The organism is Salininema proteolyticum, from assembly GCF_042685645.1.
Lineage (GTDB): Bacteria > Actinomycetota > Actinomycetes > Mycobacteriales > Micromonosporaceae > Salininema > Salininema proteolyticum.
In genome coordinates this window covers 2,887,547-3,118,232 of the sequence record NZ_JBHUNX010000001.1, presented here as the reverse complement: position 1 = coordinate 3,118,232, position 230,686 = coordinate 2,887,547, and the positions used below count along the sequence as shown (strand labels likewise).

Sequence of the window (230,686 nt, the reverse complement as noted above, 5' to 3'; positions counted from 1 at the left end):
TCGACTCCCACGTGCCCGACGTCGTGGCCCGGCGGCTCCACGCGAAGTTCGCCCCCGAACAGGGCTGAACCTCGTCCGCCGCCATGCCGAATGTGGCGATTATCAGTCAGAATCGATAAAGTGGGACAGAATATCCCCATGACAGAATCCGATGGGAGCACGCCGGTGGGTCCGCTTGACCGGATAGAAGAGTTGATCGCCTATGTGGAGGCCGCGAAGGCCGTACCCATGTCGCGCGCGTGCCGTGTCGACAGAGGCGAGTTGATAGCCATGCTCGAGGAGCTCCAGGCGGAGCTTCCCGCGGACATCCGCCGCTCCGAGGTCATGCTCGCCGAACGCGACAAGATCATCAGCGCCGGCGAGAAGGAGGCCGAGCGGATCATCGCCGAGGGAGAGGGCGAGCACGCCCGCCTCGTCTCGCAGCACGAGATCACCGTCTCCGCCGAGCACGAGGCCTCCCGGATCATCGGCGAGGCCCGCGAAGAGGCGCAGCGCCTGCGCGACGAGGTCGACGAGTACGTCGACACCACCCTGGCGAACTTCGAGCAGTTCCTGCAGCGCGCGGTCTCGGGCGTCGAGCGCGGGCGGGACAAGATGCACGCCCTGCGCGAGATCGGCACCTTCAACCCGCCCGAGCAGGAAGAATCCGAGGAGAAACCCCTTCCGCAGTTCTGAGCGGCTGACGGGTCACATCGAACCCTCACTCTTTGGAGGGCCCGGACCCGGTGCGCTATCATTGCACGTCGGCTCAACAACACCTGCAAAGGACGGCGCTCACAAGATGGCCTCACTCGCAATCGATCCCGCTCGAGGGCTCGTCGTGGACACCGCTCCCCTGGAGCGGGCCGCCGGCGTGTCCGAGCCTCTGGTCGGCGAGGTTCCCATCGCGGAGGACATGGGCCTCGACATGATCAAGGTCCCCGCCCGCTCGGCGTTGTCGCTCGACCTTCTCCTCACGGCCGTCTCCGAGGGAGTCCTGGTCACAGGCGAAGTGACGGCGGACGTCACCGGGGAGTGTGCGAGATGTCTCGCTCCCATAGAGGACGCCCTCACCGTCGATCTGCAGGAGTTGTACGCTTATGAGGGTTCCACGACAGACCAGACCACCGGCACGGACGAGATCGCCCGGCTCGACGGTGACCTCCTGGACCTGGAACCCGCCGTCCGCGACGCGCTAGTCCTGGCCATGTCGGCCTCCCCGGTCTGCCGGGAGGACTGCCCGGGCCTTTGCGCCGACTGCGGACGTCCGTGGGACGAGTTGCCCGACGACCACCGGCACGACAAGATCGACCCCCGGTGGGCGGAACTGGAAAAGCTCCGCGGACAAGGCGAGGACGCCTGAAGCTTCCCCGCCGAACCGAGACCAATGACCCATCACTTATCAAACGGAGATTATCGTGGCTGTTCCCAAGCGTCGTATGTCGCGCTCGAATACCCGGCACCGTCGTTCCCAGTGGAAAGCTGCGGCGGTCCGTCTCGTTGACTGCCCCCAGTGCCATGAGCAGAAGCGCCCGCACCACGTGTGCGAGAACTGCGGCACCTACAAGGGCCGGGAAGTCCTGGCCTGATCGCCGGACTCTGAAGTCTTGAAGCCTCCGCCCCAGCAAGGCGGAGGCTTATTCATGTGCGGGGCGGGCGCCCGCGGCCAAACGCCCGAGGCTAGGGACAAGTACAGAACTCCCGGGGGTGAGACCATGGCAGCACGCTCGATCGACGAGGCCGTGCGGTATTTCGAGGCGGTATTCGGGGTCAAGGACCTCGATCCGGACCTCCTGGGGCTGGCGCTCACCCACCGTTCCTACGCCTACGAGCACGGCGGCATCCCCACCAACGAGAGGCTGGAGTTCCTCGGGGACACCGTCCTGTCGGTCTCCATCTCGACGCTGCTGTACCGCAACTACCCGCACCTGCCGGAGGGGCAGCTGGCCCCCATGCGCGCCTCGGTGGTCAGCATGAAGGCGCTCGCCGACGTGGCGCTGCGCCTCGGGGGAGACGGCATCGGCCCGTTCCTCCTGCTGGGCAAGGGCGAGGAGAACGACGGCGGTCGCGAGAAGGCCTCGATTCTGGCCGACGCCACCGAGGCCCTGCTCGGGGCCGTCTACCTCCAGTACGGGCACACCGTCGCCGAGCGCGTGGTCCGCCAGTTCTTCGGTCCGCTCATCCGCGACGCGGCGGGACAGGGCGCGGCCCTGGACTGGAAGACCTCGCTGCAGGAGCTGACGGCCGACCACGGCATGGGAGTGCCGCGCTACTGGGTTACCGAGACCGGTCCCGACCACGCCAAGGAGTTCACCGCGTGGGCCGAGGTGGCCGGCGAGGAGTTCGCCGAGGGCACGGGTTCGTCGAAGAAGGACGCCGAGCATCGGGCGGCCGAGAAGGCCTGGCGCGCACTGGCCGGGCGTCTCGGAGTCGAAGACTCGTAAAGGACCCTCGCACCGCTGGGAGGACAGAGCTCCGGTGCCGATGACGGTCGTCCTCTCCCCTTTTGGACGCTCGTGTCGCCGGGCTTCGGCTTGAGCCGTCATTCTCGCTGCAGGGCGCAGGGCGCAGGGCGCAGGGCGCAGGGCGCAGGGCGCAGGGCGCAGGGCGCAGGGCGCAGGGCGCAGGGCGCAGGGCGCGGCGTTCGGATTCGTCAAATTTCCCTGCATTGTGAAATTACCGCTCCCGTTCAGCGGCGGGCCCCATCTTTCATGAGCTGTCACAGTGGCCGTGAGGCGCTGAGAGGTCTTTTCGGCCGAGCAGGGCCGGAGGGAAGTCTCTTCGGTCGGCAGAGGGCCGACTGCGGTTCTCGGGGCCGCACAGCGTGCCGGCCGGGTGCCGCGTTCCCGTCACGGAGGACGCGGGCTCCGAGGGGCGTATGCGAAGTGCCCTCGATTCTTTCATTCGATCAGCGGACCGATCCGGGTCCGCGCCGCGTTCACGGGGCCTCAACACGCCATACGGACCGATCCCCGGACCGATCCGGGTCTGCGCCGTGATTCCCGTGTCGGCAGTGGTCTCGGGGGCGAGGGTACGACCGTCTGAGGTGTTCGCCGCGTTGTCTTCGGGCATGGGGGTGTTCGGCGGCGGCCGTGAGCCGAGTGCCCCTGGGTGAGATCCTCCTGGCGGAGTCGCGTCGGTTCCGTGGTCTTCCAGCATTGTCCAGCGGCCGTTGTCCGGGACGAACCCCTCCGCGGGGACTCGCAACGGCCGTCCACTCTGGATGTCAATCTCTAGGGACGGCTCAACTCCACTGCGGGCGCGTCACCTGCGTCTGGTCGAGCCCGTAGTTCAGCGCGAACGCGACCGCTCCCAGGCGGGAGGACACTCCGAGCTTGCCCAGGACGTTCTGGATATGGGAGCGCACGGTCGAGACCGAGACGCCCATGTCGCTGGCCATGTGCTGCGTGGCCTCCCCGTTGACGATCCGGCTCAGCACGTCCCCCTCGCGCGGGGTGAGGTGGTCGGCCAGGGTCCTGGCGGCGGTGGGGCCGAGGAGCGTCGTCGGTCCCAGGGCGGCGTGCAGCAGCACCGGGTCGTAGTAGTGGCGTCGGCCCCGCATGGAGCCCAAGGCGGCCTCGGTGATCTCCGAGGCCCGGTTCAAAGTGGAGATGATGCCTCGGGCGCGGACGGCGAGCGCGTCCTTGAGCGCGGTGCCGTCCTCCCGGTCCGTGATGAGGAAGACCGGGCGCGGTGCGGACTGGAGGGCCTTGGGGCGGGCGATGGCCTCGAGGGCGACGACGCTTCCGTCGACGTCGGTGGAGCACAGGATGTCACGGGGCGAATTGGCGATGATGACGGTGTGGTGGCGCTGCTTCAGCTGGGGGATGATGCTCGCACTGAACATGTGGCTGGGGTCGTACAGCATGATTCGCACGGGTGGTACCTCGTCCTTCCGGTGATTGCTGGAACGCTCGGCAAAGTTCCGCGAGCGATGAGGACGGAGCCCAGGCGGCCCGTGCTCGTCGGGTGGCAGTCCGCTCGCGGTGTCTTGCTCGGTGCGGTTTCTTTGCGGTTACAGCACTTGCGTTTGCAGCCCGCTATCTCAGAATGACCGGTGGTGAGCATCGAGTCTAGGGTTGAGTCAGATGGACGACAGACGCCTGTTTTCCCCGGCCGCACCCTTGATGCGGCGGTTCACTTCAGGTATATTATGTTGCCCCGCAGGGGGAAACAGGGTGACGTATCGGTTACCAGCCGAAGTTCTGCACCCAGTAGGGGATCCCGTCACCGGTCAGGTAGTACCCGGTGCCGATGAAGTTCCAGTCGCACTTGAGGATGTTCGCCCGGTGGCCGGGGGAGTCCATCCACGCCTCCATGACCTCTTCGGGGGAGCGCTGTCCCTTGGCGATGTTCTCGCCGACCCCGGCGTGGAAGCCGGCCTCGGCGGCCCGGTCGCCGACGCTGCGCCCGTCGAGCGAGTCGTGGTCGAAGTAGTCGTTGACGCCCATGTCCTCCGCGTGCCCTTCGGCGGCCGCGGTCAGTTCGGGCGAGACCTCCAGCGGGCCGCAGCCGTTCTCGGCGCGCCTGTCGTTGACGAGCTCGATGACGGCCTCGGAGTTCGTGGGCTCGGGCGCCTCGGACTCCTCGGGGGGAGGTCCGGTGTCCTCGGGGGAGTCGTCGGGCTCCGGGTCCTCGGTGGCGGGGTCTTCGACCGCCTCGGTCTCCGCGGCGTCGGGTTCGGGGGAGCCGGTGGGGCCGGGGTCCGGTTCGGCGGAGGACTCGATCGAGGGGGAGGGGGCGTTCTCCGCCTGCGGAGAGTCGTGATTCTCGCCTCCGTCGGCGCCGGTGGCGAGGGTGATTCCCACGACCGCGGCGATGGAGACGGCGAGTGCGGCGCTGAGGCCGAAGCCGTAGCGCATGGGTTCGGGGGAGCGGTGGCGTCCGGGGAGGATCTGGTGCGTCATTCGGAACTCCTCGTCAGCGAGGCGCGCGGGGAGGGGCGCCTGGGTCCGGGACGGGGTGTGGGGCCGACTCTATCAGGTCGTGAATATAACGAATCATGCGCTTAATTGGTAACGATGAGTATTGGGGTGATATCCGCCGCAGAATAGTGTGATGTGCCGAAAAATCCGGTACCCCGAGGTGGATTAACACCCGCAAATGTGTAAAGCTTGACGAGGACGGCCTTTCAGGCGGATCATAAGTGGTAACGGTAGGTATTCGAAAGACGACCGTGCCCGAATCGAAGCGACCGGCTTCTGTGAATTCCATCGACAATCAAAGATGCGGCGCCATTGGTGCGCGATCCAGCGTTTCCGGGTGTCGTCATCGCAAGGAGAGATTATGGCGAAAGCCCTGTACGGTCACCTCACCAAGGCGCCGAACAAGCGTCTTGCCGACGAGGTGGTTCAACTACGTGCGCGAGTCCGCAGTCTGGAGAGCGAGCTGGCCGAACTCCGGGCCAGAGAGAGCGTCTCCGCCGACGAGGAGGAACTGGCACGCATCCCAGAGCCTGCCCTTCCTTAGTATCGGCAGCCACCGCCCCGGACAGTGAAGGGCGGACCGCCCGGCGACGAGCCGCGGGCGAACAAGTGCACATGAGAAAACAGCGCGCCGGAAGTCACCACCGGCGCGTTTGTCATGCCGGGACCACCGTCCCCGGTGCGGAGGCGGCCGCCGGGCCCCACGGCGGCGAGCGTCGGCAGGAGCCCGCCGCGTTGGCGGGAAGCGGCCGGTCGACGGCGGAAACGGGCGACCGCGGCCACGGGGTCCCCAGGGCGCGAACAGTTCTTCCCGGGCCGGCGCGTCCGTTCCCCAGAACTGTTCCACTCGTGGGAGAAGTGTTCACCTCGCGAGTGAACATCCATTTTGCACAATTCTTCCGAGGGCCTTCCCCGGTTCCCTTTCCCGTGACCCTAGAGTGTTAGATGAGGGACCAATCGGCCTCGATGCCGACCGGTCGCCGCGCTCGTCCGCTAGAATCAGACAGTTCCGCCCTCCGGACCCAGCGGGCCGGGACCCGCCGAACGGACCTCGACCGGGTAGAGCACCGTCTCCACCGGGCCGAGCGGACGCGGGGAACCCGAACGCGCCGGAGCGGAACGCCGACCTCGCCGTCTCGCGTCCCACACGGAGTAAGACCCAGTGCATCTCAAGAGCCTCACGCTCAAGGGCTTCAAGTCCTTCGCCTCCTCGACCACGCTCCGGTTCGAACCCGGCATCACCTGCGTCGTGGGGCCCAACGGCTCGGGAAAGTCCAACGTCGTCGACGCCATCGCCTGGGTGCTGGGCGAACAGGGCGCCAAGAGCCTGCGCGGCGGCAAGATGGAGGACGTCATCTTCGCCGGCACCTCCGGCCGCGCCCCCCTGGGCCGCGCCGAGGTCACCCTCACCATCGACAACTCCGACGGCGCCATCCCCGTCGACTACAGCGAAGTCGCCATCACCCGCCGCATGTTCCGCTCCGGCGAGGGCGAGTACGAGATCAACGGCGACCGCTGCCGTCTCCTCGACGTCCAAGACCTCCTCTCCGACGCCGGCATCGGTCGCGAGATGCACGTCCTGGTCGGCCAGGGCAAACTCGACTCCTACCTGCACGCCCGCCCCGAGGACCGGCGCGCCTTCATCGAAGAGGCCGCCGGAGTCCTCAAGCACCGCAAGCGCAAGGAGAAGGCCCTGCGAAAACTGCAGGGCATGCAGGGCAACCTCGACCGCCTCACCGACCTCACCGAGGAGCTGCGCCGCCAGCTCAAACCCCTGGGCCGCCAGGCCAGGCTCGCCCGCCGCGCCCAGACCATCCAGGCCGACCTGCGGGACGCCAGGCTCCGCCTCCTGGCCGACGACCTCACCCGGTTGCGGGACGCGGTCCACGAGGACGAGGCGAACGAAGAGGCCGCCTCCGAGCGCCGCGAGCTCCTGGAAGGCGAGACCGAGAAGCTCAACCGGGAGATCACCGAGGCCGACGCCGCCCACAAGAACGACCGGCCGAGACTCGAACGCCTCCAGGAGACCTGGTACAACCTCCAGTCGGTCGCCGAACGCCTGCGCGGCACCCGCCAACTGGCCACCGAGCGGGCCCGCTTCCTCACCTCCGACTCCGCCGCCCAGCGGTCGGGCCCCGACCCCGAGGAGATCGAGGCCGAGGCCGAGTCGGTCACCGAGACCGAGATCGAACTGCGCGAGACCATCGCCGAGGACACCGAGCGGTTCCACGAGGCCACCGCGGTGAGGCAAGAGGTCGAAGAGCGGCTCACCGAGGCCGAACAGGCCATCGTCACCGCCACCCAGGCCGCCGCCGAGCACCGCGAGGCGCTGGCCACCCTGCGCGGCCAGGTCGACTCGAGCCGCTCCAAGGCCACCGCCGCCGCCGAAGAGCACGAGCGCGCGACACTGGCGCTCAACGAAGCGAGGGAGCGGGCCGAAGCGGCGGCCGAGGAGGCCGCCGAGGCCGCCGACGCCGAACTCGGCGCGGAGGCCGAAGGCGACCTCGCCTCCGAACAGCGCCTGCAGGAGCTGGCCGACGAGCTCGAAGTGCTCACCGAGCAGAAGAACGAGCTGACCGACCGGCTCCACCGCCACCGGAAGGACGCCTCCTCCAACGAGGCGAGGGCCGAGGCCCTGGCCGTGGGGCTCAAGAGGAAGGACGGCAACAGCCGCGTCCTGGCCGACCTGGGCGACCGGGACGACGTCCTCGGATCCCTCGCCGTGCACACCACGGTCCGGCCCGGATACGAACCGGTCCTGGCCGCCGCCCTCGGCCAGTACGCCAACGCGATCGCCGTGAAGGACGACTCCGCCGCCGCCCAGGCCATCGGGCACCTCCACGACGTCGACGGCGGTCGGGCGCACCTGGTCCTCACCGAAGGCTCGCCGCGCGACGCCGTCGAGATCCCCTCCCGGCTTACCCCCGTCGCCTCACTGGCGAGCACCTCGGACGCGCTCTCCGAGACCCTGCGCCGAGTCCTCGCCGGCCACGTCGTCGCCGACGACATGGACCACGCCCGCGCCATCGTCGCCGAAGACCCGGCGCTCACGGCGGTCACCAAGGACGGCGACATCCTCTCCGCCTCGCACGCCACCGGCGGCTCCGACCGCGTCGAGAGCCTCATCGAGATCCAGGCCGAGGTCGACCGCGCCCGCACCGCCCAGGAGACCGCCGAGACCGCCCTCGAGGAAGTCGAGGGACGACTCGAGACCCTGGCCTCGCGCATGGACGCCGTCAGCACTGAACTGCACGGCCTGCAGGCGGACCTGAAACAGCGCGAAGAGACCGTCCGCAAGGCCCAGACCGAGGCCGCCCGGCACCGCGCCCAGACCGAGGCCGCCGCCAAGGCCGCCGCCGCCGAGGTCGGCCGCCTGCAGCAGACCGCCTCCAAGGCCTCCGAGGCACGCGACGAGCACCTCGCCCGTCTGGAGACCCTCCAGGAGGAACTCGAGACCGCCGAGGAGACCGAGGAACCGGAGGTCCCCGACTCCGCACAGCGCGACGGACTCTCCCGCGAAGTCGAAGCGGCCCGGCAGAATGAGATGGAGATCCGCCTCGCCGTCCGCACCGCCGAAGAACGCGCCACCGCGCTCGCCGGCCGCGCCGACACCCTGCGCCGACAGGCCGCCGCCGAACGCGAGGAACGCGAGCGGACCGCCGCCCGAGCCGCCCGCCGCCGCCACGCCGCCTCCGTCGCCACCGCCGTCGCCGGAGCCACCGACACCGCCCTGGAACACCTCGAACGCTCCCTCGTCACCGCCGCGACAGAGCGCGACGAACTGGCGAAGGTCCAGACCGCCCGCGAGGCCGAGCTGACCGAACTGCGCCAGAAGACCACCACCCTCCAGGCCGAGCTGGAGCGCCTCACCGAGGCCACCCACCGCGAACAGCTCGCCCGGGCACAGCAGAAGGCCCGCATCGAGACCCTGGAGACCAAGGCCACCGAGGAGTTCGGCGTCGACATCGAGACCCTGCTCGGCGACTACGGGCCGGACAACGACCTCCCGCCGACCGCCGACGAGGTCGCCAAGGCCGAGGAGAAGGAGAGGCCCGAGCCGGAGCCGATCCCCTTCGACCGCGCGGTCGTGGAGAAGCGCGCCGCCAGGGGCGAACGGGAGCTCAAGTCCCTGGGCAAGGTAAACCCCCTGGCCCTGGAGGAGTTCGCCGCCCTGGAGGAGCGCTACAAGTTCCTCCACGAACAGCTCGACGACGTCAAGAAGACCCGCTCCGACCTCCTCGGCGTGGTCGACGAGGTCGACAAGCGCATCGAAGAGGTCTTCATCCAGGCCTTCGAGGACACCGCCCGCGAGTTCCAGACGGTCTTCCAGACCGTCTTCCCCGGCGGCGAGGGCCGCATCTTCCTGACCGACCCCGAGAACCTCCTCGCCACGGGCGTCGAGGTCGAGGCGCGGCCCCCCGGCAAGAAGGTCAAGCGCCTCAGCCTGCTCTCCGGCGGCGAGCGGTCGCTGACGGCGGTGGCGCTCCTGTGCGCCATCTTCCGCGCCCGCCCCAGCCCCTTCTACCTCATGGACGAGGTCGAGGCGGCGCTCGACGACGTCAACCTGGGGCGCCTCCTCGAACTGTTCAAACAGCTGGAGGAGAACTCGCAGCTGCTCATCATCACCCACCAGAAGCGCACCATGGAGATCGCCCACGCCCTCTACGGCGTGACGATGAGAAGCGGTGTCACCCAGGTCATCAGCCAGAAGTTCACCGGGGAGGAATAGCCCGGCGCGGCAGACGCCGCATCAGGCCCCGGTGAACGCCGCCCAGCGGTCCACCAGGTCGGCGGCCGAACCCGAGTCGACCGCGCCGGCGGCCCTCTGCAGGCCCACCGAGACCGCCTCGTGGCGAACGGAGTCGTCCGAGAGGTCGGCGCCCGAGTCGTGGGACGCGGCGGCGGCGATCGCGACGGCCGCGTTGAGCAGGACGGCGTCCCGCACCGGGCCGCGCTCGCCGGAGAAGAGGGACCGGGCCACCCGGGCGTTGAACTCGGCGTCGCCCCCGCGCAGCGCCCCGGGGGCGGAGCGGTCGATCCCGAACTCGCGGGAGTCGATGACGGCCGTGACGACCTCGCCCTGGGCGGTGGTCAGCCAGATGTCGGTCGGCGCTCCGGTGGAGACCTCGTCGAGCCCGTCCTGTCCGCGCGCCACGACCGCGGTGGCCTTGCGCTCGGCGAAGACCCCGGCCATCAGCGGCGCCTTGGACTCGTCCGCGCAGCCGATGAGCCCGGCCGGCGGGCGCGCCGGGTTCGTCAACGGCCCCAGCAGGTTGAAGACGGTGGGGATCTTGATCGCGGCCCGCGCCGGCCCGGCGTGGCGCATGCCCGGGTGGAACGACCGGGCGAAGCAGAAGGCGATGTCGAGCTCCTCGGCGGCGGCCCGCACGGAGCGGGCGTCGCCCTCCAGCTCGATGCCGAGCGCCTCCAGCAGGTCGGCCGACCCGCACTTGGAGGACGCGGCCCGGTTGCCGTGCTTGACGACCGGCACGCCGGCGGCGGCGGTCACGAGGGCGGCCATGGTGGAGATGTTCACCGAGTGCGAGCCGTCCCCGCCGGTGCCCACGATGTCGACGAAGGTGCGCAGGTCGAGGTCCAGCGGGGTGGACTCCAGGTACATGCGGTCGGCTATGGAGCGCAGCTCCGTGAGCGTCTCGCCCTTGGCGCGCAGCAGGACGGCGAAGGCCGAGAGCTGGGCCTCGGTGGCCTGTCCGGTGATGATCTCGCGCATCGCCCAGTCGGCCGCGGTCGACTCTAGGTCCTCTCCCGCGGCGAGGTGGGAGAGGACTTCCTGCCAGGTGCTACCGGTCATGGTGGTCCTCCTTGCGATGAAAAGCGTCCACCGCCTATCTTACGGTGGCGACCTCATCGCAAGGAGTGACGACGCGGCGTGCTCACGGACTGGGAGATGTGATAACGATTCGGTAACATCTTAGGAGAGCAGAAGGTCGGTGATCCTCCGGGCGGTCCCGATGGGGTCGAGCGGGTGGGTCAGCACCGCGTCGGCGCCGGACCAGGCTCCCAGCCACTGGTCGGCGTCGCGGGCCACGACCACCGCGCTCTTGGGCGGCCGCTCGGTCTCGTCGCGCATCTGCCGCACCGCGCCCAGGCCCCCCATGGGCTGGGCCTCGCCGTCGAAGATCACCAGGTCGATGGAGTATTTGTCCAGGGCGGCAACGATATCGTCGTAGTCGGTGGCGCTGTAGTACTCGAGGGACACGTCCTCGGCGGGGTGCGTTCCGATGGCCGAGCGGATCTGCTCGATGACGGAATCCCGGTGGCTGTAGACCAGGACGGAGAATTCTTTCACTGAGGTACTCACAGACTGCATATTAATCCTGCCACATTCGGAGGAGGCTCCGGGCGTCGCGTTACGGTTCGTCGATGTGTCCGGAGCGGTGCCGAAGCCGTGGTCACGCCCGTGACCTGCACAAGATAGACGGGTGTGACTCCTACGATCGGGTAGCGACACGCGCAAAAATCCGACCCCTGCACAAATGACCGGGGGCGGACCGTAATAATGAGTACCGTGACTTCCGCTGAAGCAACAATCGACCCCGGCCGCATACATTCGCTGACAAGGCCCAACGTCGTCAGCGTCGGCACCATCGTCTGGCTTAGCTCTGAACTGATGTTCTTCGCCGGGCTCTTCGCCATGTTCTTCTCGATCCGCGCCGCGGCTCCAGAACTGTGGGAGACCGGATCGGAGCACCTGGACGTGGCGTACGCGCTGCCGTTCACCGTCATCCTGGTGCTGTCCTCGGTGACGTGCCAGATGGGCGTGTTCGCGGCCGAGAGGGGAGACGTCTACAAGCTCCGCCTCTGGTACACCATCACGTTCGTCATGGGCCTCGTCTTCGTTCTGGGGCAGGCCAACGAATACCGCAACCTCATCAACGAGGGCTTCACGATCTCCGCCGACGGCTACTGGTCGATGTTCTATCTGACCACCGGCTTCCACGGCCTGCACGTCATCGGCGGCCTCGTCGCCTTCGTGTACTTCCTCATCCGCACGATCATGGGCCGCTTCACTCCCGCCCAGGCGACGGCGTCCATCGTGGTCTCGTACTACTGGCACTTCGTCGACTTCGTGTGGATCGCCCTGTTCTTCATGATCTACTTCCTCGAGATGATCTAAAGTCTCCAGGCTTCGGGCACGGGCGCGTCCAACGGGCGCGAGACCGGTCCCGAGCGCTCCGGCGCTCTCCCGTCAGCAGCGGCCGCGGCGGAGGTCCCCCGCACCTCGAAGCGGCGCAGACAACTGAATCCAGCCGTCACGGCTCCGCCGTGATGCACAATGGCAAGACGCATGGTCCACGCCGCCCGGTGCCCGCAGCGGTGTCACAGAGACGATCGTGGACAATGTTTCCGGACGGCTGCCGGTACCCGGCGGCAGCGCCGACGAGAATCCCGCTCGTCGGACTGACAGATAAAGGTGAGGCAATCACGTGGCTGCAACAGCGAAGCGGCGGCCTGGCTGGAGAAGGCGCGCAGGTGCCATCTCCCGCTTTGTCGGCGCGTTGGTCATAGTGGGCGCAATCTACTCGGTGGGCGCGCCGAGTCTTTATGCCCAGGAAAGCACAGACGAATCGAGCGCGTCCGAAGAGGCGCTGCCCGCCGACGTCGAGACCGGCAAGGAGCTGTACGACTCCAGCTGCATCTCCTGCCACGGCGCCAACGCCGAAGGCATCGAGGGCCGCGGCCCGAGCCTCATCGGCATCGGAGAGGGCTCGGTCGAGTTCCAGGTGAACACCGGCCGCATGCCCATGGCGAACCAGAGCGCCCAGGCGCCCGCCAAGGACCCGATGTTCAACGAGGAGGAGGCCGCGCAGATCGCCGCCTACATCGACTACATCGGCGGCGGATCCAAGACGGCCGAAGACCTCGACTCCATGGTCGAGAACGCCGACATCGCGGCCGGCAACGAGCTGTACCGCGTCAACTGCTCCTCCTGCCACGGCTACGCCGGAGGCGGCGGCGCGCTCTCGTCGGGCGCCCACGCCCCGGACCTGAGCACCGTCTCGGGCGAGGAGATCTACCAGGCGATGCTGACCGGCCCGCAGAACATGCCCGTCTTCGCCGACAACGAGCTGACCCCGGAGCAGAAGGCCGAGATCATCGCCTACGTCCAGTACATCGTGCAGGACGACAAGGACCCGGGCGGCGCCTTCAACCTGGGCCGATTCGGCCCCTCCACCGAGGGACTGGCCGTCTTCCTCGTCGGCATCACCTCGCTCATGATCGCTACGCTGTGGATTGCAGGTAAATCGTGACCGCCCAAGAGCCCAAGAACGACGGGGTCGACCTGAACGACCCGAAACTCAGCCGGTTCGACGTCTTCCGCGAGGGTCTCCGCCGCGACGGCATCGAGATCCTGCACTACGAGCCGCGCTACTCCAAGCCGGGGACGAAGGACGAGAAGCGCATGGAGCGCATCGTCGGCTTCCTGTTCCTCCTGGCCGGACTGTTCTCGCTGGCCTTCCTCGCCGCCTACATCTGGTGGCCGTGGGAGTACGGCGACGGCGCCGGCGGCTGGGGCGACCCGTCCCGCTCCTACACCACCGTCATCGGCGTCTGCTTCGGACTGGCCCTGCTGTTCTTCGCGCTGGCCGTCCTGACGTGGGCCAAGAAGCTGCTCCCGGTCGAGGAGCTGGTGCAGGAGCGCCACGACGGCCCCTCCGACCCGGAGGACCGCAAGATCGCCGAGGCCACCGTCGACACCATCGTCGACGACATCGGCGTCAAGCGCCGCCCCTTCCTCAAGAAGGCCGCCCTGGTGGGCGCCGCCCCGCTGGGCGTCGCCGCGATCGCGCCGCTCGGCGGCCTGATCAAGGACCCGGGCGACATGCTGACCGTGACCGGCTGGAACCCCGAAGAGGCCTCCAAGCCCGAGCACGTCGAGGACGCCGGAAACTTCGAGGGCCGCAAGTACGTGCGCCTCATGATGCGCGACGGCAAGCTCGTGCGCCCCGACATGGTGTCCACCGGCGGACAGATCACCGTCTACCCCGGTTACGAGCACGGAGCCTCCAACAAGGAGGCCCTCGCCCCGACTCTGCTCATCCACCTCCGCGAGGAGGACGCCGAGCAGCTGCGCGAGAACCTCTACCCGATGTACGAGCAGGTGAAGGTCGAGACCGGCAACGGAGAGAAGGAGATGCCGGCGATGTTCGGCAACTTCGTCGCCTACTCCAAGATCTGCACGCACGTGGGCTGCCCCGCCAGCCTCTACGAGCAGCAGTCGCAGCGCCTGCTGTGCCCGTGCCACCAGTCGCAGTTCGACGTGGTCGACAACGCCGCCCCGGTGTTCGGCCCGGCGACGCGCCACCTGCCCATGCTCCCGATCGCGGTCGACGAAGAGGGCTACCTCATCGCCACCAGTGACTTCCTGGTCCCGCCCGGACCGGCGTTCTGGAACCGCCCGTCCCTGCCCGAAGGGTGGGAGGAGTAAACCGTGAAGACGAAGAAGCCCGAGCGCGAGGCGCTCTCGGTGAAGGCCGGAGGGGAGCTGGACGACCGGTTCCAGCTCGCCAAGCCGACCCGTCACATCCTCAACAAGGTCTTCCCCGACCACTGGTCGTTCCTGCTCGGCGAGATCGCCCTGTTCTCGTTCATCATGCTGCTGCTGTCGGGAACGTTCCTCGCCCTGTTCTTCGAGCCGAGCATGGCGCACGTCGTCTACGACGGCTCCTACGTCCCGCTGCAGGGCATCGAGATGTCCCAGGCGTACAAGACGGCACTGGACCTCTCCTTCGACGTGCGCGGCGGACTGTTCGTCCGCCAGATGCACCACTGGGCCGCGCTGCTGTTCATGGCGTCGATCCTGGTGCACATGCTGCGCATCTTCTTCACCGGCGCGTTCCGCAAGCCGCGTGAGACGAACTGGATGATCGGCATCCTGCTGTTCTGGCTGGGCTTCACCGAGGGCTTCGCCGGCTACTCGCTGCCGGACGACGGCCTGTCGGGCACCGGTCTGCGCATCGCCGAGGGCATGATGGAGTCCATCCCGTTCCTCGGCCCGTGGGTCTCCGCCGCCCTGTTCGACGGCGCCTTCCCCGGTGAGATGATCATCACGCGCTTCTACATCGTGCACGTGTTCATCCTGCCGCTGATCATGCTGGGCCTCATCGTCCTCCACGTGGGCCTCGTCTTCGCGCAGAAGCACACCCAGTGGCCGGGACCGGGCAAGACCGAGCACAACGTGGTCGGCTTCCGCATGTTCCCCAACTACGTGATGAAGCAGGTCGGCTTCTCGGTCATGGTCTTCGGCGTCATCGCGCTGATGGCCGGGCTCTTCCAGATCAACCCGATCTGGCTGTTCGGACCGTACGAGGCCTCCGTGGTCTCCTCCGGTTCGCAGCCCGACTTCTACGTCATGTTCATGGACGGCATCATCCGCATCTTCCCGGCCTGGGAACTGCGGTTCAGCATCGGCGAGTTCTACTTCGTGCTGCCGGCGGTCTTCTGGCCGTTCCTGGTGGGCATGGGCATCTTCGTGATGCTGCCCCTGCTGTACCCGATGATCGAGCGCCGCATGAACAAGGACCGCGGCCACCACAACCTGCTGCAGCGTCCGCGCGACATGCCCGTCCGCACCGGCCTGGGCGTCATGGTCTCCAGCTTCTGGGTGATCGGCACGCTCAACGGCGGCAACGACGTCTTCGCCGAGAAGTTCGACATCTCGCTGAACGCCATGACCTGGTTCGGCCGCATCGGCCTGGTCCTGATCCCGGTGATCCTCTACTACCTCACCTACCGGATCTGCCTGGGTCTGCAGCAGCACGACCGCGAGGTCCTGTCGCACGGCGTCGAGACCGGCATCATGATGCGCGACCCCGACGGCCGCTTCTACGAGGTGCACCAGCCGCTGGCCGAGCCGGACGAGCACGGCCACACCGAGCTGGAGTACAACGGCTGGACCGTTCCGAAGAAGATGAACCGCCTGGGCGCCCTCAAGCCGGCGCGCAAGGGCTTCTTCCGCCCGATCGAGGACGAGCCGTCCGAGGACGGCAAGGGACGCGGGGAGGTCGCCGGCGACGATCAGGAAGAGATCGAGTCCGGCTCCGAGCCCAAGAAGTAACCGCTCAACGAGAGAGGCCCGCGGGGAGACCCGCGGGCCTCTTCGCGTTGTGGCCTACGATGGCGGACATGAGCCTTCCCTCGGAATCGGCGCGGTCCGCCGCCGGGCGTGCGACGGTCGGATTCCTGCTCCTGTGCGGGTTCTACGTCGTGGCCCTGGCCGTGGCGGGGGTCGTCGGCCTCCTCGCCTACCTCGTCTTTCAGAACTCGTCGAGTCTGGGGACCACTAAGGCCGTGTACGCCGCCGCGGCTCTCGTCGCGGTCATCGCCGGTGCCCTCTGGCGGTCGCTGCGCGTGCCGCCCTTCGCGCCGAAGGGCGTCGCCGTCACCCGCGAGGAGGCTCCCGAACTGTGGGCGGAAGTCGAGGAGCTCGCTCGGGAAGCCGACACCCGGCCGCCCGACGAGATCCGGCTCGACGCCGACTTCAACGCCGGGGTCGTCGAGGAGGCCAAGGCCCTCGGGCTCCTCGGGGGCAGGCGCCACCTGTCCATCGGGCTTCCGCTGGCCCTGTGCCTCAACGCTTCCCAGCTGCGTGCGGTGCTGGCCCACGAACTGGGCCACTTCTCCGCCTCGCACACCCGCCTGGGCGTGGTCAACATGCGGGGCGGCTACGCCGTCGGACTCCTGCTCCGGGCGCTCCGTTCCCGCCCGTACAACCCAGCGACGTGGGTGTTCAAGGGCTACGCGCTGTTCTATTCGGCCGTGTCCAACGCGATCCGCCGTTCCCAGGAGCTGGAGGCCGACCGGATCGCCGCCGTCGCCGCGGGGTCGAGCGCCATGCGGAGCGCGTTGCGCGACATGGAGGCGTACTCCGCCGGGTGGCAGGTGTTCCTGTCCGACTACCTCCACTGGTCCATGGCCGCCGGCGTCCGTCCGAAGGAGCCCTTGAGCGGATTCCCCCTCCTGGTCGAAGCGCGTTCCACGGCCATCGACGCCTTCTACGAGTCGCGGATGCGGGAGCAGCGGACCGGGTGCCACGATTCGCATCCGGCGACGCTGACCCGTATCGCGGTCCTGGCGGGGCTGCCCGATGGGGAACGGGCCGTGGACGAGAGGCCCGCTACCGCTCTCATCGACGATTTCCCCGTTCGGAGGGCCGAAGTCGAGCGGGACTGGCTGGGGGACGAGTCTTCCGCCCTGGACTGGGAGACGGCCGGGGCGGAGGCGATGGACCGCCGGACCGCCGAGGCCGCCGACCGCGCCTACCGGGCGCTGGCGCGAGCCGGCGGCAAGGAGGGCGCGACCTTCGACGACTTCCTGACCGCTCTGGAGGAAGCCTCCTCCAGAGGGCCCCTGGCGGTCGAGGAGTACCTGGACCATCTCCGCACGCACCATTTCCCGGACGAGGGGGCGGCGGCCCTCATCGCCAGGACCGCCCGCGAATCCGGCGCCATGCGGTACCGGCTGCGGTGGGACGCCGGTATCGACGCGGTGGGGGCGGACGGAGAGCCGTTCCCGGTCGAGGAGCTGGCCGCCGTGGCCCTCGACGCGGGCCGTGGAGAGGCCGCTTCGCTACGGCCGTACCTGGAGGCTCTGGGAGTCGACGTCGCCAAGGGCGTTCCGTCCGAGGGCGATACGACCGCCGAGGCCACCAAGGAGCGAGCGGAGCTGGTGGCCGGGCTGCACCGGGCCAAGCTCGGCCGCAAGGACGTGCACCTCTTCGTCGCCACCACGGGACTGCTGTTCCTGCCCTTCGCACGTGGGCTCGGGCGCGGCGACGAGGAACTGCGGATCCTGGTGGACAGGGCCGGATCCTTGCGGGCGCTGGCGGAAAGGGACGGCGCCGTTTGGCTGCCCTACGAGGAGATCGTCTCCGCCGATATGAAACTCCGGTTGCACCTCCACGTCACCTTCACGACCTACGACGGTCGGTCCTTCACGGTGCGGGAGAAGGAATCGGGGAACGACAGGATAGGGGATCCGGTAGAGGTCCTCGGGCAGCTCGCCGTCCGCCACGCCTGAGGGCGGGGCGGACCGGTGCCGGGCGGTCGATGAGTTCTCTCGCACCCAGCTCGCAATGCCTGGCGGCGATCGCCTCTCTCCCGGTCTGCCGCTCGTTCAGATCGCCGGGCGGTGGCCTCGCGGTCAGGCGAGGTAGATCTTGTCGTCGGCCACCTCGATCTCCACGACTCCCAGGCCGGCGTCGGCCGGTCCCTTCTGCAGCTCGCCTTCGATGGTGAACTCGCTGAAGTGGTTGGGGCAGACTATCGTCCCCTGGTCGTCCGGCGCCTGCACCACCGTGCCCTCGTGCGGGCAGTGCGCGTTGAACGCGGCGAAGTCCCCCTCTTCGGGTTGCACGATCACGAAGTCCTCCACGACGACGCCGCCCCCGACGGGAACGTCGGAGGTAGCCGCGAGGGCCTCCGGCTCTTCGGAAGCGGACTCCGACTGTTGGTCCGTGCTCTCCGACTCGTCGGCGCCGGCGCTCTCCTCGGCGGACGGATCGGTGTTCGGGGCCTCCTTGGTTCCGCAGGCGCCGAGTGCCGCGAGGGCTCCCGCACCGGCCAGTCCGCAGACGGCGGCACGCCGAGAAGCGAGCGTGCGCAAGGCGATCAGGCGTGCATCGGTGTTCGTCTCTCCATCCATTTCAACACTGTATCCGCTGTCGGGCGGCATCAGCATCGTCCCTCCCCGCCAAGCCGTTTCATCGTCGGGAGGAACTTGCGCCGTGTCAGAGAGAGGGCCTAACGGGCCGGGTTCCCGCGAAGAGGGTTATCCGCTTCGAATCCCGGCGACGACGTACGACCGGTCTATGCGGCGGGGAAGACCTCTCCGTCCGCCACGGACACCTCGACGGCCTTCAGACCGCTGTCCGCCGGCCCGGAGACGACCGAGCCTTCAATGTCGAACTTGGAGTAGTGCCGGGGGCAGACCATCAACCCCTCGGAATCCGGGGCCTGGACGATGCCGTTCTCGTGGGTGCACCGCGCGTCGAAGGCGGCGAACTCGCCCTCGACCGGCTGCACGACGACCACCTCGTCGTCGACCACCAGGCCGCCTCCGACGGGAACGTCGGACACGGCGGCGAGGGGCCGCTCGGGATCGAGGTCCAGGGCGGCCCGTCCGCAGCCGCTACAGGCCGACAGGGCGCCCAGAGCTCCCGCGCCGGCCAACCCGCAGAGCATCGCGCGCCGCGAGGTGACGGTATCCAGGGCCAGCCTCCTGGCCGCCGAGTCGTTCTCTTCGCGCATGATGTCACTCTAACGCCGCCGACGGCCCGATCCGGCGGCCGTGTGCGTGCGGTAACTGTGCCGGACGCTACAGACCGCGTCCGGCCGGGCTGCGGACGGGTCAACGGCTTCCGGCCGAGGACCTCCGCTCGCGCCACTCGTCGGCCAGGATCGCGTAGATCGCCTCGTCGGCACGGCCGCCTCCGCGCGGAGTCAGTTGGCGCAGCAGCCCCTCGCGCCGCATCTCGAGCCGTTCGGCGACGGCGACGCTGGGACCGTTCTCCGGGATCGTGCGCCATTCGGCCCGGACCAGCCCGCGGACCTCGAAGGCCCATTCCAGCAGCTTCTCCACCGCCATGGTGACCAGGCCCTGTCCCTCGGCGTCGGGCTGCAGCCACACTCCGACCTCGCAGACGCCGTCGGCGGCGTCGAAGGAGACGAACATGGTGCCGCCCACGAGGACCCCGTCCAGCCAGATCCCGTAGATCCGCTGCCTGTCCTTGGCCGCACCGTCCGCATAGCGCTGCAGCACGGCGCGCGCCTCGTCGAGTGTGGAGGCGGGGAAAGTGGCACCGACCCACGGGGAGATGTGGTCGCGGGAGCGGTCCATGTTCTCCAGGAATTCCTCGGCGCGCCAGGGTTCCAGCGGGCGGAGGACGGCGTTGTCCTTCAACGGTAGTTCGAACATGCGTCCATTTTAAGCGTCCGGGAGGAAGGCCGATCAACGCCTCGGGAGCAGGAGGGTCGCCCCGGCCATGAGGGTCGCCGCGACGGCGAGCGTCGGCCTGTTGCCCACGGCGGTGGCCAGAACGCCGCCCGCCACGATGAAGAGCGGCTGCAGGGCGGTGGTGGCGAACGACCACAGCGAACCCACCCGCGTCATGAGGTCGTCGGGGGTGACCGACTGGCGGTAGGTCGACATGGTCGCGTTGGCCAGCGCCGCGAATACCAGCTGCCCGCCGAACCCGACGCACACGATGACCACGCCCGCGTAGCCCGGCACGGCCAGCGGGATCAGAAAGTACCAGGGGCAGCGGAGGCCCGCCAGAAGCTCCTCGCGGTAGCCGCCCCTGTCCGGCTTCGGAGGCTCCGGCTCGGGCTGTCGCAGGAGCGGCAGGGAGAGGGCGGCGGCGAGGAACGACACCGCGTGGACGAGATACCCGGTCAGAGCCCCGAGCGCGGAGACGAGGAGTCCGCCCAGGGAAGGCCCCACGGAGATGCTCAGCCACGTGGTGGACTGCAGCTTGCCGTGCGCGTCGGCCAGGCGGTCGGGGCCGACCAGGGCCTTGACGTGCGCCTGCGAGGCCGACATGAACGCGATCTGGCAGGCGCCGTTGACGAAGGACACGGCGTACAGCACGCCCAGGGTCAGCAGATCCAGGTAGCCGAGCACGGCCACGGAGGCCAGGGCGGAGAAGCGGACCAGGTCGGCGGCGATCATCACCGGACGCTTGCGGCGGTGCTCGGCGTAGAGGCCGACGGGGAAGGACAGCAGCAGGACCGTGAGGGTGGAGACGGCCGACAGCAGAGATACCTGCAGCGGCGAGGCGTGCAGGACGGTCACCGCGAGAACGGGAAGCGCCACCGATCCGACGGCGGTGCCGAGCTGGTTCACCGCGCGCCCCGTCCACAGGATCGAGAAGTCGCGGTGCCCGCGCAGGGGGAGATGGGTCTCGAGGGACATCCCCAGAGTCTAAGCGCTCGGACCTGTCGCGGTACAGCCCCGGCCCGGTGAGGGTCCGAAGGGCGCGTTCCGATTCGGTCCGAGCGCCGCCCGGTCCGCGGTCAGCGCGGTGGCGCCGCTCAGACAGTCCGGTCGACGTTGGCGATGAGTCGGTCGGCCACCTCGTCGGCCGCGATCTCCTTGCGCGACAGGGCCACGTACAACGAGTTCAGATCCGGCTGGTCGAAGCTCGGGACGATCGACAGCAGGGGCTTCTCCGTGGCCAGGCCCCGGTTCTTTCCGCGCAAAGAAAAGAGCAGGAGCTCCTTGCCATTGGCGATCTCCTGCTCGATGTGCTGCCGGGGAATCTCGGCCGAGCCCTCCAGCACGTGCTCGCGCTGCTGGAACCACGACCGGATGTAGACCCGGGCTTCCGCCGTGCGGGCGGCCTCGAGCCAGTTCTCGGACGGTCCGTACGGGTCGTTCTCCGCGGTGAAGACCAGGTCCACGGTGTCCCCCTCGCGCAGCGACTGCGTCAGCGGCGCGATGCGTTTGTTGATGTAGGCGGCGATCAGGCGGTGCCCGTCGCCGCCGTGCAGGGAATAGGCGAGGTCGATGGCGTTGGCGCCTTTGAGGATCGGCACCGACCCCTGCTTCGGCACGAGGACGTTGATGTCCTGGTCGGCCAGGTCGCAGCGCAGTGAGTCGAGGAAGACGTGCGAGTCGCTGACCTCGGACTGCCAGTCGATGAGCCGGCTCAGCCACGGCAGCTGCCCCGACTGGTCCGACCGGGCCCCCAGCTCGGCCACGATGCCCAGCTCGGCGACCTCGTGCATTCTGCGAGTCCGGATCAGGAACTCGGTGGCGGCCCCCTCCGGCCCGTTCACGGCCGTGTGCAGCGACTGGTAGAGGTTGAACTTCTTGGCGGCGATGAGGTCGCGGAACTTGCCGAGGTTCGGCTGCCACTGCGAGTGGATCGCCCCGAGGGCGGCGTAGCACTCGGTCTCGTCGCCCTCGACGACCACCACGATGCGCGGCGGGTCGGCCGGCCCGGTGCCGGGGTTCTTCTGCATCTCGCGGTGCACCGAGTAGGGGTGCCGCGGGCGGTCGTAGAGCCGCGCCTGCACCTTGAAGCGTTTGAGGGCCCGTTTGACCTGCGGCAGGAGCGCCTGAACCTGGCGGCGGCGGTCGGTGTCGTCGGCCAGGGCCTTCTCGATCCGCTCGAAGCGCTCCGGTTCGAGGGTGCGCAGGACGAGGTCCTCCAGCTCCCTCTTGACGACGTAGAGGCCGAGGCGGTCGGCCAGGGGGATGAGCACGTCCTTGGTGGCGTTGGCGATCCGGATCTGCGAGGGGCGCTTCTTGAACTGCACGGTCCGCATGTTGTGCAGGCGGTCGGCGACCTTGATGATGAGGACGCGGATGTCCTGCGAGGCGAAGAGGATGAGCTTGCGGAACGTCTCGGCCTCGGCCGAGTCGCCGAGGTGCAGCTTGTCGAGCTTGGTGACGCCGTCGACGAGCTTGGCGATGTCGTCGCCGAAGTCCGTGGTCAGCGCCTCGAGCGAGTAGCTCGTGTCCTCGACGGTGTCGTGGAGGAGGCCGGCGGCGATGGTCGGGGTGTCGACGCCGAGGGACGCGAGGATGGTGGAGACTTCGATGGGGTGTGTGATGTAGGGCTCGCCGGAGCGGCGGTTCTGCCCGCGGTGCATCTGCTCGGCGATCCGGTAGGCGCGCTGGACCTGGACCAGGTCCGCCTTGGGGTGCTTGGAGCGGTGCAGGGCCAGCAGCCGGGACATCCGCCCGGCCAAGTCCCAGGGATCGTCGTTCTTGCCGCGCGAACGCCATGAGCGGAACATGATCGCCTCCCCTGTGTCCGGGTTCCTCCGCCGGCCGGTGCCGGGTCCTTCGAGTATATTTTCCCTCAGCGGCATCGCGATCCGCGACACTCACAAGTGTCGAATTCCTTTCCCTAGTGAGAGAGGGTGGACGGCCGAAAGGGCGAAGAAACCGCGCGAATATCGTTGCCGCATTGTTATGCGATGGCCATCCCGGGGAGACGTTGCCTCCGCCACAGACGTCCAGCGTACCTCCGTCAGCCGCTCCCGGCCCTGCATGAATGTCTCCCGTCGGCGCCGCGCGGAGCGTTGGCGGCGACCCGGTGTTCTACGCAAGAAGCGGAATCGTGTCCCCGTGCGTCAGATCCGTTCTTTCGCGTGGTCGAGGCGTCCTGGCGGACGTCCGACCGCGCGAAAGGGCGGAGACGGCGTGCCGGGGCGCGATTCCGCGGTCACCACCGATAGGAGGCAATCGTCTACGCCGAGAAGGTGTCGACCGGGCCGGGCAGGTCGCTGCTCCACGCGCCGTCGACGGCGACGACGCGAGTCGTGGGCTCCTCCAGCCAGCGCAGCAGGATCTCCGCCTCGCCCGCGTGAGAGGCGTCCCGCACGTCCCCGCAGGCCTCGACGGCGTCGGCTCCGGCCACGCAGTCGTCGATCTCCGGCATGGGATCGAATCCGGGCGAGGTCGACACCGCTCCGGCCAGGAGACCGGACTTGATCACCGCCACCTCCCAGCCGCCGCGCTCGCCGGGCGAGGCGGCCACGACCGTCCCGGCGCGGACGAACTCGCGGACGCGTTTGGCCTGGGCGAAGAGCCGCTCGAACGCGACCAGCTGCTCCCGCACCTCGGCTGCCGACTCGAACCGCTCCTGCGCCGCCAACTGCTCCATGCGGGCCATCAGCGCCCGGCCGACCGACGCCCCGTCGGACCCCATGGCGCGGGCGGTGTCGGCCACGACCGCGGCGTGGTCCTCGACGGTCGCGGTCCCGTCGCACGGCCGGGGGCACTTGCCGATCTCCCCGAGGAAACAGGGGTTGACCGGCTTGGACGCCGACAGGCGCTGGCGGCACTGGCGAATGGGCAGGGCCTCGTGCAGGGCCTCGACCGCCTGCTGCGCCTGCGTCCCAGTGGTCGGGCCCAGGCGGGGCTCGCCCACGGCGGGAGGCTTGCGCGAGACCATGAGCCGCGGGAAGGCCTCCTTGGTCAGGCGCACCCACGCACGGTGCTCGGGGTACTTGGACGCGCGGTTGTAGGGCGGCTTCCCCCGCGAGATCATCTGGAACTCGACGACGGCCGCCTCGAGGCGGTGCGCGCAGACGACGGGGTCGACCGACTCGGCCATGGCGATCATGTCGCGCAGCCGGCGCCGCTGCTCCCCGGCGGTGAAGTACGTGCGGACCCGCTTGGCGACGTTCTTGGACACGCCGATGTAGAGCGCCCGGCCCTCGCCGTCGCGGAAGACGTAGACGCCCGGACGGTGCGGCAGGTCGTCGGCCAGGTGCCGCTTGCGCCGCTGCAGCTTCGAGGGGATCGCCCGGCAGAACTCGATGAGGTCCAGGTCGGTGTGCACGCCGTGCCCCGAGGCCCGCTCGATGAGCCCGTGCAGGACGGTCACCGTGGCCCGGGCGTCGTCGAGCGCCCGGTGGTTCGGCGTGGTCGGGGAGCCGAAGAGCCGCGCCAGCGAACCGAGCCGGCGGTTCGGGGTCTCGTACTTGTCGGTCAGCTTGCGCGCCAAGAGGACCGTGTCCACCACCGGCGGACGCGGCCAGGGCACCTCCACCTTGTCGCACGCGTGGCGGAGGAAACCGACGTCGAAGGCCGCGTTGTGCGCCACCAGGGTCGCCCCGCCGAGGAACTCGAGGAACGAAGGCAGCACCTCCTCGAGCGACGGCGCGCCGGCCACCATCTCGTCGGAGATGCCGGTGAGGCGGACCACCCGGGGGTCGATGGGCTCCCCGGGGTCGACCAGGGACTGGAACTCGCCGACGATCTCCCCGCCCCGCACCTTGACCGCGCCGATTTCGGTGATCCCGGCGGCGTCGGCGGCCAGGCCCGTGGTCTCCAGGTCCACCACGCAGAACGTGACCAGCTGGAGCGGGACCCCCATCTCTTCGAGGGCCGGCTGTCGGTAGGGCGCGGAGAGGGCCATCAGGAGTCGCCCTCCCGAGGCCCTGTCGCGGACTCGTCGCTTGTCGTCACGCGCCCAACATACGCCGGGGCCCCGACAGGACACCCTCGGCGACCCTCGCGGCCTCGCACAAGTCTCACTCGCGGGAGGAGTCCGGGCACACCCCGACCCGGCCCGATAACGCCGGAACGCCCCGGCCTCACCGCTGCGGCGAAGCCCCGGCGAGAACCCTCCCCGACGGCTCGGACGGAGTCCCGGACCGCGTGGGGGAGAAGGTGGTAGCGGCGAACACCGCCGCCCACAGGCGCCGCAGCGGCGTCGCCGACTCCCGAAGAGCGCCTATCGCGGTGAGCGCCGCCCCGCCCAGGGCCGGATCGGCCGGAACCGTGTCGGGAGCGTACTTGTCCCGCTCGACGGCGTCCCGCAACAGTTCCAGCGCGGGAACGGCCCCGGGATGCTCCTCGCCCCAGGACGCCAGCAGAGTCCGCGGAGTCGCCCCCGGCGGACACGACAGGCCGAGGTCCCGGGCCGAGTCCATCAACTCCGCCCAGACGTTCGCCGGCGTCGGATCGCCGCGCAGGCGCCGGTGCCGCCGACGCGGCCGCACCGCGGCCAACGCCGCCAAGAGAACCGTGAGAGCCGCCGCCGCGGCGATCGCGCCCCAGGGCAGCCGGTCGGACCGGCCGTCCACCAGGGCCACCGTCTCCTCGGCGTCGTCGGTCGCCCCTTCCGGCTCGTCGCCCTCGTCGCGCGGAGCGTCGGCGTCGTCGGTCGGGACGTCCGAACCGGAGTCCGGGATGTCATCGGACGCCGCCTCCGTCATCGGCCCCCGCTCCCACTCGAAGGACTGCGAACCGCGCACCCCGCTGCTGGGAGTGGGGTCGAACGGCAGCCACCCGTAGCCGGGGAAGAAGACCTCTACCCAGGCGTGGTAGTCCTGGCTGGTCACCAGCCACCGGTCCCCGTCCCGCTGCCCGGGCGTCAGGCCGATGACGACGCGCGAGGGTATCTCCGCCGAGCGGAGCATCCAGCCCATCGCGCTCGCGTACTGCTGGCAGAAGCCCTCCTTGTCCTCCAGGAAGGCGAGCACGGCCTCGCGGTCGCCGGCCGGCCCGGTCTCCAGCTCGTAGCTGAAGCCGTTCGAGGGTCGGAAGTGGTCGAGGATCGCGCGGATCTTCCCGTAGTAGGTTTCCTCGTCCTCGACGACGCCGGCGGTGATCTCGTCGAGCTCGGGGAGGTCCGGAGTGCGCAGGTAGCGTTCCCAGGCGTCGAGGTCGCTCGTGTCCGGTCCGCCGCTGTCGTTGAGCTGGCGCGCGCTGGGGGTCGCCCTGCCGTACTCGAAGGAGTAGTCCGACACCGAGGAGAGGTCGCCTCCGCTGCTCACGGCGGTGGAGGACCAGGCGGAGTCGCGCCAGTCGGAGGGGAGGTCGAGCCCCCGGTATTTCAAGGGGAGCGGGACCGCGTCGTCGTACATGCCGAGGTTCTCGATCCGCGCCGAGTAGACTTCGTCGACCTCGGAGTCCGCGAACTCCACGCTGGAGGCGGGCCGGTCGTAGGAGACGTCGCCCGCGGCGAAGCCGTCGGCCGTGAGCCGGTCGGCGACGTGCATCCGAAGGTAGGGGGGATCCTCGTCCTCGGTCTCGAAGGAGAGCAGGTCGACCGGGTCCTTCTCGCGCAGGGAGCCGGACAGGGCCGACCAGTCGCTGACCGCGCCGTGGGCGCCGCCGCCCGGGGAGAGGAACCGGTCCATGTCGTTCAGCAGTCCGTGAGTGGGAATCCCCACTGCGGTCACGAAGACCAGGGCGGTGAGGACGATGGGGACGGCGATGAGGCGGGCGAGGTTCCCCATCGGGGTGGAGCCGGGCTCCAGAACGGGCCTTCCCCGTCCCCGGAAGCGCGGCCCGAACCCGTCGACGTTCCCGAGGTTGTCCGCCGCCAGCACCCACAGGAAGCCCACGGCGGGGACGATGAACCACAGCCAGAACACGCCGCCCTCGGTGACCGAGGCGACGACCGTGTACCAGGGGAAGAGGGTCGCCGCGGTCAGCACCGGAATGCGGGCGACCCCGACCAGCAGCTCGTGCAGGCCCATGAGCGCCATCATGGCCACGATCGTCAGGGTCATGACGGGACCGGAGAACGGGGCCGGCGTGGTGGTGTAGAGGATGGCCTCCCACGCCGCCCCCAACTCGCCGGCGAGGTAGGTGAACGTGGAGGGCAGCGGGACGACCAGGAGGCTGTGCCCGGCCGCGGTGAGGAGCGTCGTCGCCCCGACCATGCCGCCGAGGATGGAGGAGACCCGCGCCCACTCCGGCCAGTCGCGCGCCCGGCCGAGGGCGCCCGCGCCGTGGACGAACAGGCCGCCTATGACGGCGGGGAAGATCCAGGCGAACCCGCTGAAGAGGGCGAAGAGCGGGGTGAGGCCGAGCCAGAAGGACCCGGCCGAGACGAGAGTCGTGTGGCGGTTCATGAGAGTCCCCTTCGACGGCGGGCGGCGCGGACTGGTCGAACGAGCGGGCGGCGCGGCGGCCGCAGGGAGAAGACGTGCGGGGCGACGGAGCGGAGAGGGGCGGAGCAGCGGGAGGCGGGGGCGGACCTCATGCCGAACCCTCCCGCGGCGCGCTGGAATAGGATCCGCCGCGAGCGCGGGCCCGAACCCACAGTTCCGGCAGCGAACTGGCGGCGTTGACCGGGAAGACCTCCCAGCCCGCCCGGGCCAGGCGCTTCCAGCCCCCGTCCCCGCCTTCGGCGCAGAACGCGATGCGGCGGCCGCGGTGGCCGGCGGCGGACAGCAGCACCTCCGCCTCGGCTTCGCCGAGCTGCCCGGCGAAGGCGATGAAGGCCGGGGTGCGCCGGAGCCCTCCGGGGGAGGTGAACAGCCCCTTCCACGTCTCCACGGCGTCGTCGCCCTCCTGCTCGACGAGGGCGAGGTGGCGCAGGATGACGGGGACGGTACTCGACTCCAGGACCGAGGAGCCGGTGACGACGCGCGGTCCGAGCCCCTTCTCGCTCAGGCGGGCCGCGACCGAGGCGCAGGCGCTCACCATCCACTCGAAGACCGAGTCGGCCCCCGAACCGGGGAAGGCGCCCTCGCGGGTGTCCAGCCACAGGGTCGCGGTGTGCTCCCAGGTCTGCTCCTCCCGCCGCACCATCAGCTCGCCGTGCCGGGCGCTGGACTTCCAGTGCACCCGGCGCAGCTCGTCGCCCTCGCGGTACTCGCGGACGGCCACGTCGTCGTCGCCGGAGAAGGCGATGCGCGAACCGGACTCGCCGGCCTGGTAGCCCGAGCCGCCCATGACGTCGGAGCCGTCCAGGCGCCAGACTTGGGGCGTGACGACGAGGTCGTCGAGCACGGGCACGACCTTCGCGGCGCGCACCGTCCCGAAGGGGTCGCCGGTGCGCAGGTGCAGCGGCCCGATCTGGAACAGGCCGCGCGCGGCGGGGGCGATGGAGTAGCTGACCACGGCCGTCTCGCGGCCCGGCAGGCGTTCCAGGATCAGCCTGGGGGACAGGCCGAGCCGGTGCGGCAGCCGGTCCTCGAACAGGATCGTGGTGGAGTCCAGCCCCTGCCGGTTGGCGACCTCGACGTTGACCGACGCCGTCTCCCCGACCGTCGTCTGCGAGGGGTGGATGGTCCGGTGGAAGTCGAGGCGGGGGCGGCGCACCGCGAGGACCGCCAGCGACGCGATCGGAACCAGCGCGAAGAGGGCGCCGATGGCCGCCATGTCCTTCTCCCCGATGAGGTAGCCGAAGAAGAGGAACAGGGCGCCCAGGAAGATGAGGCCCCAGCCGCGGCGAGTCACCCGCATGGCCGGCCCCCTCTCAGTTCGCGGCCCGGGCGGCGCCGACGGGCACCTGCTGGAGCAGTTCGGAGACTATGGCCGACGGTTCCCGGGAGGCCACGGCGGCCTCGGCGGTGAGCACCAGGCGGTGGGCGAGGACGGGGCCCGCCAGCCGCTGGATGTCGTCGGGAAGGACGAAGTGGCGGCCCTCCAGCGCGGCCCACGCCCGGGCGCAGCGCAGCAGCTGCAGGCTGGCGCGCGGGCTCGCGCCGAGGCGCACGTGGGGGTGCTGCCGGGAGGCGGCGACGAGGGAGACGGTGTAGTGCTTCAGGTCCTCGCTGACGTGGACGCTCCGGGCCTCGAGGATCATCCGGGCGACGGTCGGCGCGTCGCAGACGGGGGCGAGCTCTTCGAGCGGGTTGTGCGCCCCGTGCTGGTTCAGGATCCGCAGTTCCGTGGCGCGGTCGGGGTAGCCGATCGTCGCGCGCGCCGTGAACCGGTCGCGCTGTGCCTCCGGAAGGGGGTAGGTGCCCTCCATGTCGATGGGGTTCTGCGTCGCGATGACCATGAACGGCGAGGCCAGGCCGTAGGTCGACCCGTCGACGGTCACCTGGCGCTCCTCCATGCACTCCAGGAGCGCCGCCTGGGTCTTGGGGCTGGCCCGGTTGATCTCGTCGCCGATCACCAGGTGCGAGAAGACGGCGCCGGGTTTGAAGGTGAACTCGTGCTTGTCCTGGTCCCAGACGCTGACGCCCGTGACGTCGCCGGGCAGCAGGTCCGGGGTGAACTGGATCCGGTTGACGCCGCAGTCGACCGATCGCGCCAGGGCCTTGGCCAGCTGTGTCTTCCCGACGCCGGGGACGTCCTCCAGGAGGAGGTGCCCCTCGGCGAGGAGGACGGCCAGGGCCAGCCGCACGACGTCCGGCTTGCCGCTGATGACGTGCTCCATGTTGGCGGCGATCTTGCCCGCGGTGGCCTGGAAGGCGGCGAAGTCGGCGGGCGCGGCGGTGGATTGCAAGACGGAGCCTCCCGGGGGTGTGTGGATTCTTGTGACCCAAACTACCACATCCCAGCTCAGGGCCCTCGGCGCCGAATACCGGGTAGCGTCGTGGGGCACAACGGAACGGGCCTCCGGCGGCCGCGGGCGCGCCGCGACGCGGTCCCACGCGGCAGGAACCTTCGTGGACAGCCCGGGGGCGGTCGGCTAGACTGAGACCATGCGCGTATGGAGATCTGAGCTTCTCCTTATCTAGCCGTGTTTCCGCGACAAGGAGACACGGCTGCCCCGGTGTGCGGGGCTTTTTTTGTGCCTTCGGCAAGCGACGCCGACCATGTGACTGGAATGAAGAACGGAATCGGAACCATGAGCGAACCGAAACACCGCTACGACGCCGATCTGGCCAACCGGATCGAACCGCACTGGCAGGACTTCTGGGAGAGCGAGGGGGTGTTCGACACCCCCAACCCCGCCGGTGCGCTCGCCGACGACTCCCACCCGCGGGCGAACGCGGAGAAGAAGTTCGTCATGGACATGTTCCCGTTCCCCTCGGGCGCGGGGCTGCACGTGGGCCACCCCGTGGGCTATATCGCCACGGACGTCTACTCCCGCTATCTGCGCATGGCGGGCTACAACGTGCTGCACCCCATGGGCTTCGACTCCTTCGGCCTGCCCACCGAGCAGTACGCCATCGCCACCGGCCGCCAGCCCGCGGACATCACCGCCGAGAACATCGGCCAGTACCGCGCGCAGATGAAGCGGCTGGGCATGGGCTACGACAACCGCCGCGAGTTCGCGACCTCGGACCCGGCCTTCTACAAGTGGACCCAGTGGGTGTTCCTGCAGATCTTCAACTCCTACTACGACGAGGCGGCCGACAGGGCCCGCCCGATCGCGGAGCTGGTGGAGGAGTTCGAGTCCGGACGGCGCCCGACGCCGGACGGGCGCGCGTGGAGCGAGCTGGAGCCGGTCGAGCGCCGCCGCGTGGTCGACGGGCACCGCCTGGCCTACGTCACAGAGGCGCCGGTCAACTGGTGCCCCGGACTGGGCACCGTGCTGTCCAATGAGGAGGTGACGGCGGAGGGGCGCTCCGAGCGCGGCAACTTCCCCGTCTACACGCGCAAGCTGAAGCAGTGGATGATGCGCATCACCGCCTACGCCGACCGGCTGCAGGGCGACCTGGACTCGCTGGACTGGCCCGAGTCGATCAAGATCATGCAGCGCAACTGGATCGGCAAGTCGCGCGGCGCCTATGTGGACTTCGCCTCCTACGCCGGCGACATCCGAGTGTTCACCACCCGCCCGGACACCCTGTGGGGCGCCACCTACATGGTCCTGGCCCCCGAGCACGACCTGGTCGACCGCCTGGCCGCCGAGTCCTGGCCCGCCGGGATCCCGGAGCAGTGGACCGGCGGCTACGACTCGCCGGCCGCGGCCGTTGCCGCCTACCGGGCCGAGGCCGCCGCCAAGACCGATGTGGAGCGCCAGGCCGACGCCAAGGAGAAGACCGGCGTCTTCATCGGCGCCTACGCCACCAACCCGGTCAACGGCGAGCAGGCCCCGATCTTCATCGCCGACTATGTCCTGGCCGGCTACGGCACCGGCGCGATCATGGCCGTGCCGGCGCACGACGACCGCGACTTCGCGTTCGCGCGCGCCTTCGACATCCCGATCCGCCAGGTCGTCTCGGACGGCGGGGAGTGGGACGGCGAGTCCGCCTACACCGACAACGTGGAAGGCGTGCTGGTCAACTCCGACATCCTGGACGGGCTGAGGGTCCCGGACGCGAAGAGGCGCGTCATCGCGCACCTGGAGGAGACCGGCCGCGGCGAGGGCACCACGACCTACCGCCTGCGCGACTGGCTGTTCAGCCGCCAGCGCTACTGGGGCGAGCCCTTCCCGATCGTCTACGACGAGACCGGCCTGCCCGTGGCGCTGTCGGAGGAGCACCTGCCGGTGACCCTGCCGGAGATGGACGACTTCTCGCCGGTCACCTTCGCGGCCGACGACGCCGACTCCGCTCCCGAGCCGCCGCTGGGGCGCGCCAAGGAATGGGTGAACGTCGAGCTGGACCTGGGCGACGGGCCGAAGACCTACACGCGCGAGCTGAACACCATGCCCAACTGGGCCGGCTCGTCGTGGTACGAGCTGCGCTACACCGACCCGGTGAACCCGGACTCGATGGCCGACCGGGCCAACGAGTCCTACTGGATGGCTCCGCGCACCGAGGGCGCCCCGGGCGGCGTGGACCTGTACGTCGGAGGCGCCGAGCACGCCGTGCTGCACCTGCTGTACGCGCGCTTCTGGCACAAGGTCCTGTTCGACCTGGGCCACGTGTCCAGCCGGGAGCCGTTCGCCAAGCTGTTCAACCAGGGGTACATCCAGGGCGCCGCCTACACCGATCAGCGCGGGGCCTATGTGGAGGCCTCCGAGGTCGAAGAGCGCGACGGGAAGTTCTTCCACGGCGGCGAGGAGGTCGCTCAGGAGTTCGGCAAGATCGGCAAGTCCCTGAAGAACGTCATCACCCCCGACGGCGTCTGCCGCGAGTACGGCGCCGACACGTTCCGCGTCTTCGAGATGTCCATGGGCCCCCTGGAGGACTCCAAACCCTGGGAGACCCGCGCGATCGTGGGGGCGCAGCGCTTCCTGCAGCGCCTGTGGCGCAATGTCGTCGACGAGGAGACCGGGGAGGTCACCGTCACCGGCGACGCGCCCTCGGAGGAGACCCTGAAGGCCATGCACGCGGCGGTGAAGGGTGTCCGGGAGGACTTCGAGAGCCTGCGGATGAACACCGCGGTGTCCAAGCTGATCACCTTCAACAACCACCTGGTGGGCCTGGAGTCCGTTCCGCGCGAGGCCGTCGAGGCGCTGGTGAAGCTGACCGCGCCGCTGGCCCCGCACCTGGGCGAGGAGTTGTGGCGCCGCCTGGGCCACGGCGAGTCCGTGGCCTACGCGGAATTCCCGGTGGCCGACGAGTCCTATCTGGTCGAGGACAGCGTGACCTATCCCGTCCAGGTGAACGGCAAGGTGCGCGGCCGCATAGAGGTCGCCGCCGACGCCGGGAAGGACGCGGTCGAAGCCGCGGCGCTGGCCGACGAGAAGGTGTCGGGCTTCCTGGCGGGCAAGGACGTCAAGAAGGTCATCGTGGTGTCCGGCAAGATGGTCTCCGTGGTGGCGAAGTAGCCTCACGGCGTTCCGCCGGGGCCGGCGGCTCCGGTCGCCGGCCCCGGCGGAACGCCCCCGCAGGGCCCGGGTTCTCGGGAGAGCCGCGCCCGTGCGGCGGGACTGGGGTCGGAAGGCCCCGCGGGCCCGAGTTCTCGGGAAAGCCGCGCCCGTCCGGCAGGCCAGGAGTCCGAACGCCCCCGCGTATCCCGATTTCTCGCCCCGCGTCACCTAGCGGCGTTGCGGCGGGCCGCAATTCCCCGCTTCGGGCCCCCGGGACGGGTCCGTGTGCCACCATGAGCGCATGTCGCGACGAGAGAGCCTCCTGCGGCGGGCCGCTGCGGCGCCCGCGCAACTGCTGAGGTTCCGCCCCTCCCAACGATCCGAGATTAATTCATCTTCAGGGGACTCCGAGCCTGCGGAGTCGGAGCGCCCCGAGATTCCCTCCGAAGTGGACTCTGCCGAGCCGCCGGCCGTCGACGCGCCCGCCGCGGCAAGGCCGACCGCTGCCTTCTCCGCCGCGCTGCGGAGGACCCGTGCGGCCCTTCCCTCCCGCCGCACCATGGGCTGGAGCGCGGCCGGGGCGGCCGCCCTGGCGGGAGGCACCGCGGCGGCACTGCTCTTCCTGCCCGCCTTCACCGTCGACGAGATCGAGGTCCGCGGAGGCGAAGGGGAGGACGTCGAGCGGATCGTCTCCCGGTACGAGGGCCGGAACCTCTTCCGCCTCAACGCGGGCGAACTGGCCGCAGAACTGGCCGCTCTGCCCCGCGTCGAGTCGGCGCGAGTGACCCGCGCGTTCCCCGACTCGGTAGCGATAAAAGTCGCAGAACGCGAACCCTTCCTCGCGGTGCGGGGCGAAGACGGTTTTATCATGGTGGATGACCATGGAGTCGCCTTCGCCTCTGACACCGCGGACTCCGCGGCGCCCTGGTCCGTCGCCATCGAATCGGTGGCCGACGCGGAAGCGGCGGCCGGCCCCCTGCTGGGAATTTTGCGAGAACTCCCACCGGGTATAGCCGACGAGGTAGAGACTGTTCAGGTGACGGCCTACGGGGCCGCCACTTTCACGTTGACGGGCGAGCGCACTATACGCTGGGGGGATGACAGCGAGAATGAGATCAAGTCTCGTGTCTCTCTGGCGTTGTTGGAAGAAGGGCATCGGAAGGTCGATGTCAGCGCTCCGCGGGCGCCGACGGTGAGTCGGCGCTGAAGAGCGTAACCTATGAGATTCTAGAACTGTTTCGTCCAGCGAGAGGGAAGGGCACAACGCGATGACACCACCGCACAACTACCTCGCAGTCATCAAAGTCGTCGGCATTGGAGGTGGCGGCGTCAACGCGGTCAACCGCATGATCGAAGCTGGGCTCAAAGGCGTCGAGTTCATCGCCATCAACACCGATGCGCAAGCACTGCTGATGAGCGACGCCGACGTCAAGCTCGACGTGGGCCGTGAACTGACGCGCGGCCTGGGGGCCGGAGCCAACCCCGACGTGGGGGCCAAGGCCTGCGAGGACCACCGCGACGAGATCGAGGAGGTCCTCAAGGGAGCCGACATGGTGTTCGTCACCTGCGGCGAGGGAGGCGGGACCGGGACCGGCGGAGCGCCGGTCATCGCGAACATCTCCAAGAAGCTGGGTGCCCTGACCATCGGCGTCGTCACGCGGCCGTTCGCCTTCGAGGGCAAGCGGCGCCAGACCCAGGCGGTCGACGGAATAGAGGATCTGCGCTCCGAGTGCGACACCCTCATCGTGATCCCCAACGACCGCCTGCTCCACCTGGGAGACCGCGGTCTGTCCATGATGGATGCGTTCCGTCTGGCCGACCAGGTTCTCCTGTCCGGTGTTCAGGGAATCACCGATCTGATCACCACACCGGGGCTGATCAACCTCGACTTCGCCGACGTCAAGAGCGTCATGAGCGGGGCGGGATCCGCCTTGATGGGCATAGGATCGGCGAGAGGGGAGAACCGCGCCGTCGAAGCGGCGAGGGCGGCCATAGAGTCGCCCCTGCTGGAGCAGAGCATGGAGGGCGCGCGCGGAGTGCTGCTGTCCATCGCGGGCGGTTCGGACCTCGGCCTGTTCGAGATCAACGACGCCGCCGAGCTCGTCTCCGACTGCGCGCACACCGACGCGAACATCATCTTCGGGGCGACGATCGACGACGCCTTGGGCGAGGAGACCCGCGTGACGGTCATAGCCGCCGGCTTCGACCGCAACGACGACGAGTTCGACCTCTCCAAGGAGGCCCTGCGGATAGAGAGGCCCGAGCCGAAGGTGGTCGAGGGGACCAAGGTCCCCGAGCCGCAGGGTGGCGAAGCCGACGAGCGCCAGGAACCGATCCCCGCTCCCTCTTCGGACACCCGTAAGGTTCTCTTCGATGACATCGACGTACCGGGCTTCCTCAAGGACGGATCCTGACCGCGAGCGCGAACTGGCCGCAGGGCTGGAACGCGCCCGCGGGCAGATAGCGGAGGCATGCGCGGCCGCCGGGCGCAGTCCTGCCGATGTGCGGCTCATCGCCGTGGGCAAGACCTTTCCGGCCGCCGACGCCGCCTCCGTGGTGCGGGCGGGCCAGACCGACCTGGGCGAGAACAAGGCCCAGGAATTGGCCCCCAAGGCCGAGGCGCTGCGCGAGCAGGGTCTCGAGCCGACGTGGCACTTCATAGGCCAGCTGCAGCGCAACAAGGTCCGCCAGGTGCTCGCGAGCGCCTCGTGGATCCACTCGGTGGACCGGACCTCGCTCGTGGACGCGATCGCGAGGGCCGCCGAGAGGCCGGTGAACGTCTGCCTCCAAGTGGACCTCGGCGCCGATCCGGGGCGGGGAGGCGTCTCCCCCGACGACCTCCTTCCCTTGGCCGAGCACGCCGCCGCTCAGGAGAACCTGCGCGTGCGGGGAGTGATGACGGTGGCGCCCCTGGACTGGGATGCCGACCGGGCATTCACCCTCCTGGCGGAACTGTCCGGGAAACTGCGGTCCGTCGTTCCCGGGGCGACCGAGATCTCGGCGGGAATGAGCCAGGACCTCTCCAGCGCCGTAGCCCACGGGGCGACGATGGTCCGCCTGGGCCGCACGGTTTTCGGAGCGCGCTGAAGAGCGCGTTCCCGGCTCGCGCGCCCGCGCGGTGGCGGCGGGTCGAACGCGAGGGTCGCCTCCGTCCGGGCCGGTTCGGACGACCCGCGCTGGGCGGCAAGGCCTTTGCCGGGGCAAATGAGAGTAAGTATCGTCTAATCGTGTACGGCGACCGTGGATTCGGCACTGGCCGCCGTGTTGAATAATCAACACAAAAGCGTCTTTTCTGAGCGTGCTCGCGTTAGGATAGGGGCGCGCACCGAACTTCGGGCCACCTCGCAGCACACCCCGGGGCCAACGGGGAGCGACGGTCGTCCGCGCCAGGCTAGGGTGGATCAAGCGGGAGGAGCTGAGCTATGGGCGCAATGCGGAAGGCCGGCGTTTGGCTGGGACTCATAGAGGAAGAGCAACAGCAGCAGGCGCGCCACCGCGACGTCCGCGCGACGGCCGAGGACGACGAGTTCGGCGCGGAGGAGACCCCCCTCGCCCGCCGCGCTCGCCGTATCGAGCGCACCGAGAGGGCCGAGCGGCTCGAGCGCGCCGCCGAGCGTGCCGAGGCCCGGCCCGCCGTGCGGCAGTTCAACCGGACGGCCGGCGTAACGCCGCTGCGCGAAGAGCCCGAACCGCGCCCGGTCCCGCGCGCCGAGAGCTTCGAGTCCGAGCCGGCCCCCGCCCCGGCGGAGAAGAAGCAGAGCTACCGGATCACCACCCTCCATCCGGCCACCTACAACGAAGCTCGCACCATCGGCGAGCGCTACCGCGACGGCAGCCCCGTCATCATGAACCTGTCCGAGCTCGACGAGGCCGACGCGAAGCGCTTGGTCGACTTCGCGGCCGGTCTGGTCTTCGGCACCCGCGGCTCGTTCGAAAGGGTGACGAACCGCGTTTTCCTGCTCTCACCTCCGCATGTCCAGGTGACCGCGGAGGACAAGGCGAAGATAGCCGAGGGCGGCTTCCACACCCAGTCTTGAGGGACGGATAATAGGCATCGTGAATCTCGTCTGGCAGCTGATCTACCTGGCCCTGTTCCTCTTCTTCCTGTCGCTCATGACCCGGATCGTCGCCTCGGTCGTCGTGCAGTTCTCGCGGCGCTGGGCCCCCGGGCCCAGGACGGCGACGCTCTTCGAGGTCGTCTACACGGTGACCGATCCGCCGCTGAAGGGGTTGAGAAAAGTGATCCCGCCCCTCAGAATAGGCAACGTGTCACTCGATCTGGCGTTCCTGATCGTCCTGTTCGTGACCATCATCCTCATGAACTGGATCGTGGGGCCGCTGGTCGCCCGCACCTACGTCGGCTGACGGGCGCGTGCCGAAGGGCGGATCGGGCCGTGCCGGCCCGGGCTCCGCGCGGTACGTTCGGTGTGTCCGCGGCCGCGCCCTTCCGGAGGACCGGACGGTCCGAGGAGGGGGACGGGCCGTGGGGGTCGGCCGGTTCCGGAGCGACGCCCCGACGGGTGTTCTCCGGTGCGCCACAGATCAATTGACACTTTTGAACCGACTGGCACGGCATCGCTATGGTATCGAATGAGCGTACTTGACGCAGCGTCGAGTACGGTGACAAGAGGTGACCGGTCACCGACCGACCACCATACCCGGAAAGTGCGAGCCTCCTCGATCGGGCGATTCAGCGACCCGGTGTGATGACACTGGCACTCACGGGAATCGATGGGGGGCGGCGGAGTTACTATATGCGAAGCTTTGACGGGTTCGTTTCACGGACAGTGTGGTGCACGCGAAGTTCGCTTTACCACACCGAGTTTACGAAGTAAACTCCAATTGCCGTCCGGTTTCGCGACCGGACGGAGACCGGAAACCGCTGAGAAGGAGTTTCGATGCCGCTGACCCCAGCCGACGTTCACAACGTCGCGTTTAAGAAACCCATGCTCGGAAAACGAGGCTACGACGAGGACGAGGTCGATGGGTTCCTCGACGAGGTCGAGCGCGAATTGGTTCGGCTGAACGAGGAGAACGCCGATCTCCGCGCCCAGACCGAGAGCCTCCGCGCCGGCGCTCCTCCCGGAGCAGCCGACAACGCCGAGCTCGCCGCCGCGCTGGAGCGCGTGCAGCGCGAGAAGAGCCTCCTGGAGAACGACGTAGCCGAGCTCGAGGGGCAGATCACCGACCTGCACCAGCAGATGCAGGCCATGCACCAGCAACAGCAGCAGGCGCCCGCGCAGGGCGCGCCGGCCCAGAACGCCCCCCAGAACCAGGGCGGCGAGCAGGAGGCCCTGCACCTGCTGATGATGGCGCAGCGTACCGCCGACGAGCACGTGGAGGAGGCCGAGCGCAAGGTCGAGAGCCTGCTCGGCGACGCGCGCTCGGAGGCCGAGGAGATGGTGGCCCAGGCCAAGGACAAGGCCGCCCGCCTCGAGGCCGAGGCCCAGGAGCGCCACGAGGAGGTCATGTCGACCCTCGAGACCAAGCGCGCCAGCCTGATGAAGCACCTCGAAGAGCTCAAGACCTTCGAGCGCGACTACCGCACCCGGCTCAAGATGTACCTCGAGAGCCAGCTGCGCGACCTCAACGGCCAGGGCGAGACGGAGAAGGACGCCATCGAGGCGCCCGCCGAGAAGAAGGAGACCACTCGCAGCCGCAAGGCCAACTACTCCTCGTCCCTCCCTCTGTAACCGGACCCCGTCCGGGATCGGGCCCGCCTCCTCCCGGACGGGAGCGAGCGGGCCGAAGGACCCTGTCCCCGCGAAGGGGACCGAAAGAGGCCGCCCCGGCGGGCGGGCCTCGGCCGGCGGCGCACCGCGCCCCGGCAGCACATGAATCGATACCAGTGGTTTCCGGTGGAACGGCGCGGAGTCCTCGCGGGCTCCGCGCCGTTCCCATGCCCGCGACCACGCAGAGTGACCGCCACCCCGCGCTATTGTGTGCCCCTGGCGCCCAGCGGCACTCGCCCCGCCCGGCTTTCCACGAAATTTCCCTTTTCCGCCTCCCAGGCCATAACCCGAACCGGGATCGCCTCGTTAACCGATACAAGGCATTACTTTTCACCCCTCCTCGGAGGAATGCCCCACTCGGCCGCGCCACCCCGCGGACCGACCCGGAATCCATTGCTTGGGAAGGCATAACGATGATCATTGGCAGTCTGAGTGTTCTGGTCTCCTCCGCGATCCTCCTGGTGACCGGCGTCGTAGTGGGCAATGACCACCTCCTCACCGCCTCCATCGCCGCCTCCGTCGTCTCGGCCCTCTTCCTCTACGTCGGCGCCGCCTCGGTCAACCGCGAGGAGACCTACCGCCGCCGCACCTTCTCCTCCGACATGGACTCGACCGCCGAGCTGGCCCGGATCATCCCCGAGACGCCCACCAAGGAGGTCCCCGTCGTCCGGGGCGAGAAGTTCGCCTCCACCGACTACGTCATCGACCGCGGCGAGGAACTGCCCCCGCGCGACCCGAAGGCCGACCCCCTCGAGGGCGAACCGGGCGAGCAGAAGCTCAGCTCCGTCGAGCGGGCCCAGATCATGCGCCTCAACGCCGAGGTCATGGTGATCGACGGACGGCCCCGCTTCCACCACTCCGGCTGCGTGCACCTCGTGGGCCGCGAGTCCGAGCCGCTGGCGGTCGCCGAGGCGGTCACCCTCGGTTTCGGCCCCTGCGTGCTGTGCGAGCCGGCGACGCGGCTCCTCGGCGGGGTCCTCACCGCCCGTTGACGTCGGTCGGCCGCTGCCCGGAGGCGCGCGTTCCCCGGCACAGTAGGCGTTTTCCGGCCTTGACGTCCTGTTCGGGTGCTATAGTGCTGCTCGACGCGTTATTGTCCGGTACCCGGCAGTTCTCCGATTATATTGACCGCCTGGCACGCATTGCGTATCCTGTTTGCTTAATCGTATTTATGCGTGTCACCGCGCCCACCCGCGGTGCGAAGGAGGCTGGGTGAGCATTCGACACTGCCGTGACGGCACGGCGGAACGCGTCTCTGTGCATAATGTAGTCACGCACGCCGACGCGAGGTCAGAGGATGACGGACGGTAAAAAGCCGGCTGGGAAGGCCGGCGAGCGGGCCGCGAAGGAGCGCCCCTCGGAGAAGGCGGCCGACGACGAGGTCGCGGCCGAGCCGCCCGCTGCCGTGAAGAAGTCCCCGGCGAAGAAGACCGTCAAGAAGGCCGCCGCCAAGAAGACCGCCGCGAAGAAGGCGGCGAAGAGCACGGCGTCCAAGAAGACCGCCGCCAAGAAGGCGGCGAAGAAGGCCGCGTCCGAGAAACCGGCCGCGAAGAAGACGGCCGAGAAGGCCGCGAAGTCCCCCGCGAAGAAGGCCGCCAAGAAGGCGGCCGCCCCCGCGAAGAAAGCCGCCGAGGCGGCGAAGAAGAGCACCTCGGCCTCCGCGGCCGAGAAAGGGGCGGCCCCCGCCGCCCCGGCGAAGAAGGAACCCTCCCCGACACCCACCCCGGAGAAGAAGACAGTGGCGACCACTGACCATGAGAACACCAGAACCGAGGCCGAGACCAACGAGCTCCGCGAGGCCCTATTGGACCGGCTCACCGAGCTGGAGGACGAGCGCAACAGCCACCTGGAGAGCATGACGGCCGCCCAGCGCGAGCGCCTGTCCGACTCGGCCGGCGACGACCAGGCCGACACCGGCTCCAAGACCGTCGAGCACGAGCAGGAGCTGGGCGTCGTCCGCTCCATCACCGAACGCGTCCAACAGGTCGAGCGCGCCCTCGACCGCCTCGAAGAAGGCGACTACGGCATCTGTGAGAGATGCGGCAAAGCCATTCCGGCGGCTAGACTGGCGGTGTTTCCGTCCGCTACGCTCTGCGTCAGCTGCAAATCGCTGCTGGAGCGACGCTAGTACCGCCGAGAGGACCGACGCTGAACACCGCATCCGAGCCGGACCGCCGCCCGCAGTCCGGTGACTCAGAACCCGTCCCGGCCGAGAACGCCGACGCGAAGCCGGAGGGCGATCCGACCGGCGCGGCGGAGCCCTCCCACAAGGGCCCGTCCGACACCGAGCGGACGGGGGAGAAGACCCCCGCCGACGACCCCGCCCTGGCACGGCCCCGCCGCGGAGGCCGCCTGTACTGGCTCTTCCTGGCCATCGGCGTCCTCGCCATCGTGGCGGACATGATCACAAAGTGGCTGGCCACCGAGTTCCTGCAGGGGAACCAGCCGGTCGAGCTGCTCGGCGGCGCCGTCTACCTCACCTACACGACCAACCCGGGCGCGGCCTTCAACCTCGGCAGCGACTACACGTGGATCCTGGCCCTGTTCGCCCTGTGCGTGGTGGTGTTCCTCACCGCCCTGGGCCGCAAGATCCGGTCCGTTCCGTGGGCCGTGGCCATGGGCCTGCTCCTGGGCGGCGCGGCCGGCAACTTCTTCGACCGCGTCTTCCGCGAACCGGCCTTCCTGCACGGGGAAGTGGTCGATTTCATCAGCCTCTTCGACCCCTATGGCCGGGTGTGGCCGATATTCAACCTGGCAGACAGCGCGCTCGTGGTGGGCGTTACGTTGATAGTGCTACTAGAATTCACTGGTAGGCCGTTTTCACCGGAGCACGAGAAGAAGGAGCCCTCGGACGACGAGTAGGCTGTCCTCCGCCGGTGGTGCGGACCGTCCGATCGCCGAGTACCGCCTAGGAGGCCCGATAGTGTCACGCCAGTCGCGTTCGCTGCCCGTACCAGAGGGATTCGAAGGTCAGCGGATCGACCAGGTCGTGAGTCGTATGCTCGGGCTGTCGCGCACGGCGGTGGCGGACCTGATCGCCGACGGGGACGTGAGCCTCGACGGCAGCGCCGTCTCCACCAAGTCCGCCCGCGTCATGTCGGGCGCCTGGCTCGACGTGCTCCTTCCGCCCCCGCCCGAAGACCTGACCCGCGCCAAGCCCGAGCCCGTCGAGGGGCTCGACGTGATCCACTCCGACGACGACATCGTCGTGGTGGACAAGCCGGTCGGCGTCGCGGCGCACCCGTCCGTCGGATGGGAGGGCCCGACCGTCACCGGCGGTCTCAAGGCCGCAGGCCACCGGCTCAGCGTCTACGGGCCCGACGAGCGCGAAGGCATCGTCCACCGCCTCGACGTGGGCACCTCGGGCGTCATGGTCGTGGCCAAGAGCGAGCGCGCCTACTCGGCGCTGAAGAGGGCCTTCAAGTACCGCGAGGTCTCCAAACGCTACCGGGCCGTCGCGCAGGGGCACCTGGACCCGCTGTCGGGGACGGTCGACGCCCCGATCGGACGCCACCCCCGCCACGACTGGCGTTTCGCCGTCATGCAGGACGGGAAGCGCTCCGTCACCCACTACGACACCGTGGAGGTCTTCCCGGGGGCCACGCTGCTGGACGTGGGCCTGGAGACGGGCCGCACCCACCAGATCCGAGTCCACTTCTCCGGGCTGGGGCACCCGCTGCTGGGCGACCCGCTCTACGGCTCGGACCCGGTCATGGCCGAGAAGTACGGGCTGATCCGCCAGTGGCTGCACGCCTACCAGCTGAGCTTCCTCCACCCGGGGAGGAACAAGGAAGTCACGTTCACCAGCGAGTACCCCGACGATCTGGGGCGCGCGTTGAAGATGCTGCGCGGGGACTGACTCCCGCCGAAGTCGAGACAGAACGTCTCGTCTCGTTGAGGGTACGATGTGGCCATGGGACAAGACAAGCGTTCAGGCGCAGGGCCGCGGTCGCGTGACCGTATTCTCGACGCGGCCTATCGGCAGACGCTCGAGAAGGGCCTCGACAAGCTGACCATGGAGGGCATCGCCGCCGAAGTAGGGGTGGGGAAGCAGACGCTCTACCGGTGGTGGCCGTCGAAGGGCATGATCGCGCTGGACGCGTTGGTGGAGAGGCTCTCCTCTTCGCAGACCTTCCCCTACTCCGGGGACGTGGCCGCGGACGTCACGCGTCAGATGTCGGCCGTGGTCTCCCAGCTGGACTCGCCGGTGGGGACCGCGCTGCGCCGCATCCTCGCCGCCGCCCAGGAGGATCCCGCGCTGGCCGACCGGTTCCGCAGGGAGCTCATCGGGCCCCGCGTCGATTCGCTGCGCGGCCGCATCGTCCGCGCCGTCGACGAGGGGCAGATCGACGCCGCCTACTCGCCGGACTTCGTCATCCGCCAACTTTACGGACCGCTGTACTATCAGCTGCTGGTCCGCCAGGAGCCCTTCGCCCCCGACGACGCGGAGCGGATCGTCTCCAGCGTGCTCCGCTCCTTCCGCCCGTGAACGTCATCGCCTTCGCCGTGCAGGAGTTCCGGTCCGGAGGGGTGTCCGAGGTCGTCCCGCTGATCGACGGGACCCCACTGACCGAGCTGGTCGACGCCTACGAAATGTCCCGATCGATGAGGTCGGCCGGAAACGTCTACGGCGGTCTGATCCCCGCCTATTTCCGTTACGGCCCCATGGACGAGCACTTCCTCGGAGAAGGTTTCCGCTCCTCGGCGGGGACCTATCTGCTCGGGTGCGAATGCGGGGAGGTCGGCTGCCGGCCCCTGCTCGGCCGGATCTCGCTGAAGTCTGCGGAAGTCTTCTGGACTGACTTCGTGCAGCCGCACCGGCCTGAGAGGGATTACAGCGGATTCGGGCCCTTCGCCTTCAGCAGGCGCCAGTACCGTTCCGCGCTGGACTCACTGGTCAACGACCTGATTTCAGAGTGATAGCCCGTCCGTCGATTTCCAGGAGCCCGGATCCGACTCGGCGGGAGAATTCGTCATGGGACTCGTCGCCGAGCTTGGAGACCGAGAACCGGACCGTCGCGGTAAACCTTGACGTGTACCAGGGGGCGACGAAGGCCCTCGGGCCGCGGCAGGGGAGGAGCGGCCCGAGGTGCATCCGGTGAAGGGTCCTTCTCGTCAGTCCGACGCGATGTCGATCAGCACGCCGGTCGAGGTCCACAGCGCCATGCTGTTGCCCGAGTTGTTGATCATGGCCGTGTCGCGCCCGTTGTAGTAGGCCTGGCGGGTGTTCTTGCCCTCGCCCGAGTAGACCTTCAGCTCTTGTCCCGGTCGCAGTACGTATCCCTTGCCGACGTTCAGCACGTGGTGCGGGGAGCTGCGGACGAGGTAGCCGCTGACGTTCACCGGTCGGTCGCCGGTGTTGGTCAGCACCACGTGCTCGCCGTCGGCGGCCAGGTCGCCCTCGCCCTCGATGGCGGTGACCTCCACGCCCGGGTTGGCGGGGAAGGGGTCCCGTCCGTCGATCGCGTCTTGGGCGACGTCGACGAAGTCGGTGGTGATGTACTCGATGCCGCGGTCGGCGATCTCCGCGACGGCCTCGGGGTCGTTGGCGGTCCAGACGTTGACCTCGAAGTCCAGCGCGCGCAGGCGGTCCAGGGTGGCGTCGTCGAGGTACCGGTAGTTGGTGCCGAAGGCGTCGGTCCACTCGCGGACCTCGGCCAGCTCCTCGTCGGAGGGGACCCGGGTCTTGAGCCACATGGCCGGCACGTCCGGCTGCAGGTCGACCTGGCGGCGCAGGGACTCCTTGTCGAAGGAGATGAAGGTCAGCAGCTCGTCCTCGCGCAGCTGCTTCCACCGCGCGTCGGCCTCGATGGCGTCGCTGACGGCCCGCTCGAGCCCGGGGCTGTAGGCCGGGGACTTGAGCTCGATGACGACGGTGACGTCCTGGCCGGACACGTAGTCGGGGATGTCCTCGAAGGCCATGATCCTCTGTCCGGCGTACCGGTCCGAGAAGTAGGCTCCGGCGTCGAGCTTCTGGAGCTCGTCCCACGTGAAGCTCGTGGCGAGGTCGTCGGCGCGGTCGGGGAAGACCTCCTCGACGTCGGTGGTGCGCTTGAGGGTGGTGTCGTGCATGAGGAACGGCACGCCGTCGGCGGACAGCTGGACGTCGACCTCGAGCGAGTCGGGGTCGTGCGGGAGCAGGTTGAGGAACGCGGCCTCGGTCATCTCCGGGGCGTGGCCGCTGCCGACGCGGTGGCCGATGAGAGTGGGGTCCCCGTCGTCTTCTGCGGGTGCGGCCGCGGCGGGGGCGGCGGTCGTGAGAGCGGTCGTGATGGCCGCAGTGAGCGCCGCGGCGCCCAGGGCGAGCTTCCGGGCCTTGGCGAATGGGTTCAGCAAGGGAGGACTCCTCGTCTCTTGGTGACTGTCAGTTGCGATCGTGTGCTCGGAGGGAGACGATCCGGTAAAGATACTGGGGCCGTGAGGGAAAAGGAAGACTAATTCCCCCGTCCGGGCGTTTTCCGGTCTCGGACGGGCGCCGATCGTCCAGGGGGCAGCGAAAAGGGCCCGCCTCGGAAGGCGGGCCCGGTGAAGAGTCGCGACGGTCAGTCGTCTTCGGACGGTCGCAGGAGCGGGGGCGGGACGCTCCGTTCGGCGAGGTCCTTCTGCCACACGCCGACGTCGTGCCACTGCCCGTTCTTGAAGCCGATCTTCTCCAGCACGCCGGTCAACGCGAAGCCCAGGGACCGGTGGAGCCCCTCGCTGGCGTCGTTGGGGCGGGTGATCTTGGCGATCACGGTGACGAAGCCCTGCGCGGCCAGCCGGTCGAACAGCTCGGAGTAGAGGGCCCGTCCGATGCCCGCGCCCCGTGCCGCCTCGTCGAGGTAGACGGTCGACTCGACCGACCAGGCGTAGGCCTCCCGCTCGTTCCAGAGGGCCGCGTAGGCGAAGCCCAGCACCCGGCCGTCCCGCTCGGCGACGAGCCACGGGAAGTCCTCGCCCTGCTTCTCCAGGTTCGCGCGCCACTCTTCCGGCTCGAACAACCTCAGCCGCAGGTTGGCAGCGGTGTTGAGCACGTAGTGGTTGCTGATGCGGGTGATGGCGTCGATGTCGGCCTCGACGGCGGTGCGGAGGCGGACGTCCTCGGGCAGGCTCATGCGCGAATCCTAACGGAGGAGTGTTTCGGTCTTGTTACGGTCCGCAAACCGTCTGTTTTCCGTGGTGAGTTCCGTGTTATCCCCGGTCGGGCCGGTACTGCATCCAGGTGCTCGGGTCGTCGGCGGCGTCGGTGAACCCGAACTTCCCGTACAGCTTCTGGGCGTCCTGCGTGGCCAGGAGGACCCGCTTGAGCCCCCACGGCTCGACGTCGGCGACGATGCGCCCCACCAGTTTCTTGCCGAGGCCGCGTCCGCGGTACTCGCGGTCGACGTACACGTCGGCCAGCCAGGCGAAGGCGACCTTGTCGGTGACGAGGCGGCCGAAGGCGACTTGGCGCCCTTTCGGGGTGTAGACGCCGTAGCATTCCGAGTTCGCGAGGGACTCGGCGACTCTTTCGCGCGAGCGCCCGGTCGCCCAGTAGGTGTCGGTGGACAGCGCGTGGTGCACCCAGTCGAGGTCGATGAGGGTCCGATCGGAGGAGGCGGTGAATTCAGAGGTCATGGCGACCGATTCTAAGGCCCGCCCGCACGGCGCCGGCCTGCCCTGCCGCTGGGATGCGAATATCTCACGCATTGACTCCGGGCTGAGCTACCGGTAGGTCTTATTCGCTGTGGGACAAGCAAATTCAGTGAACTTTTATTTTTAAAGGTATTGAACTATTAAGTTACTGAACTATATGATGAGGACAGTGCGGCCAACGGCCGCACCGGCTTACGCCTCAACACTCACAGAAAGCAGGACCCCATGAAACTGCGTTCTTTCGCGGCCACCGCCGCCGCTGTCGCCGCCGTCGGAGCCTTCTCCGCCGCGGCCCCCGCCTCCGCCGCCACTGCCTCCGGACCCTACTGTTCGGCCGGCGAAGGCCTGTCCTACGACTACTCCGCCGCCGGGGCCACTCTCTCGTTCGACGTCACCTGCGACGGCGCCCCGCTGGGCAGCAGGGGAGTCAGCGGTTACATCGACCTGGCGGTCGTGGACAACCAGACCGGTGAGCTCCACACCTTCGAAGCGTCCGACAACGCCACCGTCGACAACGGCACGACCTGGAGCGCCTCTCTGGAGGTCGTCACCGGGCTGCAGGACGCGACCCTCTGCAGCGCCCACTACCGCGTGGCCGAGTCCAACGGCAACAACGCCCCCTACGTCCTCGCCAGGGACGTCATCGTAACGGGCGACTGCTGACCGCACTCCCATACCGAGGGGCCGGCGGAGCCGGCCCCTCGGCGCGCGCCGGTCCCCGAGGCCAGGGACGCACGGTGGCATGAATTCGGGAAGTGGGGCTCACCCCCAGGCCAATAAGGTTGTGTCCGAACACCGAAGAGAACGAAGGACACAGCATGAGCGACTATGGACAGTTCGACGACGAGGTCGACCTGAGCGAGAACATCGAGGACGCCGACCAGGTGGTCGAGGCCGACTCCGCCGTCTACGCCGACACCAACGGCGACGGCGACTTCGACACGGCCGGCTACGACACCGACGGCGACGGCGTCCTGGACCACTTCGAGGCGGACACCAACGGCGACGGTCAGTTCGACCGCATGCAGGCCGACACCACCGGCGACGGCGTCCTGGACGTGTCTGCCCGCGACACCTCCGGCGACGGGAAGATCGACTACGTCCGCGTCGACAACGACGGCGACGGCTACATGGAGACCCTCCTGGCCGACACCACGGGAGACGGCGACTTCGACACCGAGCTGGTCAACTCCGACTCTAAGGACGGCTTCGACCAGGTCACCATCGACGGCGAGACCATCGACGTCGAGGAAGAGGAGTTCGTCGTCGAGAAGGACACCACCGGCGACGGTCGGAACGACACCTTCGGCTACGACACCGACGGAGACGGACAGGCCGAGTACTTCCGCGTCGACACCGACGGGGACGGCGATGTGGACGACATCGTGGTCGACCGCGATGGCGACGCGAAGGACCCCGAGGCGACCATCAAACACGACACCGACTCCCGCTACATGGACGAGGTCGACCTCGACCACGGCGACGACGCCCCCGAGGGCCTGGTCAACCCGCTGCAGGGTCCGCAGGCGCGACTCTGATCGCGGGCGATGCTCCGTGCGGGCGCCCCATCCCCACGCAGGGCCCGAAGGCGCACCGCCGACCTCCCGGCGGACAGGCGCCTCGCCCTTCTCCAATTTTCTACGGCCGGCCTTCCCGGCGGGAACGGCCACGGCCATTCCGCCGCCGTCCGGCGCCGCCTCCGCACCGGTGGAGACCGCTCCGGGCGGCGGCCGTGTCGGGGCCGCCGTTCGAGGGACTCCTCCACCAGGCATGCCCCGCTGCTCTCAATCGCGGTGACCTCACGCACTCATCGGCGTTATCGCTGGACGATACCCTACCTATAAGGTGTAGGTTAAAACCTATGGCATTTAGGTAAGGAGTCGACATGGCCAGAGCAGGGCTCACCCCCGACCGCGTCACCGCGGCGGGCCTCGAACTCGCCGACGACCTCGGCTTCGACAACGTGACGCTGTCCGTCCTGGCCCGGCACTTCGGAGTCAAGACCGCGAGCCTCTACTCCCACATAAGCGACGCCGAGGACCTGAAGACCCGGATCGTCCTCCGCGCTCTCGACGAGCTCGCCGACCTGGCCTCCCAGGCGATCGCCGGGCGGTCGGGCAAAGAGGCGCTCGCCGCCCTCGGCGGCGTCTACCGCGACTACGCGCGCGACCACCCGGGCCGTTATGCCGCCACCCACCACCGGCTCGACTCCGAGGCCGCGTTCGCCAGTGCGGGGCCGAGGCACACCCGCATGGTCCGCGCGATCCTGCGCGGCTACGACATCGAGGGGACCGAAGCGACCCACGCGGTGCGGCTCCTGGGGAGCGTCTTCGACGGCTACGCCTCCCTGGAACTCGGCGGCGCCTTCGACCACAGCGAACCCGGCAGCGAAGAGAGCTGGGAGAGGGCCATGGACGCGCTCGACTCCCTGCTCCGCAACTGGCCGGCGCCCTGACGCGCCACTGAATAGCCGACAGCGCCCGATCCCCGCCACAGGAGTGACCGCAAATGAACGCCGAGAACCGGTACGACACCGCGCACGCCATCGCCAACCTGCTGCACGGCGCCGTCGAGGTCGAGAAGACCCCGACCGGCGTCCGCACGCACCGCCTCCCCGCCCGGGCCCGCGCCCAGGCCGCCGACCCGCAGCTGGACTTCGCCGAGTCCCAGCCCTCCGGAGTGAGGCTCGTCTTCCGCACCGACGCCACCTTCGTCGAGCTACGCGCCTCGGCGCACCGCTTCGGATTCAAAGGACTGCCGCCCCGCCCCGACGGCGTGTTCGACCTCGTCATCGACGGCCGGCTCGCCGCCCAGCACAGCCTCGACACCGCCACGGCCTCGACCATCGACCCGGCCACCGGCGGAACCGACACCGAGCCGGGCGGAGTCGGAACCCTCCGCTTCGACCGGCTGCCGGCCGGAGACAAGCACGTGGAGATCTGGCTGCCGCACAACGAGACCGTGGAACTCGCCTCCCTCAGCGCCGATGCGCCGCTGCACCCGGTCCGGTCGAGCCGACCGGTGTGGGTCCACCACGGAAGCTCGATCAGCCAAGGCTCCAACGCCGAACACCCGACCGGCACGTGGCCCGCGATCGCGGCCTCCCTCGGGGGTGTGGAACTGGTCAACCTCGGGTTCGGCGGCAGCGCCCTGCTCGACCCGTTCACCGCCCGCGCCATCAGGGACACCCCGGCCGATCTCATCAGCCTGAAGCTCGGCATCAACGTCGTCAACGCCGACCTGATGCGCCGACGCGCCTTCGTGCCGGCCGTACACGGTTTTCTCGACACGATCCGCGACGGACACCCCGACACGCCGCTGCTCGTGGTCTCGCCCCTGTGCTGCCCGATCCATGAGGACACCCCCGGGCCGGGCGATTTCGACCGCGACGCGCTCGCCGAGGGAGAACTGCGGTTCCGCGCGACCGGCGACCCTGCAGAGAGCGGCTCGGGCAAGCTCACGCTCGCCGTGATCCGAGAGGAACTCTCCCGCGTCGTCGACCAGCGAGCCGATCCCAACCTGCACTATCTCGACGGGCTGCAGTTGTACGGCGAGGCCGACGCCGTGGAGTCGCCGATGCCCGACCGGCTCCACCCCGACGCCGAGACCCACCGCCTCATCGGCCGCCGATTCGCCGAACTGGCCTTCGCTCGCGACGGCGCCGGATTCGCACCCGGGCTCAGGAAGGAGCCGTCCGCGTAGAACGTCCGGGGCAGGAGTAAACCCCGGCCCCCTCGGACTGCCGACGTAGAGCCTGCCTAGAATTTCGATATGTAGAAGGCTTCTGGGAAAGGCGGATGCGTTGTCGGAGAGAGAGTGGCTGCCTCCGGAACAGTGGTTCGCAGGTCTCGCGAAGAACATCGCCTCGGCGGGGGCGTTGTTCACCGACTCGTCCGACCGCGTCCTCATCGTGAAACCGAACTACCGCGACCACTGGCTCATGGTGGGCGGCCTGGTCGAAGAGGACGAGACTCCGGAGCTGGCGTGCAGACGCGAAGTCCGTGAAGAGATCGGCGTCGATCGGAGCCCCGGCCGCCCGCTGCTGGTGGACTGGACGTCGGCTTCGGTGGCGCGTCCTCTGCCCCTGATCGAGTTCATCTTCGACGGCGGTGTCCTGGAACCCGGTCAGGTCCGGTTGGACGACGAAGAGCTAGACGAATACCGGTTCCTTCCGCAAGACCGGGCCATGGATCTGCTGTCGGGTAACGGACGCAGGAGGTTGACCGCCGCGCTGGAAGCCCGGCGGACCGGCGTCACGCTCTATCGATCCGATGGCGGTTGACGCGCTCTGCCTGCGATCGATCCCGAAGCCCGATCGATGGGAGAGTTTCAGTCGCTCCACTTAGTCCGATTTCATGGAACCGGACCTCCTTGACGAGTTTTCCGCCCATGCGGAGTGATCAGACGATCCGCCTGCGCAGATCGGCCGTTCGCACGGCCAGCCAATGGGACAGGACGAACATGCCGAATCCGTAGAAGGCGGTCGCCGAGGTGGAGGAGCCCCAGGCCTCACCTTCTCGGATGAACGGCGGCATGGCGCGGCTCAGGCAGAGGGCATAGAGCGCCGTGAGGCTTAGAGCCAGCAGCAGGTTCACGACCTTCCAGCGGGCCGTCGGAGACGCCTTGCGACGTCTTGAGGCCTTGCCTTGGCGGAAGGTGTCATCGAAGAGTTCTCGCACCTCCTGTCGAGAGCGGCTGAAAGCCGCGGTGGCCAGCAGGACGATGCCGTAGGACCCCAGGCCCACAATCCAATGCAGAGGCCGTTCCACCACGGCCTCGGCCTCTCCGGGACTCTTGGCGATAACGTACCCGGATGCGATGTCGTCTCGGTCGAAGACCGCCCATACCAGTCCTTCGAAGTCCGTCCGCGACCTCGGGTCGATCTCCAGGGACACCGATGACGCGATCCAATACGGTCCGTCCGGAGTGGGGACCGTGCCCTCGAAGTCGAAGTTGTAGCGTGGTCCCCCTTTCGAGGACCTCTCTGCGACCGGACCGATCGAGCTGATGGAGACGGGCTCGACCGCCGGGTTCCCCTCCGCGATGGCGCGCCATTCGGGGTCGTCTCCGAACGTGCCGGCGATGAGGGCGAAGAAGGCGCAGTTGGAGAGGGCGATCAGAATCCGGGCGGTTCTCCCGATGGCCTGTGCCCTCTGCGCCGCCAGTTTCTTCGACTGGGACGACCTCCGTCCTCGGAGGTCCAGTTCGCGAGCGCTGAGGAGGGCGAACACGGCGCCGAGGGCGATGAGGAGGACAGCCGAGATCTCGGAGAAGCGGCCCTTGGCGGTAAAGTAGGCCGCCAACTGCATGGCCGGGACGGCGGCGAAGCTCAGGGCGGCGAGAACGGCGAAAGTCCGGGCACGGGTTTCGAAGAGGGAGGGGAATCGGGGCATGGGGCGGGGGCTCTATCAGGGTCGGTGCGGGATTCCCATTCTAGAGCGGGAGGAGCTCTGGGCGGCACTCGGCCCGAGCCGGTTCAGAGCACCCCATCGGCGGACGACTATCCGTTAACGCACGCGGAACGCGTCGACCACGTCGTCCGGACCCCACGCCAGTGTCAAGGACTCGCGCGCCTCGTCGCTGAATCCGGTAAGCGATACTCCGACCAGGTCGGACCCCTCCGCGCCGGGAACAACAGCGGTCGCCCGGCGCAGCTCGCCGACTTCCTTAGCCTGCATGGGGCGCGCCAGCCATTTGACGGTGCCGGCGAAGGAGACATCTCCGGCGATCGGTGCGTCATCGGCTCCGATCAGGTCCACCTCGGGGTCGAACCTCCGATTCCACCATCCCCCGACGGCCCGCACACCGTCCCAAGGAAGGCGGCCTTGATCGGCTGCCAGGGTCAAGGCCTCGCGGATCACAGGCTCGATCGCCCGGCCCCGCCAAGAAGGCCACCTCCGTTGGGTCAACTCCATTGCCGCATTCGTCAATCCCCGTTCGGCCAACCTGTATGACTCGCGCAAGACGGCGAAGTACAGACGCAGGTTGGGGTCGGCGATCGAGTACAGACGGGGTTGTCCCTTCTTCGTCGAGAGCGGCGATTCCGCGGCTACGACCCTCTTCTGCTCGCTCAGCGTTCTGAGGATGGGGGTGAGGACTCCGGAATCGAGCGGCTTGTCGAGGTTTCCGGCCGCGGAGGAGATCTTCGCCTGCGTCCGATTGCCCGTGCCGATCGCCTCGAGGACACGACGGGTGTTGCCCGGGCCGGGGAACTCGGCCAGGACCGCCTGCATGGGAATGGTGAAGAGTTCGGTGCCCACCTCTTCGCAGGCCTCCTGCAAGTATCGGTCGGGCCGCATCCCCCGTTGCCAAGAGGTGAGAATGCCGGGCATGCCCCCGCTGATGAGGTAGGCGTCCAGGGCATCGGCTCCGCCCAAGGCCAGGTGGTCCGCGCAATCGGCGGGATTGAGCGCTCTGAGCTGCATCGACACTGCTCGACCGTAGAAGGGGCGGTCGTAGGAGGTCAGGCGCTCCATCATGTGCAGGTCGCTCCCCAGAAGCAGGAGGAGGATCGGTTTGCGGCTCCACTGGCGGTCCCACACGGTCTGGAGAACACCTTCGAAGGATACGTCCGCTTCCGCTGCCCAGGGGACTTCGTCGAGGACGACGATGGACGGGGAGTCGGGAAGTGACAGCGACAGCAGCGAGAACGCGTCGCTCCAGCTTCCGGCCCTGACCTCGGGGAGGGGGCCGGCCTCGGCGGCCAGAGGGGAACGGCGAAGCTCGGCGGTGAAGTTCTCGACCTCTTGGGGGACCGGCATCCCTTTGGAGAACGAGAAGTAGAAGTACGGGACCTCCGAACGATTGCACAGCTCCTGCACGAGTCGGGACTTGCCGACTTGGCGTCGGCCCCTCATCGCCAAGGCCCGACCTTCGCCCCTTCGGCGGACGAGGTCGAGCCGACGCCGAAGGTATTCCAGCTCTCGGGACCTTCCGATGAAGTCACGGGACATGGCGACCTCCTGAATCTGGCCAAGGTTTATGTAGAAAAATTATACCTATAAAAGTTCTAGGTAAATCTCGTCTAGGTAAACTCGTTCGAGCACGGTGAGCACGGGTCGCTGGAGCCGAGCGGTCAGGCCCGGATCTTTCCAACGGCTTCATTCGTATCGTGGGGTACGACCACGATCTGGACTTCGTCCTCGTAGACCACTCGTCCCGGGTCAGCGGAGCGAATTGTTCGGCACTCGACACCGTGAGCGGCCAGGATCTCCAGGTAGCCGACCACGCGCTCAATGAGGTGTGTGGCCGAAGGCTTGAACCAGGCGGCGGCCCCGGGATTCACGCGGCGATCGTAAACAGCGGGGTCCACGTCCGATGGATCGGCGTACGCCCTGTCGTACCAGCTGTTGGTGAGGCGTCGAAACGATTCCTGCTCGTCGGTCAGTCTGCCCTGCCGAGCGAGAGTATTGACCAGTCCGAACACTCCCGTGAAGTGCCCGTTTCGGTTCCGGTGCGCCGACTGGAAACGCACGTACTGGATCGGTTCGGAGGCGCTGCCGTGGTCTGTGCCCATGCGGGGATCATCTCACCATTGGCGGAGGACCTACACGTGCCCTATGGAGAGAGCCCTATTGCCCGGCAACGGTCTTGGACGAGACGGCGGCGCGAAGCCGGGAGTGGGCGGAGCGCTTGACCAGAGGACGGCGGGGCCGGGTGGGCATGCCAACGGTCATTCCTCGCCGTCGCAGGCGTCCTGGGCAGCCCGAAGATCCCGCCAGCTCTTGACGGTGCGCGGCTTCGACTGGTGGGCGATGCAGGCGTCGCAGTATCGGTTCTGGTTGTCGGTCGGAGTCTGGCACGTCCAACAGCGGTAACGGCGCTGGGGCAGCGATCCGGTCTTCACCGGCGCCCGCCAGGACAAGAGGTTGTGCAAGCGGTGCTTGAGCACTCCGAACGGCGAGCCGATGTCGTCGGTTCGCGGACCGACCGCGTTGCAGAGCGACTCGCCATCCCAGCCGCCGGCGACGAGGCGGGCGACGTGGTCGCGGATGTACTTGAGCCCGCCGTTGTAGATGCGCCAGTGGTTCCCGACGGTGAGCAGGGCTCCCTCGACTTCGGCGGAGTCCGGCTCGGGTTCGGTGTTCGCCACCTCTTCGGAAGTCGCCGTATCGGCAATGGGCGCGGGAGTGGCGGATTCAGGCTTCGGTTCGCCGCGCGCGGGGTCGTATTCCGGTGCCGGAGCGTCGATCGAAACGGTGAAACTGCTGGGGCCTCCGGGAGTGCGGTGCCTCCGAACGAGATCCCGGTCTTCGAGGCCGCGAAGGGCCCGCTGGACGGTGCGCCGCGAAAGCCCGGATAGCTCGGCGAGATTGTTGACGAACAGCCGGGCCGAGCGCCCGTTCCCGTCGGCGAAAGTGGCGAGGATCAGGAGGACGATCTTCTCGCGGGACTTGAGGACGCGGTCGCGGCAGGCAGCGATGAGCTGGGTGTTCATGGTAGTCTGGAGCCTCCTCAGGGTCGCGCCTCGGCGCGATCGTGATTGTGAGGGCGTCCAGATCAGTTTGGCGACAGGCCTGGGCGCCCGTTTTCTGTGTGCCACGGACTCGAAGGTGGTGATGTAACTGTTTTCGAGGTGCTGTGTAGCTGATGGAGGTTGGCCCTCCGAGATCGCCTTTCGGGAGGGGGCCTCAAACCGGCGTATGCTGCATGACCGGTAACGGGACTGTGGTGAGCGATACGTTTAGAAGGCAGCGTTGAGCTGTCAGGTGGGGACTGCGGAGACGTTGCGTGAAATCCAGTGTCAGAGACTCTGGCTGGGGCCCTGTTTGAAGCGTCGAACTGATGTCAAAACCGGCCTGTCGAAAAGAGGCTGGGAGGAGTCTGGCAGAAACCCGTTTACTGGCCAGGCGGCATCCGGCGTAAAGGGGGCGTGAACGCAGTCTGCTGCGGCTGCATGGAACGTGGGAAGATCCTCGCTCGATGCGAAGGGAGTGTTCCGAGCCTTAGCCGGCGAGGAATCGAGTACCGATGCGGGCAGGGGATTGCGGACGGTCTCGTAGTAGTGGCGAACCTCTTGCTGGCGCGGTGGGAGTGGAGCGAAGGGGACCGGCAATACAGATTCAGATTACTGGGTCAACCAGCGATGGGAGGAACCCCGTGAGTGAATCACGGTCAGCGACCGGGAAGCCTTTTGACGTGTCCCGGGAGGAGGTATGGGCCGCCTGGTTGGCGGTGGCCCGTAACGGCGGAGCCGCCGGAGCCGACGGCGTGGGGATCGACGATTTCGGTCGTGATGCGAAGACACTGCAGGGAGGCCTGTACAAGATCTGGAATCGCATGGCGTCGGGATCGTATTTCCCTAAGCCGGTTCGGTCGGTGTCCATACCGAAGCCCGCAGGCAGTGGTCGGCGGGTTCTCGGCATACCTGTTGTGGCCGACAGGATCGCTCAGACGGTGGTGGCGAAGCGTGTTGAGGAGGTGGTGGAACCTCTGTTTCACTCCGACTCCTACGGGTTTCGACCGGGCCGTTCAGCGAAGGAGGCCGTGAAGGTTTGCCGGGATCGGTGCTGGTCACGGTCTTGGGTGGTCGATGTTGATATCGCCTCGTTCTTCGACGAGGTGGACTGGAACCTGCTGGTGAAGGCGGTGGAGGCCCTTGGGCTTCCGTCTTGGGTGGTGCTTTATGTGCGCCGCTGGCTGGCCTGCGAGGTCATCGATGCCGACGGGGATGTTGCACCGCGTGAACGGGGGCTGGCGCAAGGGGGACCGGTCTCGCCGGTGTTGGCGAACCTGTTCCTGCACTGGGCGCTGGATTCCTGGCTGGAACGTGCCCATCCGATGGTCATGTTCGAGCGTTACGCCGATGACGTGGTGATTCACTGCGTTTCGCAGCGTCAGGCGGAGAAAGTCCTGGCTTCGCTGGAGGTGAGGATGACCGAGGTGGGTTTGCGGCTCCATCCGGAGAAGACTCGTATCGTCTACTGCGGAAATGACCGCGACGTTCGATGGAGTGGCCCGCGGTCGTTTACTTTCCTGGGGTTCGATTTCCGGTGCAGGCCGGGAGGATGGCGCCGGGACGGGGAGCGGATGACGACGTTTTCGCCTGCTGTCAGTAGAGCGGCGCGTAAACGGATGTCGCAGGTGATGCGGTCTTGGCGGATCGGCAGGCGAACCGATCGGGGGTTCGATGAGATCGCCCGGTTGGTCAACCCGATCGTTCGGGGCTGGATGAACTATTACGGGTCATTCGGTCGCTCCGAGCTCTATCCGCTTCTGGGACAGTTGAACGCGATGCTGGCGAAGTGGGTGAGGAAAAAGTATCGACGGTTTCGGAGCTGGAAGCGGTTTATCCGCCGCTGGTGTCAAGTCGTCGAGGAGTACCCCGCCTATTTCGAGCATTGGCGTTGGGTGACGAGAATGGCACGCTGACCGGTGTTGCAGGAGCCGGATGACGCGAGAGTGTCACGTCCGGATCTGTGGGAGCGCGGCGGGGAGGTTCCGCCGCGCCACCCGACTGCGCTGTTCTGGGTTCAACGAACGGGGTGCCGTTCGGGTTACGGGCTGGGCCGAATATTTTTGTTCGTCTCGCCGATCCACCGGTACCGGTTATAACCAGTTATTGCCCGTATACCGGTACTGGGCCGCGCCAGGTCGACGCGGCCAAAGTATCCGCAGGTCATGGGCGGTGAATAAGGGGATGGCGCGCAGACGTGTGCCAAGTTGCCGCAGCTGCCGCCAGGCACACATGGCGCGACCCTGGAACGGCGGTGCGGTGCTGGACCCCGGCACACGTCAGTGAAGACCGCCGTCCGGCTCGGTCAGGCGCCATTCGTGGAACTCGACGGTCAGGCCCGACCGGGTGGGCGAGCAGCAGTACGGACCCGCCTGAAGCGGGAGGTCCACGTCCATGGGCACCACACGCACCAGGCGTGGAGCGTCGTCGTCGACGCGAGCCCGGATGATGAGCGAATCCCGGACACGGCTCACGCGCAGGGTCACCTCGCGGTCCAGCCACTCGGGCACCGGCGCGACGGACCAGTCCGACCGGCCGTCGGTGACGACCGCGCCCAGTTGCGGAGCCCCGTCGGAGAACTCGACGCCGGTCTTGACCCAGTGCCGGTCCGAGGCTCGCACCAGGATTCCGGCCTGGTCGAACTGCGCCTCGAATCGGGCGGTGAACGACACTTCTACGGCTTCGTCTCTCGCCCAGTCGGTGAGGAGGGCGTGTTCGTCGTCGTGGACGAAACCGTAATAGGTCTCCCGCCACGCGTCGCTGCCTTCGCGCGCCGTCACGAGGAGGCGGCCGCCCTCCTCTTGGGATTCCATCGGGGGAGTGGTCCACTTGCCATGGGTCCAAGGGACTCTGTGTGTCGACATGCGGTCGATTCTAGTGGGGCGGTGCGGGATTGTGTCGAGCCGTTTTAGAAAGGGGACCGCCGGTGAACGACGGAGAACCGCTGCTGCCGGGCCGGAGGCTGCGGGCCCGCGTCGGTCACGCCAGGGTCTTCCACGGCAGCGAGGGCGACTTCGTGCTCAAACACGTCGCAGTGGAGGCAAGCGCCCCTGCCACGGCCGACCGCTACGAGGGTCTGCGGCGAGAGGCCAGAGTCCTCGACGCCTTGAACGCGGGCGAGGACGGTGCGCCATCCCGGCTCATCTGGTCGACCTTCGACGGACGCACCGGCGCGACCCTGCAGCCGTGGACGGGAGAGCGGCTGCGGATGGAGAACCCGCGCCAGGCGCTGAAGATGGCGCAGGCCGTGGACGACTTGCACCGCGCCGGCTATCTGCACGGCGATCTCCAGCCGGCCCATTTCACGGCGGACGGGGAAGGCGACGTGCACCTGATCGACTTCGACGTGGCGGTACCGGTAGAGGGCGGATCGGACTATGGCGGCGGCATGCTCCACTTCATGGCGCCGGAAGTGGCCGAGGGAATGGCGCGCCGCTCGCGCACGATCGCGCTCACCAAAAGGGCCGAGGTCTGCTCGTTCGGAGCGGTGCTGTATTACCTGATAACCGGGCGCAACCTGACGCCCTACCCCGATGGCGCGGGTTTGTGGGCGTATCAGGGTTCGGCCAGCCGGACAGCGGCGCTCGACTTACGGTTCGCCGATGAACCGACCGCTCCTCACCAGGGCGTGTACGGGAATCCGGTGCAACGCGAAAGCCTGCACAGGGCCCCAACTGAATTCGGAACCAGGTCATTGCGGAATCCCGCACGCGCTCTGATTCCCGGATGGGAGGGAGTCGAGGGAGCCCGCGCCGTTATCGACGCTCAACCGATTCGGCAACGGTACGGGGCTCCGTGACCGTTGACATGTCCACGACATGATCGGTGAAACACCTGGAACTACCTCCATCTACAGTAGAATCAATGTGGACAAACTCGCGGAGTCGATCGGGGAGAACATGCGACGAGAGTTCATGGCCACGGCCGCTGCGGTCCTCATGCTGAACGGAGCGGCGCCCGAAGCGTCGGCTCAAACGTCGGGGTCGCTTCTCCTCAGTGAGACATTCGCCGAAGAGACCGTGACTGACTCGGGCTTCCAGCCCCTCGGCGCCGCATGTCTCACCGGAGCAGCGGCCGGCAACGGCTCGGTCGTGGGCGACTGCGCCGCGTACCAGAACGGCCCGGTTCCCATTGTGGGAGAGACTCCCGGGTACCTCCAGCTCACCGATTCACGCGGCGCCCGCACTGGTGGAATCGTCTATAACAATCCGCTCCCCGGCAATGGCGGTCTGCAGGTCACCTTCGAGCAGTACCAGTACGGCGGAACAGGCGCCGACGGGATTTCGTTCTTCCTCGTCGACGGGTCGGCTGACCTGGAGAGCACTGGCGCCTACGGCGGCAGCCTCGGCTATGCCCAGCGCGGTGGTGACTCGGGCGTGCGGGCCGGATACCTCGGTGTCGGTCTGGACGCCTACGGCAACTACGCCGTCGACTTCGAAGGACGCGGCACCGGTTGCCCCGAGGACCAACGGGCGCCGGACGAGTACCAGGTCTACGACCGTCCCCCGAACAACGTGACTCTGCGCGGGCCGGGCAACGGCACTGACAGGTACTGCTACCTGGCCGGTACCGGCACCACAGAGGCTACAGGCACCGACCCGGACGGCAATACGCTCTACGGAAGCAGTCTCCCCGGTGACCTCCACGTTGACACGACGGACCCCGAGAGCGCCAAGAGGACTGTGCGGCTGACGGTCTCCGAGGACGAATTCCCTACCGTGACCGTTGAGGCCGACTTCAATGACGGCAACGGTTTCCAGCAGGTCCTCCAGACGACCATGACCAGCCCCGTCCCGCCGACCTACAAGTTCGGCTTCGCTGCCTCGACCGGGTCGGACGACGACGTGCACCTGATCAGGAACGTCGAGGTGCGTTCTCTGGTTGCGCTCGCGGAACTGAACCTGGTCAAGCAGGTGTACCGTCCCGACGGGTCCGCCCCGCCGGAACGCTACAACGTGGGCGACAACGTTGTCTACCAGTATGTCGTCACCAACACTGGAACCTCGCCGCTCACCGATGTGGAAGTGGACGACTCCGTCTTCGGTCCGGTGACCTGCCCCAGCACCGAGCTGGCCCCGGCCGGGGACGAGGACTCCACCATGACGTGCACCGTCGACTACGCCATCCGGGACTCCGACATCCGCGACGGGAAGATCGTAAACACTGCCGTCGCGGAGGGAGAGCACGGTGGAGGCGACCGCATCGAATCGCCGGAAGCAGAGGTGAGCATCGACGTTGACTCGCCAAGCCTGTCCATGTCGAAGACCGTGTCGCAACCGGCGGCCGATCCCGGCGACAGTCTGACCTACGAGATCACCGCGACCAACACAGGCGTGGGGGAACTGTCCAATGCGACCTTCACGGACGACCTGTCGAAGGTGCTGGCGGGAGCCGAGTACAACGGCGACGCCCAGGCCTCCACGGGGAACGTCGCCGTCTCCGGCGAGACTCTCACGTGGACGGGCTCGCTCCCCGAAGGCGAGAGCACGATGGTCACCTATTCCGTGGTCGTCGCAGACGGCTTCGCGGGGACCTTGAACAACCGGATCTCCTCAGAAGCTCCAGGATCGAATTGTCCGACCGACGAGCCGACCGCCGATGGCTGTACGGCCGAGACCGTGGTCGAGGACCAGCCTGGCCCAGGTCCGGATCCTGACCCGAGCCCGGATCCTGGCCCCGAGCCGGAACCGGATCCGGATCCAACGGACAGAAGCGATGACTCACCGGATGACAAGGAGACTCTCGCAGTGACGGGAGCACCGTCTGCATCGGTCCTGCTCGGCGGCATGGCCCTGATTATCGCGGGGGTGTTGCTGTTGTGGGCTGTGCGCCGGAACCTTCCGTCCGACTGAGTCTTCGGCGACGCTGCCGCCGCGAGTGTCCATCGCACCGATCAACCTGGTTGAGGCAGCCTGCGTTCAGAGCCGAGCCGACACTGTTGCAACCAAGATTGGCAATGGGGGGCGCCACAATGGCGAGCTGGACCTGGGGAAGCGGCCCGACCGTGGCCGAGATTAGTCGGGAGGGACACAGTCAGGTCGCGGAACAGCCGCAGGGCCTGTATTCGCCGAACGGCGATCGTCCAGAGCCGACCCGTTCTTGCCCTTGAGATCTCGTATCAGGTCGCCGATTCCCATCGGGACTGCCGCCGGGTTCTCTGAATGTCCCCTGGGGCAACAGAGAAGGGGCCCGCCGGTAGAACGGCGGACCCCGAACGATCTGTCAGCGCGTGTCTAGTGCAGGGCGCCGACCTTGGCGCGCAGCACCTCGATGTACTGGCGGTCGATCAGACGGGCGGCCACTTCCTCCATGACCGGAGCGGTGAACACGTCGTCCCCCGGCTCCCCGGCGATTTCCTCGATCAGGTCCACCGCCAGCTGCCCTGACGGCGAGGGCGTCAGCGGACGGCGCAGCTGCAGCCCCTTGGCGGCGCTGAGGAACTCCACGGCCAGGAGGTTCGTCAGGTTCTCCACGACCGTCCGCAGCTTGTACCCGGCCGACCAGCCCATGGACACGTGGTCCTCCTGCATGCCGGAGGTCGGGATGGTGTCCACCGACGCCGGGTTCGACAGGCGCCGGTTCTCCGCGACGATCCCCGCGGCGGTGTACTGGGCGATCATCAGACCCGAGTTCACGCCCGGCTCGGGGGTCAGGAACGCCGGCAGGTCCCGGTTGCGGGTGGCGTCCAGCAGCCGGTCCACGCGGCGCTCCGAGATGGAGCCGACGTCGGTGGCGGCGATGGCCAGGAAGTCCAGGGCGTAGGCCAGCGGCGCGCCGTGGAAGTTGCCCGTCGACTCGACGCGGCCGTCCTTGAGCACGACCGGGTTGTCGACGATGGACCGCAGCTCGGCCTCGGCGACCTGGCGCGCGTAGGCGATGACGTCGCGCCCGGCGCCGGCCACCTGGGGAGCGCAGCGCATCGAGTAGGCGTCCTGCACGGCGTGCTCGAAGTCGTCCCGGTGCGAGGCCATGATGTCGGAGTGCTTCAGCAGCTTGAACAGGTTCGCGGCGCTCTGCGACTGGCCCGGCTGCGGGCGGATCTCGTGCAGGTCCGGAGCGAACGGCCGGTCGGTGCCGAGCATGGCCTCGATCGACAGCGCGGCGGTCACGTCGGCGAGCGTGAAGAGGTGCTCCAGATCGTCGATCGCGAGGTACAGCATGGCCAGCATGCCGTCGGTGCCGTTGATGAGGGCGATGCCCTCCTTGGCGGACAGGTCGACCGGGGTGATCCCCGCGTCGGCCAGAACCGGCCCGGCGTCGACGCGCTCGCCGGCCCTGTTCACCCAGCCCTCGCCCATGAGCACCATGGCGCAGTGGGCGAGCGGGGCCAGGTCGCCCGAGGCGCCGAGTGAGCCGTGCCGGGGCACCCACGGCGTGATGCCCTTGTTGAGCAGCTCGACCAGGGTCTCGGCGATGACGGGGCGGACGCCGGAGTAGCCCTTGGTCAGCGACCGGACGCGCAGCAGCATCATGGCGCGCACGACCTCCTCGGGCATCGCCTCGCCGACGCCGGCGGCGTGCGAGCGCACCAGGGACTTCTGCATGCGGGCCCGGTCGGACTCGCCGATGAAGGTGTTCGCCAGGGCTCCGAACCCGGTGGAGACGCCGTAGACGGGCTTGCCCTGGGCCTCGATGTCGTCGATGATCCCGCGCGAGGCGTTCATGGCCTCGACGCTCGACGGGGTGAGCGAGACCGGGGCCCCTTCGCGGGCGACGGCGATGATCTCGGAGGCGCTCGGGCCCTCAGGTGTGATGGCGATGGTCATGTCAGGCCTCCTTGTGGACGATCCGCCCGTTCTTGACGACGGCGGATATCAGCGGCACGCCTGGCCGGTAGGCCAGGTGGATGTGGCTGGGCGCCTTGAGGACGGTCAGGTCGGCGCGCGCTCCCGGCGCGATCCGGCCGATGTCGTCCCGGCGGAGCGCCCGTGCTCCGCCGAGGGTGGCGGCGGAGACGGCTTCGGCGGGTGTCATCCGCATCTCGCGGACGGCCAGCGCGATACAGAAAGGCATGTTCGAGGTGAACGAGGACCCCGGGTTGCAGTCGGTCGCGAGCGCGACGGAGACTCCGGCGTCGAGCAGTGCCCGGGCGTCGGGGTACGGGTTGCGCGTGGAGAACTCGGCGCCGGGCAGCAGGGTCGCGACGGTGTTGGAGTTGGCGAGTGCGTCGATGTCGGCGGCGTCGAGGTGGGTGCAGTGGTCGGCGCTGGCGGCGTCGAGCTCCACGGCGATCTGCACGCCGGGCCCGTGGGAGAGCTGGTTGGCGTGGACGCGGGGGAGCAGCCCGGCGTCGATGCCGGCCCGCAGGACGCGGCGGGTCTGGTCGCCGTCGAAGGCGCCCTTCTCGCAGAACGCGTCGACCCACTTGGCCTGGGGCGCGCACACGCTCATCATGGACGTGGCGACCTCGTCGGCGTACTCGCCGGCCTCGCGCCCGGAGGGCACGGTGTGGGCCCCGAGGAAGGTGACCTCCTCGGTGTGGCGGGCGGCGATGGCCAGCTGTTTGAGCTCGGCCTCGGTGTTGAGCCCGTAGCCGGACTTGATCTCGACGGTGGTGGTGCCCGTGCGGGACATCTCGTCGAGGAGGCGCTTGACGTTGGCCTCCAGCTCCTCTTCGGTGGCCTCGTTGACGTCGGCGACGGTGGTGCGGATGCCGCCGCCGGTGTAGGGCTCTCCGGCCATGCGAGCGGCGAACTCGGCGGCGCGGTCGCGGCGGAAGACGACGTGCGAGTGCGAGTCGACGAAGCCGGGGATCACGGCCTTGCCGCCGAGGTCGTAGCGGAGGTCGGCGTCGGGCGCCTCGGCGGAGGGGCCCACCCACGCGACGCGGTCGCCCTCGGTGAGGACGGCGGCGTCGGTGATGACGCCGGACTCCTCGTCGGCGGTGAACAGCTCCCCGATGTTGTCGAATAGGTTGCTCATGCGGTTCTCTCCGGGTCGGTGTGTCAGTCCTGGTTCCACAGTCCTGCGATGGCCTGCGCGAGTTCGCTGGCGGTGTCTATGCTCGCATGCTGGCGGTGGCTGGCGATCTGTTTCCCGTCGGCGACCACGCTCGTGATGTCGGAGGCACCGGCGATGAGGGGGACGGCCGAGACCGCCGACCCGGCGGTCCGGGCGGAGTCGAGGGAGAGGGTGACGAGGTCGGCGCGGGCTCCGGGGGCGAGGACGCCGGCGTCGTCCCAGCCGAGGGAGCGGTGGCCGTTGACGGTGGCGGCGGCGACGAGGTCGCGGGGTTTGAAGTGGCCCCGCCGGTTGGTCGCCAGCCGCTGGTGGCCCTCCAGGGCCTGGGTCTCGGCGAGCATGTCGATGAAGGTGTTGGAGTCGGTGCCGAGGTTCAGCGGCGAGCCGGCTCCGGCGAGGGCGCGCGCGGGCCCGATGCCGTCGGCCAGCTCGATCTCGGTGGTGGGGCAGAAGCACGCCGAGGTCCCGGCCTCGCCGAGGGTGGTGATGTCGAAGTTCGTGAGGTGGGTGGCGTGGACGACGGTCGTCTCGGGCCGCAGGAGGTTGTTGCGCCGCAGCAGCTCCGTGGGGGTGACGCCGTAGGCCGACATGCACTCGGTGTTCTCGGCGGTCTGCTCGGAGAGGTGGATGTGGAGGGTCCGGCCCTCGGTGTGCTCGGCGAGGCGCTTGAACAGGTTGGCGGGGACGGCGCGCGCCGAGTGGGCCGCGTAGCCGAGCTTCGCGCCCTCGACGAGGCGGTGCTGTTCGAGGCGCGCCGCCCACTTGTCGAACGTGCCGTCGCTGAAGCGCTGCTGTTCGGGAGCCAGCTCCTTGCCGAAGCCGCCCTGCAGGTAGAGGGCGTCGAGCAGGGTGATGCGGATGCCCGCGTCGCGCGCGGCGGCGATGAGGGCCGCGCCCATGGCGTTGGGGTCGCGGTAGCGCCCTCCCGACGGCGGGTGGTGCAGATAGTGGAACTCGCCGACGCAGGTGATCCCCGCCTGGGCCATCTCGGCGTAGACGGCGCGCGCCAGCCGGTAGTAGCCGTCGGGGTCCAGACGGGAGGCGAGGGTGTACATCTTCTCGCGCCAGGTCCAGAACGTGCCGCCGTTCTCCCAGGTCCTACCGCGCAGGGCCCGGTGGAACGCGTGCGAGTGGACATTGGCGAAACCGGGCAGCGTCAGGCCGCCGAGCCGCTTGAAGCGGCCCGAGGGCTCGGGCGCGCCGGGCGCGACGGACTGGATCCGCCCGCCCTTGGTCTCTATGAGGACGTCGGCTTCGGGGCCCGATTCCAGCCAGGCCCACTGAGCGAAGTATTTCACCTACTGAGTTCCTTAAGGACATTCGCCAGGGCGCGCACGCCGGAGGCGCAGTCGTCGTCGGAGGCACCCTCCGCCGGGGCGTGCGATACCCCGGTAGGGTTTCGTACGAACAGCATAGCCGTTGGGAGTGACGAGGAGAGCACGCCGGCGTCGTGGCCCGCCCCGGTCGGCAGGACGGGCACGCCGCCGAGGAGGGCGGCGACCCTGTCGCGCAGGGCCTCGTCGAAGTCCACCACGGCCGACAGGGACTCGCTGCGGATCGCGGCCCCGGTGCCGTCCTTGAGGCGGCGCTGCTCGACCTGCTCGGTCAGCCGCCCCAGGACCTTGTCGAGCACGTCCTGCGAGGGCGCCCGCACGTCCAGCCAGCCGGTGACCCGGTCGGCGATGGCGTTGGTGGCGTTGGGGTTGGCCTCCACACGCCCGACAGTGGCCAGCGCGCCCTCGAGGGAGGCGGCCTTGCGGGCCGCCAGGACCGTGAAGGCGAAGGTCAGCATCGGGTCCCGGCGGTCGGCCAGGCGCGTCGTCCCGGCGTGGTTGCCCTCGCCGGTGAAGTCCATCCGCCAGCGCCCGTGCGGCCAGATCGCGCTCGCGACGCCCACCGGGTGGGGGGTGTCGACCAGGTACTTCCCCTGCTCGACGTGCAGCTCGACGAAGCAGGAGAACCGCTTCAGAAGCTCGGGGTCGGCCCCCATGCCTCCGGGGTCGAAACCCGCGTCGGCGAAGGCCTCGGCGTAGGAGACGCCGTCGCGGTCGGTGAGGGACCGCGCCTTCTCGGGCGTGATCGCGCCGGTCGCCAGACGGGAGCCGAGGCACGGCACGCCGAAGCGCCCGCCCTCCTCCTCGACGAAGTTGGCGACCACGACCGGCCGCGCGGGCTCGAAGCCCTCGGCGCGCAGCTCGTCGACGGCGAGGAAACCCGAGACGATGCCCAGCGGCCCGTCATAGGCCCCGCCGCCGGGGACGGAGTCGAAGTGGCTCCCGGTCAGCACCGCCGGGCCTTCGGCCGGGGAGCCGAGCCAGGCGTACTGGTTGCCGTTGCGGTCGCACTCGACGGACATGCCCCGCTTCTCGGCCTGGGCGGCGAACCACTCGCGCAGGGCGCGGTCCTCGCCGGTCCAGGAGAAGCGGTGGTAGCCGCCGTCGGAGCCGCGTCCGACCGGGTCGATCTGGTCCCAGAGGTCGCGGAAGTCCCCCACCGACGCCACGGTCTACTCCTCGCCTTCTCGGGCCGGAACCCGCACGCCGAGCCGGTCGGCGACCTCGTCGGCCTCGTCGTAGCCGGCGTCCACGTGGCGGATGACGCCCATCATCGGGTCGTTGGTCAGGACGCGCTCGACCTTCTCGCGCGCCAGGGCGGTCCCGTCGGCGACGGTCACCTGCCCGGCGTGGAGGCTGCGGCCGATGCCGACCCCGCCGCCGTGGTGGATCGACACCCAGCTGGCCCCCGAGGACGTGTTCACGAGGGCGTTGAGCAGCGGCCAGTCGGCGATGGCGTCCGAACCGTCCTTCATCGCCTCGGTCTCGCGGTAGGGGCTGGCGACCGAGCCGCAGTCGAGGTGGTCGCGGCCGATGGCCACGGGGGCCTCCAGCTCGCCGGAGGCGACCATGTCGTTGAACTTCACGCCGGCCTTGTCGCGCTCGCCCAGGCCCAGCCAGCAGATTCGGGAGGGCAGGCCCTGGAAGGCGACCTTCTCGCCGGCCAGGCGGATCCAGCGCTGCAGCGGGTCGTTGTCGGGGAAGAGCTCCGCGACGGCCTTGTCGGTCTTGTGGATGTCGGCCGGGTTGCCCGAGAGCGCGGCCCAGCGGAAGGGGCCCTTGCCCTCGCAGAAGAGCGGGCGGATGTAGGCGGGCACGAAGCCCGGGTAGGCGAAGGCGCGCTCGTAGCCGCCCAGTTCGGCCTCGTTGCGCAGCGAGTTGCCGTAGTCGAAGACCTCGGCGCCGTTGTCGAGGAAGCCGACCATGGCCTCCACGTGCTTGGCCATGGCGGCGCGGGCGGACTTGGTGAAGTCCTCCGGATCGCGGCGGGCGGCCTCCAGGGCGTCCTCGGCGGCGATGCCCTCGGGGACGTAGGAGAGCGGGTCGTGGGCGCTGGTCTGGTCGGTGACGATGTCGACCTCCAGGCCGCGCTGGAGAAGCTCGGGGAGGACGGTGGCGGCGTTGCCGGCGAGGCCGACTGAGAGGGCCCGGCCCTTCTTCTTAGCCACGGTGACGCGCGCGATCGCGGAGTCGACGTCGGGGGCGACCTCGTCGAGGTAGCTCTGCTCGACGCGGCGGTGCAGGCGCGAGGCGTCGACGTCGACGATGAGGCAGGCGCCCTCGTTCATGGTGACGGCCAGGGGCTGGGCCCCGCCCATGCCGCCGCAGCCGGCGGTGAGGGTCAGCGTGCCCTTGAGGGAGCCGCCGAACTTCTTGGCGGCCACCGCCGCGAAGGTCTCGTAGGTGCCCTGGAGGATGCCCTGGGTTCCGATGTAGATCCATGATCCGGCGGTCATCTGCCCGTACATGGTGAGGCCCTCTCGCTCCAGGCGCCGGAACTCGGGCCAGGTGGAGGCCTCGCCGACGAGGTTGGAGTTGGCGATCAGGACGCGCGGGGCCCATTCGTGGGTCCGCATGACGCCGACGGGGCGTCCGGACTGGACGAGCATCGTCTCGTCGTCCTTGAGCGTCTGGAGAGTCCGCAGGAGGGCGCGGAGGTCCTTGTGGGTCCGGGCCGCCTTGCCGGTGCCTCCGTAGACGACCAGGTCCTCGGGCCGCTCGGCCACCTCGGGATCGAGATTGTTCTGCAGCATGCGGAAGGGGGCCTCGGTCTGCCAGGAGAGGCAGGACAGGTCGATTCCGCGGGGAGAACGCGCCATTGGGTCTCCGTCCTTTCGGTGCTCGGGCGGTGGCCCGGCATGCTCGCCGCGGGGCGGGGTGCCGTCTCCGCGGCGACGCGGCGCCGTTGGGGGCCACGACTCGGATAGGTGGTCTCAACTGTGAGGCATGCCCGTGACCTACGCCCACGACTGGTGGATTCTTTGACATTATTCTCACAGACGCCGCGGAGCTCTACAAGGGGCAGGGTCCGGGTCGGAGGGTCGCCCCTGGACGATTGTGCAGAGCGACTCACCTTCACCCGGCGATTCCTTGCCGTGGCCTATTCGTGACTGTGTTGTAATGGGGTGGCCGTCGCCCTGCGAGCGCCCCGCCCCCGCGTCGACCGCCCTGCCGGCGGCGCCGCCGCCCAGGCCCTCCGGGCCTGTACGTGCGCGGCCGGTTGTGGGATCGTATAGCCAGAAGTGCGTACGGAGAGACGTAATACAATCTTTCCAGGAAGGAGGGCTTGGCTCGTGGCTACGCCGGAAGGGTGGAAGGAACCGAGGCGGACGTCGACGTCCCGGTGGAGGAGTTTCCTCTCTCGCGGCCGAAACAAGTCCCAGGAGCCCGGCCCCGCCGAGGAACCCCGGGAGCCGTCGCGGCCCAGGACTGCCTCGCCTCCGCCTCCGCAGCAGCGCCGCGGCCTGCCGCCGCAGCGGCAGCAACCCCCCGCCCAGTCGCAGCCCAACGTCTACGGCTCTCCCGCCCGGTCCGCGGCTCCGCAAGCGCCTCAAGCGGCCCCGGCCGCACAGCGCGCCGTCGCCCCGACTCCGACCCTCACCCCGCCGCGCGACCCGCGCGGCGGAGGCCAGGCCGACCCGGCCGTCCTCAACGCGCTGCGCCGCCCCATGGGCCGCTCGCGCGTCATCGCCTTCATCAACCCCAAGGGCGGCGTCCACAAGACCACCGCCACGGTGCTCACCGCGGCGGCCCTGGGCAGCGCCCGCTCCGCCGGGGGCGCCCAGCAGAGCGGCGTGATCGCCTGGGACGACAACGAACTGCGCGGGACCCTGGGACTGCGGGCGGGGTCGGCCCGGCACGGCCGCACCATCCGCCACCTGGTCGAGCACCTCGACCGCGTCGAGGCCGCGGGGGTCCAGCTGCCCGAGCACCTCGACGAGTTCCTGCGCCACTCGGCGGACGGCTCCTTCGACGTCCTCGCCGGCGACGAGGACCCCAAGCTGCAGCTGAAACTCGATCCGACCACGGTCCTGCGGATGCTCGACATCCTCACGCGCACACACGAACTAGTGTGCATCGACACGGGGAACAACGTGGAGAGCCACAACTGGCGCACCGTCGTCTCCTCGGCCGACCGGCTCGTGGTCACCACCGTTCCCCGCGAGGACGCGGCCTTCAGCGCCGACTGGATGCTGGACCTCCTGGAGGAGAACGGGTACGGCCACCTCGTCAAGGACGCGGTCACGCTCCTGTCGCTGCCGACCCCGAACCCGGGGCCGCTCCTGCAGGACCTGAGCGCGCACTTCTCCTCCCGCACCAAGGACGTCGCCGTGGTGCCCTACGACCCGGCGCTGGAGCCGGGGGCCAAGATCGAGTTCTCCGCCCTGCGCGACCAGACCCGCAACGCCTGGTACGAGGCCGCCGCCAAGATCATCGACGGCTACTAGGCGACCATCCGGCCCCGCGCCCAGTGCCGGAGCACCGGCCATGCGCGACTTGGCCGTCGGCCGCCGCCGGGCCTGTGGCACTATTTGAACCGTGACTGAATCCCCGATCCAGGCCTCGCAGAACCCGGCCGAGCAGTCGGAGGGCACCGAGGAGGCCGCCGCCGAACCGCGGTCCGAGTCCCGGAGGCGCCCCCGCCGCGGCGCGACCTTCGGCGTCGCCCTCCTGACCGCCCTGGCGCTCACCGCGCTGGGCTACCCGCTGGCCTGGTGGTGGCAGGCGGTCACCCCCCGGGTCGAGATCGTCTCGCGCGGGGAGGGCGGCTGGGCCACCGCCGAGCGCTACCCCGACCAGTTCGTCGCGGCCGACCTGACCTTCGCTCTCACCGGGGCCGTGGCGGGGCTTCTCGCCGCGGTGATCGTCTGGCACCGGCTGCGCCGCTACCGGGGAGTACTGATGCTCTTCGGCCTCGCGGCGGGGTGCCTGGGCAACCAGATCGTGTCCTGGCACTGGGGTGTGACGCAATTCAACAGCTTCTGGGAGGCCGTCCGGGCCGCCCCCGCCGGGTGGCATCTGTGGCGCCCGCCGACGGTCAAACTGGCCGAGATCGACGGGCCCGGCGCCTGGGACGCGCTCTCCTCCGGGCGGTACACGGAGGTGTTCTCGCACCTAGAGCTGGGTGTCGTCGCGGTGATGGCCTTCGTGGCCGTCTTCGTCTACACGGGCATGTCCGGCTGGTCGCGATACGCCGGGCTGCGCCCCGCCGACTGAGCCGTCCGGCGGCCCGCCGCGAGCGGTCCGACCATACCGGACAAGTGGGGCATACCGCCTTCCACATGCCGGTTCAATGCGTGCGTCCGCGCTCGTCGGCGGTTACGCTTGAGGCGTGTTGAGACGCATAGACCTAGCAAACCGTGTATCAACCCACTCGACCCGTCAGCTCGCCGAGCTGATGCCGCGCGCCGAGGTCGACGTGACCTCCGCGCTGCAGGCCGTCCATCCGATCCTCGAGGACATCCGGACCCGGGGCACGGAGGCGGTCGTCGACGTCGTCGAGAAGTTCGATCGCGTCCGCTTGCAGGCCCTGCGCGTCGAGGGCGCGGAGATCAAGAAGGCCGTCCAGAACCTGGACCCCGCCGTGAGGGAGGCCTACCAGACCTCCATCAACCGCGTCCGCGCCTTCCACGAGGCCCAGGTCGTCCACAACAAGCACGTCGAGGTCGCCCCGGGCGCCAACGTGCACGAGCGCTACGTCCCCGTCCGCCGGGTCGGCGTCTACGCGCCCGGCGGGCTCGCCCCGCTGGCCTCCTCGGTCATCATGAACGCCGTCCCCGCCCAGCTGGCGGGCGTCGACTCCATCGCGCTGGCCAGCCCCGCGCAGGAGAGCAACGGGGGACTCCCCGACTCGGGGATCCTCGCCGTCGCGGGCATGCTCGGACTCGACGAGGTCTACGCCGTGGGCGGCCCGGCCGCCGTCGGCATGTTCGCCTACGGCACCGACGAGTGCGAGCCGGTGGACGTCGTCTCCGGACCGGGCAACGTCTACGTGGCCGCCGCCAAACGCGCCGTGCGCGGGCTGGTCTCCACCGACGCCGAGGCCGGACCCACCGAGATCGCCATCGTCGCCGACCGCACCGCCGACCCGGCGCACGTGGCCGTCGACCTCATGAGCCAGGCCGAGCACGACCCCTCGGCCGCCGCCGTCCTCATCACCGACTCGCCGTCCCTGGCCAAGGCCGTGGACATCGAGCTGGAGGAGCGCGTCCCCGACGCCCGGCACAACGAGCGCATCCACACCGCCCTGACCAGCCCGCAGTCGGCCGCGGTGCTGGTCGCCGACATGGACGAGGCCGTCGCCGTCGCCAACGCCTACGCGGCCGAGCACCTGGAGATCCAGGCGGTCGACTCGCACGAGCTGGCCGACGACATCACCAACGCCGGCGCCATCTTCATCGGCCCCTACTCGCCGGTCAGCCTGGGCGACTACTGCGCCGGATCCAACCACGTCCTGCCCACCGGCGGCTGCGCCCGCCACACGGGCGGGCTGTCGGTGTACACCTTCCTGCGCACGCAGCACGTCGTCGACTACTCCTCCGAGGCCCTGCGCGAGGTCATGACCGAGGTCGTGACTTTCGCCGAGTCCGAGGACCTGCCCGCCCACGGGCAGGCCGTCGCGGCGCGCTTCCAGAAGTAGTGCCGCCCGAAGCGGTGCCGGCAGGAACGGCGCCGCCGCCGCCGGCGGCGGCAGAAGAGAACGACGGAGAAAAGCGCCCGTGAACCACGAGATCGAGGCGCTGCTGCGCGAAGACCTGCGGGGGAAGTCGCCTTACGGCGCCCCGCAGATCGACGTGCCGGTGGCGCTCAACACCAACGAGAACGCCTACGCGCTCTCCGAGGCCGTCCGCGACAGGATCGCCGCCTACATCGGCGCCGAGCTGGAGCACCTCAACCGCTACCCCGACCGCGACGCCACGGCGCTGCGCGAGGACCTGGCCGCCTACCTCGGCCACGGCCTGGAGGCCGACAACGTATGGGCGGCCAACGGCTCCAACGAGATCCTGCAGCAGCTCCTGCAGGCCTTCGGCGGACCCGGCCGCACCGCGCTGGGCTTCATGCCCTCCTACTCCATGCATCCGCTGCTGGCCCGCGGCACCGGAACCGCCTTCACCGACGCCGGCCGCCACGGCGACTACACGCTCGACGCGGAGTACGTCGCGGCGCGCGTCAAGGAGCACGACCCCGACGTCGTCTTCCTCGTCTCGCCCAACAACCCGACCGGCACCGCGCTGGACCCGGAGACCGTGCGCGCCGCCTACGAGGCCGCACGAGGGGTGGTCGTCGTCGACGAGGCCTACGCCGAGTTCGCCCGCGACCCCGAGTCCACCGCGCTCAACCTCCTCGCCGGCCGGCCCCGCATGGTCGTCACCCGCACCATGTCGAAGGCCTTCGCCTTCGCGGGCGCGCGCGTGGGCTACCTCGCGGCCGACCCGTCGGTCGTGGAGGCGCTGCTGCTGGTCCGCCTGCCCTACCACCTCTCGGCCATCACGCAGGCCGCCGCCCGCGGCGCCCTGGCCAGCGCCGGAGAGCTGCAGGCCGAGGTCGACCAGCTCCGCGCCCAGCGCGACCGCATCGTGGAGACCGTCCGCCACTGGGGCCTGCCCGTGGCCGACTCGGACGCCAACTTCGTCCTCATGGGCGGACTGGCCGACCCGCACGCCGTCTGGAGCGAACTGCTCGACCGCGGCGTCCTCGTCCGCGACATCGGACTGGCCGGACGCCTGCGGATCACCGCCGGAACACCGGACGAGACCACCGCCTTCCTGGAGGCCCTCCGCGACACCCTCCGGAAGAGGCCCGACCTCTTCGCCAACGACTGAAAGGCCCGACATGAGCCGCACCGCGCACATCAGCCGCCACACCGGCGAGACCAAGGTCGACGTCCGCCTCGACCTCGACCCCGCCGTGCCCGAGGTGGAGGTCTCCACCGGCGTCGGCTTCTACGACCACATGCTGCACCAGCTGGGCAAGCACGGGCAGTTCGGGCTCACGGTCAAGACCGAGGGCGACCTGCACATCGACGCCCACCACACCATCGAGGACACCGCCATCGCCCTCGGCCAGGCCTTCGCCCAGGCCCTGGGCGACAAGCGCGGGGTGGTCCGCTTCGCCGACGCCGTGGTCCCGCTCGACGAGGCGCTCTCCCGCGCCGTCGTCGACATCTCGGGCCGCCCCTACTGCGTCCACGAGGAGCCGCTCGACCTGGCCGACACCATCGGCGGCGACTACCCGACCACCATGACCCGCCACCTGCTGGAGTCCTTCGCGCACAACGCGAGGATCTGCCTCCACGTGAGCGTCCTGCGCGCCTCCAACCCGGGTCAGCGGCCCGACGCGCACCACGTCGTCGAGAGCCAGTTCAAGGCGCTCGCCCGCGCGCTGCGCGCCGCCACCCGCGTCGAGGGCGACCAGATCCCCTCGACCAAGGGGGTGCTCTAGGTGAGCGAGTCGATCGTCCCGATCCTCACCATGGCCCTCGCCGGCATCATGCTCGGAGGCGCCATCAGCCTGAAGAACAACGAGAAGAAGCCGGCCGCGGCCGTCGTCGCCGTGGTGGCGCTGGCGGTCCTCGGCTACGGCCTCTACCTGCTCTACGGAAGGTAAACCGCCGTGACAGCCGACTCCACCGCCGGTCCCGACGTCGTCCTGTTCGACTACGGCTCGGGCAACCTCCGCTCCGCCCACCGCGCCCTGGAGCGCGCCGGGGCGAAGGTGACCCTGACCGACGACCTCGACCGCGCCGAGGGCTGCGAGGGCCTCGTCCTCCCCGGCGTGGGGGCCTTCGCCGCCTGCATGAAGGGCATCGCCGAGTCGGGGGTGGACCGCGTCGTCCGAGAACGGTTCGGCGCCGACCGCCCGGTCTTCGGCATCTGCGTGGGCCACCAGGTCATGTTCTCCTCCGGCACCGAGCACGGGGTGACGGTGCCGGGCATCGGGATCCTGCCGGGTTCGGTCGACGCTCTACGCGCTCCCCGCCTGCCGCACATGGGGTGGAACACCGTCGAACCCGGAGGGCTGGACCTCTTCGACGGGCTGGGGACAGGCGAGCGGTACTATTTCGTTCACACCTACGGCGCCAAGGGGACTCTCCCCGACGGTGCCCGCGCCGCCATCGCGCGCCACGGGGAGGACTTCATCGCCGCGGTCGAGTACGGCTCGCTGTCGTCGACGCAGTTCCACCCCGAGAAGTCCGGCGACGCCGGAGCCCGCCTCCTAGCCAACTGGATCGAGAGACTATGAGCGAACTTCAACTCCTTCCCGCCGTCGACGTCGTCGGCGGCCAGGCCGTCCAGCTGGTGCAGGGCGTCGCCGGCACCGGCAAGAAGTACGGCGATCCGCTGCTCGCCGCGACGGCGTGGCAGGAGCAGGGCGCCGAGTGGCTGCACCTGGTCGACCTGGACGCCGCCTTCGGGCGCGGCTCCAACGCCTCGGTGCTGATGGACGTGACCGCGCAGATCGACCTGAAGGTCGAGCTCTCCGGCGGCATCCGCGACGACGAGAGCCTGGAGCGCGCCCTGGAGTCGGGCGCCGACCGCGTCAACATCGGCACCGCCGCCCTGGAGGACCCCGAGTGGTGCGACCGCGTCTGCGCCGAGTACGGCGACCAGGTCGCCATCGGGCTCGACGTCCGCGGCACCCGCCTGGCCGCGCGCGGTTGGACGCGCGAGGGCGGCGAGCTCGACGAGGTGCTGGAGCGCCTCGAGGCCGCCGGCTGCGCCCGCTACGTCGTCACCGACGTGGCCTCCGACGGCATGCTGTCGGGGCCCAATGTGGATCTGCTGCGGCACGTCTGCTCCAAGACCGAGAAACCCGTCATCGCCTCCGGGGGAGTGTCCTCGCTGGACGATGTGCGGACGCTCGCCGGCCTGACGGGGATCGGCGTCGAGGGCGCCATCGTCGGGACCGCCCTGTACGAGGGGAAGTTCTCCGTCACCGAGGCGCTCCGGGCCATCGCGGAGTCCTAGAACGACCTGTCCGCCCGCGGCGCCGTGCCCACGGTGCCGCGGGCGGTACTGCGTCCGCGTCCGCGGTGCCGCCGGCGGAACCGCGTCCGTGCCCATGTCGCCGCGGGTGGAGCCGCGTCCCCGTCCGTGGCGTCATAGGACGGGCGGCGCTCTGAACGGAGAACGGCCCGCATCTCAGGCCGCGCGTTCCCCGCGGCGCTTCGGACTGGCCGCCGTCCACGACAGCAGCTCTCGGGATCGTCGTAAAAGGCCTCGCGGAGGCCCCGGCGCCCGGATATCCTCGGGCCATGGACCTATCCTTCAACCACACGATCGTCTGGGCCGCCGACCGCGACGCCACCGCCGAGTGGTGGTCGGACGTCTTCGGCGTCGCGACGAAGCCCTTCGGCCCCTTCCTCCAGATCCCCTGCTCCAACGGCGTCGACCTCGACATCTGCGGCATCGGGAGCAACCCGGACCGGGGACGGCCCGCCCCGCAGCACTACGCCTTCCTCGTGTCCGAAGGGGACTTCGACGCCGTCTTCACGCGGGTGAAGGACCGCGGCATCCCCTACTGGGCCCACCCAGACGGATCCGGGAAGGGCGAGTACAACACCAACGACGGCGGACGGGGCGTCTACTTCGCCGACCCCAACGGCCACGACCTGGAGATCATCACCGTCCCCTACGGAGGATGACCCTCCCGACCCCGGTTTTTGCGGGCGCATGGACGAAGACCGTGCGCCCCAAGCGAGTCGGTGTTAATTTTCCGCCATGGAACTCAAGCTGAACCACACCATAGTCTGGACCGACGACCGCGACGCCACCGCCGCGTGGTGGCGCGAGGTCTTCGGAGTGGATTCGATCGAGGTCGGACCCTTTCTGCAGATCAAGTGCGCCAACGAAATCGACATCGACATAGCCTCCATGGAGCACAACCCCGACCAGGACCGTCCGGCTCCGCAGCACTACGCCTTCCACGTCTCGGAAGAGGACTTCGACGACGTCTTCGCTCGGCTGAAGGAGAAGGGCGTGCCGTACCGGGCCGGCCCCGACCGGTCGGGAGAGGGCGAGACGTACTCCATGAACGGGGGCCGCGGCGTCTACTTCGACGATCCCAACGGCCACCACCTGGAGATCCTCACCGTCCCCTGAGGCCTCCGGACGGAGTGGACGCTCCGCGCAACTTATGGGGCCCCGCCTCGTTAGACCCGGTGATCCCCAATCGCCGGCCTAACGAGGTAACCATGGGTGCACCTAGGAAACGAAATCGCAAGAGCGCCAAGAAGCCCGTCCGCCGCAAGCCCTCTCCGGGCGAGGGCCCGCACAACTTCCTCCCCGCCCCGAAGGACCGCTATCTCCTCGACCCGTTCCACGACTCGGTCTACGGTCCACAGGGGCCCGTCACCGACTGGATGGCCGACGCCGCCGACGAACTGCTCGCCGACTACTCCGTCGCGGGGGAGGAGTCGCTGTCCGCGGCCGAGGAGACGACGGGACGCTGGATCGCCGAGCGGCTGGCGGAGAACCTGGGCGACGACGTCGACGCCTCGACCGTCCACCTCTTCCACGAACTGCTGGTGGACGCCGTCGTCCCCGAGGTCGGACGCTTCGCTGCCGCCCCGGGCCGCTCGCGCGTCCTCTACTGCACCGCCGCCGTCCTGCGCGGATTCGTCCCCAAGTTCTGCGTCCCCGACCTCGACAGAGCGCTGCGCGAGGCCCTGCCTCTGATGCCGGACTACGACAGGAAGTTCCTGCCCCACTGGGTCGACGAGAGCTGGGAACACGACGGCGGCCCGGTCTACGCCATGGTCAGCGAGTACGGCGACGAGTTCGCCCTCGCGGCCCGCTTCGTCAACCCCGCACGCGGCGAGGAGCACGCCTATCTAGTCCACATAGACCACTCGAACTACGGGCACGTCACCCACGCCCGGGAGTACGACTTCCTGGAGGACGCCTTCGAGGCCGCCCGCGCCCGAGCGGTCTTCGAGGCCCCGCGCCAGGTCGAGTCCAGCGAGCAGCTGCACTTCCTCGACCAGGTGAACGACCCCTTCGACTGGGCGGACCCGCACGGTCTGGCCGAGCTGTACGAGGACCACTTCCGTTCCCAGGCGCGGGTTCACCTCGTGCTGGAGTCCCTGCGGGCCAGGGGGATCACCGTCCCCGACTCCCGCCGCGCCGAGGCCGCTAGGCCCGACGTCGAGGAACTCCTCGCCCGGTTCGCGGAGGAGTTCGAGGCCCCCGCCGGCCTCGCGGAGCCCGACTCGCTGCCCTATCTGATCGCCGAACGGTGGATCACCGGCCCGCCCGGCACCGAACTGTCGATCTCGCCCAAGCGCTGCCAGATGGCCGCCGCGTGCCTGTGCGAGTTCGACGCCTCCCACGCGCCGGCGGCCCTGCGGGTCCTGCCGCAGTGGATCCGCTTCTGCGCCGCCGAGACCGGGGCGGCCCGGGAGCTCCTCGACGCGACCCTGGCCTTCCTTCCCGACTCGACCGAGGAGGTGCGCCGCCGGGACCGAGAGGCTTACGGACACAAGTCCTTAGCCTTACGGGGCACGGGTCACCGCTTCGGGAGCGTCACCAACACCCTTACCCGCTCGTTAATCCAGCGAACCGACACTTGGGGGAAGGGTGCCATCATGACCATCTTGAAGCGCGTCGAGGAAACGGGGCCGTGGGCCGACCTGTACGGGTACGCGAAGGCCGTCGGAGTCGGGCCGCTGGTGCTGACCAGCGCCTGCGCCGCCGACGTCGTCACCGATCCGACCATCCTGGAGGATCCCCCGGCCCAGGCGCGGGAGGCGTTCCGCCTCGCCCTGGACGCCGTCGTCGACGCCGGAGCCGGCATCGCCGACGTGGTGCGCAGCCGCATCTACCTCATCGACCCCTCGCACGCCGATCCCGTCGGGCGGGTCCACGGCGAGATGTTCGGCGTGGTCAAGCCCGTCGCCACGGTCGTCAGCGTCGCGCAGCTGATGATGCCCGGACAGCTCGTGGCCGTCGAGCTGGAGGCCTTCCGCGCCTGGCGGGAGAAATAGGTCCCGCTCGGTTGCGGACTCGGCCGAGGGACCCGCGTCATCTGGTCCGGAATCGGCCGGGGCCGCGCCCGACGTCTCCGGTCGCACGGCTTCGACCGGTTCCGGAATCCGGCTGCCGAACCTTGCCCGGATGCTGAGACCAGCCTGGAGGTCGATCCCGGCCCGGCCGCGGGCCCTGTCCGACGGCCGCCGCCCGGACTGCCTCGCGGCGATTCGTCGAGGCTCTACCCGCCCAACACTATGTGGGCCTCAGCCTCCCACCCCAGGGGATGCGCATACCCGTCCTCGATCCACTCCTCCACGTCGAGGCGCAGGTAGTCGTACCATTTGAGGTTGTTCCCCTTACGCACGGACATGGACTTCACAGTCAAGATCTGACCCGGCCCCATGGCGGACCGGTACTCGGTCCGCCATCCCCGACTGGTCTGCTTGCTGACTATCCGGATCGGGTCATCGCTGCCGACCACCAGGCTCTCCACCGTCAGGCTGAGCGGCGTGCGATCCGCCAACTCCACCTTGAGCAGGTCCAGGCCGTCCTCGCGCCTAATGTGGATGACCTTGTAGGCGCGCACCGAACCAATGGGGATTTCCAGCCATCCCCCGCCCGGAGCCTCTTTCGAATAGTGGAACCCGCCCATGGCTCCAGACTACGGCCGCGTTGCGCACCTTGGCTACCATGATGGGAGCCCGCGTACCACTTCCCCGGAGGCCACTGTGTTCGGTCTGCTCAAACCCTGTTCCGCCATGCTCGGCCCCGAGCGCTTCTCGCGCTGGATGGGCCACTACTGCGGCCAGTGCCTGGCGATCTCGGACCACGCCGGCCAGTGGCCGCGGCTGGTGACCAACTGCGACGCCGTCGCGCTCTCCGTCCTGGTCGAGGCCCAGACGCCGACCACCGAGCGTGAGGCCGGACGCTGTGCCCTGCGCGGCATGCGGAAACAGGCGATACCCGAAGGGCCGGGTGTCGACCTAGCCGCCTTCGCCTCCGTCGCACTCGCCTCCGCCAAAATCGACGACCACCGCGCCGACGGTGACGGCTTCGCCGGATCCCGCTGGGGCCGAGGCCTGTCGACGCGCGCCTCCCGCTCGCTCCGCGACCACGCCCACCGCCTGGGCGAGAGAGTCTCCATCGACGCCGACGACCTGTTCACCCTGCTCAACGACCACGACGCCGCCGAACGCGACAGCCGCGACCTCCTCGAGGCCGTAACCCCGTCGGCCCGCGCCACGGCCTACCTCTTCTCGCGGACGGCAGGCTGGTCCGAGGAGGCCGTCGACCGCTCCGCGCTCGCCGAGGCCGGCTTCCAGTTCGGGATGGCCGCCCACGTGCTGGACGCGGTGGAGGACTTCGCCGAGGACGCCGAGAAGGGCCGCTGGAACCCGCTGGCCGCCCACGACCTGACCCCGTCCGAGGGCTTCGCCGCCGCGGGCGGATTCCTGGACCGGCTCCGCGACTCGCTCGCCGACCTGCACTGGCGTGAGGGCTCGCTCGTCCACATGATGTTCGCGCACCTGGCGCCCCACGCCATGGCCCGGATCGACCCCGAACGCCCGAAGGAGCACCGGACCCGCTACGGGACCCCGAAGGGCTTCTTCGAGGGGCTCTGCGCCGCGTCCTTCGTCTGCTGCACCTGTCAGTGGTGCTGGGCCTCCGAGTTCCAGGGGCCCTGGTCCGGGCAGCCGCGAGAGGGCTGCTGCCACCAGTGCGACTGCTCCGGCTGCGGGGACTGCTGCAACTGCTGCAGCTGCTGCGGCGAGGACGGCTGCTGCGGCGACTGCGGTTGCGACTGCAGTTGCTGACCGAGCCGCCCGCCGCACACCGGCGCCGAACGGGGTCCGCCGATACCCGGCCCATAATGGAGCGTCGCCCTCCGGTCCGAAACGGGGCCGAGCCGCCCGTGCCCCCTGAACACACTTTCCCGCCAGCCCGCGAACATCCCGGAGGCCACATTGTTCGGTCTGCTCAAACCCTGTTCCGTCCAGCTCGGTCCGGAGCGGTTCTCACGCTGGATGGGACACTACTGCGGCCAGTGCTTGGCCATCTCCGACTCGGCCGGCCAGTGGCCGCGGCTGGTGACGAACTGCGACACGATCGCACTCTCCGTCCTGGTCGAGGCGCGGACGCCGACCACTGAGCGCGAGGCCGGGCGATGCGCCCTGCGCGGGATGCGGAAACAGTCCATACCTGAAGGCCCTGGTGTCGACCTCGCCGCCTTCGCCTCCCTCGCGCTGGCCTCCGCCAAGATCCGGGACCACGTCGAGGACGGCGACGGACTGTCCCGGACGGGGCTCGGACGCGGCCTCTCCTCCCGAGCCGCCCGTTCCCTCGCCGACCGGGCGCGGCGCCTCGGGGAGCGCGTCGAACTCGAGGTGGAGCCGCTGTTCGCCCAGCTGCGCGACCACGGCGAGGCCGAACGGTCGGCCGCCGACCTCATGGAGGCCGTGGCCCCCAGCGCCCGCGCCACCTCGCTGCTCTTCGCCCACACCTCCCACTGGGCGGACGGAGCCGACCGCAATGCCCTGGCCGAGGCGGGCCACCGCTTCGGCGCGGCCGCGCACCTGCTGGACGCGGTGGAGGACTTCGCCGACGATCGCGCCGGCGGACGGTGGAATCCCCTGGAGGCCCACGGCCTCACCCCCGCGGAGGGATTCCAGGCCGCCTCGCGGGAGATGGCAAAGGTCAGAGAGGGCTTGGAATCGCTCGCATGGCGAGACGGCACCCTGGTCCACGCACTGTTCGCCCACCTGGCCCCGCACGCCCTGGCCGGAGCCGATCCCGACGCGGCCGACTGCGAACCCGTCCGCGAACGCCGCGGGTTCGTCGAGGGACTCTGCCCCGCGGCCGGGATGTGCTGCACGGGAGAGTGGTGCTGGGCCGAGGAGTACGAGGGGCCCTGGTCTCGCAAGAAACGCCAAGGCTGCTGCAAAGGCGAATGCGGGTGCGAGGGGCAACAATGCTGCTGCGAGACCGCCTGCCGGGGCTGCTGCCGAGGCTGCGGGCGGTGCTGCGAAACCTGCTGCGAGGGCTGCGACTGCGGTCCCTAGGCCTGCCCCGGCTCCGGCCCCGCGTCCTCCGACAGTTGAGACCTGTCCAGCCCGTAGACCAGCGGGTACACGACCGCGGCCAGCAGTCCGCCCAGCAGCGGCGCCACGATGAACACCCACAGCTGCCCCATGGCCTCGCCGCCCGCGAACAGCGCCGGCCCGATCGAGCGCGCCGGGTTGACGGACGTGCCGGTCAGCGGGATGCCGAGGATGTGGACGACCGTCAGAGTGAGCCCGATGGCCACTCCCGACACGGGCGTGGACCCCAGTTTGCCCGTCACGGCGAGGACCACGAACACCAGCACGAACGTCAGGGCGATCTCGACGATCAGCGCGCCGGTCAGATTGACGGTCACACCGTAGGAGTTGGCCCCCATGCCCGTGGACTGGTCCATGACGCCGCCGGCGGAGACCGTCAACTTGATCAGAGCCGCCGCGGCGATGCCGCCGAGGATCTGAGCGCCCCAGTATCCGGCCGCTTCCCTGATCGACAGGCGGCCGGTGACCCACATGCCCATGGTGACCGCGGGGTTGATGTGGCAGCCGGAGACGGGCCCGACCGCGTAGACCATGGCCAGAAGCGCCAGTCCGAACGCCAGGGCCACCCCGACCACACCGCTGAGCTGGATCCCGAACACGACCGCCCCGACGCCGGCGAACACCAGGACAAAGGTGCCGACGAACTCGGCCGTTAGCTTCTTGGCTTCCATGGGGCACACCCTTTCGTCGTCCATTCAGGTCGACGATGTCACAGAACCCGGGCCCCGGTGGTCCGAAAGACCGGATCCGCTCCGTCCGAGGGCTCTATCGTTGACCTCCCGGGGACGCCTCGCGCCGCCCCGAATGTGACAGTTCGCACCCGTCTGCGGTCCAGGGTCCGGATGGTGAGCCGCGGCTCGAACCTGAACGATCGTTAAAGTACGATGGGGGAAGAGGAGGATTCAAAGACGATGAACTCTGACGAGATCGCCGCCGGACGCAAACGGTGGCAGGAACGCTACGACGCCGCCCCCAAAAGGGACGCCGACTTCACCACCCTGTCCGGCATGGAGCTCGACCCGCTCTACTCGCCGCCCGAAGGCCAGGACGACCCCCGGTTCGAAGGGATAGGCTGGCCCGGCGAGTTCCCCTACACCCGAGGGCTCTATCCCACCGGCTACCGCGGTCGCCAGTGGACCATCCGCCAGTTCTCCGGATTCGGCAACGCCGAACAGACCAACGAGCGCTACAAGATGCTCCTCGCCGCCGGCGGCGGCGGGCTCTCGGTCGCCTTCGACATGCCCACCCTGATGGGACGCGACTCCGACGAAGACGCCTCCCGGGGCGAGGTCGGCCACTGCGGAGTCGCCATCGACTCCGTCGCCGACATGGAAGTCCTCTTCAAGGACATCACGCTCCAGGACATCACGACGTCCATGACCATCTCCGGTCCGGCCGTCCCCGCCTTCTGCTTCTACCTCGCCGCCGCCGAGAGGCAGGGCGCCGACCTCTCCAAGCTCGACGGCACGCTCCAGACCGACATCCACAAGGAGTACATCGCCCAGAAGGAGTGGCTCTTCCCGCCCAAGCCGCACCTGCGGCTCATCGGCGACCTCATGGAGTACACCAGCGCGAACATCCCGCGCTACAAGCCGCTGTCGGTCTCCGGGTACCACATCCGCGAGGCCGGGGCGACCGCCGCCGAAGAGCTGGCCTTCACCCTCGCCGACGGCTTCTCCTACGTCGAACTGGGACTCTCCCGCGACCTCGACGTCAACGTCTTCGCCCCGGGCCTGTCGTTCTTCTTCGACTCGCACATCGACTTCTTCGAGGAGATCGCCAAGTTCCGCGCCGCCCGCCGCATCTGGGCCCGCTGGCTGCGCGACACCTACGGAGCGACCAGCGAACGCGCCCAGTGGCTGCGGTTCCACACCCAGACCGCCGGCGTCTCGCTGACGGCCCAACAGCCGTACAACAACGTCGTCCGCACCGCCACCGAGGCGCTCGCCGCGATCCTCGGCGGAACGAACTCTCTGCACACGAACGCGCTCGACGAGACCCTCGCGCTGCCGACCGACGAGTCGGCCGAGATCGCGCTGCGCACCCAGTCGGTCATCCGCGAGGAGACCGGCGTGACCAACGTGGCCGACCCGCTGGGCGGCTCGTGGTACATCGAGGCGCTGACCGACAAGATCGAGGCCGCGGCCGACGAGATCTTCCGCCAGATCCTCGCCCTCGGCGGGGAGTCGGGCGACGGGTCGGCCGCCGAGATCGCCAAGGACGGCATGGGCCGCCACGAGATCGGCCCGGTCACCTCCGGCATCCTCCGCGGCATCGAGGAGGGCTGGTTCACCAACCGGATCGCCGAGTCGTCCTTCCGCTACCAGCAGGACCTCGAGGCCAAGAGGAAGAACATCGTCGGCGTCACCACCGGCACCGAGTCCGTCTCCAAGGAACTGGACATCCTGCGCATCTCCCACGAGGTCGAGCGCGAGCAGAACCGCCTGCTCGGGCAGCGGCGCGCGGAGCGCGACAACGCCGCCGTCGAGGCCGCCCTGGAGAACATCCGCACCGCCGCGCGCGGCAGCGCCAACATGATCGAGCCGATCCTGGAGGCCGCCCGCGTCGAGACCTCCCTGGGCGAGATCTGCGGCGCCCTCAAGGAGGAGTGGGGCACCTACCGGGAGCCCGCGGGCTACTAGACACCGATCGGAGGAGGGGCGGCCTCGGCCGCCCCTCCTCCGTTTCTGAGGCATTGGTCACGACCGGGGACGACTTCGCGCCCCCGGAGATTAGAATGGAATCGCACGAGGGGGAGTAGTTCCCCAATCGCAGGGTCGACACACTGGCTTCGAGCCCGGTCCTGCGGCCCCGAGAGGGGTGAACGAGACTCTCGGCCTAGTACGCACGCCCAGCGTCAGGCCGAGTTCGTTCTCATCCTGGCGCCCCCACCAGGAAGGTTCCCATGACCACAGGCATTCTGACGGCGGTCGCCGCCTCATTTCCCCTGGTCTTCATCGGCGAGTTCGGCGATAAGAGCCAGCTGATGGCGATGAGCTTCGCCACCCGCTACCGCAAGTCCACCGTCGTGGCCGGCATCCTCATCGCCACGTCGATCCTCTTCGGCCTCTCCGTGGCCGTCGGCGCTTCGCTCGGCAGCTTCCTCCCCACCGACTGGATCGCGCTCGTCGCGGGCCTGGTCTTCGTCGCCTTCGGCCTGTGGACGCTGCGCCCCGAAGGGGAAGAGGAGGAGGACGCTAAGGTCAAGTACGGCACCTCCGGCCTGCTCACCGTCGTCGGCGCGATCGTCCTCGCCGAAATGGGCGACAAGACCATGCTCGCCGCCATCACCCTGTCGGCCAAGGAGAACCCCATCGGCGTCTGGGTCGGGGCGGTCGTCGGCATGAGCCTCGCCGACATCCTCGCCGTCTTCGCCGGGGCCTGGATCGCCAAGCGCGTCTCGGAGAAGGCGATCCGTTACGGATCGGCCGCGCTGTTCATCGTCATCGGCGTCATCATGGCGATCCAGGGAGTGCGGGAGCTGACCGGCTAAGCTCGTTACCGTGACTTCCCAACCAGACGAAGACCTCGTGGTCATCTACACCGACGGCGCCTGCTCGGGCAATCCCGGCCCCGGCGGGTGGGGCGCCTTCCTGTCCTATAAGGGCGTCGAGAAGGACCTCTACGGCGCCGAGGAGGAGACCACCAATAACCGGATGGAGCTGACGGCCGCCATCGAGGCGCTCGAGGCCCTCACCCGTCCGATGACCGTCCACCTCTACACCGACTCCTCCTATGTGCGCGGCGGGATCACGTCGTGGATCGCCGGATGGAAGCGCAACGGGTGGAAGACGTCCAAGAAGACGCCGGTGAAGAACGAGGACCTCTGGCGCCGCCTCGACGAGGCCGCCGCGAAACACGACATCGAATGGCACTGGGTCAAGGGGCACGCCGGCGACCCCGGCAACGAGCGGGCCGACTCGCTCGCCGTCAAGGGGCGCGACGAGGCCGCCGGCCGATGACCGGGAGAGGCCCGTCCGCGCGGCTTGACGCGACCATCGTGTCGCCGGGACGACCGGCGATCGCGTCCGGCCCGTCCGCGCGGCTTAACGCCCTCCACAACAGGCTCGCCACGCTGGCGCGGCCGTGAGAAGAATGAAAGAATGGAACCATGAGTGACCAGGTACCTTCACGCTTTGCCAGCGGCGCTGTGGACCTCAGCGCCCTCGGTCCCGCCCAGCAGCAGGGCGGCGCGCCCGAGGGGATGCCCGCCGCGCCGGCCGGCGCCCCGTCCGCCGGGGCGGTTTCCGTAGACGTTACTGACGCGACCGTCCAGAGCGAGGTCATGGAGCGTTCGACCGACTCTCTGGTCGTCCTCGTCTTCTGGGCCGACCAGATGCCCGAGTCGGTGGCCACGCGCGACCAGCTGGAGCAGATGGCGCGAGCCGCCGGAGGAGCCTGGACCCTGGCCAAGGCCGACGTCCAGGACAACCAGCAGCTCGCCGCCGCGCTGCAGCTGCAGGGCCTCCCCGCGCTCGTCGCCTTCGCGGGCGGGCGCCCCGTCGACCTCGTCCAGGGCCCGCAGACCCCGCAGGGGCTGCAGGACTGGATCAACAAGGTCGCCCAGGCCGCCGGCGTCGGAGCGGCCTCCCAGGTCGACCCGGAGCTGGGCGCCGCCGACGACCTGCTCATGAACGGCGAGCTGGACGCCGCCGAGCGGGCCTACCAGACCTACCTGAACAACCACCCCGGCTCGAACGACGCCGAGGTCGGGCTCGCCCAGGTCAAGCTCATGCGGAGGGCGGGCATCCTGCCGGCCGACACCGTGGAGAAGGCCGACGCCGACCCCAAGGACGTCGACAAGGCCCTCGACGCGGCGGACCTGGAGATGCTGTCCGGGAAGCCGGAGGCGTCCTTCGACCGTCTGCTGGGCACCGTCGCCAGGACCTTCGGCGAGGATCGCGAGCGTGTCCGCGTGCGCCTGGTGGAGCTGTTCTCCATCGCCGGCTCGGACGACCCGGCCGTGAACGCGGCCCGGAAGAAGCTCTCGGCCCTGCTGTTCTGATAGCGGACGGTTAGGACTCGAGCGGAGGCGACGCGCGTCGCCTCCGCTTTTTCGTGCGCGCCGTCAGCCTTCGGCGTCGACCAGCTCGATGGTGGAGCCGTCGGGGAACTCGACCAGGTGGTACTGGCCGGCCGACTGAAGGCCGGCGTAGCGGTAGCGGTCGGCGTCGAACTCGGCGGCGGTCGAGAGCGCCACGTCCTCCGGAGCGGGGAGGTCGGCGTTGTCGGGCAGGCCGCTTCGTCTCCTGCTCTTGACCTGTCCGTCGGGGACGAGGTAGGCGAGGCGCCGGTCGGTGAGCACCCAGAGGCCGCTCAGCCGCAGGTAGTTGATGACGGCCTCGGCGGCCTCCGCGTCGTCGTGACCGGTGATAACCACGTCGGGTTTGATGAAGATCCGCATGGCGTTGCCGGTGGACTTGGCGAAGAAGGCCTCCTCCACCACGATGCGGACGAAACGGCGGACATTCGCGGAAGTCTCGCGGACGTGGTCGGAGAAGTCCGTGCGCGGCTTGGAGATCCCGTGCAGGCGCGGAAGCCGCCATGAGGGCGCGGCGACGATGATCCGTTCGCCGGGCAACAGCCATTGCCGTTCGACGAGCTCGCGGCCGTGGGTGCGGAGGTCCAGTTCGTGCACGTGCGTTCGCTCTCTGGGGTAGGGGAGTCGCTCCCCGATTCTATGGGGAGCGGATCAGTCGCCCCTGCCCGGCCGCCAGCGCCGCGCCTCGCGGATGGCGACGCTCGACGACCACCACCACATGGCGAGGGATGAGACGAGCAGCGCGGAGAGCGTCGGGACGAGGACCTCGGCGCGGAAGAGCGTTCCGCCCGAAGCCAGCATGACGCTGCCGGCCGTTCCTCCTATGCCGATGCCAACCACGGCACCTAGGAAGAGGGGCACGAGGACCGTGATGGACGAGGTGGCGCGGAAGGTCGCTATACCGCCGGTCAGCACGCCGATCGGCGCTAGCGCGCGAGCCTGGCGAAGGAACTCGCCCGCCGAGGCGAAGGCCGAAGCCATGGTGAGAAGAACAAGGGCGACAATTCCGAAGAGGACCAGCCAAAGACTTTGCTGGCCCAACGGCGTCGTCTGGGGATCGGACGCTCCCGCGGGGAAACCGACGTCCACCCCGGTGGGAAATCCGGTGCCCTGAGCCTTGAACGCTGCCAGGGGGAGGTCGTCCCCGTCAGTGGAGACCGCGAGGATCGCGAAGCCTCCATCCAGTTCGCCCTTGTCGTCGACGTAGGCCTCCGCCGGATCGCCGACCTTCAGCGTCAGCGAGTCATCGCCGAAGCCGTGGTAGTTCGAGTCGACCCACCATCGGACTCGATCGTCGTCCACGGGGAGCACGTCCCCCGACGAATCACCGGTGACGGCCTCCGCCTTACCGGTGACGGCAGAGCAGTCGGTCCCGACGGCTTCCCACGTTTCGCAGGTACCGGTCAGGAAGACATCGGACCGTGCGTCCATCCCCATGGCGGTTGTGGCACCGAAAAAGGCGGCACCGGAGGGGAGCGCGTCGAGATAGTCGTTGATGTCCTCCGCTGAGGCCGTGGTGTCGAAGCGCAACATCGCCGCTTCGCGCCCCACATGCTCCGACTCGATCCGGTCGAGGTTGTTCCCGTCGGAGAAATTATCCTGATAGGCCAGTGCGAAGAACATGACGAAGAAAGCCCCCGCTATGCCGGCGATCTGCCGGGAGGCCGATTTGGGATAGGCGGACAGCCGCGTCCCGCCGACTATCGCTGAAGGGGAGTCGCTCTGCTTTCGCGCGAACATTCGACGTCCGATCCACGCTGACAGCGAGCTCATGGCGGGAGCGATGGTAAGGAGCACCCCGGCTTGCGCGATATAGGTGGTCAGGATCGCCCATGTCTCCCTGAACTGGAAGTTCCACGGAATGACGATGACGGTGACGGCGAAAACGGGGAAGGCCCAGGAGGCCGCGTGGAAGAGGAATCCCCGTTTCACGGCGCTGCTTGAAGGATCACGGCCGCTCGAACGCCGATTCAACAGGAATAGAGACAAGGACATCAGCAGAAGGAGCGAACCTGCCAGTGCAGCGGCGAGCAGCGGCAAAGCCGCGCGTATATCCGCCCCGGTGAGGATGAAGCCGGTGATCGGCAGCGGAACTTCTCCAATGGCCGCGACGGCCAGCACGCCGGCGGCCGCCAGAGTGCCCAGGACGGTCGGTCTCCACGACTCGCCCAAGGCGATGAGCAAGCGGTGGGAGGCTGTTCCTCCCAGAGTTTCCACCAATGCTTCGCGTCGGTCCCTCGCGTGGGCCGCCACGCGGGAGGCGCATCCCCGGTATGTGATGCGCAAGAGGGAGAAGGACCTCGACACCGCCTCGAAGGGGCCTCGGGTGAGCCAAAGAGGCCAAGCCGCCGAGACCACGGAGTAAGGTGATGGATAGGCACCCTGTACTGAACGACCCTTGCCGAGAAAGAGTAGGCCAGTGGACCGACCCAGACGCATAGCCGTGCTCGACGCCCCCTCGAACCTCGGCCTGCGGCCCCCCACCGCCCACACCGTCCCCGGCTGCGCCAAGGCCCCCGGGGCGTTGAGGGACCGGCAACTGGTGAAGCGGCTCAACGCCGTCGACGCCGGCTGCCTCACCCCGCCCCGCTACGACCCCTCCCACTGGCGCCCCGGCGACGGCGTCGACCAGGCCGCCGAGATCGCCCAGTACACCCGCTCCCTCGCCGACCGCGTCGAGCGCATCTGGCGCGTCCGCGACTTCCCCATGGTCCTCGGCGGCGACTGCTCCGTCCTCCTCGGACCCCTTCTGGCGCAGAAGCGGCGCGCGTCCAAGGACGACTCCCGCCGCGGACTGATCTTCGTGGACGGCAACTCGGACTTCCGCCACCCCGGAAACTCGGAGTTCGTGGGCGCCGCCGCGGCGGAGGAACTCGCGCTCGCAACGGGCCGCGGCCAGCCCGACCTCACGGACATCAACGGAATGCGCCCCTACGTCGAGAACGACGCGGTGACGCTGCTCGGCATCCGCCCGGACGACCCCTACCGGATCGAACTGGAGGCCAGCGGGATCCCCTCCCGCACGGCCCCGCAGGTGCGGGCGGACGGCACGCGGCGCTCGGCCGACTGGGCGCGCAACGCCATCGGGAACGTCACCAGCTACTGGCTGCACGTGGACGTCGACGTGCTGGACCCCAGCGTCATGCCGGCGGTAGACGGCCCCATGAACGGCGGTCTCACGCTGGGGGAGTTGGGGCACCTCATCTCGGCCCTCATTGCCGACGCGCGGTGCGTCGGCATGGACCTGACGGTCTTCGACCCCGACTACGATCCGGAGGGCAAGTACGCCAAGGACATCGTGGACACCCTGGTGGCGGCCTTCGATCAGTAGTGCTTCCACTCCGTGCGGGAGTACTCCACGATGACGGGGTTCATCAGCGTGTTGGGCGGCAGCTCCTGCCGCTGACGGTCGACGGGGAAGGTCTGCGCGGCCCTCAGGGACTCCTCGCTCAGCGACCGCATGGAGTCCTCGACCGAGTCCTCCAGTGAGAGATCCGGCTTCCCGCCCGGCGCGACCGCGTGGTAGCCCCAGTCTCCGAAGGTGGGCACGCTGACCCAGTACGAGGCGGGGGCGAAGCCGGCCTCTTCGAGGGTGGAGGCGACGGTCCAGTACGACTTGGGGGCGAAGTACGGCGAGGAGGACTGGACGACCATGCGCCCGTCGGGGGAGAGGGCCTGGCCGGCCATGCCGTAGAACTCCACCGAGTAGAGCTTGGCCAGTTCGGTGGAGTCGGGGTCGGGCATGTCCACGATGATGGCGTCCCAGACGTCGGTCTGGTCCCGCAGCCAGGTGAAGGCGTCGCCGTTGACGACGTTCACGCGCGGGTCGTTGAGGGCGTCCTCGTTGAGGTCGACCAGGCGAGGATAGGTCTTCCCGAGTTCGGTGACGGCGGGGTCGAGGTCGACGAGGGTCACCTTCTCTACGTCGGGGTACTCGAGGATCTCGCGCACGGCCAGCCCGTCGCCGCCGCCGAGGACGAGGACGTTGGAGCGAGGCCCGTCCATGACGGGGTGGACGAGCGCCTCGTGGTAGCGGTACTCGTCCACGGAGGAGAACTGGAGGTCGCCGTTGAGGAACATGCGGAAGTCCCGCTCCCCGAAGGGAGAGGCCTCTTCAGTGAGGATGATGTCCTGGTACTGGCTGGTCTCGGAGTAGACGATCGGGGCGGCGAAGAAGGCCTGCCGGGCCGATGCCTCGATCTGGGCGGTGAAGGCGAAGACCACCGACAGGGACAGGGCGATGAGGACGCTGAAGGAGTAGAGGACGCGCTTGGCGACCTTGCCCAGCTCGGAGCGGAAGACGACCACGACGAGGATCAGCCCGGCCACGGCGTTCACGGCCCCGACGATGACCGCCCCGCGGATCTGCCCGAAGAAGGGCAGCAGGAGGAAGGGGAAGGCCAGGCCGCCGATGAGCCCGCCGAGGTAGTCGGCCGCGTTGAGGTCGGCCACGGCCGAACCGGCGGCCTGCTTGCGGATGCGCTGCAGCAGCTCCATGAGAAGGGGGATCTCGGCTCCCACGAGGAAGCCGATGAAGAAGGCGATGGCCACCAGGGGGAAGGTGTAGAGGTGCAGCCATGCGAAGGAGGCGTAGAGCGCCACGACGCTGAGCCCGCCGACGAGGGCGAGCGCGAGCTCGACCATGGCGAAGGACAGCGCGGGCCACTTCTGGAGCGGTTTGGCGGCGAGCGCTCCGACGCCCATGGCGAAGACCATGACGCTGAGGACGATGGAGGCCTGCGCGGCGGTGTTGCCGATGAGGTAGGCGCCCAGGGAGATGAGGGCCAGTTCGTAGACGAGGCCGCAGGCGGCGACCACGAAGGTGACTCCGAGCAGGAGGATACGGGTCCGGCGGGTGCTGGTGAGCATGGCGACCAAATCTATCAGGGGGTCCGCGCGGACGGGGCCGGCGCGGAGCGTTGGTGAGATGGAGAACGGGCCCGCGGAGGGCAGTTCCGCGGGCCCGTTGTGGCGTCTTAGGAGAGGGCCATGGCGATGACGGCGCCCAGCGCGATGTGGACGGCGGCGTTGACCCATACGGCCGGGTGCATCTCCTCGGAGGTGACCAGCACGCCGAGCTTCCCGGGCGTGAGCAGGTCCAGAACGAGGAAGGACAGGGCCATGACGACCAGTCCGACGAGGCCGAAGACGGCGGTGGAGACCAGTCCCTGCACGAGGTCGCCCTCGGAGGCCCAGATGGCCCCGACGGCGATGATGCCGACACCGAACATGTTGGAGGCGAGCAGCAGAGCGGCGTTGCGGTTGCGGTGCGTCCAGATCAGTTCGCCGAGTTTACCCGGCGTGAGCAGGTCGACGATCCAGAATCCGACGACCATGAGGAAGAGGCCGGCGAGGCTGTAGGCGGCCGCGCCGAGGACCTGGGAACCGAATTGGGCGTACATTCATTGCCTTTCGTGGGTATATCGGGCTGTGGGGCTATTTGCCGAAGCCGGATCCGCCGCCCCGGTACCGGCTACCGCCGGGAGGGGAGGAGGACCAGCCGAAGAATCCGAAGTACGAGCCGTAGTAGGTGGAGCCCTTGCGGTAGGGGAAGACCAGGATCTTGGATCCCGAACCCTCGGACTCGACCGAGACGATGTGGCGGTCGTACTGCAGGAAGTATATGCCGTCCCGCTTCTTCTCGCTGCGCTCGTCGGTGTTGTCGTCGATGTCGTCGGCGACGGTCTTGGGCGACCGCGAGCTCGTGTACACGCGGGCGTCGCCGTTGGAGGAGTCCTTGGAGGCGTCGCGCGTGTAGTTCGCGCTGATGTAGTCGGTGGGGTCGTCGTCCTTGTTGTTGCAGGCCACGAAGACCACCGAAATGCACAGGGCCGCGATGACGGCGATGACGATCCAAGTAACGGCCGAAGGACTTTTCGGGCGGTCCTCCAGGTCCCTGTCGTCGGTCATGGCTCGGCCTTTCTCTTAGTTTTCGTCCGGGAGCGGGTTCACCGTACCCTGACCACGCTACTGGTGGTGGTCACGACCTCGCCGTGCTGCGGATAGGTGTGGACGGTGCTCCAGTAGAGGGAGTCCTCGCCCACGACCTCGAGGCTGGTGACGGCGTCGGGGTCCTCGCCGAAGACGCCGACGAGCGTGCGGCTCTGGTCGGCGCGCTTGCGCAGCGCCGAGACCCGGTCCCGCAGTTGGGGAAGGGTCAGGCGCTCTACGGCGCACCGGTAGGAGTGCCGCCAGCGCCCGGCGCTCTGCGAGAAACGGCCGGGCAGGTCGGGCTCGCAGTCGTCGCGGTAGGCGAGGGTCTCGGCCAGGACGCCGTCGGGCGTGGTGATGACGGCCTGGTGGCTGGCGCCCAGGAGGCGCAGCGACATCGCCAGCTCGCCCCGGGCCACTTCCATGGCGTCGAGGACGGGCAGGGCCGGCGCGTCGGGTCTGAAGGTGAGGTGCTTCGCCGAGACGTCGGCGTAGGGCACCTCGAGTTCGGTGATCACGTGTCGGGGCTCTGGTGGTAGATGGTGATCTGGTTGCGGTCGAGGGTGAGTCCGAGTCCCGCCTCCCAGGAGGCGTCCTCGCCGTAGGCCTCGAAGCTGAGGACCTTGTTGTCCGGGCCCTCGTAGTCGTGGTAGCGGAGGGTGCCGTCGGAGGCGAGCCCGGTGGTGGCCTCGGAGGTGTAGCGGGCGCGGCCGGACTCGTCGAGGTGGAAGACCTCGCCGTCGTGCTCCACGGTCTTGGCGCCGGGGTTCATGTCGCCCACCGGGATCGCGTCCCAGAGGACGACCTCCACGTCGGGGTCGGCTTCGACCGAGAGCCAGCGCTTGACTCCGGTGCCGGTGTCGAGGAAGTGCTCGGCCCAGGTGTAGTCGCCCTCTTTGAGACGCAGAGTGCCGCGCACGGCGAGGGTCTTTCCGTAGAGCTCCACCATGTCGCCGGCGGCGATCTTCATGGGGTTGCCGCGGAGGATGTCGGAGTCGCCGTCGGCGAACGGGTCCTGCGGCCCGTCGAAGCGGGCCGATTCGGCCTTCTTCTTGTCCTGCACGGATTTCCACACCCAGTAGGCCACTCCGGCGGCCACGGCGATGAGGAGGATGATCAGAAAAACGTCCATCACGGCCCCTTCGGGAAGGCGGGTCGAGGGCAAATTCCCCCTCACTGTACGGCAGGTCCGCCACACTCCGGCCCGGCGGTCCTGCGGAAACCGCGCGCCCCACAGCGGCGGGGCCCTGTTCGGCCGGTTTCGGTCCGCCCCTCGGAAGAGTGAGGCGCGCGGCGAATCGCGATGCCGCGTTCCGGCGCTCGAATGTGCGCGCCCATGCTCGAAACTGATCGGCCCGGCGCGGGCGGGTGAACCCGCGAACGCACCCGAGCCGGGGTCGCGGAGTATTGTGCCTGATGTCTCCTCCTGTAATCGAGGCCAATCGCACCGGCCCTGGACGCGCGGTCGGCAAGCGGGTCTTAACCTGGAGGAGAGCCACAACGACGTGGTCGGCAGAAATCGATTTGGAGATGTGCAGTGCTGTCGTTTATCGGTGACGAAGAATTCCCAGAGACACTCCCCGACCGGGACGAACTCCTCAGTGAAGCGACGTCCGGTGCGACGGGGGACCAAGCCGAACTCATACGCCTCTATTGGGGGCTGGTCGCCGACGACGACCTGGTGGGCCGCTCGGCCGACCAGATCCGCCAGATCACCCTCCACCACAGCGAACTCGCCAAGCAGCGCGCCGAGGGCGAATGCCTCATCGACTTCGACTGCTCCCGCGGGGAGGGCTCCAGCGACGCGGAGTCCGCCACCCGCATCGACATCGTGTGCGCCGACTCCCCCTTCCTCGTGGACTCCCTCATGGGCCTGTTCGGGCGCAACGGCCTCGACATCCACGTCTTCGTGCACCCCATCGTCACCGTGCGGCGCGACGGTGCCGGCAACCTCGTCGAGGTCCCCGCCTCGAGTGAGGGATCCCAAGCGGAGTCCTGGATGCACATCGAGCTCCAGCGCGTCACGGACCCGGCCCTGCAGGCCCGCCTGGAGGAGGACATCCGGGCCGTCCTGGCCGACGTCCAGGTGACCGTCCGCGACTGGAGGCCCATGCGCGACAAGGCCCTCTCCATCGCCGCCGACCTGGAGAAGGACGGCGACGGGATGGCAGTCCCGGAGAAGGACGTCTCCGACACCATCGACCTGCTGCGCTGGCTCGCCGACGACCGCTTCACCTTCCTCGGGTTCCGCCAGTACAAGCTGGAGGGCGAGGGCGAGGACCAAGTTCTGGCCCCAGTCGCCGGGACCGGACTGGGGCTCCTGTCCAAGCGGGAGGGAACCCCCAAGCCGCTGGCCGACTTCACCCCCGGCGCGCGCGAGCAGATCAGCGCCAAGCGCCTGCTGGTGATCACCAAGTCCAACGCCCGCTCCACAGTTCACCGCAATTCCTATATGGACTACATTGGCGTCAAGACCTTCGGCGCCGACGGCAACCCCGACGGCGAGCTGCGCTTCCTGGGCCTGTTCACCTCGGCTGCCTACCTCTCCAGCGTCACCGAGCTCCCCGTGGTCCGCCGCAAAGTCGAGGATGTGCTGTCCCGCTCCGGCGTCACGCTCTCCTCGCACTCGGGCAAGGACCTCGTCACCGCGCTGGAGACCTACCCGCGCGACGAGCTCTTCCAGGCCCGCACCGACGACCTTTTCAACACCGCCATGGGCGTGCTCCGCCTGGCCGGCCGCCGGCGCCTGCGCCTGTTCATGCGCCGCGACGCCTACGACCGCTTCGTCTCCTGCCTCGTCTACCTCCCCAAGGACCGCTTCAACACGGCCACGAGGATGAAGATCGGCCGGATCCTCTCCGACCGCCTCGGCGGCGTGGGGGCCGACTTCGACGTCCGCCTCGGCGACGCGGCCCTGGCGCGGCTGCACTTCATCATCCGCATCGACCCCGCGCGCGTCCCCGACACCATCGACGTCGACGCCGTGCAGGCCGAACTGGCCGACGCGACCCGCTCCTGGGACGCCGACCTTGCCTTCCAGCTCGACCACGCGATCGGCGAGGGTCAGGCCCGCCACCTGTTCCACACCTACTCGGAGGGCTTCCCCGCCGGCTACAAGGCCGACCACTCGGTCCTGGACGCGGTCAAGGACATCGCCACCCTCGAGATGCTGCACGAGCGCGGCGACCTCGAGCTGCAGATGTACCGGGCCCGCGGCAACGACGACGACGTCCACTTCAAGGTCTACTCGGCGGAGCAGTCCATCTCCATTTCGAAGGCGCTGCCGGTCATGCGGTGCCTGGGCGTGGACGTGGAGGCCGAGCACCCCTACGAGATCGACCGGGCCGGGCAGGCGCTGTGGCTGCACGACTTCTCGATCCGCCTTCCCGAGGGCATGAAGGACTATGTCCCCGAGGCGCGCAGCCGCTTCGAGAACGCCTTCCGCGCCGCGTGGACCGGTGAGACCGAGTCCGACCGCCTCGACGAGCTGGTCCTCGTCGCCGGGCTGACGTGGCGCCAGGTCGTCATCCTGCGCGCGCTGTCGAAGTACCTGCGCCAGGCCGGTTTCGTCTACACCGCGGAGTTCATCGCCGACACCCTGAAGGCCTACCCGGACCTCACCGCCGGACTCGTCAAGCTCTTCGAGGCCCGCTTCCAGCCGGGCGTGGGCGACGACAGGGCCAACGCGGTCCTGCGCATCGAGGAGAAGCTCGCCGAGGGCCTGGAGGCCGTGCCGAGCCTGGACGCCGACCGCATTCTGCGGGCGTTCCAGACGCTCATCACGCACATGCTGCGCACCACCTACTACCAGCGCGGAGAGGGCGGGCGGCCGAAGGAGAACATCGCGTTCAAGTTCGACGCGCGCTCCATCGACTTCCTGCCCAAGCCCCGGCCGGTGTTCGAGGTCTTCGTCTACTCGCCGCACTTCGAGGGCGTCCACATGCGCTACGGCGGCGTGGCGCGAGGCGGCCTGCGCTGGTCGGACCGCCGCGAGGACTTCCGCACCGAGATCCTCGGCCTGGTCAAGGCGCAGGAGGTCAAGAACACCGTCATCACGCCGGTGGGTGCCAAGGGCGGCTTCGTCCTCAAGCGCACCTCCTTCCCCGACCGCGCGGCTTTCCAGGAGGAGGGCGTCGCACGCTACCGCCAGTTCATCTCCTCGCTGCTGGACATCACCGACAACCGCGACGTCGACGGCAACGTGATCCCGGCGCGCGAGGTCGTGCGGCACGACGGCGACGACCCGTACCTCGTGGTGGCGGCCGACAAGGGGACGGCGACGTTCTCCGACATCGCCAACGCCATCTCGGCCGAGTACGGCTTCTGGCTGGGCGACGCCTTCGCCTCGGGCGGATCGGTCGGCTACGACCACAAGAAGATGGGCATCACCGCCCGCGGCGCCTGGGAGTCGGTCAAGAGGCACTTCCGAGGCGTCAGCCGAGGAAGTCTGAAGCAGAGCCGAGGCATGGAAAGCGCCGAAGGCGCTTCCCATCCCGGCCGCCAGGCCGGGATGGGCATCGACACGCAGTCCACGGACTTCACGGTGGTCGGCATCGGCGACATGGGCGGCGACGTCTTCGGCAACGGCATGCTGCTGTCCGAGCACATCCGCCTGGTCGCGGCGTTCAACCACATGCACATCTTCATCGACCCGAACCCGGAGGCGGCCTCCTCCTTCGCCGAGCGCAATCGCCTGTTCGAGATGCCGCGCTCCACGTGGGCCGATTACGACCGGTCGCTCATCTCCGAGGGCGGCGGCGTGTGGGAGCGCTCGGCCAAGTCGATCCCGGTCAGCCCGCAGGTGCGCGAGGCGCTGGGCCTGCCGGAGGACGTCACCGAGATGTCCCCGCCGGAACTGATCAAGGCGATCCTGACCGCCCCGGTCGACCTGCTGTGGAACGGCGGCATCGGCACCTACGTGAAGGGCTGGTCGGAGACGCACGCCGACGCGGGGGACAAGGCCAACGACCCCGTCCGCGTCAATGGTGAGGACCTGCGCTGCACGGTCGTCGGCGAGGGCGGCAACCTGGGCCTCACCCAGCTGGGCCGCATCGAGTTCGCCGCGAAGGGCGGGCGCGTCAACACCGACTTCATCGACAACTCGGCGGGCGTGGACACCTCGGACCACGAGGTCAACATCAAGATCCTGCTGCGCACCGCCATGATGCAGGGCCGGATCGAGCCGGAGGAGCGCGACACGCTCTTCATGGACATGTCCGACACGGTCGCCGACATGGTCCTGGTGGACAACTACCTCCAGAACCTGGCCCTGGCCTCGGCCTCCGTCCAGGGGCCGCGCCTCCTGCCGGTCCACTCGCGACTGATGAAGTACCTGGAGCGCGAGGCCGGGCTGGACCGCGAGATCGAGGGTCTTCCCGACGACAAGCAGATCAAGGCCCGCCTGGCGTCCGGACGCGGGCTGACCGAGCCGGAGTTCTCCGTCCTGCTGTCCTACGTCAAGATCCACGCCAAGCGCGTCGTCGGCGCCTCCGCGCTGCCCGACGAGGCCTGGACCGAGCAGGTCCTGCACGACTACTTCCCGGCGCCGCTGCAGGAGTCGTACCGCGACCTGATGGAGTCCCACCCGCTGCGCCGCGAGATCGTCACGACCGCCGTGGTCAACGAGTGCGTCAACCGCTGCGGCACGACCTTCCTCTACCGGATCTCCGACGAGACCGGGGCGAGCATCGTCGACGTGGTCCGCGCCTACCTCGTCATCCGCGACGCGTTCAACCTGCCGCGCCTGTGGCGGCGCATCGAGGAGCTCGACAACGAGGTCCCGCAGGAGGCGCAGGTGTCCTCGCTGCTGGTCCTGCGCCGCTCGCTGGACCGGGGTGTCCGCTGGCTCGTCCAGCACCGCCGTTCGCCGCTGAGCGTCGAGACCGAGCGCGAGCGCCTCGTCCCGGCCGTCCGCGCGCTGCTGCCGAATCTGGGCCGGTACCTGGTCGGTTCGGAGGCCGAGGGCTTCGAGGAGTTCAAGGCCCAGCTGACGGCCAAGGGCATCGACGAGGACCTGGCCGCCGAGGTCTCCTCGCCGGTCTACGGTTTCGGGCTGGTCGACGTCGCCGACGTCTCGCGAGCGCTGGAGGTGGACCCGGCCCGCACGGCCAAGGTCTACTACCACATCGCCGCGGCCATCGGCGCCGACGCGATCCTCAACCAGATCTCGGCCCTGCCTCGCAAGAACCGCTGGCAGTCTCTGGCCCGCGGGGCGCTGCGCTACGACCTGTACGGGGCCCTCTCGGCCCTGACGGCCACCATCGAGTCCAACTTGAACGGACGCGACGCGGAAGGGGCAGTGGCCGAGTGGGCCGAGGGTCTGGGCACCACGATGGACCGGATCCGGCAGGGCGCGGCGGAGGCCGAGCACTCCGACGAGAAGCTCGCGGTGCTCTCGGTGGTGCTGCGGCAGATCCGCTCGCTGATCGAGACGGGCGCCTGAGGAGGCGCCGCCGCGGCTCCGGCCGGGGTCGCGGGCGCGGCCGACCGGCCGGACCGGTTCCCGCAGCAGGCCAAGGCAAGGCCGTCACCCGCCGCCCGGACCCGGTCCGGTGAGTGGGAGAGAACGGGGAATAATGCATGAGGGAGCGCGCTCTTGCGCGCTCCCTCTGATTTTCGCTCAGAACGACGCACGGGGCGGGTCCCATTCGTCAGGCGCGTCGAGCTGGGTTAACATCGGACAGTGACGAGGCTTGATCTCGTTTCGAATAATTGCAGGCAAATGAGAATCTAATTGAAATTCACGAATTCCTGGCCGTGCCCCCTTGGATTCAGGACCGTGCCACATAGGAGCTAGCCAATGGCGGAGAAACGCACCCCGGGCGTGCCGAAACTTCTGCGCGTCCTCAATGACCAGGCCGCGATGAAATTGCTCATGGAAAAAGGGCCGCAGACCAGGGCCCAGCTCGCCGAGCACACCAATATGTCCAAGGTGACCGCCTCTCAGATAGTCGAGAGGCTGCAGCGGCGCGGTCTTGTCGAGGTGATCGGAACCCGCTCCGGCGGCCGCGGGCCTAACGCGGCGCTCTACGCCCCCGTCTCCAGCTACACCTACGTCGTCGGAGTCGAGGTGGGCCGCGACCACGTGCAGGGCGCCTGCGCCGACTTCACCGGCCGGATCGTCGGACGCGCGGAGGCCTTCGCCGAAGGGGACTCCGACCCGGTCGAGACGGTCCGCAGCGTCGTCACCGAGGCGGTCCGTGACGCCGGCCTCGACATGGGCAAGATCAGCCGCATCCTCCTGGGCACCCCCGGCGTCATCGACCCCGCCAGCGGCGACGTCGGATTCTCCTGGGACCTGCCCGCCTGGCACCGCGGCCTCCTCCCCGCCCTCAACAAGGAGTTCAAGGCCGACGTCGTCATCGAGAACGACGTCAACCTCGCCACGATCGCCGAGCAGCGCTTCGGGGTCGCCGCCGGCAGCGAGGACTTCCTCTACACCTGGTACGGCGAGGGAATCGGCCTCGGCGTCATCCTGGGCGGACAGCTCTACCGCGGCCGCACCGGCGCCGCCGGCGAGATGGGCTTCCTCCCCGTGCCCGGCGGCGAGGTCCCCGACAACAACGGCGTGTCCGCCCGCCGTTCCAAAGGTTCCTACCAGCGCGTCATCGGAGGCGAGGTCCTCGAGGGCCTCGCCGGCGAGTACGGCGTCGAGGGGGGCGACCCCGCCGAGATCTTCGCCGCGGCCGAGGCCGCCGGGGAGGCCGGAGGCCGGTTCCTCGACGAGGTCGCCCGCCGTATCGCCTACGGTGTCGCCGCCGCCTGCGTCATGCTCGACCCCGAGGTCGTGGTCCTCGGCGGCCCCCTGGGCTACGCCGGGGGAGACGGGCTGGCCGAGCGCGTGGCCGCCCAGACGGCGCGCATCGCCCCGGTGAACCCGGACGTGGTGGCCGGATCCGTCAACGAGGAGACCGTCCTGCGCGGCGCGATCCGCTCCGCGCTGGACACCGTGGGGGACCAGCTCTTCGAGAGCTGAACCGCAACCCCCATCCCACGAGACGGGAAGCGGTGGAATAACGAACCCGTTGGGGGCCTTGGAATCCGTGCACACCCTACATCGATTCCAAGGAGAGCATCCATGGCCGACGCCAACCGCAAGTTCGTGTTCCTGCTGGGCAGCGGACGCCGCGGCGGCAACACCGAGATCCTCGCCGAGGAGGCCGCCGCCCAACTGCCCTCGGACGTCGAACAGGAGTGGATCCGCCTGCTGGACCACAACCTCCCGCCGTTCGAGGACAAGAGCGAGGGCGAACCCCCGGCGCTCCCCGAGGGAACGGAGCGGAAGCTCCTCGACGCGACCCTCTCCGCCACCGACCTCGTCGTCGCCTCCCCGCTGTACTGGTACGGGGTCACCTCGCACACCCAGGCGTACCTGGAGTACTGGGACAAGTGGTTCCTCGTGCCCGGGCTCGAGTTCACCGAGCGGATCAAGGGCCGCAACCTGTGGGGCGTCACCGCCATGGGGGTCAAAGACCACACGCACGCCGAACCCCTGCGGGAGAAACTGCGCCTCACTGCGGACTTCACCGAGATGAACTGGAAGGGCCTCCTGCTGGGAACGGCCGGAGCCTCCGGGAAGATCCGCGAGCGCGTCGAGCCCATGGCCCGCGCCAAGGAGTTCTTCGCCGAGACCTCCTGACGCAGAGAGGCGGGCGGCGAACCCACTCAGGGTTCGCCGCCCGCCTCTCAGGCAAAGGCCCTGCGGCCGTTAAGCGATGTCGCGCCTGCGGAAGCTCCACGAGGACAGGACGACCAGCACGAGGGCGACGATCAGCATGCCGATGCCGATCATGTCCCAGGTCAGCAGGTACTTCTCCGGTTCCGTGCCGTTCATTGACTCGATGGTGCCGTTGGCGGGCCACAGCTCCGTCTCCCCATAGGACCAGGCGTCGAGCCAGTAGCTCGGCGACAGCAGGTCGGGGTACGTGGGATTGGTGATGGCAGTGATGATCGGCCCGGCGATATTGCTGAGCACCAGGCCTCCGATGACGACCCCGCCGGTGAGCGCCGTGTGCTTGCCGAGGAAGGTGAACGTGGCCCCCACGAGGGCGGCGAAGACGCCGAGCACGGCCGTCCGCACCAGGGTCCCGTTCATGTCGCTCCACCATGCGGAGTCCATCTCGCCCATGGTGCCTCGGAGCTCGGCGACCAGGTAGAAGATCCCGAACACCGCGGCCGTGTAGGCCGCCATGTAGACCGCGCTGAGGCCCACGGCCGCGGCGCACTTGGCCGCGTAAACCTTCCAGCGGTTCGGGTGCCACAGCAGCAGGTTCGACATGCCGCCCGACGACCACTCGGCACCGATGGCGCTGGCGGCGAGGACCATCGCGGCCAGCGCGCCCACGAGGGAGATGTTCGCGATCAGCAAGCGCCCCTCCTCGGACAGGTCGAAGGTGTAGACGTACAGGAAGTCCTCGGGCCCGTTGGCCCAGGAGAGCTCCATTTCGCACTCCGACTCGGTCATATCGGAGGCGTGCTCCTCCGGGTAGCCCCAGTCGATGAAGAAGGCCTCCGGGTCCTCCTTGCACTTCTCTACGTCGTCCTGCAGCCGCTGCCACTCCTGCTCGGCCTGGGCCCTCTCGGCGTCGGTCGCCTCGGTGCGGCTCTCCATGCTCAGCATGACGGCGACGACCAGCGGCACGGCGAACGCGCCTATGGCGAGGATCCAGGTAAGGCGGCGTCGGAGCACTCGGGAAATCTCGGCGCGGAAGAGTCTCACTGCGCCACCTCCTCTGGGGCGGTTCGGGCGGCGGGGGCGGTGGTCTCCCCGACTTGGAGGACGTCGTCGGAGCCGGTTCCCGTCAGTTCCAGGAACACCGCCTCCAGGTTCTTCGACTCGGCCGACAGGTGGGTCAGGTAGATCTTCTGGGCGGCAAGGGCACGGGTCACCTCCGCGGGGTCGTCGACGCCCGCGACGATGAGGCTCCCGTCGCCGTTGGACGACACCGACGCCGGCGGCAGGCTCTCGATGGCCTCGGCGGCCCGGGAACGATCCTCGTCGGAGACCCTCACGCGCAGGCTAGACCCGGAGTGGCTGGCGATGATCTCGTCGACGGGGCCGGCCACGATCCGCTTGCCGGCGCTCACGATCGTCATGGTGTCGGCCAATTGCTGCACCTCGCTGAGGAGGTGCGAGGAGACCACGACGGTGATGCCCTCGTCGTGGGCCAGGGTTTGGAGCAGTTCGCGCATCTCGTGGATTCCCGCGGGGTCCAGGCCGTTGGCCGGCTCGTCCAGCACGAGCAGCTCCGGCTTCTTCAACAGGGCCTGGGCCACGGCGAGGCGCTGCCTCATGCCCAGCGAATAGCCCTTGACCGACCGGTCGGCCACGGTGGAGAGGCCGACGCGCTCGAGGGCCTCGTCGACGCGCCCGCGGGGGAGGCCGACGCTCTTGGCCAGGAGGCGGAGGGTCGTCCGCCCCGTGTGGTTCTTGAAGAACTGGGGGGATTCGACGACGGCGCCGACCCGGCCGATGACCGAGGGGAGCCGCTGGGGGACCTTCTGCCCGAACAGGGACATGGAACCGCCGTCGACGGAGATGAGTCCGAGGAGGGCCCGAAGGGTGGTGGTCTTGCCGCAGCCGTTGGGGCCGAGGAAACCGTGCACCTCGCCCTGGCGGACCTCGAGATCGAGTCCGTCCAGCGCGTGGTGGGTTCCCTTCCGCAGGCTGCGATAGGTCTTGCGAAGACCGGCTATCTCAACTACAGCAGTCATCTAGTGTCCTAACGAATGGTATTTCCGCCAGGATACCGAGTATCTCTCGGCCGTTCCGAAGTGGGTCCTCCCCCTACTCCCAAGGTGCCGTGGGGAAACGCCCCCGCTGCGCTACCGGCCACCAGGAAGCGGCCGACCGAACCACCCGACAGGGTGGCAAGCCATACCCGGGAGGCTTCGCCGCCGGGCGGAGGCGCGAGCGTGGTTAGATGGTCAACGTGGGACAAGCCGAACGCATCATCGACATCAGTGACGCCGTCATTCGCCGCGGCGGCAAGAACCTCATCAACCGCGTCGACTGGCGAGTCGACTCCGACCAGCGCTGGGTCGTCCTCGGGCCCAACGGCGCGGGCAAGACCACCCTGCTCAACCTGGCCGCCGCCCGGTCGCACCCGACCTCGGGCACCGTCGAGATCCTCGACGAGACGGTCGGCAAGGTCGACCTCTTCGAACTGCGCCCCCGAATCGGACTGTCCACCGCCGAGGTCGCCGCCGCGCTCCCGAGCGACGAGACCGCCCTCGACGTGGTCCGCACCGCCGCCTGGTCGGTCGTGGGCCGCTGGCGCGAGGACTACGACGAGTACGACACCGAGCGCGCCATGTCGCTGCTCAACTGGCTCGGTGTCGGGTCGCTCGCCGACCGCACCTTCGGGACCCTCTCCGAGGGCGAGCGCAAGCGCGTGCTCATCTCCCGCGCGCTCATGAACGACCCCGAGGTCCTCCTGCTCGACGAGCCGGCCGCCGGGCTCGACCTCGGCGCCCGCGAGGGACTTGTGGCGACTCTCTCATCTTTGGCCGCCGACCCGGCCAGCCCCGCCACGGTGCTGGTCACGCACCATGTCGAGGAGATCCCCCCGAGTTTCACCCACGCGTTGATACTTTCGGGCGGTGACATTGTGGCCTCGGGGCCCATTGCGGAGACCCTCACGGCCGAGGCACTCTCGAAGGCGTTCGGCATGCCCCTGATCCTGGAGAACCGCGGCGGACGCTACACCGCGCGAGCCGCCTGACCGGGACGACGGCGACAGCCTCGGGCACAGCCTTCGACGGGTCTTCCCCGACCCGTGCCGCCTGACCGAGAGGAGTGGTGCGTGCGGCCGATGAAGTGGACCAAGGGCCTCCTGCGCTCGCGGCGTTTCCACACGCTGAGCATGGGCGCGGCCGCCCTGGTGCTGCTCAGCTCGCTGACGCGCGCGCCCGTTCCGGCCGAGGTCCCCGACCTCTCCGACGTCGATCCGTCGGTCGCCGCCGTTGAGACGGCGATCCTGGTCGAAGAGGCCGGACTGGCCGGCGACGACCCGGAGGAGGCGGTCGCCGAGCTGGAGGCCGACCCGTCGGCCGCCGTGGAGCGGATGGACTCCGTGCCCGGCCAGGACGCCGGGAGCCTGGAATCGGCCCTGCGGGGGCTGCGGGACAACCCCCGGGCCATGGACCCCGTGGACATGCAGGAGTTCTTCGCCTCCCTGGGGGAGGAGACCGACGACTGGCTCGCCGTGCTCTACCCCGACACGATGATGCGCCTCGACGGCGTCCCCTTCTCGTCCAAACGGCTCTCCTCGCGGATCATGACCGTCGCGGCCGAAGAGGTCTCGAAGGAGCCGACCTATCCCCAGCGCCCTTGGACCGGCGGCGAGCGCCCGCCGCGCGGCGACCTCGGCGCGGTGCGCGAGTCCGGCCGCGACTTCCTCTACGTAGACCCCTACCTCAACGACGGCCACGGCTCGTGGGTCGAGGTCGTCGGCGACATGGAGAGCGCCGAGAAGGTCTCGATCCTCGTCCCCGGCTCGGCCGCCACGATCGACAACCACAACTTCGACCTCTACCAGTGGCGGGCCCAGAGCCTGGTGGACGCCTCCGACGGGGACCTTGCGGTCATCGTCTGGGCGGGCGCGCCCTGGCCCTCGGGCTGGGTGGAGTCCTCGTGGGCCAACTGGGCGGAGATCGCCGGAGAGCGGCTGGCGAGGTTCAGCGAGGACGTCGCGGCGCAGTACCCCGACAAGTACATGACGGTCGTTGGCCACTCTTACGGAGGCGCCGTCGTCGGGGAGGCCGAGCGCCACCAGATGGCCGGCGAGCGCGTGCTGCAGGTGGCCTCGGCCGGCATGGGCCACGAAGTGGCCGGCCCCGGCGACTATTCAGACCCCTGCCGTGAGCGCTACTCGATGACGGCCGAGGGCGACCCCATCTCGTACATCCAGGGGCTGCCGTACATGCCGCTGCTGGGCCACGGCGAGGACCCCGACGAGTTCCCCGGGGTGACGGTGCTCGACCCCGGCTACCTCAGCGCCGATCCGGGAGCGGTCGACGACTCGGGCAACTCGCTGGCCGCGCAGGGAATCCTGGGCAAGAAGATCGAGGGCGTCCACTCGCACTCGGAGGTCTTCTACCCCGGGTCGGACTCGTGGAAGAACATCTACGCCGTCATGACCGGGGGCGAGCCCGAGGCGGCGGACGACCAGCCTGAGGCCTATCCGGCCTGTTCCCCCGCGCGGGAGTGACACGGCCCCTCTACCGCGGGGAGGTCGCCTGACATGGCAGCCTGTTCCGCCGCGGGTGACGGCCTCCCGCAGGATCTCGAAAGGCGTTCGGCTGGACTGTCCCCCCGCGCGGGGAGACAGTCGGAAGGCGCCCGGACCGCTCGGGGCCTCGACGGGCGCCGTCCCGGGGACCGCGGCGGTTCAGCCGCGCTCCTCTTCCTCCAGGTCTTCCTCCAGGATCAGATCCAGGTGCTTCTCCACGACCGGGAGCACCTCTGCGACGGTGACCTCGCGGCCCAGCTCCTTGCTGAGGCTCGTGACCGAGGCGTCGGTGATGGCGCACGGGGCGATCCGGTCGAAGTGGCCGAGGTCGGAATCGCAGTTGAGGGCGAAGCCGTGCATGGTCGTCGCCCAGCGCACGCGCACGCCGATCGCGCAGATCTTGCGGTCGGGGCCCTTGTCGTCGGCCGGGATCCACACCCCGGTCCGGTCCTTCATCCGCCCGCGGGCGGTCGTCACCCCGAACTCGTGGCAGACGGCGGAGACCATGTCCTCGACGCGTCGCACGTAGCCGACCACGTCGACGCCCCGGCGCATCTTGACGATGGGGTAGCCGACGATCTGGCCCGGACCGTGCCAGGTGATCTGGCCGCCCCGGTCGACGGTCACCACGGGGGTCCCGTCCTGCGGGAGCGCCCAGGCCTCGGTGCGCTTCCCCGCCGTGTAGACGCTCGGATGCTGGAGGAGGACGACGGTGTCGTCTATCTCGTCGTCGATCCGACGCTGCTGCAGTTCTTTCTGCAGGTCCCAGGCCTCCTGGTAGTCCATGAGACCGCGGTGCACAACCTGAATCCTTGACACGCGGCAAGTCTAGCTCGCCGACGGAACCCGCACGGTAGTGAGCCGATCCCGTACCGTGGCATTCCATAACGTTTTGGGAACACCTGCGCAACATACCCTTCCAGATCTGTTCGACGGTTGCGCCGACCACGTAAAGTCAGTACATCCCCCGTGGCGCCCCCGTGCGCCCAGCCTGACAATGACGTTGAAAACGAATCCGAAACGGAGACGGGAATGCTGCGTAAAGCAGGAAAGATCACTGCCTCTCTTGCCCTGACGGCACTGGTGGCCGGCACGGCCGCCTGCGGCGGCGGCAATGACGGCGACCGACTGGAGATGGGCTCCGGCTCGACCGGCGGCGACTACTTCAGCTTCGGCGCGGCCACCGCCGAAATGTGGTCCAAGAACACCGACACCCGCGTCACCTCCAAGGAGACCGGCGCCTCGGTGGACAACCTGACCCAGATCAGCGAGGGCGACCTCGACCTCGGCATGTCGATCAACGGAACGGCCACCCAGGCCGCCGCCCAGGAGGGCGACTTCGCGAACGTCGAGCCGAACTTCCAGTTCGTCGGCAACTTCTACCCAGAGGTCCTGCACGTGGTCGCCGGCGCCGACGCGGGCATCGAGACCATCGACGACCTCGAAGGCAAGCGCGTCGCCATCGGTCCCGACGGTTCCGGTACCCAGGCTCTGGCCAAGAAGATCCTCGACTCCGCCGGAATCGAGCCCGCCCAGACCTTCGCCGACAAGTTCGGCGCCGCGGGCGACAAGATCGCCGACGGCCAGGTCGACGCCGCCTTCGGCGTCCTCTCCGTGCCCTCCTCGGCCATCTCCAAGGTCACCAACTCCACGGACCTCACCTTCGTCGAGTTCGGAGACGAGCTCATCCAGCAGCTGCTGGACGAGGACTCCACCCTGGACCAGATGACCATCGAGGCCGGCACCTACGAGGGCGTCGACGAGGACGCGGTCACCGTCACCAACTTCGCCTCCCTCTACGCCAGCCCGGAGGTGAGCGAGGACGTCGTCTACGACCTGGTCAAGGCCCTCTACGAGGACACCGCTGACATCGACGCCGCCCTGAGCGAGCAGGTCGACGTCGAGAACGCGATCAAGGGTCTCAAAGGCGTCGAGATCCACCCCGGCGCCAAGAAGTACTTCGAGGAGCAGGGGATCCTCTAGGCTCCCCAGCAGCGCAGTGCGATGACCAGGCGGGTGTCCGCCTGGTCATCGCCTTTGACTGCTCCCCGAGTCCGTCCCTACCCGGAAGGCGAGACCCATGGCGAACAACACCGCCCCCGTCCGAAAGGACGACGGCGACCCAGAGGTCGCCTACGACCGCGAGCAGGCCGCTGAGGACATACACGCCCTCGCCGATGCCGAGCCGCTGGCCGAACCCGTCGGCAATATCCGCCACGACAACGAGATAAGCCCCTGGTGGAAGTGGACGATCTGGACGATCGCCCTGGCCATGGCCCTCTTCCAGTTCTGGACCGGCTGGAAGGGCATCCTTCCCACCAACCAGATGGGCCCGATCCACCTCGGATTCGGACTGGCCCTCATCTTCCTGGTCTACAAGCCCAAGTACGGGCGCGAGTGGGGCAGGGAACCCAAGTTCCAAGACGGCCTCCTCAACCGCGTCCGCGGCTACCTCTTCGGCACCGAGGCCGGACGCGGCCTCGTGTGGACCGCCCTCCTCCTCGGGGCGCTGGCCTACGTGGCAGTCACGTTCGAGACCCCGCCGATGCTCATCCTCCCGGCGGTTCTCCTCCTGATAGTCATCCAGTCGGTCCGCTACCTCAAAATCACCATCGGCGGCATCCCCCCGGCCGACGTCCTCCTCGCCGCGCTCGGCGCCTGGGCCGCCATCTGGTCCCTCCTCAACCCCGAACAGGCCGACTGGAAGATCCCCGGCGGCATCACCGCCACCGCCGCCGCCGCGGCGACCGTGGGACTCCTCCTCGTGTGCGTGGCCGCGGTCCGTGCCGTGGGCATGGCCCTCGGCGTCGTCGTCTCCATCCTGTTCGCCTTCGCGTTCTTCGGACCCAACATGCCCGACGTGCTCTGGCACGGAGGCATGGACCCGACCGACATCCTCACCGGGCAGTTCCTGACCACCGGCGGCGGTGTCTTCGGAACGCCGCTGCAGGTCTCCTACGACACGATCTTCCTGTTCATGATCTTCGCGGCCCTGCTCCAGTCAACGGGCATGGAGAAGTTCTTCACCAACCTCGCGCTCGCCATGGCGGGCAAGCGGGTCGGTGGAACGGCGAAGGTCGGCGTCATCACCTCGGTGTTCTCCGGCATGATCACCGGCTCCTCAGTTGCCAACACTGTCTCCAACGGCGCCTTCACCATTCCGATGATGAAACGCAGCGGATACCGTAAGGAGTTCGCCGGCGCGGTCGAAGCGGCCTCCTCGACGGGAGGGCAGATCACGCCGCCGATCATGGGCGCCGGAGCGTTCCTCATGCTCGCGCTCATCGGACGAGGGGTGGGCTACGACCAGATCATCGCCGCGGCCATCGTCCCGGCGATCCTGTTCTTCGTCGCGCAGTACATCATCATCCACTTCATATCGAAGCGCGAAGGCATCATGGGCCTCCCCAAGGAGGAGCTTCCCAAGGGGCTCAAGCTGCTGATGACCCAGGGCTACCTGCTGCTGCCGCTGATCATCATCGTCATCATCATCTCCAGTGGCATGACGGCCATGGCCGCCGCGTTCCGGGCGATCCTGTGGACGATCGGCATCAACCTCGCCGTTCAGCTGGCCTACTTCGTCTGGGGCATGATCAAGACGCGCACGCTCGTCGGCGACGCGGAGGGTCCGGCCTGGAAGCTCCGCCTTCGCGGCGGCGCACGCCAGTGGCAGAAGCTGGAGTACCGGCTCACGGTGCCGACCCTGTTGAACACCTTCGTCAACGCGACCAAGATGGCGCTGCCCATCATCGCCGCGACGGCGGCCGCGGGCATCATCTCGGGCATCCTGAACTACACCGGCGTCTCGATCGTCATCGGCAGCCGCCTGGTCGACCTGGGCGACGCCATGGCCGGGGGCATACCGCTGGAGAACGCCCAGCTGTACCTGGTCCTGTTCTTCACCATGATCGCCTGCCTGATCCTCGGCATCGGCCTGCCGACCACGGCGAACTTCGTCGTCATGTTCACCGTGGCCGTCCCGACCATCGTCGATCTCATCACGCCGGAATACTCGGTCATGGGCATTCCCGAGGTGCAGATCTGGATCGCGGCATCGCTGTTCGCGTACTACTTCGGCGTCCTGGCGGATATCACGCCACCGGTGTGCCTGGCGGCGTTCGCCGCGGCCGGCATCTCCGGTGGTTCCGCCATGAAGACGGGCGTGGAGTCGGTGCGAATCGCGATATCCGGGTTCATCGTGCCCTTCGCGTTCGTGCTCAACCCGGCGATGCTCGGCATGGGCGGGGACTGGGGCGCCATCGCGTTCTCGATCCTGACGTCGATCATCGGCGTCGCTTCCATCGGCGCGGCCCTCGCGGGCTTCCTGGACATCCGCCTGCTGTGGTACGAGCGCACGGCTTTCATTGCGGCCGGTCTCCTGCTGCTGTCGGAGAACCTGGCGATTAACGGCGTGGCCCTCGCGGTCGCCGCCGCCGCGTTCGCCTCGCACCATGTCCGCAAGAAGGCCAGCGGCCACGGCGACTCGTCGCGGCCGACGGCCACCATGGCGGAGGTCTGATCCGCTTACCGTCTGCGCGGACCCTCGCCGCAGCGAGACCGCTAGGACTAGATCCTGGGAACGCCCCCGGCCGAATGGCCGGGGGCGTTTTCGCGTGTGGTTGCGGGTTCCTCCGCGACACGCCCGCCGTTGCGACGCTTGCGGACCGCCTCTTGCTATCGTTAATTGAAATAGAAATCGTTTTCATCAATACCCTGGAGGAACCGTGAAGCTCGCTTTCGTGGGCAAAGGAGGCTCGGGCAAGACCACCCTCGCCTCGCTCTTCGCCCGCCACGCCGTCGCCGAGGGACACCGCGTCATGGCCATGGACGCCGACATCAACCAGCACCTGGGAGCCGCGCTCGGGCTCGACCCCGCCGACGCGGCCTCCCATCCGGTACTGGCCGACCACCTGCACGACCTCAAGACGCACCTGCGCGGCACGAACCCCCTCATCCCCGAGAACGGGGCCATGCTCAAGACCACCCCGCCGGGGCCGGGGTCACGACTGCTCACCGTGGACGACGACAACCCGGTCTTCTCCCGGGCCTTCAGCGACGTCGGCGGAGTCCGCTTCGCCGCCACTGGCGGATTCGACACCGACGACCTGGGCGTTTCCTGCTACCACTCGAAGGTCGGGGCCGTCGAGCTGATCCTCAACCACATGATCGACGCTCCGGAGGACTTCGTCGTCGTGGACATGGTGGCCGGCGCCGAGGCCTTCGCCTCGGGCATGTTCACCCGCTTCGACCGCACCTACCTGGTCTGCGAGCCGACGCTGCGCAGCGTCGGAGTCTTCGAGCAGTACCGGTCCTACGCCGCCGACTACGACGTGAGGATCGCCGTGGTGGGCAACAAGGTCGAGGACGAGGCCGACGCGGACTTCCTGCGCGAGCACGTGGGGGAGAACCTGGTCGCGGTGATGGGCCGCTCCGGGTACGTGAAGGCCGCCGAGCGGGGGCGCGTCGGGCCGATCGCGGATCTGGAGCCGGACAACCTGGCGGCGGTGGAGCGGGTGCGGGGCCTCGCGCTGGAGACGCCGAAGGACTGGACCAAGTTCACCGCGCAGGCCCACGAGTTCCACGCCCGGGCCGCCAAGTCGTGGGGCGACGAGAAGACGGGCTTCGACCTGTCGACGCAGATCGTGACCGACTACGTGCTGGGGCCGCACCTGCTGGACTGAACGCCCGTCGTTCGCGGGGCGAGGATCAACATGATCTGCGGCGGCCTCGCCGGCCTTCATAGCGCCCGTCGTTCGCGGGGCGAAGGCCGCTTGGGCAGCGAGAGATCGAACGGGGCGCCGTCAGGGTCGGACGGCGCCCCGCACACCTTGGGAGGATCGATCGGGCCGGAGGGTTTCTCCACCCGTTCGAAGACAGAATCGGCTGCTGTGGCGGCCAAGTCGACGGCACCGCCTCGTCCAGCCCAGTCGGGCGGCAGCGTCTTGGCGGTCAATTCTCTTGTGGCACAAGAAAATCGACCGCTGTGCGTGTGCCTCCGATGCTACGCGGAGCCGCGCCGGAGGGCAACGTTCTCCGACCGAGATCACGTCCGGCGGCCTCAAGCGTCCAGAAGGGCGCGGTCCCGTTTGGAAGAAGAGGACGTTTTCTCGTACAGGCATAGACGTTTTGCATGCGTGGACGAAATTGGGTCGCCTAAGTGACAGCGCGGGGACCCTCCGCTCCCGACAATGGGTTACCACGGCTCTGTGAGAGGAGAATCGTATGTCTCTGGACGTACCAGAACGACTGCTGGCCAAGGCCGAACACGGCGACGTGGACGAGGCCGAGTTCATCGACTGCGTGAGGACTTCCCTGCCTTACGCGTGGGACGTCATCGCCAACGTGGTCGACGACCTCAAGAACGGCATCGCCGCATCCACCGGCTCGACCCAGTTCGCCGACAACACGACCCCGCCCCCGGACGAGACGTCCCGCGGCCAGCTGCTGAGAGTCCTCGCCTCGGACGCCATGAGAGGCGCCCTCGAGCGCCACTTCGGAGTGAGGCTCGCCTTCCAGAACTGCCACCGCGTGGCGGCCTTCCCGCCCTCGGAGGCCGACTCCGACACCTACCGCAAGTTCACCTCCCCGCGCGGGCAGCTGCTCAACCAGTCGCCGGAACTGCGGGACTGCTGAGCGAGAGTCCGGACTCCGGAGCCGCCGAGGGAGCGGCCCGGATCCGGACGGGCGCCGGCGAACGAGCGGACCCGGTCTCTCCGGGACCGCCCGGAGAACGACACGGCGAACAGTACGACGAACGACACAGCGAACGCCGCAGTGAAACGCCCGGAGCCCGTCCCCGTCCGGCGGGCGGGCCACCGGACGGGGACGGCCGCGGTCAGACCTCATCGCTGCGACGGGCCGGCACTGCGCGTAGTGCCGGCCCACATTCCCGCAGCGCCGGACATCGAATCGGCTTCCTGCCACTGTTACGGAGGCGTCCACGGGCTTTCCACGGGCGAGCCGCGGGCCTTCCACGGGAGAGCCGACGGCGAGCTATGGGCCTTCCGCGGGCTTCCCACGGGAGAGCCGACGGCGAGCCACGGGTCTCCTCTGGAAGAAACAGCTTTCGCACCCTGGTGAACCGGACATTTTCCCTTCTCCGGCGTCCCTTGTATCCTGGAGGCATGTCTGTAGCGGTGCGTGTGATCCCCTGCCTCGACGTGGACCAAGGCCGCGTCGTCAAAGGCGTCAACTTCTCCGGCCTCGTCGACGCCGGCGACCCCGTCGAGCTGGCGCGCGCCTACGACCACGCCGGCGCCGACGAACTGACCTTCCTCGACGTCACCGCCTCGTCGGCCGGCCGGGAGACCACCTTCGACGTGGTCCGCCGCTGTGCCGAACAGGTCTTCATTCCGCTCACCGTCGGGGGCGGAGTCCGCACCGTCGACGACGTCGACAGGCTCCTGCGCGCCGGGGCCGACAAGGTCGGCGTGAACACGGCCGCCATCGCGCGCCCCGAGGTCATAGCCGAAATCGCCGACCGCTTCGGCAACCAGGTGCTCGTCCTGAGCGCCGACGTCGCCGACCGGGCCGAGACGCCCTCCGGCTGGGAGGTCACCACCCACGGCGGGCGCCGCCGCACGGGCATCGACGCGATCGAGTGGATCGAACGCGCCGCCGACCTGGGCGCCGGCGAGATCCTGCTCAACTCGATCGCCGGCGACGGCACCAAGGCCGGCTTCGACCTTCCCCTGATCCGCTCGGCGCGCGAAGCGGTGTCCGTCCCGGTCATCGCCTCCGGCGGCGCGGGGAAGGCCGCCGACTTCCCTCCGGCCGTCGACGCCGGGGCCGACGCCCTGCTCGCGGCCAGCATCTTCCACTTCGGCGAAGTCTCCATCGGCGAGGTGAAGAGCGAACTCTCGGCCGCCGGACACCCGGTCCGGACCGCCGTGGACGGTTAGGGGCGTAGAGGGAACGACTTGACCGGTTCGGCCCGGAGGTTCCGTCTGTCGGGCGGCGATCGTCGCCCGGATTGGCCAGGTAGTGCTCGGAAGCGTCCTCAACCCCCGAGCTGGACTCCCTTCGGCGTCCGAGCGGCGGATCGTCCTCGCCTTTCCGAACCACTCCGAGGGGTCGTCCCCGCCCGCTTGACCCACTCTGAAGGACCGTCCCCGCCTCCTTTAACCACTCTGAAGGACCGACCCCGCTCCTTTGAACCCCTCCGAAGGGGCGTCTCCACCTCTCCGAGCCACTCCGAAGGGGCGCCTCCTCCCCGAACCATTCACTCCGCGGGATCCTCCCCGGCAGCGGTCCCGGCGTTCTGAACAGTGGACCCACCGGTCCCGCAGGGTGAAACCCGGAGCGAAGGGCCCGCCTTTCGCCCACGTCACAGTGCCGAACAGGAATGTCGCCGCTCACCCCTATGTTGAGAGAGAGCAGGCCGCCACTGCCGTGCCCTCGCAATCCGTTTGCCTACGGCTCCGCGCTTCGGGCATCATTGCAAGGTCGACCACTTGCCTGCCGACAAGTCAGGAGGGTTCGGACCGAACCCGCACGGAGTGGCCCGACGTCCTTGACGCACAAACCCCGGGAGGCGCCACCATGAGCCGCAGCGTGAGACGCGACGACCCAGAACCCGACGCCGAGGCGGTGAAAGAGAGGACCGAGACCGCAGAGACCGGCGACGGCGCGGACACGCCCGCCACCACGGAAGACCGAACCGACAAGCGCCTGCTCCGACGCGGGCTGAAGAACATCCGCGACGCCGTCCGCCTGGAACCCAAGCTGTTCACCGTCGCCGTCACCGGCGCCATCGTCAACTCGGCCACCCAGATCGGCGCCTCGTTCGCCGTCGGCTACATCGTCACCGGCGTGGTCGTGCCCAGCTACCGCCAACAGGAGTTCCTCACCGGAACGGTCGTCCTCGGCATCCTCGCCCTCTTCGCCCTGTCGCTGATCCGCTTCACCTCGATGGCCACCCGGCGCATCTTCGCCGGCGCCATGATGTTCCAGGTCCAGGCCCACTACCGCCGCGCGGTCACCCGCCGCTACCTGTCCCTGCCGATCTCCTGGCACCAGAAACGCCAGACCGGCACGCTCCTGTCCAACGCGAACGCCGACGTCGAGGCCGCCACCCGGCCGCTGGCCCCGCTGCCGTTCGCCTTCGGCACCGCCTTCATGATCATCGCCTCCGTGGCCGTGCTCTTCTCGCTCGACTGGGCGCTCGCACTCGTCGCGCTGCTCCTGGTCCCCGCCCTGTTCACGCTCAACGGCGTGTACGCGACCCGCATGTCCCCGCGCGCCAAGCGCGCCCAGGAACTGCGCGCCGAAGTCTCCGCCGTGGCGCACGAGTCCTTCGACGGCGCCCTGGTCGTCAAGGCCATGGGACGCGAAGAGCAGGAGACGCGCCGCTTCCGCGACTCCGCCCAGCGCCTCCGCGACGCCCTCATCCGAGTCGGCCGCATCCGAGCCGCCTTCGAGCCGGTCATCACGGCACTGCCCGAGATCGCCTCCGTCGCGGTCCTCCTCGTCGGCCTCTACCGCTACCAGAGCGGCAACCTCACCCTCGAACAGCTCGTCACCGCGACGTTCCTGTTCACCGTCATCGCCTTCCCGATCCGCGCCATCGGCTGGGTCCTCGGCGAAATCCCCACCTCCGTGGTCGGCCGCGACCGCGTCGACCGCGTGATCTCGGCGAAGGGCGACATGACTTACGGCGAAAAGCACCTCGACGCCGAACACGCCGCCGAGCTCCGCTTCGACCACGTCGCCTACACCTACCCGGACGGGACGAGCGCTCTCGACGACGTCAGCTTCACCATCGAACACGGTGAGACCGTCGCCCTGGTCGGAGCGACCGGCTCGGGCAAGTCCACCATCGCCCACCTGGCCACCCGCCTGGTCGACCCGACTCGAGGACGCGTGGAGCTGGACGGGCACGACACGCTCGGCCTCTCGCACGCCAGCCTCGCGGAGTCGGCCTCGCTGGTCACCCAGATACCGTTCGTCTTCGACGACACCGTCCGCCACAACATCACCCTCGAACGCGAGGGCGTCACCGACCGGGACGTCGACGAGGCGCTCGCGGCGGCCCAGGCCGACGGCTTCATCGCCGACCTCGCGGAGGGCGTCGACACCGAGCTGGGGGAGCGGGGCACCAGCCTCTCCGGCGGCCAGCGCCAGCGCCTCACCATCGCCCGGGCCCTCGCGGGCCGTCCCCGCCTGATGATCCTCGACGACGCCACCAGCGCCGTCGACCCGAAGGTCGAGGCGGCCATCCTGACCGGCCTGAAGGACTCCGGACAGGCCACCTCGGTGCTCGTCGTGGCCTACCGCCGCGCGAGCATCTCGCTGGCGGACAAGGTCGTCTTCCTCAAGGACGGCCGCGTCGCCGACATCGGAACGCACACCGACCTGCTGGAGCGCAACGGCGCCTACGCCGACCTCGTGACGGCCTACGAACAGGCCGAGGCGGAGAGGGAGTTCGAAGAGGAGGAGACCAAGGCATGAACGACACCGACCACGAGAGCAGGCTCAGCCCTCTCGAGACCCTCAAACGCGGCCTGTCCTTCTCCCCGGAGCTCAAGACCGGCCTGGCCTTCACCATCGTGCTGGCCCTCATCGCCACCGTCGGGCGCATCGTCGTCCCGGTGTCGGTGCAGAACGTCCTGGACAACGGCATCCTCGGCGAGGACGGCCCGAACTCGGGCTACGTGCTGACGGTGGCCGTGATCGCCCTGGGCGTCATCGTCCTCACCGCCGGCGTGAGCTACTGGATGAACCGGCGCCTCTTCGTCACCTCGGAGACGGCCCTGGCGGGCCTGCGCGAGCGCGCCTTCCGCCACATCCACGACCTGTCCATGCTGCACCAGCAGTCGGAACGGCGCGGTTCCCTGACCGCGCGCGTCACCACCGACATCGACCAGCTCAGCCAGTTCCTCCAGTTCGGCGGCATACAGCTGGTCGTCGCGGCCGGCCAGGTGCTGGCCGCCTCGGTCATCATGTTCTGGTACTCGCCGCTGCTGGCGCTCGTGGTGTGGGTCAGCGTCTTCCCGGCGCTTTACCTCGTCAAATGGCTGCAGCCCCGCCTGGCCAACGCTTACACCCGCGTGCGCCTCTCGGTGGGCGTCATGCTGACGCGCGTGTCGGAGTCCGTCGTGGGGGCCGACACCATCCGCGCCTACGGGGTCGGCCACCGCACCTCCAAGCGGCTCGACGACGCCATCGAGGACCACCGCTCGGCGCAGCTGCGGGCCATGTACCGCTCGGCCGGGTCCTTCGGCGCCGGAGAGTTCGCCAACTTCATCGTCCTGGCCGCCGTGGTCGCCTTCGGCGCCTGGCAGGTGTCCGGCGGCGACCTCACCGTCGGGCGCCTCACCGCGTTCCTCTTCCTCGTGACCCTGTTCGTGCAGCCGATCGTCACCGGCACCGAGATCCTCAACGAGGCGCAGAACGCCGTGTCCGGCTGGCGCCGCGTCATCGACGTGCTCGACACCGAGCCGGACGTCGCCGACCCCGGCGCCGACGGCGTCGACTTGTCCGCCGGACAGCTGGGCGCCACCTTCGACGACGTCCGCTTCTCCTACAACGACGGCGAGGAGATCCTGCACGGCATCACCGTGGACATCGCGGCCGGGCGCAAGTACGCCGTGGTCGGGGAGACCGGTTCGGGCAAGACGACCTTCGCCAAGCTGCTGACCCGCCTCATGGACCCCGGTTCCGGAACGGTGTCCCTGGCGGGCGCCGACATCCGCACGATCCGGTTCGAGTCCCTGCGGCGTCGCGTGGTCATGGTCCCCCAGGAGGGGTTCCTCTTCGACGGGACCCTCGCCGAGAACATCCGCTTCTCGCGCCCCGAGGCCGACGAGGCCGAGATCTACGCGGCCTTCTCCTCGGTGGGCCTGGACGGATGGGTCGACGGCCTGCCCGCCGGGCTGCACACCGAACTCGGCGAGGGCGGGGAGAGCCTGAGCGTCGGCGAGCGCCAGCTGGTCGCCCTCGTGCGGGCCTACGTCGCCGACCCCGACCTGCTGGTCCTCGACGAGGCCACCAGCGCCGTCGACCCGGCCACCGAGCTGAGGCTCGCCCAGGCCCTCGACGCCGTGACGCGGGGGCGGACGACCGTCATCATCGCCCACCGCCTCTCCACGGCCGAGACGAGCGACGAGGTCCTCGTCTTCGACCACGGCGACCTGGTGCAGAAGGGCCACCACGCCGACCTGGTGGAAGAACCGGGGTCGGTCTACGCCAACCTGCACGCCAGCTGGGTGGAGCAGACGAGGGCCCTGTGAGCGTCTCGTAGCGGGTCCGCCGACCGCTGGTGAATAGGGAAGGGCCGCCGAGCGCTCAGCGCTCGGCGGCCCTTCCCGCACCGTTGGAGGACAAGCTGTTGGAGGACAAGACGCCCGCCTCCGGCTTTCAAAGGTCTACTCGACGGGCCGCCGCGCCCAGAACGACGCGGCCAGAGCCCCCGACACGTTGTGCCAGATGGAGAACACGGCCGCCGGAAGCGCCGCGGCGGGGGAGAAGTGGGCGTTGGCCAGAGCGGCGGCCAGCCCGGAGTTCTGCATCCCGACCTCGACGGCGATCGCCCGGCGCCCCGCCTCGTCCACCCCGGTCAGACGGGCCGCGCCGTAGCCGAGCAGCAAACCCAGGCCATTGTGGAGAATGACCGCCGCGAACAGCAGGAGGCCGCTGGAGAGCACGGTGTCGGCGCTCGCTCCTACGACGGCGGCGACCACCACCATGATCCCCGCGACCGACACCAGCGGCAGGACTGGAAGCAGCAGCGTGACAAGGCCCGACGCGAACCGGCGCACCAGGATGCCCAACACCACCGGGACCAGGACGACCTGTGCGATGGAGACCATGAGCCCTCCGGCGTCCACCGGCAGCTCGGAACCGGCCAGCCAGAGCACCAGGAAAGGGGTCGCCAACGGCGCCACGAGAGTGGAAATAGAGGTCATGGCCACCGACAGGGCCACGTTCCCGCGCGACAGGTAGACGACCACATTGGAGGCCGTGCCGCCCGGAGAGGCGCCCACGAGCACCATTCCGACCAAGAGCGCGCCGGTGAAGCCCATGACCTGACCGATGCCCCAGCCCAGCAGCGGCATGACCAGGAACTGGGCCGCCACGCCCGCGGCGACCGCCGCGGGGTGCCGCGCCACGACGGCGAAGTCCTTCGCCCGCAGGGTGAGGCCCATACCGAACATGATGACCCCGAGGACCGGGGTGATGGCGGGGGCCAGCGACGCGCTCGCGGCCGGGGCGAGAAGGCCGACGGCCGCGGCGGCGAGGACGAGCAGGGCGAACCAGCGGCCGGCGAAGGCGGCGACGCGACGCACGAAGAGCATTCGCAAATCCTAGGAGACGCCGCGCGGACCCGGCCCGGAGGCCGGGACCCTCTCACATGGTGGCCGGGGACCCGCTCCCGCGGTCCTCCACGGGAAGTCCCCGGGCCGCTCGCGCCGAGTTCGCGGCCCTCAGCCGAAGTTCATCTTCCCCGCCAGGTGCGGCAGGCGCTTCTTGATCATATAGACCGTCCACAACCCCAACAGGATCGTGACGGGCCAACCGCCCACGAGCGTCACCAGGCCCAGCGCGGTCGTGGCGTCGATCTGGTAGAGCCACAGGCGCAGCACGTTCTTCAGCAGGAACACCACGCCCCAGACGACCGTCACGAAGCCCATCAGCTTCAGCAGCGGCTTGTCCTCACGCCACTCCTTCTTCCCTCCGCGTGCCAGGATCGCGTACATCCAGCCGACGATAGGGTGTTTCACCAAGGTCGATCCGATCAACAGGAAACCGTATATCAGGCCCTGCACCACGCCCCAGATGTAGAAGTTCCGGGCCTCGCCGCTCTTCCACGCCAGGACAGCGCCGATGGCGACGCCGAACAGGCCGTTGAGCGCGTACCGCGGCGACTCGCGCCGGGCGAAGCGGACGCCAGCGATGACCAGGGCCGAGGCCACCGCGGCGACGATCGCCACGTGCAGGCCCTCGAACCCGCCGACCGTCTCCGGCAGCAAGGGGTTGAGGACGATGAAGACGGTGATCGGGATGGCGGCCTCGACGAACCCCCTCACTCCGCCCAGCTGCTGTGCGAGCAGCTCGGTGAACGGGGGCTCCTCCTCGGACGACTGCCTCGGCTCAGGTCGGGTGGCGGTCACAAGTCCTCATCTCCGGGTCCTAGCGGACCAGTTGGTATTCGGGGTTGTAGAAGGTGCGCAGCCCATCCTCGCCCTCGGCGACCCTTCCGGTCACCCTCAATCGCGACCCGGTCTCCAGGCCGGCGATGCGGCCGCGCCCCATCCAGACGATGGCGGCCGTCCCTGAACCGTCGGAGATCTCGGCCCTCACGCCGAGACCCGCACCGCCGGTTTCGAAGACGATCAACGTCAGTCTACCGAGGATCGAGGAGTACGAGCGGACCCGCAGGTCCGCGATCGGCGTGCGCCTAGTCCTCCCGTGCGACTCGGCGTCGCGGCTCAGGTCGGCGGCCACCAGCTCCGAGGCGGGCGCCCCGAGACGGTGCAACCCCCTCTTCAGGCGCGCGGCCAGGCCCGCGGGCTCGTCGTTCCGCTCCACTGCCCCCTCCGGCATTGCGATCTCAGCCGCGGGGCTTCGGGGAGGGCTTGCGGCGGACCTTCGGCGTCTGCGTGTCGCCGCCGGCGACGACGGCCCGGTCGGGTTCCCCGCCCTTGGCCTTGCGCTCGGCGATCTGCTGGGCGGCCGCCTCGGCCATCTTGGCCGGGAGCTTCAGCGGCACCGGCTCCTTGACGGGCATGGCCAGGTTCCCGCGGTCGACGACGATGCGCCCGAAGGCCTCCGACAGCTCGGGGGCCTTCGACGGGTCGGCGGCGACCTCGCCCTGGAACGTTCCCGTCAGCAGCCAGCGCGGGCCGTCGACCCCGACGAACCGCACGACCGACGTACCCTGCTTGGCCGGAACCCGGGCGATCAGCTCGCGGCCCCACTCGCCGTCGGCGGTGTCGAACTTGCCGCCCTTGGCGCCGATCTCCCGGCGGATGTCCTCCTGGACCTCGCCCCAGATGCCCTCGGTGCGCGGAGCAGCCCGCAGCATCACCTGCACGGCCGATTTGCCCACCGACAGCACGACCTGGCCCACGTTGCCCTGCGCGTCGGTCTGGGCCTGGAATCCCACGCCCTTGGGGACGGGCAGGCGGATGGCGCCCAAGTCGATCTTGCGGCCCTCGTCCTCCTCGGGAGCGTCGGCGACGTCATAGGGGCCGGTCGTGACCTCCTGCTCGACTACCTCGTCGGTCTCGGCGAGCGAGTCGAGCACCGCACCGTCGTCCTTGTGCTTCTTCTTCGAAGACCGTCGGCGTCCGAACACCAGTTCTCTCCTCTTAATCGTTCATCCGGGGTTTTCCGGGGGCGGCCAGTACGCGGTGCCCCCCTGAGGACCCGTGCCCGCCCTCTCCGCGCGCCGACTCCTCCAGGGAGTCCACCGCGGTGAAGCGGGCCCGCACCACCGGCTGGATCACCAGCTGCGCGATCCGGTTCCCTCTTTCCATTGCGACCGTTTCGCTTCGGTCGAGGTTGATCAGGTTGACCCGTATCTCTCCACGGTATCCCGAGTCGATGGTCCCCGGCGAATTGACGCCCGTGACGCCCAGGCGGTGCGCGAGGCCGGAACGCGGCGTGATGAAGCCGACGTAGCCCTCGGGGATCTCGACCGCGACGCCGGTCGGCACGAGGCGGCGCTCGCCGGGCTCCAGGGCGAAGTCCTCACGGGAGCGGAGGTCGGCGCCGGCGTCGCCGGGATGCGCGTACGACGGCTGTGGCAGGTCCGGGTCGAGCATCACGATCCGCACGGGTAGGTCGGTCACTGTGGGTTCTCCTGGATAGTCGCGACGGGCCTCCCCGATCTTAGTGGAAGGGCATCCCACCATCGGCAATCCCTGGGCATGCCCGGGCCGGTCGCTGGGGTATGGTCGGAACGTGGCCGACAATAGCGCAAGCTTCCGCGAGACTCTGATGCCGCCCTGGTGGGGCTGGATCGCCGGGGCCCTCCTCGGCCTCGGCGCGGGTCTCATCTTCTACATGGGCGGCAATGTCTGGTACCGCCTCCTCCCGCTCGCAGTCTTCCCCGTGGTCGTCCTCATCGGCATGTGGTGGCTGGGCCGCCTCGCGGTCTCCGTCTCCGACGAGGCTTCCGGAGAGGGAGCGGAGGACTGGGACGGCGCCTGGTTCCACGTCGACGACGCCAAGCTCCCCGCCTGGGCGATCGGAGAGGTGGAGGTCCTGCGCGGGCACGCCCTATCCGACATGCTGAGCGTGGGCGCGCACCCGCTGGGCTTCGTGGTCCAGCGTCCCTGGTGCCGCGCGGCCGTCCTGGTGCGGCTCGCCGACGAGGACGACCCGACCCCGTACTGGATAGTGTCGTCCCGGCGTCCCGAAGAGCTCGCCGAGGCCCTCGCGGCGGTGCGCGACGCGGCCGGTCCGCGTCCCGAACCGGGCCGGAGCGCCCGGACGGGCCGGGAGCCCCGCTTGGAGAAGGCCTGACCTTCGAGGAAGCCGTCCTCGCATCGCCGGCCGCGAGGCCGGTGTGGAAGGGGGAGCCTGACCCCCGAGGGATCCGGCCCCGGCTCCGCGCCCTCATCGCGGGCGCACTCGGGTAAGGCCCGCCCCCATCGAAGACTATGACGAAGGCCCGGACGATCCGTGATCGTTCGGGCCTCAGGCGTCTGGGGAAGCGGTCCGCCGACTAGGCGCAGTCGGAGCAGATGGGCTGCCCGTTCTTGTCGCCCGCGTACTGACTCCGGTGCTGGACCAGGAAGCAGCTGCTGCAGCGGAACTCGTCGTCCTGCATCGGGACCACCTTGACGGAGAGCTCCTCGTCTCCGAGGTCGGCGCCGGGCAGTTCGAAGTTCTCGGCGACCTCGGTCTCGTCGACGTCGACCTTGCCGCTCTGGTCCCGGTTCCCCTTGGCGATGGCCTCGATGGCCTCACCGCCCTGGGGTTCTTCTTTCTCGCGCCGAGGGGCGTCGTAATCGGTTGCCATGGTCGAAGCTCCTAGTGGTTTCCTTAATCGAGCACAATCGTGACCGGAGCGTTACGTAAACGCTTCGGGACAGTTGGCGTACTGTACCGTACGCCGACCCCTTCTTTACAACAGGGGTGGCCTGAATAGTTCCAATTGTGAGCAACAACACAACAAGTGGCGAATCCGAGTGAACTCGAGCGTCTCCGCAATCGGCGGAGGGAATGCAGGATACTCTAATGGCGAGTCCTATTCTGGGGAGGTTTCATGCGGTTCGCGCGGGTCAGGGCGTTCGTGGTCGTCTGTGTTCTCGTTCTCGTGGCGGGCGTGGCGACTTGGATCGCCATCTCCAAGGACACGCAGGGGGACGGCGCGTCGGGCGCATGCGGGGGCGACCTCATCCCCATCGAGACCGACCCCGAGAAGATCCCCCCGCTCGAGGACATCGAGATCGTCGTGCTGAACGGCACCGACCGCGACGGGCTCGCAGAGACCGCGCGCAACCAGCTCGAGGAGCGCGGCTTCACCGTCGTGGAGAGCGACGACACCGAAGCCCGGGTCGACAAGAGCGCCGAGGTCACCTACGGTCCCGACCAGTACCTCGCGGGACTGCACGTCAAGTCGTACTTCTACCGCGGCGCCGAGAACTTCCAAGCCGACTGGGACAAGCCCGTGACCGTGACCGTCGGAGAGGGCTTCGACCAGGTGCTGCGCACCGACGAAGCCCTGCGGACCTGGAGCCACGCCTCCAGCATCGACCCGCCCAAGGGCACCTGCTCGGTCGACTAGCGGACCGCGGGCCGGCCCGCGGTCCGAACGAGTTCCCGATCGGCGGGTCCGTGCGAGGGTCGGTCGGCGAGTCCAGAGGCGGCGGTACGTTCGGCCGGCCGCCGACGGGTCGACCGGGCGGCCCGGAAACTCCCCTGTACTTGCGGTGCCACATGGGCCTGGCCACCAGGCCGACCGGGCGGCCCGGAAACTCCCTCTCATCACGAGTCGTTGTCGGCCCCGCACGACAGCCGACCAGGCGGCCCCGGAAATTCCGCCACCGTCTTCCCCGTCCCGGTCCCGCCTCCGATCGGCACGGCCGGGCCCGTGCGGAGCGACACGCCGATCAAAACACATCCGGCGCGGACGCGCAGGCAGGCAATCTCGCTGATTCGGCGCTACAATTCTTGGGTCCCCGCCTGAGCGCGGGGGCGCGACGGCCCCTCCTCCCGCCCGGGACGACGGGGCGCGGGCGGACTCCGCGGCCACTGCGGTCCACCGGACCAGACCTTGATCGGCTTGCCCGATCGTGTTATGGCAATCCGGCGAATTCTGCCCGTACAGTTGAATATCCGGAGCCGCGCCCGCTCGACCGGGCCGACGGCCCGACAGCCACCCGTGTGGCCCAGGACCGCCAAGTGCTCGTGGCGGCGGCCGGGGCCACGCCGCCACCGCTTGATCCAAGAGGAGCTCGGCCCCGGCCGCGCCCACCACATGCCTCGGAAGGTTGCTCGTGACAGACGCACGTCCCAACGGCACTGACGTACAGTCGTTGACCGAATCGCTACTCGCTCTCGCCCGTGAAAGCGAAGGCCAACTCACCTCCGCCACTGTCGCTCAGGTTCTGGAGTCTGGACAGGCCACACCGGCCCAGGGCAAGCAGATCCTTCGATCCCTGGCCGAGAACAACGTGACCGTCGTGGTGGACGGCTCGCTGACCGGCAAGAAGCGCGTGCCCGCCGCCCGGACCGCCTCCACTGCCCGCTCCACTTCCGCCAAGGCCCCGGCGAAGAAGACCGCGAAGAAGGCCGCGGCGAAGAAGACCACCAAGAAGTCGGCCGCCGCGACCGCTGCGGCGAGCGCCGTCGACGAGGTCGCCGCCGAGACCGGAGACGAGCCGGCCGCCAAGCGCGCCAAGAAGACCGCGAAGAAGGCCGCCGCCAAGAAGACGGCGAAGAAGGCCACCGCGAAGAAGGCCGCCAAGAAGACCGCCGCCAAGAAGGCGGCGGAGCCGGCGGGGGACGGCGACGAGGTCGAGTTCACGGTCATCGAACTGCCGCCCGAAGAGGCCCCCAAGCCGAAGAAGCGCGCCGCGAAGAAGACGGCCAAGAAGGCCGCCGCGAAGAAGGGCAAGAAGGGCGAGGGCGACGAGCCCGACGAGTCCGACTTCGAGTGGGACGAAGAGGACTCCGAGGCCCTCAAGCAGGCCCGCAAGGACGCCGAGATGACCGCCTCGGCCGACTCGGTCCGCGCCTACCTCAAACAGATCGGCAAGGTCCCCCTCCTCAACGCCGCGCAGGAGGTCGAGCTCGCCAAACGCATCGAGGCCGGCCTGTACGCCGCCGAGCGCATGCGGCAGATGCGCGAGGCCGGCGAGGAGATCCCCACGCGCATGCGCCGCGACCTGGACTGGATCACCCGCGACGGCGACCGCGCCAAGGACCACCTCCTGGAGGCCAACCTCCGACTGGTCGTCTCTCTGGCCAAGCGCTACACCGGCCGCGGCATGGCGTTCCTGGACCTGATCCAGGAGGGGAACCTCGGGCTGATCCGCGCGGTGGAGAAGTTCGACTACACCAAGGGCTACAAGTTCTCCACCTACGCCACCTGGTGGATCCGCCAGGCCATCACGCGCGCCATGGCCGACCAGGCCCGCACCATCCGCATTCCCGTGCACATGGTCGAGGTCATCAACAAGCTCGGCCGCATCCAGCGCGAGATGCTCCAGGACCTGGGCCGCGAGCCCACGCCCGAGGAACTGGCCAAGGAAATGGACATCACGCCGGACAAGGTGCTGGAGATCCAGCAGTACGCGCGCGAGCCCATCAGCCTCGACCAGACCATCGGCGACGAGGGCGACAGCCAGCTCGGCGACTTCATCGAGGACTCGGAGGCCATCGTGGCCGTCGACGCCGTGTCGTTCAGCCTGCTCCAGGGGCAGCTGCAGCAGGTGCTGCAGACGCTCTCGGAGCGCGAGGCCGGCGTGGTGAGGCTGCGCTTCGGCCTGACCGACGGGCAGCCGCGCACCCTCGACGAGATCGGCCAGGTCTATGGGGTGACGCGCGAGCGCATCCGCCAGATCGAGTCGAAGACCATGTCCAAGCTGCGCCATCCGTCGCGCTCGCAGGTGCTGCGCGACTACCTGGACTAGGTTCACCCGATCCGGCTACGCGATTTCCGCCGACAGCGATAAACGGTGTTCCGGCCTTGCTGTTCGAGCAATAGTCGGATAACGTTTGTACGACTCGGGTACCGCACTCGGCACGAGGCTCCGACCCAGTGAGCACAGTCTCACTCGGGTATGGAACAGTAGAGTGTCCACAGGTGTTGTACCGAGCGACCCGGTGGTTCTGGAATGGGATCTCCGGGTGTGGAAAGAGAACCGGTCACAGCGGAGGAGTACTTATGACATCCACCCTGACGCCCCCGAAGACTTCGGATCGTCCTGTCGCGGGAGAGCGCTGCGATCGGTGTGGCGCTGCGGCCAAGCTTCGTGTTCTGCTCGCCGAGGGCGGTGACCTCGTCTTCTGTGGTCACCACGCGAACGCCTACGCCGACAAGCTCGTACCGATTGTCGTCGATTTCTCTGTCGAGCCCGAGTTCGAGTGGCGCGGCAAGGACCTCATGGCGAGCGAGAACTAGGGCGCAGCAGCGTCACCGCGGAGTCGATCCTCCGCGAAAGCACAAAAAGGACAACGACCAAGACTTCAAGGGCCGGGAATCCCGTGGGATTCCCGGCCCTGTTCTATTGCCTTGTTCCGTGGCTTTGCCCCGTTGCCTGGTTCAGCTCTGTTCTGTTCTGGCCCGGTGGTTTCGTTCCCTCGTCCGTTCCGCCTTGGTTTCCGTGGTTCCTGCCGGGCGGCATACTCCGCTGTGTGGCTGTGTGGCTGTGTGGCTGTGTGGCTGTGTGGCTGTGTGGCTGTGTGGCTGTGTGGCTGTGTGGCTGTGTGGCTGTGTGGCTGTGTGGCTGTGTGGCCGCGCAGCCCGGTCTGTGCGGCGGCGCCGAATCCGCTCCGCCGCTCTCCCGGCGCCGCGCGCCCGGCTCACCAGGAGCGCAGGGTGGCGATGCGCTGCTCCAGCTGTTCGATGGTGGCTTGGGCGCTCGGCGGGCCGCCGCAGGACTTGCGGAGCATGGAGTGGATCTTGCCGTGCGGCTCCCCGGTCGCGACGGCTCGCGCCCCGACCAGCTGGTTGAGCTGTTTGCGCAGTTTGAGGCGTTTTTGGGCGTTCGTCATGGGAGGCTCCGCGGCGGGCTCGGCCTTCTCCTTGGCCGGCGCCTCGGCGGCCTTCGGGCGGTCGGCCTGCTTGCTGATCTGCTCGCGCTGGCGTTTGCGCAGTAGCAGCTCGACCTGGTCGCTGGTGAGGAGGCCGGGGATGCCCAGGTACTCCTGCTCCTCGGCGGTGCCCGGCTGCGCCGGGATGCCGAAGGAGCTGCCCTCGAAGATGACCTGGTCCAACTCGGCGTTGGTCTCCAGCGTCTCGCGCGTCCCCATGGGCTCGCCGGGCTCGTTGAGCTCCCGCTGAGCCTCGGCGAGGAGATCCTCGGGGTCCTCGTCCTCGGCCTTCCTCTGCTCGATGACGTGGTCGCGGTCGGCCTCCAGATTCTCGGCCAGCCGCAGCAGCGGCACGACCGAGGGCAGGAACACCGACGCCGTCTCACCCGGGCGCCTGGACCGCACGAAGCGGCCGATGGCCTGCGCGAAGTACAGGGGAGTGTGGGCGTTGGTCGCGTAGACCCCGACGGCCAGGCGGGGGATGTCGACGCCCTCGGAGACCATGCGGACGGCGACCAGCCACTCCTGGTCGGAGTCGGAGAACTTGGCGATGCGGTCGGAGGCGTCGCCGTCGTCGGAGAGGACGACCTCGGCGGTCTTGCCGGTGACCTTCTTGAGGATTCCCGCGTAGGCGCGGGCGGTGGTCTGGTCGGAGGCGATGATGAGCCCGCCCGCGTCGGGCATGCCGGCGGCGCGCAGAGACTCGAGGCGCTTATTGGCCGCGCGCAGGACCTGGGGGATCCAGTCGCCCTGCGGGTCGAGCGCAGTCCGCCACGCCTGCGCGGTCAGGTCCTTGGTCAGCGGCTGCCCCAGGCGCACGGAGAGCTCGTCTCCGGCCCGGGAACGCCATTTCGCCTGCCCGGAGTAGGCCAGGAAGATCACGGGCCGCACGACGCCGTCGGTGAGCGCGTCGCGGTAGCCGTAGAGCGCGTCGGCCTGGCTCCGCTTGGCCCCGTCGGGTCCTTCGTCGTAGCGCACGAACGGGATCGGGTTGTCGTCGGAGCGGAACGGCGTACCGGTCAGAGCCAGGCGCCGGTCGGCCTCGTCGAAGGCCTTGAACACCCCGTCGCCCCAGGAGCGGGAGTCGCCGGCGTGGTGGATCTCGTCGAGGATCACGAACGTCCGGCGCGCCAGGGTGCGGCGGCGGTGGACGGCGGGGTCCGCGCCGACCTGGGCATAGGTGAGCACCACGCCGTGGTAGTCGGAGGCGGAGTGGATGTCGGCGTTGCGGAAGCCGGGGTCGAGGTGGATGCCGAACCGCGAGGCGGCGACGGCCCACTGGGTCTTCAGATGCTCGGTGGGGGCCAAGACCGTGACGGTGTCGACGGTGCCCTCGGCGAGGAGGTCGTAGGCGATACGGAGGGCGAAGGTCGTCTTGCCCGCGCCGGGCGTCGCCACGGCCATGAAGTCCCGCTTTGCTCCGGAGTGGTACGACAGCATGGCCTCTCTCTGCCAGACCCGAAGGGACGGAAGGGCATCGGGCTTCACGGCAGGGATCATCGGCGCTCCTCTCGGACCGGATTCAGGACGGGGACAGAATGTTGATTCTAACCCGGGAGTCCGGGGCGGGATCACTTCTCCAGCAGGATGGTGTGCGGTCCCGCATTGACGCTCTCCACGTTCATGAAGGCGCCGAACTTCCCCGTCTCCACCTGGGCGCCGAATCCGCGCAGGTACTCCACGACCTTGTCCACCAGCGGTTCGGCGACGTCGCCGGGAGCCGCGTCGTTCCACGTGGGGCGCCTTCCCTTGCGGCAGTCGGCGTACAGGGTGAACTGGCTGACGCACAGCACGGGGGCTCCCAGGTCGGAGGCGGATTTCTCGTCCTCCAGCACGCGCAGGCTCCAGATCTTGCGGGCGATCCACTCGGCCTCCTTCTCGGTGTCAGTATGAGTGACGCCGACCAGGACGAGAAGGCCGTCGGTAATCGATCCCACGATCGTGTCGTCCACGGTCACCGAGGCGCGTGAGACGGTCTGTACTACGGCTTTCACAAGCGCTCCCCTCGCGGGTCGTTCTCCGGCGGCGGGTTCCGCCGCCATCGATGGTAGGGACCCGCTCCTCCTGTCCGTCGAGCGGTCCGGCCCTCCTGTGGCCGACCAGATCCGATCCGCCCGGCCCCTATCGCGACGGCCGGGGCGGGCCTATGCTGAGGGTATGAAGGACAAGGCCCAGGTCATCACCGAAGCCCGCATGAGCCTGGAGGAGGAGCGCCACGTCCGAGTCCGCCGCTACCTCGTCATGATGGGCCTGCGGGTCGTCGTCCTGGTCCTCTGCGCGGTCCTGGCCGTGCTCCAGGTCCCCCTGCTGTGGCTGTGGCTCCTCCTGGGCGTGGCGATCGTCTCGGCCATGCCCTGGATGACGGTCCTGCTGGCCAACGACCGCCTGGTGACCCGCAAGATGCGCAAGGCGGAGAAGGCGGCCCGCCGGCGCCGTCTGGAATCGGACGGCGGGGGAGGTCGGCGCTCCATCGGTTCGGATTGAGCGGTTCGAACGGCTAGACTTGGTTTCTCGATTCGAATCCGACCGCCGGCCACTGTGAACGGCTGTCGCACTAGAGGACCTGAAAGAGGGTGAACAGCCGTGAGCGACCTGCCGTCCACCGGTGGCTCCACGACGCTGGACGAACAGACCGAGAGCAAGTCGGAATACCGCTATGACGAGGGTGATGAGGAGCGCTTCTCGCACTATGTGCCGCGGGAGAAGCTCATGCAGGCCATGCTCGACGGTATTCCGGTCAAGGCGCTCTGCGGGAAGATGTGGGTCCCCACCCGTGATCCCGAGCGCTTCCCGATCTGTCCGACCTGCAAGGAAATCTTCGAGCAGATGAAGAAGTGACGACCGGGGCCTCCGGCCCCGCTCGCCGCTCCGCGAGCGTCCCACGGCGCGGTCCGGGTAGTGAGCCGGATCCACCGAACCGCGGTGAATGGACTCCTAAGGGCTTCACGCTGGCATAATGCTAGAGGTGGAGCCCTTCAGCGTTGTCCTGGTCGCCGATCTCGCCGGCGTGGTCGTCTTCGCCGCCTCCGGAGCCTCGGCCGCGGTCGCGCGCCGCTTCGACATGTTCGGCGTCGCCGTCATCGGCGTGGTCACCGCCCTGGGCGGGGGAGCGACCCGCGACGTCCTGATCGGCGCCGTTCCCCCGCTGCTGCTCTCCGACTGGCGCTACCCCCTCGCCGCGGTCCTCGCGGCGGTGTTCGTCTTCTACTTCCACCCCGCCTTCTCCCGCCTCTTCAGGGCCGTCCTCGTCCTCGACGCGGCCGGACTGGCCCTCTTCACCGCCCTGGGCACCCAGAAGGGCCTCGCGTACGGCCTCAGCCCCTGGGCCGCCTGCGTGGTGGGCGTCCTCTCCGGCGTCGGCGGCGGGATGATCCGCGACCTCCTCACCCAGGAGATCCCCGTGATCCTGCGGGAGGACTTCTACGCCGTCGCCGCCCTGGCCGGCGCCGTCCTCGCCGTCGTCGCCACCCCGCTGGACTCCTCCCACGGCCAGTGGGTCAGCGCCCTCGGCGGCGGCTGCGTCGTCTTCGCCGTCCGGCTGCTCGCCATCAAGTTCCGTTGGTCCGCCCCGAAACCCCGGATCTGAGCTCCCCGGCCGGCGGCCCGAACCGGCCAATCTCCGGTCCACCCCGAAACCCCGGATCTGAGGCACGCGAAAGGCGCCTTCCGCCGTCCCGTAAGCGACACTATTACTATCCGGTAGACGACTCTCGGAACCCTGTCGCGGACTTGTCTCCCGAGTTTGTGCCACCTTTGCCCGCAAGGGGTTTCACCTCGGCTTTTCCCAAGGCAAGCTGAAGGCCAGACAAGAAATTCTCCCCGGTGCCCGGTTGGAGTCGTCCAGGAAGGTGAATCCCGATGGCACAGACCAACACAGTCCCGCACCCCGCTCCCCGACTGCGCTCCGCGAACTCGCGCAAGAGCGCCCAGGGTTCTCATAGCGCCCCCCGACCCGCGAACACCGAACCGTCCACCGACCCCGTCCGCCACTACCTCAACGGCATCGGCCGCCACCGCCTCCTGACGGCCGAAGAAGAGGTCACCTGCGCCAAGACCATCGAGGTCGGGCTCATCGCCGAACACCGCGTGAGCATCGCCACCGACCCGGACCTGCGCTCCGACCTCGCCGCCCTGGCCGAGGAGGGGCGCCGCGCCAAGCGCCGGATGCTCGAGTCGAACCTCCGCCTCGTCGTCTCCATCGCCAAGCGCTACTCCCACCACTCGCTGAGCATGCTCGACCTGATCCAGGAGGGGAACCTCGGGCTGATCCGCGCGGTGGAGAAGTTCGACTACACCAAGGGCTACAAGTTCTCCACCTACGCCACCTGGTGGATCCGCCAGGCGATCAACCGCGCCCTGACCGAGCAGGCCCGCACCATCCGCGTCCCGGCGCACGCCATGGACCAGATCAAGCGGATGAACAAGGTCCGCTCGGAGCTGCTCTCCAAGCTCGGCCGCGAGCCGCGCGCCGGAGAGATCGCCGAGGACATGGGCGTCCCGACCGTCAAGGTCCTGGAGCTGCTCACCTACGAGCGCGAACCGGTCAGCCTCGACCAGACCGTCGGTGAGGAGGACAACACGGTGCTCGGCGACATGGTCGCCGGAATGGCCGTCGAGACCACCTCGGAGGGCACCGTGGCCCACCGCATGATGAGCCGGCACATCAACGCCGTGCTCCGCACGCTTCCGCAGCGCGAGGGCGCCGTCCTGCGCCTCCGCTTCGGCATCGACGACGGCCGCCAGCGGACCCTGGAGGAGGTCTCCACCGACTTCGGGCTCTCCCGCGAACGCGTCCGCCAGATCGAGAAGAACGCCCTCCACCTGCTGCGCCAGCCCGGTTACGCGACGCAGCTCTCCGAGTACGTCGCCTGAAAGCGCCCCCGGAGCGCCCCGAGCCCCGCGGTCCCCGTGACCCCGTGGGGCTCATGGCGTGTCCATGAACACTGTCACAGTGCGGAACGCCTGCGAGGCGCCCCGGCACCGTCGGCGGGGCGGGCTAACATTGGTCCATACGGTTTTGCGAACCCTAGCCCGCCGGCCGACGAGTCCGAAGGAACGACTAATGGCTACCGACCTGGTTGACACCACGGAAATGTACCTGCGCACCATCCTCGAACTGGAAGAGGAAGGCGTTCCCGCTCTTCGCGCCCGCATCGCCGAGAGGCTCGACCAGAGCGGACCGACGGTCTCCCAGACCGTCGCCCGCATGGAACGCCACGGCCTGCTCCACGTCAAGAGCGACCGCCAGCTCGTGCTCACCGAGGAGGGCCGCCGCCAGGCCGTCTCCGTGATGCGCAAGCACCGGCTCGCCGAGAGGCTCCTCGTCGACATCATCGGACTGCCCTACGAGCAGGCTCATGAAGAGGCCTGCAAGTGGGAGCACGTCATGAGCGACGACGTGGAGCGCCGCGTCTACGAACTGCTGCAGAAACCCGACCACTCGCCCTACGGCAACGCCATCCCGGGGCTGCGCGACCTCGACCAGAGCGCGTCCGACGCCATCGGAGAGGGCGTCGCGCTGGTCACTGTCGCCGAAGGGCAGAAGGTCCGCATCGCCCGCCTGGTGGAGTCGGTGCAGACCCAGCCGCACCTGTTGAACGCCCTGCACGGCGCCGGGCTCGACCCGGAGGCCGAGGCGGAGGTGCAGCTGCGCGGCGAGGACTTCGTCCTGGCCGGGCCGACCGGCGAGGTCGTGATCTCCAAGCCCGACGCCGAACGCCTCTTCGTCACCATGGCCGCCTGACGCTCCACACCGTTCGCGGTGCGGAGACCCCGGCCTTTCCGCCTGCCCTCCGACCTAGGCGGACGGACTCACTTCGACTCGGCGTGCGCCGCGTCGATCCCCTTGGCCAGGTCCACGAAGGCGTCCACCAGGTCTTCCACCTGTCCCTCGTCCACGCCGTCGGCCTCGGTGTAGCGCAGCTCGAACCAGGAGTCCTCGTTGATCCAGTTGAGCAGCAGCGCCGGGCCCGCGCCCGTGTCCTCGGTCAGAACGGCCGAGTACCCGGCCACGCCCAGACCCTCGACGAGCGCCTTGTCGCCGACGACCTTGTCGACATAGGTCTCGTCGTCCAGCTCCTTCTTGCCGTTGGCCAGCGTGAGGTCGGGGAAGGACCCCTCGGCGGTCTTGAGCACGCACGAGGAGCTGTCGTACTCCTCGTCGAACTCTTCGTCCCCCTCCTTGGGGAAACCGTCGGCGTACTTGAAGTCGTGGCCGGTGGCGTCGATCAGGGCGTCGGAGTCGATCAGGGGGCACAGCCCCTCGGCGGCCTCCAGGTCCAGCTCGACCGGGGCCCGCTCCTCCTCGGGCTCGACCTCGGTGAGGTCGCCCGGCAGGGGCTCCTCGTCGTCCTTCTCCTGGGGCGCGGAGCAGGCTCCCACGAGGGCCACGGCGGCGATCGCGGCGAGCCCGCGGACGCCCTTGGCGCGCATGGTGTTCAGCACGGTGTCACTTCCCTTCGCCCACGGCGCGCTCGCCGCCGCGGGAGATCCAGTCGCTCCATGAGCCCACGTAGACCGGCGGGACCGGCAGCCCCGCCACGGCCTGCCTCCAGGCGGCCAGGGAGGCGGTGACGCCCGAGCCGCAGTAGAAGGCGGCGTCCTCGGCGGACTCTATGTCCTCGGTCCGGGTCACGGGGATGTTCGCGGCGCCGGGAATGTGCCCGGCGACCGGGTCGATCGGCTCGTTCTCTCCCCGGTAGCGTTCGGGGGCGCGAACGTCGATCAGCTCGTGCTCCTCCAGCCAGGCGGGAATGTCCTCGTAGGATAGTGTCGGCAGGGATCCGGGGCGCACCATGGCGGTGCCCGGTTCGGGCGTCACCGGCCCGGACTCGACCGGCATTCCGGCCACCCTCCACGCCTCGAAACCGCCCTCCAGGACCGTCGCGCCGGCGATGCCGGCCCAGCGCAGCGTCCACCATGCCCGAGCGGCGGGCATTCCCGCGTCGTCGTCGTAGACCACGACCGTCGAGTCGTCGCTGATCCCGGCCCCGCGCAGCACTTCCCGCAGCCTCTCGGGGTCGGGCAGCGGATGGCGGCCCCCCGTCTCGGCCACCGGGCCGCAGAGGTCGGCGTCGAGGTCGAGGAAGACCGCGCCGGGAAGGTGCGAAGAGAGGTAGTCGCCCCTGCGCTCCGGGCCCGTCAGGCTCCACCGCACGTCGAGGACGACAGGACTGTTCAACTGGGAGAACTCGGCGATGCCGATCCTGGGATCCATGCCCTCACTTTACCGCCGCGCGGATCCTACTCGGCGGATGGGAGGCCCGGCAAGTGCTCGTTGGCGGCCAGGGCCTCTCCGGCGAGGTCGGGCATGACGACGACCTCGACGCCGGCGGCGCGCAGCTGCTCGTCCCCGCTGGTGCGCTGCACGAAGGTCTCGGGCTCGGCGGCGGCGTAAACGACCTTGGCTACGCGCGCCTCGATGAGCAGTCGCGCGCAGGGCCGCGGGCGGGAAGAACGGAGTCCGCACGGCTCCATGGAGGAGTAGACCGCCGCGCCCCGGGCCAGCTCGCCGGCCTGGCGCAGGGCGACCTCCTCGGCGTGGTCGGCCGGGTCCTCCGCACGGGACCAGCCCTCGCCGACCGCCTCACCGTCCAGGACGATGACGGCCCCCACGCTGAAGGCGGACGGGGAGGCGGGCGCCCTCCGGGCCAGCTCCACTGCTCTGTTCAGCCATTCGCGGTCGTTCACGGGCCCTCGCTCTCTGCCGCCGCCCTCGCGACGGCTCCGGTGCGTGCGGCTCAGGAATCCGAGGCTCAGTCGTCAGCGGCTCAGTTGTCCGTCGACAGGAAGTCCCCGATGGGGTTGTCGCGCCGCCAGGACGACACTCCCTCCTCCAGGCTACCGCCGCCCCGCAGCGCGCGGCGTTCGAGATCGAGGAGGCTTTCCTCGTTCATGCTGAAACTCCGCAGGGTCGAGGCCAGCCGCATCCGGTCGGACTCGAGGCCCTGTCGGGTGAAGACGTGGATCGTCTCGATGGTGTCGAAGATGTTGTGGGGATCGGTGAGGCTGCGCAGCCCGAACTCCTCGTAGGCCCAGTGCGGCGTCCAGAGCGTCACGGCGACCGGCTCGCGCCTCTCCACGGCCCTCTCCAGGGACGTGAGCATCGCGTCGGTCGACGAGGGCTCGATGGGGATCTCGAGGTTGTAGTACGGCCAGACGTCCTCTTCGGCGGCGAGCATGACCCCGGCGCTGGCCTCCACCCCCAGAACGCGCCCGCCGACCAGGTCGGCGTACTCGTCGAGCTCGTCGAGGGCGGTGAGGTCCTCGACGTAGTCGGGGACCGCGATGGCCAGGGCGGCGTCGTCGTACCAGAAGGAGATGTTGTCGATCTTCTCGCCGTAGCGGCGCATGTAGGGATCGTGGGTGCGGGGGAGCCAGCCGTCGAGGAAGACGTCGACCTCTCCCTCGGCCAGGGACCGGTAGAGCTCGTCGGCGTCGTCGAAGTCGCGCACCTCGACCGTCCACCCGGACTCGGTGAGGACCTGGCGCCACAGTTCGGTGATGACGAGGCACTCGGCCCAGGGCATGCCGGCCAGGGACACCTTGCCCTCGCCGGTGGGCACGGGGACGACCTCGGAGCCGTCGCCGTCGGCGTCCTTTCCGCAGGACCCCGCGCTCGCCAGGAGCCCGGCCCCGGCCAGGGTCATCAGGGTTCGTCGCCGCATCGTCCTTCGTTCCGATCGAGTGCAATTACGTAAAGTAATTGTATGGCTACCCAATAGTGCCACGCGGAAGGGCCCGTGCCGACCGTGCGGGAGAGCACTGCCCGACACGGGCCCTAATGGCGGTTCGAGACCTGCGGTCTACTCGAAGAACTCGCTGAACTTGTTCTCCTCGAGCCAGGCGTTGACGCCGGCCTCCGGGTCGTCCTTGAACTCGTCGCTCTTGAGCGCGTTGACCTCGAGGTCCGAGAGCTTCTCGTCGGACATCTTGAAGGTGCTCAGGGCGTCGACCAGGTCCGGGAAGTCCGCGCTGAAGCCTTCGCGGCCGACCACGTGGATCTCCTCGGCGCCGCCGAGGGCGCCCTCGGGGTCCTTCAGGTCCTTCAGGTCGTAGGTGCCGTAGGCCCAGTGGGGCTTCCACAGCGTCACCAGGACCGGCTTCTCCTCGTTGATGGAGGAGTCCAGCGTGGCGAGCATGGTGTTGGTCGACGAGGTGACGTGGTCGTAGGCGTCGAGGCCGTAGCCGGGGATGACGTGTTCGTTCACTGCTTCGGCGAGGCCGGAGGAGGACTCGATGCCGACGATCTTGGACTCGAACAGGTCGGCGTTGTCCTTGAGGTCCTCCAGGCTGTCGACGCCGTCGACGTAGGTCGGGACGGCCATGGTGAGCTTGGCCGAGTCGTACCAGACGCCGATGTCCTCGAGGACGTCCTTGTGCTTGGCCCACTCGGTCTCGTGGGTCGTGGGCAGCCAGGTGTCGAGGAAGAGGTCGTAGGATCCGTCGGCCAGGGCCTGGAACAGGACGCCGACCTTGGAGGTCTGGTGGAGTTCGACCTCGTAGCCGGCGGCCTCGAGGGCGCCCTTCCACATGTAGCTCGTGACGATGTTCTCGTCCCACGGGATGTAGCCGATGTTCAGCTTGCCCTCGCCCTTGGGGAGGTTGAAGCCGAGTTCGGAGGCGGAGCTCGATCCCCCGGAGCCGGGCTCCTTCTCGACGGAGCAGCCGGCCAGGCCGGCCCCTGCGATTCCTGCGGAGGCGATGGCGGAGTTGCGGAGAAGTTTGCGGCGGTTCATTGTCATTGTTCCTCTCTCATGCGGGTGTTCGATCGGGTTCAGGAGGGCCGGTCTAGCCGTTGGCGATGCGGGCCGCGCGGGCGACCGGCGTGCGGTCGGAGATTCCCTGGGTCACTCGGTCCAGGAAGATGGCGAGGAAGGCCACGCCGAGTCCGGCGTTGAAGCCCGCGGCCAGGTCCAGGTTTCCGAGCGCCTTGTCGATCTCCTGGCCGAGCCCGCCTCCGCCGACCAGGCCGGCGATGACGACCATGGACAGCGACAGCATGATGACCTGGTTGAGGCCGGCCATGATCGTCGGGAGCGCGAGCGGGATCTTGATGCGGGTGAGAATGGTCAGCGGCGACGCGCCGAAGGCCTGTCCGGCCTCGACGGTCTCCTTGTCGACCTGGCGCAGGCCCAGTTCCGTGAAGCGGACTCCGGGCGGCATGCAGAAGATGATCGTGGCGATGATGCCGGGCACCGGTCCGACCTCGAAGAGCATCACCACGGGGATGAGGTAGACGAACGCCGGCAGGGTCTGCATGAAGTCCAGGACCGGCCGGGCCATCTTGCTCAGGGTCGGGGACTCGGAGGTCCAGATGCCCAGCGGTATCGCGATGAGGGTGGCGATGATTGTGGAGACGATGACCATGGCGAGGGTGTCCATGGCGGAGGCCCAGAACGGCGTCCAGGCGATCAGGAACGCGCCGGCGCCCATGGCGAGGCCGAGCTTCCACGACCGGGCGAGCCAGGCGATCAGGGCGAAGATGATCACCATGACGCCGCTGGGAAGCCAGAGCAGGGCGTCGGCCAGGCCCTCGTAGGTGGTCTCGAAGCCCGTCTGGAGCGTCCCGAAGAGTCCCTGCCAATTGTCGCGCAGCCAGTAGACCAGGTCGGCCATCCAGCTGCCGAAGGGCATCGTCGGCAAGTGCTGCCAGATGTAGGTCCACAGCCAGTCGTGGAGGTACTGGATGAAGTCGCTCATGCCTCGGGGCTCCTCTCTTCGCCGGCGTCATCGGTCGTCAGCGACTCGAGGATGCGCTGCTGGGTGATCATCCCGATGGCGTCGTCGTCCTTGCCGACGACCACCAGCGGGTCGTCGGAGGAGGCGGCCGGCTCGAAAAGCTCGGTGACCGGGGTGTCCGCTCCGACGGTGGCGAACTCGCCGGTGTCGGCCAGCTTGGCGGGTTCCATGATGGACTCGGCGGTGAGCACGCGGGACCGGTCGACGTCGGCGATGAACTCGGAGACGTACTCGTCGGCGGGCCGCAGGAGGATGTCCTCGGCGGTGCCGATCTGGATCACGCGGCCGTCGCGCATGATGGCGATGCGGTCGCCGATCTTCATGGCCTCGTTGAGGTCGTGGGTAATGAACACGATGGTCTTGCCGAGGGACTTCTGCAGTTCGAGCAGCTGGTCCTGCATCTCCTGGCGGATGAGCGGGTCGAGGGCGCTGAAGGCCTCGTCCATGAGCAGGATGTCGGTGTCGGCGGCGAGCGCGCGGGCGAGGCCGACGCGTTGCTGCATGCCGCCGGAGAGCTGCGCGGGGAGCTTGTCCTCCCAGCCGGAGAGGCCGACCATCTCGACCGCCTCGCGGGCCTTCTCGCGCCGCTCCTCCTTCGTCAGTCCCCGGATCTCGAGGCCGAAGGCCACGTTGTCGAGGACGGAGCGGTGGGGGAGGAGCGCGAAGTGCTGGAACACCATGCTGAGGCGCTGCTGGCGCAGTTCCCTGAGGGCCTTGCCCTTCAGGTCTCCCAGCTCGGCGTCTCCGATGCGGATAGAGCCGTCGGTGGGCGGGAGGAGGCCGTTGAGCATGCGCAGGAGCGTGGACTTGCCCGATCCGGACAGTCCCATGACGACGAAGATCTCGGCGTCCTCGACGGTGAAGGTGGCGTCGATGACCGCGGCGGTGACCTTCTTGTTCTGCAATTCCCCGCGGTGAATGCCGGTCGACAGATCCTTGACCGCATTCTTGGCGCCCTTGCCAAATACCTTGTAAAGGGATTCGACTTCTATGGCAGACATGTTTTCCTTCCCCGGAATGAATTCCGGCTGGGTAAGGGCGACCGCCATTCGGCGGTGGGACGCGGAACTCTTCCGCGTCGCGGCCCCAATAATTCCCAGACGGCGGATACCGAGGCTGGAGTGCACGTCGGCGGGCACGGTAGGGCTGGCCGATGGAGAACACGGCGAACCCCGTCCGGGAACAAGGCACGACAATACCCGAAAGGAAAGGAAGATTCACAGAGCTACCGAGTAGGTAGTCGGTCGAGAAATGTTGAAGCGCCAGCGCACAGCTTCGAGTGTTATGCGCCGGTTATCAAATCGCAATGGACATGAGAGACGAGGATCGCTGTGACAGAGAGGTCAATTCGGCCTCCGAGAGCCCCGCCCGGCGCGCGAGTTCGTACTCGCGGGCGATGGTCGTTCCCAGCCGCAGAGGCGAATCCGTGCCCAGCACGACGTCGCATCCGGCGTCGAGCATCCTCCTGAGGGGATGCTCGTCAAGCGACGGAACCATTCCCAGAAGGAGCGACGCAGTGAGGCATACCTCTATCACAATGGACTGTTCGCGAATGCGCTGCAGCAGAACGTCGTCGTAGGCCGCGTGGACGGCGTGGGCGACTCGGTTGACTCCCTCTATCGCGAGCACGGACTCGACATTGGCGGTCGAATAGGCGCCCACGGGCACCGATACGTCGAGCCCCGAGCGCGCCGCCGAACGGGCCAGCAGCCGGCCCAGCGACCAGTCGGCCTCCGCGGCATAGGGCACGTACAACAGCTCGATCCCGGCCAGCCCCTCGGCCGCGGCGTCGGGGAGGACCTCGGCCATCTCCTCCGTCACCGGGTCCCACATGTTCAGGCTGAGGATCGCCTGCGCGTCGAAACCGGGGTGGTCGCGCTGGACCTGTTTGACGGCGAGCTTGAAGTGCTCCATGAACGACCCCAGGGCCACCGAGTCCATCGGGAGCCTCAACTGGGTGAACTTCGCCCCGGCCTCGGCCGCCTCGCGCAGCGCGTCGGAGACGACGTCCTCGAACAGGACGGAGGTCATCTCGAGGTCGTGGGCGGGCACCGAGAAGAGGTACTGGAGCCGGGCGAGGCCGCCGTCGGCCAACCGCTCCAGGCCGGCCCGCCGCTCGGGCCAGTCCACGCTCTCGCGCGAGGCGCGGGCGTCGAGTCGCGCGTTCCACTCGACGTGCTGGTGAAGGTCGAACAAATCCATTAGACGATCATCACATCCGGGTACGGTACCGCGCGACCATTTCACAGCGTGTTCAAAGGGAAAAAACTGACCGATTCCCGACATACGGCCACAACGAGAAGGGTTACGCACGGACCGTCACGGGTGCCCGGGGCGACGCGCGGCGAGCGCGCTGGGCCGGTGCGCGTTTCACTGGATAGAATGTATTGCCGTGGCTCCTCCCGCGGGCCGGAACCGCGGGACCGCGGGCGTCGCCGGCCGCGGGCGGTCGAGTCCGCCCAGGAGAGCCCAGCCCCGGGACGTCCGGACCCCGGGGGAGAAGCCAACCGGAGAGGACTGACATGACCTGTCACGACGACCCATCGAGCGATCAGCGACCGCTCCTCGAGACCCTCGGCGGCGTCGAGGACCTCAAGGCCCTGGCGCCCGAGGAGCTCCCCCGGCTGGCCGAGGAGATCCGCCGCTTCCTCATCGAGGCGGTCGCCAAGACCGGCGGCCACATCGGCCCGAACCTCGGCGTGGTCGAGCTGACCATCGCCCTGCACCGCGTCTTCGACTCCCCCGACGACCCCGTCGTCTTCGACACCGGGCACCAGTCCTATGTGCACAAGATCCTCACCGGGCGCGCCGACCGGTTCGACGGACTGCGCCGCCGCGGCGGGCTCACCGGCTACCCCAGCCGGGCCGAGTCCGAGCACGACTTCGTGGAGAACTCCCACGCCTCGACCTCCCTCTCCTACGCCGAGGGGCTCGCCAAGGGCTTCCGGCTGCAGAAGCGCGACGACCACGTCGTCGCCGTCATCGGGGACGGAGCCCTCACCGGAGGCATGGCCTGGGAGGCGCTCAACAACATCGCCGGACGCGACGACCTCCCCGTCGTCATCGTCGTCAACGACAACGGCCGCTCCTACGCCCCGACCGTCGGGGGACTCGCCAAGCGCCTCACCGGACTGCGCCTCGACCCCTCCTACGAGCCCGCGTTGGAGAAGATCAAGACCCAGGTCGAGTCCATCCCCGTCTTCGGCAGGGCCGCCTACTCCGCGCTCCACGCCGCCAAGACCGGCATCAAGGACGCCCTCTCCCCCCAGGGCATGTTCTCCGACCTCGGACTCAAGTACGTCGGCCCCATCGACGGCCACGACCTCGACGAGCTCACCGGCGCCCTGGAGAAGGCCAAGAACTTCGGCGGCCCCGTCCTCGTCCACGTCCTCACCGAGAAGGGCCACGGCTGGCCGCCGGCGCGCGCCGACGAGGCCGAGCAGATGCACGCCCCCTCCGCCGCCTTCGACCCCGTCACGGGCGAGCCCCTGGGCGGCAAGAAGGTCCGCTGGACCAACGTCTTCTCCGAGGCGCTCATCGAGCAGGCCGAGGAGAACGAGCGCATCGTAGCCCTCACCGCCGCCATGGCCGGGCCCACCGGCATCGCGCCGATGGCCGAGAAGATGCCCGAGCGCGTCTTCGACGTCGGCATCGCCGAACAGCACGCCACCACCTCGGCCGCCGGGCTCGCGCTCGCGGGGCTGCACCCCGTCGTGGCCGTGTACGCGACCTTCATGAACCGGGCCTTCGACCAGGTCCTGCTGGACGTGGCCATGCACCGCCTGCCGGTGACGTTCGTCCTCGACCGCGCCGGGGTGACCGGCCCTGACGGGCCCTCGCACTACGGCATGTGGGACCTGTCGGTCTTCCGCGTCGTGCCCGGGCTGCGGATGGCCGCGCCGCGCGACGCCGTGACTCTGCGCCAGGAGCTGGCCGAGGCCGTCTCGGACGACTCCGGCCCGTCGATGCTGCGCTTCCCGACCGGCGCGGTCGTGGAGGAGATCGCCGCGTCCGACCAGCGCCACGGCCTGGACGTCCTGCACGAGGACGAGGAGGCGAAGATCCTGGTCCTCTCGGTGGGCGCGATGGCCTCTCTGGCTCTGGAGACGGCGCAGCGGCTGTCGGCCGACGGGGTCAAGTCGATCGTCGCCGACCCGCGCTGGGTGGACTCGGTGTCCGAGGACGCCGTCAAGTACGCCGCCGAGTTCGACCTCGTCGTCACCGTCGAGGACGGCGTGCGCGAGGGCGGTTACGGCGACCTGGTGGCTGCCGCGATGCGAGACCACGGCGTCTCGGCCCCGGTGCTGGACTTCGGGATCCCGAAGCGCTGGATCGACAACGGCACCCGGGCAGAGATCTTCGAGGAGATCGGCATGACGGCCGACAATCTGGTCGAGAGGATCAGCGAGGCGGTCAAGGAGCGCCGCTGAGCTTCCGGTCGGCGCTCGCGCTGAGCCCGGGGGAGCTCTGCGGGGACGGCGGTGAAGGGTCAGCTCCGGCTCTCGACGGTGCTGAGCCCGGCCGCCCTCCACCACGGGAGGGTGAGGCAGGACGCGGCGACGGCGCCGGCCGTATTGACCAGGACGTCGTCGACCGAGGTGATCCTGCCCAGCCGGAGGGCGAACTGCAGCACCTCCACCGACACGGAGGCCGCCGCCGCGATGGCGGCGACCTGCCAGGCCCGCAGCGCGAAACGGACCGGCAGCGCGGCGCCCAACGCGGCGAAGGCGAGGAGGTTGCCGACCACCTGGACGGCCGCGAACCCCGGTTCGGTGAAACGGAGCGCCGCCAGGTCGGCGAAGGGCACCAGACTCACGCCGCCTTCGGCCGAGGTCGGGGTGAGGATCATGGCGACGAACGGCAGGGTCCCGGCCAGCGCCGCCGTCTCCGCCAGGGCGTGCCGGTAGACGGGCTCAAGCGACCCGGCCCTCCTCCGCCTGCGGGCGTTGAGGAAGGTCCCGGCCGCGATGGCCGGCAGCGCCAGGGCCGCCGCGAGTAGGGCGAACCTCTGCCAGGGCAACAGCATGCGGGCTCCTCAGCGGGGGAGAACGGACGGCGAAGGGAGGCGCGGGCCCACCCGCGCCTCCCGAAGTACTCCACCGAGAATACGCCCGGCGGTCACTTCATCGACTTGACCGCCTTGCCGAGCCGGACCACGTCTCGCCGCCACTTCTCCAGGGTCGCCCCGACTCCGACGAGGAGAGCGCCGCCGACCGCCAGGGGCGCCCAGGTCGGCAACAGGGTCCAGACCATGACGATCTCGTTGACGCACACCGCGATCGTCGCGGCAGCGCCGATCACGATGGGGGCCTGCATCTTCTGCCAGGTTCCCAGCAGCAGGACGGCCACCGTGAGGAACACGGCCGCGCCGCGCCGCACCAGATCGTCCTGGGAACCGAAGGACTGCACGAGCGTCGGCAGGACCAGCAGCAGCGCCCCGGGAGCGATCGTCATCCACGAGGACGCCTCCGGAAGCCGGCGCGCGGCGAGGATTCCCACGCCGAGGGCGATGACCGCGGGCGGAAGGAAATAGGCCTCGATGACCTCGACGTCGTTGTCCGCCATCATGACCCACAGGCTCAAGAGGTAGCTCGCCCCGGCGGCCCCGGTCAGCCCGGCCGGCCAGGCGCGGGTCGCGGCGAGGACCAGGCACAGCGTCCCGTAGGCGATCAGCCCGACCGCGGCGGTGGTCGCGTCGAAGAACAGGATGCCCGCCAACGGGGCGATGGAGGCGCTGTGCAACAGGATGAGAACGTACTCGTGGTCCTCGCGCCTGTCGTCGAGCAGGTGGTAGGTCAGCGACAGCGCCTGGGAGGCCGCGGAGAAGGCCAGCAGGCACCACTCCGTGTCGACCTCGAGTCGGAAGGACAGCGTCGCGGCGGTGACGGCGAAGGCGGTGAGGGCCGCGACCCACCCGACGACGCGGACGGCGATCCACCGCGTGGCGAAGGGGACGGCGGCCAGCAGCACCGACACTCCCGCGCTGAGGGCCACTGTCGCCCACGGCCCGGCGTTCATGTCCAGGCGGGGCGCCAGCGAGACGGCCAGCCCGACGGTCGTGAGAACGGCCAGTTCCAGGCGCCACACGCGCTGGACGAACGGGACCAGGAAGATCGACGCGGCCAGGACGGCGGGCGGCTGCCAGCTGACGAACTCGGCGTCGCCGCCGGCGTAGACGACCAGGGCGAACGCGCCCCAAGCGAAGGCCGCTCCGGCGAGCGCCGCCCCGATCAAGAGCCCCGCCTGGCGGAACCCCTTCCTCAGCTCGCCGCGGACGGTCTGGCCGAACCCGGCCAGGAGGACCGTGGCGACCGCGTAGGTGACCAGCGCCGGCGAGTCCACAATAGTCATCCACAGGGTGCCGACCGCGATGGGAGCGGGGATGAGGGCCGCCGCGTAGGCACCGCGGCGCGGGCCCCGCTCCTCCCCGGCGGCCGCGGCGCTGATGACCACGCCGATGGTCAGCGCCGCACCGGCGACCATGAGCAGCGGGGTGCCGGTGTTGACTGAGACGATCGCGGCGGCCAGGCCGGCGACGCCGGTCGCGACCGCCACGAGGACGACGTGGAGCGAGGGACGGCCCAGCGCGTACAGCCGAACGGTGACCACCAGGCCCAGAGAGGCGAGAGTGAACAGGCCGGCCGCGAGCGTCGCGAAGTAGTCGGGGTCCAACTCGAAGGCGATCCGGGCGAGCCCCAGCGTCGCCAGCAGGACGGCGGCCAGGGCGTTGACCCTCCAGGCCCACTCGTCGCTGCCCGACCGGTCGGCCGGGGTGCGCTTCACGACCAGCGCGGTCACGGCGCTCGCAGCGGCCAGGGCCGCCAGGAGCCCCAGGGAGGTCCACAGGCCCTCGTGGAGCGCGTAGTAGGCTCCCGCGCCCGCCTGCAGCACGATGCCCCAGCCCGGCGCCGAGAGGCCCGCCAGCGCCCGGTAGGCCAGCGTCGCCAGGATGACGCCGACCGTCCCGACCGCCACGGTGGACGGCTCGAACTCGGCGCCCGGCGCCAGCAGGAGGTAGTAGCCGGCCAACCCGGAGCACCACAGTGCGACGGGAGCCAGGGCGGCGAACGTCTCGGCGGTGGCGCTCAGGCCGAACCGCTTCAGACCCAGGGGGATGGTGAGGAACACGGCCGTGGCTCCGGCCAGGAACACCAGGCGCCCGCCGTCGCCCCAGTCCTTCCAGGACACCGCGGTGAACACGATGACGGCCCCGGCTATCAGCAGCCCTCCGGCCGCCAGAAGAATCGTCTGTAGGGTGGACGAGGCCACCTCGCGCCCTTCGGCGTCGTTGTCAGTCATGTGTCCAGTCTCCTTGGGGTCCGCCACCGTCCGACTACGCCAAGAGGCCAAAATTTAGAGGATATCCACAAAAACTTTGGTGGACCTCACGGGGGACGCACAAAGGAGCGCCCGGATTTTCGTGGAACCCCACAGTCCGAGCGAGTCGTTTTCTGCGCACGCGGCCCTTTTCTCGCTGGGCTTTCCCACGGGGAGAGAGCGCCGGCCGGCGCCGCTCAGCCCAGGACGCCGATGGCGTCCCAGGCCATGCCCTCCCATTTGGCGTAGGCGTCGGGGAAGGCGGAGACCTGGACGGTCTGCGCGGCGGCCGTGACCGACATGTGCTCCCAGCCCGAGACGTCGCGCAGGCGCTCGTAGAACAGCTTCGCCGACTTCTTCGGGTCCATCAGCTCCTCGACCGACCCCCAGTTCTGGGAGGCGCGCTGCTGGAACAGGCCGACCGAGTCGTAGTCGCGGCCCTCGCGCTGGTAGCCGTAGTCGTAGGACTCGGGCACGGCGGGATTGGCGTAGTTGTAGAGGTTCGACTCCTGCATGGCCGTCGACAGCGCCACGGCCCAGGCGCGCTCGCCCATCCCCGCCTCCCGGCCGGCCTCCACGATCAGCTCGGCATTGCGAAGCTGGGTCTTGTTTAGTCCGAACACCTCCGAGGCGGAGTAGTCGACTTCCCGCAGCTCCTCCACGGTGGGCTCCGCGGGTTTCTCCTCCTTCTCCGCGTCCTCTTCCTCCGCCGCGCCTTCGTCCTCGGCGTCGCCCTCCTCGTCCTCTTCGGGCGGCAGCAGGGCGAAGTCCGTGGCGAGCGAGGCCTCCAGGGCCTCGTCGACTATGTCCTCGGCCTGCTCGGAATGGGAGGCCGGGGTCGGGGAGTCGTCGAGTCCGGTGATGCCGGTGCCGGCCGCGACGGCGGACCCGCCCGCCACGACGCCGGCGACACCCACGGCGGCCGCCCGGCTCGAAACGGTCTGGAGAAGGGCCGCGCGGTCGGTCACGGGACGGCTGTGCCTGCCGTACGTCCTCTTGTTGAAGCCGTGCCTTCCGGGAACGACGTGGGACTCGTTGCCGTACTCCGTCTTCGCCGCGCTGCTTCCTCTGCCCGATCTCATCGCGGTTAAGGGTAGTGGGCGGACCGGCGGTTCGACGGAGGCGAATGTCTCTCGCGGGCTCCCAGGCGGCGTACAGGAAGGCGCCGTGCCCCGAGAAGACGCAAATGTCCGATAGTGGAGCTATCGCGGCGCAGTCGCGCGAGCGAGGCTTTGATCTGGGGCTCGGCGAAAATCTCTCGCGGGCTCGATTCATACGAACGGCGGAGCGGAAAAGAGGCGAAGGTTTTCCCGTGAGGAGCGTTACGGGGCCTGAGTCGGTGAATACCCCGTTTATACAAGGGTGTCGGAGTGTATCCGTCGGGGCCGTACGGCGAAGGGGGCGGGTTCCCGTCGGAACCCGCCCCCCGCAGGGTGCGTTCTTTCAGTGAGCCGGGAGGCTAGGAGGCCTTGTTGTAGGCGGAGACGACGTCGTGGGCCATGGACTCCCACTGCGCGTAGGCGTCGGGGAAGGCCGAGCGCTGGACGGCCTGGGCGGCGCCGGAGACCGACATGTCCTCCCAGCCGCCGACCTTCTCCAGGGAGCCGTAGAACTTCTTGGCGGAGGTCTCGACATCCATCAGCTCCTCGACGCTGCCCCAGCCCATGGAGGTGCGCTGCTGGAAGATGCCGACCGAGTCGTGGTCGGTGTAGCTGACGGAGGAGTCGGTGTACTGGTAGCTCTCCGGGACGGCGTCGGAGGGGGCGTTGTACATCTTCGCCTCCTGCATGGCCGTGGCGAGGGCGACGGCCTGGCCGCGCTCGCTGATGCCCATCTCGCGGCCGGTCTCGACGATGGTGACGGCGTTCTCGAGCTGCTCGTCGTTCAGGCCGGCGACGCCGTGGAGGACGACGTCCTCCTTCTTCTCGGCCGCCTTCTCCTTCTTCTCGTCGGACTTCGCGTCCTTCTTCTCCTCCTCGGCCTTCTCCTTGGCCTTCTCGACCTCGGCGGCGACCTCGGCGCCCTGTCCGCCCTCGGCGGAGTCCGCGGTGCGGTAGGAGGCCTCCTGGGCCGTGACGGGCTCGGTGTGGTCGGCGTTGGCCAGGGCCAGCGTGCTGGGTCCGCCGACGGCCGCGAAGGCGACGGCGGCGACGCCGGTGACGACGGCGCGCTTCTTGGCGTGGCTCAGGTTCTGGAACTTGTCGAGCTTGAGGACCGCGAGGCGGGACTTGAGAGAGGCGAAGAGGCCTCCCTTGCCGGAGTCGTCGGTCTGCTGGCTCTGAATGCTCTTGAAATCTCGCACCACTGCAACCTAGCCGGGGATTTCCGCAGGTGAAAACGGACAAACTCCGGTCGACGAACTGGGATTCGTCGATATGTCGCTGACTGTGGACGGTCGGGCGGTTTGCCGGTTACGGGAACTATCGCTCCGTCCGGCGGCGCCGTGTCGGAATCCCTTGTGGGCGCGGATCGGGATCTAGACCAAGGCCGAAGCCCGACTGGCCCGAAAGGACTAGGCGCCTTTCGATCAAAAGATTGCATGGCGTGCGCCACTGCGGGGGGAGTAAAGGGCGATTAGTCCGGTATGGCCTGTCCGTACCAGGGCCCCGGTCCCCGGTGCTCCGATCACGACCGATCATGGCAGGGACTCTCGGCGGACCCGTCGGCGGGGTAGGGGCGGGCGGACACGGCGAACGCGCGGCGGGATACCCCCCGCCGCGCGTTCAGTGCGACACATGCAGTGCTCGTCGGCCCAGGCGCTCCCGCGCCGCGAGATTCGGTCCCGGAGCTAGCCCAGGGAGCCGAAGGGCTTGCCGTTGGCCTTCTCGGCGGCGCCGATCCGGTCCAGGTAGGGCGTGAGGCCGCCCAGCCAGAACGGGAAGCCCGCGCCGAGGATCATGGCCAGGTCGATCTGCTGCGGTCCGGGGACGACGCCCTCGGAGATCATGAGCCCGGCCTCTTCGGCCAGTCCGTTGACGATCCGCTCGTGCAGCTCCTCGGCGGTCAGCGCCTTGTCGCCCTGCTCCAGGAGGCCCTGACCGTGCTCGGTCAGGTGGAACTTGCCGTTCTCGCCCTTCGCGAACACCGGCTCCTTGGACTCGGCCAGGCGCTTCTGGTTCGCCGAGAGCGGGAAGCGGTCTCCCAGGTCCTCGTGCAGGTGCGTGACGAGGTGCTCGGCGACGGCCGCGCCGACCAGGCCCAGCAGCTCGAACGGGCGCATCGGCAGGCCCATCGGGTCGGTCGCCAGGTTGGCGACCTCGACCGGGGTTCCCTCGTCCACGGCGCGGGCCACCTCGCCGAGCATGCGGCCCAGCAGGCGGTTGACGATGAACGCGGGGCGGTCGGCCGACATGACCGAGGTCTTCTTCAGCTTCTTGCCCACCGCGAAGGCCGTCGCGAGGGTCTCCTCGTCGGTCTTCTCGGTCGGGATGACCTCCAGCAGCGGCATGACCGCGACCGGGTTGAAGAAGTGCATGCCCACCAGGCGCTCGGGCTTGGACAGGTCCGCGGCCATCTCGGTGATCGACAGGCCCGAGGTGTTGGTCACCAGCAGGGCGTCGTCGGAGATGATCGGCTCCACCTCGGCGAAGACGGCCTTCTTGACGCCGATCTCCTCGAACACGGCCTCGATGACGAGGTCGCAGTCGGCGTAGACGGACTTGTCGGAGCTGGCCGAGACCAGTCCGCGCAGGCGTCCGGCCTTGATGTCGTCGACGCGGCCCTTGGCCTTGAGCTTGTCGATCTCGCCGCGGACGTACTCGACGCCCTTCTGGGCGCGCGCCTCGTCGAGGTCGGTCATGACGACCGGGACCTCGAGGCGGCGGGCGAACAGCAGCGCGATCTGGGCGGCCATGAGGCCCGCGCCCACGACGCCGACCTTGGTGACGTCCTTGGCCAGGCTCTTCTTCGGGGCTCCGGCCGGCTTCTTGCCGAGCTTGCGCACCAGGTCGAAGGAGTAGAGGCTGGCCTTGCACTCGGCGGAGACCATGCAGTCGGCGAGGGCGACGTCCTCGGCCTCGCAGCCGGCGTCGAACTCGGCGTCCTTGGCCAGGCGCAGCAGGTCCACGGCGCGTTTGGCGGCGGGGCTGGCCCCGTGCGTGCGCTCCTCGACCTCGGCGGCGACGGCGTCGACGACGGCGTCCCAGCCGGAGCGGTCGATCTCCTCGCGCTCGACGGAGGTCTCGCCGGTGGCGACCTTGACGGCCCAGGCCAGGGACTCCTCGAGGAAGTCGGCGGCCTCGAACTCGGCGTCGGCGATGCCCAGCTCGAAGGCGTCGTGGCCCTTGAGCATCTTGTTCTGGTTGAGCGGGTTCTGCAGGATGACCTTGGCGGCCTTCTTCGGGCCGATCAGGTTCGGCAGCAGCTGCGATCCGCCCCAGCCCGGGATGAGGCCGATGGCGACCTCGGGCAGGCCGACGGCCGCGGCCGTCGGGACGATGGTGCGGTACTGGCAGGAGAGGGCCAGCTCCAGGCCGCCGCCGAGCGCCACGCCGTTGACGAAGGCGAAGGTCGGGACCGAGGAGTTCCTCAGGCGGCGGTAGACCGCGTGTCCGGCCTCGCCCATGGCCTTGGCCTGCTCGTACGTCTCCAGGTGCGGCATGGCCGAGATGTCGGCGCCGGCGAGGAAGATGAACGGCTTGCCGGTCACGGCGATGAGCTTGACGCCCTCCTCGGCCTCGACCTCGTCGAGCGCGTCCCACAGGGCCTTGATGCCGGCCGGTCCGTAGGAGTTGGGGCGGGAGTGGTCGTAGCCGTTGTCCAGGGTGATCAGGGCGGCCTTGCCACCGAGCCCGGCGGGCTCGATGTAGCGCACGCGCGCCTCGGTCACGACTTCGTCCGGGAACGCCGGAAGTTCGGGCAGTGTGCTCACTTTACTTGCTCCCCTCGAAGTTCGGGTTCTCCCAGATCACGGTGCCGCCCTGGCCGATGCCGACGCACATGGTGGTGATGCCGTAGCGCACCTCCGGGTGCTCGGCGAACTGGCGGGACAGCTGCGTCATGAGGCGGACTCCGGAGGAGGCCAGCGGGTGGCCCACGGCGATGGCGCCGCCCCAGGCGTTGACGCGCGGGTCGTCGTCGGAGATCTTGAAGTGCTCCAGGAACGACAGCACCTGCACGGCGAAGGCCTCGTTGATCTCGAACAGGCCGATGTCCTCGATGGACAGGCCGGCGCGGCGCAGGGCCTTCTCGGTGGCCGGGACGGGTCCGACGCCCATGACCTCCGGGTCGACGCCGCTGAAGGCGTAGCCGACCATGCGCATCGAGGCGGGCATGCCCAGCTCGGCGGCGGTCTCGGCGTCGGCCAGCAGGCACGCGGTGGCGCCGTCGGTCAGCGGGGCGGCGTTGCCGGCGGTGACGCGGCCGTGCGACCGGAACGGCGTCTTCAGCTGGGCGAGGCCCTCGACGGTGGTTCCGGGGCGCGGCAGCTGGTCGTTGGTCGCCACGGTCCAGCCCTCGTCGGAGCTGTAGGCCTGCATGGAGACGATGTCGGCGGCCAGCTTCTCCCAGTGCTCGGCGTAGCGGGCCTGGGTCTGGGCCGAGTAGGCGTCGGCGCGGTCCTTGGTGATCTCCGGGTAGAGGTCGTGGATGTTCTCCGCGGTCTTGCCCATCTGGAGCGCGTCGGGGTCGACGAGCTTCTCGGCGACGATGCGCGGGTTGGGGTCCACGCCCTCACCCATCGGGTGGTTGGACATGGACTCGACGCCGCCGGCGATCGCGATGTCGTAGTTGCGCGACTGGATCGCGGCCGCCATGCTGGTCACGGCGGTCATGGCGCCGGCGCACATGCGGTCGATGGAGAATCCGGGGACTGACTTGGGGAGGCCGGCGAGGAGCGCGGCCGTGCGTCCCAGGGTGAGGCCCTGATCGCCGATCTGGGTGGTGGCGGCAAGCGCCACCTCGTCGACCTGGTCCGGCGGAAGCTGCGGATTGCGCTTCAGCAGAGCGCGTATGCAGCGGATGATCATGTCGTCGGCGCGGGTCTCGTCGTACATTTTCCCGGCCTTGCCGAACGGCGTCCTTACACCGTCGACGAACACGACATCGCGAATGGTGTCGTTCACGCTTGCCCTCCTTTGGGTATGCGGCATCACAACCCATGTTACTCGCTAGTAATCCTAGGTTGCCACCTGCCTCCCCCAGCCTACCGGCAACGGTGCTGTAGTGCGTGAACAGGTGGGGGAAGGGACGTGAACCGTCCAAGAGGGCCGGGGTCGGCCCGAGCCGCGCCGCGAGCGGCGGACCCTCCCGGAAGGCCGGGGCTGCCGGGGCCTCAGGACTCCTTGAGGACCTCGGCGATCGTCTCGGCCACGATCTCGATCTGCCAGGACCGCGCCCCGGCCTGGCGAAGCGCCTTGGCGACCGCTCCGGCGGAGTGGCGGTGCGGCGGCTCCCACAGAAGCCTGCGCAGGATCGCCGGAGTCAGGAGGTTCTCGACCGGAACCGTGTTCTCCTCGGCCAGCTCCGCGATTGCGGCCCTGGCCTTCTTCAGGCGGGCGGCGGCCTTCGGGTCCTTCTCCGCCCAGCGGTGCGCCGCGGGCGGTCCGTCGTGGGGAGGGTTGGCGGCCGGAAGGTCCCGGTCGCGCAGCTTGCGCACCTCCGCCAGCGTCGCCAGCCAGCGCTTGGCGTACGGGCGCCCCCGTCTCGCCAGGGTGGGCAGTTTCACCAACTCGCCCGCGTCGGTCGGATCGACCGACGCGATCTCCACGATCGCCTTGTCCTGCAGCACCTTCGACGGCGCCTTGTCGAGCGACTCGGCGATCTCGTCTCGGGTGATCCACAGTGCCCGGACCCGCGCCAGCGCACGGCGTCCCCGGATGCGGTGGATGCCGCTGGTGCGGCGCCACGGCTCGGAGCGGGGCTCGGGCGGGGGAGCGGTGCGCTCGGCCTCGAACTCCTCCTCGGCCCATTCCAGCTTCCCCTGCGACGAGAGGATGTCCTTCAGCTCGTCCCATAGCGGATGGAGGAACTCCACGTCCAGGGCCGCGTAGGAAAGCCAGTCCTTCGGCAGCGGGCGCTGGGACCAGTCGGCGGCCGAGTGCTGCTTCTTGAGCTTGACGCCCAGGAGCCGCTCGCACTGCGACCCCAGGGCCACCTTCTCGAAACCGCACAGGCGCGCGGCCAGCTCGGTGTCGAACAGCAGCGGCGGACGCAGGTCCAGCTCGTGCAGGCACGGCAGGTCCTGGCTCGCGGCGTGCAGGATCCACGGCTCGGCGGCCAGGAGCTTGCGCAGCTCCGTCAAGTCGATGTCGGCGGTCGGATCGACCAGCGCGATCCCCGAGCCGGCCCGCTTGAACTGCAGCAGGTAGGCGCGGTTGGTGTAGCGGAACCCGGAGGCCCTCTCCGTGTCGACCGCGACGGGGCCCTCGCCGCCCCGCAATCGCGCGACGGCGGCGTCGAGCGCCGGCTGGGTGTCGGCGACGGCGGGAACGCCGTCGGCGGGCCTTGTCACTGTGGTGGCGGAGGAGTTCGCGTCGGTCACCCCCTTACCCTACGAGCAAATGACCCGTATTGACCACTCTTGCCGGGATATGGGCGCCTTCGGCGCCCTTCATACAGCCTTGCGGGCGATCACGGCGGCGGCCCCTAGGGGACTCGCCCGAGCCACTCCTCGGTGCCGAACTTCTCCTCCACGAGGCGCTCGGCCGCCGCCAGGTCCTCGGCCGAGAGCTCGTCGCGCTCGAGCCCGTAGCGGCCCTCGAAGTGGGCGACGAACGCGGTGATGATGTCCTCGCGCGCCATGCCCGTCTGCCGGCGCAACGGGTCGACGCGCTTGTTCGCGCTCTTGGTCCCCTTGTCCGACAGCTTCTCCCGCCCGATGCGAAGCACGTCGAGCATCTTGTCGGCGTCGATGTCGTAGGCCATCGTCACGTGGTGCAGCACCGTCCCGTCGGCCAGGCGCTTCTGTGCCGCCCCGGCGATCTTGCCCTGGTCGGAGGTGATGTCGTTGATCGGCTGGTACCAGGCGTTCACGCCCACGTCGGCCAGCGCGCCCAGCACCCAGTCGTCCAGGAACTCGTAGCTGTCCACGAAGGACATGCCCGCCACGAGCTCTTTGGGCGCGTACAGGGAGTAGGTGATGGTGTTGCCCGGCTCGATGAACATCGCCCCGCCCCCGGAGATGCGGCGGACGACGTCGATCCCGTGCCTGGAGGCGCCCTCGGCGTCGATCTCGTTGCGCACCGACTGGAAGGACCCGATCACGACGGTGGGGGAGGCCCACTCCCAGATCCGCAGCGTCGGCGGGCGCTCGCCCGCGGCCACCTGGCGGGCCAGCAGCTCGTCGAGGGCCATGTGCAGGCGCGGCGACTGCGGTCCGGTGTGGACCAGCCGCCAGTCGTACTCCTCCCAGCGGCCGCGCCCGGGCAGGGCCCTGCGGAAGGCGGTGACGATCCCCTCGACCGACACCCCGACCATGACCGCGTCGTCGGGCAGCGCCGCCTTGATCGTGGCGACGATCCCCTCGTCGGACTGGTCGGACCGCACGCCGACCATCGCGGCGTTCACCTTCTCCAGCGCGTCGTCGGGCTCCAGGAAGAAGTCCCCGTGGAGCCGGAACTCGACGACCTCGCCCTCCTCCATCCAGGCGTCGACGGCCACCAGCTTGGCGCCGGGGCCCTTGTACTCGCCGTGCACGTGTTCGCTCATGACTCCAGTCAACACCAGATCGGTCCGAAGCGTTCCCCCACTGTGACCATGTAGATAGGAGACGGCCCGCTCACGGCTCCCAGCCCTCGCGCACGGCCTTCACCGCGAGCTGCACTCGGTTGGCCGCCCCGGTCTTGGCCAGCAGCGACGCCAGATGGCTCTTGACGGTCGTCGGCCCGAGGTACAGGGCCGAGGCGATCTCCGCGTTGGACCGCCCCTCCACCACCAGGCGCAGCACGTCGAGCTCGCGCCCGGTCAGGCCCTCCGCGGCGGTCCTCCGGGAACCGCTCACGGCCCGGGAGACGAGCCTCTTCAGCACGTGCGGGCTGAACGGGGCGCCGTCCCCGGCCGCCTGGCGGATGCCGGCCAGCAGGTCGACGGGGTCGGCGTCCTTGGCCAGGAACCCGCGCGCGCCCGCTTCCAGGACGGGGTAGACGTGGTCGTCGTCGTCGAAGGTCGTCAGGGCCACCACCCGGGCGGTCGGACGCGAGGCCAGGATCCGGCGGGTGGCCTCCACTCCGTCCATCCGGGGCATGCGCAGGTCCATCATCACCACACCGGGCAGCAGCGACCGGTCGAGCCGCACCGCCTCCGCGCCGTCGGAGGCCTCCCCGACGACCTCCACGTCGTCGACCGACTCGCACAGCATCCGTATGCCCGCCCGCACCAGGCGCTGGTCGTCGACCAGCAGGACCCGGATCACGACGGCACCTCCGGGGCGGGGATCCGCGCGCGCAGGACCCATTCGCCCTCCACCGGGCCCGCCGAGAACTCGCCTCCGAACACCGCCACCCTCTCCCTCAGCCCGACGAGGCCGAATCCGTCTCCCTGGTTTCCCTTGGACCCCATCGTATTGCTCAGGCGGAAAACGACGTCGCCCTCCTTGACGGCGACCGACAGCCGGGCCCGTCCGCCGCCGTGCCGCACGGCGTTGGCCAGCCCCTCCTGCGCCAGCCGCACCACCGCCAGGGAGACCGTCGCGGGCAGGGCGTCAACACCCGGGTCCACCGTGGACTCCACGGTCGCCCCGAGCCTCAAAGCCCGCTCCGCCGCGTCGCCGACCGCCTGCGAAACCGGTTCGTCGGGGAAGCCCGCCGCACCGACGCCCTCTCCGGCGCGCAGCACGGCCACCAGGGCCCGCAGGTCGCGCAGGGCCTCGGTCCCTCCGGTGTGGACGTCGTCGAGGACTTCGCGGATCTCCTCGTCGGCGTCGGCCGCCACGTGCCGGGCCACGCCCGTGCGCAGCACCATGGACGCCAAGTGGTGCGCCACGAGGTCGTGCAGTTCGCGGGCGATGGCCGTCCGCTCGCCGGACCGGGCCGCCCGCACCTCCGCCTCCGCGCGGGCCCCCTTCTCGTGGGCCAATAGCCCCAGGAGCACCGGGGCGGCGATCACCGTGGCCGACCGGAACAGAGCGCCCCACGAGTCGGAGTCCCAGGACCCGACCGTGTGGGCCGCATAGGCGGCCACGGCGAGCCCGGTGGTCCACAGGGACGTCCGCAGGCCGCGCCGCGCCGCCGCCTCGCACATCGCCAGCCCCAGCAGGATCTTCATGAGGACGACCGCCGACGCGGGCACGCCCGCCGCATCGGCCGACGCCAAGAGCGCCGCCAGGACGGCCACGGCCGGCACCGGCGCCTTCGCCGCGCCGGCAGTCGCGACCACGGCGGCCGCGGCGAAGGCCCAGGCGACCGGCGGCAGCCCGTCCAACGGCCTCGCATACGCCGCCAGGTACCCCGCCGAGACCGCGGCGACCACCGCGACCCTCGTCCCGATCCCCGGTTCCCTCACGGCCCCTCCTCACGAACGGGCGGTCACGCCGCCGTCCACTCCCAGCTCTTGAGCCACCATATACGGGTGCTCCCCGGATCCCAGGGTGAGCGCCGCGGCCGCGATCTCCTCGGGAGTCGCCATGCGGCCCAGCGGGACACGCCCCTCGGCCCACTTCTTCGCCGCCACCGCCCAGGCCGAGTCGGGGATGCCGTCCATGCCGGCCGCCCCGCGCACCAGCTCGGTATCCGTCGTCCCCGGCAGGATCGCGTTGACCCTGATCCCCCGGTCCACGTAGTCGAACGCCGCCGACCTCATCAGGCCCAGCAGCCCCGCCTTGGACGCCGCGTAGGCCGCCTGCGAGTCCGACGAGTCCGTGGCCGCGCTGGAGGAGGTGACGACGATGGAGCCGCCGGAGTCCAGCATGTGCGGGATCTGGTACTTCATCGCGAGGAAGACCCCGCGCAGGTTCGTGTCCATCACCAGGTCGAACTCCTCGGTGGTGTACTCGTGCAGCGGCTTCTGGACGGTGACGCCGGCGTTGTCGAACGCCGCGTCCAGACCGCCGAGCACGTCGACCGCCCCGTCCACGAAGTCCTTGACGTCGTTCTCGTCGGTCACGTCGGCGCGGAAGTACGTCGCCTCGCCGCCGGCGTCTCGGACGGCCTTCTCGACCTCCGCACCCCGGTCCTCCCTGCGTCCGCAGAAGGCGACCTTGCCGCCCTCGGCCGCGACCGCCATGGCGATGGCCCGCCCGATCCCCGAGGTCGCCCCCGTGACCAGGACCGCCTTGCCCTCGAACCGGCGCCGGTCGGTCGCCGGCGGCGCGGGGTTCCTCGCCTCGTGCGCCAGGGCCACGCCCCCGGCCATTCCGGCCGCCGCACCCGCGACCAGGCCAGCGGCGCCGATAGCCGCCTTCCCGAACCGCCGCCGCCCGACCCTCTTCGCCGGCTCGCCGGTCACGTCTCCGTCGATCATCTCGGTCACAATCGTCCTCCTCGTCCGTTTGCCAGGACCCCCATAGTCGGCCCGGAAAACGGCCGCGACCCCCTCCTTCGGGCCCGAGCGGCCGACCACAAGGAGGAGGCCGGAAGCGCCGGCGAGGTTCGTGCGCCACAATCGCCCCCGGAAACCGGGAGCGCCGCGGCCCGCATGACACCATGTGACTATGGAAAGCACTGCTGCCTACCTCGCCGCGGCGCGAGGCGAGACCCCGTCCCACACACCGGTCTGGTTCATGCGGCAGGCCGGCCGCTCACTGCCGGAGTACAAGGAGGCGCGGGCCGGCACCACCATGCTCGAGGCCTGCCGCAACCCCGAGATGACCTGCGAGATCACCATGCAGCCGGTGCGGCGCTACGACGTCGACGCGGCAGTGTTCTTCTCCGACATCGTCGTCCCCCTCGCCGCCATCGGCGTGGGGATCGAGATCAAGCCGGGCACCGGACCGGTCCTCGACGAGCCCTTCCGCACCGAGAAGGACCTCGACCGCCTGCGCAACCTCGACCCGTGCGACGTCCCCTACATCACCGAGGCCGTCGGCCTGGCCACCGCCGAGCTCGGTCCCAAGCCGCTCATCGGCTTCGCCGGAGCCCCCTTCACCCTCGCCTCCTACCTCATCGAGGGCGGCCCCTCCCGCGACTACGTCAACACCAAGACGCTCATGCGCAACGACCCCGACCTGTGGGACAGGCTGCTGAGCAAACTCGCGGCCATCTGCGGCGAGTTCCTCCGCGTCCAGACCGAGGCCGGCGCGAGCGCCGTGCAGCTCTTCGACTCCTGGGCCGGCAGCCTCTCCGAGGCCGACTACCGCCGCTACGCCCTGCCCTACGCCACGCAGGCGCTCATGACCGTCCCGGAGTCCACGCCGCGCACCTACTTCGGCGTCGGCACCTCCCACCTCCTCGAGGCCATGACCGACACCGGCGCCTCCGTCATCGGCGTCGACTGGCGCACACCCCTCGACGAGGCCGCCGGCCGCACCAAGGGCCGCGTCCTCCAGGGCAACCTCGACCCGACGGCCGTGTTCGCCGAACCGGAGGCCATGCTCGCCGAGGCCGACAAGGTCCTCGCCGCCGGCAGGGCCGCCCCCGGCCACATCTTCAACCTCGGCCACGGCGTCCACCCGACCACGAACCCCGACCAGCTCAAGCGCCTGGTCGACCACGTCCACGAGACCACCGCCCGTTAAGGCAGCTCCATGAAGATCCTCGTCATCGGCGGCGGCATCACCGGCCTCGCCGCCGCGCACCGGCTCCGCCAGAACCTGGGCGAAGACGCCGACATCACCGTCGCCGAGCACTCCAACCGGCTCGGCGGGCGGCTGGCCACCGGCTCCTTCGCCGGATACCGCGTCGAGGCCGGCGCGGAGAGCCTCCTCGCCACGCGCGACGAGGCCGTCGGACTCGCCCGCGACGTCGGGCTCGGCGACCAGATCGTCCACCCGGCGTCCGTGCCCGCCGGACTCGTCTTCGACGGGCAGATGCACGACCTCCCGGCCGGGACGTTCATGGGCATCCCCGCCGACCCGGCCGACGTCGCCGGGTTGGTCGAGACGACCGAGCCGCCCGTCCTGGACCGGCCCGTGCTCGGCCCTGACGAGGACGTCTCCGTCGGCGAGCTCGTCCGCGCCCACTACGGCGACGACCTCCTCGAAAAACTCGTCACGCCCCTGCTCGGCGGCGTCTACGCGGGCGACCCCGACCGGCTCTCGGCCGAGGCGACCATGCCCGCCCTCGTCGAGGCCCTGCGCCGGAACAACAGCGTCCCCGACGCCATCGCCGAGGTAAAGGCGAAGCGCTCCTCCGGCAAGCCGGTCAAACCCTTCGCCTCCATCGCGACGGGACTGTCCACGCTCGTGACCGCGACCGCCGCCGCCGGACGGGCCAACATCCGCCTGGGGCTCACCGTCCGCGAGATCCACCAGACCCCCTACGGCTGGGAGGTCCTCGCCGGGCCGCTGACCGACCCCGTCCGCTACCAGGCCGACGCCGTCGTCCTCGCCACGCCCGCCGAGATCACCGCGCGTCTCCTCCGGGAGGTCGCGCCGTCCTCGGCCGCCGCGCTGGGAACCCTCGGGTACGCCTCGATCGCCCTGGCCACCTTCGCGTTCGACGACCTCGACCTGCCCGACCGCTCCGGGTTCCTGGTGGCCGGACCCGGGATGGTCAAGGCCTCCACGTTCATGACGCGCAAGTGGCCGCACATCCGGTCGCGCCGCCCCATCGTCCGCGTCAGCCTCGGCCGGGCCGGAATGCAGGCCGAGTTGGCGCAGGCCGCCGACGAGGAGCTGGTCCAGACCGCGCTCGCCGGACTGGCCGAGCACCTCGGGCAGACGGTGCCCGAGCCGGTCGAGGTCCGCCTGGACCGCCACTCCGAGGCGCTTCCGCAGTACGCTCCGGGGCACGTCCAGCGCGTGGCCCGCCTGCGCGAGGAGTTGCGCGAGCGCCAGGGCATCGCCGTGGCCGGGGCGTCGGTCGACGGCATCGGCATCGCCGCGTGCATCGCCTCGGGCCGGGACGCCGCCGACGAGATCAGCAGTTTCTTCTCCAACACCCACGCCGAAGGGGAGCAGTCATGACCGAGACCCAGTCCAACAATCCGAAGGCCCAGCGCATCAAGGAGCTGAACGACAGCATCCGCTACACGCTGTGGTCGGTGTTCAAGTTCAGCGAGGCCGCTCCGGCCATCCGCAACGACATGGCCGCCGACACGCGCGAGTTCTTCGAGAAGCACTGTGCCGACCAGGGGGTGACCGTCCGCGGCACCTACGACCTGTCGGGCCTGCGCGCCGACGCCGACATCATGGTCTGGTGGCACGCGGACAACCCCGACGACCTCCAGAAGGCCTACTCGGAGCTGCGCCGCACCGCGTTCGGCCGCCACCTGGAGCCGGTCTGGTCGAACATGGCCCTGCACCGCCCGGCCGAGTTCAACCGCAGCCACATCCCTGCCTTCCTGGCCGACGAGGAGCCGCGCGAGTACGTGTGCGTCTACCCGTTCGTCCGCTCCTACGACTGGTACCTGCTGCCGGACGAGGAGCGCCGCGGCATGCTGCGCGAGCACGGCGAGATGGCCCGCGACTACCCGGACGTGCGCGCCAACACCGTGGCGAGCTTCGGCCTGGGCGACTACGAGTGGCTGCTGGCCTTCGAGGCCTCGCAGCTGCACCGGATCGTCGACCTCATGCGCGAGCTGCGCGCCTCCCGTGCCCGCCTGCACGTGCGCGAAGAGGTGCCGTTCTTCACCGGCCGCCGGCGCGACATCGGCGACATCATCGCCGACATGCCGTGACCTGGACCGGTGCCGCGATCCTCGCGGTGGCGCTCGGGGCCGCCTACTTCCTTCTGGCGCGGCGGCTGCTGACCGTCACGGTCGACGGGGAGAGCATGGTCCCGGCGCTGCCGCCGCGGATGGACGCCCTGGTGCGCAAGGCTCACAAGGCCAAGACCGGCGACATCGTCGTCGTGGCGGCCCCCGATCCGCTCACCGGGTGGCTCGACCCTTCCGGTCCGGCCAAGCTCACGAAAGCGAACAAGGGGCTCGGCCACTGGTGGGTCAAGCGCGTCGCGGCCGTCGGCGGGGAGCGGATCCCCGACTCGGAGGAGACCGTCCCCGAGGGCCACTACTACCTGCTGAGCGACAATCCGGCCGGCGAGGACTCGCGCCGGCACGGCACGGTGCCGGCCTCGCAGCTGCTGGGCGTGGTGATGCACCACTGGCCCCTGGACGAGGAGTCCTGAAGCGCCGTCGGCTCCCGCCCGCGGTGCCGGGCGGAGCGTTTTCGGGGCAGGGTAAAGGCGCGAACGGAATCCGTTCGCGCCCGGTGGTGTTCGTTCGACGGTAAGGCCGTCACGCCGTGTTCTCGGGCCATCCTCCATACGGAACCGTGATGAGCTCCATATAGTGCCCCGACGGGTCGAGGAAGTAGAAGCCCCGCCCGCCGTCGTTGGTGTTGTAGTCGTTCTTCACCTGCTGTTGGGGATCGGCCCAGTAGTCCTGGCCCCGTTCCCTGATCTTCCCCAGCGCGCGGTCGAAGACCTCGTCCGAGACGAGGAACGCGTAGTGCTGCGGTTGGATCTCCTCCACATGGGGAGGGACGTTGGCGAAATCGAGGGCGACGCCGTGCTCCAGCGCCACGGGGATGAACGGCCCCCACTCCTTGCCCACCTCGAGCCCGAGAAGCTCGGCGAAGTACTCGGCGGACACGCGGTTGTCCTCGCATCCGACGATCGTGTGGTTGAACTGTACGGTCAAGTACATATCTCCTTTTATCTGCGCGGAACCACCCCGCCGCGTGGACGCGGCGGCGCTGAACCGCGGTACAGATTCTAGACGAGACGGACCGTCTCAGTCAATGTTTTTTCACTGATTTCCGCCCCGGAAACCCTCGAATATCCGTTCGAAGTCCTCGTGTCCGAAGCCGGCGTCGATCTGCTCGCGGAGGAGGTCCTGCACCATTTGGACCGCGCGCGGGCTCACCCCCTGGTCGTCGGCCGCCCGCACCATCTTGCCCAGGTCGCTGAACTCGAGGCTCTGCCCGCCGTGCTCATAGGAGCCGCTGTCGATCACCTGCGCCTGCACCGGAAGGAACTCGGTCATGGAACGGAGGAACGGCTGCGCTATCGCGGCGAAGTCCACCGCCTTGACGCCCTCGGATCCGACCATGGCCGCACCCTGGAAGAAACCCGCGTACATGACGTACATGCCCGCCAGGATCGCCAGGTCCCACAGCGAGGCCAGGCCCGCGTCCGAACCGAAGTACCGCGACTCGCCCCACAGGTCCAGCAGGTCCCGCTCCTCCTCGAACACGGCCTCCTCGCCGCTGTAGAGGATCTGCGAACCCTCCCGGCCGATCATCCCCGGCGTGGCCATGATCCCGCCGTCCAGGTAGCGGACGCCGTTCTCCGCGGCCCACCGGCCGATCTTCCGCGACTCCTCGGGATTGGTAGTCGTCAGGTTCACCAGAACCCTGCCCCGCAGCAGGTCGGCGTGCCCGAACAGCTGCTCCTCCACCGAGGCCAGGTCGAAGAGGCAGGCGACCACGACGGGGGAGGACCGCAGCGCGTCTTCCAGCGACTCCGCCGCCACGGCGCCCCGCTCTTCCAGCTCCGCGGACTTCCCCGGCGTGCGGTTCCAGACCGTCACGCCCCTTCCTTCGGCCAGGGCGGCGCCGGCGAGTGCCCGTCCCATGTTCCCGAGTCCGAGGAACGCATACTGCTTAGCACCGGTGGTATTCATGGTCATCTCTCCTTCTCTCGTGATGACACCAGTATTGAGCTGGCCCTCGGCCGGCACAAGTACGCACTTTCCCGTACGCCACGAACCTCCGGGTAGGTGTCCAGGACCCCCGCCCCGCGCTCCGCAGCGGCCATGGCCGGAATCACCTTCCCCTTCCGGGCCACCGGAATCCCCCTCCAGAGGGAGGGAAAAGCCCCCGCGCACCGCGATCCTGAGGACATGACCACCGAACAGACCGCACCCGAACGGCGCCCGACCCTCGTCCGCAAGGCCGCGGGCTACTTCGCCGCCGCGACCCTGTCGCTCTACCTGGCCCTCAAGATCTATTGGGTCGTCGCAGGCCTCCTCGGCTCCGGCATCCCCGGCGCCACCACCGCCGCCGACTGGATCCTCCTCAACGCCGTCACCGTCGGCATGGCCGCACTCGGCGTGGGAATCGCCCTCGCCCTCGCCCAAGACTGGGGCCGACGACTCCCAGGCTGGGCCGTCGTATTCGTCTCCTGGACCGCCGCCGGATTCCTCGTCTCGATCCTCCCCGCCCATGCCGTCCGCGCCCTCCTGCCCGACAAGGGCGACCCCGGCGACATCGTCGCCGCCATCCCGGAGTGGGAAATGGTCCTCGTCGCCATCGCCTTCATCGGTATGGGCATCGGAATCGCCATAGCCGGACCCCTCTACCTCCGCGAACGCTGGCCGCACGCCTTCACCGGACGCGTCCGCGACCACGGGCCGCTCCGCACGCCCGCCGCCGCCGGCATCCCGCTCGCCCTGGCGACCGCGGCCACCGTCCTCTACTGGACCCTGGGCGGCGGCCTATGGCGCGACGACCTCTACAACGGCGCCGACCCCGGCACCGCCACCCTCTTCGCCACCGAAGCCGCCTGGGCCGTCACCGCCGCCGTCTGCGCGCTCATCCTATTGCGCGGGCGCGCCCGAACCCCCGTATGGCTCCCCATGGCACTCCTGTGGATCGGCTCGGGAAGCCTCTTCACCTGGAACTCCTGGCGCCTCTTCATAGGAACGGCCTTCGCGCCCGACTCGGACGGCCTCTCACGGCACCTGCCGGCGATCCTGGCCGAAACATGCGGCGCGGTCGCCGGAGCCCTCCTCTTCGCGACGGCGCTCGCCGTCCACCGTGCGCGGTCGCGCCTACTCTGACCTCACTCAACGTCAGGCGAGGGGCTCTCGCCCCGGCACCAGTCCCTTGCCTCCGCCGACGCCATCAGATACACCATCACCGACGAGGTCAGGGCGCCCGCCATGAACAAGGCGTCCCCCGTCTGGCCGTACTTTCCGAGCGACACGAACAATCCCGCGACGCTCAAGACCAGCACCGTCAACCGGGCCCAGTTCGCGGCCCGCCAGACGCACCAGGCGAGCACCGCGCTCGCCACCGCCCCGAAGGCCGCGGCGACCACGGCCACCGTTCCCGCCGGGCGCAGCTCCACCGTGCCCGACGCCGCCGCGGCGAACAGGATGATCCCGCCCAGCACGGTCAGGGCGGCCTGGGCCCAGAGGACTCCGGCTCCCACCGCCACCTTCGCGGGCCTCCCGCCCTCTCGCGCGTCTCGTCCGTCCATCTCACTCCAGGGCCGTTCTAACAGTCTTCATCCAATGTATAGAGCACGTGCCGACGATCGGCCACACCCCCAGCGCACGGCCTTGCGACCCGTTTCGCCAGGCTGGCCCGCAAGCGCCTGCCCAGACGCGAGCTGTCCTAACATGTAACCACTTTTGTCCCAACATATGGAATATGGGAGAATCGATGAATGGCAGAGCTACGTTCACGAACTTCCACACACGGCCGCAACATGGCCGGCGCACGCGCCCTCTGGCGCGCCACCGGCATGGGGGACGACGACTTCGGCAAGCCCATCGTCGCCATCGCCAACTCCTACACCCAGTTCGTACCCGGCCACGTCCACCTCAAAGACCTCGGCGACCTTGTAGCTCAGTCCATTCGCGAGGCCGGCGGGGTTCCCCGCGAGTTCCACACCATCGCCGTCGACGACGGCATCGCCATGGGACACCAGGGCATGCTCTACTCACTGCCCTCCCGCGAGATCATCGCCGACTCCGTCGAGTACATGGCCAACGCCCACTGCGCCGACGCCCTCGTCTGCATCTCCAACTGCGACAAGATCACGCCCGGCATGTTCATGGCCGCCCTGCGCCTCAACATCCCCGTCGTCTTCGTCTCCGGAGGCCCCATGGAAGCGGGCAAGACCGTCGACGAGAACGGCGTCGTCACCCGCAAACTCGACCTCATCGACCCCATGATCGCCGCCGCCGACGACTCGGTCTCCGACGCCGAACTCTCCGCCATGGAACAGTCCGCCTGCCCCACCTGCGGATCCTGCTCCGGCATGTTCACCGCCAACTCGATGAACTGCCTCACCGAGGCCATCGGCCTCTCCCTGCCCGGCAACGGATCCACCCTGGCGACCCACGCCGCCCGCCGCGACCTCTTCCTGGACGCCGGACGCACCGTCATGGACCTCTGCCGCCGCTACTACGGCCACGACGACGAGACCGCCCTGCCCCGCACCATCGCCTCCCGCGAGGCCTTCGAGAACGCCATGGCCCTCGACGTCGCCATGGGCGGGTCCACCAACACGATCCTGCACCTCCTGGCCGGCGCTCGCGAGGCGGAGCTGGACTTCAACGTCGCCGACATCGACGCGATCAGCCGCAGGGTGCCCTGCCTCGCCAAGGTCGCGCCGAACTCGCCCAAGTACCACATGGAGGACGTTCACCGCGCCGGCGGCATCCCCGCGATCCTCGGCGAACTCGACCGGGCCGGGCTGCTGCACCGGGAGGTGCACTCCGTCCACTCGCCGAGCCTCGACGAATGGCTGTCCAAGTGGGACATCCGCTCCGAATCGCCCGGCGAAGAGGCGACAGAGCTCTTCCACGCTGCCCCGGGCGGAGTCCGGACCACGCAGGCCTTCTCCACCGAGAACCGGTGGAAGACCCTGGACACCGACGCCGCAGACGGCTGCATCCGTTCGGCCGAGAACGCCTACACCGTCGACGGGGGCCTGGCGGTCCTCTTCGGCAACCTCGCCGAAGACGGCTGCGTGGTCAAGACCGCGGGCGTCCCCGACGGCAGCCTGACCTTCACCGGCAAGGCGATCGTCTTCGAGTCCCAAGATCAGGCGGTCGACGGGATCCTCCGCAAGAAGGTGGAAGAGGGCCACGTCGTCGTCATCCGCTACGAGGGCCCCAAAGGGGGACCGGGCATGCAGGAGATGCTGTACCCGACCTCCTTCCTCAAGGGCAGGGGACTCGGCCGCGCCTGCGCGCTGATCACCGACGGGCGCTTCTCCGGAGGAACTTCGGGCCTGTCCATCGGGCACGTGAGCCCCGAGGCCGCCGGCGGCGGAACCATCGCGCTGGTCGAGGACGGCGACACCATCGAGATCGACATCCCCTCGCGGCGTATCGACCTGAAAGTGGAGCCGAGCGTGCTCGAGGAACGTCGCGTGGCCCAGGAGAAGCGGGACCAGCCCTACACTCCGGTCGACCGCGACCGCGTCGTGAGCACGGCGCTCAAGGCCTACGCGTCCATGGCTCAGCCGGCCTCCGACGGAGCCATCCGCAAGGTCGACTAACGAGCCTCACTGGAGACGACACGGCAGCGCGGGTTCCCGACCGGTCTACCGGTGGGGACCCGCGCTCGCCGTATCTCCGCCATTTCCACCGCGCCATCCGGTGAGGTAAGCCCTGCTCTCATGGACCGGCACGGTGCCATTCGGCCACGCTTCAGCGGCGCCCGAGCGTCGGTGGGCCTTTCCGGAAGTAGCTGTCCGCACTCTTATGCGGCCGGCTTCATTGACCTGCCGAACCCGTCAGGCCCGGTCGTCCCCGATCCTCCACCACTCCGAGGCCATTCGCTCTGCCCCGCGTGCTTCCCGATGAGCGCCTTCACCGCAATAGCCCGGACAAGATCGAGGTCAAGGCCTCGGTGCGGCGTTCCTCCGGAGTCCGGTCCGATGCGGCGAGGTCCTCCAACAGGTCCGTGACGCGCGGCTTGTCTCCGGTCGCAGCGACATGGCTCAGATAGGCGACGGCCCGTGCGGGGCTGTCGGAGGCGGCGCGCTCGTTGAGGGCGAAAGTGGCCACGACCGCGTTGAGCAGCGCGTAGATCTGCAGCTTCGCCGCCCCGTCGCCCGGGTGGTCGGAAAGGACGTCGAGGACGTGGTCGAGGACTCCGACGGCGTTGGGGCCCAGAACGGGACGGATCAAGACGAGCTCGGGCAGCCACGGGTGCCGGGTCATGGCCGCGTAGAGCTGTTCGGCGACCGCGACGAGATCTCCGGTCCGATCCCCGGTGGGCGGTTCCAGCCGCAGCTCCCCTGCGGTCGCGTCGACCATCAGGTCCAACAAGTCGTCGCGGCCGGCCACGTAGCGGTACAGGGAGGCCGCACCCGTTCCCAGCTCGAGTGCGACATTCCGCATGGACACGGATTCCAGTCCGCCCCGGTCGGCGACGGTCACCGCCGCGGCGGTTATCTCGGCACGGCTGCGCACGGCCGGGCGTCCGGTGGCGGCTCGCTCAGGTCGCAGCCAGATCGGTTGGGAGTCGTCCGTCATCTCTTCCTCTCACTTGTTTGCGAACACTGTACTTGAACGCTAGACTTCGAGAACAATGTTCGCGAACTCTGAGGAGGAATCATGGGGCCACCCCCAAGCGGATACGTGCGGAACGGTGACGTCCGCATCGCCTATGAAGACCTCGGCGGTGCCGGCGGAGAGCCATTGCTCCTGGTCATGGGATCAGCCGTGACCAGGTTCTGGTGGCCGCCGGGTCTGGTCGAGACGCTCATCGACCGCGGATTCCACGTCGTCTCCTACGACAACCGCGATTCCGGTCAGTCGACGCACTTCCCCGTCGCCAAAGCGCGTCCCGTGACGGCGCTGTTCCGGCGCGAAGTCCCCGCCTATACCGGAGAGGATGTGGCCGACGACGCCGTGGCCGTCATGGACGCGGTGGGCTGGGATTCGGCCCACCTCTTCGGCCACTCCAATGGAGGATTGAACGCACAGCGCATCGCCTTGCGCCATCCCGGCCGGGTCCGGAGCCTCGCCGTCTCGGCCGCCGTCTCCAGCGACGCGGGGCGCCTGCAGCTGCTGCGACACATACGGTTTGGTTTCGTCGCGAAGATGGCGCGCCTGAAGTTCCCCGAGACCCGTGAAGGCGACATCGCCATGTCGTTGGAGGTCTCGCGGGCCCTGGCCTCGCCCGGTTATCCGTTCGATGAGGCAGAGGCCTTGTCCCGCATCGAAAAGGACGATGTCTGCTCCGTCCGGGACCCGAACTCCATGGGTCGGCAGCTCGGGGCCCACTGGAGCGGCGGCAGCCTCTCCGCGCTGAAGGTTCCCACCGTGGTCTTGCACGGAGACGCCGACCAACTGCTTCGACTGTCAGCGGCCCGTGAACTTTCCAGGGTCATTGCCGGAGCCAGGCTGGTCGTCGTCCCGGGTGTCGGGCATGATCTCCCCAGGGGCGTATGGCCGCTGTACGCGGACGAGATTCGTGCCGTCGCCGATGCCGCACGCCAACGTCCGGAGTCGAGATAGGTCCTCCCGCGCCGACGGTAAAGAAGCGGGCTGGAACCCGAGGCGACAATTGACGGGTTCCAATCGGCGGGGAGCAGTGTCCGGTGGCCACGGCCAGAATTGCGGCGGACCGGTCGGAGCGAGTGGCGGCCGACCACGCCTCGCCATGGGCCAACGGTCGTCGTTCGGGATCGGTAGCGACAGGCAACTTGAAGGAGAGGCGTACCGCGGCCGGCGGGTAATGGCGGCGATACCGAAGGGCGACGGGCGCCTTGCCCGTGCGGTCTCATTGCGAAACCGAAATCTTGGCCGATCGTGGGAAGGCAGGGCGCCTCTCAATCGGGCCGTTCCGCAATTACTCTAGTTTCCGCAGGTAAAATGGCGTGTCCCCGAACACGCACCCCCCTTGCAAAGCCCCGTCCTCCATGCCGTAGATTATTTCTTGTCGCCGGGACAACCGGACAGACGGACAGGAAAACGACGAACCGGGTTCGGGGAGTGGTTGTCGGTCTGGAGGGTTGGTGGCGATCTTCGGCTTTGCTAGTCGTCGGGGTCACAGGGGGTCGTTATTGACTCTGGTTGTGGTTCTGGTAGATTAGTGGGGTTGCTCCGATCGGGGAAAGTCAAGCGAAGCTTACTGGATCTGGTTGTGGCGTGTTGTTTGAGAACTGAACAGGGTGTTTGGATGGTCAGCGTGCGGGCCATTGGATTTGCTGGGGGCTTTCGGGTTTCTGGTGGGTTCATGGTTTGTATTTGACTGTTGATTTCTTTATTTACAAGAATCGGTCAGGTATCGCTTCGACACACTGGTTATTTTGCGTTGCTTTGCGATTGCGAATTTATTAGTTTTTTGTTGGAGAGTTTGATCCTGGCTCAGGACGAACGCTGGCGGCGTGCTTCACACATGCAAGTCGAACGGAAAGGCCCCTTCGGGGGTACTCGAGTGGCGAACGGGTGAGTAACACGTGAGTAACCTGCCCTAGGCTCTGGGATAACCATTGGAAACGGTGGCTAATACCGGATATGACATCGGATCGCATGGTCTGGTGTGGAAAGTTTTTTCGGCCTGGGAGGGGCTTGCGGCCTATCAGTTTGTTGGTGGGGTAGTGGCCTACCAAGACGGCGACGGGTAGCCGGCCTGAGAGGGCGGCCGGTCACATTGGGACTGAGATACGGCCCAGACTCCTACGGGAGGCAGCAGTGGGGAATATTGCACAATGGGCGGAAGCCTGATGCAGCGACGCCGCGTGGAGGATGACGGTTTTCGGATTGTAAACTCCTTTTATTCATGACGAAGGCATGGTTTTTGCTGTGTTGACGGTAGTGTTTGAATAAGCGCCGGCTAACTACGTGCCAGCAGCCGCGGTAAGACGTAGGGCGCGAGCGTTGTCCGGATTTATTGGGCGTAAAGGGCTCGTAGGCGGCTTGTCGCGTCTGCCGTGAAAGGCCTCGGCTTAACTGGGGTTTTGCGGTGGATACGGGCAGGCTTGAGGCAAGTAGGGGAGATTGGAATTCTACGTGTAGCGGTGGAATGCGCAGATATGTGGAGGAACACCGGTGGCGAAGGCGGATCTCTGGGCTTGTACTGACGCTGAGGAGCGAAAGCATGGGGAGCGAACAGGATTAGATACCCTGGTAGTCCATGCTGTAAACGGTGGGCGCTAGGTGTGGGGTGGTTTTTCTGCTCTGTGCCGTAGCTAACGCATTAAGCGCCCCGCCTGGGGAGTACGGTCGCAAGGCTAAAACTCAAAGGAATTGACGGGGGCCCGCACAAGCGGCGGAGCATGCGGATTAATTCGATGCAACGCGAAGAACCTTACCTGGGTTTGACATCACCCGGACGCTGCTAGAGATAGTGGTTTCTTCGGACTGGGTGACAGGTGGTGCATGGCTGTCGTCAGCTCGTGTCGTGAGATGTTGGGTTAAGTCCCGCAACGAGCGCAACCCTTATCCTGTATTGCCAGCACGTAATGGTGGGGACTTGCGGGAGACTGCCGGTGTTAAACCGGAGGAGGGTGGGGATGAGGTCAAGTCATCATGCCCCTTATGTCCAGGGCTTCACGCATGCTACATTGGCCGGTACAGCGGGCAGCGATACCGTGAGGTGGAGCGAATCTCTGTAAAGCCGGTCTTGGTTCGGATTCGAGTCTGCAACTCGACTCGATGAAGGTGGAGTCGCTAGTAATCGCAGATCAGCAACGCTGCGGTGAATGCGTTCCCGGGCCTTGTACACACCGCCCGTCACGTCATGAAAGTTGGCAACACCCGAAGCCTGCGGCCTAACCCTTTTTGGGGAGGAGCGGTCGAAGGTGGGGCTGGCGATTAGGACGAAGTCGTAACAAGGTAGCCGTACCGGAAGGTGCGGCTGGATCACCTCCTTTCTAAGGAGTCTATGGAGGCTACGGTGAAGTTTTAGTAACTGTTGGTTTCCGACCATCCCGATCGTTGAAGAGGTGACATTCGGTTGTCTCTGTGAGTGTTCGGGGTGTGTAAGACTGAATGTTTTTTTGGTGTGTCAGAGCAAGACGTACGTTGATTATCCTTCAGCACCAGTGAGAGAGTACTTTGTGTTTTCTTCTGGTGCTGGCACCCTGTTTAGGTTCTGAGGCAATACGTCTCGGAGCCTGGTCTGTTTCTGAAGCCGCGTGTGTGGTGGAGGGTTCGGGCTGGTGTGTTGTTTGAGATTTGTATAGTGTGCGTGAGTGTCTTTATGTTTTCTATCTGATTGACACCTGTGTGTGTTGGTTAAGTTAATGAGGGCGCATGGTGGATGCCTTGGTGCCAAATGACCGATGAAGGACGTGTGAGGCTGCGATATTCCTGGGGGAGTTGTCAACAGGGCGTTGATCCCAGGGTTTCCGAATGGGGTAACCTAGCCGGCTTGGTGGTCGGTTGCTCTCGCTTGAATGTATAGGGCGAGTAGTGGTGTGGTGGGGAAGTGAAACATCTTAGTACCTGCTGTGGAGAAAACAATAGTGATTCCGTGAGTAGTGGCGAGCGAAAGCGGAGGAGGCTAAACCGTGTTCGTGTCAAGGCGGCAGCTGTTGCGGATGCGGGGTTGTGAGGTTGGATCGTTGTTTCCTGCCGGGAACAGGTTCTCTGTGGATGTTTTAGTCGAATGGTGTGGGAAAGCCGACCGTAGTGGGTGATAGTCCCGTAGGCGAAGGAATGTTCATGGGTTCGGGTCTGATGCTCGAGTAGTGCGGGGTTCGTGGAGCCTTGTGTGAATCTGCCAGGACCGTCTGGTAAGCCTAAAGAGGTTTGGTGACCGATAGTGGATGAGTACCGTGAGGGAATGGTGAAAAGTACCCCGGGAGGGGAGTGAAATAGTGCTTGAAACCGTGTGCCTGTAATCCGTCAGAGCCTGGCGATGAGTTTTTGCTTGTCGGGTGGGTGATGGCGTGCCTTTTGAAGAATGAGCCTGCGAGTTAGGGTATGCAGCGAAGTTAACCTGTTGTGGGGTAGCTGGAGCGAAAGCGAGTCTGAATAGGGCGTTGAGTTGTGTGTTCTAGACCCGAAGCGGGGTGATCTACCCATGTCCAGGGTGAAGCGCGTGTAAGAGCGTGTGGAGGCCCGAACCCACCTAAGTTGCAAATTGGGGGGATGAGGTGTGGGTAGGGGTGAAAGGCCAATCAAACTCCGTGATAGCTGGTTCTCCCCGAAATGTATTTAGGTACAGCGTCAATGTTTATGTGTAGTGGTGGTAGGGCTCTGATTCGGGAATGGGCCGTGTTGGTTACTGACTCGAGTTAAACTTCGAATGCCATTATTCATGGTTGGCAGTGAGACTGTCGGTGAGAAGATCGATTGTCGAGAGGGAAACAGCCCTGATTACCGGCTAAGGCCCCTAAGGGTGTGCTGAGTGGAAAAGGATGTTTGATCGCGTTGACAGCCAGGAGGTTGGCTTAGAAGCAGCCATCCTTGAAAGAGTGCGTAATAGCTCACTGGTCGAGTGGTTGAGCGCCGATAATGTAGCGGGGCTGAAGTGCACCGCCGAAGCCGTAGCAAAGTCTGATTCACTTGTGAGTCGGGCGTTGGGTAGGGGAGCGTCGTACATGCGGGGAAGCGGAAGCGTGAGCTAGCCCGTTAGGGTGTGTCCGTGGAGTGTGTGCGAGTGAGAATGCAGGCATGAGTAGCGTGAGGCCAGTGAGAATCTGGTCCGCCGATTGACTAAGGGTTCCAGAGGACGGTTGTTCCGCTCTGGGTTAGTCTGGGCCTAAGGCGAGGCCGAGAGGCGTAGTTGATGGATAACCGGTTGATATTCCGGTACCCGAATCATACGTGTTGTGCGAAGGCAGTTATGCTAACTGGCTGGTGACTGGTGGTTGAGGGCTTCGGTTCTTTTCTATCGTGATCTGGTTGGGGTCCTTTCTGTTGTTAGTGTAGTGATGGGGTGACGCATGGGGATAGCGGTACCGTCTGGTGGTTTAGGCGGGGTAAGGTGGTAGCCCGTGTTCTAGGTAAATCCGGAGCACATTGAGGGTGAGCGCTGATGCATAGTTCTTTTGAGTGAATTCCGTGATTCCGTGGTGTCGAGAAAAGCCTCTAGCGAGTGTGGTTCGGCCAGTACCCTAAACCGACACTGGTGGTCAGGTAGAGTATACTGAGGCGTTCGAGTTATGTATGGTTAAGGAATTCGGCAAATTGCCTCCGTAACTTCGGGAGAAGGAGGGCCCTTGCTGGTGTAGTCAAGCGACTGTGAGCTGGTGGGGGTTGCAGAGGCCAGGGGGGAACGACTGTTTACTAAAAACATAGGTCCATGCTAAGCCGTGAGGTGATGTATATGGACTGACGCCTGCCCGGTGCTGGAACGTTAAGAGGATCCATTAAGAAGTAATTCTGTCGTGGTGAATTGAAGCGCCAGTAAACGGCGGTGGTAACTATAACCATCCTAAGGTAGCGAAATTCCTTGTCGGGTAAGTTCCGACCTGCACGAATGGCGTAACGATTCCCCTGCTGTCTCAACCATATGCTCGGCGAAATTGCAGTACGAGTAAAGATGCTCGTTTCGCGCGGCAGGACGGAAAGACCCCGGGACCTTTACTATAGCTTGGTATTGGCATGTTGTTTGGTTTGTGTAGGATAGGCAGGAGACTGGGAAGCTGGCACGCTAGTGTTGGTGGAGTCGTTGGTGAAATACTGCTCTGGCTAAATGGTGTGTCTAACCTTCGGCCCTGATCGGGTTGGGGGACAGTGCCTGGTGGGTAGTTTAACTGGGGCGGTTGCCTCCTAAATGGTAACGGAGGCGTTCAATGGTGCCCTCGGGCTGGTTGGAAACCAGTTGGTGAGTGTAAGCGTATAAGGGTGCTTGACTGTGAGACTGACGGGTCGAGCAGGAACGAAAGTTGGGGCTAGTGATCCGGCATCAACGTACGGGTGTGGTGTCGCTCAACGGATAAAAGGTACCCCGGGGATAACAGGCTGATCTTCCCCAAGAGTCCATATCGACGGGATGGTTTGGCACCTCGATGTCGGCTCGTCGCATCCTGGGGCTGGAGTTGGTCCCAAGGGTTGGGCTGTTCGCCCATTAAAGCGGCACGCGAGCTGGGTTTAGAACGTCGTGAGACAGTTCGGTCCCTATCCGCCGCGCGCGTTGGAGATTTGATGGAGGGCTGTCCCTAGTACGAGAGGACCGGGATGGACGAACCGCTGGTGTGCCAGTTGTCCCGCCAGGGGCATGGCTGGTTGGCTACGTTCGGGAGCGATAACCGCTGAAAGCATCTAAGTGGGAAGCGTGCTTCGAGATGAGGTCTCCGTCAGTATTATTGCTGGTGAGGTTCCCTAGAGATGATGGGGTTGATAGGCTGGGCATGGAAGCGCCGTGAGGTGTGGAGTGGACTGGTACTAATTACCGAGGGCTTAACCAATATTCAACCCGTGGGGTTGCATGTGGGTGTTGAGATGATAGATGGCTAAACGGGATATTCACGCACGCTATATGATTCTGAGGCAGCACACCTCGGATCCCGAGGATATGTTTGTGTCTCGTGGGTTTGTTTGGTGGTGTTAGCGGGAGGGGTACACTCAGTTCCATTCCGAACCTGGTTGTTAAGGCTCCCTGCGCCGATGGTACTGCACTCGAGAGGGTGTGGGAGATTAGGTCGCCGCCAAACATTAAACATTGATTGAGGGTTGTTTCTTTCCTTGGTAGAGGGGGAGGAGCAACCCTCTTTTTCGTGTGTCCGGACTTGGGTGAGGGTGGTGGGTGTCCCCCCTTTGTTTTTCTGGGTGTGTCGGGCGAGGGGCGACGGGTCTCGGACGCTCGGGAGTGTCCCATTCGCGGTGTCTTGGCGTGTTTGCGGGTCAGGGTGTTGTCGGGTGTATCGAGCCGGGTGCGGTGCGGTGCGGTGCGGTGCGGTGCGGTGCGGTGCGGTGCGGTGCGGTGCGGTGCGGTGCGGTGTGGTGTGGTTTCGCGGTTCGGGGTTGGTGGTCGTGCCGGCGCGTGTTGCAGGGTTTTGGGGTTGGTTCCTTCTGGGGGCCGGCCCCTTTTTTGCGTCCAGGGCGTGTTGGAAAAGCCAGAACCGTGGGTGAGCAACGCGGAGACAGGCTTCTTTCGGCATCGGTGTTCGGTGGAAGTTGCGTTGTAGACGAGTCGATGGCTCCTTATAATCTGCCTGTGGCTCTGTGGCTCTGTGGCTCTGTGGCTCTGTGGCTCTGTGGCTCTGTGGCTCTGTGGCTCTGTGGCTCTGTGGCTCTGTGGCTCTGTGGCTCTGTGGCTCTGTGGCTCTGTGGCTCTGTGGCTCTGTGGCTCTGTGGCTCTGTGGCTCTGTGGCTCTGTGGCTCTGTGGCTCTGTGGCTCTGTGGCTCTGTGGCTCTGTGGCTCTGTGGCTCTGTGGCTCTGTGGCTCTGTGGCTCTGTGGCTCTGTGGCTCTGTGGCTCTGTGGCTCTGTGGCTCTGTGGCTCTGTGGCTCTGTGGCTCTGTGGCTCTGTGGCTCTGTGGCTCTGTGGCTCTGTGGCTCTGTGGCTCTGTGGCTCTGTGGCTCTGTGGCTCTGTGGCTCTGTGGCTCTGTGGCTCTGTGGCTCTGTGGCTCTGTGGCTCTGTGGCTCTGTGGCTCTGTGGCTCTGTGGCTCTGTGGCTCTGTGGCTCTGTGGCTCTGTGGCTCTGTGGCTCTGTGGCTCTGTGGCTCTGTGGCTCTGTGGCCCAGAACAAAATTGCGATCCTGAGATGCGTTGACCTGAGCATCGATCGTGAAGTTGGCTGCATCCGTTTACTAGTGATCTGGGCCGTCAAGAAACGTGTGTACTAGACGAAATGAGCTTTGCGGCCAAATTGTCACTCTATGAGAGGTAAACGGGCATTGATCAATGCCAAGCTGACCGGTAAAGTGTGACGGGCGTCGAAGTCGTTCCGCCTCGTCGGGTGGGACGGCCTCTCGCCCAACGTAAACTGTCACAACCGTCCATAGGACTCGAGCGTGTACCTCCACCCGCGCAGCTCTTTCGCACCCCCGGCTACTACCTGCATGGGCATCTGGTTCCTTGCCGGCGTGGCGGTTCTGCGCGTGGCATGGCCGGTCTTCACTGGGGCGATGAGCCCGGATATGTTCACACGCTCAGCGATCGGTGGAAGTGGCATGGCGATTCCTCTGGCCGTATTCGTCGATCTCATGTCGACCTTTCTCGCGATCTTCACCGCGTTCTCCCTCCACGCCGGCCGTCGCCGTGGCCTGCCGCTGTCGGTGGTCACCGGAATGACGGTCGGAGGGGGTCTCGTAGTGACGGCGATTCAAGGACAAGCCGAGGCCTGGTTCATCTTTCCGGCAGCATTGATCATTACGGCAATGGCGGTTTGCCCGTATACGCGCTCCTGGTGCATTGCGGAAGGACACTGACGAACGTCATGCCCTAGGAAAATAGGTCAAGGCTCCGAGACGACGTCTAGCGGGCCTTGAACGGTGCGGGACTTCGAAGGTTTGGGACATTAGGATCGGCGGGAAACCTTGGCGCGCCTCTGAGGGTGAACCTTGAAGTTCATGGGGTAGGACGATGTGCCAGCATGGCGTTGTCGTGGAATGGGCCCATGGGTGATGGCCGCATTAGCTACTACACGCCCAGATAAGTTGGGCACGTGGGAGTGTACGCCGTCTGTCCGGTGCGGACGAAATCGGGCGTGATAAGCGCTGGCGGATTGGCCGAAGTGGAACCAGCCAGTGGACCGCCATAATTCAGCTTCATCGTCGTTGGACGAGGCTGATGTGGACGGAGATCCGTACGGCGGGCGATGGGTGGATCTGTTAGTCCGTTGCACCGGGATCGCGGTTCCGCCAGCTCGGTGCACGGAAGTATGAGCACTGTGGATACAGGTGTTGTCGGTCGTGTGGGGCTTGGACTGTGTGGCTTCGTTTCGCCGCTCCTGCTGGCGTTGGCGGATGCGTCGGCGCGCCACCGAAAGCTCACGGTCTATGCGCCTGCTCTCTGTGGCGTTGACCGCCGCATTGATCATCGGCCGGTACATCGGTGCGCGTTCTTGCGGGAGGAGGTCGATGGGAAGGGCGTCATACTTTTCGAAGGTTTCATCGGCCGTGACGGAATTGTCGAACGCTCGACGGTTGCCCCTGCGGCGAATTGGCTCTACCAACGTGTCGGCGCGGAGCACTCTGCCCGACACGTGGGTGATCGTGAAACGTCCCGGCCCGTGCTTGGCGATAGACCATTCGCCGGTGTGGAACCGACCGTGATGGTGCCTGCAGGCCAGAACGAGGTTCTCAGGACTGGTCGGGCCACCGTCGACCCAGTGCTCGATGTGGTGGTGTTCGAGCCAGTGAACCGGCCGAGAACACTGCGGCCAGACGCATCCGTCGGGCTGCTCGGCCTCCAGCTTGCGCCGCAGGGCGAGGTTCGCCAACCGCTTCTTGGTGCCCAGGTCGACCAGTTCGCCTTTGCCGTAGTCGAAAACCCCGGGAATCACGTCGGCGTCGCAAGCGAGCGCCCGTGCTTGAGCAATGGAAATCGGAGACCCTTCGAGACGGACAATCCGCCCGGTGGGTGCACCGCGAAGTGTGTCCAGATCAGCGGTGAGGGACAGAGTGGCAGTGTGCCCGTGGCGAACGGGGACGTCACCATGCGCGGCATAAGAAGCGATGGCCTGGTGGAGTGCCTCAGCTCGAGCATTCGCCATGGAAGGAAGAACTCGGTCCTCGTCTCGGGCGGCGTCCGCAGCACGCGGGGGTTCGATGGCAGAAGTGAAGAACTTCTGTAGCAGTGAACCGGTCTTCTGGGAGAGGAGGCCGTCGAGCGAGTACATGTTCGTCGGTGTTCTGGTGAGGTTCACGTACTGGAGTGCCTGTTCGGAGTGTTCTTCCTGAGTGGAGAGCTCTTCGGTGAGGGTGACTTTGAGGTGGTCGAGGTGCTCGCGGAGATGGCGATCGGGGGCATGGATGCAGTGCTGCAGCACGGTATCGGCAGGGGAGAGACACTGGACCGAATTGTCATAGGGCGACACCTGGGGACCGGCCTTGTAGGGGGAGTGGACCGCGTGGCGAAGGGCCGCGCCGCCGGACTCGAGCGCGGTCATGGCGCGAGCGACGGGGTGTATGCCGGCGGTGCCGTCTAGCGCCGCGTTCTTGAGGGAGGGGTACTTCTTGCCTTTGACGGCGATGGTGGATACGTTTCGGGCGACATCCGGGTGGAGGCCGTAGGTGCTCAGCCAGTCGCGGATACAGCTCATGCCATCAGAACTGGTGGGAATGTCGTGGTCGACGGCTGTGATGACGTTTCGCAGGATTTGGCGCTCTATGTTGCGGTGGGAGTGGGCGGACGAGGTGAGCGCGGCAGAGACCTTGCGGGCGAGGGTGTCGACGGGCGCCGCTCTGTGAGGGTCTGTGATGGGGTTCGGACGGCCTTCAGCGGCGTTCATATCCATTTTCGAGGCCTGAACGGTGGGGGTCTGCGCCGCATGCGTATTGCGGCGGATGTGGGTGCTGTCAGAGGACTCGTCAGTGGTGTACTGATCGCTGCTGTCAAAGTGCTTCATGATATTCACCTCCTTTCATCTCTTGTGGAGAATCCCTTTAGTCCTCATATTCTATAACGAACGACTGACATAATGGAAGGGCAAATATCTTCGTTATTAGAGAATTTGTGCGCATTTTTAGTCGGGTATGCGACAGGGCGGATCCGATTTGTCTCTATGGAGAAAATCCACTGGTGAGGTCGGTCAAGTGGTCGTATGCGAGTGGCCGGTTTGATGGATGCGAAGGGCGTGAATAGTTGTTAAGGCATGCGGTCGCATGGGGATACGATGATTCTATTGGCAGTGTTTGAAGGCCGACTAAATGTACGTAGGGTAGAAATATACTAAACGTAAGGTCAGCTGGAAGTCGGAGTCAGAATTGCTCGATTCGCTGACTGAGAACTGTAATCCGGAAACACTTGTGGGGCAACTGAAAGCCTTGGACCTTGCAAGTCGCCAGGAGGGGACCGATACTTTCGCTGGGTGCTGGGTGCTGGGTGCTGGGTGCTGGGTGCTGGGTGCTGGGTGCTGGGTGCTGGGTGCTGGGTGCTGGGTGCTGGGTGCTGGGTGCTGGGTGCTGGGTGCTGGGTGCTGGGTGCTGGGTGCTGGGTGCTGGGTGCTGGGTGCTGGGTGCTGGGTGCTGGGTGCTGGGTGCTGGGTGCTGGGTGCTGGGTGCTGGGTGCTGGGTGAACTTTTCCTCGGTTCGGCGATGAGTGTCCGCCTTTTGCTTCGTCTATACGAGTAGATGCAGCATCAGACTTGAACGACCAGGAACCACGACGCACTCGCACCCCGAATCGGGCACAGCTCCCGACGGCCGAGATCGGGTTCCGCTACCGCAAAGGCCAACAGCATGTCCACGACTGCCTCTGTCTCCCCGAACGACACCGCTTCGATGACCGACGAGACTTCTTCCTCCATCCCCTCTTCCTCTCCTACGGTGTCTTCCTCAGGTTCTTCCACCACTCCGTCCGCCACCTCGTCCGCCACTCGGTCCACTAGGCCCGGCCGGCCGGTAAGGCCGGGGCGTGCCAAGTCCATTGTGCTCTGGATTTTCCAGGTGCTCATGTCCGGCCTCTTCGCCTTCGGCGGCATCCTCAAGGTGACAGATGACCCCGCCTCCGCGGAGGGATTCCGCGCACTGGGCCTGTCGGACGAGATTCGATACTTCGTAGGGCTCGCCGAGATCGCCGGCGCGATCGGTCTCCTGATCCCGATCCTGTCCGGGCTCACGGCCCTGTGCCTGACCGCCTTGATGACGGGAGCCACGACGATCACCGCGTTCAGCGATCCCGCTCTGATCGCCTTCCCCGCGGTCACTCTCGTCATCGTGGCCCTCATCGCCATGGGACGCCGGTATCAGGTCGGACGTCTGGCGGCCTTTGTCCGGGGCGTCAAGTCCTGAGGCGGCTCAACCTGAAATGAACGATCACCCATAGAAGTGCGGGCGCCTGCCGAGGGCGCCCGCACTTCCGTCATGGGTTCGGAGGTGAGAACGTTCCTATCGCAGGCACTGGAACTTCATCCGGTCAGAGCGTCTCCATGCACTTCGCCGGTCGGTCACGGTCCGGACATCCATTCGTCGGCCTCTCGCAGTACGCTTCCGACGGAAACGCCCGCATGCCACTGGCCGCACGTCAACAGACCCCACTTCCGTCTGAGGGGAGTTGGCTCGAACCTCGTTCGGAGGCGCATGGCGGACGTCCGGGCCGTTGCCGGTCGACAGCAGGTCGGCAATGCCCGCCCGGATCGCCTCAGGCGAGCTGCGGAAAAACGGAAATGGCCGTGAAGAGCAGGACGACCGCGCCCAGGAGCAGCGAGATCTTGAACCAGGTGGTCTTCATCGCCACTCGCTGTTCGAGGTGGTGAAGCCGGTGTTCGGCGGCGACGATGTCCTGGGGCGGAGGAGCGAAGTCGACGGCGACCTGTTGGCCCTGATAGGGGATCGGCGGTGGGATGTACCGCTGGGGGTAGATGCTCGCGCCGATTCCGGCGAGCGCGAAGAAGGCCAGGACTACGGCGAAGTAGACGGCTCCTCGAAAGACGTTGGTCGCCGCGGTCGTCTCGAGGTTGGCCGTCACGAGCAGGTGGAGGACGAGCAGGATCATTATTCCGAGCAGTGAGGCGGTGATATCGGTGCGGAAACCCTGCGATTCGAGCTCTGTTATGCGATCGTTCAGAAGCCGACGGCTGGTATCCGGGTCCGGCGGGTGAGAGACGGGATCGGTGGTGCGGTCGGTCATGCTGCCTCCGGTGCGGGGAGGGAAGATCGGTGGTCTTGTCCTCAGCATAGTGCGCTGATGCCTCTTCACCCGCTCGGGGTTGGGCAGGGGCCTTGAACGGGCCGGGAAAGGTTTGAAGTCGGAGGAGGGATTGGGTAGACTCCTCCTTGTTCATACAGGTGTTCGAAAAAAGGAGAGTGGATGCCGACCTGGAGCGACGGCGTGTTCGACGGCGATGGCGCCTCGGACGTCTTGGGTACTCTGCGAGGCGAAGAGGCCGAGCAGATCGAGGTCGCCATGGAGGAGGCCTTCGAGTACGTCCTCGAAGAGGAGCGCATCGCCGTGTACGAAGTCCAGGAGGCCCTCGCACTGGCGACGGTGCTGGCGGCGAAAGTCGACCCGGACGGTGCCGACCGCAGGGCGCGGCGGGAGGCCGACTACCTCGACGTCATGCCCACGCGCGACATCCGGCTCCTCGCCGCCCAGGCTGTACGGCGGATCCTGGTGCCCAAGGGGAACGACTGGTACGAGTACTGGGGAGAACAGACTCCCCTCGACGCGATCCGGCTCCTGGCCGTCCGGCTCGATCCTGGCGAAAACGCCTGAGGACGCCAGAATCAACCGGACCGCCGAGGGCCGTCTGGAATCTTCGTGCCGGCTGGGCCGCTGGGCCGCCCAGCCGCCTATGCCGGGTGTACCTTCTGAATCCCCTGAACCGTCTGACGTCCTCCTCTCGGACCGACTGACCGCCGGAACCATCAGCCCGGTCAGCTGCCTGAGCCGCTGGCCACCCTAACTGCCAAAGCCGTCCTCACCGCCTGAACGGCATGGAACGCCGAGAGTGCCGGGAACGCCGAGCAAATCGGGCCGCGTGTCAACCGGAGGGATCCAACCGTCCGACGAGACGCACGATTCCCGGCGTGTACCGGGATCCGAACCGCGCGAGCTTGCCGTCGAATGTCACAGGCACGACTGCCCGGTTGCGAAGCGCGGACCGGATGATCGCCCCGGCGATCTTCTCCGGGCCGTAACCCTTGATCGCGAACAGCCGCGACGTGTGCTGCCGCTTCTCCTCTTGGCTCGACCCTTCGCCGGAGAACGTCGCGGCGTGGGAGATGTTGGTGGCCACGAACCCCGGGCAGATGGCGGTGACCCCCACCTTCGAGGACGCCAACTCCACCCGCAGGCATTCCGACGCCATGAGCGCGGCGGACTTGCTCGTCGAGTAGGCGGACAGGATGCGCACCGGCGAATAGGCCGCGGCGGAGGCGACATTGACGATGTGCCCGCTGCCCCGCTCCGCCATGGCCGAGCCGAAGGCCCTGGAACCGTGGACGATCCCCCAGAAGTTCACGTCCATCACCTGGTGCCAGCGTTCCAGCGGAGTGTCGAAGAATCCCCCGGCGTGTGCGACGCCCGCGTTGTTGACGACCAGGTCCGGTACTCCGTGCAGGTCCATGACCGCGTCGGCGAGGGCAGTCGTCGCTTCCGGGTCGGTCACGTCGACGGGGTAGGCCCACGCGTCTCCGCCGTGGTGGCGGAGCATCCGGACGGTGTGCTCGGCGTCGGCGACGTTGATGTCGGCGGCGATGACGCGAGCGCCTTCGCGGGCCATGGCGAGCGCCGTGGCCTGTCCGATACCCGATCCGGCCCCGGTGATGAAGGCCAGCTTGCGGTCCAGACGCGGCCTTCTTCGCAGCGGTTGGATGACCGCCGGCGCGGAAGGCGTCTCGTCGGCCTCGAGCGAACCGACGAACTCCCGCACGTGCTCGGCGAGTTCGCCGGCATGAGTGTGAGGCGCCCAGTGCGGGGCCTTCAGCGTCGTCCTCCACAGCAACGGCGTCCACGGTTCGGCAGCCTGCGCCAATTGCGGCCGGACGAACTTGTCGTCGGTCGGTACGATCTGGTGCACGGGCACGGCCGTGAACCGCGACCTCGGCCGGGCGAACCGCGGGATCATATTGGCGCGGTAGAGTTTCAGCCCGGTCATCGCGTCGGCGGTCAGCGTCTCCGAAGGCACCTGGCCGATGATCGCGCTCAGTCTCGGCGCCATGAGTCGCCACGACAGTTTCGCGACTACGGGCGTGTGGAAGTAGCCGATGTACCAGGAGTGCAGGGCCTGTCCGATCGCGTCGGAGAGGTTCCTGGGCGATGGGCGGAATGCCGTGTGCCGCATCCATTTCCCAGTGTGGTCGAGGCTGGGGCCGGAGGTGGTGGTGAAGGAGGCGATGCGCCGGTCCGCCCCGACGTCGGTGACGGCCTCCCACGCCTGAATCGACCCCCAGTCGTGGCCGACGACGTGCACCGGCTTGTCGGGCGAGACGGTGGCCGCCACTTGGTGCAGGTCGGAGGCGAGGCGGTCGAGTCGGTAGTCCCGCAACCGCTGCGGATGCTGCGAGTGCCCTGCTCCGCGAACGTCGTAGCGTACGACGCGGAAGTCGCCGGCCAGTTCCTTGACCAGGCCGTCCCACACCGTGTGGTTGTCGGGGTAGCCGTGGACCAGGACGATGACGGGAGCGTCGGCGGGGCCGTCCTCGTAGACGGCTATCTTGACCGCGTCCGGAGTGGCTATGTACCGGCTCGGTTCGGCGAGCGGTGTTCTGGCGGAAGTCATGCGGTGGTCTCCTCGGCCCTTTCTGCGGTCTCTACAGTCTCGGCGCTCGCGGTCCCTGTCGCCTTCGCGTTCGCGTTCGGGTTCGCGCCCTGGTTCTTGCCCTCGTTCTGCTTCTTGCCCGTGCTCTTGCCCTGCTTTGTGTTCTTGTCCTTGTCTTGGCCGCGGTCCTTCGCCGGCTTTCGGGACTTCCAACGGGCGACGTGCGGCAGGTCGTCGTCGAGCCAGTACGCGCCGTCGGGGGTGACGACGAGCAGCTCCTCGAACTTGAGTCCCACGTCGCCGCGTCCCAGGTGCGGCTCGACGGCCCACAGCCCCGGAGTCGGCGCGTGACGCGAGGCCCGCCCGTCGGCCCACAGGGGCGAACGTCCCTTGATGCGGTCGGCGATGAACTCCCGCCCCAAGGTCTGCAGCGTCCGCACCCCGAACCCGAACATGGTCAACCGGCCGGGGCCGATGCCCTTCAGCCGCGTCACGCGGTGTCCGATGACCCGACCGGGGTAGACCTTGTGGCGGTTGTCGTTGCCCTGCGACTCGATGAGGTCGTCGATGTCCCGGTACACCTCGTCTAGGGTGAGCCCCCGGTCGACCAGTTCGCGGACGCGTTCTCGGCAGACGCTCAGGTCGGCGTCGAGGCCGTTCCAGACTTCGCTGGAGCCGAACACGCCGCCGTAGCCTATGTCGGCCGTGTAACCGTCGATGATCGGCGCGCAGTCCACCACGAACGGCATGTCCACCCCCAGGCGCTTCCCGGTGGGGAAGAACTGCGTCGGGACGCGGAAGCGGCGGAACGCCGACCGGTGCCCGAACCAGGCGAAGGGGATGTGGAAGAAGTCCTGCACACCGGCGCGGACCAGTTCGCGGCGCAGTTTGGCCGCCGCCTGCTTCTCGGTGACGCCCACGTCGAGCCAGTCGGCCGTCGTCTTCGCGCACCAGTAGGCGATCTGCTGGACCTCCCGGAAGCGGTCCAGGTCCCGGTCGGTGTAGTCGAACTCGTCGGCGCCCGAAGGGGCCCGGTTCGCCGTGGTGCCGCTCATGCCCTACCGCCCTTCGGTTCGACGACCAGCCTCCCCGAGGCTCTCGACACGCAGACGAGCATGTCGCCGTCGTCCTTCTCCGCGTCGGTCAACCGCCCGTCGCGGTGGTCCGCTTCCCCTGCCAGCACGCGTACCTTGCACGTGCCGCAGAAGCCCTGCCGGCACGAGTAGGGCGTGTGCGGGTCGTGGTCGGTCAGCACGTCGAGCGCGGTCCGGTCGGCAGGGACCGGCAGGACCGGACCGTCGCGGCCCACCTGGACCTCGAACGGCCTTCCGTCGGTGATCGGCGGCGGGCTGAACCTCTCGGTGTGGATACGCCGCGCCGGGCAGTCGTCGAAGGCCCTGTAGGCGGCGTCGAGCATCGGCGGCGGTCCGCACAGGTAGACCGCTCCGCCCTCCGGCGCGGTATGCAACAGGGCGGACACGTCGGGGCGCCCGTCCTCGTCGTCGGTGCGCACGCGGACCTTCTCTGTGCCGTACTTCGCCGTGAGCTCCTCGACGAACGGCAGGCTCGCCCGCGTCCGTCCGGTGTAGACCAGCCTCCAGTCCGCTCCGATGCGCTCGCATTGGCGCGCCATCGGCAGGATGGGAGTGATCCCGATGCTGCCGGCGACGAACAGGACCGGCACGTCGGGGACGAGCGGGAAGGCATTGTGCGGCAAGGACACTGATAGCTCGGTGCCGGGGCGCGTCCGGTGGACCTCCCCGGATCCGCCGGTCTCGCTGATGAGCCTGACGGCGATCCGCGCGTAGTAGCGGTCGTCGGGGTCGCCGTTGAGGGAGTACTGCCTCCGCAGTCCGGAGGGGAGGGTGACGTCGAGGTGTGAACCGGGCGTCCAGGCCGGGAACGGGTATCCTCCCGGGCGGGCCAGGCGCAGGCTCACCACGCCCTCGGCCTCGCGGCGGACCTCCTCGACAGTGACGGTGAACCGGTTGTCCCTCGGCTCGGGAGGCCCGAACGGGCGCGAGAACCGTGCGGTCGCCTTGTAGACGCCGTGGTAGAGGGCGTCCATGAACCGGAAGACGCGGTCGGTGCGTCCCCGGCCGTACAGGTCGTCGGGCGGTTCGGTCTCGACCGGCGTCGGCTCCCAGATCCTCGCCTTCGGCTTGCGGGTTTTCTCATTCCGGGCTCCGGGCAGTGATGTGCCGGGCTTTGGTGTGCGAGGCATTGGGGTACCGGGTTTACGGTCCTTCGTTCCGAGGGCCGCGCCGTTCGCGGTCTCTTTCACCGCATCATTCGCGGTGTCGTTCACAATCTCGTTCACGCTGCCTCCTAGTGGGCGCCGCGCGCGGCGGGGGAGGTGGCGAGGTAGGCGACGGCCTGGGCGGTGTTGAAGTCCTGCAGGGGATGGTAGGAGGGCCTGATGTAGCGCGCGTAGGAGCGCAGCATGGTCCAGATGCGCGGCAGCAGTTCCCGGTGGCTGTCGGAGACGTAGCGGCGCAGGCGCGCGCGGCGGTCGTCGCGCGTGACCGGGTCGGCCTCCAGAAAGAAGCGGACGCCTCTCCACCACAGGATGATGAGCGTCGAGATCGACATGAGCGCCGACTTGACCCGCAGCGGGTAGCCTCCGGCGAGGTGCTGGGCGAGATCGAAGGCCACGGCCCGGTGCTCCACCTCCTCGGCGCCGTGCCAGCGCAGGAGGTCCAGCATGGTCGGGTCGGCGCCGGCCTTCTCCAACGCCACCGCGTCCAGTGCCCACTGGCCGAGGAACGCGGTGAAGTGCTCGATGGCCGAGACGAGGGCGACCCGTTCCTGCAGGTAGCGCATCTGCCTGGGGCCGTCGAGCTCGGGGCGGTCGCCGAGCATCTTGTGGAAGAGCCACCGCATCTGCCGCTGGTAGGGCTCGCAGTCGATGCCCTGCTCGCCCAGGTGGTCGAGGACGTGGGAGTGCGCCTCCGCGTGGAGGGCCTCCTGGCCGATGAAGCCGAGGACGGCCTCGCGCAGGGCCTCGTCGCGAATGTGGGGGAGGGCCTCCTCGAAGACGCGGATGAACCAAGTCTCCCCTTCGGGTAGAAGGAGGTGGAGGACGTTGATGGTGTGGCTGGCGAAGGCCTCCCCGGGGATCCAGTGCAGGGGCACCGAGGACCAGTCGAAATGGACGTTGCGGGGGTGGAGGGCCACTTCGGGAGGGACGGCGGCGGTGGCGGGGCGGTCTTGCTGCTGGATCGGCGTCATGGCGACTCCTAGAACTTACCCTGTCGTAATGTTACGTGTCGGTAAGTATTACATGCAGATATTGATGAATGCAAGACTAAAGACGGCCCGGGGCGAACCCCGGGCCGTCTCGGACAACAGAAAACGAAGTGACCGGTGGTCAATGGCGAGTCAGCGGGTCCGGCCCTCCTTGGGAAGGGCCGGGACCGACCCTAGATCTCCACCCAGAGGGCGCCGGCGTTCGGCGGCTCCCAGCCGGGCAGCGAGGTGTGCGCGATGCGGCAGCGGTACTCCGAGCCGCCGTAGGTGACGGTGTCGCCCACGGAGTAAGGCGTGTACGGCTCCCACGTTCCGCCCGGCTCCCCGCCGCCGTCCCCGACGGTGAGGGTGAGGGTCGCCGTCGCCGTGGTCGAACCCGTACCGGTGACGGTGATCGAGTGGGTCCCCTCGCCGACCGAGGAGGCCACGTCGACGCTGACCTTGGTCGAGCCGTCGCTGGTGATCCTCTCCGACTCGAAGGAGACGCTCACGCCGGTGGGCGCTCCGGTGGCCGAGAGGGTCAGGTCCTGCGCGGAGCCGGAGATCGTCTCGGCGTCCAGGGTCACCGACTCGCTGGAACCGGGGTCGATGGCGACCGAGGACGGGTCGAGCGAGAGCGTGAAGCCCTCTTCGGTGCCGCCGGAGGTCGTCAGCGTGGCGCCGGCGGAGCTGAGGGCCTCGGTGACGGTGGAGAACCAGATCGGTCCGGGCCCGGGGCAGCCGGTCTGGCCGCCCGAGGTCTGGCCCTGGGCGCTGGTTCCGGAGATGAAGGCGCCGCCGGAGTCGCCCGGCTCGGCGCAGGCGGAGCTGCGGGTGAGCCCGGAGACGGTGCCCTGCGGGTAGTTGACCGACTCGTTCTTGCCGTCGATCGTGCCGCACTGGAACTGGGTGGTCGAGCCCGAGCGGCAGACGTCGGCGCCCAGCGGGGCCTCGTTGCCGTCGGTCACCTGGCGGTCGCCCTGCCCCCAGCCGTAGACGACCGGGGCGGCCTCCCAGCCGGATCCGGCCTCGACCCAGGCGACGTCGCGCCCGGGGAAGGTGGAGTCGCGGAAGGCGCCGCCCGAGCCGGTGCCCCCGGTGATGGGCGTGCCGACCGAGCCGCAGTGCCCGGCGGTGGTGAAGCCGTCGCCGTGGGTCGGGTGGGTGGAGGAGAAGCCGACCGAGCATCGGGACCCGGAGATCAGGTAGGCCTCTCCGCCTCGGATGTCCTGCAGCGGTTCGAGGTCCAGCTGTCGGACGTCCACGGTGACCGCCTCGGCGGGCACGCCGGCGCGGTCGATGAGGTCCTGTGCGGCCTCCTCGGTCGAGGCGGTCACGGAGACCTCGTTGTCGACGGCGTCGACCATCCAGCTGTGGACGTCGTCGGAGACCTCTACGGCGGCGGCCGCGTCGAGGTCGGACTTCCAGGTGTCGAGGGTGGCGAGCGAGTGGTCGACGACGACGGCCTCGGCTCCGGCGCCCTCGATGGCGTCGGCCTCGGCGGCGTCGGTCGTGGCGATCATGACCGTGGTTGCGGAATCGTCGAGCCACGTCCCCGCGTAGCTGTCTCCGAGCTCGGCGGGCAGGGTCCTTTCGAGGTACGAGCCCACATCGGCGGTGGCGAGCCGGTCGAGCACGGTGGACCGGTCGGTGTCGAGGTGCTCGGCGAGCGCCTCGACCATGGCGGGGTCGGCGTTGGCCGACAGGTCGTCGCGGGCACTGTCGAAGGTGATGGCTTCCTGGGCGGAGGCGGATTCGCCCGCGGCCAGGGCCGAGACGCCGGAGGCGGTGACGACTCCGGCGGAGAGTACAGCGAGCGTTGTTCGCAATCGCATGGTTCTTCCTTCCTTCTGCGGCTGGTCCGCCGCATTGTCACCCGTCAATTTAATGGAAGGAATCCTATTTATCAATATATCGAATCCCAGTGTCTGGGACCGCGATCGCCGCGATCGGTCAAACCCTATGCCTGACAAGGCCTTATCGGATAAATGACAATTTCGCGTTCTGCCCTGGCCGTGCCGGGCCTAAGTGGGGCATGGTGTATAGAAGCACTCACGGATTGTAGTGAAAGGAAGGGATCATGCTCGACGCGACAACCGGCGGTCGCCGACGGTCCCCGAGGGCGGCGCCCTCCCGCCGACATACCGCAGCCCCTCCCGGGCCGTTCCCTCTCCCCAGCAGCGAACGCATTGCGGCCCAAGGGATGACCAGGGTCGCGCACTCGGCGGCAGGGCAACGGCGACAAAGCCGTACCTACATGCGATAGTTAAGGTCCCCGAGAGTTACGTGTCCTGCAAGGTTTGGTGATGCCGTGGTGGAGTCGTGGCGCCTGTCCTGGCGAGAAACACCGGTGGGACGACTGGCGAAGAACCACATCCCCCCGCTCGTGGTGGGGGTGGTCTGGGCCGCGGTCTTCTTCTCCGTCTCCTACACCGGACGGCACATGCCCGAAGGCGGGGTGCACCGCAACACGCCCCTCGTCCTGGCCGGACTCGGCGCCGCCGGAGCGGGAGTCCTCGCCTGGCGCTTCGCCGCCCGCGCCCCCAAGGAGAAACGCGCCACCTACTACTGGATCGCCGGCACCGTCCACCTCATAGCGCTCACCTTCGCACTGACCACCCTCGTCCCCACCGAATGGTCCTACCGCGTCGGGGCCTTCGGCATCACCCTCTCGGCGGCGGCCTTCGCCCTGGCGCTCATGCGCCTCCCCGACGACTCCTGGGACCTCGCCGCGCACGTCCGGCGAGGCCTGGACGGCCTCTTCATCGGCGCCTCGGTCGTCCTCCTCGTCTGGCTCGTCTTCGGCCGCGACTTCTACTACTCCAACGCCGGCGACCTGACCCCCACCCCGATCGAGCTCTTCCCCCCGCTGATAGCCGAGACCCTCCTGTTCGGCATAGGCATCGGCACCACCCTGCGCCTCCGGCGCTGGCGGAAACTCCACGCCTGGACCATGGCCGCCGTCATGGCCGTCCAGGTCTGCGCCGTCGGAGTCCTCACCACCTGGCAGCTCCACCGCGCCACCAGCTTCTCCATATGGTGGTCGGTCGCCTTCGCCGGGTTCCTGGGCGCCCTGCTCCTCGTCACCGCCGCCGCCCGCGGCGCCCGCCCGGCCCGGGACGAGGAGGGCAAACCCGTGTGGCACTACGGCGTCTACGGCTTCGCCGCCGGAGCCGACGTCCTCGTGCTCCTCGTCCACACCCTCTCCGGCGGCGTCAACGACCTCCCCGTCATCGCGCTCGCCTGCGCCTGCGCCGTCGGCCTGGGCGCACGCCTCCTGCTCACCTACCTCGACGTCAAACGACTCGTCGCCGAGGCCGAATCGCGTGAGGAGCACCTCGCGGCGATCGTCGACGCGTCCTCCGACGCGGTCGTCATCATCGACGAGGACTTCGCCGTCCTGTGGGTCAGCGAGAGCTCGGCATGGACGCCCGACGTCTCCGCCGGCGGCTCGCTCTTCTCCGCGATCAGCTTCTCCGACAGGTCCTTCACCCAGCAGCGGCTGCGCGAGTTCCTCGCCGAGACCAAGCCCGGCGCCCGCTGCTCCTTCTCCTTCCGCCTGGAGGACAGGGAGGGGCGCATGAGGCGCGTCGAGGTCACCGTCACCGACCGGCGCCGGCAGCGCAGCCTCTCGGGCATCGTGCTGCGCCTGGTCGACGTCGCCGAACGCCACCAACTGGAGATGGAACTGGCCCGCCTGGCCTACTCCGACCCGCTGACCGGACTGGCCAACAGGCGGGCCCTGCTCTCCCGCCTCGAGGAGGTCGCCTTCTCCTCCGGCGAGGAGGTCACGCTAATGCTGCTCGACCTCGACGGGTTCAAGAACGTCAACGACACCCGCGGGCACGACAAGGGCGACGAGATCCTCGTCGAGGTCTCCCAGCGCATCGCCGACTGCCTGCGCCCCACCGACGTCGCCGCGCGCCTCGGCGGCGACGAGTTCGCCGTCATGCTCCGCGCCACCTGGGCAGAGAGCCGCGACCTGGCCGAACTCCTCGTCGAACACCTCGGCGAGCCCTACGACCTGGGCGACAGCCAGGTCGAGTTCGTCACCGCCTCAGTGGGACTCGCCCCAGTCGACGAGTCCGTCGCCAACCCCCAGACCCTCCTGCGCAACGCCGACCTGGCACTCCGGGCCGCCAAGCAGTCGGGGAAGAACCGCTGCGCGACCTACGACGCCAGTTTCGACGAGCGCGTCCAGCGGCACAACGACATCATGAAGAAACTGCGCGGCGCCATCCACCGCGGCGAGCTCGACGTCGTCTACCAGCCGATCTTCTCCCGCACCGAGGACGGCGACCTGAACGTCGAAGGCGCCGAGGCCCTCGTCCGCTGGAGACACCCGGAACTCGGGTCGGTCAGCCCCGCCGAGTTCATCCCCGCGGCCTCCGAGGCCGGGCTCACCCACGACCTGGCCGTCTGGATGGTCGGACGCGTCGCCCGCCAACTCTCCCAATGGCGGGAACTCGCCCCCGCCCTGTGGATCAGCGTCAACGTCTCGGTCAAGGAACTGCACACCTACCGCTTCGCCCAAGCGGTCTCCGAACTCCTCATCGAGCACGGCATCCGCCCCAACCGGCTCGTCATCGAGGTGACCGAGCACGACTTCTCCACCCAGGTGGCCACCCTCATCGCCCAGCTGAGCGCCCTCCGCGGCACCGGCGTGTCCATCGCCCTCGACGACTTCGGCGCCGGCTACAGCTCCCTCAACCAGCTCGACCGCCTCCCCATCGACATCGTCAAGATCGACCGCGACCTCGTCGCCAAGGACGACGGCGGACTCGGCGACCTCGCCCCCGTCATCATCGACCTCGGCGACCGCCTCGGCCTGACCGTCATCGCCGAGGGCGTCGAGACCTCCCGGCAGCTGGAGCTCATCACCGCCCGCCACTCCCCGCTGCTCCAGGGCTACCTCCTGGCCAAGCCCATGGGCGCCTCCGAGTTCGAGGCCGGCCTGCCCGGCAAGGACGCGCAGAGGGCGACTGAGAGGTCCGCGCCGAGGGCCGCCGCCGAGATCGAGGCCGGCGAGGCCGCCGGCACCCGCGTCTGAGACACGCCGAATTCCACATCCCGAGAAAAGTTGACTGCAGGACGGGAATCGTGCATTCTTATAGGCATGCCGAAAGGGAACTGCATCGAGATTACCGCCGCGACGCGGCGGCTCCTTGTAGTACTTATTTAGCGCACCGCCGGATACCCTGGCGGTGCGCTCGCCCCGTGCGTCTCAGCACGCGGGCGATTTTTTCTGCCCTCGGCAGCATCGCCAGGCGCCTCCGGACCGAGAAAGACAGGCTCCCGGTTCCCACCCAGCGGGACGACAAACCGGCGAACTCGACCTGAACGGATGGATCAATGAGTACCGAAGCGAAGGGCACCCGCCCCAAGGCGGCCAAACCGGCGCCCCCGCCGCGGCCGCGCGAACAGGCCGACGTCGCACTGAGCGGCGCCGAACTCCTCGTCAAGACCCTGGAAAAGCTCGATGTAGAAGCCGTCTTCGGCATTCCCGGCGGCGCCATCCTCCCCACCTACGACCCGCTTCTGGACTCCTCCGCCGTCCGCCACGTGCTCGTCCGCCACGAACAGGGCGCCGGGCACGCCGCCACCGGCTACGCCGCCGCCACCGGCAAGGTCGGCGTCTGCATGGCCACCAGCGGACCCGGCGCGACCAACCTGGTCACGCCCCTGGCCGACGCGCACATGGACTCCATCCCCATCGTCGCCATCACCGGACAGGTCGCCCGTTCCTCCATCGGGACGGACGCCTTCCAAGAGGCCGACATACACGGCATCACCATGCCGATCACCAAACACTCCTACCTCGTCGAGAACACCGAGGACATCCCGCGGATCCTCGCCGAGGCCTTCCACATCGCCTCCACCGGCCGCCCCGGCCCCGTCCTGGTCGACATCCCCAAGGACGTCCAGGCCGGCAAGGCCGCCTTCTCCTGGCCGCCCACGATGCACCTGCCCGGATACCGACCGGTCATCCAACCGCACTCCAAGCAGATCCGCGAAGCGGCCTCGCTCCTGGCCCAGGCCAAGCGCCCCGTGCTCTACGCCGGCGGCGGGATCATCAAGTCCGGAGCCCACCAAGAGCTGCGGACCCTGGCCGACCAGTCCGGCGTGCCCGTCTGCACCACCCTGATGGCCCTGGGGGCCTTCCCCGACGACCACCCGCAGCACGTCGGCATGCCCGGCATGCACGGATCCGTCCCGGCCGTCTACACGCTGCAGAACTCCGACCTCATCGTCGCCCTCGGCGCCCGCTTCGACGACCGCGTGACCGGCAAGCTCGACACCTTCGCGCCCGACGCCAATATCGTCCACGTCGACATCGACCCCGCCGAGATCGGCAAGAACCGCACCGCCGACGTCCCCATCGTCGGCGACTGCAAGGCCGCCGTCACCGCCATCATCGAGGCCTACGGGGCCCTGACCCCTGACGCCTCCCGGCTGGTGCCCTGGTGGGACTCGATCCAGGACCTCAAGAAGCGCTACCCGCTGGGGTATGAGAAGAACGAGGGCCCCGAAATGGCCCCGCAGTACGTGATCGAGCGGCTCAACGCGCTCGCCCCCGAGGACACGGTGTGGGCGGCCGGCGTCGGCCAGCACCAGATGTGGGCCAGCCAGTTCGTCACGTACACGAAGCCCCGCACCTTCCTCAACTCCGGCGGCCTGGGCACCATGGGATACGCCGTGCCCGCCGCCATGGGCGCCCAGATGGGCCACCCCGGCCGCACCGTCTGGGCCATCGACGGCGACGGCTGCTTCCAGATGACCAACCAAGAGCTGGCCACCTGCGCCATCGAGGGGCTGCCCATCAAGGTCGCCGTCATCAACAACGGCAACCTCGGCATGGTGCGGCAGTGGCAGACGCTGTTCTACGACAGCCGCTACTCCAACACCGACCTCAGCACGCACCGGCCCTCCGGCGACTCCGAGGCGGGGGCGCCCACGAGGCGCGGCATCCCCGACTTCGTGGCGCTGGCCGAGGCGCTCGGGTGTGTCGGGCTGCGCGCCGAGACGCCCGAAGAGGTCGACCGGGTCATCGAACAGGCCCAGGCGATCAACGACCGACCGGTCGTGGTGGACTTCATCGTCGGCAAGGACGCCATGGTGTGGCCCATGGTCCCCTCCGGGCTGTCCAACGACGAGATCCTCTACGCCCGCGACCTCCGTCCGCAATTCGAAGAAGGGGAGGAGCTGTGATGTCCAAGCACACGCTCTCCGTCCTGGTGGAGAACAAACCCGGCGTCCTGGCCCGCATGGCGGGGCTCTTCTCGCGGCGCGGGTTCAACATCGACTCCCTCGCCGTCGGCGAGACCGAACACCCCGGCATCAGCCGGGTCACCATCGTCGTCGACGTCGAGCACCAGTCCCTGGAACAGGTGACCAAGCAGCTCAACAAGCTCGTCCACGTGCTCAAGATCGTCGAACTCGAAACACACGCTTCCGTGCAGCGGCAACTGCTGCTCGTGAAAGTCCGCGCCGACGCCGCCACCCGCGGCCAGGTGCTGGACGCGGCCGGCCTGTTCAAGGCCCGCTCCATCGATGTCACACCCGACACCATCACCTTCGAGCTCACCGGGAACCGCGACAAAATCATCTCGTTCTACGAAGTCATGGAGCCTTTCGGAATTCGCGAACTGGTCCAGTCCGGTACCGTTGCCCTCGGCCGCGGACCCAAGGCGATGACCAGCTTGACCCGCTACCTACCACCGCAGACTACAAAGTAAGGAACGATTTCCCATGGCAGCAGAAGTTTTCTACGACAAGGACGCCGACCTGAGCCTGATCCAGGGCAAGAAGGTGGCCGTCCTCGGCTACGGCTCCCAAGGGCACGCCCACGCCCTGTCGCTGCGCGACTCTGGGACCGAGGTGGTCATCGGCCTGCAGGAGGGATCGAAGTCCCGCGTCAAGGCCGAAGAGGCCGGCCTCGAGGTGAAGACCCCCGCCGAGGCCGCCCAGTGGGCCGACGTCATCATGATCCTGGTTCCCGACACCGTGCAGGCCGACCTCTACGCCAAGGAGATCGCCCCCAACCTGCGCGCCGGCCAGACCCTGATGTTCGGCCACGGGTTCAACATCCGCTACGACCTGATCCAGGCGCCCGCCGACGTGAACGTGGCCATGGTCGCCCCCAAGGGGCCCGGGCACCTCGTCCGCCGCCAGTTCGTCGACGGCAAGGGCGTTCCGGCGCTCGTGGCCGTGGAGCAGGACCCGTCGGGCGACACCCAGGCCGTGGCGCTCTCCTACGCCAAGGGCATCGGAGGGACCCGCGCCGGCGTCCTGAAGACCACCTTCAAGGAGGAGACCGAGACCGACCTGTTCGGCGAGCAGGCCGTGCTCTGCGGCGGCGTGGCCGAGCTGATCCGCGCCGGCTTCGAGACCCTCGTCGAGGCGGGCTACGAGCCCGAGGCCGCCTACTTCGAGTGCCTGCACGAGATGAAGCTGATCGTCGACCTGGTCTACGAGGGCGGCCTCTCCAACATGTGGTACTCCGTCTCCGACACCGCCGAGTACGGCGGCGTCACCCGCGGGCCGCGCGTCATCAACGCCGACACCAAGGCCGAGATGAAGCGCATCCTCACCGAGATCCAGGACGGCACCTTCGCCAAGGAGTGGGTCCAGGAGTCCAAGGAGCGCAAGAAGTTCGCCAAGCTCCAGGAGGACCAGACCAAGCACCAGATCGAAGAGGTCGGCGCCGAGATCCGCGACCTCATGCCGTGGGTGAAGAACAAGATCACCGAGACCGCTTAAACCCTTAGCCGCAGCAAGGCCCCGCCGGAATCTCCGACGGGGCCTTGCCCATTGCCCATGAAGTCCTTGAACACAGCGGCGGCCATTGCCGTGCTGAAACGAGGTGTGAGGAAGACGGACATCGGTACGGGTGCCCGCCTCACAATTGTTATCGGCGGGACTTCTTCGACTTGGACCTCAGGTCGCTCAGCGACTCGCCAGTGTCCTTGACATGCCACTTGTCCCAACCGTTGTTGGATCCTCCCAGACATGCGTTGGCGGCTCCGGTCGGGCTGGAGAAAACCTCTCCGGACTGGATCTCGATCTTCCCCGCTGACGTCACTTTGGCACGGTGTCGGAGACCCTTGCGAGGTTGGTCGACGACCAGATCCTGGTCTGCGGACAGGTATCCTTTCTGGACGAGTTCGAAGAGGTAGCCTCGTTCTTCATCGTGGTCGGCCTCCGGTTCGTCGGCTTCGTTCTTCATGAGCCTTTTGATGACGTCGCCCGGGCTCTCGCCGAACCGAGCCAGCGTCTCGAGCTCGTGGTAGATCTGGGCAGGTATGGTGATTTGCCTGGTGTTAGGCGGCATGGCCCCTCCTCGAAGAGTCTCGAAAAATTGTGTACTCCGAAATCTTGATTATAGGGAGTTTTCGAGATAGATCGCGGATGTCAGAGGGCGTGTCGCAGATTCGCCCGTTGGCGGAGGATGCGATCTCACCGGAGGTCACTCAATGGATGAAGGATCCTCGGGAGTCGGTCGGCGATGTGCAACTTCCAACAGTTCCTCGGTGCGCATCAGATGCTGGTGTTGGAGTCGCTTCAGCGGGGGCTGGCCCGTGGCCGACTGGACACGATAGTAGAAGAACCTGAGGGTCCTGAGGCTCTCAGGCGCTTTCCGTGAAATCGTCACGCTCTGAGTGAAGAACAAGATCACCGAGACCGCGTAACACAGCAGGTCAGCGGTATTGCTGGGCCCTGCCGGACGTCCATCCGGCAGGGCGTTTCGGCGTCCGAACTGAATCAAGTGATGTGATATCACTCCGAAGTAAGTGATATAATTTTGGAATGAGACAACTGCTGCTTCGAGTGGACGACGAACTCCACGCTCGTCTAGCCGCGAGGGCGCGAGAAGAAGGCCGTTCGATCAACGCCATCGCCAATGAGGTGCTCGCCCTGATCGGCAACGACCACCGGACGTCGCGCCGCGAACGCGTCCGAGCCAGGGCGCTGAGCCTGGGAATCCTGGCGAACCGGCATGCCCTGCCCGATCCTCAGGCGGACCCTGACGACTTGAGGGAGAAGGCCATCCGGTCCATGCGGGGAGCCGGAGAGATCGCCGACTCGCTGATCGAAGAGGACAGGGGACGCCTGTGATCGTCTATGCGGACTCCTCCGTCCTAGTGCGGGCGTATCTTCCGGACGAGAAGGGCCATGAGGGTGCGCTCGACTTGTTGAACGATCCCGACCTCGTCGTGGTCACCGGAACCTGGACACTGATCGAAGTTGCCGGTGCGCTGGTCCGTGCGGCCAAGTGCTTTCGGGGCGACCAAGGAGTCCTCCTGGCCGCGTGGGAGGCCGACACCAGCGACGAGGGGCCGATCACCGTCATCGGTGCCCCGCAGAACGAGGTAGAGCGGGCGGCTTACGGCATCGTCGTCGAACACGGCATCAGGGCCATGGACGCTTGGCATGTCGCCTCTGCCGTACTGATGGTTCCCCAGCTCGCCGTCGGAGAGGAGTACGGATTCGTTTCCAGGGACAAAGACCAGGCGGCCGTGGCCGAGTCCAAAGGCTTCCGGATTCTCTGAGTGAGAACGACCTGTGCAGACTGGATTGATCGGTAATTGACGAGTTGGTGCGGAGCGTGTCCCGGCGGAGTCCTATGACTGTGTACGCGGAAGCGCCGCACGGACTGCCACCGCGCGGCGCTTCCTCTTCGGGTGTTCAGGAGATGAGCTCTGGGAGGGGTTCTTCCTTCTTCAGCACGGCCTGTCCTCGCGCGACGGCGATCAGCGACCCCAGCACCGCCACGGCGCCCGATACCGTGAGGGCGGCGATCGTCCCGGCGCTAGGATCGACGAACGCCTCGCCTTCCATCGCCTGCCACACCAGGGTCGCGAAGACACCGAGATACCCCAGGGCCAATGAGTGAACGATGCCGTTGCGGACGCTCTCCACACGGAACAGCCGCGTCTTCCTGGAGAGGTAGGCGATCGCCACGGCCGCGAGGATCATGACCTGGATGCCGTGCAGACCAACGAAATGGGCCACGCGCATGTCGCCTCCGGTGGTGCTCCAACCGGTCAGGAACATGCCGCCGCCGTCGGGGTCGCCGACGCCGTGGGAGCCCGACAGGGGCACCTCGTTCCCGCCGGCGTCGAGCACGGTGCGCTCGTCGAACTCGGCGGACACCGAGACGATCAGGTAGGCCGAGGCCATTCCCAGCACGGACAGCCCCAGGCCCCAGCGAAGGGCGTTCGTCTGCGCCTTGTCGCCCATGCGCTGCGTCAGCACGAGGATCGCCAGCAGCATGCCGGTCATGAAGATCCCGGGGACGCCGTACTGGAAGGTCTCCTGCACGAACCGGTTGGCGGGATCGTCGGACTGGTTGAAGTGGCTGTAGGTCCCCAGCGCGGCGGCGAAGGCGATGACGCCGACCTCGACGACGCCGACGACGGCGAAGACCGACCCGGTCCACCAGGCGGTGCGGCGCCACTTCGTCAACCGTCCGTAGAGCCAAGCGAGGGTGGCGGCGTAGGCGGCGAACGCAACGCCGAACTTCAGGGGCTTGACCCACACGGACTCTCCCAGGAGCGTGCGGTCGTCGATGAAGACGGCCACGGCGGAGAAGACCGCCAGGCCAGTCATGAGGCAGGCGTTCACCAGCAGGGGAAGGTGCCAGGACCGGATGGACCGGGCCCGCGCCTCCGGGGGCGGGTTCAGGGTGTCGTTCATGTCGCGTCCTTCGTAGGGTGGTGCTCTGAAGACAACGCTAGTTTTGTTCCCCTTGCGGCACAGTCACGTACGCTGGCGAATCCGGGGTAAGGAAAACCCCACCCTCCCCGCGATACGATGGGGGGTCATGATCTTTCACATCACGTCCCCCGAGATCTGGTCCCGCGCCCGGGAAGAGGGCGAGTACCGCCAGTCGACCAAGAACGCCACCCTGGACGCCGTAGGTTTCATCCACTGCAGTTCGGCTCACCAGATCGACGCGGTCGCGAACTGCGTCCACGCCGACGACGACGGCCTCATGGTCCTCGGCATCGACGAGGCGCGGGTGAAGGCGGAGGTCGTCTTCGAAGTGCCGGACGACGAAGACGAGACCGAGGCCTACCCGCACGTCTACGGTCCACTCAATGTGGACGCCGTGGTGAGCCTGCATCCACTGGAGAGGGACGAGAGCGGGCGGTTCCGATTCGACCCCGACCGGACGCTCTGAGTCCGTTGGAGTCCTTCCCCGGTGTTCGGCCCAGGTCGGCCGCTCACGCCCTCCCGAGGCTCCGCCGCTTCCCGAACCGCATGAGGGCGATTCCGTAGCAGACCAGCCAGACGACCCACAGCAGCCAGCCGGCCAGGCCGATGTATCCGAGCGCGCCGCCGTGCTCCAGCACGAGCGGGGCCAGCACGGCGGAGGCGAACTGAAGGACCGCCGCGCAGAAGCCCACGGAGGCCTGCCACCGGCGGACGACTCCCGAACGCAGCCCCGCGATGGACAGGCCGGTGAGGGCCAGGGCGAGGAAAGTCCCGTTGAGGAGGAGCAGGGCGTCGTGGAACACGGCCAGGGCCTCGGGCGCGACGGAACCGCCGGTCTCGGCCAGGGTGATGCGGACGGCGCTGAGGACGGCGAAGGTCCCGTTCTGCAGGAGTATCCCGGCCAGCCCCGCCAGGGACCACGCCTCGGACCGTTCACGTTCGGCCCCGCGCGCGGCGGACACGGCGCCGACGCCGAAGAGCGTCGCCGCGAACCAGGAGACCGGGAGGAACATCGAAGCGAGGGTCACGGCGCCGTCCTCGGCGCCGTAGAAGTCGACGATGGCGCCGACGTCGCTGCCGGGCGCCGGCTCCCCGGCGGGGACTAGGATGATCATGTTGACGAGGAAGATGACGGCGGCGAAGCCGATCCCGGACAGGCCGGTGACCAGGTGGAACGCCGCAGAATATTTCATTTTACTAGGCATATATTTAATGTACACGGTAGAAAGTCAATAGGGAACATGGCCGAACCGAAACAGCGGCGCGCGTACGATTCGCTGCGGCGCACCGCGAAAGCACAGGAGACGCGCGCGGACATCGCCTCCGCGGCGCGCCGCCTGTTCGTCGAGAAGGGCTGGGCGGCCACGACGGTGCGAGACGTCGCACGAGAGGCGGGGGTGTCGGCCCCGACCGTCTACGCCGCCTATCGCAACAAGTCCGGGTTGGCGTCGGCTCTCATCGAGGCCGCCGTGATGGCCGGCGACCTCCGCCAGGAATTCGCCGAGCTGACGGCCGCGCAAGGCGATCCGGAGGGGCAGCTCGCCGCCATGGCCGCCTTCGACCGGCGGCTGTTCGAGCGGGAAGGCGACCTGATCGCGATGGTGCGCGAGGCCGGCCGCACCGAGCCGGACCTCGCCGACCTCTACGAACAGGGGCGTCGACGGGCCGACGAGCTGCGCGCGGAGGTGTTCGCGGACTGGCCCGCCGACAGGAGACGGACCGACATCCACATGGCGTTGGACGTGTACGCGGCGCTGTGCAACATAGACGTGTTCAACACCCTGACCGGCGAGCGCGGCTGGACCGCTGAGCGCGTGGAGCAGTGGTGGAGCGAGGCGCTGGTCCGCGAACTCCTGCTCTGATCGCCGACGGGCGGCGGTCAGGGCCCCATTCGGGAGCCTCTCGAACGGGAGACCGAAGGACGTTCCGGGCGTTTCGCGACGGACGTCGCGAACGATGCGATATATCGACGTTCCTTGTGAGAAAAGGCGCACCGCCCGCTGATGCCCTGCGAGGTCCCGGACATCCCGCTAGCGTGGTCAGGGCAGCGGCGCGCCGCTGCGGAACCGCACCCGAACCAAGGCAGGGAGACATTGGATTCCGCGTCCCTAAGAACCGGTCGGATAAGGCGAACCGCCGCAATGAGCGCGGCGATGGCGGTCACCGGACTCTCGGCGATGGTGTTCGCCTTCTACGACGAGCCGGATTCGTGGAACGCCGAACAGGGCCGCGAACAGGATTCCGACGCCGTCTACGAAGGGGCCACGACTGCCAGCTGGTTCCACGACGAGCAGACGGCGACCGGCGAGCCCATGCGGGCCGGACTGTTCGCCAGCCCGTCCTGGCCGTTGGGCACCGAGGTCCGCGTCTGCAACGACGACGGCGAGTGCGTCGACGGCTTCATCGGCGACCGGGGCCCCGGCGTCCCCTCGTCCGAGGGCGTCATGCTGGACCTGGACCCCGAGACGATGGAGACCCTCGAAGGAGTCGAGGCCGGTCGCATTCCGGTGACCTACGAAGTGCTGGAATGGGGTTCGGGACCGGGCGAACCGGGAGAGCCGCGACCCTACGAGGTATGAGCCGCGGCCGTTCCGTTCGCGTACCCGGCCGGGGCGGAACCCGGCCCGTTCTCAATCGTTCTTGATCATGACCGCGCACGACACCGTGGCGGCCGCCGAGCTCGCCCCCGGGTCCCATTCCAGGACCGAGGCGGCCGTGTCGGCGAACTTGATCGCGTGTTCCTCGCCGGTGGTCGTGGCCTCGGCTATCGCCTCGTCCATGCCCGAGGCGACCGAAGCGAACTCCCTCTGCCGCTCCTCCGGCACGGGCTCGTCCGGCTGGTAGATCGCCGCGAGCGCCGCCGAGGCCGTCCAGGCCGCCTCCGCACTGGGCCTCCACAGCTCGCGCGGCAGGGAGGGCAGGGAGCGCAGCACGGCGTTCGGCGCGGTGGCGGCGTGCACGAGCATGACGGGGTTGCCGTTCCCCCGCGTGCGGTAGTACTCGACGGCCGCGGAGACGAGCCGCCGCAGGAACTCCTCCGGATCGGCGGCCGGAGCCGCGGCCTCCTGGTCCGTCCGCCAGGTAGGCGTCTCCTCCAGCTGTTCGAGCCGGGTCAGGATGCCGTGTTCGCGGTGCTTGATCGGGCCCACGGCCTTCAGCGCGTCGAGCAGCTCCGCCTCCCCTCGGGGAGTGCGCGGGTCGACTACGGGCTGCCACCGGGCGGCCCAGTACGCCAGAGCCTGGGCCAGTTCTTCCAGCGTGACCTCGTTGGCGCCGGCCTCGCGGGCGATGCGGACGGCGTGGCCGACGCGGATGACGCCGTGGGTCGCTCCGGCCGCGATCCCGGGGAGGAGTCGGGGCCACCAGGCGGCCAGGACGTCCTCCCAGGGTGCTTCGGCCAGTTCGCGGCGGAAGAAGTCCGGCCAGTCGCCCAGCCTCCGGGGGTCGCCGAGCGCCTCCTGCCAGTTGTCGGCGGTGACGGGGTGGATCCCGCGCGGGCTCTCCTCCAGCCGTTGCGAATAGGAGTCGAGCCAGGCGGGGATCCTGTCGGCGTATCCGTGGCGGACGAGCGCCTCGGCGGCCATGGGGCCGTGGTTGCTGAGCCAGTCGTTGAACTCCGGTCCGGTGGAGTGCAGCCTCGTCCAGGCTTCGTAGAGTGCGTCGAGTCGTCCGGATTCCATGGTGCTTTCCTTCACTGAGGGGGTCGTCGTCCGTTCATAACGTTCAACTTCATTGGACCGGACCGGATTCCGCTTTTCAAGGGTTGGGAACAACCGACCGTTTCCTGGGATCGCGGTGTCCCATATGGCGGATGGACGGCGCCTTTTAGACTGGTCGGGATAGGAGGCGAACGTGCACTGGGTGATCTTGTTGGAAGAGCTGGGCGGCAGCGGGCACCAGATGGTCCCGTGGCCGACGGTCCTCGAGCCGGCCTTCGCCGCCGAGGCCGAGGCGCGCCAGGCGGCCCGCCGTTTCGCCTACGAGTACCGGCCCAACCACCCGGCCATGGAGCGGGGGCGGCGGATCCTGGTGGACGGGAGGGGCGACTACACCGTCGTCGTCTACGGGGCGACCCGGGACGCGTCGTTCAGCCTGAGGGTGCTGCAGGAGGAGGCGCGGAGCTTATGGAGCAGTGGTCGGTCATCGTCAACGAGCTGCAGAACGTCAACACCCCCTATGTGGCCCGGGTCCTGGAGGGCCCCTACGCCACTCGGGACGAGGCGCTCTCCAGGGCCAGGAGCCTGGCCTTCGAGTACAAGCCCAAGCACCCGACCTTCGACAAGGGCCGCCGCGTCTTCGAGGCCCCGGACGGAGGGATAACGGTGTTCATGCGCGGAGCCGTGTCGGAGCACAGCTTCTCCCTGAGCGTCGCACGGGAACTGGAGCCGCCGCGCCGGGCCGCACCGAGGCCGCCGCGGGGCCGCGACTACTGAGGCGGAAGAAGGGGCGGACACCGCGTGCCCGCCCCGGAGTCCGTTCGGGCCCTACTCGATGCCCAGCAGGCCCCTGGTCTCGTCGGCCAGCCGGTCCAGCCGCTCGGCGGCCTTCGGCCGCGCCGCCGCGACGTCGCCCTCGGCGTCGACGCGAACCTCCAGGTAGGCCTTCAGCTTCGGCTCGGTGCCCGAGGGCCGGACCACGAGCCGCGAGTCGGCGGTCCGCACCGTCACGACGTTGGCGTCCTCGCGGTCCAGGTATTCGGTGACGGCGTCGCCGAGGAGCCGCTCGGGACGGCTCGCACGCAGCCGAGCCATCATGTCGCCGATGAGGGAGAGGTCCTCGACGCGGACGGAGACCTGCCCGGTGGCGTGGACGCCGAACTCGGCGGCCAGTTCGTCGAGGCGGTCGAAGATAGTGCGCCCGTCGGCCTTCAGCCCGGCGGCGATCTCGGCGACCAGGAGGGCGGCGGAGATGCCGTCCTTGTCCCGCGCCACGTAGGGCGTTCCGCAGTAGCCCAGGGCCTCTTCGAATCCGTAGGCCAGTTCGTCGGCGGCGCGCGAGATCCACTTGAAGCCGGTCAGAGTCTCGGCGTAGGGGACGCCGCGCGCCTCGCACATGCGGCCCAGCTGGGTCGTGGAGACGATGGTCGTCGCGTACGTGCCGCGGGCGCCCTTGCGCATGAGGTGGTCGGCCAGCAGCACGCCGGTCTCGTTGCCCGTCAGCGCGCGCCACTTTCCCGCGCCGTCGGGCGCGGCCACGGCGCAGCGGTCGGCGTCGGGGTCGAGGGCGATGGCCACATCGGCGCCCTTCTCCCCGGCCAGGGCCAGGAGCAGGTCCATCGCACCGGGCTCCTCCGGGTTGGGGAAGCTGACGGTGGGGAAGTCAGGGTCGGGTTCGGCCTGCTCGGCGACGAGGGCCGGCTCGGCGAACCCGGCTCCGGCGAAGGCCTTCACCAGGGTCTCCCCGCCGACTCCGTGCATGGGCGTGGCGACGACCGAGAGGTCCCGGGGGGAGTCGGCGTCCACGGCCCGTCCGATAGCGGAGAGGTAGTTCGCGAGGATGTCCTCGGGGAGGGTGGTCCCCTCGTCTCCCAGCGGGATGTCGGCGAGCCTCCCGACGGCGTTGATGGCCGCCTCGATCTTCTCGTCGACCGGCGGGGCGATCTGCGCGGAGGCGCCGCGCTCGCCGCCCAGCCCACGGCCGAGGTAGACCTTGTAGCCGTTGTCGCGGGGCGGGTTGTGGCTGGCGGTGACCATGACGCCGGCGGCCGCCTCGTACTCGCCGACGGCCCAGGCGAGGACCGGGGTGGGCAGGGTGCGGGGCATGACGAACGCCTCGCGCCCGGTGGCGCGGACGATGCGCGCGGTCTGGAGCGCGAAGTCGCGGGATCCGTAGCGGGCGTCGAAGCCGATGACGACGCCGCCGACGGCGTTCTCGGAATCCAGCCAGTCGGCGAGCCCCTTGGCGGCGGCGGAGACGACGGCGAGGTTCATCCCGTTGGGGCCGGCGCGCAGCTCGCCCCGGAGGCCGGCGGTGCCGAATGCCAGGCGGCCGGAGAAGCGGTCGGCCAATTCGTCGGCGGTCTCGGGCAGGCGTTCGAGCAGGTCGGTCAGCTCGGCACGGTCCGACTCGGACGGATCGTCGGCGATCCACTCGGCGACGGTCCCTTTCAGGTCGTCGAGGTTCAGCTCATTGCTCATGGCCCTAATCTTTCCACGGGCCCGGTCTTCCGGGGCCCTCCCGAGCGCCGTCGGCTACGGTCGAGGTCAGGCCCCGTGGCCCTCGCGCCCAGGTAACACGAGGATGATACAGTGAATTGTGACATTAGTCCTATGAGCAAATGATGGGATGAATTTCGACCTGAGGGTGGCCTCCGGCTGTACGTCTGTTTTAATTGAACGAGACTGCGGCATGCTTCACTGGCACGCCGCCCTTTGACGAACTTTCGACCCGTCCCCCGGAGGTTGCCAACGATGGCTATAGAAACGGCCCGCAAGACTGGCCTGGTCGATCACGTGATCGGCCAGCTGCGCACCCAGATCACCTCTGGGGAGTGGCGGGTCGGCAAGCGGATCCCGCCGGAGACCGAGTTGATCGAGCTGCTCGGGGTCGGCCGAAACACCCTGCGAGAGGGAGTGCGGGTCCTCGTCCACGCCGGGCTGCTCGAGGTCCGCCAGGGCTCGGGAACCTTCGTCGTCTCCACCTCCGAGGCCACCGAGTCGGTGCGCTCGCGCATCGCCGCCTCGCACGCCTCGGACACCATGGAGGTCCGCCGGGGCCTCGAGCTGGAGGCGGCCCGCCTGGCCGCCCACCGCAGGACCGACCAGGACGTCCAGATCCTCCGCGACGCCCTGGAGCGCCGCGAGAAGGCCTACGCGGCGAGGAAGTACGAGGAGTTCATCGAGGCGGACGTGGCGCTGCACCAGGCCGTGGCCGACGCCAGCCACAACAAGCTGCTCTCCGACCTGTACCGCGAGCTGTCCGAGTCGCTCGGCGAGACCGTCCGTACCGGGCTGGGGAACTTCGACCAGCCCCACATCGACCACATCCGCGCCATCCAGGCCATCATCGACGGCGACGCAGAGAGCGCCGTGTCCGAGACCACGATCTACATGAAGGAGCTCGTCGAGGAGTGACCTCCGAGCCCGGGATCTCCGCCCTCGCGCGCCCTGCAGGCGCCGGACCGACCAGGGCGGCATCCCCAGTCTTCGGGCCGGCCCCGCCGACCGCTCCACAGGCGGTCGAGGCGGGGCCGGCCTTTTTCGCTCCCCCTCCTCTCCGCCTGTGGCCGAGCCGATCCCCTTTTGGGGTCTCGGCGCACCGAGGCCTGTGCCAGAATGGCCGTGACCGTGTCATTCATGCGAGAGAGCCTCAGGTATCATCCGATCATGGGATCAATTTCAGGTAGCGTTACCAGCGGCGCCACAGCTGCCGCCCTCGTGCGCACCTTGCCGCGCGTAGACGCCCAAGGGCTGGAAGCACGAGCGGCCGACCTCTCCACCAGGTCGGTCAAGAAGGACAGCAAGGCCAGAGCCATCGACCTCGCCATCGGCATGGTCGACCTCACCACCCTCGAAGGCGCGGACACGCCCGGCAAAGTCCGCTCCCTCTGCGCCAAGGCCGCCAATCCCGGCCACGGCGCGCCCCGAACCGCCGCCGTCTGCGTCTACCCGTCCATGGTCGCGGTCGCCGCCGAGGCTCTGAGCGGCACCGGCGTCAACATCGCCTCGGTAGCCACGGCCTTCCCGTCCGGCCAGGCCCCGCTCCCCGTCAAGCTCGACGACACCCGCGCCGCCGTGGCGGCCGGGGCCACCGAGATCGACATGGTCATCAACCGCGGCGCCTTCCTGTCGGGCGACCTCGAGACCGTCTACGACGAGATCACCGCGGTCAAGGAGGCGTGCGGCGACGCCCGCCTGAAGGTCATCCTGGAGACCGGCGAACTGGCCACCTACGACAACGTCAACCGGGCCTCCTGGCTGGCCATGCACGCCGGGGCCGACTTCATCAAGACCTCCACCGGAAAGGTCAGCCCCGCCGCGACCCTCCCGGTCACGCTGCTGATGATGCAGGCCGTCCGCGACTTCCGCGCCGAGACCGGCGTCCAGATCGGCGTCAAGCCCGCCGGCGGCATCCGCAACACCAAGGACGCGATCAAGTACCTGGTGACGGTCAACGAGGTCCTCGGGGACGACTGGCTGTCCAGCGAGTGGTTCCGCTTCGGTGCCTCCAGCCTCCTCAACGACCTGCTCATGCAGCGCCAGAAACTCTCCAGCGGCCGCTACTCCGGCCCTAACTACGTCACGGTGGACTAGCCATGTTCGAATACGCCAGCGCGCCGGAATCCGCGCCCGCCAACATCAACGACCACTACGGACTCTTCCTCGACGGCGAGTTCACCGAGGCCGGGGCCGGCGAGAAGGCCGGCGGCGTCAACCCCGCCACCGGTGAAGAGGCCTACACCTACGCCGTCGCCGGACAGGCCGACGTCGAGCGCGCCGTCAAGGCCGCCCGCCGGGCCCAGAAGACGTGGGCCGCCCTGCCGGGCATCGAGCGCGGCAAGTACCTCTACCGCATCGCCCGCCTCCTCCAGGAGCGCGGCCGCGAGTTCGCCGTCGCCGAGACGATCGACAACGGCAAGCCGATCAAGGAGACCCGCGACTTCGATATTCCGCAGGCCGCGCAGCACTTCTTCTACCACGCCGGATGGGCCGACAAGCTCGACCACGTCCGTCCCGGCGCCGAGCCGCTCGGCGTCGCCGGACAGGTCATCCCGTGGAACTTCCCGCTGCTCATGCTGGCCTGGAAGATCGCCCCGGCGTTGGCGACGGGCAACACCGTCGTCCTCAAGCCCGCCGAGACGACCCCGCTGACGGCGCTCAAGTTCGCCGAGCTGTGCCAGGAGGCCGAACTGCCCCCGGGCGTGGTCAACATCCTCGGCGGGGCCGGGGAGACCGGTGCGGCCATCGTGGACTCGGACGTCGACAAGATCGCCTTCACCGGCTCGACCGCCGTGGGCCGCCGCATCGCCCGTGCCGTGGCCGGGACGAAGAAGAGGCTCACCCTGGAGCTGGGGGGCAAGGGCGCCAACATCGTCTTCGCCGACGCCCCGGTCGACCAGGCGGTCGAGGGCATCATCAAGGGCGTCTTCTTCAACCAGGGCCACGTCTGCTGCGCCGGCTCCCGCCTGCTGGTGCAGGAGAGCGTCGCCGGAGAGGTCGTCGAGCGGGTCAAGGCCCGCCTGTCCACGCTGCGCCTCGGCGACCCGCTGGACAAGAACACCGACATCGGCGCGATCAACTCCGCCGAGCAGCTCGAGCGCATCTGCGACCTGGTCGGCCAGGGCGAGAACGAGGGCGCGAGCCTCTGGGACACCGGAGTCGACCTGCCGGAGAACGGCTTCTGGCACCGGCCCACGATCTTCACCGACGTGCAGCAGTCGATGACCGTCGCCCGCGAGGAGATCTTCGGCCCCGTGCTGAGCGTGCTCACCTTCCGCACCCCGGCCGAGGCCGTCGCCAAGGCCAACAACACGCCCTACGGCCTCGCCGCGGGCGTGTGGACCAGCGACCCCGCCCAGCTGGGATGGACCGCCGACCGCCTCAAGGCCGGCGTGGTCTGGGCCAACACGTACAACAACTTCGACCCGGCCAGCCCCTTCGGCGGCGTCAAGGAATCCGGGTACGGCCGCGAGAGCGGGCGCCAAGGACTGGAGGGCTACCTGAAATGAGCCGGCTCAAGACTCTCAAGACCTACAAGCTCTACATCGGCGGGAAGTTCCCCCGTTCCGAGTCGGGAAGGACGTACGCCGTGACCGACGCCCAGGGCGACCACCTGGCGAACGCGCCCCGTGCGACGAGGAAGGACGCGCGCGACGCCGTGGCGGCGGCGCGCAAGGCCCAGTCCGGATGGGCCGGCGCCAACGCCTACCTGCGCGGCCAGATCCTCTACCGCGCCGCGGAGATGCTGGAGGGCCGCTTCGCCCAGTACGTCGAGGAGCTGGTCGAGGCCCAGGGGATCGACCTGGACGACGCCGCGGAGGTCGTCGCGGCGAGCATTGACCGCCTGATCCACTACGCGGGCTGGACCGACAAGGCCGCCGCCCTGGTCTCGTCGAACAACGACGTGGCCGGACCCTACTCGAACGTGACGAGCTCTGAGCCCGTCGGAGTGGTCGGCGTCGTCGCCCCGCAGGACGACCCGCTCTACGGCCTGGTCGACGCGGTCGGCGCCGCCATCGCCACGGGCAATGCGGTGGTCGTGCTGACCAGCGAGAAGAGCCCGCTTCCGGCGTTGAGCCTCGCGGAGGTCCTCGCCACGAGCGACCTGCCCGGCGGGGTCGTCAACGTCCTCAGCGGACCGGTCGCCGAGGTGGCGCCGTGGATCGCCTCGCATGACGACGTCAACGGCCTGGACCTCCAGGGCGTGGAGGACGCCGCTCTGGCGAAGGAGCTGGAGGCCGCCGCGGCCGAGACGCTCAAGCGCGTGCGCCGTCCCGGACTGGACGAGGACTCGCTGGACCGCATCAAGAACTGGATGCAGTACAAGACGACGTGGCAGCCGGCGGCCATGCCCGCCGGAGTCGGCGGAGGGTACTGACAGGACCGAGCGAAGGGCCCGCGGGATTCTCTCCCGCGGGCCCTTCGCTGTCGCCATCCGGACAGCCTCCGCCTTTTTCACGCGGATGTCATTACTCGAGCCCCTGAGACCTTACGATGTGGATGAGGGCATGAAAATCGCACAGGACCTGCCGTTGCCGAGAAGGAAGGGGGCGATAGAGCTGTCCGACCCCGGGCCCAGCGGCCCCAGAGAATAAAGTCTGCAGAAAGTAGCGTATATGGCGATTGACGACAGCGCCGCGCCCGACCCCGTCGGACGCGGCGCTCCTCTGCGTTCGGGGCGTTTAATCGATTGCCCCGTCCCGGGCCCCGGTTCACAATCAATCAATGGACATAGTTGACCTCGACGCAGCCGACCCCCGCACCGCCGACGAGATGTGGCGCCTCACCGCGGCGTCCTACGCGCACGACCGGGAGGGCACCCCTCCTCCGACCGAGAAGTCCTTCCGGGGCCGCCTCGCCCACACCGATACCGGGGAGCGCCACTTCCGCCGCGGGATCTGGGAGGGCGACAGGCTCGTCGGATACCACACCGTCACCGTCTTCGAACTGGAGAACAAGGACCTCGCCTTCCTCCGGGAAGTGGTCGACCCCGCCCGGCGCCGCAGAGGCCTGGGCCAGGCCCTGGTGGAGGACGCGCTCCGCGTCGCCGGGAAGGCCGGCCGGACCAGGGTCCTCGGCTTCGCCTACGAACAGGCCGAGGACGGGCCCGACCGCTCCCCGGCCGCGACGAGGCTCAAACTCAAGAACGGCTTCCGATTCAACCTGCGCGAGCACTCCCGGATGGCCCCCGTCGCGGCTCTGGGGGAGGAAGAGGAGCGGGAGCTGTTCGAGGAATCGGTGGCGGCCTCTCCGGGCTACCGGATCCGGACCTGGGTGGGCCCCTGCCCCGAGGACGTCATCGAGTCCTTCTGCCGCCTCTTCGCCAAGCTGCTCGGCGAGATGCCCACCGGGGAACTGGACTTGGAGGACTTCCAGATGACCCCCGAACGCCAGCGCGGGGAGGAGCGGGGCTTCGCGGCCCGGGGCATGACCCTGGTGACCACCGTCGCCCTCGACGGGGACGGAGAGGTGGCCGCCATCACCGAGTACATGGTCCCCGCCGGCGTGGACTACGCGAACCAGGGCATGACGCTGGTCGACCCCGCCCACCGGGGCCGCCGGCTCGGCACTCGCGTGAAGATCGCGAACCTCCGGAGGCTCCGCGAGGAGGCGCCGGAGGTCGAAAGGCTGCTGACCGCCAACGCCGAGACCAACGAGCACATGAACCGGATCAACGAGAGGTTGGGGTTCCGGAGCGTCGAGATCGACGTCGAGTACCTCAAGGAGCTGTGAGCCCGGGGCCTAATTCGATTGTCAGTTCGAAATGCTTGGGGCACAATCCAATGATGCAGATAGATAACCTGGACGTCTCCGATCCCGCCGTCGTCGACGAGCTGTGGCGGCTGACCAAGACCGTTCACGAGCAAGAGCGCCAAGGCAACCCGCCTCCCGTGGAGGAGGCCTTCCGGGCAGGCTTCGGCAACGAGTTTCCCGGCCACCGCACTCTGCGCCGCGGCGTGTGGAAGGACGGCAGGCTCGCCGGGTGCTCCAGTATCACCCTCAACGACCGGGAGAACAAACACCTCGCCACCATCACCGGAGCGGTCGACCCCGACCGCAGGCGCGAGGGCGTCGGGCAGGCACTGCTCGACGACGCGGTTCGGACCGCCGGTGATAACGGCCGCACCACCTTCATGTGCGCCGCCCGGGAACCGGCCGAGGGCGGGCCCTTCCGCAGTCCGGCGGCCTCCGAGCTGTTGGCGAAGAACGGCTTCAAGATCAGCCTCCGGGAGCTGAACCGGGGCGCCGACGTCGACGCCCTGGGGGAGCGGGAGCAGGGGCTCCTCGACGAGTCGAAGGCCGCCTCGCCCGGCTACCGGACCCTGACGTGGATGGGATCCGCCCCGGACGAGGTCGTCGACTCCTTCTGCCGCCTGATGGGCATCTTCCTCAGCGAAGCGCCGACCGGCGACGTCGACATGGAGGACTTCCAGATGGACGCCGAGCGGATGCGCGAGGCCGAGCGGAGCCTCGCCGCGCGGGGCTCCTTCGGCATCAACACCGTGGCCCTCGACGAGAACGACGAGGTCGCCGCCCTCACCCAGTACACGGTGCCGAGCAAGGACGCGGACTTCGCCGGGCAGGGCATGACGCTGGTCGACCCCGCTCACCGGGGCAAGAAGCTCGGCATCCGCGTCAAGATCGAGAACTTGCGACGCCTCCGCGAGGAGTTCCCCGGGGTGAAGCGCCTGCGCACCGGCAACGCTGACACGAACACCCACATGAACCGCATCAACGACATGATGGGCTTCCAGACCGTCGAGGTCTACGCGGAATACGTCAAGAAGGCATGAGCCCTCAGAGGGCGTGAAAAACGGGGGCGGGCTTCGGGCCCGCCCCCGTTTTTCACACGGCAGTACTCGGCTCTAGCCGCGCGGGTCGACGGGGTCGCCCAGGGCGGGGGACTTCACCGATCCGTCGCCGCCGGCCGTCGCCTCAGAATCTGACGACGCGGCGGCGCCCTTGGAACCGCGGGTGGCTATCGCCAGGAACAGGACGGCCAGCAGCGCCGCGATCGCCGAAGCGGCCAGCACGCCGATCTTGGCCTGGTCGAGCAGCTCCGACCCGCTGAAGGCCAGCTCGGTGACGAACAGGGCGACGGTGAAACCGATCCCCGCGGCGATGGCCAGGCCGGCCATGACGCCCCACGAGGTGTTGTTCGGCCTCGAACCCCAACCCAGCTTGACGACCAGCCACGACGTTCCCATCACGCCGACGAACTTGCCGACCAGCAGTCCGACCACGATGCCGATGGTGACGTTGTGGGAGAAGGCCTCCCTGAGCGCGTCCCCGGTGACCGGGACGCCGGCGTTGGCCAGGGCGAAGACCGGCAGGACGAAGAACGTCGAGAAGGGGTGGAGGCGACGCTGGATCCGTTCGGACGGAGGCTGCGACTCGCGGCCGAGCAGCTCGATCTTGCGCGTGTCCTCCGAGTCCAGCGGCGTCAGGACCTTCTGGCTCAGGCGCGAACGGGTGGCCTCGGGGTTGAACAGGGGACGGGCGCTGAACAGCAGGCCCATGACGACGCCGGCGATGGTGGCGTGGACGCCGCTCTGCAAGAGCGCGAACCACAGCGCGACGCCGAGGATGACGTACACCGTCGGCGACCAGACGCGCAGGAGCCGCATCAGCACCACGACGGCGACGATGGCCACGCCCACCGCCAGCCAGGCGGAGGAGAGCGAGGCGGTGTAGAAGACGGCGATGACGAGAATCGCGCCGAGGTCGTCGACGATGGCGAGCGTCAGCAGGAAGATACGCGCCGGCGAGGGGATGCGCTTGCCGAACAGGGCCACGACCCCGAGCGCGAAGGCGATGTCGGTGGCCATGGGGATGCCCCAGCCGTCGGCGCCCGGCGTGCCGCCGTTGAAGGCGAAGAAGAGCGCGGCGGGCACGATCATCCCGCCCAGCGCCGCCGCGATCGGCGTGACCGCCGCCTTCGGGTTGGCCAGCTCGCCGGAGACGATCTCCGACTTGATCTCGAGGCCCACCACGAAGAAGAACAGTGCCATCAGCCCGTCGTTGACCCAGTGCTGCAGGGACATCGACACGGACGTGACGTGCAGGTCCACGGTGATCTCGGTGTGCCAGAACTCGCCGTAGGTCGACCCGGCGGCCGAGTTCGCCCAGACCAGGGCCGCCACGGCGCACAAAAGAAGAACGAGCCCGCCGGCGGGCTCGATCTTGAGGAACTGCGCCGCGGGACGCCCTATGTACCGCGCTATCGCTTTGTCCGAATGAAGGAAGGTCGGCCTCGTCTCCCACAGGTCGGTCTTCGGCGCAGGTTCGCTCACTGGTACTCCTCACTGGGTGTCATGAGCCCCGATCATATTTCGGCCAGGGCGCGAATACATTATTCACCCCGTCCAGGTGAGGCGCCAGACGGGGATGGTGGCGACAGAGAATGGTCGACATCGAGTTGTCCTCGATCCAGCGCATTCCCTCGGGGGTGTACACTTCCGGCCGGTAGTCGTCGGTGAAGAACCGGTCGGACTTGAGCCTCCGGGACGCCATCAGGACGAATACCCGGAAGGCCGTATCGGAGAACCCGAACCCCTCCGGGGGCTGTTCGGCGTACATACCCACCATGGCGTCGACCGCCTCGATCCGGTCGTCGTAGACCTCCCGCATCTCCTCGACCCACCGCGCGTTCGGCGAGAGGTCGGCGAACCGCTCGACCGGCGCCTTGCCCACCATCCGCCGGAAGTCGTTGTACCGGGGGACCAGGCGCTCGCGGTCGCGCAGGACGTCGATCGTCCCCAGGTCGACGTGCTCCCCGTTGACCTTCGCGAGGTCCCGCAGGGCGTCGGGGTGGTTGTGCAGGGTGATCGCCCCCGGATGGCTGGTGGCGAACGAGTAGAGGATGTTGTCGGCCCCGTAGAGGTCCGTGGCGTCCCTCGTCCCGTTGCCCTGCAGCTCCATGAACCCCGTCTCGGAGATGAGGGAGCCGTCCCTGTGGGAGCGGATCCGGAACTCGTCGGGGATGAGCGGATGGAGACGGTAGCTGGTGACGAACTCCTCGGTGAGCGAGTACGCCGCCGCGTGGTGGTCGGAGGGCGAGCCGGGGATCCCCGACACCGCCTCGTTCCGCGAGACGCGCCCGAACTTCTCGCGCACTGTCTTGCCCAGCGCGCCGTACCAGTTGCAGTTCATGGCGAACCGGGTGACGCGGTTGGGCAGGACGGCCGGGGTCCACTCGACGGTGTGGATCTTGGCCATGAGCGCGGCGTTGACCAGCCGGGCCGTCTGGAACAGCCGCTCGTCGCCCCACCGGCGGTACTTGCGCGCGAGCATGTCGCAGATCGCGTTGTGCTCCTTGACGAACAGCGTGTGCAGCAGCGACAGGCCCACCCACCAGTTCTCGTTGAAGCCGGTCCGCTCGATCCCGCCGAGCCCCGGGTCGGACTCCAGCGGGAGGCGTCCGAAGTCGTCAACGATCATCTTGCCGTGCTCCCCGGTGCGCATCGCCCTGTTCTGCTCTTCGGAGACGCCGTAGATCTGCGAGCCGTCCCACCAGTGGGTGCGGGTGTTGATGAAGGTGCTCGGATGGTCCAGCCCCGTCTGGGTGGGGTCCGGCATGGTCCGCCGCACGCACATGGGCCGGTCCGTCCACGGGTCCGAGTCCGACAGCGGCACCTCCATGGGATGGTCCGCCGGCGACTCGCCGTGGAAGAACCAGTCGTGGTTCTCGAACTGGATCCAGGCGGCGGCCAGGACGTTGACGATCTCGGCCGGCTGGAACGTCTCCCTCTTGAGCAGCGCCTCGCTGACGTCGCGCGGAGAGGGGTCGAACATGCCGAACTTCGGCTCGATGTCCTCCAGGTTCTGGTTGCGGTCGAAACGCGTCCAGGCGCGGCCCATGTCGACGTCGTCGGCGGCGTAGCCCGACCCGTCGTACGTCCGGTGCCAGGGCAGCCGCCCCTCGGCCACGGCCCGCCGAGTGGCCTCGCCGCCGAAGACGTAGGTGTCGTGCAGGTTCTCCTCCCGCATCCTGTCGCGGATGCGGGCGAGGTCCAGGACCGCCAGCGGGAACGGCTTCTCATGCCATTCCCTGCCCGGACCCTTCCCGTTCTTCGTCTTGTGCGTGCTCTTCCCGGACTTCCTCCCCGGAACCGAGCCGGCGCGATCGACAGCCATCAGACCCTCCCGAATCGGCGACGCAGCCGTTTGACCAGCGCGTCGGCTACTTCTCTGGACCCGGTCTCGCCGGGCTTCCCGAACAGCGGAGTGCGGACCTTGAAACCGGGCCGCGGAGCGGCCACGGCCTTGGGCCGCGCCATGGCCCGCAGGCCGTCGGGCCCGCCGACACGGCCGAGCCCCGCGACGCCCCCGAAGGGCAGCGCCGGCTGGGTCGCCCACGACAGTCCCGAGTTCATCGCCGTCATGCCCGTCCGGCTGGTACGAGCCAGCAGCGGCGCGTTGCGGTGGGCGAAGACCGAGGCGGCGATACCGCCCGCCGTGGAGTCGGCCAGCGCCTTGGCCTCGGCGATCGAGTCGACCCGCGTCACGCATAGGACCGGGCCCGGGACCTCCTCGCGCATGACCCGGACGTCCATGGGCGCGTCCACGAGAATCGTCGGCGGCGCGTAGGGCGGACTGAAGTCCTCCGGCCCTCCCAGGACGGCCGTCGCCCCGTTCTCGACGGCCTCCTCGATGGCGGAGCCCAACTGGCGGCAGCGCTCGTGCTTCGTCAAGGGCCCCAGGTCGGCCCAGGGATCGTCCGAGACCGTGAGCCTGGCCGCCCGCTGGGTGAGGCGGCGCAGGTAGACGTCGTAGACGTCGGCGTGGACGAAGGCCCGCTGAATCCCCACCGAGGCCTGGCCCGAGCCGGCGAACGCGGCGTACACCGCCGAGGCGGCCGCCTCCTCGGGATCGGCGTCGGCATCGACGATCTGCGAGTCCTTACCGCCGCACTGCAGAACGAGCGGCTTGAGGCGCTCGGCGCACACGCCCATGACCGACCGCCCGACCCGACGCGAACCGACGAACGAGACCGCGTCCACGGACGAACGGCACAGGTCCTCCCCGACGCTCCCGTCGCCGTGCACGACCCGGACGACCGGCGCCTCGGTGGCGGCGTGCTGGAAGAGCTGGACCAGCGCCTGGCCGGTGGCGGGAGCGTACTCGCTCGGCTTGAGCACCACGGAGTTGCCTGCGGCCAGCGCGTACCCGACCTGAATGATGTCGGCGTACAGCGGCAGGTCGGTCGAGCCGATGACCGCGACCGTCCCGTGCGGGCGGTAGCACAGCGACGACGTGTAGTCCGGAAACGCCCCCGACGAACGGAGACGCCGCTGCCCCAGCAGCGGCCGGGCGTTGGCCGCCGCCCACCGCAGCGAGTTGACAGCGAGCGCGATCTCCAGCACCCCGGTAGGAACCGGCTTCCCCGTCTCACGATGGCAGATCCGGGCGAGGTCCTTGGCGTTGTTGCTGATCGCGGCGCACCAGCGGGACAGGTGACGCCTGCGGTGGGCGAACCCCACCTCGTCCCACCAGAGCGCTATGCCGCGGGCCTTGGAGACCGCGGACTCCATATCGGAATGTGTGGCGTTCAGTGTGGCCGGCACGGGTCACCCCTCCTGGTAGGAATGGACGGCGGTGGTCGGTTTCGGAGCCGGAGTCCGCTCCGTGACGGACCAGCCGGACCGCCACAGCAGGTTGGCCTTCGGGAGCGGCCCGGTCGGATCGAACATCTGGCGGCGGCTGCGGAAGTCGGCGCGGCGCAGCAGGGCCCCGATCGTGTAGTGCAGGAGGAACATGCCGACGTCGCGACCGGGACACGACCCCGGCCCCTTGCTGAAGGGCAGGTAGGCGCAGGAGTCGGCGGCCTCGCCGGTGATCCACGCGTCGGGGTTGAACCGGTCGGCGTCCTCTCCGCGGGCCCTGCCCCGGGCGAGGAAGTTGGCGGGAATGAGGATCGGAGTGTCCTCCTCTACCTCGGCCCCGCCGAGCCGCGCCCGGGACGTGGTCACCCGCGAGATGTTGGGGACGACGGGGTAGAGCCGGACGGCGTCGAGGATGACGGCCTTGAAATAAGGCTGGGCCATGAGGTGCCCGGCGGAGCCGCGGCGGTGGTGGCGGTCGGCGGCGTCCAGCTCCTCACGCGTCCGCGCCAGGCTGCGAGGATAGGCATCGAGCAGGGTCAGCGTCCGCATGGCGATCGGCGTCATCAACGACATGGCCATCAGCCAGTGCGGTATCTGCCCCAGCGGCTTCCGCTCGTCCTCGAACGGGACGTGGGACAGCCGGGCGGCCAGGCTGAAGTCCTCCGCACGAGAGGCGTACGAGCGTATCCGCTCCATCAGGTCCGCGTGGTTCCTCTCGACCCGCCTCTTCGCGCCGGGTTTGAGGTAGAAGGAGTTGCCGTCCCGGCGCAGGGCGTCGACCAGGCCGGACAACTCGTCGTCGTCCCGGGCCGGCGAACCGAAGCAGACCAGGCGCCCGACCTTCTCCAACGCGGACTTCAACGCCGCGAAGGAGAGCGAGCCGGTCACCATCGAGCTGGAGAGCAGGTCGCCCATCACCGACTCGGCGATCCGGGCCAGCGTCTCGGAATCGGCGGGGACCGGCTGGTGGTAGCTCAGGGCGCTGTCGTTGATCTCCCTGCGCCGTTCCCGCAACGGGCCCCTGGTCAGGATGACCGCGTCGGGCTGCATGCGCCCGAGCATCGCCAGCTTCTCGTCGCTCGCCGTCGAGAAGACCGTCGCCGACTGCTGCAGCATCTCGCGCGCGTCGGCCTCGGTCAGCAGGTAGAGAGTTCCCCTCGGGCCCCAGACCGGAAGCCCGTGGTACTTCTCCCGCACCCGGTCGAAATGCCCGACCATGGCCGGGTCGGTGAAGCGGTTGAGGACGGCGCGAGTCCGGTTGCGCGCCATGACCCCGCCTCCCAACAGCGCCGGAAGCGTGTGCAGGGCCGTGGTCTTGGCCTTCTCCCAGCCGGTCATGTGCGGCCAGGCCTCCGAGCTCTCCGTCATCAGAGCACCTTTCCGGGGTTCAGGATCCCCTGCGGGTCGAACATTCTCTTGACGCCCTTCATGAAGGCCAGTTCCAGCGGGTCGACCTGGTCGGCCAGCCACTCCTTCTTGAGGGTCCCCACCCCGTGCTCCCCGGTGATGGTCCCGCCGAGGCGCAGCCCGGCGGACATGATGTCGTCGTAGGCCGCCTGCGCGGCCCTGTTCTGGCCGGGGTCCTCGGCGTCGAAGACCACGATCGGATGCAGGTTGCCGTCTCCGGCGTGCCCGATGGTCGCGATCCACACCCCGCGGCGCTCGCTGACGGCCTCGATCTCGTCGATCAGCTGCGCGAGGTTGGTGCGCGGCACGGCCACGTCCTCGATGAAGGACACCGCCGTCGGGGAGATCGACATGGCCTTCTCCCTGAGCGCGAGTGGGACCATCCGCCGCGCGTTGAGCAGCCTTTCGGCCGTGTCGGAGTCGGATCCGACCGTCACCCGGGAGGCGCCGCTCTCCTCGCACAGCGCGGCCATGGCGCGGACGTCCTCCTCCTTGGTGGGCGCGTCGGACTCGACGATCAGGCAGGTGGCGGAGGCGTCCACGAGGTCCGGGTGGCCGAGCTCGGACACCGCCCCGGTCGCGGTGGCGTCCATCAGCTCCATCGCCGAGGGCGTGTGCCCGGCGGCGACGATCGCCGCGACGGCCGCGCCGGCGGAGGAGGTCGAGGGGAACTGCGCGAGCAGACCCAGGGCGTCCGTCGGCAGCGGACGCAGCGCCACGGTCGCCTCCACGACGATCCCGAGCGTCCCCTCCGAGCCGATGAAGAGCTGCATCAGGTTGATCCCGGCGACGTTCTTGACGGTGTCGGCTCCCATGCTCATGAGGCTGCCGTCGGCCAGGACCACGGTCATCTTGCGGACGTAGTCGGCCGTCACCCCGTACTTGACGCAGCAGACCCCGCCGGCCCCGGTGGCGATGTTGCCGCCGATCGTGCAGTCGTTGAAGCTGACCGGGTCGGGAGGGTAAGCCAGTCCGGCCGCCGAGGCGGCCTCTTTGAGCTCCCTGGTGGTCACCCCGGGCTCCACGGCGGCCGTCCGGTTGGCCGGGTCGACGGCGAGGATCCGGTTCATCTCCCGCAGGTTCATCACGACGCAGCCCTCCGAGGCGGCGCCCGCCCCGGCCAGGCCGGTCTGCGCCCCTTGCGGAACGACCGGGACGTTCATGCGCGAGGCCGTCCGCATGACGTGCTGCACCTGCGCCGTGGAGCGCGGGAACACCACTATGGCCGGGTCGCCGACCTCGCAGAACGGGGCAGAGTCGCGGGCGTGCTCGCTCCGCGTGTCGGCGTCGGTGCGGATGTCGGACGGGTCCAGGCCCTCGGCGAGCCGGTCTACGAGCGAGTCGATGTCGGTGAGCATGTCACTGGCCTCCCAGGGTCGGGAACACTGTCGTGATGGGAACTTCGATCAGGGACGGTCCGGACGCGCCGACCGCCTCGGAGAACGCCTCGGCCACCTCGTCGGCCGACCGGGCCGTGACCGCCGGTATCCCGTAGCCCGAGGCGATCGCGGCGATGTCCAGGCCGCCCACGTCCAGGCCCGGCACGGCCGGGGTCTCCTCGAACTGCGCGAACCACTTGAGGATCGCGTACTCCTCGTTGCGCAGCACCAGGAACACCACGTCGGCGTCCCACTGCCGTGCCGTCCAGAAGGCCGGGACGGCGTACTGCGCCGATCCGTCGCCAATGACGGCGACGACCTTGCGGCTCGGCGCGGCCAGGGACGCGCCCACGGCGGCGGCCATGCCGTAGCCGAGGCCTCCGCCGGCCGCAGTGAAGAACGAGGAGGGCCGGCTCAGCCGCACCTGGTCGAGGAACTGCGGGTTGTTCGACGGCGACTCGTTGACCCACACGGCGTCGTCCGGCGCCAGCGGGGCGACCGTGGCGAACACCGTCTCGGGCAGGAGGGGGTCGGCCGGTTCCGACCTCTGCGGGCCCGGCCTCGGCTCGGGCTCTTCGCGGTGGGTCTGGACCTTTTTGGACAGCGACTCGAGGGCCTGCCCGACGTGTCCGACCCAGGAGGAGCCGGCGACCGCCGTGGCCGCCTCCCGCGGCGAGGACGTCAGGTGGAGCAGGTCGGTCGCCGGGGCCAGCCAGGGCCCGGGGACGTAGGGGTAGTACTTGAACACCGGCGCGCCCGCGACCAGGACGAGGTCGTGGGGCGACAGGGTCTCGGCTATGAGCCCGGTGGCCGGTTCGAGCGCTCCCCGGTAGAGCGGATGGTCGTTCGGAAAGCACAGGCGGCCCTCCACCGGGGCCGACCAGACGGGCGCTCCGGTGGCCTCGGCCAGGCGCACGGCGGCGGAGACCGACTCGTCCCAGTCGACCTCGCCGCCGAAGACCAGCGCTGGATTCCGGGCCGAGTCCAGGCGTTCGGCGATCGCGTCGAGGCGGTCCTCGGCCACGACCGGGCGCAGGTCGGCCCTCCTCGCGAGGACGGAGTCCAGGCGCGCGAGGTCGTCCCCGCCCAGGACGGCGTCGAAGTCGTCCATGGGCGTGGACAGGAAGACCGGTCCGAAAGGAGGCGTCATCGCGGCCGTCAGGGCCTTGGCGAAGTCCGTCGGAACGTCCTGCGCCCGGGCTGACTCGTGCGACCACTTCACCGACGGGCGCGGCAGGAGCGTCGCGTCGGGGTTGGCCAGCATGGGTTCGGCCACGAGCATCTCGCGGTGCTGCTGCCCCGCCACCACCAGAATGGGCGTCTTGTTGTCGCGGGCGTTGGTCAAGGCGCCCATGGCGTTTCCCACTCCGGCGGCGGTGTGCAGGCTGACGACCGAGGGACGGCGGGTCAGGGCCGCGTGCGCGTCGGCCATGCCGACCACGACCGCCTCCTGCAGTCCCAGGACGTACTCGAAGTCCTCTGGGAACTCCCGCAGGAAGGAGAGCTCGGTCGACCCCGGATTGCCGAACACCCGGTCGATCCCGAAGGCGCGCAGCACCTCGAAGCAGGCTTGTCGGACTGTCATCTCGGCCATCGTTCAGTCCTCCAGGATCCAGGCGGTCGTCCGGGCGATCCGGCCCCGGTAGCGGGCCATCTCCCCGTCGATGCGGGCCGCCGCGAACGGGACGTCGTCGCGGAGGTTGTCGGCGTATTTGAAGGCGTGGTGGCAGGCCGGGAAGCCGTGGCTCGGGTCGGCGAAGTCCACCTCGTACCACTCCGGGTGCGGGTTGAACGGGCTGCCGGGGCCGCGGCCGTCCAGCGACGGCACGAGGTCGTGCTGGTTGGTCACCGAGGCGCACCAGACCGACGGGTCCGGGTCCTTGGTGTCCACCGGAGACCCCACGGCGACCACGTGGGTGACGGTGAAGCGCGAGGTGAAGTCCTCGTCCTCCGCCAGGTTCATGGCGACCAGTCCCCCCTGGCTGTGTCCTATCAGGGCGATCTCCGCCCCCTCCGGTATCTCCTGTGCGGCGACGGTCTTCTTCAGCGCCCGGGTGTAGGTCGAGTCCGGAAACTGGCAGTTTCGGATGGCGCCCAGGAGGTCCTGGGTGGACCCGCCGGACACCTCGTCGGCGGTCATTCCCGGCAGTTGGAAGACGTACCGGCGCTTCCCGTCCTCGCAGTCGATGTGCTGGACCAGGACGTAGCCCCACTCGCGGACCTCGCCTATGTCGCGGATGCGGGCCTCGACGCCGAACTCCGGGTGGAGGCGCGACTTGACGTCGTCGTCCAGGTCGACCTGGACGGCCTTGCCCTCGCCCCGCTCGAAGCCCGCGATCCAGTCGGTGGACACGCCCAGCAGCGGTTCCCCCTTGGGCGCGTTGCCGGTCGTGAACGACCAGGCCACGGCGTCGTTGAAGGGGTTGTTGTCGAGCATGGCCAGCAGCGCCGTCAGCTCGGTGAACACCGGCGCCAGGTCCGACATGGCCCCGGCCGTGCCGCGCTCGGCCTTGATGGAGCGGAAGATCTGCAGCGCCTCCAACTGCTTTCCGGCGGAGAGCGCGGCGATCATGGAGGTCATCTGCGGGTCCTCGTACAGCTCCGGGTGCATCTCGGCGACGGCGAATATCCGCAGCCGCAACGCGAGGGCCGCGACATGCGAGGCCAGTGAGTTCCGGCCCGTGACCGCCGAGGCGGCCGCCAGGGTCCTGGCGAACCGGCCTCCGTGCGGAACGCAGCCGAGGCGGCTCTTGCCCACCAGGATCCGGCTCAGCGCGGCGGCGAATCGCGACGTGGGGCCGGGTGCGACGCGCATCGCCCTGCGCACGCGCGGTTCGGCCAGAAGGGAGTTGAGTCGTTTGGACGTGTCCGCGATCTGCTCGGCGGTGGCGGCCAGCTGCCGGGAGGCGGCCGACCACGCGGCGGACCTTCCCGTGGCGCTGCGGCTCAGGTGCTGCCCTTTGGCAAAGGACGAATCCTGCGCGTTCGGGCAGCCTTCGGCCACCATCTCCTGTTCGGCCAGGTCAAGGTCAGGTTCTCGCACGACGGCTCCTCAGTCCGAACCAGACCGCGGTCGCGGCGGCGATCCCCGCTCCGGCCGCCGCGGCCCACGGAAACGGGCGGCGCGCCTGCGCGTAGCGGTGGGACAGTTTGTCGGCGGTGTACTGGACCGACGCGGCGAGCTGGTCGAGTTCGTAGGCGACCCGCTCGGCGCGGCGAATGCTGTCCCGCGCGTCGGGGTTCCAGGTCCCCGGGGCCTCTACCGTCGCCGCCAGCCGGTTGACCTCGTCGGCGCGGGTCCACATGTCGTCGGCCTCCATGCGGATCGAGCCGGCTAGCGCGGATATCTCTGTGGGCGTGATGGTCTCGGGCACGGAGCACCTCCAGTGGAGCCCGTCGCGGACGGGCTTGGGGACGGTCGTCGTGATTCAGGGCGATGCTAGCCCCGTGCCCGGTCGCTACCCCTCAGTACTGAAAAGTTCTCACCTGGCCCGTCGGGCGGTGGCGGCGCTACCTCCCAGAACGGCGAAGGCGATGAGCCCCGTGACGAGGAACCGCGTGCGAAGGGTGTCATTCTCTTCCGGCTCCGGCTCGGGATCGCCCACGGCCAGGTCCACCTCGTACCGCGGGGGCATGGGCGGCACCGGCCGCAGGGAGGGCGGCTCTTCGGGGTCCGGAGGACCGGGCGCCGGGGGAGGTGCGACCGGCTGCGGAGCGGGAGGGGGGATCACGGGAGAGGGAGCCTCAGGCGAAGGGGCGGCGCCGAGCGTCGGACTCTCCGAAGGGGAAGCGCTCGGGGTCGGACTCGGTGGGGGACTGGGCGATTCGCTCGGCGACTCGCTCGGGGTCGCGCTCGGCGAGGGGCTCGGGTCGGGTTCGGGCTCGGCCGCGCAGAAGGCGGCGTCGGAAGAGGTGATGACGTCGGTGTCGCCCACCGTGCTCACCGTGTTCCCGTCGGTCTCAAAGAACACAGCGCGACCGTCCACATCGTGCACCACGAACCGCAGCGCCCCGTCGACCGCCGCTACCGCTCCGGCCGTTCCCCGGTCGGGCAGTCCCGGCAGCTCGGTACGGGTGACCTCCCCGGTCTCAGGGTCGATGCCGACGAGCTCGCCCTCGGACGGGTCGACGCCCCAGAGGGCCTCCTCCCAGAGGGCCACGTCGCCGACCGCGACGGGTTCGGACAGCTCCACCGCGTCCGTCACGGCCGCTTCGACCGGATCGACCGACACGACATGGCCTTTCGTGACGGCCAGGAGTCTCTCGTCGGCGAAGTCCGCGGCGAAGGCGCCCCGCAGTCCCGGGTACCCCTCATTCTCCAGGGGGCCGAGGTCGGTCCATTCTCCCTCCGGGCTCACCCGGATGAGCCGGGGTTCCATCCCCGCGAGACCGTACAGGGCCCGGTCCTCCACCGACCAGCCGACCGCGTTGATCCTCTCGGGGAGGTCGGCGACCTTCTCCGGCTCGCCGTCCACCGTGTACAGAGCATACTGGCGCCGTTCGGGATCGGCCCAGGTGTAGAGCACTCCGCCCGGGCAGGCCTCGTCCGGATCCTGTTGCGCCACGGCGGCCATCGGCAGCAGCACGAGGGTTCCCAGACCGGCCGCCGCCACGAAACGCCGCACCGCACCACGCACAGTGAACCCCCTCTGACTCTTCGGATGGGTACCATCTAAGCACATTCGTGTCCGTCTGCGTCGTATGGGGGAATTGCCGTGTTGTGGTTGCAGGGGTTCGGCGTCGTCGTGCTCGCCGTCTGTTTCGCGTCCATCGTCGTCTGGACCATGCAGCGCTACGGCGCCGAGTTGCAGTCCGACGACGAGACCGGCGTGTCCACGTCTCTGTTCGAGGTGATCACCGTCCTCTATGCCATTGTGCTGGCCTTCGTCCTCATCACCTCCTGGGAGGACTGGAACCACGCGCGGCACACCACCTACGACGAGGCCGACTCCCTCGTCGAGGTCTACTGGAGCGCCTACACCTTCCCGACCGAGCAGTCGGACGAGGTGCGGGAGACCGTGCGGGCCTACACGGACGAGGTGATCAACGAGGAATGGGAGGCCATGTCCGAACAGGACGACGTGACCAATCGGGGTTGGCTCCTGATCGACCAGATGCGCGACCCGATCGCCGCCTACGCCGAAGAGGAGGGCGAGGCCGAGCAGGCCCGCATCGAGGACTTCCAGTCCCAGCTGCGCAGCGTTTCCGAAGCGAGAATGCAGCGCCTCGACCAGTCGGTGCGCGGCCTGACCGGTGCCATGTGGACACTGCTCATCATCGGCCTGTTCCTGGTCGTGGCAGTGCTGCTGGCCCTCAAACCCCCGTCGCACCGGTACCAGTACTTCATGGTCTCGGCCGTCTCGGCGATGATGGCGCTGCTGGTGTTCGGCATCTACCAGCTGGAACTGCCCTTCACCAGGGGAGTCAGCATCTCGGCCGAACCGTACGAGACGGCGGTGGTGCGCTTCGACGCGATCGACCGAGAGCTGTCGGGCGACTAGAGCCCCGCGGCGATCTCCTCGATCTCCGCCGGCGTTCCGCCCATGATGGTGCGGACGTGCTCGGTCACCTTCTCGACCGGCCAGTCCCACCAGGCCGCCTTCAGCATCCGCTCGATGTCCTCGTCGGAGAAGCGCTTGCGGATCGGCTTGGCCGGGTTGCCCCCGACGATCGTGTAGGGCTCGACGTCCTTCGTCACCACCGAGCCGGTGGCGATGACCGCTCCGTCGCCGATCGTCACTCCGGGCATGACGAGGGAGTCGTAGCCGAACCAGACGTCGTTGCCCACCACCGTGTCGCCCTTGCTGGCGGTGCCCTCCAGCAGGTCCAGGGTGTCCTCGGCCCAGCGGCCGCCGAAGATCGTGAACGGGAACGTCGAGACGCCATGGCTCGGGTGTTCGGCGCCGGCCATGATGAACCGCGTCCCCGTGGCTAGGGCGCAGTACTTTCCGATGACGAGCTTCTCCGGGCCGTAGGAGTAGAGGACGTTCTTCTCCTCGAACTGCGCGGCCCGTTCGGGATCGTCGTAGTAGGTGTAGTCTCCCACGGTGATCTTCTCGCCGCGGATCAGTGGCTTGAGGAAGACCACCCGGTCGAAGTCCTTGAGCGGGTAGAGGTTTCCAGGGTCGGGAATACTTGCAGTCACGGTGTCTCCTTCTGTGCGGCCATCAGTATGCCACCGGGCCGCCGACTCGGCCCGTGATTTTCACCGTGGTCTGCGTCATGCCCGATTCGCCGAATGTCTCGCTGGTTCCGGCGATTGCGGAGTTGCGTCTATGTGTGCCGTAGCTGCTCCGAACCCAGGGCATGACGACATCCCAGAGGCCCTCGTTCCACGACCCGACCGGTCAATGCGCTCGACGATTCCGCCACTGAAAAAGGGCCGCGTATTGCGGGCGGCGCCGCTCCCCGAACGGGCGACCGCCTAGGAACGGCTCCACTCAGGGTCGCGGCCGGTCAGACCGATCAGGCGGTCCAGTGGCGGAGCGTCCTCCGGCACCCTGACGGCGGGGCCGAAGATTCCCTCCCGGGCGGCCTGGTCGTCGGCGTCCTGGGCGACGAACTCCGTCAGAGTCTTCACGATCTCCGGGTCCAGCTCGTATTCCTGGCCGGTGGCGCGTGCCAGGTCCCAGCCGTGCACGGTGACCTCGTTCAGGGCGACCAGGCCCATGATCTCGGCGGGCATGGTGACTCCGCCCGCCGTGGCCTCGCCTTCCCACGCCTCCGGGGCGGCCCACGCTTGGGCCAGGGCGTCCAAGCGGATCGGCAGGACGGTCCGCCACTCCGCCTCCGGCGCCGACGGCGGCGCGGTCGGCGGAGAGTCCGTGTGCGGTCCGCGCACCTTATTAGCCGCGTCGGCGAACACCCACGTCAACCCGAGCATGTGGTTGATCACCGCTCCCAGGGTGAACTCCTCGCACGGAGTCCGGTCGGACATGCGGGAGTCGTCGATGCCGGGCAGCAAGGCGGTCACTCCGTCGGTCACGGGCTTGAAATCCATCGCGGGCTTGTTCATATGTGGTCTCCTCCTCGTCAGGGACTGTACCGGTGTTGACGACCTCCGAGGGCGGGACTCATCGGTTCCCCGCGGCGCCCGCCGCGCGGTGGGACGGGCGAAAATGCCGGTAGGTCCGGAGGAAGCGGTCCGGGCCATATGCCATAATGTTCCGCGAGGGGCAGTAGCTCAGCTGGTTAGAGCAGGGGACTCATAATCCCTTGGTCGCGGGTTCAAGTCCTGCCTGCCCCACCAATGCCAAAGCCCTTCCCTCCGGCGCCGTCCGGGGTTGTCTGCTCCTCATTCCCTCCTCGGTATGCTGGGTACGCACACCGCCGACCGGAAAGAGGCCCCCGATGGCGAACCTCCCCGAAGAGACCCTGCTCCTCCTGACCGACGACGAATCCGGGAAGCCCCTCGTCGAGGAATCCAAAGTCATTACGGCCCTGGGCGCGGCGGCGGTCATCGAACTCGTCCTCCAGGGCTCCTTGCGCATGACGGCCAAGGGCGACGCGCGGTACAAGGCGGGCCGCCTGGTCAAGACCGAGGTCCTGCCCGATGACCCGCTGCTGAGGGATCTCGTGGAGGTCGTCCACGACCGCAAACCGGTGCACGCGCTGCACCGGATCGGAGGAGCGTCGGACTGGAAGGGCCGGGCCAAGGCGCTCAGAGAGTCCCTCTTCGACCGCCTGGTGGAGCAGAGAGTCCTGACCGAGAGGGAGGGCAAGGTCCTGGGGCTGTTCACGACCCGCAAGCACCTGCCCGGAACCAACGACCTGGAGTCACCGGTGGTGTCCCGGATAGAGGACTCGCTGTTCCACGGCGCGGACCCGGACGACCGCACAGCGGTGCTCGTATCGATCCTCAACGCGGTCGGTGCCCTGCCCCGTCTCTTCCCCGATGCGAAGAAAAAGGACATGAAGGCGCGGGCGAAGGAGATCAGCGAAAACGCACCGCTCAACGGGTCCTTCAAGGACGCGCTGGCGGCGGTCGACGCCGCGCTCTTCGCGGCGGTGACGGCCGGGGCCGTCTCGTCGAGTTGACCCGCCGGGCCGGGACGGTTCCGCCGGAGTCTCGCCTGATCGGCGCCGCGCCGCCGATATGTGCCGGAATGGCTATATAGCCAGTCGGTCAGCAAACCGGCCGCTCCGCGGAGCCGGACACCTGGGCATCGAATGTCCTATGAGGATAGTGAATCGACCGGGCCGGTGACGACGGTGATGGAGGACGGCGGGAAATACCGCCCCCGAGGAGGCCCGTTGCCTAGTTTGAGGGGATGGAATTCCTCAAAGCTGTTCGGGCCGCGGACGGGCCTGTCCGGAACCGCCCCCGCCTGAGCGCCGCCGCCACGGTGCTCATCCTCGGGTTGGCGCTCGCGGGATGCGGCTCGGACGAGGCGGCTCCCCACGAACCGGAGCTCGTCCGGGTGGGCGTCGGCGATGTCGACGAGGCCCTGTCCGAAGCCGGACCAGGAGACGTCATCCTGCTCGAGGCCGGCGTCTACGAGCAGACGATCCAGGTCGACACGCCGGGTATCACCCTGCGCGGCGAGGACCGGGACGCCGTGGTCGTCGACGGGAAAGGCGAACGCGGCGACGGCATAGTGGTCACCGCGGACGACGTAGCGGTGGAGAACCTGACGGTGCGGGGGCACCTCCTGAACGGCGTCCTGGTCACGGGAATGACCGGCGAGGACGGTACCGGACTGGGCCGGGGCAGCACCGGCTACACGACGCTCGACCCCGAGACCACACCCCCGGTCGAGAACTTCCGGGTCCGGCACGTCACGGCGGTCCGCAACGGCCTGTACGGCATCTACGCCTTCCACGCCACGACCGGGCTCATCGAGGACAACTACGCCTCGGGCGGCGCGGACTCCGGCATCTACGTGGGACAGTGCAACCCCTGCAGGACCCTGGTGCGGGGCAATAAGGCCGAACACAACGCGGTGGGCTTCGAGAACGCCAACGCCTCGGGCGAGATGTACGTCGTCGGCAACGACTTCAGCGGCAACCGGGTGGGAATGACCATCACCTCCGACTACAAGGAGGCGCTCGTCCCGCAGTCGGACTCGGTCGTCATCGGAAACCGGATCAGCGACAACAACGACGAGGAGTCGCCCGTCCACGCCGAAGGGGCCTTCGGCATAGGCATCGGACTCGCGGGCGCCACGAACAACCGGATAGAACGCAACCTGGTCTCCGGGAACGAGACGGCGGGACTCCTCCTCGCCGAGTCGGAGGACCTTCCCGCGGAGGGCAACGGCGTGCGCGGCAACGAGTTCGCCGGCAACGGCGTCGATCTGGCCAACGTGTCGTCGAAACGGGCCCCGGCGAAGGGGAACTGTCTGGAGGGCAACCTCTTCACGAGCATTGCGCCCGAGAGCCTGGCCGAGGCCGACGGCTGCGGCGGAGCGGTGCAGCCGAGCACGGAACTGGACCGGGACGAGGCGCCGCCGGGACTGCCGTTCTTCGAAAGCCCGCTGCCGGGACCCAAAGACGGGATGGAGGACGTCGAGACCCTCGACCGGGGACCGGCCGTGGAGATGCCCGGCCGCGACGTCATCGACTCCATCGCCCTGCCGACTGGGAGGGAGCGATGACGGAAGCCCCCGCCCTGGGTGGAATGCGGCTGTCGCGGCGCACGGTGCTCGCGTCCGGCATGTCCGCGGTGCTGGCCGGATGCACGGAAGGGGAGGCCGAACCGGAGACGGTGCCGGGGCCGCCCCTGTACGACCGGCCCCGCCACCTGGTGGCGGCGGTCTTCCGAGGAGGGGGAATCGGCGCCGAAGCGGTGGCGGCCGCCGCCGCAGCGGTCGGGGAGTCCTTCGAACGGGACGGATTCGACGCGAGCGGGCTCAGCCTGAGCACGGGCCTCGGCCCCCGCCCGGTGGCCGCTGTCGACGACCGGCTGCCCGGTGCAGAGCGTCTGCCGGAGTTCACCCGGGAAGACCTGTCCCCGGAGACGAGGGACGGGGACGCGCTTCTCCTGGCCGGAGCCGACGACGCCGTTCTGCCGGCAATGGCCGTGTCGGCCTTCGCCGAGGCCTTGGACGTCGAACCGGCGTGGACGCAACGGGGGTTCTCCTCGCCGCGCAACCTCATGGGCTTCCACGACGGCACGGAGAACCCCGAGTCGCGGGAGGAACTGGACGACGACGTCTGGATCTCCGAACCCGGCGGACTGGCCGGAACGACCATCGCGGTCGTGCGCCGGCTGCGCATCGACCTGCGGCGCTGGAACGAGCTGCCGGTGGAAGAGCAGGAGAGGGCCGTGGGACGGCGGAGGCACGACGGCAGGCCACTGTCGGGAGCGGACATAGACCTGGCCGCCAAACGGCCCGACGGCGAGTACGAGATCCCCGCCCTGTCGCACGTCCGCCGGTCGCATCCGCTGGCGGCGGGAGCCGGACGCATGCTGCGCCGCGGCTACGGCTACGACAACGGGCCCGAGGACCGGGGCCTGCTGTTCATCAGCTTCCAGAACTCGCTGCGGACGTTCACCGCCACCCAGCGCCGCATGGACAAAGGAGACGCGATGATGGAATACACCACGGCCACGGCGTCGGGGAGCTTCCTCATGCTGCCGACGGACGACGCGGGCCGAACGACCGTGCCGGCCGTCCTGGAGAGGCGGTGATCAGGTGCGCCGTAGAACGATAAAGCTGCCCGGAGCGATTCTCGCCCTGATCGTCCTCGTCCTCGCGGCCTCCTGCACGGAAGGCGCGGACGAGTCGCCGATGCCCGGTCGCCCGGTGAGCGCCGAGGAGGCCTCGCTCCTGGCCCTCGCCCGTTATAAGGCCTGGACGGACAGCCCGGTGTCGATAGAGCTCCGGGTTCCGGACGGGACCACCGTGGAAGCCGTTGTGGACTACAAGGAGCGGAAGGCCGTGGGGTCCTTCACCGACGGCGCCGGCCGCCACGGCATGGTCGTCTGGACCGACCAGGTGGTGGCCTTCGCGGAGGGGGCCGTCCCCGAGCAGATCGACCCCGGGGCGGGGTCGCTGCCTGGGGAGTGGACGCGCAGGCCGATGGGGAAGGAGCTCTTCGACCGCGCCGCGGGCCTGGCTCTGGGCCTGGGCGACGACCGCCCCGACAACGCCCAGCTGATCATCTCGGGAGGCGCCCGCAGGCTCCGCACCGAGACGGTCGACGGCGTCGCCTGCGACGTGTACTCCGGCCCGCGCCCCTCCGACGCGGACGACTCGGAGATCTCGCCGTTGAGCTACTGGATCTCGGAGGAGGGCAGGATGAAGAAGGCGGAGATGGAGTTCAAGGGCCTCAACACCCCTGCGGTCGTCTCCTTCCCAGAGGACGCGTGAACGGAACCGCAGGAGGCGTCGGATGAGCGAAAGGGAAGAACGGCTCCTGCTGCCCGAGGGCCGCGCGAGAGTCAAAAGGGGCAACGCGGTGGCCGCGACGGTCCTGGTCTTCGCCACGGGTTTCCTGGCCGTGATCATGGTGGACGACGTCGGGGAACCGCACAGGGCCGATGACGGAATCACGGCCGTCTGGCTGGTTACCCTGTCCTCCATGGCCGTCTACTGCCTCCTCAACCTCCTGATCAAGCCCTGGAACGGCCCGGAGACGAGGGCGTGGACGTCGGTGGCGGCCTTCAGCGCCCTGGCGGTCCTGGCGATGGTCTCCATCTGGGGCATAGCCTTGAACAGGGGCTCGGCGTCAGGCGACTTCGGCGTGCCCGTCGAGGCGCCGACGGGGATCGACGCGCTGGTGGAGCGCGAGACGGGTAGGACGGACGGTTACGTGAAGGTGCCGACGGGCATCTACGTGCGGACCCTGGACTACGACTCGCGCTACAACGTGACCGTCAGCGGCACCGTGTGGCAGCACTATCCCGCCGACTTCCCGGCCGACGCGAAGAAGCAGTTCGCCTTCCGGTCCGACGCGATCTCCAGCGTGCTCGAAGAGGACCACCGGGAGGACACGTCCGACGGCGGCGAGACGATCACCTGGTCGTTCGAGCTGAATCTGCGCGAGCGTACGGACTTCCGCCATTTCCCGCTCGACAGGCAGACCATCTGGATTCCGCTTCAGCACGCCGAGCACCGCGATGACATACTCCTGGTGCCGGACTTCTACTCCTACCCGGTGTGGGAACGCGAGAACGGGTTGGGCCTGGCGAAGTACATCGAACTCGACGAGTGGACCGTCTCGGAGACGGTCTTCAGCTACCACGACCGGAACTGGTTCACGACCTTCGGCAACGGGCTCTACAACCGGCCGGGGGAATGGCCCCAGCTGCACTACAACATCGTGGTGGCGCGCGACCTCTCCAACCAGTTCGGGTCCACCCTGGTTCCCCTGGCGGCGGTGTCGGTGTTCATGTTCGCCACCATGATGGTCACGACCAAGCAGGACGACCGCCGGGCCGCCCTGGGGTTCAGCACCCTCTCGACGATCGCCGTCTCCATGACGGCGCTCATTGTCATCGTCGTGCGGCACAACGACATCATCTCCGCCTCGCCAGGTCCGGGCGTGACCTATCTGGAGGTGTTCCCGTTCGTCATCTACACGATGACGATGGCGGCCGCGCTCAATGCCGTTCTGTACGCCCGTCTGCACCTGTCGGTCCTGGAATGGCGTGACAACCTGCTTCCCTCGCTGCTGTACTGGCCCGTCCTGACCGGCGCCCTGCTGGCGGCCACTGCGATCTATTTCGGGTGAGAGCGGAGCCTCAACGGAGAAGGGCCGGGCGGTCTCCCGCCCGGCCCCGTGTGATCAGTTCCCTCTTTGCTTAAACCTCGCTGGGCGAGTCCTCGCGCGACCGCTTCTTTATGCGGATCACGAGCAGGGCCATGGCTCCCGCCACGGCGAGGGCGAAGCCGACCCAGCCCCAGAAGACGGGGGCGAAAGAGGACCCCGAGGTCTGCGGCAGCGGCGGCTCGGGCTCGTTGGAGACGGTGACCTCCAGCGGCTCCTCCTCGTGGTCGGCGGTCACCTCGTGCGGTCCGCTCACCGGGTTGTCCGGCAGGCGGTACCCGTGGGGAGCGGCGGTCTCCTCCAGGTAGTACTCGCCGAGTCGCAGGCCGTCGTAGTCGCAGCGGCCGTCGGAGTCGGTGGTGCAGCCCTTGTCGACCGGGACGTCGCCGTCCCTCTGCAGACCGGGCTCGCCGTTGCTCTCGCGCCAGAGAGTGAACTCGGCCCCGGGCAGGGCGCTGTCCCCGTCGTCGAGTTTGAGGAGGGTCAGCTTGCCGAGGATGGGCTCGTTGACGGCGGTGACGGTCACGCCGTCCTCATAGCTGTCGAAGTCGATCACCATGGGCCCGAACTGGTCGGGGTCGGGCTTCCGGTGGTCGTCGGGAGCCTTGGTCTCCTCCCACCAGTATGTGCCCCACTCCACGGTGGCGGAGCAGAGGCCTTCGCCGTCGGTGGTGCAGACGTCGCCGACCGCGGTGTCGGCGTCGTCGCCGTCCATCTGCAGGCCCTCGGTGCCGTTGGTGTCCTGCCACAGCTGGAACTCGGCGCCGGCCAGCTTCTCTTTGTCGGTGTCGGTCTTGACGACCCGGACCTCGCCCTTGGGCTGGTGGTAGCCGAAGTCGTAGGTGTGGTTGTCCTGTCCGGCGCTGCCGGTGGTAATGGAGTGCTCCGGGTAGCGGCTTCCGTCGGGCGCGATGCCGTCGGAGTCGATGAAGTCGTTGTCGCCCGCGTCGTTCTGGGTGACGACCCAGCGGTAGAGCGGCCCGCCCTCCTCGTAGTCGGCGGGGTTGTCGATCCGGATCGTGTAGTCGGTGCGGAACTGGAGGCCGCCGGGGACGTTCGAGTCGTCGAAGTAGTACTCGCCGAGGTCGGACGTCGTGGTCGTGCCGACCACGTTGTCGTCGGCGTCGTACA

General features: G+C 68.4%; 199 protein-coding genes, 1 tRNA gene and 3 rRNA genes (2 of these 203 cut by a window edge). 109 read left to right on the top strand and 94 right to left on the bottom strand.

Annotation, left to right across the window (positions count from 1 at the left end; all coding sequences use genetic code 11):
- The 5 genes from coaD to rnc form a co-directional block, all read left to right on the top strand.
- Window positions 1-68, top strand: the 3' end of a protein-coding gene (gene coaD / locus ACFTE1_RS14405; protein WP_380620737.1) for a pantetheine-phosphate adenylyltransferase. Its footprint begins 430 nt before the window's first position; 68 of the gene's 498 nt are visible here — the last part of the coding sequence; its start codon lies beyond the left edge, outside the window; the stop codon is at window positions 66-68.
- A gap of 97 nt (window positions 69-165) precedes the next feature.
- Complete coding sequence (locus tag ACFTE1_RS14400; RefSeq protein WP_380621684.1) at window positions 166-675, top strand: hypothetical protein; 510 nt, start codon at window positions 166-168, stop codon at window positions 673-675.
- A 106-nt stretch (window positions 676-781) separates the two neighbouring features.
- Window positions 782-1,342 carry a YceD family protein gene (locus ACFTE1_RS14395; protein WP_380620735.1) on the top strand — a complete coding sequence of 187 codons (561 nt, stop codon included), beginning with the start codon at window positions 782-784 and terminating at the stop codon, window positions 1,340-1,342.
- A 55-nt stretch (window positions 1,343-1,397) separates the two neighbouring features.
- Complete coding sequence (gene rpmF / locus ACFTE1_RS14390; protein WP_380620733.1) at window positions 1,398-1,568, top strand: 50S ribosomal protein L32; 171 nt, start codon at window positions 1,398-1,400, stop codon at window positions 1,566-1,568.
- Between the two features lie 126 nt (window positions 1,569-1,694).
- Complete coding sequence (gene rnc, locus ACFTE1_RS14385) at window positions 1,695-2,423, top strand: ribonuclease III (protein WP_380620731.1); 729 nt, start codon at window positions 1,695-1,697, stop codon at window positions 2,421-2,423.
- An 800-nt stretch (window positions 2,424-3,223) separates the two neighbouring features.
- Here the strand turns inward: rnc and ACFTE1_RS14380 are convergent.
- Both ACFTE1_RS14380 and ACFTE1_RS14375 read right to left on the bottom strand, forming a co-directional pair.
- On the bottom strand, window positions 3,224-3,847 hold the full coding sequence (locus tag ACFTE1_RS14380) for a helix-turn-helix transcriptional regulator (RefSeq protein WP_380621682.1): 624 nt from the start codon (window positions 3,845-3,847) through the stop codon (window positions 3,224-3,226).
- Between the two features lie 322 nt (window positions 3,848-4,169).
- Window positions 4,170-4,886 carry a CAP domain-containing protein gene (locus ACFTE1_RS14375; protein ID WP_380620729.1) on the bottom strand — a complete coding sequence of 239 codons (717 nt, stop codon included), beginning with the start codon at window positions 4,884-4,886 and terminating at the stop codon, window positions 4,170-4,172.
- A gap of 379 nt (window positions 4,887-5,265) precedes the next feature.
- Between ACFTE1_RS14375 and ACFTE1_RS14370 the strand changes: the two genes are divergently transcribed.
- Together ACFTE1_RS14370 and smc are read left to right on the top strand one after the other, a co-directional pair.
- Window positions 5,266-5,448: a hypothetical protein gene (locus ACFTE1_RS14370; protein ID WP_380620727.1), complete on the top strand. Its 183-nt coding sequence runs from the start codon at window positions 5,266-5,268 to the stop codon at window positions 5,446-5,448.
- Window positions 5,449-6,066: 618 nt separating this feature from the next.
- On the top strand, window positions 6,067-9,633 hold the full coding sequence (gene smc / locus ACFTE1_RS14365) for a chromosome segregation protein SMC (RefSeq protein WP_380620725.1): 3,567 nt from the start codon (window positions 6,067-6,069) through the stop codon (window positions 9,631-9,633).
- Between the two features lie 21 nt (window positions 9,634-9,654).
- On the opposite strand, the gene trpD is transcribed toward smc, so the two are convergent.
- Both trpD and ACFTE1_RS14355 read right to left on the bottom strand, forming a co-directional pair.
- The gene (trpD, locus tag ACFTE1_RS14360) at window positions 9,655-10,716 is read right to left on the bottom strand and encodes an anthranilate phosphoribosyltransferase (protein ID WP_380620723.1); all 1,062 of its coding nucleotides are present in this window, start codon (window positions 10,714-10,716) and stop codon (window positions 9,655-9,657) included.
- Window positions 10,717-10,836: 120 nt separating this feature from the next.
- Complete coding sequence (locus ACFTE1_RS14355) at window positions 10,837-11,226, bottom strand: hypothetical protein (protein ID WP_380620721.1); 390 nt, start codon at window positions 11,224-11,226, stop codon at window positions 10,837-10,839.
- A gap of 198 nt (window positions 11,227-11,424) precedes the next feature.
- On the opposite strand from ACFTE1_RS14355, the gene ctaE reads away from it, so the two are divergent.
- From ctaE to ACFTE1_RS14330, 5 genes are all read left to right on the top strand, one after another.
- Window positions 11,425-12,042: an aa3-type cytochrome oxidase subunit III gene (gene ctaE, locus ACFTE1_RS14350; protein WP_380620719.1), complete on the top strand. Its 618-nt coding sequence runs from the start codon at window positions 11,425-11,427 to the stop codon at window positions 12,040-12,042.
- Window positions 12,043-12,352: 310 nt separating this feature from the next.
- Window positions 12,353-13,177 carry a cytochrome bc1 complex diheme cytochrome c subunit gene (gene qcrC / locus ACFTE1_RS14345; protein ID WP_380620717.1) on the top strand — a complete coding sequence of 275 codons (825 nt, stop codon included), beginning with the start codon at window positions 12,353-12,355 and terminating at the stop codon, window positions 13,175-13,177.
- Complete coding sequence (gene qcrA, locus ACFTE1_RS14340; RefSeq protein WP_380620715.1) at window positions 13,174-14,355, top strand: cytochrome bc1 complex Rieske iron-sulfur subunit; 1,182 nt, start codon at window positions 13,174-13,176, stop codon at window positions 14,353-14,355. Before qcrC ends, qcrA begins: the two co-directional genes overlap by 4 nt.
- Window positions 14,356-14,358: 3 nt before the next feature.
- Window positions 14,359-15,984 carry a cytochrome bc1 complex cytochrome b subunit gene (gene qcrB / locus ACFTE1_RS14335; RefSeq protein ID WP_380620713.1) on the top strand — a complete coding sequence of 542 codons (1,626 nt, stop codon included), beginning with the start codon at window positions 14,359-14,361 and terminating at the stop codon, window positions 15,982-15,984.
- Window positions 15,985-16,052: 68 nt separating this feature from the next.
- Window positions 16,053-17,945 carry a M48 family metallopeptidase gene (locus ACFTE1_RS14330; protein ID WP_380620711.1) on the top strand — a complete coding sequence of 631 codons (1,893 nt, stop codon included), beginning with the start codon at window positions 16,053-16,055 and terminating at the stop codon, window positions 17,943-17,945.
- A 123-nt stretch (window positions 17,946-18,068) separates the two neighbouring features.
- Here the strand turns inward: ACFTE1_RS14330 and ACFTE1_RS14325 are convergent, their stop codons facing one another.
- The 9 genes from ACFTE1_RS14325 to ACFTE1_RS14285 all read right to left on the bottom strand — a co-directional run bounded on the left by ACFTE1_RS14325 (window position 18,069) and on the right by ACFTE1_RS14285 (window position 29,580).
- Entirely contained in the window at window positions 18,069-18,569 is a 501-nt protein-coding gene (locus tag ACFTE1_RS14325; protein ID WP_380620709.1) for a QcrA and Rieske domain-containing protein, read from the bottom strand.
- A gap of 164 nt (window positions 18,570-18,733) precedes the next feature.
- Window positions 18,734-19,174, bottom strand: a complete 441-nt coding sequence (locus ACFTE1_RS14320; protein ID WP_380620707.1) for a QcrA and Rieske domain-containing protein — start codon at window positions 19,172-19,174, stop codon at window positions 18,734-18,736.
- Window positions 19,175-19,274: 100 nt separating this feature from the next.
- Window positions 19,275-19,841, bottom strand: coding sequence for a GNAT family N-acetyltransferase (locus ACFTE1_RS14315; protein ID WP_380620705.1), 567 nt, complete (start codon window positions 19,839-19,841; stop codon window positions 19,275-19,277).
- 33 nt (window positions 19,842-19,874) lie between these two features.
- Entirely contained in the window at window positions 19,875-20,837 is a 963-nt protein-coding gene (locus ACFTE1_RS14310; protein WP_380620703.1) for an MFS transporter, read from the bottom strand.
- A 119-nt stretch (window positions 20,838-20,956) separates the two neighbouring features.
- Window positions 20,957-22,669 (bottom strand): RelA/SpoT family protein, encoded by a 1,713-nt coding sequence (locus ACFTE1_RS14305; protein WP_380620701.1) that lies wholly within the window; start codon window positions 22,667-22,669, stop codon window positions 20,957-20,959.
- Window positions 22,670-23,124: 455 nt separating this feature from the next.
- Window positions 23,125-24,801: a DEDD exonuclease domain-containing protein gene (locus ACFTE1_RS14300; protein WP_380620699.1), complete on the bottom strand. Its 1,677-nt coding sequence runs from the start codon at window positions 24,799-24,801 to the stop codon at window positions 23,125-23,127.
- Window positions 24,802-24,979: 178 nt separating this feature from the next.
- Window positions 24,980-27,250: a transglutaminase family protein gene (locus tag ACFTE1_RS14295; protein ID WP_380620697.1), complete on the bottom strand. Its 2,271-nt coding sequence runs from the start codon at window positions 27,248-27,250 to the stop codon at window positions 24,980-24,982.
- Between the two features lie 127 nt (window positions 27,251-27,377).
- Window positions 27,378-28,589, bottom strand: coding sequence for a DUF58 domain-containing protein (locus ACFTE1_RS14290; protein ID WP_380620695.1), 1,212 nt, complete (start codon window positions 28,587-28,589; stop codon window positions 27,378-27,380).
- 13 nt (window positions 28,590-28,602) lie between these two features.
- Entirely contained in the window at window positions 28,603-29,580 is a 978-nt protein-coding gene (locus ACFTE1_RS14285; protein ID WP_380620693.1) for an AAA family ATPase, read from the bottom strand.
- A 324-nt stretch (window positions 29,581-29,904) separates the two neighbouring features.
- On the opposite strand from ACFTE1_RS14285, the gene leuS reads away from it, so the two are divergent.
- The 13 genes from leuS to ACFTE1_RS14220 all read left to right on the top strand — a co-directional run bounded on the left by leuS (window position 29,905) and on the right by ACFTE1_RS14220 (window position 43,376).
- On the top strand, window positions 29,905-32,742 hold the full coding sequence (leuS, locus tag ACFTE1_RS14280) for a leucine--tRNA ligase (protein ID WP_380620691.1): 2,838 nt from the start codon (window positions 29,905-29,907) through the stop codon (window positions 32,740-32,742).
- A gap of 283 nt (window positions 32,743-33,025) precedes the next feature.
- A complete protein-coding gene (locus tag ACFTE1_RS14275; RefSeq protein WP_380620689.1) occupies window positions 33,026-33,931 on the top strand; it encodes a cell division protein FtsQ/DivIB in 906 nt (301 codons plus the stop codon).
- 61 nt (window positions 33,932-33,992) lie between these two features.
- On the top strand, window positions 33,993-35,138 hold the full coding sequence (ftsZ, locus tag ACFTE1_RS14270) for a cell division protein FtsZ (RefSeq protein ID WP_380620687.1): 1,146 nt from the start codon (window positions 33,993-33,995) through the stop codon (window positions 35,136-35,138).
- Window positions 35,098-35,811, top strand: coding sequence for a YggS family pyridoxal phosphate-dependent enzyme (locus tag ACFTE1_RS14265; RefSeq protein WP_380620685.1), 714 nt, complete (start codon window positions 35,098-35,100; stop codon window positions 35,809-35,811). Before ftsZ ends, ACFTE1_RS14265 begins: the two co-directional genes overlap by 41 nt.
- Window positions 35,812-36,146: 335 nt before the next feature.
- Window positions 36,147-36,761, top strand: coding sequence for a cell division protein SepF (locus ACFTE1_RS14260; protein ID WP_380620683.1), 615 nt, complete (start codon window positions 36,147-36,149; stop codon window positions 36,759-36,761).
- Window positions 36,762-36,777: 16 nt separating this feature from the next.
- The gene (locus tag ACFTE1_RS14255) at window positions 36,778-37,089 is read left to right on the top strand and encodes a YggT family protein (RefSeq protein WP_380621680.1); all 312 of its coding nucleotides are present in this window, start codon (window positions 36,778-36,780) and stop codon (window positions 37,087-37,089) included.
- A gap of 533 nt (window positions 37,090-37,622) precedes the next feature.
- Window positions 37,623-38,417 carry a DivIVA domain-containing protein gene (locus tag ACFTE1_RS14250; protein WP_380620681.1) on the top strand — a complete coding sequence of 265 codons (795 nt, stop codon included), beginning with the start codon at window positions 37,623-37,625 and terminating at the stop codon, window positions 38,415-38,417.
- A gap of 452 nt (window positions 38,418-38,869) precedes the next feature.
- Window positions 38,870-39,448: a hypothetical protein gene (locus ACFTE1_RS14245; RefSeq protein ID WP_380620679.1), complete on the top strand. Its 579-nt coding sequence runs from the start codon at window positions 38,870-38,872 to the stop codon at window positions 39,446-39,448.
- A gap of 305 nt (window positions 39,449-39,753) precedes the next feature.
- Window positions 39,754-40,584 carry a TraR/DksA family transcriptional regulator gene (locus ACFTE1_RS14240; protein ID WP_380620678.1) on the top strand — a complete coding sequence of 277 codons (831 nt, stop codon included), beginning with the start codon at window positions 39,754-39,756 and terminating at the stop codon, window positions 40,582-40,584.
- Complete coding sequence (gene lspA, locus ACFTE1_RS14235) at window positions 40,548-41,318, top strand: signal peptidase II (RefSeq protein WP_380621678.1); 771 nt, start codon at window positions 40,548-40,550, stop codon at window positions 41,316-41,318. Before ACFTE1_RS14240 ends, lspA begins: the two co-directional genes overlap by 37 nt.
- A 58-nt stretch (window positions 41,319-41,376) precedes the next feature.
- Complete coding sequence (locus ACFTE1_RS14230; RefSeq protein WP_380621676.1) at window positions 41,377-42,315, top strand: RluA family pseudouridine synthase; 939 nt, start codon at window positions 41,377-41,379, stop codon at window positions 42,313-42,315.
- 54 nt (window positions 42,316-42,369) lie between these two features.
- Window positions 42,370-42,945, top strand: a complete 576-nt coding sequence (locus ACFTE1_RS14225) for a TetR/AcrR family transcriptional regulator (RefSeq protein ID WP_380620677.1) — start codon at window positions 42,370-42,372, stop codon at window positions 42,943-42,945.
- The gene (locus ACFTE1_RS14220) at window positions 42,942-43,376 is read left to right on the top strand and encodes a hypothetical protein (RefSeq protein ID WP_380620676.1); all 435 of its coding nucleotides are present in this window, start codon (window positions 42,942-42,944) and stop codon (window positions 43,374-43,376) included. Before ACFTE1_RS14225 ends, ACFTE1_RS14220 begins: the two co-directional genes overlap by 4 nt.
- 195 nt (window positions 43,377-43,571) lie before the next feature.
- On the opposite strand, the gene ACFTE1_RS14215 is transcribed toward ACFTE1_RS14220, so the two are convergent.
- The 3 genes from ACFTE1_RS14215 to ACFTE1_RS14205 form a co-directional block, all read right to left on the bottom strand.
- Window positions 43,572-44,792, bottom strand: a complete 1,221-nt coding sequence (locus tag ACFTE1_RS14215; protein WP_380620674.1) for a glycerophosphodiester phosphodiesterase family protein — start codon at window positions 44,790-44,792, stop codon at window positions 43,572-43,574.
- A 206-nt stretch (window positions 44,793-44,998) separates the two neighbouring features.
- The gene (locus ACFTE1_RS14210) at window positions 44,999-45,550 is read right to left on the bottom strand and encodes a GNAT family N-acetyltransferase (protein WP_380620672.1); all 552 of its coding nucleotides are present in this window, start codon (window positions 45,548-45,550) and stop codon (window positions 44,999-45,001) included.
- 76 nt (window positions 45,551-45,626) lie between these two features.
- Window positions 45,627-46,052, bottom strand: coding sequence for a GNAT family N-acetyltransferase (locus ACFTE1_RS14205; protein WP_380620670.1), 426 nt, complete (start codon window positions 46,050-46,052; stop codon window positions 45,627-45,629).
- A gap of 243 nt (window positions 46,053-46,295) precedes the next feature.
- Here ACFTE1_RS14205 and ACFTE1_RS14200 point away from each other — a divergent pair, with 243 nt between their 5' ends.
- From ACFTE1_RS14200 to ACFTE1_RS14180, 5 genes are all read left to right on the top strand, one after another.
- A complete protein-coding gene (locus ACFTE1_RS14200; RefSeq protein WP_380620668.1) occupies window positions 46,296-46,733 on the top strand; it encodes a hypothetical protein in 438 nt (145 codons plus the stop codon).
- A 155-nt stretch (window positions 46,734-46,888) separates the two neighbouring features.
- Window positions 46,889-47,608, top strand: a complete 720-nt coding sequence (locus ACFTE1_RS14195) for a hypothetical protein (protein ID WP_380620666.1) — start codon at window positions 46,889-46,891, stop codon at window positions 47,606-47,608.
- Window positions 47,609-47,955: 347 nt separating this feature from the next.
- The gene (locus tag ACFTE1_RS14190) at window positions 47,956-48,525 is read left to right on the top strand and encodes a TetR/AcrR family transcriptional regulator (protein WP_380620664.1); all 570 of its coding nucleotides are present in this window, start codon (window positions 47,956-47,958) and stop codon (window positions 48,523-48,525) included.
- A gap of 53 nt (window positions 48,526-48,578) precedes the next feature.
- Window positions 48,579-49,772 (top strand): GDSL-type esterase/lipase family protein, encoded by a 1,194-nt coding sequence (locus ACFTE1_RS14185; RefSeq protein WP_380620662.1) that lies wholly within the window; start codon window positions 48,579-48,581, stop codon window positions 49,770-49,772.
- 100 nt (window positions 49,773-49,872) lie between these two features.
- On the top strand, window positions 49,873-50,352 hold the full coding sequence (locus ACFTE1_RS14180) for an NUDIX domain-containing protein (RefSeq protein WP_380620660.1): 480 nt from the start codon (window positions 49,873-49,875) through the stop codon (window positions 50,350-50,352).
- A gap of 118 nt (window positions 50,353-50,470) precedes the next feature.
- On the opposite strand, the gene ACFTE1_RS14175 is transcribed toward ACFTE1_RS14180, so the two are convergent.
- The 4 genes from ACFTE1_RS14175 to ACFTE1_RS14160 form a co-directional block, all read right to left on the bottom strand.
- Window positions 50,471-51,463: a hypothetical protein gene (locus tag ACFTE1_RS14175; RefSeq protein WP_380620658.1), complete on the bottom strand. Its 993-nt coding sequence runs from the start codon at window positions 51,461-51,463 to the stop codon at window positions 50,471-50,473.
- A gap of 114 nt (window positions 51,464-51,577) precedes the next feature.
- The gene (locus ACFTE1_RS14170) at window positions 51,578-53,023 is read right to left on the bottom strand and encodes an ATP-binding protein (protein WP_380620656.1); all 1,446 of its coding nucleotides are present in this window, start codon (window positions 53,021-53,023) and stop codon (window positions 51,578-51,580) included.
- A gap of 122 nt (window positions 53,024-53,145) precedes the next feature.
- Entirely contained in the window at window positions 53,146-53,586 is a 441-nt protein-coding gene (locus tag ACFTE1_RS14165; protein WP_380620654.1) for a hypothetical protein, read from the bottom strand.
- Between the two features lie 156 nt (window positions 53,587-53,742).
- The gene (locus ACFTE1_RS14160; protein WP_380620652.1) at window positions 53,743-54,507 is read right to left on the bottom strand and encodes a helix-turn-helix domain-containing protein; all 765 of its coding nucleotides are present in this window, start codon (window positions 54,505-54,507) and stop codon (window positions 53,743-53,745) included.
- Window positions 54,508-55,208: 701 nt separating this feature from the next.
- On the opposite strand from ACFTE1_RS14160, the gene ltrA reads away from it, so the two are divergent.
- On the top strand, window positions 55,209-56,441 hold the full coding sequence (gene ltrA / locus ACFTE1_RS14155; RefSeq protein WP_380618290.1) for a group II intron reverse transcriptase/maturase: 1,233 nt from the start codon (window positions 55,209-55,211) through the stop codon (window positions 56,439-56,441).
- A 363-nt stretch (window positions 56,442-56,804) separates the two neighbouring features.
- Here the strand turns inward: ltrA and ACFTE1_RS14150 are convergent, their stop codons facing one another.
- Window positions 56,805-57,389 (bottom strand): DUF1349 domain-containing protein, encoded by a 585-nt coding sequence (locus tag ACFTE1_RS14150; RefSeq protein ID WP_380619325.1) that lies wholly within the window; start codon window positions 57,387-57,389, stop codon window positions 56,805-56,807.
- A 62-nt stretch (window positions 57,390-57,451) separates the two neighbouring features.
- Here ACFTE1_RS14150 and ACFTE1_RS14145 point away from each other — a divergent pair, with 62 nt between their 5' ends.
- Window positions 57,452-58,324 (top strand): protein kinase domain-containing protein, encoded by an 873-nt coding sequence (locus tag ACFTE1_RS14145; protein WP_380619327.1) that lies wholly within the window; start codon window positions 57,452-57,454, stop codon window positions 58,322-58,324.
- Between the two features lie 67 nt (window positions 58,325-58,391).
- A complete protein-coding gene (locus tag ACFTE1_RS14140) occupies window positions 58,392-60,377 on the top strand; it encodes a DUF7507 domain-containing protein (protein WP_380619329.1) in 1,986 nt (661 codons plus the stop codon).
- 381 nt (window positions 60,378-60,758) lie between these two features.
- On the opposite strand, the gene hutH is transcribed toward ACFTE1_RS14140, so the two are convergent.
- Genes hutH through hutU form a run of 5 tightly spaced genes read right to left on the bottom strand, consistent with a single transcriptional unit; the run spans window position 60,759 to window position 67,639 of the window.
- Window positions 60,759-62,291 carry a histidine ammonia-lyase gene (gene hutH / locus ACFTE1_RS14135; protein WP_380619331.1) on the bottom strand — a complete coding sequence of 511 codons (1,533 nt, stop codon included), beginning with the start codon at window positions 62,289-62,291 and terminating at the stop codon, window positions 60,759-60,761.
- A 1-nt stretch (window position 62,292) separates the two neighbouring features.
- Window positions 62,293-63,447: an imidazolonepropionase gene (gene hutI / locus ACFTE1_RS14130; RefSeq protein ID WP_380619333.1), complete on the bottom strand. Its 1,155-nt coding sequence runs from the start codon at window positions 63,445-63,447 to the stop codon at window positions 62,293-62,295.
- 23 nt (window positions 63,448-63,470) lie between these two features.
- Window positions 63,471-64,784, bottom strand: a complete 1,314-nt coding sequence (locus ACFTE1_RS14125) for a formimidoylglutamate deiminase (RefSeq protein WP_380619335.1) — start codon at window positions 64,782-64,784, stop codon at window positions 63,471-63,473.
- Window positions 64,781-65,989, bottom strand: a complete 1,209-nt coding sequence (locus ACFTE1_RS14120; RefSeq protein WP_380619337.1) for an allantoate amidohydrolase — start codon at window positions 65,987-65,989, stop codon at window positions 64,781-64,783. The genes ACFTE1_RS14125 and ACFTE1_RS14120 overlap by 4 nt, the downstream gene beginning before the upstream one ends.
- A gap of 3 nt (window positions 65,990-65,992) precedes the next feature.
- Complete coding sequence (gene hutU, locus ACFTE1_RS14115; RefSeq protein WP_380619339.1) at window positions 65,993-67,639, bottom strand: urocanate hydratase; 1,647 nt, start codon at window positions 67,637-67,639, stop codon at window positions 65,993-65,995.
- 474 nt (window positions 67,640-68,113) lie between these two features.
- On the opposite strand from hutU, the gene ACFTE1_RS14110 reads away from it, so the two are divergent.
- The 11 genes from ACFTE1_RS14110 to ACFTE1_RS14060 all read left to right on the top strand — a co-directional run bounded on the left by ACFTE1_RS14110 (window position 68,114) and on the right by ACFTE1_RS14060 (window position 77,805).
- The gene (locus ACFTE1_RS14110; RefSeq protein ID WP_380619341.1) at window positions 68,114-69,268 is read left to right on the top strand and encodes a MinD/ParA family ATP-binding protein; all 1,155 of its coding nucleotides are present in this window, start codon (window positions 68,114-68,116) and stop codon (window positions 69,266-69,268) included.
- Between the two features lie 91 nt (window positions 69,269-69,359).
- Window positions 69,360-70,037, top strand: a complete 678-nt coding sequence (locus ACFTE1_RS14105; protein ID WP_380619343.1) for a hypothetical protein — start codon at window positions 69,360-69,362, stop codon at window positions 70,035-70,037.
- 115 nt (window positions 70,038-70,152) lie between these two features.
- The gene (gene hisD, locus ACFTE1_RS14100; protein ID WP_380619345.1) at window positions 70,153-71,460 is read left to right on the top strand and encodes a histidinol dehydrogenase; all 1,308 of its coding nucleotides are present in this window, start codon (window positions 70,153-70,155) and stop codon (window positions 71,458-71,460) included.
- Window positions 71,461-71,539: 79 nt separating this feature from the next.
- A complete protein-coding gene (locus ACFTE1_RS14095) occupies window positions 71,540-72,643 on the top strand; it encodes a histidinol-phosphate transaminase (protein ID WP_380619347.1) in 1,104 nt (367 codons plus the stop codon).
- A gap of 10 nt (window positions 72,644-72,653) precedes the next feature.
- Window positions 72,654-73,262: an imidazoleglycerol-phosphate dehydratase HisB gene (hisB, locus tag ACFTE1_RS14090; protein ID WP_380619349.1), complete on the top strand. Its 609-nt coding sequence runs from the start codon at window positions 72,654-72,656 to the stop codon at window positions 73,260-73,262.
- The gene (locus tag ACFTE1_RS14085) at window positions 73,263-73,427 is read left to right on the top strand and encodes a hypothetical protein (RefSeq protein ID WP_380619351.1); all 165 of its coding nucleotides are present in this window, start codon (window positions 73,263-73,265) and stop codon (window positions 73,425-73,427) included.
- Between the two features lie 6 nt (window positions 73,428-73,433).
- Entirely contained in the window at window positions 73,434-74,063 is a 630-nt protein-coding gene (gene hisH / locus ACFTE1_RS14080) for an imidazole glycerol phosphate synthase subunit HisH (RefSeq protein WP_380619353.1), read from the top strand.
- Entirely contained in the window at window positions 74,060-74,788 is a 729-nt protein-coding gene (gene priA, locus ACFTE1_RS14075; RefSeq protein ID WP_380619355.1) for a bifunctional 1-(5-phosphoribosyl)-5-((5-phosphoribosylamino)methylideneamino)imidazole-4-carboxamide isomerase/phosphoribosylanthranilate isomerase PriA, read from the top strand. Before hisH ends, priA begins: the two co-directional genes overlap by 4 nt.
- Window positions 74,789-75,075: 287 nt before the next feature.
- Complete coding sequence (locus tag ACFTE1_RS14070; protein ID WP_380619357.1) at window positions 75,076-75,465, top strand: VOC family protein; 390 nt, start codon at window positions 75,076-75,078, stop codon at window positions 75,463-75,465.
- 76 nt (window positions 75,466-75,541) lie between these two features.
- Entirely contained in the window at window positions 75,542-75,922 is a 381-nt protein-coding gene (locus tag ACFTE1_RS14065; protein WP_380619359.1) for a VOC family protein, read from the top strand.
- A 92-nt stretch (window positions 75,923-76,014) separates the two neighbouring features.
- The gene (locus tag ACFTE1_RS14060; RefSeq protein ID WP_380619361.1) at window positions 76,015-77,805 is read left to right on the top strand and encodes a Rid family hydrolase; all 1,791 of its coding nucleotides are present in this window, start codon (window positions 76,015-76,017) and stop codon (window positions 77,803-77,805) included.
- Window positions 77,806-78,029: 224 nt separating this feature from the next.
- Here ACFTE1_RS14060 and ACFTE1_RS14055 read toward each other — a convergent pair whose 3' ends face one another.
- Complete coding sequence (locus ACFTE1_RS14055) at window positions 78,030-78,443, bottom strand: hypothetical protein (RefSeq protein WP_380619363.1); 414 nt, start codon at window positions 78,441-78,443, stop codon at window positions 78,030-78,032.
- A 76-nt stretch (window positions 78,444-78,519) separates the two neighbouring features.
- Between ACFTE1_RS14055 and ACFTE1_RS14050 the strand changes: the two genes are divergently transcribed.
- Window positions 78,520-79,605, top strand: a complete 1,086-nt coding sequence (locus ACFTE1_RS14050; RefSeq protein ID WP_380619365.1) for a DUF5685 family protein — start codon at window positions 78,520-78,522, stop codon at window positions 79,603-79,605.
- Between the two features lie 150 nt (window positions 79,606-79,755).
- The gene (locus ACFTE1_RS14045; protein WP_380619367.1) at window positions 79,756-80,850 is read left to right on the top strand and encodes a DUF5685 family protein; all 1,095 of its coding nucleotides are present in this window, start codon (window positions 79,756-79,758) and stop codon (window positions 80,848-80,850) included.
- Here ACFTE1_RS14045 and ACFTE1_RS14040 read toward each other — a convergent pair.
- Window positions 80,847-81,560, bottom strand: coding sequence for an aquaporin (locus ACFTE1_RS14040; protein ID WP_380619369.1), 714 nt, complete (start codon window positions 81,558-81,560; stop codon window positions 80,847-80,849). The genes ACFTE1_RS14045 and ACFTE1_RS14040 overlap by 4 nt on opposite strands.
- Before the next feature lie 240 nt (window positions 81,561-81,800).
- Here ACFTE1_RS14040 and ACFTE1_RS14035 point away from each other — a divergent pair, with 240 nt between their 5' ends.
- The 4 genes from ACFTE1_RS14035 to ACFTE1_RS14020 all read left to right on the top strand — a co-directional run bounded on the left by ACFTE1_RS14035 (window position 81,801) and on the right by ACFTE1_RS14020 (window position 85,894).
- The gene (locus tag ACFTE1_RS14035) at window positions 81,801-83,531 is read left to right on the top strand and encodes an acyl-CoA mutase large subunit family protein (protein WP_380619373.1); all 1,731 of its coding nucleotides are present in this window, start codon (window positions 81,801-81,803) and stop codon (window positions 83,529-83,531) included.
- 263 nt (window positions 83,532-83,794) lie between these two features.
- Window positions 83,795-84,382 carry a TMEM165/GDT1 family protein gene (locus tag ACFTE1_RS14030; protein ID WP_380619378.1) on the top strand — a complete coding sequence of 196 codons (588 nt, stop codon included), beginning with the start codon at window positions 83,795-83,797 and terminating at the stop codon, window positions 84,380-84,382.
- A 10-nt stretch (window positions 84,383-84,392) separates the two neighbouring features.
- Complete coding sequence (gene rnhA / locus ACFTE1_RS14025) at window positions 84,393-84,851, top strand: ribonuclease HI (RefSeq protein ID WP_380619380.1); 459 nt, start codon at window positions 84,393-84,395, stop codon at window positions 84,849-84,851.
- Window positions 84,852-85,000: 149 nt separating this feature from the next.
- Window positions 85,001-85,894: a co-chaperone YbbN gene (locus ACFTE1_RS14020; protein ID WP_380619382.1), complete on the top strand. Its 894-nt coding sequence runs from the start codon at window positions 85,001-85,003 to the stop codon at window positions 85,892-85,894.
- 63 nt (window positions 85,895-85,957) lie between these two features.
- On the opposite strand, the gene ACFTE1_RS14015 is transcribed toward ACFTE1_RS14020, so the two are convergent.
- Both ACFTE1_RS14015 and ACFTE1_RS14010 read right to left on the bottom strand, forming a co-directional pair.
- Window positions 85,958-86,527 (bottom strand): hypothetical protein, encoded by a 570-nt coding sequence (locus ACFTE1_RS14015; RefSeq protein ID WP_380619384.1) that lies wholly within the window; start codon window positions 86,525-86,527, stop codon window positions 85,958-85,960.
- A 54-nt stretch (window positions 86,528-86,581) separates the two neighbouring features.
- Complete coding sequence (locus tag ACFTE1_RS14010; RefSeq protein WP_380619386.1) at window positions 86,582-88,114, bottom strand: hypothetical protein; 1,533 nt, start codon at window positions 88,112-88,114, stop codon at window positions 86,582-86,584.
- 235 nt (window positions 88,115-88,349) lie between these two features.
- On the opposite strand from ACFTE1_RS14010, the gene ACFTE1_RS14005 reads away from it, so the two are divergent.
- On the top strand, window positions 88,350-89,261 hold the full coding sequence (locus tag ACFTE1_RS14005) for an arginase family protein (protein ID WP_380619388.1): 912 nt from the start codon (window positions 88,350-88,352) through the stop codon (window positions 89,259-89,261).
- On the opposite strand, the gene ACFTE1_RS14000 is transcribed toward ACFTE1_RS14005, so the two are convergent.
- The 5 genes from ACFTE1_RS14000 to ACFTE1_RS13980 all read right to left on the bottom strand — a co-directional run bounded on the left by ACFTE1_RS14000 (window position 89,255) and on the right by ACFTE1_RS13980 (window position 92,993).
- Window positions 89,255-90,799, bottom strand: a complete 1,545-nt coding sequence (locus ACFTE1_RS14000) for a polyamine aminopropyltransferase (protein ID WP_380619390.1) — start codon at window positions 90,797-90,799, stop codon at window positions 89,255-89,257. The two genes, ACFTE1_RS14005 and ACFTE1_RS14000, sit on opposite strands and share 7 nt — an antisense overlap.
- Window positions 90,800-90,906: 107 nt before the next feature.
- On the bottom strand, window positions 90,907-91,332 hold the full coding sequence (locus ACFTE1_RS13995; RefSeq protein WP_380619392.1) for a DUF350 domain-containing protein: 426 nt from the start codon (window positions 91,330-91,332) through the stop codon (window positions 90,907-90,909).
- Between the two features lie 34 nt (window positions 91,333-91,366).
- Window positions 91,367-91,840, bottom strand: coding sequence for a DUF4247 domain-containing protein (locus tag ACFTE1_RS13990; protein ID WP_380619394.1), 474 nt, complete (start codon window positions 91,838-91,840; stop codon window positions 91,367-91,369).
- A 38-nt stretch (window positions 91,841-91,878) separates the two neighbouring features.
- Entirely contained in the window at window positions 91,879-92,379 is a 501-nt protein-coding gene (locus tag ACFTE1_RS13985) for a DUF2617 family protein (protein WP_380619396.1), read from the bottom strand.
- On the bottom strand, window positions 92,376-92,993 hold the full coding sequence (locus tag ACFTE1_RS13980) for a DUF4178 domain-containing protein (protein ID WP_380619398.1): 618 nt from the start codon (window positions 92,991-92,993) through the stop codon (window positions 92,376-92,378). The genes ACFTE1_RS13985 and ACFTE1_RS13980 overlap by 4 nt, the downstream gene beginning before the upstream one ends.
- 405 nt (window positions 92,994-93,398) lie before the next feature.
- Between ACFTE1_RS13980 and ACFTE1_RS13975 the strand changes: the two genes are divergently transcribed.
- From ACFTE1_RS13975 to ACFTE1_RS13965, 3 genes are all read left to right on the top strand, one after another.
- On the top strand, window positions 93,399-98,303 hold the full coding sequence (locus ACFTE1_RS13975; protein ID WP_380619400.1) for an NAD-glutamate dehydrogenase: 4,905 nt from the start codon (window positions 93,399-93,401) through the stop codon (window positions 98,301-98,303).
- Between the two features lie 357 nt (window positions 98,304-98,660).
- Window positions 98,661-99,836 (top strand): ROK family transcriptional regulator, encoded by a 1,176-nt coding sequence (locus ACFTE1_RS13970; protein ID WP_380619402.1) that lies wholly within the window; start codon window positions 98,661-98,663, stop codon window positions 99,834-99,836.
- 102 nt (window positions 99,837-99,938) lie between these two features.
- Window positions 99,939-100,499 (top strand): flavodoxin family protein, encoded by a 561-nt coding sequence (locus tag ACFTE1_RS13965; protein ID WP_380619404.1) that lies wholly within the window; start codon window positions 99,939-99,941, stop codon window positions 100,497-100,499.
- A 69-nt stretch (window positions 100,500-100,568) separates the two neighbouring features.
- On the opposite strand, the gene ACFTE1_RS13960 is transcribed toward ACFTE1_RS13965, so the two are convergent.
- Window positions 100,569-101,579, bottom strand: coding sequence for an ABC transporter permease subunit (locus tag ACFTE1_RS13960; RefSeq protein WP_380622352.1), 1,011 nt, complete (start codon window positions 101,577-101,579; stop codon window positions 100,569-100,571).
- On the bottom strand, window positions 101,576-102,574 hold the full coding sequence (locus ACFTE1_RS13955) for an ATP-binding cassette domain-containing protein (protein WP_380622350.1): 999 nt from the start codon (window positions 102,572-102,574) through the stop codon (window positions 101,576-101,578). Before ACFTE1_RS13955 ends, ACFTE1_RS13960 begins: the two co-directional genes overlap by 4 nt.
- A gap of 209 nt (window positions 102,575-102,783) precedes the next feature.
- On the opposite strand from ACFTE1_RS13955, the gene ACFTE1_RS13950 reads away from it, so the two are divergent.
- Both ACFTE1_RS13950 and ACFTE1_RS13945 read left to right on the top strand, forming a co-directional pair.
- Complete coding sequence (locus ACFTE1_RS13950; RefSeq protein ID WP_380622347.1) at window positions 102,784-103,584, top strand: ABC transporter ATP-binding protein; 801 nt, start codon at window positions 102,784-102,786, stop codon at window positions 103,582-103,584.
- Between the two features lie 90 nt (window positions 103,585-103,674).
- A complete protein-coding gene (locus ACFTE1_RS13945; protein WP_380622362.1) occupies window positions 103,675-105,072 on the top strand; it encodes an alpha/beta hydrolase in 1,398 nt (465 codons plus the stop codon).
- A 180-nt stretch (window positions 105,073-105,252) separates the two neighbouring features.
- Here ACFTE1_RS13945 and lipB read toward each other — a convergent pair whose 3' ends face one another.
- Window positions 105,253-105,912 (bottom strand): lipoyl(octanoyl) transferase LipB, encoded by a 660-nt coding sequence (lipB, locus tag ACFTE1_RS13940; protein ID WP_380622345.1) that lies wholly within the window; start codon window positions 105,910-105,912, stop codon window positions 105,253-105,255.
- Between the two features lie 213 nt (window positions 105,913-106,125).
- On the opposite strand from lipB, the gene ACFTE1_RS13935 reads away from it, so the two are divergent.
- The 7 genes from ACFTE1_RS13935 to ACFTE1_RS13905 all read left to right on the top strand — a co-directional run bounded on the left by ACFTE1_RS13935 (window position 106,126) and on the right by ACFTE1_RS13905 (window position 117,323).
- The gene (locus tag ACFTE1_RS13935; protein ID WP_380622343.1) at window positions 106,126-107,076 is read left to right on the top strand and encodes a TAXI family TRAP transporter solute-binding subunit; all 951 of its coding nucleotides are present in this window, start codon (window positions 106,126-106,128) and stop codon (window positions 107,074-107,076) included.
- 97 nt (window positions 107,077-107,173) lie between these two features.
- Window positions 107,174-109,612 (top strand): TRAP transporter permease, encoded by a 2,439-nt coding sequence (locus ACFTE1_RS13930; RefSeq protein ID WP_380622341.1) that lies wholly within the window; start codon window positions 107,174-107,176, stop codon window positions 109,610-109,612.
- A 205-nt stretch (window positions 109,613-109,817) separates the two neighbouring features.
- Entirely contained in the window at window positions 109,818-110,774 is a 957-nt protein-coding gene (locus ACFTE1_RS13925) for an ATP-binding protein (RefSeq protein ID WP_380622339.1), read from the top strand.
- Window positions 110,775-111,315: 541 nt separating this feature from the next.
- The gene (locus ACFTE1_RS13920) at window positions 111,316-111,726 is read left to right on the top strand and encodes an SCO5389 family protein (RefSeq protein WP_380622337.1); all 411 of its coding nucleotides are present in this window, start codon (window positions 111,316-111,318) and stop codon (window positions 111,724-111,726) included.
- 491 nt (window positions 111,727-112,217) lie between these two features.
- Window positions 112,218-112,994, top strand: a complete 777-nt coding sequence (gene hisF, locus ACFTE1_RS13915) for an imidazole glycerol phosphate synthase subunit HisF (RefSeq protein WP_380622335.1) — start codon at window positions 112,218-112,220, stop codon at window positions 112,992-112,994.
- A 640-nt stretch (window positions 112,995-113,634) separates the two neighbouring features.
- Window positions 113,635-115,542: an ABC transporter ATP-binding protein gene (locus ACFTE1_RS13910; RefSeq protein ID WP_380622333.1), complete on the top strand. Its 1,908-nt coding sequence runs from the start codon at window positions 113,635-113,637 to the stop codon at window positions 115,540-115,542.
- Window positions 115,539-117,323: an ABC transporter ATP-binding protein gene (locus ACFTE1_RS13905; protein ID WP_380622331.1), complete on the top strand. Its 1,785-nt coding sequence runs from the start codon at window positions 115,539-115,541 to the stop codon at window positions 117,321-117,323. The genes ACFTE1_RS13910 and ACFTE1_RS13905 overlap by 4 nt, the downstream gene beginning before the upstream one ends.
- A 135-nt stretch (window positions 117,324-117,458) precedes the next feature.
- Here the strand turns inward: ACFTE1_RS13905 and ACFTE1_RS13900 are convergent, their stop codons facing one another.
- The 5 genes from ACFTE1_RS13900 to dut all read right to left on the bottom strand — a co-directional run bounded on the left by ACFTE1_RS13900 (window position 117,459) and on the right by dut (window position 120,887).
- Complete coding sequence (locus ACFTE1_RS13900) at window positions 117,459-118,388, bottom strand: bile acid:sodium symporter family protein (protein ID WP_380622329.1); 930 nt, start codon at window positions 118,386-118,388, stop codon at window positions 117,459-117,461.
- 129 nt (window positions 118,389-118,517) lie between these two features.
- The gene (locus tag ACFTE1_RS13895; RefSeq protein WP_380622328.1) at window positions 118,518-119,204 is read right to left on the bottom strand and encodes a DUF3159 domain-containing protein; all 687 of its coding nucleotides are present in this window, start codon (window positions 119,202-119,204) and stop codon (window positions 118,518-118,520) included.
- A 19-nt stretch (window positions 119,205-119,223) separates the two neighbouring features.
- The gene (locus ACFTE1_RS13890; RefSeq protein ID WP_380762753.1) at window positions 119,224-119,622 is read right to left on the bottom strand and encodes a DNA-binding protein; all 399 of its coding nucleotides are present in this window, start codon (window positions 119,620-119,622) and stop codon (window positions 119,224-119,226) included.
- Window positions 119,623-119,644: 22 nt separating this feature from the next.
- Window positions 119,645-120,391: a DUF3710 domain-containing protein gene (locus ACFTE1_RS13885; RefSeq protein WP_380622324.1), complete on the bottom strand. Its 747-nt coding sequence runs from the start codon at window positions 120,389-120,391 to the stop codon at window positions 119,645-119,647.
- 13 nt (window positions 120,392-120,404) lie between these two features.
- A complete protein-coding gene (dut, locus tag ACFTE1_RS13880; RefSeq protein ID WP_380622322.1) occupies window positions 120,405-120,887 on the bottom strand; it encodes a dUTP diphosphatase in 483 nt (160 codons plus the stop codon).
- A 112-nt stretch (window positions 120,888-120,999) separates the two neighbouring features.
- On the opposite strand from dut, the gene ACFTE1_RS13875 reads away from it, so the two are divergent.
- Complete coding sequence (locus tag ACFTE1_RS13875; RefSeq protein WP_380622320.1) at window positions 121,000-121,563, top strand: DUF3093 domain-containing protein; 564 nt, start codon at window positions 121,000-121,002, stop codon at window positions 121,561-121,563.
- 202 nt (window positions 121,564-121,765) lie between these two features.
- Here ACFTE1_RS13875 and ACFTE1_RS13870 read toward each other — a convergent pair whose 3' ends face one another.
- On the bottom strand, window positions 121,766-122,062 hold the full coding sequence (locus tag ACFTE1_RS13870) for a DUF4193 domain-containing protein (protein ID WP_380622318.1): 297 nt from the start codon (window positions 122,060-122,062) through the stop codon (window positions 121,766-121,768).
- A 306-nt stretch (window positions 122,063-122,368) separates the two neighbouring features.
- Between ACFTE1_RS13870 and ACFTE1_RS13865 the strand changes: the two genes are divergently transcribed.
- From ACFTE1_RS13865 to ACFTE1_RS13855, 3 genes are all read left to right on the top strand, one after another.
- Window positions 122,369-122,830 (top strand): LytR C-terminal domain-containing protein, encoded by a 462-nt coding sequence (locus ACFTE1_RS13865; protein WP_380762750.1) that lies wholly within the window; start codon window positions 122,369-122,371, stop codon window positions 122,828-122,830.
- 712 nt (window positions 122,831-123,542) lie between these two features.
- Complete coding sequence (locus ACFTE1_RS13860; protein ID WP_380622314.1) at window positions 123,543-125,180, top strand: RNA polymerase sigma factor; 1,638 nt, start codon at window positions 123,543-123,545, stop codon at window positions 125,178-125,180.
- Between the two features lie 254 nt (window positions 125,181-125,434).
- Complete coding sequence (locus ACFTE1_RS13855) at window positions 125,435-125,671, top strand: DUF7455 domain-containing protein (protein WP_380622312.1); 237 nt, start codon at window positions 125,435-125,437, stop codon at window positions 125,669-125,671.
- Window positions 125,672-126,072: 401 nt separating this feature from the next.
- Here the strand turns inward: ACFTE1_RS13855 and ACFTE1_RS13850 are convergent, their stop codons facing one another.
- A complete protein-coding gene (locus ACFTE1_RS13850) occupies window positions 126,073-127,803 on the bottom strand; it encodes a DEAD/DEAH box helicase (RefSeq protein ID WP_380622310.1) in 1,731 nt (576 codons plus the stop codon).
- A 71-nt stretch (window positions 127,804-127,874) separates the two neighbouring features.
- Window positions 127,875-128,297 carry a D-aminoacyl-tRNA deacylase gene (dtd, locus tag ACFTE1_RS13845; protein ID WP_380622308.1) on the bottom strand — a complete coding sequence of 141 codons (423 nt, stop codon included), beginning with the start codon at window positions 128,295-128,297 and terminating at the stop codon, window positions 127,875-127,877.
- 163 nt (window positions 128,298-128,460) lie between these two features.
- Between dtd and ACFTE1_RS13840 the strand changes: the two genes are divergently transcribed.
- The 5 genes from ACFTE1_RS13840 (at window position 128,461) to ACFTE1_RS13820 (ending at window position 132,046) form a co-directional block, all read left to right on the top strand.
- Window positions 128,461-128,787, top strand: coding sequence for a DUF3099 domain-containing protein (locus ACFTE1_RS13840; protein WP_380622306.1), 327 nt, complete (start codon window positions 128,461-128,463; stop codon window positions 128,785-128,787).
- Between the two features lie 99 nt (window positions 128,788-128,886).
- Window positions 128,887-129,141 carry a DUF3039 domain-containing protein gene (locus ACFTE1_RS13835; protein ID WP_380622304.1) on the top strand — a complete coding sequence of 85 codons (255 nt, stop codon included), beginning with the start codon at window positions 128,887-128,889 and terminating at the stop codon, window positions 129,139-129,141.
- Between the two features lie 118 nt (window positions 129,142-129,259).
- Window positions 129,260-129,889: a trimeric intracellular cation channel family protein gene (locus ACFTE1_RS13830; RefSeq protein ID WP_380622302.1), complete on the top strand. Its 630-nt coding sequence runs from the start codon at window positions 129,260-129,262 to the stop codon at window positions 129,887-129,889.
- A 272-nt stretch (window positions 129,890-130,161) separates the two neighbouring features.
- Window positions 130,162-131,175 (top strand): sigma-70 family RNA polymerase sigma factor, encoded by a 1,014-nt coding sequence (locus ACFTE1_RS13825; RefSeq protein WP_380622300.1) that lies wholly within the window; start codon window positions 130,162-130,164, stop codon window positions 131,173-131,175.
- A gap of 190 nt (window positions 131,176-131,365) precedes the next feature.
- Complete coding sequence (locus tag ACFTE1_RS13820; protein WP_380622298.1) at window positions 131,366-132,046, top strand: metal-dependent transcriptional regulator; 681 nt, start codon at window positions 131,366-131,368, stop codon at window positions 132,044-132,046.
- A 68-nt stretch (window positions 132,047-132,114) separates the two neighbouring features.
- On the opposite strand, the gene ACFTE1_RS13815 is transcribed toward ACFTE1_RS13820, so the two are convergent.
- The 8 genes from ACFTE1_RS13815 to ACFTE1_RS13780 all read right to left on the bottom strand — a co-directional run bounded on the left by ACFTE1_RS13815 (window position 132,115) and on the right by ACFTE1_RS13780 (window position 139,245).
- A complete protein-coding gene (locus ACFTE1_RS13815; RefSeq protein ID WP_380622296.1) occupies window positions 132,115-132,747 on the bottom strand; it encodes a hypothetical protein in 633 nt (210 codons plus the stop codon).
- 4 nt (window positions 132,748-132,751) lie between these two features.
- Window positions 132,752-133,519: a sulfurtransferase gene (locus ACFTE1_RS13810; RefSeq protein WP_380622294.1), complete on the bottom strand. Its 768-nt coding sequence runs from the start codon at window positions 133,517-133,519 to the stop codon at window positions 132,752-132,754.
- 26 nt (window positions 133,520-133,545) lie between these two features.
- Window positions 133,546-133,992 (bottom strand): deaminase, encoded by a 447-nt coding sequence (locus ACFTE1_RS13805; protein ID WP_380622292.1) that lies wholly within the window; start codon window positions 133,990-133,992, stop codon window positions 133,546-133,548.
- Between the two features lie 80 nt (window positions 133,993-134,072).
- On the bottom strand, window positions 134,073-134,969 hold the full coding sequence (locus ACFTE1_RS13800; RefSeq protein WP_380622290.1) for a glycine betaine ABC transporter substrate-binding protein: 897 nt from the start codon (window positions 134,967-134,969) through the stop codon (window positions 134,073-134,075).
- Window positions 134,970-135,107: 138 nt separating this feature from the next.
- Window positions 135,108-136,040 (bottom strand): glycine betaine ABC transporter substrate-binding protein, encoded by a 933-nt coding sequence (locus ACFTE1_RS13795; protein ID WP_380622288.1) that lies wholly within the window; start codon window positions 136,038-136,040, stop codon window positions 135,108-135,110.
- Between the two features lie 52 nt (window positions 136,041-136,092).
- Entirely contained in the window at window positions 136,093-137,004 is a 912-nt protein-coding gene (locus ACFTE1_RS13790) for an ABC transporter permease (RefSeq protein WP_380622286.1), read from the bottom strand.
- Entirely contained in the window at window positions 137,001-138,044 is a 1,044-nt protein-coding gene (locus ACFTE1_RS13785) for a quaternary amine ABC transporter ATP-binding protein (RefSeq protein ID WP_380622284.1), read from the bottom strand. Before ACFTE1_RS13785 ends, ACFTE1_RS13790 begins: the two co-directional genes overlap by 4 nt.
- A 295-nt stretch (window positions 138,045-138,339) precedes the next feature.
- Window positions 138,340-139,245, bottom strand: a complete 906-nt coding sequence (locus tag ACFTE1_RS13780) for a hypothetical protein (RefSeq protein ID WP_380622282.1) — start codon at window positions 139,243-139,245, stop codon at window positions 138,340-138,342.
- A 320-nt stretch (window positions 139,246-139,565) separates the two neighbouring features.
- On the opposite strand from ACFTE1_RS13780, the gene dxs reads away from it, so the two are divergent.
- A complete protein-coding gene (dxs, locus tag ACFTE1_RS13775; RefSeq protein ID WP_380622280.1) occupies window positions 139,566-141,473 on the top strand; it encodes a 1-deoxy-D-xylulose-5-phosphate synthase in 1,908 nt (635 codons plus the stop codon).
- Between the two features lie 59 nt (window positions 141,474-141,532).
- Here the strand turns inward: dxs and ACFTE1_RS13770 are convergent, their stop codons facing one another.
- The 11 genes from ACFTE1_RS13770 to ACFTE1_RS13720 form a co-directional block, all read right to left on the bottom strand.
- Window positions 141,533-142,069 carry a VanZ family protein gene (locus ACFTE1_RS13770; protein ID WP_380622278.1) on the bottom strand — a complete coding sequence of 179 codons (537 nt, stop codon included), beginning with the start codon at window positions 142,067-142,069 and terminating at the stop codon, window positions 141,533-141,535.
- Window positions 142,070-142,161: 92 nt separating this feature from the next.
- Window positions 142,162-144,342, bottom strand: a complete 2,181-nt coding sequence (locus ACFTE1_RS13765; RefSeq protein ID WP_380622276.1) for an SCO7613 C-terminal domain-containing membrane protein — start codon at window positions 144,340-144,342, stop codon at window positions 142,162-142,164.
- A 215-nt stretch (window positions 144,343-144,557) separates the two neighbouring features.
- Entirely contained in the window at window positions 144,558-145,442 is an 885-nt protein-coding gene (locus ACFTE1_RS13760) for a hypothetical protein (RefSeq protein WP_380622274.1), read from the bottom strand.
- A gap of 377 nt (window positions 145,443-145,819) precedes the next feature.
- Window positions 145,820-146,662 (bottom strand): hypothetical protein, encoded by an 843-nt coding sequence (locus ACFTE1_RS13755; protein WP_380622272.1) that lies wholly within the window; start codon window positions 146,660-146,662, stop codon window positions 145,820-145,822.
- A gap of 486 nt (window positions 146,663-147,148) precedes the next feature.
- Window positions 147,149-149,230, bottom strand: coding sequence for a 3-hydroxyacyl-CoA dehydrogenase NAD-binding domain-containing protein (locus ACFTE1_RS13750; RefSeq protein WP_380622270.1), 2,082 nt, complete (start codon window positions 149,228-149,230; stop codon window positions 147,149-147,151).
- Between the two features lies 1 nt (window position 149,231).
- Entirely contained in the window at window positions 149,232-150,353 is a 1,122-nt protein-coding gene (locus ACFTE1_RS13745) for a thiolase family protein (protein WP_380622360.1), read from the bottom strand.
- 278 nt (window positions 150,354-150,631) lie between these two features.
- Window positions 150,632-151,840, bottom strand: coding sequence for an HRDC domain-containing protein (locus ACFTE1_RS13740; RefSeq protein ID WP_380622267.1), 1,209 nt, complete (start codon window positions 151,838-151,840; stop codon window positions 150,632-150,634).
- 104 nt (window positions 151,841-151,944) lie between these two features.
- The gene (locus tag ACFTE1_RS13735; protein ID WP_380622358.1) at window positions 151,945-152,994 is read right to left on the bottom strand and encodes a lipoate--protein ligase family protein; all 1,050 of its coding nucleotides are present in this window, start codon (window positions 152,992-152,994) and stop codon (window positions 151,945-151,947) included.
- A gap of 82 nt (window positions 152,995-153,076) precedes the next feature.
- Window positions 153,077-153,709 carry a response regulator gene (locus ACFTE1_RS13730; RefSeq protein ID WP_380622265.1) on the bottom strand — a complete coding sequence of 211 codons (633 nt, stop codon included), beginning with the start codon at window positions 153,707-153,709 and terminating at the stop codon, window positions 153,077-153,079.
- Entirely contained in the window at window positions 153,706-154,797 is a 1,092-nt protein-coding gene (locus ACFTE1_RS13725; protein WP_380622263.1) for a sensor histidine kinase, read from the bottom strand. Before ACFTE1_RS13725 ends, ACFTE1_RS13730 begins: the two co-directional genes overlap by 4 nt.
- Window positions 154,798-154,806: 9 nt before the next feature.
- Window positions 154,807-155,754, bottom strand: a complete 948-nt coding sequence (locus ACFTE1_RS13720) for an SDR family NAD(P)-dependent oxidoreductase (RefSeq protein ID WP_380622356.1) — start codon at window positions 155,752-155,754, stop codon at window positions 154,807-154,809.
- A 190-nt stretch (window positions 155,755-155,944) separates the two neighbouring features.
- On the opposite strand from ACFTE1_RS13720, the gene hemE reads away from it, so the two are divergent.
- The 4 genes from hemE to ACFTE1_RS13700 are packed head-to-tail and all read left to right on the top strand — an operon-like array spanning window position 155,945 to window position 159,518.
- Entirely contained in the window at window positions 155,945-156,967 is a 1,023-nt protein-coding gene (gene hemE / locus ACFTE1_RS13715; RefSeq protein ID WP_380622261.1) for a uroporphyrinogen decarboxylase, read from the top strand.
- Window positions 156,968-156,976: 9 nt separating this feature from the next.
- Entirely contained in the window at window positions 156,977-158,356 is a 1,380-nt protein-coding gene (gene hemG, locus ACFTE1_RS13710) for a protoporphyrinogen oxidase (protein ID WP_380622259.1), read from the top strand.
- Complete coding sequence (hemQ, locus tag ACFTE1_RS13705) at window positions 158,353-159,069, top strand: hydrogen peroxide-dependent heme synthase (RefSeq protein WP_380622257.1); 717 nt, start codon at window positions 158,353-158,355, stop codon at window positions 159,067-159,069. The genes hemG and hemQ overlap by 4 nt, the downstream gene beginning before the upstream one ends.
- Window positions 159,066-159,518: a S26 family signal peptidase gene (locus ACFTE1_RS13700; RefSeq protein WP_380622255.1), complete on the top strand. Its 453-nt coding sequence runs from the start codon at window positions 159,066-159,068 to the stop codon at window positions 159,516-159,518. The genes hemQ and ACFTE1_RS13700 overlap by 4 nt, the downstream gene beginning before the upstream one ends.
- A gap of 109 nt (window positions 159,519-159,627) precedes the next feature.
- On the opposite strand, the gene ACFTE1_RS13695 is transcribed toward ACFTE1_RS13700, so the two are convergent.
- Complete coding sequence (locus tag ACFTE1_RS13695; protein WP_380622354.1) at window positions 159,628-160,032, bottom strand: VOC family protein; 405 nt, start codon at window positions 160,030-160,032, stop codon at window positions 159,628-159,630.
- Between the two features lie 108 nt (window positions 160,033-160,140).
- The gene (locus tag ACFTE1_RS13690; RefSeq protein WP_380622253.1) at window positions 160,141-161,073 is read right to left on the bottom strand and encodes an NAD(P)-dependent oxidoreductase; all 933 of its coding nucleotides are present in this window, start codon (window positions 161,071-161,073) and stop codon (window positions 160,141-160,143) included.
- A 162-nt stretch (window positions 161,074-161,235) separates the two neighbouring features.
- On the opposite strand from ACFTE1_RS13690, the gene ACFTE1_RS13685 reads away from it, so the two are divergent.
- A complete protein-coding gene (locus tag ACFTE1_RS13685; RefSeq protein ID WP_380622251.1) occupies window positions 161,236-162,174 on the top strand; it encodes a hypothetical protein in 939 nt (312 codons plus the stop codon).
- Window positions 162,175-162,176: 2 nt separating this feature from the next.
- On the opposite strand, the gene ACFTE1_RS13680 is transcribed toward ACFTE1_RS13685, so the two are convergent.
- Complete coding sequence (locus tag ACFTE1_RS13680) at window positions 162,177-162,596, bottom strand: hypothetical protein (RefSeq protein ID WP_380622249.1); 420 nt, start codon at window positions 162,594-162,596, stop codon at window positions 162,177-162,179.
- Window positions 162,597-162,785: 189 nt separating this feature from the next.
- Here ACFTE1_RS13680 and ilvD point away from each other — a divergent pair, with 189 nt between their 5' ends.
- A complete protein-coding gene (gene ilvD / locus ACFTE1_RS13675) occupies window positions 162,786-164,630 on the top strand; it encodes a dihydroxy-acid dehydratase (protein WP_380622247.1) in 1,845 nt (614 codons plus the stop codon).
- 313 nt (window positions 164,631-164,943) lie between these two features.
- On the opposite strand, the gene ACFTE1_RS13670 is transcribed toward ilvD, so the two are convergent.
- Entirely contained in the window at window positions 164,944-165,612 is a 669-nt protein-coding gene (locus ACFTE1_RS13670; RefSeq protein WP_380622245.1) for a TetR/AcrR family transcriptional regulator, read from the bottom strand.
- Window positions 165,613-165,693: 81 nt separating this feature from the next.
- Here ACFTE1_RS13670 and ACFTE1_RS13665 point away from each other — a divergent pair, with 81 nt between their 5' ends.
- The 5 genes from ACFTE1_RS13665 (at window position 165,694) to ACFTE1_RS13645 (ending at window position 174,410) form a co-directional block, all read left to right on the top strand.
- Complete coding sequence (locus tag ACFTE1_RS13665) at window positions 165,694-166,599, top strand: alpha/beta fold hydrolase (protein ID WP_380622242.1); 906 nt, start codon at window positions 165,694-165,696, stop codon at window positions 166,597-166,599.
- An 829-nt stretch (window positions 166,600-167,428) separates the two neighbouring features.
- Window positions 167,429-168,959 (top strand): 16S ribosomal RNA (locus ACFTE1_RS13660).
- A 362-nt stretch (window positions 168,960-169,321) separates the two neighbouring features.
- Window positions 169,322-172,445, top strand: a 23S ribosomal RNA gene (locus ACFTE1_RS13655).
- 129 nt (window positions 172,446-172,574) lie between these two features.
- Window positions 172,575-172,691: ribosomal RNA gene (rrf, locus tag ACFTE1_RS13650) — 5S ribosomal RNA — on the top strand.
- Together the 16S, 23S and 5S rRNA genes form the textbook arrangement of a ribosomal RNA operon.
- Window positions 172,692-174,041: 1,350 nt before the next feature.
- Complete coding sequence (locus ACFTE1_RS13645) at window positions 174,042-174,410, top strand: hypothetical protein (RefSeq protein ID WP_380624834.1); 369 nt, start codon at window positions 174,042-174,044, stop codon at window positions 174,408-174,410.
- 89 nt (window positions 174,411-174,499) lie between these two features.
- On the opposite strand, the gene ACFTE1_RS13640 is transcribed toward ACFTE1_RS13645, so the two are convergent.
- Entirely contained in the window at window positions 174,500-176,551 is a 2,052-nt protein-coding gene (locus ACFTE1_RS13640; protein ID WP_380624832.1) for an HNH endonuclease signature motif containing protein, read from the bottom strand.
- Between the two features lie 732 nt (window positions 176,552-177,283).
- The gene (locus ACFTE1_RS13635) at window positions 177,284-177,598 is read right to left on the bottom strand and encodes a hypothetical protein (protein ID WP_380622372.1); all 315 of its coding nucleotides are present in this window, start codon (window positions 177,596-177,598) and stop codon (window positions 177,284-177,286) included.
- Here ACFTE1_RS13635 and ACFTE1_RS13630 point away from each other — a divergent pair.
- A complete protein-coding gene (locus tag ACFTE1_RS13630) occupies window positions 177,597-177,935 on the top strand; it encodes a DoxX family protein (RefSeq protein WP_380622373.1) in 339 nt (112 codons plus the stop codon). The two genes, ACFTE1_RS13635 and ACFTE1_RS13630, sit on opposite strands and share 2 nt — an antisense overlap.
- A 349-nt stretch (window positions 177,936-178,284) precedes the next feature.
- Here ACFTE1_RS13630 and ACFTE1_RS13625 read toward each other — a convergent pair whose 3' ends face one another.
- Window positions 178,285-178,773, bottom strand: coding sequence for a hypothetical protein (locus ACFTE1_RS13625; protein WP_380622374.1), 489 nt, complete (start codon window positions 178,771-178,773; stop codon window positions 178,285-178,287).
- Between the two features lie 180 nt (window positions 178,774-178,953).
- Between ACFTE1_RS13625 and ACFTE1_RS13620 the strand changes: the two genes are divergently transcribed.
- Window positions 178,954-179,358 (top strand): DUF4259 domain-containing protein, encoded by a 405-nt coding sequence (locus tag ACFTE1_RS13620; protein WP_380622376.1) that lies wholly within the window; start codon window positions 178,954-178,956, stop codon window positions 179,356-179,358.
- A 268-nt stretch (window positions 179,359-179,626) separates the two neighbouring features.
- Here the strand turns inward: ACFTE1_RS13620 and ACFTE1_RS13615 are convergent, their stop codons facing one another.
- The 5 genes from ACFTE1_RS13615 to ACFTE1_RS13595 form a co-directional block, all read right to left on the bottom strand.
- The gene (locus ACFTE1_RS13615; RefSeq protein ID WP_380622378.1) at window positions 179,627-181,366 is read right to left on the bottom strand and encodes an SDR family oxidoreductase; all 1,740 of its coding nucleotides are present in this window, start codon (window positions 181,364-181,366) and stop codon (window positions 179,627-179,629) included.
- Window positions 181,363-182,400 (bottom strand): M24 family metallopeptidase, encoded by a 1,038-nt coding sequence (locus ACFTE1_RS13610; RefSeq protein ID WP_380622380.1) that lies wholly within the window; start codon window positions 182,398-182,400, stop codon window positions 181,363-181,365. Before ACFTE1_RS13610 ends, ACFTE1_RS13615 begins: the two co-directional genes overlap by 4 nt.
- Complete coding sequence (locus tag ACFTE1_RS13605) at window positions 182,397-183,569, bottom strand: PDR/VanB family oxidoreductase (RefSeq protein ID WP_380622382.1); 1,173 nt, start codon at window positions 183,567-183,569, stop codon at window positions 182,397-182,399. The genes ACFTE1_RS13610 and ACFTE1_RS13605 overlap by 4 nt, the downstream gene beginning before the upstream one ends.
- Window positions 183,570-183,673: 104 nt before the next feature.
- The gene (locus ACFTE1_RS13600; RefSeq protein ID WP_380622384.1) at window positions 183,674-184,576 is read right to left on the bottom strand and encodes a metal-dependent hydrolase; all 903 of its coding nucleotides are present in this window, start codon (window positions 184,574-184,576) and stop codon (window positions 183,674-183,676) included.
- Between the two features lie 191 nt (window positions 184,577-184,767).
- A complete protein-coding gene (locus tag ACFTE1_RS13595; protein ID WP_380622387.1) occupies window positions 184,768-186,408 on the bottom strand; it encodes a carbohydrate-binding protein in 1,641 nt (546 codons plus the stop codon).
- Window positions 186,409-186,923: 515 nt separating this feature from the next.
- On the opposite strand from ACFTE1_RS13595, the gene ACFTE1_RS13590 reads away from it, so the two are divergent.
- The 4 genes from ACFTE1_RS13590 (at window position 186,924) to ilvC (ending at window position 193,333) form a co-directional block, all read left to right on the top strand.
- Complete coding sequence (locus tag ACFTE1_RS13590; protein ID WP_380622389.1) at window positions 186,924-189,623, top strand: putative bifunctional diguanylate cyclase/phosphodiesterase; 2,700 nt, start codon at window positions 186,924-186,926, stop codon at window positions 189,621-189,623.
- A 302-nt stretch (window positions 189,624-189,925) separates the two neighbouring features.
- Window positions 189,926-191,782 carry an acetolactate synthase large subunit gene (locus ACFTE1_RS13585; RefSeq protein ID WP_380622392.1) on the top strand — a complete coding sequence of 619 codons (1,857 nt, stop codon included), beginning with the start codon at window positions 189,926-189,928 and terminating at the stop codon, window positions 191,780-191,782.
- Window positions 191,782-192,309 carry an acetolactate synthase small subunit gene (gene ilvN / locus ACFTE1_RS13580; protein ID WP_380622395.1) on the top strand — a complete coding sequence of 176 codons (528 nt, stop codon included), beginning with the start codon at window positions 191,782-191,784 and terminating at the stop codon, window positions 192,307-192,309. The genes ACFTE1_RS13585 and ilvN overlap by 1 nt, the downstream gene beginning before the upstream one ends.
- Before the next feature lie 13 nt (window positions 192,310-192,322).
- Complete coding sequence (gene ilvC, locus ACFTE1_RS13575; RefSeq protein WP_380622398.1) at window positions 192,323-193,333, top strand: ketol-acid reductoisomerase; 1,011 nt, start codon at window positions 192,323-192,325, stop codon at window positions 193,331-193,333.
- A 148-nt stretch (window positions 193,334-193,481) separates the two neighbouring features.
- Here ilvC and ACFTE1_RS13570 read toward each other — a convergent pair whose 3' ends face one another.
- On the bottom strand, window positions 193,482-193,904 hold the full coding sequence (locus ACFTE1_RS13570) for a restriction system modified-DNA reader domain-containing protein (protein ID WP_380622400.1): 423 nt from the start codon (window positions 193,902-193,904) through the stop codon (window positions 193,482-193,484).
- A gap of 476 nt (window positions 193,905-194,380) precedes the next feature.
- Here ACFTE1_RS13570 and ACFTE1_RS13565 point away from each other — a divergent pair, with 476 nt between their 5' ends.
- Both ACFTE1_RS13565 and ACFTE1_RS13560 read left to right on the top strand, forming a co-directional pair.
- The gene (locus tag ACFTE1_RS13565; protein WP_380622402.1) at window positions 194,381-194,689 is read left to right on the top strand and encodes a toxin-antitoxin system HicB family antitoxin; all 309 of its coding nucleotides are present in this window, start codon (window positions 194,381-194,383) and stop codon (window positions 194,687-194,689) included.
- The gene (locus tag ACFTE1_RS13560) at window positions 194,686-195,123 is read left to right on the top strand and encodes a type II toxin-antitoxin system VapC family toxin (protein WP_380622404.1); all 438 of its coding nucleotides are present in this window, start codon (window positions 194,686-194,688) and stop codon (window positions 195,121-195,123) included. The genes ACFTE1_RS13565 and ACFTE1_RS13560 overlap by 4 nt, the downstream gene beginning before the upstream one ends.
- 136 nt (window positions 195,124-195,259) lie before the next feature.
- Here the strand turns inward: ACFTE1_RS13560 and ACFTE1_RS13555 are convergent, their stop codons facing one another.
- Window positions 195,260-196,270 (bottom strand): hypothetical protein, encoded by a 1,011-nt coding sequence (locus ACFTE1_RS13555; protein WP_380622406.1) that lies wholly within the window; start codon window positions 196,268-196,270, stop codon window positions 195,260-195,262.
- Between the two features lie 127 nt (window positions 196,271-196,397).
- Between ACFTE1_RS13555 and ACFTE1_RS13550 the strand changes: the two genes are divergently transcribed.
- Window positions 196,398-196,757 (top strand): DUF952 domain-containing protein, encoded by a 360-nt coding sequence (locus ACFTE1_RS13550; protein WP_380622408.1) that lies wholly within the window; start codon window positions 196,398-196,400, stop codon window positions 196,755-196,757.
- A gap of 43 nt (window positions 196,758-196,800) precedes the next feature.
- On the opposite strand, the gene ACFTE1_RS13545 is transcribed toward ACFTE1_RS13550, so the two are convergent.
- Window positions 196,801-197,496 (bottom strand): hypothetical protein, encoded by a 696-nt coding sequence (locus ACFTE1_RS13545; protein ID WP_380622410.1) that lies wholly within the window; start codon window positions 197,494-197,496, stop codon window positions 196,801-196,803.
- Window positions 197,497-197,532: 36 nt separating this feature from the next.
- Between ACFTE1_RS13545 and ACFTE1_RS13540 the strand changes: the two genes are divergently transcribed.
- A complete protein-coding gene (locus ACFTE1_RS13540; RefSeq protein WP_380622412.1) occupies window positions 197,533-198,153 on the top strand; it encodes a TetR/AcrR family transcriptional regulator in 621 nt (206 codons plus the stop codon).
- A 279-nt stretch (window positions 198,154-198,432) separates the two neighbouring features.
- The gene (locus ACFTE1_RS13535) at window positions 198,433-198,870 is read left to right on the top strand and encodes an RlpA-like double-psi beta-barrel domain-containing protein (RefSeq protein ID WP_380622414.1); all 438 of its coding nucleotides are present in this window, start codon (window positions 198,433-198,435) and stop codon (window positions 198,868-198,870) included.
- 51 nt (window positions 198,871-198,921) lie between these two features.
- Here the strand turns inward: ACFTE1_RS13535 and ACFTE1_RS13530 are convergent, their stop codons facing one another.
- Complete coding sequence (locus ACFTE1_RS13530) at window positions 198,922-199,971, bottom strand: questin oxidase family protein (RefSeq protein ID WP_380622416.1); 1,050 nt, start codon at window positions 199,969-199,971, stop codon at window positions 198,922-198,924.
- A 444-nt stretch (window positions 199,972-200,415) separates the two neighbouring features.
- Here ACFTE1_RS13530 and ACFTE1_RS13525 point away from each other — a divergent pair, with 444 nt between their 5' ends.
- Window positions 200,416-200,724, top strand: coding sequence for a hypothetical protein (locus tag ACFTE1_RS13525; protein ID WP_380622418.1), 309 nt, complete (start codon window positions 200,416-200,418; stop codon window positions 200,722-200,724).
- A gap of 51 nt (window positions 200,725-200,775) precedes the next feature.
- Here the strand turns inward: ACFTE1_RS13525 and ACFTE1_RS13520 are convergent, their stop codons facing one another.
- A complete protein-coding gene (locus ACFTE1_RS13520) occupies window positions 200,776-202,428 on the bottom strand; it encodes a phospho-sugar mutase (RefSeq protein ID WP_380622420.1) in 1,653 nt (550 codons plus the stop codon).
- Window positions 202,429-202,701: 273 nt separating this feature from the next.
- On the opposite strand from ACFTE1_RS13520, the gene ACFTE1_RS13515 reads away from it, so the two are divergent.
- The 6 genes from ACFTE1_RS13515 (at window position 202,702) to ACFTE1_RS13490 (ending at window position 209,243) form a co-directional block, all read left to right on the top strand.
- Complete coding sequence (locus ACFTE1_RS13515; RefSeq protein WP_380622422.1) at window positions 202,702-203,364, top strand: FadR/GntR family transcriptional regulator; 663 nt, start codon at window positions 202,702-202,704, stop codon at window positions 203,362-203,364.
- Between the two features lie 252 nt (window positions 203,365-203,616).
- A complete protein-coding gene (gene deoC, locus ACFTE1_RS13510; protein ID WP_380622424.1) occupies window positions 203,617-204,543 on the top strand; it encodes a deoxyribose-phosphate aldolase in 927 nt (308 codons plus the stop codon).
- 2 nt (window positions 204,544-204,545) lie between these two features.
- Window positions 204,546-205,958, top strand: a complete 1,413-nt coding sequence (locus tag ACFTE1_RS13505; RefSeq protein WP_380622426.1) for an aldehyde dehydrogenase family protein — start codon at window positions 204,546-204,548, stop codon at window positions 205,956-205,958.
- Window positions 205,955-206,827, top strand: a complete 873-nt coding sequence (locus tag ACFTE1_RS13500) for an aldehyde dehydrogenase family protein (RefSeq protein ID WP_380622428.1) — start codon at window positions 205,955-205,957, stop codon at window positions 206,825-206,827. Before ACFTE1_RS13505 ends, ACFTE1_RS13500 begins: the two co-directional genes overlap by 4 nt.
- 347 nt (window positions 206,828-207,174) lie before the next feature.
- A complete protein-coding gene (locus ACFTE1_RS13495) occupies window positions 207,175-208,182 on the top strand; it encodes a GNAT family N-acetyltransferase (protein WP_380622430.1) in 1,008 nt (335 codons plus the stop codon).
- Window positions 208,183-208,235: 53 nt separating this feature from the next.
- The gene (locus ACFTE1_RS13490) at window positions 208,236-209,243 is read left to right on the top strand and encodes a GNAT family N-acetyltransferase (protein WP_380622432.1); all 1,008 of its coding nucleotides are present in this window, start codon (window positions 208,236-208,238) and stop codon (window positions 209,241-209,243) included.
- Window positions 209,244-209,315: 72 nt separating this feature from the next.
- Here the strand turns inward: ACFTE1_RS13490 and nhaA are convergent, their stop codons facing one another.
- The 9 genes from nhaA to ACFTE1_RS13445 form a co-directional block, all read right to left on the bottom strand.
- The gene (gene nhaA, locus ACFTE1_RS13485; RefSeq protein WP_380622434.1) at window positions 209,316-210,743 is read right to left on the bottom strand and encodes a Na+/H+ antiporter NhaA; all 1,428 of its coding nucleotides are present in this window, start codon (window positions 210,741-210,743) and stop codon (window positions 209,316-209,318) included.
- Window positions 210,744-210,762: 19 nt separating this feature from the next.
- The gene (locus ACFTE1_RS13480) at window positions 210,763-212,586 is read right to left on the bottom strand and encodes a peroxidase family protein (RefSeq protein WP_380622436.1); all 1,824 of its coding nucleotides are present in this window, start codon (window positions 212,584-212,586) and stop codon (window positions 210,763-210,765) included.
- A complete protein-coding gene (locus ACFTE1_RS13475; protein ID WP_380622438.1) occupies window positions 212,586-214,016 on the bottom strand; it encodes an aldehyde dehydrogenase family protein in 1,431 nt (476 codons plus the stop codon). Before ACFTE1_RS13475 ends, ACFTE1_RS13480 begins: the two co-directional genes overlap by 1 nt.
- A gap of 3 nt (window positions 214,017-214,019) precedes the next feature.
- Complete coding sequence (locus ACFTE1_RS13470) at window positions 214,020-215,423, bottom strand: cytochrome P450 (protein ID WP_380622440.1); 1,404 nt, start codon at window positions 215,421-215,423, stop codon at window positions 214,020-214,022.
- Window positions 215,423-216,820, bottom strand: a complete 1,398-nt coding sequence (locus tag ACFTE1_RS13465; protein ID WP_380622442.1) for an FAD-binding oxidoreductase — start codon at window positions 216,818-216,820, stop codon at window positions 215,423-215,425. The genes ACFTE1_RS13470 and ACFTE1_RS13465 overlap by 1 nt, the downstream gene beginning before the upstream one ends.
- 1 nt (window position 216,821) lies before the next feature.
- Window positions 216,822-218,435: a benzoylformate decarboxylase gene (mdlC, locus tag ACFTE1_RS13460; RefSeq protein ID WP_380622444.1), complete on the bottom strand. Its 1,614-nt coding sequence runs from the start codon at window positions 218,433-218,435 to the stop codon at window positions 216,822-216,824.
- 3 nt (window positions 218,436-218,438) lie between these two features.
- Window positions 218,439-219,884: an alpha/beta fold hydrolase gene (locus ACFTE1_RS13455; RefSeq protein WP_380622446.1), complete on the bottom strand. Its 1,446-nt coding sequence runs from the start codon at window positions 219,882-219,884 to the stop codon at window positions 218,439-218,441.
- Window positions 219,871-220,215 (bottom strand): hypothetical protein, encoded by a 345-nt coding sequence (locus tag ACFTE1_RS13450; protein ID WP_380622448.1) that lies wholly within the window; start codon window positions 220,213-220,215, stop codon window positions 219,871-219,873. Before ACFTE1_RS13450 ends, ACFTE1_RS13455 begins: the two co-directional genes overlap by 14 nt.
- Before the next feature lie 108 nt (window positions 220,216-220,323).
- Window positions 220,324-221,478, bottom strand: coding sequence for a DUF6923 family protein (locus ACFTE1_RS13445; RefSeq protein ID WP_380622450.1), 1,155 nt, complete (start codon window positions 221,476-221,478; stop codon window positions 220,324-220,326).
- A 78-nt stretch (window positions 221,479-221,556) separates the two neighbouring features.
- On the opposite strand from ACFTE1_RS13445, the gene ACFTE1_RS13440 reads away from it, so the two are divergent.
- A complete protein-coding gene (locus ACFTE1_RS13440; RefSeq protein ID WP_380622452.1) occupies window positions 221,557-222,342 on the top strand; it encodes a bestrophin-like domain in 786 nt (261 codons plus the stop codon).
- Here the strand turns inward: ACFTE1_RS13440 and ACFTE1_RS13435 are convergent.
- A complete protein-coding gene (locus tag ACFTE1_RS13435) occupies window positions 222,339-222,986 on the bottom strand; it encodes a CatB-related O-acetyltransferase (RefSeq protein WP_380622454.1) in 648 nt (215 codons plus the stop codon). The two genes, ACFTE1_RS13440 and ACFTE1_RS13435, sit on opposite strands and share 4 nt — an antisense overlap.
- A 279-nt stretch (window positions 222,987-223,265) precedes the next feature.
- The gene (locus tag ACFTE1_RS13430) at window positions 223,266-223,856 is read right to left on the bottom strand and encodes a TIGR03086 family metal-binding protein (protein ID WP_380622456.1); all 591 of its coding nucleotides are present in this window, start codon (window positions 223,854-223,856) and stop codon (window positions 223,266-223,268) included.
- Between the two features lie 157 nt (window positions 223,857-224,013).
- On the opposite strand from ACFTE1_RS13430, the gene ACFTE1_RS13425 reads away from it, so the two are divergent.
- The 6 genes from ACFTE1_RS13425 to ACFTE1_RS13400 all read left to right on the top strand — a co-directional run bounded on the left by ACFTE1_RS13425 (window position 224,014) and on the right by ACFTE1_RS13400 (window position 229,519).
- Window positions 224,014-224,090, top strand: a tRNA-Ile gene (locus ACFTE1_RS13425).
- Between the two features lie 101 nt (window positions 224,091-224,191).
- Entirely contained in the window at window positions 224,192-224,878 is a 687-nt protein-coding gene (locus ACFTE1_RS13420) for a GOLPH3/VPS74 family protein (RefSeq protein WP_380622458.1), read from the top strand.
- 233 nt (window positions 224,879-225,111) lie between these two features.
- Window positions 225,112-226,437 (top strand): right-handed parallel beta-helix repeat-containing protein, encoded by a 1,326-nt coding sequence (locus tag ACFTE1_RS13415; protein ID WP_380622460.1) that lies wholly within the window; start codon window positions 225,112-225,114, stop codon window positions 226,435-226,437.
- Window positions 226,434-227,474, top strand: a complete 1,041-nt coding sequence (locus tag ACFTE1_RS13410; RefSeq protein WP_380622462.1) for a Dyp-type peroxidase — start codon at window positions 226,434-226,436, stop codon at window positions 227,472-227,474. The genes ACFTE1_RS13415 and ACFTE1_RS13410 overlap by 4 nt, the downstream gene beginning before the upstream one ends.
- Before the next feature lie 4 nt (window positions 227,475-227,478).
- A complete protein-coding gene (locus ACFTE1_RS13405) occupies window positions 227,479-228,156 on the top strand; it encodes a hypothetical protein (protein ID WP_380622464.1) in 678 nt (225 codons plus the stop codon).
- Window positions 228,157-228,178: 22 nt separating this feature from the next.
- Complete coding sequence (locus ACFTE1_RS13400) at window positions 228,179-229,519, top strand: hypothetical protein (RefSeq protein WP_380622466.1); 1,341 nt, start codon at window positions 228,179-228,181, stop codon at window positions 229,517-229,519.
- 70 nt (window positions 229,520-229,589) lie between these two features.
- On the opposite strand, the gene ACFTE1_RS13395 is transcribed toward ACFTE1_RS13400, so the two are convergent.
- Window positions 229,590-230,686, bottom strand: partial view of a SpaA isopeptide-forming pilin-related protein gene (locus ACFTE1_RS13395; RefSeq protein WP_380622468.1) — the 3' portion only. The gene runs 1,912 nt beyond the window's last position; 1,097 of the gene's 3,009 nt are visible here — the last part of the coding sequence; its start codon lies off the right edge, out of view — the gene reads right to left on this strand; it ends in the stop codon at window positions 229,590-229,592.

Bases quoted from the DNA above. Each gene is read 5' to 3' on its own strand.
- ACFTE1_RS14210 (WP_380620672.1), bottom strand. From the start codon at position 45,550: ATGAGCCTGCCCGAGGACGTCCGCCTCCGCACCGCCGTCGAGGCCGAC.
- ACFTE1_RS14150 (WP_380619325.1), bottom strand. From the start codon at position 57,389: ATGTCGACACACAGAGTCCCTTGGACCCATGGCAAGTGGACCACTCCC.
- ACFTE1_RS13570 (WP_380622400.1), bottom strand. From the start codon at position 193,904: ATGCCGCCTAACACCAGGCAAATCACCATACCTGCCCAGATCTACCAC.
- ACFTE1_RS14185 (WP_380620662.1), top strand. From the start codon at position 48,579: ATGAACGCCGAGAACCGGTACGACACCGCGCACGCCATCGCCAACCTG.
- ACFTE1_RS14325 (WP_380620709.1), bottom strand. From the start codon at position 18,569: ATGGATGGAGAGACGAACACCGATGCACGCCTGATCGCCTTGCGCACG.
- ACFTE1_RS13820 (WP_380622298.1), top strand. From the start codon at position 131,366: ATGGCTACCGACCTGGTTGACACCACGGAAATGTACCTGCGCACCATC.
- priA (WP_380619355.1), top strand. From the start codon at position 74,060: ATGAGCGAACTTCAACTCCTTCCCGCCGTCGACGTCGTCGGCGGCCAG.
- ACFTE1_RS13565 (WP_380622402.1), top strand. From the start codon at position 194,381: ATGAGACAACTGCTGCTTCGAGTGGACGACGAACTCCACGCTCGTCTA.
- ACFTE1_RS13945 (WP_380622362.1), top strand. From the start codon at position 103,675: ATGAAGTGGACCAAGGGCCTCCTGCGCTCGCGGCGTTTCCACACGCTG.
- ACFTE1_RS13430 (WP_380622456.1), bottom strand. From the start codon at position 223,856: ATGAACAAGCCCGCGATGGATTTCAAGCCCGTGACCGACGGAGTGACC.
- ACFTE1_RS14205 (WP_380620670.1), bottom strand. From the start codon at position 46,052: ATGACCTCTGAATTCACCGCCTCCTCCGATCGGACCCTCATCGACCTC.
- ACFTE1_RS13685 (WP_380622251.1), top strand. From the start codon at position 161,236: ATGACCACCGAACAGACCGCACCCGAACGGCGCCCGACCCTCGTCCGC.
- hemG (WP_380622259.1), top strand. From the start codon at position 156,977: ATGAAGATCCTCGTCATCGGCGGCGGCATCACCGGCCTCGCCGCCGCG.
- ACFTE1_RS14000 (WP_380619390.1), bottom strand. From the start codon at position 90,799: ATGCTCACCAGCACCCGCCGGACCCGTATCCTCCTGCTCGGAGTCACC.
- ACFTE1_RS14330 (WP_380620711.1), top strand. From the start codon at position 16,053: ATGAGCCTTCCCTCGGAATCGGCGCGGTCCGCCGCCGGGCGTGCGACG.
- ACFTE1_RS14065 (WP_380619359.1), top strand. From the start codon at position 75,542: ATGGAACTCAAGCTGAACCACACCATAGTCTGGACCGACGACCGCGAC.
- ACFTE1_RS13640 (WP_380624832.1), bottom strand. From the start codon at position 176,551: ATGAAGCACTTTGACAGCAGCGATCAGTACACCACTGACGAGTCCTCT.
- ACFTE1_RS13635 (WP_380622372.1), bottom strand. From the start codon at position 177,598: ATGAGCACCTGGAAAATCCAGAGCACAATGGACTTGGCACGCCCCGGC.
- ACFTE1_RS13840 (WP_380622306.1), top strand. From the start codon at position 128,461: ATGAAGGACAAGGCCCAGGTCATCACCGAAGCCCGCATGAGCCTGGAG.
- trpD (WP_380620723.1), bottom strand. From the start codon at position 10,716: ATGACCGGTAGCACCTGGCAGGAAGTCCTCTCCCACCTCGCCGCGGGA.
- ACFTE1_RS14300 (WP_380620699.1), bottom strand. From the start codon at position 24,801: ATGGCCCTCTCCGCGCCCTACCGACAGCCGGCCCTCGAAGAGATGGGG.
- ACFTE1_RS14320 (WP_380620707.1), bottom strand. From the start codon at position 19,174: ATGCGCGAAGAGAACGACTCGGCGGCCAGGAGGCTGGCCCTGGATACC.
- ACFTE1_RS13720 (WP_380622356.1), bottom strand. From the start codon at position 155,754: ATGATCGACGGAGACGTGACCGGCGAGCCGGCGAAGAGGGTCGGGCGG.
- ACFTE1_RS13905 (WP_380622331.1), top strand. From the start codon at position 115,539: ATGAACGACACCGACCACGAGAGCAGGCTCAGCCCTCTCGAGACCCTC.
- ACFTE1_RS13645 (WP_380624834.1), top strand. From the start codon at position 174,042: ATGGGCATCTGGTTCCTTGCCGGCGTGGCGGTTCTGCGCGTGGCATGG.
- ACFTE1_RS13495 (WP_380622430.1), top strand. From the start codon at position 207,175: ATGGACATAGTTGACCTCGACGCAGCCGACCCCCGCACCGCCGACGAG.
- ACFTE1_RS13465 (WP_380622442.1), bottom strand. From the start codon at position 216,820: ATGCTCACCGACATCGACTCGCTCGTAGACCGGCTCGCCGAGGGCCTG.
- ACFTE1_RS13595 (WP_380622387.1), bottom strand. From the start codon at position 186,408: ATGCGATTGCGAACAACGCTCGCTGTACTCTCCGCCGGAGTCGTCACC.
- ilvD (WP_380622247.1), top strand. From the start codon at position 162,786: ATGGCAGAGCTACGTTCACGAACTTCCACACACGGCCGCAACATGGCC.
- ACFTE1_RS13950 (WP_380622347.1), top strand. From the start codon at position 102,784: ATGGTCAACGTGGGACAAGCCGAACGCATCATCGACATCAGTGACGCC.
- ACFTE1_RS13770 (WP_380622278.1), bottom strand. From the start codon at position 142,069: ATGCTGTTGCCCTGGCAGAGGTTCGCCCTACTCGCGGCGGCCCTGGCG.
- ACFTE1_RS13535 (WP_380622414.1), top strand. From the start codon at position 198,433: ATGAGCGCGGCGATGGCGGTCACCGGACTCTCGGCGATGGTGTTCGCC.
- ACFTE1_RS14275 (WP_380620689.1), top strand. From the start codon at position 33,026: ATGTCGCGACGAGAGAGCCTCCTGCGGCGGGCCGCTGCGGCGCCCGCG.
- ACFTE1_RS14020 (WP_380619382.1), top strand. From the start codon at position 85,001: ATGAGTGACCAGGTACCTTCACGCTTTGCCAGCGGCGCTGTGGACCTC.
- hutH (WP_380619331.1), bottom strand. From the start codon at position 62,291: ATGACCATCGCCATCACACCTGAGGGCCCGAGCGCCTCCGAGATCATC.
- ACFTE1_RS14070 (WP_380619357.1), top strand. From the start codon at position 75,076: ATGGACCTATCCTTCAACCACACGATCGTCTGGGCCGCCGACCGCGAC.
- ACFTE1_RS14250 (WP_380620681.1), top strand. From the start codon at position 37,623: ATGCCGCTGACCCCAGCCGACGTTCACAACGTCGCGTTTAAGAAACCC.
- ilvC (WP_380622398.1), top strand. From the start codon at position 192,323: ATGGCAGCAGAAGTTTTCTACGACAAGGACGCCGACCTGAGCCTGATC.
- ACFTE1_RS14195 (WP_380620666.1), top strand. From the start codon at position 46,889: ATGAGCGACTATGGACAGTTCGACGACGAGGTCGACCTGAGCGAGAAC.
- ACFTE1_RS14315 (WP_380620705.1), bottom strand. From the start codon at position 19,841: ATGTTCGAACTACCGTTGAAGGACAACGCCGTCCTCCGCCCGCTGGAA.
- ACFTE1_RS13610 (WP_380622380.1), bottom strand. From the start codon at position 182,400: ATGAGCGGCACCACGGCGAACCGGGCCCCTTCGGGCGCCGACGAGTTC.
- ACFTE1_RS13870 (WP_380622318.1), bottom strand. From the start codon at position 122,062: ATGGCAACCGATTACGACGCCCCTCGGCGCGAGAAAGAAGAACCCCAG.
- hemQ (WP_380622257.1), top strand. From the start codon at position 158,353: ATGACCGAGACCCAGTCCAACAATCCGAAGGCCCAGCGCATCAAGGAG.
- ACFTE1_RS13970 (WP_380619402.1), top strand. From the start codon at position 98,661: ATGGCGGAGAAACGCACCCCGGGCGTGCCGAAACTTCTGCGCGTCCTC.
- ACFTE1_RS13745 (WP_380622360.1), bottom strand. From the start codon at position 150,353: ATGTACGACGAGACCCGCGCCGACGACATGATCATCCGCTGCATACGC.
- ACFTE1_RS13800 (WP_380622290.1), bottom strand. From the start codon at position 134,969: ATGCGGCGACGAACCCTGATGACCCTGGCCGGGGCCGGGCTCCTGGCG.
- ACFTE1_RS13420 (WP_380622458.1), top strand. From the start codon at position 224,192: ATGGCGAACCTCCCCGAAGAGACCCTGCTCCTCCTGACCGACGACGAA.
- ACFTE1_RS14380 (WP_380621682.1), bottom strand. From the start codon at position 3,847: ATGCTGTACGACCCCAGCCACATGTTCAGTGCGAGCATCATCCCCCAG.
- ilvN (WP_380622395.1), top strand. From the start codon at position 191,782: ATGTCCAAGCACACGCTCTCCGTCCTGGTGGAGAACAAACCCGGCGTC.
- ACFTE1_RS13515 (WP_380622422.1), top strand. From the start codon at position 202,702: ATGGCTATAGAAACGGCCCGCAAGACTGGCCTGGTCGATCACGTGATC.
- ACFTE1_RS13760 (WP_380622274.1), bottom strand. From the start codon at position 145,442: ATGAGATCGGGCAGAGGAAGCAGCGCGGCGAAGACGGAGTACGGCAAC.
- ACFTE1_RS14395 (WP_380620735.1), top strand. From the start codon at position 782: ATGGCCTCACTCGCAATCGATCCCGCTCGAGGGCTCGTCGTGGACACC.
- hisF (WP_380622335.1), top strand. From the start codon at position 112,218: ATGTCTGTAGCGGTGCGTGTGATCCCCTGCCTCGACGTGGACCAAGGC.
- ACFTE1_RS14245 (WP_380620679.1), top strand. From the start codon at position 38,870: ATGATCATTGGCAGTCTGAGTGTTCTGGTCTCCTCCGCGATCCTCCTG.
- ACFTE1_RS14190 (WP_380620664.1), top strand. From the start codon at position 47,956: ATGGCCAGAGCAGGGCTCACCCCCGACCGCGTCACCGCGGCGGGCCTC.
- ACFTE1_RS14290 (WP_380620695.1), bottom strand. From the start codon at position 28,589: ATGCGGGTGACTCGCCGCGGCTGGGGCCTCATCTTCCTGGGCGCCCTG.
- ACFTE1_RS13810 (WP_380622294.1), bottom strand. From the start codon at position 133,519: ATGGATCCCAGGATCGGCATCGCCGAGTTCTCCCAGTTGAACAGTCCT.
- ACFTE1_RS13620 (WP_380622376.1), top strand. From the start codon at position 178,954: ATGCCGACCTGGAGCGACGGCGTGTTCGACGGCGATGGCGCCTCGGAC.
- ACFTE1_RS13785 (WP_380622284.1), bottom strand. From the start codon at position 138,044: ATGTCTGCCATAGAAGTCGAATCCCTTTACAAGGTATTTGGCAAGGGC.
- ACFTE1_RS13850 (WP_380622310.1), bottom strand. From the start codon at position 127,803: ATGATCCCTGCCGTGAAGCCCGATGCCCTTCCGTCCCTTCGGGTCTGG.
- ACFTE1_RS13530 (WP_380622416.1), bottom strand. From the start codon at position 199,971: ATGGAATCCGGACGACTCGACGCACTCTACGAAGCCTGGACGAGGCTG.
- ACFTE1_RS13470 (WP_380622440.1), bottom strand. From the start codon at position 215,423: ATGACGGAGAGCTCGGAGGCCTGGCCGCACATGACCGGCTGGGAGAAG.
- ACFTE1_RS13935 (WP_380622343.1), top strand. From the start codon at position 106,126: ATGCTGCGTAAAGCAGGAAAGATCACTGCCTCTCTTGCCCTGACGGCA.
- dxs (WP_380622280.1), top strand. From the start codon at position 139,566: ATGACCTGTCACGACGACCCATCGAGCGATCAGCGACCGCTCCTCGAG.
- ACFTE1_RS14160 (WP_380620652.1), bottom strand. From the start codon at position 54,507: ATGAACACCCAGCTCATCGCTGCCTGCCGCGACCGCGTCCTCAAGTCC.
- rnc (WP_380620731.1), top strand. From the start codon at position 1,695: ATGGCAGCACGCTCGATCGACGAGGCCGTGCGGTATTTCGAGGCGGTA.
- ftsZ (WP_380620687.1), top strand. From the start codon at position 33,993: ATGACACCACCGCACAACTACCTCGCAGTCATCAAAGTCGTCGGCATT.
- ACFTE1_RS13965 (WP_380619404.1), top strand. From the start codon at position 99,939: ATGGCCGACGCCAACCGCAAGTTCGTGTTCCTGCTGGGCAGCGGACGC.
- ACFTE1_RS14165 (WP_380620654.1), bottom strand. From the start codon at position 53,586: ATGGGCACAGACCACGGCAGCGCCTCCGAACCGATCCAGTACGTGCGT.
- ACFTE1_RS13855 (WP_380622312.1), top strand. From the start codon at position 125,435: ATGACATCCACCCTGACGCCCCCGAAGACTTCGGATCGTCCTGTCGCG.
- ACFTE1_RS13680 (WP_380622249.1), bottom strand. From the start codon at position 162,596: ATGGACGGACGAGACGCGCGAGAGGGCGGGAGGCCCGCGAAGGTGGCG.
- ACFTE1_RS13605 (WP_380622382.1), bottom strand. From the start codon at position 183,569: ATGCCTCGCACACCAAAGCCCGGCACATCACTGCCCGGAGCCCGGAAT.
- ACFTE1_RS13410 (WP_380622462.1), top strand. From the start codon at position 226,434: ATGACGGAAGCCCCCGCCCTGGGTGGAATGCGGCTGTCGCGGCGCACG.
- ACFTE1_RS13480 (WP_380622436.1), bottom strand. From the start codon at position 212,586: ATGGCTGTCGATCGCGCCGGCTCGGTTCCGGGGAGGAAGTCCGGGAAG.
- ACFTE1_RS13995 (WP_380619392.1), bottom strand. From the start codon at position 91,332: ATGTACGCCCAATTCGGTTCCCAGGTCCTCGGCGCGGCCGCCTACAGC.
- ACFTE1_RS13955 (WP_380622350.1), bottom strand. From the start codon at position 102,574: ATGACTGCTGTAGTTGAGATAGCCGGTCTTCGCAAGACCTATCGCAGC.
- ACFTE1_RS13765 (WP_380622276.1), bottom strand. From the start codon at position 144,342: ATGACTGACAACGACGCCGAAGGGCGCGAGGTGGCCTCGTCCACCCTA.
- ACFTE1_RS13930 (WP_380622341.1), top strand. From the start codon at position 107,174: ATGGCGAACAACACCGCCCCCGTCCGAAAGGACGACGGCGACCCAGAG.
- ACFTE1_RS14200 (WP_380620668.1), top strand. From the start codon at position 46,296: ATGAAACTGCGTTCTTTCGCGGCCACCGCCGCCGCTGTCGCCGCCGTC.
- ACFTE1_RS14060 (WP_380619361.1), top strand. From the start codon at position 76,015: ATGGGTGCACCTAGGAAACGAAATCGCAAGAGCGCCAAGAAGCCCGTC.
- ACFTE1_RS14055 (WP_380619363.1), bottom strand. From the start codon at position 78,443: ATGGGCGGGTTCCACTATTCGAAAGAGGCTCCGGGCGGGGGATGGCTG.
- hutU (WP_380619339.1), bottom strand. From the start codon at position 67,639: ATGGCGCGTTCTCCCCGCGGAATCGACCTGTCCTGCCTCTCCTGGCAG.
- ACFTE1_RS14225 (WP_380620677.1), top strand. From the start codon at position 42,370: ATGGGACAAGACAAGCGTTCAGGCGCAGGGCCGCGGTCGCGTGACCGT.
- ACFTE1_RS13600 (WP_380622384.1), bottom strand. From the start codon at position 184,576: ATGACGCCGATCCAGCAGCAAGACCGCCCCGCCACCGCCGCCGTCCCT.
- ACFTE1_RS13500 (WP_380622428.1), top strand. From the start codon at position 205,955: ATGAGCCGGCTCAAGACTCTCAAGACCTACAAGCTCTACATCGGCGGG.
- ACFTE1_RS14175 (WP_380620658.1), bottom strand. From the start codon at position 51,463: ATGCCCCGATTCCCCTCCCTCTTCGAAACCCGTGCCCGGACTTTCGCC.
- ACFTE1_RS13780 (WP_380622282.1), bottom strand. From the start codon at position 139,245: ATGGATTTGTTCGACCTTCACCAGCACGTCGAGTGGAACGCGCGACTC.
- ACFTE1_RS13990 (WP_380619394.1), bottom strand. From the start codon at position 91,840: ATGACCGACGACAGGGACCTGGAGGACCGCCCGAAAAGTCCTTCGGCC.
- hemE (WP_380622261.1), top strand. From the start codon at position 155,945: ATGGAAAGCACTGCTGCCTACCTCGCCGCGGCGCGAGGCGAGACCCCG.
- ACFTE1_RS13415 (WP_380622460.1), top strand. From the start codon at position 225,112: ATGGAATTCCTCAAAGCTGTTCGGGCCGCGGACGGGCCTGTCCGGAAC.
- ACFTE1_RS13625 (WP_380622374.1), bottom strand. From the start codon at position 178,773: ATGACCGACCGCACCACCGATCCCGTCTCTCACCCGCCGGACCCGGAT.
- ACFTE1_RS14030 (WP_380619378.1), top strand. From the start codon at position 83,795: ATGACCACAGGCATTCTGACGGCGGTCGCCGCCTCATTTCCCCTGGTC.
- ACFTE1_RS13795 (WP_380622288.1), bottom strand. From the start codon at position 136,040: ATGAACCGCCGCAAACTTCTCCGCAACTCCGCCATCGCCTCCGCAGGA.
- ACFTE1_RS14295 (WP_380620697.1), bottom strand. From the start codon at position 27,250: ATGAACCGCCACACGACTCTCGTCTCGGCCGGGTCCTTCTGGCTCGGC.
- ACFTE1_RS14305 (WP_380620701.1), bottom strand. From the start codon at position 22,669: ATGTTCCGCTCATGGCGTTCGCGCGGCAAGAACGACGATCCCTGGGAC.
- ACFTE1_RS13665 (WP_380622242.1), top strand. From the start codon at position 165,694: ATGGGGCCACCCCCAAGCGGATACGTGCGGAACGGTGACGTCCGCATC.
- ACFTE1_RS14265 (WP_380620685.1), top strand. From the start codon at position 35,098: ATGACATCGACGTACCGGGCTTCCTCAAGGACGGATCCTGACCGCGAG.
- ACFTE1_RS13400 (WP_380622466.1), top strand. From the start codon at position 228,179: ATGAGCGAAAGGGAAGAACGGCTCCTGCTGCCCGAGGGCCGCGCGAGA.
- ACFTE1_RS14040 (WP_380619369.1), bottom strand. From the start codon at position 81,560: ATGGAAGCCAAGAAGCTAACGGCCGAGTTCGTCGGCACCTTTGTCCTG.
- deoC (WP_380622424.1), top strand. From the start codon at position 203,617: ATGGGATCAATTTCAGGTAGCGTTACCAGCGGCGCCACAGCTGCCGCC.
- ACFTE1_RS13920 (WP_380622337.1), top strand. From the start codon at position 111,316: ATGTCTCTGGACGTACCAGAACGACTGCTGGCCAAGGCCGAACACGGC.
- ACFTE1_RS13900 (WP_380622329.1), bottom strand. From the start codon at position 118,388: ATGCTCTTCGTGCGTCGCGTCGCCGCCTTCGCCGGCCGCTGGTTCGCC.
- ACFTE1_RS14375 (WP_380620729.1), bottom strand. From the start codon at position 4,886: ATGACGCACCAGATCCTCCCCGGACGCCACCGCTCCCCCGAACCCATG.
- ACFTE1_RS13525 (WP_380622418.1), top strand. From the start codon at position 200,416: ATGGAGCAGTGGTCGGTCATCGTCAACGAGCTGCAGAACGTCAACACC.
- ACFTE1_RS13615 (WP_380622378.1), bottom strand. From the start codon at position 181,366: ATGACTTCCGCCAGAACACCGCTCGCCGAACCGAGCCGGTACATAGCC.
- ACFTE1_RS13670 (WP_380622245.1), bottom strand. From the start codon at position 165,612: ATGACGGACGACTCCCAACCGATCTGGCTGCGACCTGAGCGAGCCGCC.
- ACFTE1_RS14240 (WP_380620678.1), top strand. From the start codon at position 39,754: ATGACGGACGGTAAAAAGCCGGCTGGGAAGGCCGGCGAGCGGGCCGCG.
- ACFTE1_RS13980 (WP_380619398.1), bottom strand. From the start codon at position 92,993: ATGGACGTTTTTCTGATCATCCTCCTCATCGCCGTGGCCGCCGGAGTG.
- ACFTE1_RS14370 (WP_380620727.1), top strand. From the start codon at position 5,266: ATGGCGAAAGCCCTGTACGGTCACCTCACCAAGGCGCCGAACAAGCGT.
- ACFTE1_RS13825 (WP_380622300.1), top strand. From the start codon at position 130,162: ATGGCACAGACCAACACAGTCCCGCACCCCGCTCCCCGACTGCGCTCC.
- ACFTE1_RS13555 (WP_380622406.1), bottom strand. From the start codon at position 196,270: ATGAACGACACCCTGAACCCGCCCCCGGAGGCGCGGGCCCGGTCCATC.
- ACFTE1_RS13505 (WP_380622426.1), top strand. From the start codon at position 204,546: ATGTTCGAATACGCCAGCGCGCCGGAATCCGCGCCCGCCAACATCAAC.
- ACFTE1_RS13520 (WP_380622420.1), bottom strand. From the start codon at position 202,428: ATGAGCAATGAGCTGAACCTCGACGACCTGAAAGGGACCGTCGCCGAG.
- ACFTE1_RS13490 (WP_380622432.1), top strand. From the start codon at position 208,236: ATGCAGATAGATAACCTGGACGTCTCCGATCCCGCCGTCGTCGACGAG.
- ACFTE1_RS13545 (WP_380622410.1), bottom strand. From the start codon at position 197,496: ATGCCTAGTAAAATGAAATATTCTGCGGCGTTCCACCTGGTCACCGGC.
- ACFTE1_RS13585 (WP_380622392.1), top strand. From the start codon at position 189,926: ATGAGTACCGAAGCGAAGGGCACCCGCCCCAAGGCGGCCAAACCGGCG.
- ACFTE1_RS13630 (WP_380622373.1), top strand. From the start codon at position 177,597: ATGTCCGGCCTCTTCGCCTTCGGCGGCATCCTCAAGGTGACAGATGAC.
- ACFTE1_RS13790 (WP_380622286.1), bottom strand. From the start codon at position 137,004: ATGAGCGACTTCATCCAGTACCTCCACGACTGGCTGTGGACCTACATC.
- ACFTE1_RS14260 (WP_380620683.1), top strand. From the start codon at position 36,147: ATGGGCGCAATGCGGAAGGCCGGCGTTTGGCTGGGACTCATAGAGGAA.
- ctaE (WP_380620719.1), top strand. From the start codon at position 11,425: ATGAGTACCGTGACTTCCGCTGAAGCAACAATCGACCCCGGCCGCATA.
- ACFTE1_RS13830 (WP_380622302.1), top strand. From the start codon at position 129,260: ATGCTAGAGGTGGAGCCCTTCAGCGTTGTCCTGGTCGCCGATCTCGCC.
- hutI (WP_380619333.1), bottom strand. From the start codon at position 63,447: ATGAGCAACCTATTCGACAACATCGGGGAGCTGTTCACCGCCGACGAG.
- ACFTE1_RS14310 (WP_380620703.1), bottom strand. From the start codon at position 20,837: ATGTCCCTCGAGACCCATCTCCCCCTGCGCGGGCACCGCGACTTCTCG.
- ACFTE1_RS13910 (WP_380622333.1), top strand. From the start codon at position 113,635: ATGAGCCGCAGCGTGAGACGCGACGACCCAGAACCCGACGCCGAGGCG.
- ACFTE1_RS13550 (WP_380622408.1), top strand. From the start codon at position 196,398: ATGATCTTTCACATCACGTCCCCCGAGATCTGGTCCCGCGCCCGGGAA.
- ACFTE1_RS13540 (WP_380622412.1), top strand. From the start codon at position 197,533: ATGGCCGAACCGAAACAGCGGCGCGCGTACGATTCGCTGCGGCGCACC.
- mdlC (WP_380622444.1), bottom strand. From the start codon at position 218,435: ATGGCCGAGATGACAGTCCGACAAGCCTGCTTCGAGGTGCTGCGCGCC.
- leuS (WP_380620691.1), top strand. From the start codon at position 29,905: ATGAAGAACGGAATCGGAACCATGAGCGAACCGAAACACCGCTACGAC.
- hisB (WP_380619349.1), top strand. From the start codon at position 72,654: ATGAGCCGCACCGCGCACATCAGCCGCCACACCGGCGAGACCAAGGTC.
- ACFTE1_RS14035 (WP_380619373.1), top strand. From the start codon at position 81,801: ATGAACTCTGACGAGATCGCCGCCGGACGCAAACGGTGGCAGGAACGC.
- ACFTE1_RS14170 (WP_380620656.1), bottom strand. From the start codon at position 53,023: ATGTCCCGTGACTTCATCGGAAGGTCCCGAGAGCTGGAATACCTTCGG.